Origin of the sequence: Curtobacterium sp. MCSS17_008 (assembly GCF_003234185.1) — a bacterium.
Classification (GTDB): domain Bacteria; phylum Actinomycetota; class Actinomycetes; order Actinomycetales; family Microbacteriaceae; genus Curtobacterium.
In genome coordinates this window covers 55,721-283,638 of sequence record NZ_QKSM01000003.1, presented here as the reverse complement: position 1 = coordinate 283,638, position 227,918 = coordinate 55,721, and the positions used below count along the sequence as shown (strand labels likewise).

At 72.4% G+C, this 227,918-nt stretch carries 204 protein-coding genes and 3 tRNA genes (1 of these 207 cut by a window edge); 110 read left to right on the top strand and 97 right to left on the bottom strand.

Annotation, left to right across the window (positions count from 1 at the left end):
- Positions 1-88 precede the first annotated feature (88 nt).
- Entirely contained in the window at positions 89-1,138 is a 1,050-nt protein-coding gene (locus DEJ23_RS05695; RefSeq protein ID WP_111239269.1) for a substrate-binding domain-containing protein, read from the bottom strand.
- 181 nt (positions 1,139-1,319) lie between these two features.
- On the opposite strand from DEJ23_RS05695, the gene chvE reads away from it, so the two are divergent.
- The 3 genes from chvE (at position 1,320) to mmsB (ending at position 5,319) form a co-directional block, all read left to right on the top strand.
- Positions 1,320-2,453 (top strand): multiple monosaccharide ABC transporter substrate-binding protein, encoded by a 1,134-nt coding sequence (gene chvE / locus DEJ23_RS05690; RefSeq protein ID WP_111239268.1) that lies wholly within the window; start codon positions 1,320-1,322, stop codon positions 2,451-2,453.
- 147 nt (positions 2,454-2,600) lie between these two features.
- The gene (gene mmsA, locus DEJ23_RS05685) at positions 2,601-4,151 is read left to right on the top strand and encodes a multiple monosaccharide ABC transporter ATP-binding protein (RefSeq protein ID WP_111239267.1); all 1,551 of its coding nucleotides are present in this window, start codon (positions 2,601-2,603) and stop codon (positions 4,149-4,151) included.
- A complete protein-coding gene (gene mmsB / locus DEJ23_RS05680) occupies positions 4,138-5,319 on the top strand; it encodes a multiple monosaccharide ABC transporter permease (protein WP_111239266.1) in 1,182 nt (393 codons plus the stop codon). Before mmsA ends, mmsB begins: the two co-directional genes overlap by 14 nt.
- 114 nt (positions 5,320-5,433) lie before the next feature.
- Here the strand turns inward: mmsB and DEJ23_RS05675 are convergent, their stop codons facing one another.
- On the bottom strand, positions 5,434-6,714 hold the full coding sequence (locus tag DEJ23_RS05675; protein WP_181429138.1) for an alpha-amylase family glycosyl hydrolase: 1,281 nt from the start codon (positions 6,712-6,714) through the stop codon (positions 5,434-5,436).
- A gap of 127 nt (positions 6,715-6,841) precedes the next feature.
- On the opposite strand from DEJ23_RS05675, the gene DEJ23_RS05670 reads away from it, so the two are divergent.
- A complete protein-coding gene (locus DEJ23_RS05670; protein ID WP_111239264.1) occupies positions 6,842-7,240 on the top strand; it encodes a DUF3253 domain-containing protein in 399 nt (132 codons plus the stop codon).
- A 36-nt stretch (positions 7,241-7,276) separates the two neighbouring features.
- Complete coding sequence (locus DEJ23_RS05665; RefSeq protein WP_111239263.1) at positions 7,277-8,419, top strand: SDR family oxidoreductase; 1,143 nt, start codon at positions 7,277-7,279, stop codon at positions 8,417-8,419.
- On the opposite strand, the gene DEJ23_RS05660 is transcribed toward DEJ23_RS05665, so the two are convergent.
- A complete protein-coding gene (locus DEJ23_RS05660) occupies positions 8,407-9,480 on the bottom strand; it encodes a spore photoproduct lyase family protein (RefSeq protein WP_111239324.1) in 1,074 nt (357 codons plus the stop codon). The two genes, DEJ23_RS05665 and DEJ23_RS05660, sit on opposite strands and share 13 nt — an antisense overlap.
- A 45-nt stretch (positions 9,481-9,525) precedes the next feature.
- Here DEJ23_RS05660 and DEJ23_RS05655 point away from each other — a divergent pair, with 45 nt between their 5' ends.
- Together DEJ23_RS05655 and DEJ23_RS05650 are read left to right on the top strand one after the other, a co-directional pair.
- Positions 9,526-9,834: a biopolymer transporter Tol gene (locus DEJ23_RS05655; RefSeq protein WP_111239262.1), complete on the top strand. Its 309-nt coding sequence runs from the start codon at positions 9,526-9,528 to the stop codon at positions 9,832-9,834.
- Positions 9,831-10,283 carry a hypothetical protein gene (locus DEJ23_RS05650; RefSeq protein ID WP_111239261.1) on the top strand — a complete coding sequence of 151 codons (453 nt, stop codon included), beginning with the start codon at positions 9,831-9,833 and terminating at the stop codon, positions 10,281-10,283. Before DEJ23_RS05655 ends, DEJ23_RS05650 begins: the two co-directional genes overlap by 4 nt.
- A gap of 145 nt (positions 10,284-10,428) precedes the next feature.
- Here DEJ23_RS05650 and DEJ23_RS05645 read toward each other — a convergent pair whose 3' ends face one another.
- The 4 genes from DEJ23_RS05645 to DEJ23_RS05630 form a co-directional block, all read right to left on the bottom strand.
- A complete protein-coding gene (locus DEJ23_RS05645; RefSeq protein ID WP_111239260.1) occupies positions 10,429-12,252 on the bottom strand; it encodes a beta-galactosidase family protein in 1,824 nt (607 codons plus the stop codon).
- 75 nt (positions 12,253-12,327) lie between these two features.
- Complete coding sequence (locus DEJ23_RS05640; protein WP_111239259.1) at positions 12,328-13,659, bottom strand: sugar ABC transporter substrate-binding protein; 1,332 nt, start codon at positions 13,657-13,659, stop codon at positions 12,328-12,330.
- Between the two features lie 104 nt (positions 13,660-13,763).
- Positions 13,764-14,753 (bottom strand): carbohydrate ABC transporter permease, encoded by a 990-nt coding sequence (locus DEJ23_RS05635; RefSeq protein WP_111239258.1) that lies wholly within the window; start codon positions 14,751-14,753, stop codon positions 13,764-13,766.
- Positions 14,750-15,685: a carbohydrate ABC transporter permease gene (locus DEJ23_RS05630; RefSeq protein WP_111239257.1), complete on the bottom strand. Its 936-nt coding sequence runs from the start codon at positions 15,683-15,685 to the stop codon at positions 14,750-14,752. The genes DEJ23_RS05635 and DEJ23_RS05630 overlap by 4 nt, the downstream gene beginning before the upstream one ends.
- 228 nt (positions 15,686-15,913) lie before the next feature.
- Between DEJ23_RS05630 and DEJ23_RS05625 the strand changes: the two genes are divergently transcribed.
- Complete coding sequence (locus DEJ23_RS05625; protein WP_111239256.1) at positions 15,914-16,900, top strand: LacI family DNA-binding transcriptional regulator; 987 nt, start codon at positions 15,914-15,916, stop codon at positions 16,898-16,900.
- A 46-nt stretch (positions 16,901-16,946) separates the two neighbouring features.
- On the opposite strand, the gene DEJ23_RS05620 is transcribed toward DEJ23_RS05625, so the two are convergent.
- On the bottom strand, positions 16,947-17,702 hold the full coding sequence (locus DEJ23_RS05620; RefSeq protein WP_111239255.1) for a GAF and ANTAR domain-containing protein: 756 nt from the start codon (positions 17,700-17,702) through the stop codon (positions 16,947-16,949).
- A 227-nt stretch (positions 17,703-17,929) separates the two neighbouring features.
- Here DEJ23_RS05620 and DEJ23_RS05615 point away from each other — a divergent pair, with 227 nt between their 5' ends.
- From DEJ23_RS05615 to DEJ23_RS05595, 5 genes are all read left to right on the top strand, one after another.
- Positions 17,930-18,145: a hypothetical protein gene (locus DEJ23_RS05615; protein WP_111239254.1), complete on the top strand. Its 216-nt coding sequence runs from the start codon at positions 17,930-17,932 to the stop codon at positions 18,143-18,145.
- A 124-nt stretch (positions 18,146-18,269) separates the two neighbouring features.
- On the top strand, positions 18,270-19,127 hold the full coding sequence (locus tag DEJ23_RS05610; RefSeq protein ID WP_111239253.1) for a 3-hydroxyacyl-CoA dehydrogenase: 858 nt from the start codon (positions 18,270-18,272) through the stop codon (positions 19,125-19,127).
- Positions 19,128-19,218: 91 nt separating this feature from the next.
- The gene (locus DEJ23_RS15885; RefSeq protein ID WP_258375271.1) at positions 19,219-20,301 is read left to right on the top strand and encodes a GNAT family N-acetyltransferase; all 1,083 of its coding nucleotides are present in this window, start codon (positions 19,219-19,221) and stop codon (positions 20,299-20,301) included.
- A 264-nt stretch (positions 20,302-20,565) separates the two neighbouring features.
- The gene (locus DEJ23_RS05600; protein ID WP_146240200.1) at positions 20,566-21,594 is read left to right on the top strand and encodes a helix-turn-helix domain-containing protein; all 1,029 of its coding nucleotides are present in this window, start codon (positions 20,566-20,568) and stop codon (positions 21,592-21,594) included.
- Positions 21,595-21,708: 114 nt separating this feature from the next.
- Positions 21,709-22,164, top strand: a complete 456-nt coding sequence (locus DEJ23_RS05595; protein WP_111239251.1) for a GNAT family N-acetyltransferase — start codon at positions 21,709-21,711, stop codon at positions 22,162-22,164.
- A 240-nt stretch (positions 22,165-22,404) separates the two neighbouring features.
- On the opposite strand, the gene DEJ23_RS05590 is transcribed toward DEJ23_RS05595, so the two are convergent.
- A complete protein-coding gene (locus DEJ23_RS05590; RefSeq protein WP_111239250.1) occupies positions 22,405-23,907 on the bottom strand; it encodes an alpha-N-arabinofuranosidase in 1,503 nt (500 codons plus the stop codon).
- A gap of 231 nt (positions 23,908-24,138) precedes the next feature.
- On the opposite strand from DEJ23_RS05590, the gene DEJ23_RS05585 reads away from it, so the two are divergent.
- The 3 genes from DEJ23_RS05585 to DEJ23_RS05575 are packed head-to-tail and all read left to right on the top strand — an operon-like array spanning position 24,139 to position 27,448.
- The gene (locus DEJ23_RS05585) at positions 24,139-25,509 is read left to right on the top strand and encodes an extracellular solute-binding protein (RefSeq protein ID WP_111239249.1); all 1,371 of its coding nucleotides are present in this window, start codon (positions 24,139-24,141) and stop codon (positions 25,507-25,509) included.
- Between the two features lie 54 nt (positions 25,510-25,563).
- Entirely contained in the window at positions 25,564-26,529 is a 966-nt protein-coding gene (locus DEJ23_RS05580; protein WP_111239248.1) for a carbohydrate ABC transporter permease, read from the top strand.
- 1 nt (position 26,530) lies between these two features.
- Complete coding sequence (locus DEJ23_RS05575; protein ID WP_111239247.1) at positions 26,531-27,448, top strand: carbohydrate ABC transporter permease; 918 nt, start codon at positions 26,531-26,533, stop codon at positions 27,446-27,448.
- Positions 27,449-27,686: 238 nt separating this feature from the next.
- On the opposite strand, the gene DEJ23_RS05570 is transcribed toward DEJ23_RS05575, so the two are convergent.
- Positions 27,687-28,064, bottom strand: a complete 378-nt coding sequence (locus DEJ23_RS05570) for a VOC family protein (protein WP_111239246.1) — start codon at positions 28,062-28,064, stop codon at positions 27,687-27,689.
- A gap of 23 nt (positions 28,065-28,087) precedes the next feature.
- A complete protein-coding gene (locus tag DEJ23_RS05565; RefSeq protein ID WP_111239245.1) occupies positions 28,088-28,927 on the bottom strand; it encodes a siderophore-interacting protein in 840 nt (279 codons plus the stop codon).
- Between the two features lie 29 nt (positions 28,928-28,956).
- On the opposite strand from DEJ23_RS05565, the gene DEJ23_RS05560 reads away from it, so the two are divergent.
- The 4 genes from DEJ23_RS05560 (at position 28,957) to DEJ23_RS05545 (ending at position 33,148) form a co-directional block, all read left to right on the top strand.
- Positions 28,957-30,036 (top strand): iron ABC transporter permease, encoded by a 1,080-nt coding sequence (locus tag DEJ23_RS05560; protein WP_258375270.1) that lies wholly within the window; start codon positions 28,957-28,959, stop codon positions 30,034-30,036.
- The gene (locus DEJ23_RS05555) at positions 30,033-31,175 is read left to right on the top strand and encodes an iron chelate uptake ABC transporter family permease subunit (protein ID WP_111239243.1); all 1,143 of its coding nucleotides are present in this window, start codon (positions 30,033-30,035) and stop codon (positions 31,173-31,175) included. Before DEJ23_RS05560 ends, DEJ23_RS05555 begins: the two co-directional genes overlap by 4 nt.
- The gene (locus DEJ23_RS05550) at positions 31,172-32,050 is read left to right on the top strand and encodes an ABC transporter ATP-binding protein (protein WP_258375269.1); all 879 of its coding nucleotides are present in this window, start codon (positions 31,172-31,174) and stop codon (positions 32,048-32,050) included. The genes DEJ23_RS05555 and DEJ23_RS05550 overlap by 4 nt, the downstream gene beginning before the upstream one ends.
- 72 nt (positions 32,051-32,122) lie before the next feature.
- The gene (locus DEJ23_RS05545; RefSeq protein WP_111239242.1) at positions 32,123-33,148 is read left to right on the top strand and encodes an ABC transporter substrate-binding protein; all 1,026 of its coding nucleotides are present in this window, start codon (positions 32,123-32,125) and stop codon (positions 33,146-33,148) included.
- A 136-nt stretch (positions 33,149-33,284) separates the two neighbouring features.
- Here the strand turns inward: DEJ23_RS05545 and DEJ23_RS05540 are convergent, their stop codons facing one another.
- Positions 33,285-35,345, bottom strand: a complete 2,061-nt coding sequence (locus DEJ23_RS05540; protein WP_111239241.1) for a transglycosylase domain-containing protein — start codon at positions 35,343-35,345, stop codon at positions 33,285-33,287.
- 220 nt (positions 35,346-35,565) lie between these two features.
- On the opposite strand from DEJ23_RS05540, the gene DEJ23_RS05535 reads away from it, so the two are divergent.
- Positions 35,566-36,558 carry an alpha/beta hydrolase gene (locus DEJ23_RS05535; RefSeq protein WP_181429131.1) on the top strand — a complete coding sequence of 331 codons (993 nt, stop codon included), beginning with the start codon at positions 35,566-35,568 and terminating at the stop codon, positions 36,556-36,558.
- A gap of 64 nt (positions 36,559-36,622) precedes the next feature.
- On the opposite strand, the gene bla is transcribed toward DEJ23_RS05535, so the two are convergent.
- Together bla and DEJ23_RS05525 are read right to left on the bottom strand one after the other, a co-directional pair.
- Entirely contained in the window at positions 36,623-37,573 is a 951-nt protein-coding gene (gene bla / locus DEJ23_RS05530; protein ID WP_258375268.1) for a class A beta-lactamase, read from the bottom strand.
- Positions 37,574-37,735: 162 nt separating this feature from the next.
- The gene (locus tag DEJ23_RS05525; RefSeq protein ID WP_111239239.1) at positions 37,736-39,217 is read right to left on the bottom strand and encodes a mannitol dehydrogenase family protein; all 1,482 of its coding nucleotides are present in this window, start codon (positions 39,215-39,217) and stop codon (positions 37,736-37,738) included.
- A 171-nt stretch (positions 39,218-39,388) separates the two neighbouring features.
- Here DEJ23_RS05525 and DEJ23_RS05520 point away from each other — a divergent pair, with 171 nt between their 5' ends.
- From DEJ23_RS05520 to DEJ23_RS05495, 6 genes are all read left to right on the top strand, one after another.
- Entirely contained in the window at positions 39,389-40,027 is a 639-nt protein-coding gene (locus DEJ23_RS05520) for a TetR/AcrR family transcriptional regulator (RefSeq protein WP_181429130.1), read from the top strand.
- Between the two features lie 72 nt (positions 40,028-40,099).
- Complete coding sequence (locus DEJ23_RS05515) at positions 40,100-42,784, top strand: MMPL family transporter (protein WP_111239237.1); 2,685 nt, start codon at positions 40,100-40,102, stop codon at positions 42,782-42,784.
- A gap of 318 nt (positions 42,785-43,102) precedes the next feature.
- Positions 43,103-43,549 (top strand): MarR family winged helix-turn-helix transcriptional regulator, encoded by a 447-nt coding sequence (locus tag DEJ23_RS05510; protein ID WP_111239236.1) that lies wholly within the window; start codon positions 43,103-43,105, stop codon positions 43,547-43,549.
- 49 nt (positions 43,550-43,598) lie between these two features.
- Positions 43,599-43,811 carry a hypothetical protein gene (locus tag DEJ23_RS05505; protein WP_181429129.1) on the top strand — a complete coding sequence of 71 codons (213 nt, stop codon included), beginning with the start codon at positions 43,599-43,601 and terminating at the stop codon, positions 43,809-43,811.
- Positions 43,812-43,864: 53 nt separating this feature from the next.
- Positions 43,865-44,959, top strand: coding sequence for an alkene reductase (locus DEJ23_RS05500; protein WP_111239320.1), 1,095 nt, complete (start codon positions 43,865-43,867; stop codon positions 44,957-44,959).
- Positions 44,960-45,063: 104 nt separating this feature from the next.
- On the top strand, positions 45,064-46,305 hold the full coding sequence (locus DEJ23_RS05495; RefSeq protein WP_111239234.1) for a mannosyltransferase family protein: 1,242 nt from the start codon (positions 45,064-45,066) through the stop codon (positions 46,303-46,305).
- Between the two features lie 4 nt (positions 46,306-46,309).
- On the opposite strand, the gene DEJ23_RS05490 is transcribed toward DEJ23_RS05495, so the two are convergent.
- Both DEJ23_RS05490 and pucL read right to left on the bottom strand, forming a co-directional pair.
- Positions 46,310-46,912 (bottom strand): NTP transferase domain-containing protein, encoded by a 603-nt coding sequence (locus DEJ23_RS05490; RefSeq protein ID WP_111239319.1) that lies wholly within the window; start codon positions 46,910-46,912, stop codon positions 46,310-46,312.
- 29 nt (positions 46,913-46,941) lie between these two features.
- Complete coding sequence (gene pucL / locus DEJ23_RS05485) at positions 46,942-47,886, bottom strand: factor-independent urate hydroxylase (RefSeq protein WP_111239233.1); 945 nt, start codon at positions 47,884-47,886, stop codon at positions 46,942-46,944.
- A 306-nt stretch (positions 47,887-48,192) separates the two neighbouring features.
- Here pucL and DEJ23_RS05480 point away from each other — a divergent pair, with 306 nt between their 5' ends.
- From DEJ23_RS05480 to DEJ23_RS05470, 3 genes are read left to right on the top strand one after another with little or no spacing between them, the layout of a single operon-like run.
- On the top strand, positions 48,193-49,017 hold the full coding sequence (locus DEJ23_RS05480) for a xanthine dehydrogenase family protein subunit M (protein WP_111239232.1): 825 nt from the start codon (positions 48,193-48,195) through the stop codon (positions 49,015-49,017).
- A complete protein-coding gene (locus DEJ23_RS05475) occupies positions 49,014-51,818 on the top strand; it encodes a molybdopterin cofactor-binding domain-containing protein (RefSeq protein WP_111239231.1) in 2,805 nt (934 codons plus the stop codon). Before DEJ23_RS05480 ends, DEJ23_RS05475 begins: the two co-directional genes overlap by 4 nt.
- A complete protein-coding gene (locus DEJ23_RS05470; protein WP_111239230.1) occupies positions 51,818-52,810 on the top strand; it encodes an XdhC family protein in 993 nt (330 codons plus the stop codon). The genes DEJ23_RS05475 and DEJ23_RS05470 overlap by 1 nt, the downstream gene beginning before the upstream one ends.
- Positions 52,811-52,971: 161 nt before the next feature.
- Here the strand turns inward: DEJ23_RS05470 and DEJ23_RS05465 are convergent, their stop codons facing one another.
- Positions 52,972-54,264, bottom strand: coding sequence for an amidohydrolase family protein (locus tag DEJ23_RS05465; RefSeq protein WP_111239229.1), 1,293 nt, complete (start codon positions 54,262-54,264; stop codon positions 52,972-52,974).
- 149 nt (positions 54,265-54,413) lie between these two features.
- Here DEJ23_RS05465 and DEJ23_RS15880 point away from each other — a divergent pair, with 149 nt between their 5' ends.
- The 3 genes from DEJ23_RS15880 to DEJ23_RS05455 all read left to right on the top strand — a co-directional run bounded on the left by DEJ23_RS15880 (position 54,414) and on the right by DEJ23_RS05455 (position 56,680).
- Positions 54,414-54,536 (top strand): hypothetical protein, encoded by a 123-nt coding sequence (locus DEJ23_RS15880; RefSeq protein ID WP_258375267.1) that lies wholly within the window; start codon positions 54,414-54,416, stop codon positions 54,534-54,536.
- A 127-nt stretch (positions 54,537-54,663) separates the two neighbouring features.
- Positions 54,664-55,116, top strand: coding sequence for a hypothetical protein (locus DEJ23_RS05460; protein WP_111239228.1), 453 nt, complete (start codon positions 54,664-54,666; stop codon positions 55,114-55,116).
- Between the two features lie 166 nt (positions 55,117-55,282).
- Complete coding sequence (locus DEJ23_RS05455; RefSeq protein ID WP_111239227.1) at positions 55,283-56,680, top strand: amidohydrolase family protein; 1,398 nt, start codon at positions 55,283-55,285, stop codon at positions 56,678-56,680.
- A gap of 90 nt (positions 56,681-56,770) precedes the next feature.
- Here the strand turns inward: DEJ23_RS05455 and DEJ23_RS05450 are convergent, their stop codons facing one another.
- Together DEJ23_RS05450 and DEJ23_RS05445 are read right to left on the bottom strand one after the other, a co-directional pair.
- Complete coding sequence (locus tag DEJ23_RS05450) at positions 56,771-57,724, bottom strand: PDR/VanB family oxidoreductase (protein WP_258375265.1); 954 nt, start codon at positions 57,722-57,724, stop codon at positions 56,771-56,773.
- A complete protein-coding gene (locus DEJ23_RS05445) occupies positions 57,721-58,338 on the bottom strand; it encodes a helix-turn-helix domain-containing protein (protein ID WP_181429128.1) in 618 nt (205 codons plus the stop codon). The genes DEJ23_RS05450 and DEJ23_RS05445 overlap by 4 nt, the downstream gene beginning before the upstream one ends.
- A 210-nt stretch (positions 58,339-58,548) precedes the next feature.
- Here DEJ23_RS05445 and DEJ23_RS05440 point away from each other — a divergent pair, with 210 nt between their 5' ends.
- The 7 genes from DEJ23_RS05440 to DEJ23_RS05410 all read left to right on the top strand — a co-directional run bounded on the left by DEJ23_RS05440 (position 58,549) and on the right by DEJ23_RS05410 (position 65,886).
- Complete coding sequence (locus tag DEJ23_RS05440) at positions 58,549-59,862, top strand: amidohydrolase family protein (protein WP_111239225.1); 1,314 nt, start codon at positions 58,549-58,551, stop codon at positions 59,860-59,862.
- A 34-nt stretch (positions 59,863-59,896) separates the two neighbouring features.
- Complete coding sequence (locus DEJ23_RS05435) at positions 59,897-60,664, top strand: ABC transporter ATP-binding protein (protein WP_258375263.1); 768 nt, start codon at positions 59,897-59,899, stop codon at positions 60,662-60,664.
- Positions 60,664-61,533: an ABC transporter permease gene (locus DEJ23_RS05430; protein WP_111239224.1), complete on the top strand. Its 870-nt coding sequence runs from the start codon at positions 60,664-60,666 to the stop codon at positions 61,531-61,533. The genes DEJ23_RS05435 and DEJ23_RS05430 overlap by 1 nt, the downstream gene beginning before the upstream one ends.
- 197 nt (positions 61,534-61,730) lie before the next feature.
- On the top strand, positions 61,731-62,930 hold the full coding sequence (locus tag DEJ23_RS05425; protein ID WP_111239223.1) for an ABC transporter substrate-binding protein: 1,200 nt from the start codon (positions 61,731-61,733) through the stop codon (positions 62,928-62,930).
- Positions 62,931-63,038: 108 nt separating this feature from the next.
- Positions 63,039-64,424: an FAD-binding oxidoreductase gene (locus DEJ23_RS05420; protein WP_111239222.1), complete on the top strand. Its 1,386-nt coding sequence runs from the start codon at positions 63,039-63,041 to the stop codon at positions 64,422-64,424.
- Entirely contained in the window at positions 64,421-65,269 is an 849-nt protein-coding gene (locus DEJ23_RS05415; RefSeq protein ID WP_220034190.1) for a creatininase family protein, read from the top strand. The genes DEJ23_RS05420 and DEJ23_RS05415 overlap by 4 nt, the downstream gene beginning before the upstream one ends.
- Positions 65,266-65,886: a pyridoxamine 5'-phosphate oxidase family protein gene (locus tag DEJ23_RS05410; protein ID WP_146240199.1), complete on the top strand. Its 621-nt coding sequence runs from the start codon at positions 65,266-65,268 to the stop codon at positions 65,884-65,886. Before DEJ23_RS05415 ends, DEJ23_RS05410 begins: the two co-directional genes overlap by 4 nt.
- 161 nt (positions 65,887-66,047) lie before the next feature.
- Here the strand turns inward: DEJ23_RS05410 and DEJ23_RS05405 are convergent.
- The 3 genes from DEJ23_RS05405 to DEJ23_RS05395 all read right to left on the bottom strand — a co-directional run bounded on the left by DEJ23_RS05405 (position 66,048) and on the right by DEJ23_RS05395 (position 68,738).
- Positions 66,048-66,120, bottom strand: a tRNA-Arg gene (locus DEJ23_RS05405).
- A 109-nt stretch (positions 66,121-66,229) separates the two neighbouring features.
- Positions 66,230-67,015 (bottom strand): dienelactone hydrolase family protein, encoded by a 786-nt coding sequence (locus tag DEJ23_RS05400; RefSeq protein WP_111239221.1) that lies wholly within the window; start codon positions 67,013-67,015, stop codon positions 66,230-66,232.
- A 301-nt stretch (positions 67,016-67,316) separates the two neighbouring features.
- Positions 67,317-68,738, bottom strand: a complete 1,422-nt coding sequence (locus tag DEJ23_RS05395) for a glucose-6-phosphate dehydrogenase (RefSeq protein ID WP_111239220.1) — start codon at positions 68,736-68,738, stop codon at positions 67,317-67,319.
- Positions 68,739-68,819: 81 nt separating this feature from the next.
- Between DEJ23_RS05395 and DEJ23_RS05390 the strand changes: the two genes are divergently transcribed.
- The 4 genes from DEJ23_RS05390 (at position 68,820) to DEJ23_RS05375 (ending at position 75,584) form a co-directional block, all read left to right on the top strand.
- Positions 68,820-69,974, top strand: a complete 1,155-nt coding sequence (locus DEJ23_RS05390) for a Gfo/Idh/MocA family protein (protein ID WP_181429127.1) — start codon at positions 68,820-68,822, stop codon at positions 69,972-69,974.
- Between the two features lie 158 nt (positions 69,975-70,132).
- Positions 70,133-71,947, top strand: coding sequence for a thiamine pyrophosphate-requiring protein (locus DEJ23_RS05385; protein WP_111239218.1), 1,815 nt, complete (start codon positions 70,133-70,135; stop codon positions 71,945-71,947).
- A 110-nt stretch (positions 71,948-72,057) separates the two neighbouring features.
- Positions 72,058-74,448, top strand: a complete 2,391-nt coding sequence (locus DEJ23_RS05380) for a bifunctional UDP-sugar hydrolase/5'-nucleotidase (protein ID WP_111239217.1) — start codon at positions 72,058-72,060, stop codon at positions 74,446-74,448.
- Between the two features lie 362 nt (positions 74,449-74,810).
- Positions 74,811-75,584, top strand: coding sequence for a trimeric intracellular cation channel family protein (locus DEJ23_RS05375; protein ID WP_111239216.1), 774 nt, complete (start codon positions 74,811-74,813; stop codon positions 75,582-75,584).
- Positions 75,585-75,936: 352 nt separating this feature from the next.
- Here the strand turns inward: DEJ23_RS05375 and DEJ23_RS15360 are convergent, their stop codons facing one another.
- The 5 genes from DEJ23_RS15360 to DEJ23_RS05350 form a co-directional block, all read right to left on the bottom strand.
- The gene (locus tag DEJ23_RS15360; protein WP_146240198.1) at positions 75,937-78,300 is read right to left on the bottom strand and encodes a DUF3488 and transglutaminase-like domain-containing protein; all 2,364 of its coding nucleotides are present in this window, start codon (positions 78,298-78,300) and stop codon (positions 75,937-75,939) included.
- Positions 78,297-79,628 carry a DUF58 domain-containing protein gene (locus tag DEJ23_RS05365; RefSeq protein WP_111239215.1) on the bottom strand — a complete coding sequence of 444 codons (1,332 nt, stop codon included), beginning with the start codon at positions 79,626-79,628 and terminating at the stop codon, positions 78,297-78,299. The genes DEJ23_RS15360 and DEJ23_RS05365 overlap by 4 nt, the downstream gene beginning before the upstream one ends.
- A complete protein-coding gene (locus tag DEJ23_RS05360; protein WP_111239214.1) occupies positions 79,628-80,620 on the bottom strand; it encodes a MoxR family ATPase in 993 nt (330 codons plus the stop codon). Before DEJ23_RS05360 ends, DEJ23_RS05365 begins: the two co-directional genes overlap by 1 nt.
- Before the next feature lie 189 nt (positions 80,621-80,809).
- Complete coding sequence (locus tag DEJ23_RS05355) at positions 80,810-81,802, bottom strand: glycosyl hydrolase family 18 protein (RefSeq protein WP_111239213.1); 993 nt, start codon at positions 81,800-81,802, stop codon at positions 80,810-80,812.
- A gap of 52 nt (positions 81,803-81,854) precedes the next feature.
- Positions 81,855-82,304, bottom strand: coding sequence for a MarR family winged helix-turn-helix transcriptional regulator (locus DEJ23_RS05350; RefSeq protein ID WP_111239314.1), 450 nt, complete (start codon positions 82,302-82,304; stop codon positions 81,855-81,857).
- A gap of 128 nt (positions 82,305-82,432) precedes the next feature.
- Here DEJ23_RS05350 and DEJ23_RS05345 point away from each other — a divergent pair, with 128 nt between their 5' ends.
- The gene (locus DEJ23_RS05345) at positions 82,433-83,653 is read left to right on the top strand and encodes an MFS transporter (RefSeq protein ID WP_111239212.1); all 1,221 of its coding nucleotides are present in this window, start codon (positions 82,433-82,435) and stop codon (positions 83,651-83,653) included.
- A gap of 108 nt (positions 83,654-83,761) precedes the next feature.
- Here DEJ23_RS05345 and DEJ23_RS05340 read toward each other — a convergent pair.
- The 3 genes from DEJ23_RS05340 to DEJ23_RS05330 all read right to left on the bottom strand — a co-directional run bounded on the left by DEJ23_RS05340 (position 83,762) and on the right by DEJ23_RS05330 (position 86,489).
- Positions 83,762-83,851, bottom strand: a tRNA-Ser gene (locus DEJ23_RS05340).
- Between the two features lie 365 nt (positions 83,852-84,216).
- On the bottom strand, positions 84,217-84,891 hold the full coding sequence (locus DEJ23_RS05335; RefSeq protein WP_111239211.1) for a GntR family transcriptional regulator: 675 nt from the start codon (positions 84,889-84,891) through the stop codon (positions 84,217-84,219).
- 149 nt (positions 84,892-85,040) lie between these two features.
- On the bottom strand, positions 85,041-86,489 hold the full coding sequence (locus tag DEJ23_RS05330) for an MFS transporter (protein WP_309147074.1): 1,449 nt from the start codon (positions 86,487-86,489) through the stop codon (positions 85,041-85,043).
- A 209-nt stretch (positions 86,490-86,698) separates the two neighbouring features.
- Between DEJ23_RS05330 and DEJ23_RS05325 the strand changes: the two genes are divergently transcribed.
- The 3 genes from DEJ23_RS05325 to DEJ23_RS05315 all read left to right on the top strand — a co-directional run bounded on the left by DEJ23_RS05325 (position 86,699) and on the right by DEJ23_RS05315 (position 91,473).
- Positions 86,699-87,898, top strand: a complete 1,200-nt coding sequence (locus DEJ23_RS05325) for a cobalamin-independent methionine synthase II family protein (protein ID WP_258375262.1) — start codon at positions 86,699-86,701, stop codon at positions 87,896-87,898.
- 175 nt (positions 87,899-88,073) lie between these two features.
- A complete protein-coding gene (locus DEJ23_RS05320; RefSeq protein ID WP_111239311.1) occupies positions 88,074-89,459 on the top strand; it encodes an AAA family ATPase in 1,386 nt (461 codons plus the stop codon).
- The gene (locus DEJ23_RS05315) at positions 89,452-91,473 is read left to right on the top strand and encodes a VWA domain-containing protein (protein WP_111239210.1); all 2,022 of its coding nucleotides are present in this window, start codon (positions 89,452-89,454) and stop codon (positions 91,471-91,473) included. The genes DEJ23_RS05320 and DEJ23_RS05315 overlap by 8 nt, the downstream gene beginning before the upstream one ends.
- A gap of 19 nt (positions 91,474-91,492) precedes the next feature.
- Here DEJ23_RS05315 and DEJ23_RS05310 read toward each other — a convergent pair whose 3' ends face one another.
- Genes DEJ23_RS05310 through DEJ23_RS05300 form a run of 3 tightly spaced genes read right to left on the bottom strand, consistent with a single transcriptional unit; the run spans position 91,493 to position 93,534 of the window.
- Positions 91,493-92,269: an SCO1664 family protein gene (locus DEJ23_RS05310; RefSeq protein ID WP_111239209.1), complete on the bottom strand. Its 777-nt coding sequence runs from the start codon at positions 92,267-92,269 to the stop codon at positions 91,493-91,495.
- Complete coding sequence (locus DEJ23_RS05305) at positions 92,266-92,793, bottom strand: DUF3090 domain-containing protein (RefSeq protein WP_111239208.1); 528 nt, start codon at positions 92,791-92,793, stop codon at positions 92,266-92,268. Before DEJ23_RS05305 ends, DEJ23_RS05310 begins: the two co-directional genes overlap by 4 nt.
- A 33-nt stretch (positions 92,794-92,826) precedes the next feature.
- Positions 92,827-93,534: an MSMEG_4193 family putative phosphomutase gene (locus DEJ23_RS05300; protein ID WP_111239207.1), complete on the bottom strand. Its 708-nt coding sequence runs from the start codon at positions 93,532-93,534 to the stop codon at positions 92,827-92,829.
- 73 nt (positions 93,535-93,607) lie between these two features.
- Here DEJ23_RS05300 and DEJ23_RS05295 point away from each other — a divergent pair, with 73 nt between their 5' ends.
- Positions 93,608-94,054, top strand: coding sequence for a BLUF domain-containing protein (locus DEJ23_RS05295; protein WP_181429126.1), 447 nt, complete (start codon positions 93,608-93,610; stop codon positions 94,052-94,054).
- Positions 94,055-94,065: 11 nt separating this feature from the next.
- Here DEJ23_RS05295 and DEJ23_RS15625 read toward each other — a convergent pair whose 3' ends face one another.
- Positions 94,066-94,677, bottom strand: coding sequence for a ScbR family autoregulator-binding transcription factor (locus DEJ23_RS15625; protein ID WP_181429125.1), 612 nt, complete (start codon positions 94,675-94,677; stop codon positions 94,066-94,068).
- Between the two features lie 77 nt (positions 94,678-94,754).
- Entirely contained in the window at positions 94,755-95,225 is a 471-nt protein-coding gene (locus DEJ23_RS05280) for a BLUF domain-containing protein (RefSeq protein WP_111239204.1), read from the bottom strand.
- Between the two features lie 186 nt (positions 95,226-95,411).
- Here DEJ23_RS05280 and DEJ23_RS05275 point away from each other — a divergent pair, with 186 nt between their 5' ends.
- Positions 95,412-96,806, top strand: coding sequence for a PepSY domain-containing protein (locus DEJ23_RS05275; RefSeq protein WP_111239203.1), 1,395 nt, complete (start codon positions 95,412-95,414; stop codon positions 96,804-96,806).
- 58 nt (positions 96,807-96,864) lie between these two features.
- On the opposite strand, the gene hxlA is transcribed toward DEJ23_RS05275, so the two are convergent.
- Both hxlA and hxlB read right to left on the bottom strand, forming a co-directional pair.
- A complete protein-coding gene (hxlA, locus tag DEJ23_RS05270) occupies positions 96,865-97,503 on the bottom strand; it encodes a 3-hexulose-6-phosphate synthase (RefSeq protein WP_111239310.1) in 639 nt (212 codons plus the stop codon).
- 56 nt (positions 97,504-97,559) lie between these two features.
- On the bottom strand, positions 97,560-98,132 hold the full coding sequence (gene hxlB, locus DEJ23_RS05265) for a 6-phospho-3-hexuloisomerase (RefSeq protein ID WP_111239202.1): 573 nt from the start codon (positions 98,130-98,132) through the stop codon (positions 97,560-97,562).
- A gap of 111 nt (positions 98,133-98,243) precedes the next feature.
- Between hxlB and DEJ23_RS05260 the strand changes: the two genes are divergently transcribed.
- Positions 98,244-99,071: a LuxR C-terminal-related transcriptional regulator gene (locus tag DEJ23_RS05260; protein WP_111239201.1), complete on the top strand. Its 828-nt coding sequence runs from the start codon at positions 98,244-98,246 to the stop codon at positions 99,069-99,071.
- Positions 99,072-99,077: 6 nt separating this feature from the next.
- On the opposite strand, the gene DEJ23_RS05255 is transcribed toward DEJ23_RS05260, so the two are convergent.
- The 5 genes from DEJ23_RS05255 to DEJ23_RS05235 all read right to left on the bottom strand — a co-directional run bounded on the left by DEJ23_RS05255 (position 99,078) and on the right by DEJ23_RS05235 (position 102,454).
- On the bottom strand, positions 99,078-99,608 hold the full coding sequence (locus DEJ23_RS05255; RefSeq protein ID WP_111239309.1) for a GNAT family N-acetyltransferase: 531 nt from the start codon (positions 99,606-99,608) through the stop codon (positions 99,078-99,080).
- Positions 99,609-99,612: 4 nt separating this feature from the next.
- Positions 99,613-99,697, bottom strand: a tRNA-Ser gene (locus tag DEJ23_RS05250).
- Positions 99,698-99,759: 62 nt separating this feature from the next.
- Positions 99,760-100,641, bottom strand: coding sequence for an HAD family hydrolase (locus tag DEJ23_RS05245; protein ID WP_111239200.1), 882 nt, complete (start codon positions 100,639-100,641; stop codon positions 99,760-99,762).
- Positions 100,638-101,906: a serine--tRNA ligase gene (gene serS, locus DEJ23_RS05240; protein ID WP_111239199.1), complete on the bottom strand. Its 1,269-nt coding sequence runs from the start codon at positions 101,904-101,906 to the stop codon at positions 100,638-100,640. The genes DEJ23_RS05245 and serS overlap by 4 nt, the downstream gene beginning before the upstream one ends.
- An 86-nt stretch (positions 101,907-101,992) precedes the next feature.
- Positions 101,993-102,454 carry a MarR family winged helix-turn-helix transcriptional regulator gene (locus DEJ23_RS05235; protein ID WP_111239198.1) on the bottom strand — a complete coding sequence of 154 codons (462 nt, stop codon included), beginning with the start codon at positions 102,452-102,454 and terminating at the stop codon, positions 101,993-101,995.
- A gap of 61 nt (positions 102,455-102,515) precedes the next feature.
- Here DEJ23_RS05235 and DEJ23_RS05230 point away from each other — a divergent pair, with 61 nt between their 5' ends.
- Together DEJ23_RS05230 and DEJ23_RS05225 are read left to right on the top strand one after the other, a co-directional pair.
- Positions 102,516-102,881 carry a VOC family protein gene (locus DEJ23_RS05230; protein ID WP_111239197.1) on the top strand — a complete coding sequence of 122 codons (366 nt, stop codon included), beginning with the start codon at positions 102,516-102,518 and terminating at the stop codon, positions 102,879-102,881.
- A 46-nt stretch (positions 102,882-102,927) separates the two neighbouring features.
- Positions 102,928-104,010, top strand: a complete 1,083-nt coding sequence (locus DEJ23_RS05225) for a diacylglycerol kinase family protein (protein WP_111239308.1) — start codon at positions 102,928-102,930, stop codon at positions 104,008-104,010.
- A gap of 45 nt (positions 104,011-104,055) precedes the next feature.
- Here DEJ23_RS05225 and pheA read toward each other — a convergent pair whose 3' ends face one another.
- Genes pheA through DEJ23_RS15875 form a run of 4 tightly spaced genes read right to left on the bottom strand, consistent with a single transcriptional unit; the run spans position 104,056 to position 108,044 of the window.
- The gene (pheA, locus tag DEJ23_RS05220; RefSeq protein ID WP_111239196.1) at positions 104,056-105,012 is read right to left on the bottom strand and encodes a prephenate dehydratase; all 957 of its coding nucleotides are present in this window, start codon (positions 105,010-105,012) and stop codon (positions 104,056-104,058) included.
- A 60-nt stretch (positions 105,013-105,072) separates the two neighbouring features.
- A complete protein-coding gene (locus DEJ23_RS15995; RefSeq protein WP_309147073.1) occupies positions 105,073-106,101 on the bottom strand; it encodes a bifunctional helix-turn-helix transcriptional regulator/GNAT family N-acetyltransferase in 1,029 nt (342 codons plus the stop codon).
- Positions 106,102-106,110: 9 nt separating this feature from the next.
- The gene (locus DEJ23_RS05205; RefSeq protein WP_258375261.1) at positions 106,111-106,566 is read right to left on the bottom strand and encodes a hypothetical protein; all 456 of its coding nucleotides are present in this window, start codon (positions 106,564-106,566) and stop codon (positions 106,111-106,113) included.
- Entirely contained in the window at positions 106,563-108,044 is a 1,482-nt protein-coding gene (locus tag DEJ23_RS15875; protein ID WP_111239195.1) for a molybdopterin-dependent oxidoreductase, read from the bottom strand. Before DEJ23_RS15875 ends, DEJ23_RS05205 begins: the two co-directional genes overlap by 4 nt.
- 54 nt (positions 108,045-108,098) lie before the next feature.
- Between DEJ23_RS15875 and DEJ23_RS05195 the strand changes: the two genes are divergently transcribed.
- The 3 genes from DEJ23_RS05195 to DEJ23_RS05185 are packed head-to-tail and all read left to right on the top strand — an operon-like array spanning position 108,099 to position 110,864.
- On the top strand, positions 108,099-109,532 hold the full coding sequence (locus DEJ23_RS05195) for a glycosyltransferase 87 family protein (protein WP_111239194.1): 1,434 nt from the start codon (positions 108,099-108,101) through the stop codon (positions 109,530-109,532).
- 10 nt (positions 109,533-109,542) lie between these two features.
- On the top strand, positions 109,543-110,622 hold the full coding sequence (moaA, locus tag DEJ23_RS05190) for a GTP 3',8-cyclase MoaA (RefSeq protein ID WP_375342262.1): 1,080 nt from the start codon (positions 109,543-109,545) through the stop codon (positions 110,620-110,622).
- 11 nt (positions 110,623-110,633) lie between these two features.
- On the top strand, positions 110,634-110,864 hold the full coding sequence (locus DEJ23_RS05185) for a MoaD/ThiS family protein (RefSeq protein WP_220034195.1): 231 nt from the start codon (positions 110,634-110,636) through the stop codon (positions 110,862-110,864).
- Between the two features lies 1 nt (position 110,865).
- On the opposite strand, the gene DEJ23_RS05180 is transcribed toward DEJ23_RS05185, so the two are convergent.
- From DEJ23_RS05180 to DEJ23_RS05160, 5 genes are read right to left on the bottom strand one after another with little or no spacing between them, the layout of a single operon-like run.
- On the bottom strand, positions 110,866-111,894 hold the full coding sequence (locus DEJ23_RS05180; protein ID WP_220034189.1) for an ABC transporter ATP-binding protein: 1,029 nt from the start codon (positions 111,892-111,894) through the stop codon (positions 110,866-110,868).
- On the bottom strand, positions 111,891-112,784 hold the full coding sequence (locus DEJ23_RS05175) for an ABC transporter permease (RefSeq protein ID WP_258375257.1): 894 nt from the start codon (positions 112,782-112,784) through the stop codon (positions 111,891-111,893). Before DEJ23_RS05175 ends, DEJ23_RS05180 begins: the two co-directional genes overlap by 4 nt.
- On the bottom strand, positions 112,784-113,602 hold the full coding sequence (modA, locus tag DEJ23_RS05170) for a molybdate ABC transporter substrate-binding protein (protein WP_258375256.1): 819 nt from the start codon (positions 113,600-113,602) through the stop codon (positions 112,784-112,786). Before modA ends, DEJ23_RS05175 begins: the two co-directional genes overlap by 1 nt.
- 25 nt (positions 113,603-113,627) lie before the next feature.
- A complete protein-coding gene (locus tag DEJ23_RS05165; protein ID WP_111239192.1) occupies positions 113,628-114,692 on the bottom strand; it encodes a HesA/MoeB/ThiF family protein in 1,065 nt (354 codons plus the stop codon).
- Entirely contained in the window at positions 114,689-115,102 is a 414-nt protein-coding gene (locus DEJ23_RS05160) for a molybdopterin-binding protein (RefSeq protein ID WP_111239191.1), read from the bottom strand. Before DEJ23_RS05160 ends, DEJ23_RS05165 begins: the two co-directional genes overlap by 4 nt.
- 91 nt (positions 115,103-115,193) lie before the next feature.
- Here DEJ23_RS05160 and DEJ23_RS05155 point away from each other — a divergent pair, with 91 nt between their 5' ends.
- Positions 115,194-116,849: a glycosyltransferase family 39 protein gene (locus tag DEJ23_RS05155; RefSeq protein WP_181429124.1), complete on the top strand. Its 1,656-nt coding sequence runs from the start codon at positions 115,194-115,196 to the stop codon at positions 116,847-116,849.
- Positions 116,850-116,951: 102 nt separating this feature from the next.
- On the opposite strand, the gene DEJ23_RS05150 is transcribed toward DEJ23_RS05155, so the two are convergent.
- The 5 genes from DEJ23_RS05150 to DEJ23_RS05130 all read right to left on the bottom strand — a co-directional run bounded on the left by DEJ23_RS05150 (position 116,952) and on the right by DEJ23_RS05130 (position 122,299).
- Entirely contained in the window at positions 116,952-117,884 is a 933-nt protein-coding gene (locus tag DEJ23_RS05150; RefSeq protein WP_111239189.1) for a 4-(cytidine 5'-diphospho)-2-C-methyl-D-erythritol kinase, read from the bottom strand.
- A gap of 34 nt (positions 117,885-117,918) precedes the next feature.
- Positions 117,919-119,229, bottom strand: a complete 1,311-nt coding sequence (locus tag DEJ23_RS05145; RefSeq protein WP_111239188.1) for an O-acetylhomoserine aminocarboxypropyltransferase/cysteine synthase family protein — start codon at positions 119,227-119,229, stop codon at positions 117,919-117,921.
- Positions 119,229-120,266 (bottom strand): LLM class flavin-dependent oxidoreductase, encoded by a 1,038-nt coding sequence (locus DEJ23_RS05140; protein WP_111239187.1) that lies wholly within the window; start codon positions 120,264-120,266, stop codon positions 119,229-119,231. The genes DEJ23_RS05145 and DEJ23_RS05140 overlap by 1 nt, the downstream gene beginning before the upstream one ends.
- Positions 120,267-120,350: 84 nt before the next feature.
- Positions 120,351-121,376, bottom strand: coding sequence for a RimK family alpha-L-glutamate ligase (locus tag DEJ23_RS05135; RefSeq protein ID WP_111239186.1), 1,026 nt, complete (start codon positions 121,374-121,376; stop codon positions 120,351-120,353).
- Positions 121,377-121,441: 65 nt separating this feature from the next.
- Entirely contained in the window at positions 121,442-122,299 is an 858-nt protein-coding gene (locus tag DEJ23_RS05130; protein WP_111239185.1) for a helix-turn-helix transcriptional regulator, read from the bottom strand.
- A 101-nt stretch (positions 122,300-122,400) separates the two neighbouring features.
- Here DEJ23_RS05130 and DEJ23_RS05125 point away from each other — a divergent pair, with 101 nt between their 5' ends.
- A complete protein-coding gene (locus DEJ23_RS05125; RefSeq protein ID WP_111239301.1) occupies positions 122,401-123,141 on the top strand; it encodes an SDR family oxidoreductase in 741 nt (246 codons plus the stop codon).
- Here DEJ23_RS05125 and DEJ23_RS05120 read toward each other — a convergent pair.
- The 6 genes from DEJ23_RS05120 to rsmI form a co-directional block, all read right to left on the bottom strand.
- Entirely contained in the window at positions 123,138-123,677 is a 540-nt protein-coding gene (locus DEJ23_RS05120) for a hypothetical protein (RefSeq protein ID WP_146240196.1), read from the bottom strand. The genes DEJ23_RS05125 and DEJ23_RS05120 overlap by 4 nt on opposite strands.
- Positions 123,678-123,746: 69 nt before the next feature.
- On the bottom strand, positions 123,747-124,163 hold the full coding sequence (locus tag DEJ23_RS05115) for a hypothetical protein (protein ID WP_111239183.1): 417 nt from the start codon (positions 124,161-124,163) through the stop codon (positions 123,747-123,749).
- Between the two features lie 316 nt (positions 124,164-124,479).
- Positions 124,480-125,334 (bottom strand): 16S rRNA (adenine(1518)-N(6)/adenine(1519)-N(6))-dimethyltransferase RsmA, encoded by an 855-nt coding sequence (gene rsmA, locus DEJ23_RS05110; protein ID WP_111239182.1) that lies wholly within the window; start codon positions 125,332-125,334, stop codon positions 124,480-124,482.
- A gap of 2 nt (positions 125,335-125,336) precedes the next feature.
- Positions 125,337-126,275 carry a TatD family hydrolase gene (locus DEJ23_RS05105; protein WP_181429123.1) on the bottom strand — a complete coding sequence of 313 codons (939 nt, stop codon included), beginning with the start codon at positions 126,273-126,275 and terminating at the stop codon, positions 125,337-125,339.
- Positions 126,272-127,852 (bottom strand): methionine--tRNA ligase, encoded by a 1,581-nt coding sequence (metG, locus tag DEJ23_RS05100; RefSeq protein WP_111239181.1) that lies wholly within the window; start codon positions 127,850-127,852, stop codon positions 126,272-126,274. Before metG ends, DEJ23_RS05105 begins: the two co-directional genes overlap by 4 nt.
- A gap of 119 nt (positions 127,853-127,971) precedes the next feature.
- Positions 127,972-128,793, bottom strand: a complete 822-nt coding sequence (gene rsmI, locus DEJ23_RS05095; RefSeq protein WP_111239299.1) for a 16S rRNA (cytidine(1402)-2'-O)-methyltransferase — start codon at positions 128,791-128,793, stop codon at positions 127,972-127,974.
- Positions 128,794-128,846: 53 nt separating this feature from the next.
- Between rsmI and DEJ23_RS05090 the strand changes: the two genes are divergently transcribed.
- Entirely contained in the window at positions 128,847-130,478 is a 1,632-nt protein-coding gene (locus tag DEJ23_RS05090; RefSeq protein ID WP_111239298.1) for a dolichyl-phosphate-mannose--protein mannosyltransferase, read from the top strand.
- 157 nt (positions 130,479-130,635) lie between these two features.
- Here the strand turns inward: DEJ23_RS05090 and DEJ23_RS05085 are convergent, their stop codons facing one another.
- Positions 130,636-131,295: a TetR/AcrR family transcriptional regulator gene (locus tag DEJ23_RS05085; protein WP_111239180.1), complete on the bottom strand. Its 660-nt coding sequence runs from the start codon at positions 131,293-131,295 to the stop codon at positions 130,636-130,638.
- A 161-nt stretch (positions 131,296-131,456) separates the two neighbouring features.
- Here DEJ23_RS05085 and DEJ23_RS05080 point away from each other — a divergent pair, with 161 nt between their 5' ends.
- The 7 genes from DEJ23_RS05080 to DEJ23_RS05050 all read left to right on the top strand — a co-directional run bounded on the left by DEJ23_RS05080 (position 131,457) and on the right by DEJ23_RS05050 (position 141,974).
- On the top strand, positions 131,457-133,022 hold the full coding sequence (locus DEJ23_RS05080; protein ID WP_111239179.1) for an MFS transporter: 1,566 nt from the start codon (positions 131,457-131,459) through the stop codon (positions 133,020-133,022).
- 219 nt (positions 133,023-133,241) lie between these two features.
- Positions 133,242-134,102: a sulfurtransferase gene (locus DEJ23_RS05075; RefSeq protein ID WP_181429122.1), complete on the top strand. Its 861-nt coding sequence runs from the start codon at positions 133,242-133,244 to the stop codon at positions 134,100-134,102.
- 46 nt (positions 134,103-134,148) lie between these two features.
- Complete coding sequence (locus DEJ23_RS05070) at positions 134,149-135,216, top strand: NAD(P)-dependent oxidoreductase (RefSeq protein ID WP_111239177.1); 1,068 nt, start codon at positions 134,149-134,151, stop codon at positions 135,214-135,216.
- A gap of 4 nt (positions 135,217-135,220) precedes the next feature.
- Positions 135,221-135,751 carry an ATPase gene (locus DEJ23_RS05065; RefSeq protein ID WP_111239176.1) on the top strand — a complete coding sequence of 177 codons (531 nt, stop codon included), beginning with the start codon at positions 135,221-135,223 and terminating at the stop codon, positions 135,749-135,751.
- A gap of 79 nt (positions 135,752-135,830) precedes the next feature.
- Positions 135,831-137,663 carry a thioredoxin domain-containing protein gene (locus DEJ23_RS05060; RefSeq protein WP_111239175.1) on the top strand — a complete coding sequence of 611 codons (1,833 nt, stop codon included), beginning with the start codon at positions 135,831-135,833 and terminating at the stop codon, positions 137,661-137,663.
- Positions 137,664-137,740: 77 nt separating this feature from the next.
- Complete coding sequence (gene hrpA, locus DEJ23_RS05055; RefSeq protein WP_111239297.1) at positions 137,741-141,586, top strand: ATP-dependent RNA helicase HrpA; 3,846 nt, start codon at positions 137,741-137,743, stop codon at positions 141,584-141,586.
- Positions 141,587-141,605: 19 nt separating this feature from the next.
- Positions 141,606-141,974, top strand: a complete 369-nt coding sequence (locus DEJ23_RS05050; RefSeq protein WP_181429121.1) for a VOC family protein — start codon at positions 141,606-141,608, stop codon at positions 141,972-141,974.
- 9 nt (positions 141,975-141,983) lie between these two features.
- Here the strand turns inward: DEJ23_RS05050 and DEJ23_RS05045 are convergent, their stop codons facing one another.
- On the bottom strand, positions 141,984-142,526 hold the full coding sequence (locus tag DEJ23_RS05045) for a YbaK/EbsC family protein (RefSeq protein WP_111239173.1): 543 nt from the start codon (positions 142,524-142,526) through the stop codon (positions 141,984-141,986).
- 95 nt (positions 142,527-142,621) lie between these two features.
- Between DEJ23_RS05045 and DEJ23_RS05040 the strand changes: the two genes are divergently transcribed.
- Positions 142,622-143,272: a CatA-like O-acetyltransferase gene (locus tag DEJ23_RS05040; RefSeq protein WP_111239172.1), complete on the top strand. Its 651-nt coding sequence runs from the start codon at positions 142,622-142,624 to the stop codon at positions 143,270-143,272.
- A gap of 77 nt (positions 143,273-143,349) precedes the next feature.
- Here DEJ23_RS05040 and DEJ23_RS05035 read toward each other — a convergent pair whose 3' ends face one another.
- From DEJ23_RS05035 to DEJ23_RS05025, 3 genes are all read right to left on the bottom strand, one after another.
- Positions 143,350-145,920 (bottom strand): LamG-like jellyroll fold domain-containing protein, encoded by a 2,571-nt coding sequence (locus tag DEJ23_RS05035; RefSeq protein WP_111239171.1) that lies wholly within the window; start codon positions 145,918-145,920, stop codon positions 143,350-143,352.
- A gap of 155 nt (positions 145,921-146,075) precedes the next feature.
- Positions 146,076-146,801 (bottom strand): response regulator, encoded by a 726-nt coding sequence (locus tag DEJ23_RS05030; protein WP_111239170.1) that lies wholly within the window; start codon positions 146,799-146,801, stop codon positions 146,076-146,078.
- Positions 146,798-148,075 (bottom strand): ATP-binding protein, encoded by a 1,278-nt coding sequence (locus DEJ23_RS05025; protein ID WP_111239169.1) that lies wholly within the window; start codon positions 148,073-148,075, stop codon positions 146,798-146,800. Before DEJ23_RS05025 ends, DEJ23_RS05030 begins: the two co-directional genes overlap by 4 nt.
- Before the next feature lie 133 nt (positions 148,076-148,208).
- Here DEJ23_RS05025 and DEJ23_RS05020 point away from each other — a divergent pair, with 133 nt between their 5' ends.
- From DEJ23_RS05020 to DEJ23_RS05000, 5 genes are read left to right on the top strand one after another with little or no spacing between them, the layout of a single operon-like run.
- A complete protein-coding gene (locus DEJ23_RS05020; RefSeq protein WP_111239168.1) occupies positions 148,209-149,228 on the top strand; it encodes a tripartite tricarboxylate transporter substrate binding protein in 1,020 nt (339 codons plus the stop codon).
- Positions 149,225-149,884, top strand: a complete 660-nt coding sequence (locus DEJ23_RS05015) for a tripartite tricarboxylate transporter TctB family protein (protein WP_111239167.1) — start codon at positions 149,225-149,227, stop codon at positions 149,882-149,884. The genes DEJ23_RS05020 and DEJ23_RS05015 overlap by 4 nt, the downstream gene beginning before the upstream one ends.
- 1 nt (position 149,885) lies before the next feature.
- The gene (locus tag DEJ23_RS05010; RefSeq protein ID WP_111239166.1) at positions 149,886-151,406 is read left to right on the top strand and encodes a tripartite tricarboxylate transporter permease; all 1,521 of its coding nucleotides are present in this window, start codon (positions 149,886-149,888) and stop codon (positions 151,404-151,406) included.
- A 37-nt stretch (positions 151,407-151,443) separates the two neighbouring features.
- Positions 151,444-152,451 (top strand): LacI family DNA-binding transcriptional regulator, encoded by a 1,008-nt coding sequence (locus tag DEJ23_RS05005; RefSeq protein ID WP_111239165.1) that lies wholly within the window; start codon positions 151,444-151,446, stop codon positions 152,449-152,451.
- Positions 152,452-152,473: 22 nt separating this feature from the next.
- The gene (locus DEJ23_RS05000; RefSeq protein WP_111239164.1) at positions 152,474-152,860 is read left to right on the top strand and encodes a VOC family protein; all 387 of its coding nucleotides are present in this window, start codon (positions 152,474-152,476) and stop codon (positions 152,858-152,860) included.
- A 30-nt stretch (positions 152,861-152,890) separates the two neighbouring features.
- Here the strand turns inward: DEJ23_RS05000 and DEJ23_RS04995 are convergent, their stop codons facing one another.
- Positions 152,891-153,619, bottom strand: coding sequence for a triacylglycerol lipase (locus DEJ23_RS04995; protein ID WP_258375254.1), 729 nt, complete (start codon positions 153,617-153,619; stop codon positions 152,891-152,893).
- On the bottom strand, positions 153,616-154,404 hold the full coding sequence (locus DEJ23_RS04990; RefSeq protein WP_146240195.1) for an alpha/beta fold hydrolase: 789 nt from the start codon (positions 154,402-154,404) through the stop codon (positions 153,616-153,618). The genes DEJ23_RS04995 and DEJ23_RS04990 overlap by 4 nt, the downstream gene beginning before the upstream one ends.
- Positions 154,405-154,500: 96 nt before the next feature.
- On the opposite strand from DEJ23_RS04990, the gene DEJ23_RS04985 reads away from it, so the two are divergent.
- The 4 genes from DEJ23_RS04985 to DEJ23_RS04970 all read left to right on the top strand — a co-directional run bounded on the left by DEJ23_RS04985 (position 154,501) and on the right by DEJ23_RS04970 (position 159,086).
- Positions 154,501-155,049, top strand: a complete 549-nt coding sequence (locus DEJ23_RS04985; protein WP_111239295.1) for a dihydrofolate reductase family protein — start codon at positions 154,501-154,503, stop codon at positions 155,047-155,049.
- 104 nt (positions 155,050-155,153) lie between these two features.
- Positions 155,154-156,485: an NAD(P)/FAD-dependent oxidoreductase gene (locus DEJ23_RS04980; protein WP_258375252.1), complete on the top strand. Its 1,332-nt coding sequence runs from the start codon at positions 155,154-155,156 to the stop codon at positions 156,483-156,485.
- 126 nt (positions 156,486-156,611) lie between these two features.
- A complete protein-coding gene (locus DEJ23_RS04975) occupies positions 156,612-157,820 on the top strand; it encodes an acyltransferase (protein ID WP_111239162.1) in 1,209 nt (402 codons plus the stop codon).
- Between the two features lie 93 nt (positions 157,821-157,913).
- The gene (locus tag DEJ23_RS04970) at positions 157,914-159,086 is read left to right on the top strand and encodes an NAD(P)/FAD-dependent oxidoreductase (RefSeq protein WP_111239161.1); all 1,173 of its coding nucleotides are present in this window, start codon (positions 157,914-157,916) and stop codon (positions 159,084-159,086) included.
- A gap of 46 nt (positions 159,087-159,132) precedes the next feature.
- Here the strand turns inward: DEJ23_RS04970 and DEJ23_RS04965 are convergent, their stop codons facing one another.
- Positions 159,133-160,008, bottom strand: coding sequence for a UbiA family prenyltransferase (locus DEJ23_RS04965; RefSeq protein ID WP_111239160.1), 876 nt, complete (start codon positions 160,006-160,008; stop codon positions 159,133-159,135).
- Positions 160,009-160,106: 98 nt separating this feature from the next.
- The gene (locus DEJ23_RS04960; protein ID WP_111239159.1) at positions 160,107-161,018 is read right to left on the bottom strand and encodes a DMT family transporter; all 912 of its coding nucleotides are present in this window, start codon (positions 161,016-161,018) and stop codon (positions 160,107-160,109) included.
- Positions 161,019-161,089: 71 nt separating this feature from the next.
- On the opposite strand from DEJ23_RS04960, the gene DEJ23_RS04955 reads away from it, so the two are divergent.
- The 4 genes from DEJ23_RS04955 to DEJ23_RS04940 all read left to right on the top strand — a co-directional run bounded on the left by DEJ23_RS04955 (position 161,090) and on the right by DEJ23_RS04940 (position 164,752).
- On the top strand, positions 161,090-161,938 hold the full coding sequence (locus DEJ23_RS04955) for a LysR family transcriptional regulator (RefSeq protein ID WP_111239158.1): 849 nt from the start codon (positions 161,090-161,092) through the stop codon (positions 161,936-161,938).
- 69 nt (positions 161,939-162,007) lie between these two features.
- Positions 162,008-163,210: a sensor histidine kinase gene (locus tag DEJ23_RS04950; protein ID WP_111239157.1), complete on the top strand. Its 1,203-nt coding sequence runs from the start codon at positions 162,008-162,010 to the stop codon at positions 163,208-163,210.
- Positions 163,198-163,905, top strand: coding sequence for a response regulator transcription factor (locus DEJ23_RS04945; RefSeq protein ID WP_111239156.1), 708 nt, complete (start codon positions 163,198-163,200; stop codon positions 163,903-163,905). The genes DEJ23_RS04950 and DEJ23_RS04945 overlap by 13 nt, the downstream gene beginning before the upstream one ends.
- A 34-nt stretch (positions 163,906-163,939) precedes the next feature.
- Positions 163,940-164,752: a fructosamine kinase family protein gene (locus tag DEJ23_RS04940; RefSeq protein WP_258375250.1), complete on the top strand. Its 813-nt coding sequence runs from the start codon at positions 163,940-163,942 to the stop codon at positions 164,750-164,752.
- A gap of 421 nt (positions 164,753-165,173) precedes the next feature.
- Here DEJ23_RS04940 and DEJ23_RS04935 read toward each other — a convergent pair whose 3' ends face one another.
- Complete coding sequence (locus tag DEJ23_RS04935) at positions 165,174-165,791, bottom strand: TetR/AcrR family transcriptional regulator (RefSeq protein ID WP_220034188.1); 618 nt, start codon at positions 165,789-165,791, stop codon at positions 165,174-165,176.
- 39 nt (positions 165,792-165,830) lie between these two features.
- Here DEJ23_RS04935 and DEJ23_RS04930 point away from each other — a divergent pair, with 39 nt between their 5' ends.
- Positions 165,831-166,868: an alpha/beta fold hydrolase gene (locus DEJ23_RS04930; RefSeq protein ID WP_220034187.1), complete on the top strand. Its 1,038-nt coding sequence runs from the start codon at positions 165,831-165,833 to the stop codon at positions 166,866-166,868.
- A 378-nt stretch (positions 166,869-167,246) separates the two neighbouring features.
- On the opposite strand, the gene DEJ23_RS04925 is transcribed toward DEJ23_RS04930, so the two are convergent.
- Together DEJ23_RS04925 and DEJ23_RS04915 are read right to left on the bottom strand one after the other, a co-directional pair.
- Positions 167,247-168,176 carry an NADP-dependent oxidoreductase gene (locus tag DEJ23_RS04925; RefSeq protein ID WP_111239152.1) on the bottom strand — a complete coding sequence of 310 codons (930 nt, stop codon included), beginning with the start codon at positions 168,174-168,176 and terminating at the stop codon, positions 167,247-167,249.
- 282 nt (positions 168,177-168,458) lie between these two features.
- Positions 168,459-169,199, bottom strand: coding sequence for an SDR family oxidoreductase (locus tag DEJ23_RS04915; RefSeq protein ID WP_111239151.1), 741 nt, complete (start codon positions 169,197-169,199; stop codon positions 168,459-168,461).
- A gap of 131 nt (positions 169,200-169,330) precedes the next feature.
- Here DEJ23_RS04915 and DEJ23_RS04910 point away from each other — a divergent pair, with 131 nt between their 5' ends.
- Together DEJ23_RS04910 and DEJ23_RS04905 are read left to right on the top strand one after the other, a co-directional pair.
- Positions 169,331-170,176, top strand: a complete 846-nt coding sequence (locus tag DEJ23_RS04910) for a helix-turn-helix domain-containing protein (protein ID WP_111239293.1) — start codon at positions 169,331-169,333, stop codon at positions 170,174-170,176.
- 241 nt (positions 170,177-170,417) lie between these two features.
- Positions 170,418-170,858, top strand: a complete 441-nt coding sequence (locus tag DEJ23_RS04905) for a cytidine deaminase (protein WP_111239150.1) — start codon at positions 170,418-170,420, stop codon at positions 170,856-170,858.
- Positions 170,859-170,877: 19 nt separating this feature from the next.
- Here the strand turns inward: DEJ23_RS04905 and DEJ23_RS04900 are convergent, their stop codons facing one another.
- A complete protein-coding gene (locus DEJ23_RS04900; RefSeq protein WP_258375249.1) occupies positions 170,878-172,254 on the bottom strand; it encodes a glycoside hydrolase family 26 protein in 1,377 nt (458 codons plus the stop codon).
- A gap of 442 nt (positions 172,255-172,696) precedes the next feature.
- Between DEJ23_RS04900 and DEJ23_RS04895 the strand changes: the two genes are divergently transcribed.
- The 4 genes from DEJ23_RS04895 to DEJ23_RS04880 all read left to right on the top strand — a co-directional run bounded on the left by DEJ23_RS04895 (position 172,697) and on the right by DEJ23_RS04880 (position 178,423).
- Positions 172,697-174,001 carry an ABC transporter substrate-binding protein gene (locus tag DEJ23_RS04895; RefSeq protein WP_111239292.1) on the top strand — a complete coding sequence of 435 codons (1,305 nt, stop codon included), beginning with the start codon at positions 172,697-172,699 and terminating at the stop codon, positions 173,999-174,001.
- 42 nt (positions 174,002-174,043) lie between these two features.
- Positions 174,044-175,000 (top strand): carbohydrate ABC transporter permease, encoded by a 957-nt coding sequence (locus DEJ23_RS04890; RefSeq protein ID WP_111239148.1) that lies wholly within the window; start codon positions 174,044-174,046, stop codon positions 174,998-175,000.
- Positions 174,997-175,893, top strand: a complete 897-nt coding sequence (locus DEJ23_RS04885) for a carbohydrate ABC transporter permease (RefSeq protein ID WP_111239147.1) — start codon at positions 174,997-174,999, stop codon at positions 175,891-175,893. The genes DEJ23_RS04890 and DEJ23_RS04885 overlap by 4 nt, the downstream gene beginning before the upstream one ends.
- 106 nt (positions 175,894-175,999) lie before the next feature.
- The gene (locus DEJ23_RS04880) at positions 176,000-178,423 is read left to right on the top strand and encodes a glycoside hydrolase family 31 protein (RefSeq protein ID WP_258375248.1); all 2,424 of its coding nucleotides are present in this window, start codon (positions 176,000-176,002) and stop codon (positions 178,421-178,423) included.
- A gap of 61 nt (positions 178,424-178,484) precedes the next feature.
- Here the strand turns inward: DEJ23_RS04880 and DEJ23_RS04875 are convergent, their stop codons facing one another.
- Entirely contained in the window at positions 178,485-179,510 is a 1,026-nt protein-coding gene (locus tag DEJ23_RS04875) for a LacI family DNA-binding transcriptional regulator (RefSeq protein ID WP_111239146.1), read from the bottom strand.
- A gap of 52 nt (positions 179,511-179,562) precedes the next feature.
- On the opposite strand from DEJ23_RS04875, the gene DEJ23_RS04870 reads away from it, so the two are divergent.
- The 4 genes from DEJ23_RS04870 (at position 179,563) to DEJ23_RS04855 (ending at position 189,329) form a co-directional block, all read left to right on the top strand.
- Positions 179,563-181,425, top strand: a complete 1,863-nt coding sequence (locus tag DEJ23_RS04870) for a glycoside hydrolase family 2 protein (protein WP_111239145.1) — start codon at positions 179,563-179,565, stop codon at positions 181,423-181,425.
- Between the two features lie 86 nt (positions 181,426-181,511).
- Positions 181,512-181,781 carry a hypothetical protein gene (locus DEJ23_RS04865; protein WP_111239144.1) on the top strand — a complete coding sequence of 90 codons (270 nt, stop codon included), beginning with the start codon at positions 181,512-181,514 and terminating at the stop codon, positions 181,779-181,781.
- A 205-nt stretch (positions 181,782-181,986) separates the two neighbouring features.
- Positions 181,987-187,545 carry a glutamate synthase-related protein gene (locus tag DEJ23_RS04860; RefSeq protein ID WP_111239143.1) on the top strand — a complete coding sequence of 1,853 codons (5,559 nt, stop codon included), beginning with the start codon at positions 181,987-181,989 and terminating at the stop codon, positions 187,543-187,545.
- Positions 187,542-189,329, top strand: a complete 1,788-nt coding sequence (locus tag DEJ23_RS04855; RefSeq protein ID WP_111239142.1) for a sulfite reductase subunit alpha — start codon at positions 187,542-187,544, stop codon at positions 189,327-189,329. Before DEJ23_RS04860 ends, DEJ23_RS04855 begins: the two co-directional genes overlap by 4 nt.
- Positions 189,330-189,556: 227 nt before the next feature.
- Here DEJ23_RS04855 and DEJ23_RS15615 read toward each other — a convergent pair whose 3' ends face one another.
- The 7 genes from DEJ23_RS15615 to mvk form a co-directional block, all read right to left on the bottom strand.
- Positions 189,557-189,724 (bottom strand): hypothetical protein, encoded by a 168-nt coding sequence (locus DEJ23_RS15615; protein WP_181429119.1) that lies wholly within the window; start codon positions 189,722-189,724, stop codon positions 189,557-189,559.
- A gap of 134 nt (positions 189,725-189,858) precedes the next feature.
- A complete protein-coding gene (locus DEJ23_RS04850) occupies positions 189,859-190,242 on the bottom strand; it encodes an ATP-dependent DNA ligase (RefSeq protein ID WP_111239141.1) in 384 nt (127 codons plus the stop codon).
- A gap of 113 nt (positions 190,243-190,355) precedes the next feature.
- A complete protein-coding gene (locus tag DEJ23_RS04845) occupies positions 190,356-191,561 on the bottom strand; it encodes a hydroxymethylglutaryl-CoA synthase (RefSeq protein WP_111239140.1) in 1,206 nt (401 codons plus the stop codon).
- Positions 191,558-192,622: a hydroxymethylglutaryl-CoA reductase gene (locus DEJ23_RS04840; RefSeq protein WP_111239139.1), complete on the bottom strand. Its 1,065-nt coding sequence runs from the start codon at positions 192,620-192,622 to the stop codon at positions 191,558-191,560. The genes DEJ23_RS04845 and DEJ23_RS04840 overlap by 4 nt, the downstream gene beginning before the upstream one ends.
- Complete coding sequence (locus DEJ23_RS04835) at positions 192,619-193,698, bottom strand: phosphomevalonate kinase (protein ID WP_111239138.1); 1,080 nt, start codon at positions 193,696-193,698, stop codon at positions 192,619-192,621. The genes DEJ23_RS04840 and DEJ23_RS04835 overlap by 4 nt, the downstream gene beginning before the upstream one ends.
- Positions 193,695-194,702 (bottom strand): diphosphomevalonate decarboxylase, encoded by a 1,008-nt coding sequence (gene mvaD, locus DEJ23_RS04830; RefSeq protein ID WP_111239137.1) that lies wholly within the window; start codon positions 194,700-194,702, stop codon positions 193,695-193,697. Before mvaD ends, DEJ23_RS04835 begins: the two co-directional genes overlap by 4 nt.
- Positions 194,702-195,691 carry a mevalonate kinase gene (mvk, locus tag DEJ23_RS04825; protein ID WP_111239136.1) on the bottom strand — a complete coding sequence of 330 codons (990 nt, stop codon included), beginning with the start codon at positions 195,689-195,691 and terminating at the stop codon, positions 194,702-194,704. Before mvk ends, mvaD begins: the two co-directional genes overlap by 1 nt.
- Before the next feature lie 119 nt (positions 195,692-195,810).
- Between mvk and DEJ23_RS04820 the strand changes: the two genes are divergently transcribed.
- From DEJ23_RS04820 to DEJ23_RS04805, 4 genes are read left to right on the top strand one after another with little or no spacing between them, the layout of a single operon-like run.
- On the top strand, positions 195,811-197,367 hold the full coding sequence (locus tag DEJ23_RS04820) for a Mur ligase family protein (RefSeq protein WP_111239135.1): 1,557 nt from the start codon (positions 195,811-195,813) through the stop codon (positions 197,365-197,367).
- Between the two features lie 36 nt (positions 197,368-197,403).
- Positions 197,404-197,877, top strand: a complete 474-nt coding sequence (locus tag DEJ23_RS04815) for a MarR family winged helix-turn-helix transcriptional regulator (RefSeq protein WP_181429117.1) — start codon at positions 197,404-197,406, stop codon at positions 197,875-197,877.
- A gap of 25 nt (positions 197,878-197,902) precedes the next feature.
- Positions 197,903-198,325 (top strand): organic hydroperoxide resistance protein, encoded by a 423-nt coding sequence (locus tag DEJ23_RS04810; protein WP_111239134.1) that lies wholly within the window; start codon positions 197,903-197,905, stop codon positions 198,323-198,325.
- A gap of 27 nt (positions 198,326-198,352) precedes the next feature.
- Positions 198,353-199,327, top strand: coding sequence for a zinc-binding dehydrogenase (locus DEJ23_RS04805; RefSeq protein WP_181429134.1), 975 nt, complete (start codon positions 198,353-198,355; stop codon positions 199,325-199,327).
- A 79-nt stretch (positions 199,328-199,406) separates the two neighbouring features.
- Here DEJ23_RS04805 and DEJ23_RS04800 read toward each other — a convergent pair whose 3' ends face one another.
- Together DEJ23_RS04800 and DEJ23_RS04795 are read right to left on the bottom strand one after the other, a co-directional pair.
- On the bottom strand, positions 199,407-200,864 hold the full coding sequence (locus DEJ23_RS04800; RefSeq protein ID WP_111239132.1) for a sugar porter family MFS transporter: 1,458 nt from the start codon (positions 200,862-200,864) through the stop codon (positions 199,407-199,409).
- A gap of 191 nt (positions 200,865-201,055) precedes the next feature.
- Complete coding sequence (locus tag DEJ23_RS04795) at positions 201,056-201,565, bottom strand: hypothetical protein (RefSeq protein WP_111239131.1); 510 nt, start codon at positions 201,563-201,565, stop codon at positions 201,056-201,058.
- Positions 201,566-201,674: 109 nt separating this feature from the next.
- On the opposite strand from DEJ23_RS04795, the gene DEJ23_RS04790 reads away from it, so the two are divergent.
- Positions 201,675-202,580: a LysM peptidoglycan-binding domain-containing protein gene (locus DEJ23_RS04790; RefSeq protein ID WP_111239130.1), complete on the top strand. Its 906-nt coding sequence runs from the start codon at positions 201,675-201,677 to the stop codon at positions 202,578-202,580.
- Positions 202,581-202,688: 108 nt separating this feature from the next.
- On the opposite strand, the gene pgi is transcribed toward DEJ23_RS04790, so the two are convergent.
- From pgi to DEJ23_RS04770, 4 genes are all read right to left on the bottom strand, one after another.
- Positions 202,689-204,398 carry a glucose-6-phosphate isomerase gene (gene pgi, locus DEJ23_RS04785; protein ID WP_111239129.1) on the bottom strand — a complete coding sequence of 570 codons (1,710 nt, stop codon included), beginning with the start codon at positions 204,396-204,398 and terminating at the stop codon, positions 202,689-202,691.
- 169 nt (positions 204,399-204,567) lie between these two features.
- A complete protein-coding gene (locus DEJ23_RS04780) occupies positions 204,568-206,823 on the bottom strand; it encodes a cation-translocating P-type ATPase (RefSeq protein ID WP_111239128.1) in 2,256 nt (751 codons plus the stop codon).
- Entirely contained in the window at positions 206,820-207,038 is a 219-nt protein-coding gene (locus DEJ23_RS04775; RefSeq protein ID WP_111239127.1) for a heavy-metal-associated domain-containing protein, read from the bottom strand. Before DEJ23_RS04775 ends, DEJ23_RS04780 begins: the two co-directional genes overlap by 4 nt.
- 31 nt (positions 207,039-207,069) lie before the next feature.
- Positions 207,070-207,366, bottom strand: coding sequence for a metal-sensitive transcriptional regulator (locus DEJ23_RS04770; RefSeq protein ID WP_111239126.1), 297 nt, complete (start codon positions 207,364-207,366; stop codon positions 207,070-207,072).
- 158 nt (positions 207,367-207,524) lie between these two features.
- Here DEJ23_RS04770 and DEJ23_RS04765 point away from each other — a divergent pair, with 158 nt between their 5' ends.
- The 6 genes from DEJ23_RS04765 to DEJ23_RS04740 all read left to right on the top strand — a co-directional run bounded on the left by DEJ23_RS04765 (position 207,525) and on the right by DEJ23_RS04740 (position 211,011).
- Positions 207,525-208,718 carry an AraC family transcriptional regulator gene (locus DEJ23_RS04765; RefSeq protein ID WP_111239125.1) on the top strand — a complete coding sequence of 398 codons (1,194 nt, stop codon included), beginning with the start codon at positions 207,525-207,527 and terminating at the stop codon, positions 208,716-208,718.
- Between the two features lie 164 nt (positions 208,719-208,882).
- Complete coding sequence (locus tag DEJ23_RS04760) at positions 208,883-209,338, top strand: Asp23/Gls24 family envelope stress response protein (protein WP_111239124.1); 456 nt, start codon at positions 208,883-208,885, stop codon at positions 209,336-209,338.
- Positions 209,331-209,522 carry a DUF2273 domain-containing protein gene (locus DEJ23_RS04755; protein ID WP_111239123.1) on the top strand — a complete coding sequence of 64 codons (192 nt, stop codon included), beginning with the start codon at positions 209,331-209,333 and terminating at the stop codon, positions 209,520-209,522. Before DEJ23_RS04760 ends, DEJ23_RS04755 begins: the two co-directional genes overlap by 8 nt.
- The gene (locus DEJ23_RS04750) at positions 209,519-209,851 is read left to right on the top strand and encodes a hypothetical protein (RefSeq protein ID WP_111239122.1); all 333 of its coding nucleotides are present in this window, start codon (positions 209,519-209,521) and stop codon (positions 209,849-209,851) included. Before DEJ23_RS04755 ends, DEJ23_RS04750 begins: the two co-directional genes overlap by 4 nt.
- Positions 209,852-209,860: 9 nt before the next feature.
- Complete coding sequence (locus DEJ23_RS04745; protein ID WP_111239121.1) at positions 209,861-210,451, top strand: DUF6286 domain-containing protein; 591 nt, start codon at positions 209,861-209,863, stop codon at positions 210,449-210,451.
- A complete protein-coding gene (locus tag DEJ23_RS04740; protein WP_111239120.1) occupies positions 210,448-211,011 on the top strand; it encodes a hypothetical protein in 564 nt (187 codons plus the stop codon). The genes DEJ23_RS04745 and DEJ23_RS04740 overlap by 4 nt, the downstream gene beginning before the upstream one ends.
- Before the next feature lie 21 nt (positions 211,012-211,032).
- Here the strand turns inward: DEJ23_RS04740 and DEJ23_RS04735 are convergent, their stop codons facing one another.
- The 4 genes from DEJ23_RS04735 to rimK form a co-directional block, all read right to left on the bottom strand.
- On the bottom strand, positions 211,033-212,007 hold the full coding sequence (locus DEJ23_RS04735) for an NAD(P)-dependent oxidoreductase (RefSeq protein WP_111239119.1): 975 nt from the start codon (positions 212,005-212,007) through the stop codon (positions 211,033-211,035).
- Positions 212,004-214,745, bottom strand: coding sequence for an alpha/beta fold hydrolase (locus DEJ23_RS04730; protein ID WP_111239118.1), 2,742 nt, complete (start codon positions 214,743-214,745; stop codon positions 212,004-212,006). The genes DEJ23_RS04735 and DEJ23_RS04730 overlap by 4 nt, the downstream gene beginning before the upstream one ends.
- Positions 214,742-215,815, bottom strand: coding sequence for a 3-oxoacyl-ACP synthase III (locus DEJ23_RS04725; RefSeq protein ID WP_111239289.1), 1,074 nt, complete (start codon positions 215,813-215,815; stop codon positions 214,742-214,744). Before DEJ23_RS04725 ends, DEJ23_RS04730 begins: the two co-directional genes overlap by 4 nt.
- Before the next feature lie 68 nt (positions 215,816-215,883).
- Positions 215,884-217,062: a 30S ribosomal protein S6--L-glutamate ligase gene (gene rimK / locus DEJ23_RS04720; RefSeq protein ID WP_111239117.1), complete on the bottom strand. Its 1,179-nt coding sequence runs from the start codon at positions 217,060-217,062 to the stop codon at positions 215,884-215,886.
- A gap of 68 nt (positions 217,063-217,130) precedes the next feature.
- Between rimK and DEJ23_RS04715 the strand changes: the two genes are divergently transcribed.
- Both DEJ23_RS04715 and DEJ23_RS04710 read left to right on the top strand, forming a co-directional pair.
- Positions 217,131-217,592, top strand: a complete 462-nt coding sequence (locus tag DEJ23_RS04715) for a RimK/LysX family protein (RefSeq protein ID WP_111239116.1) — start codon at positions 217,131-217,133, stop codon at positions 217,590-217,592.
- A 181-nt stretch (positions 217,593-217,773) separates the two neighbouring features.
- Positions 217,774-218,445, top strand: coding sequence for a peroxiredoxin-like family protein (locus DEJ23_RS04710; protein WP_111239115.1), 672 nt, complete (start codon positions 217,774-217,776; stop codon positions 218,443-218,445).
- Between the two features lie 107 nt (positions 218,446-218,552).
- Here the strand turns inward: DEJ23_RS04710 and DEJ23_RS04705 are convergent, their stop codons facing one another.
- Positions 218,553-219,107, bottom strand: a complete 555-nt coding sequence (locus tag DEJ23_RS04705) for a TetR/AcrR family transcriptional regulator (RefSeq protein WP_111239114.1) — start codon at positions 219,105-219,107, stop codon at positions 218,553-218,555.
- Between the two features lie 23 nt (positions 219,108-219,130).
- Here DEJ23_RS04705 and DEJ23_RS04700 point away from each other — a divergent pair, with 23 nt between their 5' ends.
- The 5 genes from DEJ23_RS04700 (at position 219,131) to DEJ23_RS04680 (ending at position 224,384) form a co-directional block, all read left to right on the top strand.
- A complete protein-coding gene (locus DEJ23_RS04700) occupies positions 219,131-220,288 on the top strand; it encodes an MFS transporter (protein ID WP_181429116.1) in 1,158 nt (385 codons plus the stop codon).
- A gap of 10 nt (positions 220,289-220,298) precedes the next feature.
- Positions 220,299-221,567: a sensor histidine kinase gene (locus DEJ23_RS04695; RefSeq protein WP_111239288.1), complete on the top strand. Its 1,269-nt coding sequence runs from the start codon at positions 220,299-220,301 to the stop codon at positions 221,565-221,567.
- The gene (locus tag DEJ23_RS04690) at positions 221,549-222,256 is read left to right on the top strand and encodes a response regulator transcription factor (RefSeq protein WP_111239112.1); all 708 of its coding nucleotides are present in this window, start codon (positions 221,549-221,551) and stop codon (positions 222,254-222,256) included. Before DEJ23_RS04695 ends, DEJ23_RS04690 begins: the two co-directional genes overlap by 19 nt.
- Positions 222,257-222,429: 173 nt before the next feature.
- Positions 222,430-223,311, top strand: coding sequence for an ABC transporter ATP-binding protein (locus DEJ23_RS04685; protein ID WP_111239111.1), 882 nt, complete (start codon positions 222,430-222,432; stop codon positions 223,309-223,311).
- Positions 223,308-224,384: an ABC transporter permease gene (locus tag DEJ23_RS04680; protein WP_111239110.1), complete on the top strand. Its 1,077-nt coding sequence runs from the start codon at positions 223,308-223,310 to the stop codon at positions 224,382-224,384. Before DEJ23_RS04685 ends, DEJ23_RS04680 begins: the two co-directional genes overlap by 4 nt.
- A 193-nt stretch (positions 224,385-224,577) precedes the next feature.
- Here the strand turns inward: DEJ23_RS04680 and DEJ23_RS04675 are convergent, their stop codons facing one another.
- A complete protein-coding gene (locus DEJ23_RS04675; protein ID WP_111239287.1) occupies positions 224,578-225,642 on the bottom strand; it encodes a YeiH family protein in 1,065 nt (354 codons plus the stop codon).
- A gap of 212 nt (positions 225,643-225,854) precedes the next feature.
- Between DEJ23_RS04675 and DEJ23_RS04670 the strand changes: the two genes are divergently transcribed.
- Positions 225,855-226,196 (top strand): hypothetical protein, encoded by a 342-nt coding sequence (locus DEJ23_RS04670; protein ID WP_111239109.1) that lies wholly within the window; start codon positions 225,855-225,857, stop codon positions 226,194-226,196.
- 99 nt (positions 226,197-226,295) lie between these two features.
- On the opposite strand, the gene DEJ23_RS04665 is transcribed toward DEJ23_RS04670, so the two are convergent.
- Positions 226,296-227,153, bottom strand: coding sequence for an ABC transporter permease subunit (locus DEJ23_RS04665; RefSeq protein WP_111239108.1), 858 nt, complete (start codon positions 227,151-227,153; stop codon positions 226,296-226,298).
- Positions 227,150-227,918, bottom strand: the 3' portion of a protein-coding gene (locus DEJ23_RS04660) for an ABC transporter ATP-binding protein (RefSeq protein WP_111239286.1). It continues 158 nt past the right edge of the window; the window shows 769 of its 927 coding nt (coding positions 159-927); its start codon lies off the right edge, out of view; its stop codon occupies positions 227,150-227,152. The genes DEJ23_RS04665 and DEJ23_RS04660 overlap by 4 nt, the downstream gene beginning before the upstream one ends.

Sequence of the window (227,918 nt, the reverse complement as noted above, 5' to 3'; positions counted from 1 at the left end):
GAACGACCCGTGCGCCCCGGCGGCCCGGGCGACCAGGGCGACCGGGCGGCCCGGCGACCAGAGCGGCCGGCACCACCCGCGCCCTGCCTCAGGCCGAGCGGCGCACCACGAGCTCGGGCAGCAGCAGCGTCTCGTCGCGCGGCTCCCCCTCGACCAGGGCGCGCACGGCCTCGAGCACCCGCTGCCCCATCGCCATGAAGTCCTGCCGCACGGTGGTGAGCGGCGGCGTGAAGTGCGCCGCCTCGGGGATGTCGTCGAACCCGACGACCGCGATGTCGTCCGGCACCCGCAACCCCTCCTCCGCGAAGGCGTGCAGCACCCCGAGCGCCATCTGGTCGTTCCCGGCGAAGACCGCGTCGACAGCGTGCACGTCGATCGACCGGGCCGCCGCGAACCCGCTCGCCGGGGTCCAGTCGCCGTCGAGCACCACGGGGTCGAGCCCAGCCTCGCGCATCGTCCGCGCGTACGTCTCGCGGCGGACCTCGGACTCCTGCGACACCGCCGGCCCCGCGATGTGCACGATCCGGCGGTGCCCGCGCGCGAACAGGTGGTCCATGACGAGCGTCGTGCCGGCTGCCTGGTCGATGGCGACGGCCGCGACGGTCCGAGCAGACGGCGTCCGAGCGGCGTCGCGCTGGACCGCGTTCGCGACGACGACCGGCACGGTGACCGGGATGGTCAGCGACGCCAGTGCGTCGAGCACCCGGTTGTCCGCGGCGACCAGGACGATGGCTGCGACGTCCTGCGCGAGCAGCGTCGTGAGCGCGCCGGACAGGTCGACCGGGCGCGGGTCGTCCGGCAGCGTCGAGAGCAGCACGTGGTACCCCGCGGAGCGCGCTGCCCGTTCGAACCCGACCGCGGTGCTCGACGGTCCGTAGAGCGCGTCGCCCGCGGTGATGATGCCGAGCGCGCGGCTGCGTCCTCCGGCGAGCGCCCGGGCGGCGGCACGGGGGCGGTACCCGAGCTCCGCCACGGCGTCGACGACCTGCGAGCGGTAGGCCTCGCGCACGGTCGGGTCGCCGTTGATCACGCGGGAGACGGTCTGGTGGGAGACCCCGGCGCGCTCGGCGACGTCGAAGATCGTCGGGGCCTTCCGGCGTCTGCCGCCGGTGTCTCCGAGCGCGGTCGTGGTCGTCACGTCGCCGAGCGTACCGTCCGGGCGGGTCGGCGAGGGAAGATCCCGAAACGGTCACGACGAGTTGACACCCCGGTACGGAACCCTCAGTATGTGAGCGCTCACACGAGCACATCCCACGGGGCACAGCAGCCCCAGCACCCGAGCGCGTCGAGGACGACGCGAGAGGAACAGAGGTACTTCGATGATGAAGCGCAGGATCATCGCGGGGGTCGCGGCCCTCGGCATCGCGTTCTCCCTGGCAGCGTGCTCGGCCGGTGGCCGTGCGTCCACCGAGGGCGGCGGCGACGGCGGCGACGCGAACAAGGGCGCCCTGGTCGGCGTGGCCATGCCGACCAAGGTCTCCGAGCGGTGGATCAAGGACGGCGACGCCGTCAAGAGCGACCTCGAGGAGGCCGGTTACAAGGTCGACCTCGAGTACGCGGACAACAAGATCCCGCAGCAGGTCCAGCAGGTCAGCAACATGATCACGAAGGGCGCGAAGGTCCTCATCGTCGCGTCGATCGACGGCGGCTCGCTCTCCGACCAGCTCGACGCCGCCGCCAAGGCCGGCATCAAGGTGATCTCGTACGACCGTCTGCTCACCGGGAACGAGAACGTCGACTACTACGTGTCGTTCGACAACGAGAAGGTCGGCGTCGACCAGGCGAACTCCCTGCTCACCGGGCTCGGCGTCCTCGACGAGAACGGCGAGGAGACCGACGAGAAGGGTCCGTTCAACATCGAGGTGTTCGCCGGCTCGCCCGACGACAACAACGCCACGTTCTTCTTCAACGGCGCGATGAAGACCCTCAAGCCGTACATCGAGGACGGCACGCTGACGATCGGCTCCGGCCAGGACGGCTTCACGCAGGCCGCCACGCAGCAGTGGGACCCGGCGACCGCCAAGGCCCGCATGCAGAACCTCGTCGCCAAGTCGTACTCCGGCGGCACGAAGCTCGACGGCGTGCTCTCGCCCTACGACGGCATGTCGATCGGCATCATCTCGGCTCTGCAGGGCGCGGGCTACGGCTCGTCCGACCGTCCGCTCCCGGTGATCACCGGGCAGGACGCCGAGGCCGCGTCGGTCAAGTCGATCGTGAACGACCAGCAGTACTCCACCATCTACAAGGACACGCGCCAGCTGGCCGAGAAGTCCGCGCAGATGGCTGAGGACCTGCTCGCGGGCAAGGAGCCCGAGGTCAACGACACGAAGACCTACGACAACAAGGTCAAGGTCGTCCCGACCTACCTGTTCCAGCCGACCGTCGTGACGAAGGACAACTACGAGAAGGTCCTCATCGACTCGGGCTACTACACCGAGGCCGACCTCAAGTAACGACCCCACCTGCGGCCGACGCACGTCGGCCGCAGGAGCGACTCGGTCGCAACCACCCACAGGACGGGAGGCGCGGTGCACCCCGCACCGCGCCTCCGGTCCGTCTGCACCCGCGCACACGCGCGGACGACGGAAAGGCGGTCCCAGATGGCGGACACCATCCTCGAGATGCGGGACATCACCAAGACCTTCCCCGGTGTGAAGGCCCTGCAGGGCGTCTCCATCGAGGTCGAGCGTGGGCAGGTCCACGCGATCTGCGGCGAGAACGGCGCGGGCAAGTCCACCCTGATGAAGGTGCTGTCGGGCGTGTACCCGCACGGCTCCTTCGACGGCGAGATCCTGCTCGACGGCAAGCCGGTGAAGTTCGACGACATCAACGACTCGGAAGCGGCGGGCGTGGTGATCATCCACCAGGAGCTCGCCCTCAGCCCGTTCCTGTCGATCGCCGAGAACATCTTCCTCGGCAACGAGCGTGCCACCGGTGGGCTCATCGACTGGAACAAGACGAACCTCGAGGCCGCGGCGCTGCTCAAGCGGGTTGGGCTCAAGGACAACCCGGTCACGAAGATCGTGGACATCGGCGTCGGCAAGCAGCAGCTGGTCGAGATCGCGAAGGCGCTCTCGAAGGAGGTCAAGCTCCTCATCCTCGACGAGCCGACCGCGGCACTGAACGACGACGACTCCGCGCACCTGCTCGAACTGATCCGGTCGCTGCAGGCCGAGGGCATGACGGCGATCATCATCAGCCACAAGCTCAACGAGATCAAGGCGATCGCGGACAAGGTCACGATCATCCGCGACGGCAAGACCATCGAGACGCTCGACATGCACGCTGACGACGTCTCCGAGGACCGCATCATCCGCGGCATGGTCGGTCGCGACCTGTCGAACCGCTACCCGGAGCACGAGCCGACGATCGGCGAGGAGCTCCTGCGCATCGAGGACTGGACCGTCCACCACCCGCTCGACGCCGGCCGCGAGATCATCCACCAGGCCAACCTGACCGTCCGCGCGGGCGAGATCGTCGGCATCGCGGGCCTCATGGGCGCCGGACGCACCGAGCTCGCGATGAGCGTCTTCGGACACTCCTACGGCATGGGCATCTCCGGCACCGTCTACAAGCGTGGCGTCCCGATCAGGACCAACACCGTCACCGCGGCGATCGACAACGGCATCGCGTACGCGACCGAGGACCGCAAGCGGTACGGCCTCAACCTCATCGACGACATCAAGCGGAACATCTCCGGGTCGGCGCTCGGGAAGCTCGCCAACTGGGGCTTCGTGAACGGCTCGCAGGAGACGACGATCGCCGGTCAGTTCCTCAAGAACATGAACATCAAGGCCCCGACGGTCAACGCCATCACGGGCAAGCTCTCCGGCGGCAACCAGCAGAAGGTCGTCCTGTCGAAGTGGATGTACGCCGACCCCGACGTGCTCATCCTCGACGAGCCCACCCGCGGCATCGACGTCGGCGCGAAGTACGAGATCTACACGATCATCAACAGCCTGGCGGACCAGGGCAAGGGGGTCATCGTGATCTCCTCCGAGCTGCCCGAGCTGCTCGGCATCTGCGACCGCATCTACACGCTCTCCGAGGGCACGATCACCGCCGACGTGCCCCGCTCCGAGGCCACGCCCGAGGTCCTCATGCAGTACATGACCCAGGAACGGGAGACCCCTGTCAATGAACGCGCTTAAGTCCGCCGCCAGCTACCTCACCGGGCAGCTCCGACAGATCGGCCTGTTCATCGCGCTGATCGTCATCGTCATCTTCTTCCAGGTGACGACGAGCGGCATCACGCTGGCCCCGATCAACGTCACCAACCTGATCGTCCAGAACAGCTACATCCTCATCCTCGCCATCGGCATGGTGATGGTCATCATCGCCGGTCACATCGACCTGTCGGTCGGTTCGGTCGTCGCCTTCACCGGCGCGATGGCGGGCGTCATGATCACGCAGTGGGGCCTCCCCTGGCCCGTCGCCGTCGTCCTGTGCCTGGTCATCGGCGCCCTGGTGGGTGCCTGGCAGGGCTTCTGGATCGCCTACTTCGGGATCCCGGCGTTCATCGTGACGCTGGCCGGCATGCTCGCCTTCCGCGGTGCCGCCCAGATCGCCCTGCAGAACCAGCAGATCTCGCCCTTCCCGGACGGCTTCCGCTCGCTCGGCTCCGGCTTCCTGCCCTCCTTCGGCACCTCGGGCTACGAGCCGCTCACGATGATCCTCGGCATCGCCGCGGCGGCGATCATGGTGGTCGTGGCCTTCCGCGGGCGTGCGACCCGGCGGAAGTACCAGCTCGAGAGCGAGCCGTTCGCCTGGTTCATCGTCAAGCTCGCCTTCGGCGTCGCGCTCGTCATCTACGTCGCGATGCTGCTCGCCAGCTACAACGGCACCCCGATCGTGCTCGTCATCCTCGGTCTGCTCGTCGTGGTGTACTCGGTGGTCATGCGGAGCGCGGTCTTCGGGCGGCACATCTACGCGATCGGCGGCAACGCCCTCGCCGCGCAGCTGTCCGGCGTGAAGACGAAGCGCGTGACGTTCCTGCTCTTCGTGAACATGGGCGTCATCTCGGCCCTGGCCGGCGTGGTGTTCACCGGTCAGCTCAACCTCGCCTCGCCGAGCGCCGGCAACGGCTTCGAGCTCGACGCGATCGCGGCCGTGTTCATCGGTGGCGCTGCGGTCACCGGCGGCATCGGCACCGTCCCGGGCGCCATCGTCGGTGGTCTCATCATCGGCATCCTGAACAACGGCATGTCGATCCTCGGTGTCGGCACCGAGTTCCAGTCCCTCATCAAGGGCCTGGTGCTGCTCGCCGCCGTCGCGTTCGACGTGTTCAACAAGCGCCGGGCGGCGTCCGCGCGCAAGTAGCGCTCGCCTCCCGGCCCCGAGACCCGGGCTGGACGACACATCTCGCGGTCCGCCGCGCGGGTGATGTCGCCCAGCCCGGGTCTCGTCGCGTGCGGGCCGGGTCCCGGGACCGGGTCAGGCCGACAGGACGGCCCATCCGGCGGCCGGGAGGCGCACGGTCCCGTCCCGCAGCTCGCCCCCGCCCGCTTCCACACGCGTCGCGTCGGCTGCGGGTACCTGCACCGGGTCGTCCGCCAGGTTCAGGGCGGTCACCACCGCCGCGTCCGCCGTCGCCGTCCGCAGCACGACCGCGGTGTTCGTCAGGTGCACGACATCGGTGTGGGCGCGGTGCAGCCAGGGGTTCCGACGACGCAGGGCGACGAGCGCCTCGACCGCGTGGGTCAGCTCCGTCGGTTCCGGGAGCGACGCGGGGAGCTCCGGGCGGACGGCGTCGTCGCCGCCCTCGCGCTCCTCCTTCACCCCGGTCCAGCCGTACTCGTCGCCGGCGTAGACCACGGGCGTCCCGGCCACGGTGAACAGCACGGCGGCCGCGTGTCCGGCGAACCGCTCCCCCACCGCGCTCGCGATCCGGGTGACGTCGTGGTTGCCGACGAACGTCGTCGGGACGAAGGTCTCCAGCAACACGTCGTGGCGCTCGACCGCGTGCGCCAGCTCGAAGCAGTTGCGGTCCGCGATGCCGTGCCAGACCGCCTGCCACAACTCGTACTGCGTCGTCGAGTCCATCGTCGACGACTCGATGATCGCGGCCGCGTCGCCGTGGATGACCTCGCCGCTGAACCAGGCGTCCGGGAAGCGCTCCCGCACCCGTGGCAGCACCCGCGCCCAGAACGCCGGCGGCACCGCGTAGGCCGCGTCGAGCCGCCACCCGTCCACACCACGCTCGAGCCAGTAGGTCATGACCTCGACCACCAGGTCCTCGGCGGCTCGGCCCCCGTGGTCGAGGGCGACGAGCATGTCGTGCCCCTCGAAGTTCCCGACCGGCACGGGGTCCCCCTGCTGCCAGCCCGACCGGTCGAGGGCGAACAGCTCGGCGGTCGGGGCGTCCGGGCCCTGTTCCTCGAGCAGGCGGAACGCCGGGTGTTCCCGCCCCACGTGGTTGAAGACGCCGTCGAGCACCACACGCACACCGCGTTCGTGCGCGGCCGCGACGAGCGCGTCGAGGTCGGACTCGTCGCCGAGGCGCGGATCGACGCGGAAGTGGTCGACGGTGTCGTAGCCGTGCGTCGAACTCGCGAAGACCGGACCGAGCAGCAGCCCGTTGAGCCCGAGGTCGACCACGTGGTCGAGCCAGGGCACGAGGCGTCCGAGCCGGTGCTCCACAGGGCGCTCGTCGACCGGCGCCGTCGGCCGGACGTCGGCACCGACCGCGCCGAGCGGGTAGACGTGCCACCACATCGCGTGCTCGACCCAGGCGGGCTCGGGCGGGCGGGTGGTGCTGTTCGGGTCGTGGTTCACCGGTCCGATGCTGCCAGCCGTGCCTGGGCTGTGCGCGGGAGCGGACAGCGGGACCAGGATGGAGGGCATGGGACGAGCGATCAGGACCGCAGCGGACGCCTCGGCGTCGGAGGCGGCACACGCCGATCGGACCTGCGCGTCGTGCGGCCGGCGCATGCGGTCATCGGCCTCCCCCGACGCGAAGTGGTGCTCGGCCGCATGCCGGAAGCACGGCGTCGACGACACCGACCGTGCGCTCGAACAGCGGATCGACGAGCTGCTCGCCGCGCGGGCGCGGACGTCGAGCATCTGTCCGTCGGAGGTCGCCAGGAGCCTCGAACCGGACGACTGGCGCCCGCTCATGGAACCGGCTCGGCGCGCTGCTCGTCGCATGGTCGCCCGCGGCGAGGTGGAGATCACCCAGGGCGGTTCCGTCGTCGACCCGTCGACCGCGAAGGGCCCGATCCGCATCCGGCGCCCTCGGTAGGGAACACCTGTCGTCGTGCCGCGTTGCACCCCGACGATGACGATCACCACCGACTCCACCCGTCCCCGTCCTGAGGCCCTCGTCGTGGGCGCCAGCGGCATCACGGGATCCGCGCTCGTCGACCACCTGCTCGACCTCGGTTGGGACGTCACCGCGCTGTCCCGCCGCCCGGTCGCCCGGGACGGCGTCCGCACCGTCGCCGCGGACCTCCGCGACCCGGACTCGCTCGCCGCGGCGCTTGCGGGCGAACGGCCCACGCACGTGTTCTTCACCGCCTGGCAGCGACAGGACACCGAGGCCGAGAACATCCGCGTGAACGGCGGGATGGTCCGCGACCTGCTCGCCGCCCTGACCCACGCGCCGCTCGCCCACGTCGCGCTCGTGACCGGGCTGAAGCACTACCTCGGCCCGTTCGAGGCGTACGCCGCGGGCGAGATGCCCGACACGCCCTTCCACGAGGAGGAGCCGCGCCTGGACACCCCGAACTTCTACTACGCGCAGGAGGACGAGCTCTTCGCCGCCGCCGAGCGCCAGGGCTTCACGTGGTCGGTGCACCGCTCGCACACGGTCATCGGGTACGCGGTCGGCAACGCGATGAACATGGGACTCACCATCGCCGTGCAGGCCACGCTCGCGAGGGAGCTCGGCCTGGACTTCGTCTTCCCGGGCAGCGAGGCGCAGTGGAACGGGCTGACGGACATGACCGACGCCGGCGTCCTCGCCGAGCACATGGTGTGGGCGGCCACCAGCCCCGCGGGCGCGGACGAAGCGTTCAACGTCGTGAACGGCGACGTGTTCCGGTGGCGGTGGATGTGGCCCCGGCTCGCCGCGCACCTCGGGGTCGACCCGTCGCGGGTCGTCGGGTACCGGGACCGCCCCCGGCCGCTCGAGGAGCAGATGGCTCCGCACGAGGCGTCGTGGGCCGGCATCGCGGAGCGGCACGGACTCGTCGAACCGGACATCGCTCGCCTGGCGTCGTGGTGGCACACCGACGCCGACCTCGGCCGGGCGATGGAGGTCGTCACCGACATGGGCAAGAGCCGCGAGGCGGGCTTCACCGCGTTCCGCCGCACCGAGCGGGCCTTCACGGACCTGTTCGACCGCTACCGCGCCGAGCGGCTCATCCCCTCGCTGGACTCCTGGGGGAAGGACCCGGGTACGGAGCGTCAGAACGCGTAGCGGATGCGGCAGGACGGCAGGTGCTCGGCCACCAGCTCGCGGAACCGCTCGACGAGCTGCCCCTTCATGCCCGACCGGTAGCGGACGTTGACCGCACCGTTCTGCGACACCTTCTGCTCCTGCAGCTCCGGGCGCCAGAGGAGGTCCTCGGCCTTCGGGTGCCAACCGAGGTTGACCTCGTGCAGGGGCTGGTTGTGCGTGAGGAAGATGACCTCGGCCGCGAGCTGGGCCTTCGCCGCCGGCGAGAGCACGTCGTCGACCTGGCGCAGCAGCTCGGCCCAGTCGGCCTCCCACGTCGGCGTGAGGATGACGGGCGAGAAGTTGAGGTGGACCTCGTACCCGGCGTCGACGAAGTCGTTGACCGCGGCGATGCGCTCCGCGACCGGGCTCGTGCGGATGTCGGTGACCTTCGCGGTCTCGTGCGGCATGAGCGAGAAGCGGATGCGTGTCCGCCCCATCGGGTCCCAGTCCAGCAGGTCGCGGTTGACGTACTTCGTCGCGAACGACGCCTTGGCGGTCGGCGTCATCCGGAAGAGGTCACAGAGGTCGCGCACGTTGTCGCTGATCATCGCGTCGACCGAGCAGTCGCTGTTCTCGCCGATGTCGTAGACCCACGCCTCCGGGTCGCACTGGTTCGGCTCGGTCTTCGGGCCCTGCTTCGCGATGTTGCGCGCGACGTGCTTCGTGATCTGCTCGATGTTCGCGAAGACCGTGACCGGGTTCGAGTACCCCTTGCGGCGCGGGACGTAGCAGTACGCGCACGCCATCGCGCACCCGTTCGCGGTCGACGGGGCGATGAAGTCGGCCGAGCGGCCGTTCGGCCGGGTGACGAGCGACTTCTTCACGCCGAGCACGAGCGCCTCGGTCTTGATCCGGACCCAGCGCTGCACGTTGCGCTCGTCGCCGTGCACCTCGGGGATGTTCCAGTGCGAGGCGACGGGGACGATCTCGGCGTCGGGCCAGCGCCCGACCACCTCCTGCCCACGCGGGAGCTCGAGGGCGGCGTCCTCGGCGTAGATCCGCCTGACGTCGAGCATGGGTCGCACGCGTGGTTCCGTCATCGTCACCTGTCTACCGCCGACCACCGACGGTGCAGACTCGGGAGCATGCCCGCCGAACCCGACGACCACTTCTTCGTCGTCGACGGCCGCCGGTGGCGCCGCACCGACCCCGCGCTGCCCGAGCACCTGGCCGCCGCGCTCCGGTCACACCTCGGCCGCGGGCGCAACGCCGTGCAGCGGGCGAAGCGTGCCGGTGACGAGGAGGCCCTCGCCGCCGCCCGACGCCGGAACGGCCTGGCGAAGCACGGGCTCGGCGAGCGCGGCCCCGAGTGGTGGACCCGCCCCGAGGCCGACCGGATCGCCGACGCCGAGCGTGCCCTGGTCGACCTCGACGCCCTCGACGGGGCGCAGTGACGCTCATCCGCGCGCCCCGGTGGGAGCGCATCCTCACCGTCGTCGTGCTCGGTCCACTGACGATCGCGACCGGCGCGGTCGTCGCCGCGGTGGCGTTCGACCCGGGGACCGCCGCGTCGGGCTTCGTGGTCGTCCTCGGATCGGCCCTCGTCGTCCCGGGGACGTGGATCACCGTCCGCGCGCGCCGTGTCGGCGTGTCCCTGTCCGACGAGACGTTCCGCTACCGCGGGTTCCTGCTGTCGTGGAGCGCGCCGCGGCGGCAGATCACGGCGGTGCTCGACGACGCCTTCGTCGAGTGGCGGGACGAACGGGGCGTCGAGCACCGTCGGCAGGTCTGGCTCCTGACCCAGGTGTGGGAGGACGACGGCACGAAGTTCGCCCCGCTCTGGCGCTGGCGACGCGAGGGGCTCCTGCTGATCCGCGCCTGGGCCGACGCCCGCGCCGTCTGATCCTTCCCAGGACATCTGCGATGGAAAGCGAGAACGGGCGTACCTGGTCGGAAGTCCCGACCAGGTACGCCCGTTCTCACCAGGTACGCCCGATCCCGCCAGGGACGCCCGGAAGCGCCAGGCACCCGCGAGGGGCAGGCGGGCGTCAGGCCTCGGTGTGGCCGAGTTCCGGCTCGAGGAGCATGCACACCGTGCGGGACGCCGAGGCGTGCAGCTCGAACACCACGACCTCGTTCCGACCGGAACGGAGCACCGGCCCCGGCACGGCCAGGGTCTGCTGCGGGCCCCGCGACCAGTACCGCCCGAGGCAGAACCCGTTCACCCACGCGACGCCCTTGCGGAAGCCGTCGAGCGACAGGTACCGGTCCTCGGTGGACGTCAGGTCGAACGACCCCGCGGCGACGACCGGCCCGGCGAGCACGTCGCCCTCGGTCGGCTCGAGCGCCGCGAGGACGTCCAGGACCGCGGGCGCGATCGGGTCGAGCGCGAGGGGCGATGCGGTCCACCGGGCGAGCGGCACGCCGTCGACGGCGACCGTGCCGATCAGGCCCTTCGGCTCGCCGATGCGTGGCCCGTAGTCGACGCGCCCCTGGTCCTCGACGAGGAGCTCCAGCGTGCCGGTGACCGGCGGGAGCGCGATCGCCCGGTCGTGGTGCTCACGCTCCAGGACCCCGACGACGACCCCGTCGACCGAGACGACGGCCCGGTCGCGGACCTCGGTGCCGATCGTGAGGACGCCGCCCGACGGCAGGTCGACCTCGGTCCGGTAGAGCACGAAGCCGCTGGCGGCGCCGAGCGCGTCGAGGGTCGGCGGCTCGTCGTGCGTCGACCAGTCGGTGAGCGCCGGCAGCAGTGCGCGCAGGGGTGCGACTCGGTCGAGGCGGACGTCGACGTCCGCGGCGGGCGTGGGACGAGCCTCCGGTCCGGCGCCGGACGCGACGGACAGCACGCCCGACCCACCGGGCTGCATCGACGCCGGCAGCGGCGGGACGGGCGCGTAGCGCTCGATGACCGACCGGAACGCGTGGAACTTCTCGGTGGGCCGACCGGCCTCGTCGAGTGGGGCGTCGTAGTCGTACGACGTCGCGATCGGCCGGTACACGCCCTTGTCGTTCGCGCCGTTCGTGAAGCCGAAGTTCGTGCCCCCGTGGAACATGTAGATGTTCACGGAGCCGCCGGCGGCGAGCAGGTCGTCGAGGTCCGACGCCGATTCCGAGGCCGGCGTGGTGTGGTGGTGCTCGCCCCAGCTGTCGAACCAGCCGTCCCAGAACTCCGAGCACATGAGCGGACCGGTCGGCTGCGCCTGGCGGAGCCGGGCCAGGCGCTCCGTGGACCGGGAGCCGAACGAGCCGGTCCTGTGCAGGGACGGCAGCGATCCGTCCTCGAGCATGGTGCCCATCGGCTGGTCCACGCTCGTGAAGGGCACGGTCAGCCCGATGTCCCGGTGCATCTCCTCGAGCGCGCGCAGGTACGACGCGTCCGACCCGTACGCGCCGTACTCGTTCTCGACCTGCACGAGCATGATCGGGCCGCCCTGGTCGATCTGCCGCGGCACGAGGACCGGCGCGAGCTGCTCGAGGTACTCCCGCACGGCCGCGAGGAAGCCCGGCTCGTTCCGCCGGACCCCGACGGTCCCGTCGGCGAAGAGCCAGTACGGCAGGCCGCCGTTGGTCCACTCGGCACAGATGTAGGGGCCGGGGCGGACGATGGCGTGCATGCCCTCCTCAGCGACGAGGTCGAGGAACCTGCCGAGGTCGAGGCCGCCGGTCAGGTCGAAGACGCCGGGCCGGGGCGCGTGCGCGTTCCACGCGACGTAGGTCTCGATGGTGTTGAGGCCCATCAGCCTGGCCTTGCGGATCCGGTCCTGCCAGAGGTCCGGGTGGACGCGGAAGTAGTGGATCGCGCCGGACAGGATCCGGTGCGGCTCGCCGTCGAGCAGGAAGTCGGTGTCGCCGATGGCGAAGCGCATGGTGTGTCTCTCTCGTACGACGGGGCCGTGCGGACGTCGCGTCCGCACGGCCCCGGGGTGTGGGGAACGCGGGTGTTACTTGCTCTCGACCGTGAAGCCCTGGTCCTTGCCGTACTTGACGAGGGCCTTCTGCCACGCTTCGAGACCGCTCTCGAGCGAGGTGCCGTTCTGGTAGGACTGCCCGACGGTGTCGGCGTAGACGCTGTTCGCGTACACCTGGTACGGCAGGTAGGTGAAGTCGTTGGCGGACGTCTTCGAGGCGTCGACGAGCACCTTGTTGATCTCCTGGCCGCCGAAGTAGTCCGGCTTCTCCTGCAGGAAGGCGCTGGACTCGAGGTCCGCGGTGGTCGACGGGAAGCCGCCGGACTCCATGAAGACCTTGGTCGACTCCTCCGACGAGTTGAGCCACTTGAGGAAGCCGGCGGCGAGGGCCGGGTTCTTCGTCTGCTGCATAACCGCCTCGGCGCTGCCGCCGTTGCTGGCGGTCTGTGCCTGACCGCCGTCGTAGGTCGGCATCGGAGCGACGCGCCAGTCACCCGCGGCGTCCGGCACGCTCGCCATCAGGTTGCCGGGCATCCAGGCACCCGTCACCATCGTGGCGATCTGACCGTTGCCGAGCTGCTTGTACCAGTCGTCGGTCCAGCCGGTGGTCTTCGCCAGCAGGCCCTGCTCGACGAGCTGGTCCCAGGTCTCGGTCCACTTCTTCGTGCCCTCGTCGGCGAGGTCGATCGTGACCTTGTCGCCGTCCGTCGTGAAGGGGGTGCCGCCGGCCTGAGCGATCATGCTCGTGGTGAAGCCGGCGTCGCCGGAGTCCGCGGCGATGTACTTCGACGGGTCGGCCTCGTGCAGCTTCTTCGCCGCGGCGACGTACTCGTCCCACGTCGCCGGCACCTCGATGCCGTACTCGTCGAAGACCTTCTTGTTGTAGAACAGCGCCATGGGGCCCGAGTCCTGCGGGAGCCCGTAGACCTTGCCGTCCATCGAGACGTTGCTCCAGGTGCCCGCCGAGAACTTGCTCTCGAGGTCGTCGAAGCCGTACGACGACAGGTCGACGAGCGAGTCCGACAGGGCGAACTGCGGGAGGGCGTAGTACTCGACCTGGGCGACGTCGGGTGCGCCCGAGCCGGCCTTGATCGTGTTCTGCAGCTTCGTGTACTGGTCGGCACCGGTGCCGGCGTTGACGAGCTTGACCCTGACCTTCGGGTACTGCTCCTCGAACGCGGCGACCTGGTCCTTCGCCGACGGGGTCCAGGACCAGTAGGTCAGCGTGCCGCCCTCCTCCAGGGCCTTCTCGATGTCGTCCGACGAGCCGCCGGCGGAGCTGCCGGAGGCGCAGGCCGTCATGGCGATGGCGGCGGTGACGCCGATGGCGAGGGCGCTCAGCCCGCGCCGGAGACGCTTGTTCATGGGGTTGCCTTCCACTTCTTCGTGATTCGGGACGTGCGGTGGTGCTGCTGCGTGTCGGTCGGGAGGCGCGTGGCGGACGGCCTGCGTGCCTCCCGTCCGTCGGTTCAGGCCTTGACGGAACCGGCCGCGAGGCCGGACTGCCAGAAGCGCTGGAGGAAGAGGAACGCGACCACGATCGGGATGATCGTGAGGAGCGATCCGGTGACGACGAGGTTGTAGATCGGCTGCGCGCCGGAGCCGGTGGCCTGCGCGTTCCACTGGTTGAGGCCGACCGTCAGGGGGTACCACTTCGGGTCGCTCAGCATGATGAGCGGCAGGAAGTAGTTGTTCCAGGTGGCGACGACCGCGAAGAGCAGGACCGTCACGACGCCGGGGGTGAGGAGCTTCAGCGCGATGGTGAAGAAGATCCGGAACTCGCCGGCGCCGTCCATGCGGGCGGCCTCGATGAGCTCGGTCGGGATCGCGTCGATCGCGTAGGTCCAGATGAGGTACATGCCGAAGGGGCTGATGAGCGACGGCAGGATGATCGCCCACGGGGTGTTCGTCAGGCCGACCTGCGAGAAGAGCAGGAACGTCGGGACGGCGAGGGCGGTGCCGGGGACCGCGATCGCGCCGAGGACGACGGCGAACACCGCGCGTCGGCCGGGGAACTGGAACTTCGCCATGCCGTAGCCCGCCACGGTGGCGAGCAGCGTCGCACCGCCGGCGCCGACGACCACGTACAGCAGCGTGTTGCCGAGCCACTGCACGAAGATGCCGTCGTTGTACGTGACGGTGTCGACGATGTTCTGCCAGAGGTTGAAGTCGCCGCCGAACCAGAGGCCGAACGTCGACAGGAGCGACGCCTGGGTCTTCGTGCTGTTCACCAGCAGGTAGAACAGCGGCGCGAACGAGTAGACGACGAAGACGACCATCACCGCGGTCAGCAGACCGGAGCGCTTGACCTTGCGTCCGTCGACGGGCCGGCGGTTGCGCGATCGGCCCAGCCGGGAGGCGCGTGTCGCCCCGTCGCGCGGGTCGCGCTGGGTCGTGGTCGCCTCGGTGACCGTGGCCGGGGTGGTCGCGCCGGCGGCGGGCTGCTGCAGGGTGCTCATCGGTTCTCCTGGCGGGTTCCGCGGACCTGGACGACGTAGGCGATCACGGCGGTGATGACACCCATGACGATGGCGACCGTGGCGGAGTAGTTGAACTGCTGGCCGCTGAAGGACAGCGAGTAGGCGTACATGTTCGGGGTGAAGGCGCTGCCGATGACGTTCGGGGCGAGGGTCTTCAGCAGGTTCGGCTCGTTGAAGAGCTGGAAGCTGCCGATGATCGAGAAGATCGTGGCGATCACCATCGGGCCGCGGAGGGCGGGCAGCTTGATCGAGAAGACGGTGCGCAGCGGGCCGGCGCCGTCGAGCTCGGCGGCCTCGTAGAGCTCGCCCGGCACGACGCGGAGGGCCGCGTAGAAGATCAGCATGTTGTAGCCGAGGAACTCCCACGTGACGACGTTGCCGATGGAGGTGAGCACCCAGGTCGGGCTGAACGGCTGGAGCAGGTCGATGCCGAGCGCGTCGTTCGCGGCTCCGGTCAGGCCGAACTGGTTGCCGTAGATGAAGCCCCAGATGAGCGCGGCGACCACGCCGGGGACCGCGTAGGGCAGGAACACCGCGATGCGGAAGAACCCGGTGCCCCAGAGTCGGGCGCTGTCGAGCGCGAGGGCGGCGACGAGGGCGAGGCCGAGCATGATCGGCACCTGCACCACGAGGAACAGCGCGACGCGGCCGAGGCCCTCCCAGAACGCGGCGTCCTGGAACAGCTGGACGTAGTTGGCGAACCAGACGAACTGGTTGCCACCGATGAGCTGGTCGCGGAACAGGCTGAGCCAGAGTGCGTAGCCGATCGGCACGATGAGCATCGCCACGAGGACGACGACGAAGGGACCGACGAACAGCCAGCCGGTGTACCGCCCCCGGGGCTTCGGACGGCGAGCGGTCGGCCGCGCCGGCGGTGCCGCCTCGGCCGGACGCGCTGCGAGCGTGCTCATGTGACTCCCTTGTCTGCTGCGTTCGTGTTCCGGACCCCGCACCCGCAGGTGCGTTCGGGACGAGCCCTGCCTGCGCTGGCACCGATCCGGAGGACGTTGATGTTGACGTCAACATCGAACGACGCCACCGTAGCATGGCAACGTCAACATGCACTAGCGTTCGGGGAAGTCGAACGGGAGGGAACCACGTTGTCGACCGATCTGACCGCCAGCCGCCGGGCGCCGTCGATGGCCGCCGTGGCCGAGGCCGCCGGCGTGTCGATGCAGACGGTCTCACGCGTCGCACGCGGGTTCGACAACGTCAGCCCGGAGACCCGCGACCGCGTGCAGCGGGCGATGGACGCACTCGGCTACCGACCGAACCGCGCCGCCCGCGCCCTGCGCTCCGGCCGGTTCCGCACGATCGGCGTGATCATGTTCACGCTCGCGTCGTTCGGCAACATGCGCACGCTCGAGGCGATCGCCGACGCCGCGGGCGCGGCCGACTTCACGATCACCCTCCTGCCGATGGCCTCACGCACCGAGGAAGGGGTCCGCTCGGCGTTCTCCCGCCTCCACGAGCAGGCCGTCGACGGCGTGGTGATCATCATCGAGTCGCACATCATCGACACGGCCGAGGTCGCCCTGCCCGACGGCGTCCCGATGGTCGTCGTGGACTCGACCGGCACCACCGAGCACCCGGCGATCGACACCGACCAGGCCGACGGCGCCCGCCGGGCCACACAGCACCTCCTCGACCTCGGCCACGAGACCGTGTGGCACGTCGCGGGGCCCGGGTCGTCGTACTCCGCGGCCCGACGACTCGCCGCGTGGCAGGACACCCTGGAGCGGGCCGGCCGGGTCGTCCCACCGGTGTTCCACGGCGGGTGGACGACGGAGCACGGCTACGCGGCCGGGCTCGAGATCGCCGCCCGTCCGGAGATCACGGCGGTGTTCGCCGCGAACGACCAGACGGCGCTCGGGGTCCTCCGGGCCGCGCACGAGTCGGGCAGGCCCGTGCCGTCGTCGCTCAGCGTGGTGGGGTTCGACGACTCCCCCGAGTCCGACTCGTTCTGGCCGCCGCTCACCACCGTGCACCAGTCCTTCGACGAGGTCGGCCGCCGCGCGGTGGCGAACCTGCTCGACCAGATCGAGGGCGCCCCGGTCCGCGCCACCACGGACCTCGTCCCGGTGCGCCTGGTCGAGCGCGCGAGCACCGCCCCGCCGTCGGCCTGAGGCCGTGTGCGCACCGGCCTCCTGCGGTCGGACGGCGCGAGCGGCGTCAGCGCGGCGTCCGCGGCGCCGACGGCAGGACCGAGTCGATCGGCGGGATGACGAAGCGACGCTCGGTCACCCCGCGGGCGGCATCCTGCAGCAGGACGTTGTGCGACCGGGCCCACCGCCGGAGCAGTGCGAACGCCTCGTCGGGGTCGACCCGGTGGGTGTTCGCCAGGAACCCCTTCGCCTGCTCGATCGCGACGCGGCTGTCCAGGGCCTGTTGCAGCTGTTCCTGCGCTCGTGCGGCCTGGTCGGCGCTCCGCTGCTGCAGGATGGTGATGGTGGCCACGTCGGTGAGCGCGCGGACCGCGGCGAGGTCGCGCTCGTCCAGGTCGCCCGGCGAGGACCGGAAGAGGTTCATCGACCCGAGGACCGTGTCCCGGGCCCGGAGCGGGATCGAGAGCACCGAGGCGAAGCCTGCAGCCTCCGCCGCTGCCGCGAAGCCGGGCCAGTTCCGGCGCATCTCCTCGAGGGACCCGGCCTTCCGGACCGAACCGGACGCGTACGCCTCGACGCAGGGGCCCTCCCCCGACTCCAGCTGCAGGAGCTCCAGCAGGGTCGTCTGGGTGCTCGTCGCAGCGACCACCTCGAGCTCCCGCTCCCGGTTGGCCAGCGTGATGCCCGCCGCGTCCAGTCCGAACGTCTCCACGACCTCGTCGACGAGGGTCTGGAGCATCTCCACGACGTCGTAGTCCCCGACGAGCGTCCGCGTCGCGACCAGGAACGCGTCGATGAGTCGACGCTCACGGTCCTGCACCATGTCGCGGTCCTTCCGGAGCTTGAGCCCGGTCGGGTACCGGTGCCGATGTCCAGACTACGCAGTTCCTGACCCCGTCCAGCCGCCGGAGGTGCGCAGACCGCACCGTCTGCGCGGACGGTCGAGTGTGCGGTTGATCCACACCTCGCGCTTGTCCTACCGTTGACGGGCAGCCCCAGACCCCGGCCGCGGATTCCGTTCGAGTCTCCGAGACAGTCAGGGGTGTCACGATGAGCAGCAGTTCCCGGTCCAGCGCGTCGACGGGTCGTCCCGTCGTCCGGACGACCTACGCGCCCCCGGTGGCGCCGGAGGACGTCCCCGTCTCCCGCTCGGCATGGCGCCGGGTGGCCGGACTCACCGACCCGAGTGTGCTCGCTGCACACGTCCGGCTCCGCACGGCCGGACTCGACGCCGACGCGATCTACGAGCAGTTCTTCCGACCGTGACGTCGGCGGGCCCCGATCGGAGCACCGTCCGCACCGCGGCCCTCAGCACGGACCGGGACCCGGCGCTCGTCGACGCCGGACGGTGCACGGCCGTCCCCGTGCACGACCGGAGCAGACTGGCCCCATGACCACCTTCAGCTCCGTGGCGGTGCTCGGCGCCGGCGTCCTCGGCACCCAGATCGCCCTCCAGACCGCGCGACACGGCATCCCCGTCGTCGTCCACGACATCAGCGACGACGCGATCGCCGCCGGCCGTGAGCGGCTCGCCGGGATCGTCGAGCAGTACCTCGGTGACGTCGGGCAGGACGCCCGGCAGGACGCCGAGGCCGCCGTCGCACGGATCACCTTCGACGCCGACCTCGCGCGGGCCGTCGCCGGTGCGGACCTCGTCATCGAGGCCGTCCCGGAACGACTCGAGCTGAAGCGCGAGGTGTACGCCCGCCTCGCCGGTGTGGCGCCGGCGGGCACCGTCTTCGCGACGAACTCCTCGACGCTGCTGCCGAGCGCGATCGCCGACGCGACCGGGCGCCCGGACCGCTTCCTCGCCCTGCACTTCGCGAACCACGTGTGGCGCCAGAACACCGCCGAGGTGATGGGCACCGAGCAGACGGACCCGGCCGTGTTCGACCGGGTCGCGTCGTTCGCCGAGGAGATCGGCATGGTGCCGATCCGCCTGCGCAAGGAGCAGCCGGGCTACGTGCTCAACTCGCTGCTCGTGCCGTTCCTCGACGCCGCCGCGGGCCTGGTGCTCCGCGGGGTCGCCGACCCGGAGACGGTCGACACCACGTGGCGCATCGGCACCGGCGCCCCGGTCGGCCCGTTCCAGATCTACGACGTCGTCGGGCTCCGCACGGCGCACGCGATCGCGAGTGCGTCCCCCGAGCCGGGTGCGCAGGCGTGGGCGGAGTACCTGCGCACCGAGTACCTCGACCAGGGCAAGTACGGCGTCGAGTCCGGCGAGGGCTTCTACCGCTACCGCTGACGCCGCACCCCAGCCCGGGGCACCGAGCTGGCCGGACGCCAGGCGCGTGGCGACCCCGCCACGCGCCTGGCGTCCGTCCTAGGCTCACCGGATGGAACTCGTCGCGCCCGCCCACCACTACTTCCCGTCGTTCGCGCGCGCCCTGCAGGAGTGGGACGGCACCCACCAGGACGGGGCGGGCGTCCGCGACGCCGCGGCGATCGCCGACCGGGTCGGCTTCGAGCGGTGGGTCGACCAGCTCCTCGCCGAGGAGACGGTCCCCGCCAGCCCCGACCACGTGACGTGCACCTACCGCTGGATCGTCGAGGGTGACGAGTACCTCGGGAGCATCGCGCTCCGGCACGAGCTCAACGACTTCCTCCGGTCGTACGGCGGCCACGTGGGGTACGGCGTCCGCCCGTCGGCGCGGGGCAGGGGCCTGGCGTCCGAGGCGCTCAGCAGGGTGGTCCACCTGGCCGGCCAGCGTGGGCTGCCCGAGGTCATGCTGACCTGCGACGCGACGAACCCCGCGTCCCGCCGCGTCATCGAGCACGTCGGCGGCCGGTACGAGCGCAGTGTGGTCGACCCGGACGGGCACACGCTGCTGCACCACTGGGTCCGCACGGGCGCACACGCGCTGCCCGACGTCACGGACGTGGACATCGTCGGTGGCCCCGAACCGCTCTCGGTGGGCCTGCACGAGTACGACCCCGCCTGGGCCGCGCGCTACGAGGAGCACCGCTCGCGCATCGCCGACGCCCTCGACGGGCAGCACGTCGGCATCGAGCACATCGGATCGACGTCGGTGCCGGGTCTGGCCGCGAAGCCGATCGTCGACGTCGCGGTCGCCGTGCCGGACGTCACCGACGAGGCCGCGTACCTCGGGCCCCTGCTCGCCGCCGGGTACGTGCTCCGCGTCCGCGAACCCGGGCACCGGCTCGTGCGGACGCCGGAGCGCGACGCGCACGTGCACGTCTACGAGCACGGCGCGCAGGCGCTCGACGACTACGTGCTCCTCCGCGACCGCCTGCACCGCGACGATGCCGACCGGCGACGCTACGAGGACACGAAGCGCGCGCTGATGGAGCGGTCCTGGGACGACTCGAACGCGTACGCCGACGCGAAGACCGCGGTGATCGAGGACATCAAGGCCCGGGCACGCGCGGCGTCCCGGCGGTCGGCGTCACCGTCCTGACACCCGAGCCGGACCGCCGCGCTCTCCGGATCGTCCACCGCTCGTGCTTCCCATGGCGACGCGGGTGTCCTACCGTTGAAGGAGTTGCCCCAGACCCCGGCCGTTCCCGACGTTTCGTCGAGCCGTTCAGGGGTGCAAGATGATCAGCAGTACTTCCGCGACGTCGCCCAGCGGGCCACGCGCGAGGACGACCTCCACCGCGCAGGCGCGTCTCCGGACCGCGAGCGTCTGCAGCAACGTGTCCTCCGACGCCTCCTCCCGCCCGTGAGCACCGCGACGATCGCCCGGCCCCGTGCGTCGCGGGCGGCGGAGGAGGTCGAGCGCCACGAGGCCGCCGCTCCGACCGCGACCCGGCACGCCGTCCGGCTCGAGGCCATCGGCACGAGCCCGGACGGCGTGGTCGAGGAGGTCGGTGGGCTCTACGACGGCCGCGGGTGGGCTGCGCACAGCACGGGACGGCCGTTCTCCTACCGGTACACGGCCGTCGGCGACGACGCGGTCACGCTCCGGCGGTCCAGGATCACCGGAGCCATCCGCGGGGCGATCCCCCACACCGACGACTACATCGTGCAGTGGCTCACCGAGGGGGTGGGCGTCCCCGACGTCCGGCACGACCGGGTACCGCTCACCACCGGCGTCCCGATGCTGTTCCCCACCGACCGCGAGTTCGTCTTCGAGTACCAGGACTACGACCAGCGCATCGTGCACCTGTCCCGGTCCCTCGTCCACGACGTCGCCGAGGAGCGGTACCGCACCGGCCCGGTGGACGACCTGGCACTCGACCACCTGCGGACGCTCGACCCGGCTGCCGTCGCTCGGTGGCGCGGCCAGGTGACCCTCCTCGCACGGGAACTGCGGAACGGTGTGGGGACCCTGCTGTGGCAGACGCTCACCCGGGACGCCGCGGCGGCCTTCCTCGCGCTCTACCCGCCGGCGCTCCCCGAGATCCCCGAGGTGGTGCTCCTGCCGCGGTTGTCCCGGCTCCGGGCGGCCGTCGAGTTCGTGCACGAGCACGTCCACGAGCCCCTCACTGTCGGGGACATCGCGCGCGCCGCTGACCTCAGTGTCCGCTCGGTGCAGGAGACGTTCCAACGCCACCTGGACTGCTCGCCGATGACGTACCTGCTCCGGGTGCGGCTCGCGCGTGTCCGCATCGAGCTGCTCCGCGCGGACCCCGGCACGACCACGGTGCAGGACGTGGCCCGCCGCTGGGGCTTCGCCCACCTCGGACGGTTCTCCGGGACCTACGCACAGGCCTACGGCGAGTACCCGCGGCAGACGCTGCGACGCTGACCCCGACGCGGGTCCGGCCGATCGGTTCCCCGGCAGCGGCGTCCCGCACACATCGGGACCCCGGTGACCGGGCGCTGCGCGGGGACGGGCCATCGTTCGTCGTAGGCTGCGGCCGTGACCGTCTCCGTCCGCCCCGTCTCCCCCGCCGACGCCGCCCAGTGGCAGCACCTGTACGCCGGGTACCGCGCCTTCTACCGGCTGCCGGACGACCCGGCGTCCGTCCGGACCACGTGGGGATGGGTGTCCGAGGGCGCGCACGGCCTCCTCGGCCTGGTCGCCGAGGACGCCGACGGCCGCCTCGTCGGGCTCGCGGACCTGCGCCGCTTCGCCCGCCCGTCGTCGGCGACGACCGGCCTGTACCTGGACGACCTCTTCACGGCACCGGACGCCAGGCACCGGGGTGTCGCCACGGCGCTCCTCCGGGAAGCAGCCGCGATCGCGGCGGCGGAGGGAGCCAGCGTCGTCCGGTGGATCACGGCAGCGGACAACGCGGGGGCTCGGGCGGTCTACGACCGCGTCGCCACTGCGACGCCCTGGGTCACGTACGACATGCGTCCTGCGGAGGCCTGACGCTCGAGCGACCACCCGTCGGACGGGAGGCACGGCTGGGGCCCGTCCCACGCCTCCCGTCCGTCCGCTGCCGACGTCCGATGCGACGCGGGGTCCCGATCACGATCGCCGGAACGCGGTGTGGCACGCAGAGCGGAGGGCGCCGACCCGCTTGCGCGGGCCGACGCCCTCCGTGCTCACTCGACGCTCACCGGAGCGCTCGCCGAGGCGTTCGTGCGCCGACCGGGATCGGCGGTCGGCTCAGCCGATCGACACCGCGGTCCAGGACACGGGCGGCAGCTCGATCGTGATCGTGTCGCCCTCGCGGCGGACGGTCTCGTTCGTGCGGAGGCCCACGCGCTCCCGGTTCCCGAGGTCGTTCACGGCGTGCACGTCGTCGTCCCACACGCCCTCGGCGTGCACGTCGCCGTCGACCGACAGACCGGCGAGGTCGATCGTCACGGTGGTGGACTCGGTCTGGTGGCGGTTCACGAGGAACACCGCCGCCGTGCCGTCCTCGACCGTGGCGGCCGAGTCGACCACGGGGACCTCGCCGTACTTGCCGCCGTCGACGGTGTCGCCCGAGGCCTTGACCTGGAGCGAGGTGCCGTTCGCCAGCCGCGACGTGACGGAGAACGGGAAGAACGTCGTCTGGCGCCAGGCCGGGCCGCCCGGCTCGGTCATGATCGGGCCGATGACGTTGACGAGCTGCGCGAGGCTCGCGGACGCCACGCGGTCGGCGTGCCGGAGCAGCGAGATGAGCAGCCCGCCGACGACGACCGCGTCGGCGACCGTGTAGACGTCCTCGAGCAGACGGGGCGCGACCGGCCACTCGTCGAGCGTGAAGGTCTTGGCCTGCGCCTCCCAGCGCTTGATCGACCAGACGTTCCACTCGTCGAACGAGATGTCGATGCGCTTGTCCGACTTCTTGTGCGCCTTGACGTGGTCGGCGGCGGTCGTGACGGTGTCGATGAAGTGGTCCATGTTGACGCCCGAGGCGAGGAAGGACGGCATGTCGTCGTCCTCCTCGTAGTACGCGTGCGCCGAGATGTAGTCGACGTCGTCGTAGGTGTGCTCGAGGACGGTGCGCTCCCACTCGCCGAACGTCGGCATCGAGGCGCCGGACGAACCGCAGGCGACGAGCTCGAGGTCGGGCTGGATCTGGCGCATGGCCTTCGCCGTCATCGCGGCGAGCTTGCCGTAGTCCTCGGCGTTCTTGTGGCCGAGCTGCCACGGGCCGTCCATCTCGTTGCCGAGGCACCACATCTTGATGGCGAAGGGCTCCTGGCGGCCGTTCGAGCGGCGGTACTCGCTCAGCGCGGTGCCGGCGTCGATGTTCGCGTACTCGAGGAGTTCGATCGCCTCCTGCGTGCCACGGGTACCGAGGTTGACGGCGAGCATGAGCTCGGAGCCGACCTGGTCGAGCCAGTGCTGGAACTCGTGCAGGCCGACCTCGTTGGTCTCGGTCGAGTGCCAGGCGAGGTCGAGGCGGCGGGGGCGCTGCTCGACGGGGCCGACGCCGTCCTCCCACTTGTACCCGGAGACGAAGTTGCCGCCCGGGTAGCGGATGGCCGACACGCCGAGCTCCTTGACGAGCTCGACGACGTCCTTCCGGAAGCCGTGCTCGTCGGCGGTCTCGTGCGCGGGCTCGTGGATGCCGTCGTAGACGTGGCGTCCGAGGTGTTCGACGAACCCGCCGAAGAGGCGACGGCGCACCGGCCCCACGGTGAACGCGGCGTCGAGGACGAGGTGTGTGCGAGGCATGGATCTCCTTCGATCTGCTGGGGGCTCGTGCGGCGACGTGATCGGCCCGGAACGAAAGTGAGCGCTCACGTCTTCGAGAACGCTAGCGGGTTTCGGCAGCATGGGGAAGCCGGTCCGCGTCCTCGTCGTGACGTTCACGAAAGGGGTGGCGGACCCCGGACCCTGCCGCTAATGTGAGCGCTCACGGAGCAACGACCGCTCCGCTCGGCCCCGTCCCGATGGAGTGATGCCATGCCGATCCGACCAGCCGTACCGACCCCGCAGTCCCGGGGTGGTGCGTTCACCCGGCGGAGCCTGCTCGCCGGAGCCGCCGCGGGTGCCGCGGTGCTCCCGCTCGCGGCCTGCTCGAGCCCCCTCGCTGCCGGCGTCGCCGGCGCCCCGCTCAACCCGGAGACGCTCGTCTTCTGGAACCTGTTCGGCGGCGGTGACGGCGTCCGCATGCAGACCATGGAGGACGGGTACGCGAAGCAGCACGGCGGTTCGTCCGCGCTGCAGGCGACGACGTTCGCCTGGGGCAACCCCTACTACTCGAAGGTCACACTGGCCACCGTCGGCAACAAGCCGCCGGACGTCGCCATCGCCCACCTCACCCGGGCGAAGCCGCTGTGGGACGGCGACCTGCTCGACCCGATCACCGAGGACGACCTGGCGAGCGTCGGCCTGAGCGCCAGCGACTTCAACCAGAAGGCGTGGACCGCGCAGAAGACCGACGGCAAGAACATCTGCATCCCGCTCGACACCCACCCCTTCGTGCTCTTCTACAACGTCGAGGTCTGCAGGAAGGCGGGACTCATCGGCCCGGACGGGAAGCTCAAGGACCTGGACGGCCTGGAGAACTTCGAGGCCGCACTCGCCGCGGTGTCGAAGGTCACCGGCGGGACCGCCCTCAACGTCGCGAACGTCGTCCCCGAGACCGCGACGCCGTGGCGCTTCTTCTGGACGATGTACAACCAGATCGACGGCGCGACGCCGTTCATCAGCGACGGCGGCGCGGAGCTCACCGTCAACGAGGACGCCTACAACACGGTCACCGAGACGACCCAGAAGTGGGTGCAGGAGGGCTGGCTGAACAAGGCCCTCGACTACGCGACCGCGCAGTCGCTCATGTTCGACGGCAAGGCCGGCTTCTTCATGCAGGGCGAGTGGGAGATCAGCACCGCCCAGTCGATCAAGGGCCTGGAGTTCGGCATGGTGCCGATCCCGCAGCTCTTCGACAAGCCGGCCACGCAGGCCGACTCCCACGTCTTCATCCTGCCGAAGAAGGACCGCACGCCCGAACAGCGCAAGGCCCACATGCTCTTCATCAAGCAGATGCTCGAGCAGAGCCTGACCTGGGCCGAGGGCGGGCACGTGCCGGCGTACATGCCCACGTTCGACAGCCAGCAGTACCGGGAGCTCACGCCGCAGTCGAACTACGCGTCGGCCGCCGAGTCCGCGGTCTTCGACGACCCCGCCTGGTACGGCGGGTCCGGCTCCACGTTCGAGGGCATCGTCGGCGCGCAGCTCGCGCTCGTCCAGCAGGGCAGCAGCTCCCCCGCGCAGGCGCTCTCGGCGATCAAGGGCCAGCTCGCGACCTACCTCAACACCCCGAGCCCGCTGTGACCGGGCACGTGATCCCCTCGTCCGAAGTGGACACCGCGCGAAAGGCACGATGACGTGACCGCTGCACCAGTTCTCACCCGCCCCACGGACGCCGCCACCGTCAGCCGGCGCGCGCGTCCCCGTGTCCACCCGACCAACCGGGGGCAGGGCCGCTCCGGCTGGCTCTTCCTCGCGCCGTTCGGCCTGTTCTACGTGGCCTTCCTGCTCGGGCCCACGGTGTGGATGCTCGTCACGAGCTTCTTCAACACCTCGACCGTCCGCACCGGGCTCGGCAGCTTCGCGGGCTTCGCGAACTACGCCGAGATGCTCGGACGGAGCGACTTCTGGTCGTCCCTGTGGCACACCCTGCAGTTCACGCTGTACACGACGCCGCCGCTCGTCGTCCTCGCCTTCGTGTTCGCCGTGCTCACGAACCGCATGAACCGCGGCCAGTGGTTCTTCCGCCTGGCGTTCTTCCTGCCGTTCATCCTGCCGTCGGCGACGATCTCGCTCATCTGGGTCTTCATCTTCACGCCGTCGACCGGTCTCTGGGCGAGCCTGCAGTCCGCGCTCGGCATGACGCCGGGTTCGGGCATGCTCTCGAGCCCGAACACCGCCATGATCGGCGTCGCGATCGCCACGGTCTGGTGGACGCTCGGCTTCAACTTCGTGCTCTACCTGGCCGGTCTGCAGGAGATCCCCCGCGAGCTGTACGAGGCCGCCGCCGTCGACGGCGCGTCGAACTGGCAGCAGATCAAGTCGATCACACTGCCGCTGCTCGGCCGCACCACGACCCTGGTGATCCTGCTGCAGATCATCGCGTCCCTGAAGATCTTCGACCAGGTCTACCTGATGACGAACGGCGGACCGGGCATCTCGACCCAGGTCTCGCTGCAGCTCATCACGGGCGTCGGCTTCACCGACAACCGCCTGGGCGCCGCGTCCGCCGCGTCGGTGCTCCTGTTCATCGTGATCGTCGCGATCGCGGTCATCCGGCAGCTCGTCGAGCGCGCTGCCGCCAAGCGAGAGATCGGGGCCTGACATGACCGCCACCGAGAGCATCACGACCTCCCGTCCCCGCAAGCTGCGCTCCGGCGTCTCGGCGGCGGCGCCCGCCAACGCCGCGAAGATCGGCGTCTCCGGCAGGGGCTTCAACATCGTCGCCGCGGTCGTCCTGACCGTGTTCGCGATCATCTGGCTCATCCCGAGCCTGTTCGCCCTGAAGACGTCGTTGTCCGACAACGGCGTCGCGGCGCTCGGCGCGAACGCGATCCTGTCGGACTGGAACCCGACGCTGCACTCCTACTCGACCCTGTTCCGGTCGGGCGACATCTGGAACTGGTACCTGGCCAGCGGCATCACCAGTGTCGTGACCGCCGTGCTGACGGTGCTGTTCGCGTCGATGGCGGCGTTCGCGCTGTCCCGGCTCGTGTTCCGCGGGCGGAACGTCGCGTTCCTGCTCATCATCCTCGGCATCATGATCCCGACGCAGGTCCTGATCATCCCGATCTTCCAGGAGCTCAACGCCGTCGGGCTGCTCAACACCTACTGGTCGGTGATCTTCCCGCAGGTGCCCGCCGTGATCGCGGTGTTCATCTTCAAGCAGTTCTTCGACGGGATCCCGAAGGAGCTCGAGGAGGCCGCGCGCATCGACGGCGCGGGCATGTGGAAGATCTACTGGTCGGTCATCCTGCCGCTGTCGCGTCCCGTGATCGCGGCGGTGACGATCCTGACCTTCGTCGGCGTCTGGAACAACCTGCTCCTGCCGCTGTTCGTGCTGTCGAACCCGGACCTCATGACGATCCCGGTCGGGCTCGCCACGGTGCAGGGCAGCTTCGGCCAGCGCTACGCCGACATCCAGGCCGGTGCGATCCTCGCGGCACTGCCGCTGATCATCCTGTACCTGGTCTTCCAGCGGCAGATCGTGGAGGGCGTGACGGGCTCGGGCCTCAAGGGCTGACGCGGCCACTCGACGGACGGGAGGCTCCCCACCAGCTGGTGGGGAGCCTCCCGTCCGTCTGCGGTCGCCTCGCGTCCCGCGCCTGTCCGCTCGCACCCGGTCGAAGCGGGGTACCGCATCGAAGCGGGCGTACCTCGTCGAACCGGGCGTACCTGATGAGCCCGAACGACGAGGTACGCCCGGAACCGCCAGGTATCGCGCCCGCAATGGGAAGGAACGGGCGACGCGAGGGCGCGCGTCAGAGCGGGTCGAGACGCGTCCGCAGCAGGCAGAACTCGTTGCCCTCGGGGTCCTGCAGGACGTGCCAGGACTCCTCGCCGGTCTGCCCGACGTCGGCGGGACGGGCGCCCAGGGCGAGCAGCCGCTCGAGCTCGGCCTCCTGGTCCTGGTCGACCGGCGACACGTCGACGTGCAGGCGGAGGGGCTGGCTCTGCGCGTGCTCGACGCGGTTGAGGATGATCGTCGGCGTCGCGCCGCCGAAGCCCGACGCCGGACCGATCTCGATGCCGTCGTCGTCCTTGCCGAGTTCGACGTAGTCCAGCACCGCGCACCAGAAGCGCGACAGCTCCTCGGGGTCGCGGCAGTTCAGGACGAGTTCGCTCAGTCGGACGCTCATGCCCGCACGCTACCCGGGACGGCTCAGGCGGGGACGGCCTGACGCACCTCGTGCTTCCAGAAGCCCGAGAACGTGATGCGCGACTTCGGGACACCCGCACGGTGCAGGTGGCGACGGCCTGCGGTGGCGAGCGTCGACTCCCCCACGACGAAGGCGTACACACGGTCGTCGCACGGCACGTGGCGTTCGAGCTCGGCGAGCGCCGCACGCCCGGGGACCTCGTGCGGGTCGAGGTGCTCGCGGACGATCCAGGTGACCTCGACCCCGACGGGGGCGTCGAGGACGCGGACGTCGGCGGCGGTGGGGACCTCCTGGATGATGCGGCCCACGGCGTCCCGCGGCAGCGACGCGGCGATGCCGACGACCGCGGGCAGGCCGGTCTCCTCGGCGGCCACGACCACCTCGCTGACGTCGTCCGGGCAGTCGAAGATCCGTCCCTGGTCGAGCACGGCCAACCGGTCGCCGGGCTGCGCGGCGCACGCCCAGATCGCCGCGCCGCCCTCGAGGACGCCGTCCGCGTCGGTGTGCACGACGAAGTCGACGTCCATCTCGGCCGAGCCGTCGGGCAGGTGCCGGTAGCCGGCGACCGTGTAGTTCGCCAGGTGCGGGCGCTCGTCCTGCGGGATGGCGAGGTACTGCGGGTACCAGCGGGTGCCGTCGATCTCCGGCAGGGTGAACGTCTCCTGGTGCGGCAGCTGCAGGAACAGGCGGAACCAGTGGTCGTACCCGGCGAAGGGGAACTCGTGCAGGTCGTCCCCGGTGATCGTGACCCGTTGCACCGACGGGGAGTACCGGACGGAGCGGAGCACCCGGGCACGGAAGAGCCGGGGTGCCTCGGGCATGAGCCGCGGGATCTTCGCCATGAAGGGAAGGCTACCCTAAGCTGGTCCCCGTGCCATCCCCCGAAACCGTCCTGACGCCCGCCCGGGCTGCCCGGACCGACGGCTCCCCGCGTGCCGGCAGCGTGCACCGCACGGCGGTCCGCCGACACCTGCTCGTGGTCGTCGCCCTGGTCGTCGTGCTGCTCGCGGCCGCGGTGGCCAGCATGCTCCTCGGGAGCAACCGGCTCGGCGTCGACCAGGTGCTCGCGGGGCTGACGCGGTCCGGGTCGAGCACCGCCGAGGCCGTCGTGTGGGGCTCGCGCATCCCGCGCACCCTCATCGGCGCCGCCGTCGGAGCGGCCCTCGGCATGGCCGGACTCCTCATGCAGGGGCACACCCGGAACCCGCTCGCCGACCCCGGGCTGTTCGGGGTCTCCTCCGGCGCGGGACTCGCCGTGGTGCTCGGGGTGTACGTCTTCGGCGTCACGAGCACCGGTGCCACGGTGTGGTTCGCCCTGGTCGGCGCGGTCGTGGCGAGCGTCGTCGTGTTCGCGGTGACCGTCGCCGGCAGCGGGACCGCGAGCCCCGTGCCCCTCGCACTCGCCGGTGCCGCCGTGTCGGCCCTGCTCGGCGCGATCACGTCCTTCATCGTGCTGACCGACCAGGACTCCCTCGACGCCTACCGGCTCTGGGTCGTCGGGTCGCTCGCCGCCCGGCAGCTCGACGTGCTCGCGGCCGCGGCACCGTTCCTGCTCGTCGGCGCCGTGCTCGCGGTGTGGAACACCCGCGCGCTCGACGCCCTCGGACTCGGCGCGGAGCTCGCGCGCGGCCTCGGCGAGAACGTGCTCGTCGCCCGGCTCGTCGGACTCGGCGGCATCACACTCCTGGCCGCCGGTGCGACCGCGGCAGCCGGGCCGATCGGCTTCGTCGGCCTGACCGTGCCCCACGTCGCACGTGCCCTGGTCGGCACCGGGCACCGCTGGACCCTGCCCGTCTCGGCGCTCGTCGGCGCCGCGCTCGTGCTCGTCGCCGACGTGGTCGGACGGCTCGTCGGCGGCTTCTCCGAGGTCGAGGTCGGCATCGTGCTCGCCGTGCTCGGCGGCCCGGTGTTCGTCGCCGTGGCCCGTCGTCGATCGCTGGTGTCCCTGTGAGCACCGCGACCGACACCCGGAACGGGACCGACCCGCAGGGCACGCACCGCCCCGACGCCGACCGGGCGCGGGCCGACCGCACGACCGTCGGCCGTCGCGGCGTCCGGTTCGGTCCGATCGGCTTGGCCTGGCGGCCCCGGGTCCTCGGGTACTCGGTGGCGGCGATCGTCGTCGCCCTCGCCCTCCTGGTCCTCGGCGTCGCCGTCGGCAGCACCTGGATCGCCCCGAGCACGGTCGTCCGCGCGCTCCTCGGGGCGGAGGACGGCCCGGAGGGCTTCATCGTCACGACCCTGCGGCTCCCGCGGATCGTCACCGGCGCCCTGGTCGGCCTGGTGCTCGGCGTCGCCGGCGCCCTGACCCAGACGGTCACGCGGAACCCCCTCGGCACGCCGGACATCATCGGTGTGACCTCCGGCGCGAGCGTCGGTGCGGTCGCGGCGATCGTGCTCGGCGGCGGCAGCTACTCCGTGTCGGCGGCCGTGCTGAGCGGCGGCATCCCGGTGGCCGCCACGATCGGGGCCCTCGTCGCCGCCGCCGCCGTGTACGGACTCGGCTGGCGGGGCGGCGTGCAGAGCTACCGGCTCGTCCTCGTCGGCATCGGGGTGAGCGCCACACTCGAGGCGGTGACCAGCTACCTGCTCGTCCGCGCGAAGATCACCGTCGCCACGGCAGCCTCGCAGTGGCTGGTCGGCAGCCTGTCGAGCACCTCGTGGTCCACCGTCTGGCCGCTGCTCGTCGTCGCCGCGGTCTGCGTGCCGATCGCCCTGGCGACGAGCGCCGCGCTCGGCATCGGCCAGCTCGGCGACGAGGTCGCGACCGGCGTCGGCCTCGGCATCCAGCGGCACCGACTCCTCGTGATCGCCCTGGCCGTCGTGCTCACCGCCGCCGCGGTCGCCGCCGCCGGCCCGATCGGGTTCGTCGCCTTCGTCGTGCCGCAGGTCGCCGTCCGCCTGGCCGGCACGAACCGACCACCGCTGCTGCTCGCGGGCGCGCTCGGCACCGTCCTCGTGCTCGGCGCCGACCTGCTCGCCCGCTCCGCCTTCCCGTGGCAGGTGCCCGTCGGCATCGTGACCACCGTGGTCGGCGCCCCGTACCTGATCTGGCTCCTCGTCCGCCACCGCAAGGAGATGTCCCGATGACCGCCACCACGACCGGCACCCGGACCGCGGGTGCGCCGGACGCGACCACCCACCGGAGCGCGGGTGGCGCGGGGACCGGCACCGTGCCTCCCGTCCTGCAGGCCCGCGCGCTCTCCGTCGGCTACGACCGCGAGCCGGTCCTCCGCGACCTGGACCTGCGCATCGAGCGCGGCACGGTGACGACGTTCCTCGGGGCGAACGGGTGCGGCAAGTCGACGCTCCTGAAGGCCTTCGGGCGCGTGCTGAAGCCGCAGGCCGGCGAGGTCCTGCTCGACGGTGCCCCGATCCGCAAGGAGCCGAACCGGGCCGTGGCGCGACGGCTCGCGATCCTGCCCCAGACCCCGGTCGCCCCGGCCGGCACGAGCGTCCTCGACCTGGTCATGCGCGGGCGGAACCCGCACCAGTCGTGGGCGAAGCCGTGGACCGCCGAGGACGCCGACGTCGCCGAGCAGGCCATCGCCGCGACCGGACTGACCGACGTCGCCCACCGCGACGTCGCGAGCCTGTCGGGCGGCCAGCGACAGCGCGCCTGGATCGCGCTCGTGGTGGCGCAGCAGGCGGAGACCCTGCTCCTCGACGAGCCGACGACGTACCTCGACCTCGCGCACCAGCTCGACGTGCTCCGGCTCGTGCGGCGGCTGAACCGCGAGCAGGGGTCGACCGTCGTGATGGTGCTGCACGACCTGTCGCTCGCCGCGCGGTACTCGGACCGCCTCGTCGTCCTGCACGACGGCGGTGTCGTCGCCGACGGGACGCCGCACGACGTCCTGACGCCCGCCGTGCTCGAGACCGCCTTCGGGCTGCACGCCCGGGTCGTGCCGGACCCCGTGACCGGCGCACCGATGATCGTGCCGGAAGCGGACGAGCACGCCTGACGGGCGGTTCCCGGCCGCGGGATCGCGTCACAGGCTGGCGGATCGCGCCGAGTTAGGTTAGCCTCTCCTAACGTGAAGATCCCCCGCCGCGGCTCCCTGCGTGCCGCCCTCGTGACCTCCGTGGCCGTGTCGGCCCTCCTCCTCACCGGCTGCTCCGGTGCGAACGGGTCCGCCGACCCCGACGACACCGCCGGCGCCGGCTCGGCCGCCTCCGGCCCCTGGTCGTACGAGGACGCCACCGGCAAGACCGTGAAGACCGACAGCACCCCGAAGCGCGTCGTGGTCCTCAACGACATCGCGATCTCGTTCATCGAGTACGGGCTCGAGCCGGTCGGCACCTTCGGTCAGCTGACCATGGCGAAGGACGCCCGGTTCGAGGGCCTCGACACCGACGGCATCACCCAACTCGGCACCGGCTACGGCGACATCGACCTCGAAGAGCTCGCCGCGCTCCAGCCCGACCTCGTCGTCACCTCGATCTACCCGACCGACGCGAAGGGCACCCTCGACACCACCCAGCCGTCCTACGGGTTCAAGGACAAGGAACAGCAGGAGCAGGTCGAGGCGATCGCCCCGGTCGCCACCGTCGAGTGGGGCGGGAAGGGCGAGGACGTCATCGAGACGATCGCCGACCTGGCCGAGTCCCTCGGAGCGCCCGAGGCGGAGATCGACGCCGCCGAGCAGCGCTTCGACGAGGCCGCGGACACCCTCGAGCAGGCTGCGGAGTCGAGCGGCCTCTCCGTCGTCTCGATGTACGCCGACGGCGACGGCGCGTACGTCACCCGCCCGAGCGACGAGCCGACCCTGCAGATGTACAGCTCGTTCGGCGTCGACTTCGTCGACCCGAAGCCGAAGGGCTTCTACTGGGGCGTCTACTCGTGGGAGAACGCGGGGCAGATCACCGGTGACGTGCTGCTGCTGTCGCAGCAGGGTTACCAGGTCGCCGACCTCGAGAAGCAGCCGACCTTCGCCGACAACGCCGCGCTCGAGGCGGGCCAGGTCCACAGCTGGACCTTCCCGGCGCTCGACTACGCGTCGCAGGCCGACTACATGACGAAGCTCGCGGGCTGGCTCGAGGACAGCAAGAAGGTCGCGTAGTCCCACCACACGACGGACTGGAGGCGCGGTGCCGGCTGGCACCTGGGCCCACGCCGGCCCGTTCCCGGCAGACGCGCCAGCGGCTGCCGGGCCGTGCCCGGTGGGGAGCCTCCGGTCCGTCGTCCGGGCGGACCGGTCAGCCCACCGGCAGTGCCGCGTTCACCGCGGTCTGCGCCTGGCGCCACACGTCCGCGCGCGAACCCGCGTAGGTGCCGCCCTGCCCGCCGCCGACGGTCCGCAGGTTCGTCGTCGCCCCGTCGGTGTTGCCCTGCCAGTACGCCGTCACCGCCCGTGAGGACCCGCCGACCAGCCAGATCTGGTCCGCCGCGTCCGTGGTGCCCGTCTTGCCGAACAACGTCGCGCCGTCGAGCGTCTGCCCGCCGGTCGCGGTGCCGCCACGGAACGCGCCCTGCATGACGTCGAAGGCCTGCGCCGCCACCGCCTCGGACACCGCACGGGTGCACGAACGCGGCTGCCCGCCGAGGTCGGTGCCGTCCGGCCCGGTCACCTGGTCGACGACGACCGGCGCGCAGTACACGCCGCCGTTCGCGACCCCGGCGTAGGCGGCCGCCATCGTCAGCGGCGCGATGCTCGTCGTGCCCAGGATCGCTGCCGGGTTGGCCGGCAGCTCGCCGCCGGTTGCCGGGTGCACGCCGAGCCGGGCGGCGGTGTCCCGGATGTCGCACAGGTCGAGCTGCGAGGCCATGTCCGCGTAGGCAGCGTTGACCGACTGCGCCGTCGCCGCGCGGACGGAGTACGGCCCGGTCTGACCAGGTGCGTCGTTCTTCGGGTCGTAGGGCACGTCGAGCGTGACCTGCTGCCCACACTGCGTCCACGTCGCACGCGCCTTCCGCGTGCCGTCCACCACGGTGTCGGGGCTCCGTCCGGACTCGAGCCACCGCAGCAGCGTGAACATCTTGTAGGTCGAACCGACCTGGAACCCCGTCGATCCACCGTTCGACTCATCGGTGGCGTAGTTGAGCGACGTCGCCGTCGCCGGGGCGTCCGACGACCGGTCGAAGTCCTTGTTCTGCGCCATCGTCAGCACGCGGCCGGTGCCCGCCTCGACGGTGTCGAGCGTCGCGCCGAGGGCGAGCCGGCTCTCGGTCGCGGGGTCGTGCAGGGCGAGCAGGTCCTTCTGCTGCGTGTTGAGGTCGAGGTCGAGCGTGGTCTGCACCCGGTACCCGCCCGTCCGCCACGCGGCAGCGCGGGCGTCGGCGTCGGCGCCGAGCTGCGGCAGGTCCTTCGCCACCCGCTCGGCGTACGCGCAGAAGAACTCCGCACCGCGGACGGCCGACTCGCAGCCCTGCTGCGGCGCGGTCAGCCGGACGTAGTCGGCCGGACGCGAGGCGAGCGCCGTCGCGAGGTCGGCGTCAGTGAGGTGCCCCTGCTCGTGCATCGAGCGCAGGATGACGTCCCGCCGCGCCTGGTTGTCGGCGTGGTGTGCCGGCGTCGACAGGTCGCGCCGCTCCGGCCACTGCACGATGGCGATGAGGGACGCCGACTCAGCCGGGGTCAGGTCGGTGGCGTCCTTGCCGTAGTACCGCTGCGACGCCGCCTGCACGCCGTAGGTCTGGTCGCCGAAGTAGGCGATGTTCAGGTAGGCCGCGAGGATCTCGTCCTTCGAGTACTCCTTGGCGAGCCCGATCGCGAGCTTCACCTCGGCGAGCTTGCGCTCCGGGCTCTTCCGCGTGGCCTCCCGGTACCCGGCCTCGCGCTCCTCGGCGGTCGGCAGCTCGCTCGCCTGCTGGATCTTGATGTTCCGGACCAGCTGCATCGTGATGGTGGAGCCGCCGGAACCGCCCTTGCCGCCCGAGGCGATCACGCTCGCGACCGATCGGACCAGGCTCGTCAGGTCGACGCCGCCGGTCTCGCGGAAGCGCTTGTCCTCGCCGTCGATCGCGGCGTGCTGGAGCGTGTCGCTGATCTGGTCGAGCGCGAGCTCCTGCCGGTTCTGGTCCCACACGTCCACCAGGTGCACCGGCTGCCCGCCCTGGTACGCCCAGATCTCGTTCCGTTCGGGCAGGTCCCCGATCTCGATGTACTCCGGCATCGAGTCGAACAGGTCGATCGCCGACGTCGTCCCCACCCCGGCCACGGCGAGCACCGGCGTCACCCCGACCCCGACCAGCAGCCCCGCCAACACGCTGCCGCCGACGAAGCCCAGCACGGCCCCGGTCACACGTCGCACCGTCATGTCTCCCCCTCGTGGTCCCGCCCTCGTGGTCCGACGGCGTCCGGGCGACCCTCCCAGCGCTCCTCGGACGTCCGCCCCGGGTTCCCGGGGCGGAACCGGGACGTGCACTGGGAAAGGACCGAGTCGGTACGGATCGTTACCGGAGGGGGCCTCGCCGTCACCGTCCCGTGACCGCAGCGTGACCGGGCCGTGACCCGGACGGCGCGGATACGCTCGGGTGATGGGCGCAGGACAGTGGCACGAGGACGTGCTCGGGGCTCCGTTCGAGCGCCTCGAGCTCCCGCTCGGCGAGGATCGCGAGGGTGCGGTGGTCGCGACGCTCGTCCGGCGGAAGCGATCGCCGAACGACCTGCTGCTGCACAGCCGCGGGCCGCTGCACGGCGTCGACGTGCTCTACGTGCACGGCTGGTCCGACTACTTCTTCCAGGTGGAGCTCGCCGAGCGGGTCGAACGTCTCGGAGCCCGTTTCCACGCCCTCGACCTGCGGAAGTACGGCCGCAGCCTCCGACCGCACCAGACGCCCGGGTTCGTCGACGACCTGACCGTCTACGACGAGGACATCGGCGCCGCGCTCGACGCGATCGCGGCCGAGCACCGCGGCGGACCCCGACGACGCCTCGTCCCCATGGGCCACTCGACGGGTGGGCTCACCCTGTCGCTCTGGGCCGCGCGGCACCCGGAACTCGTCGACGGCCTGGTGCTCAACAGTCCGTGGCTCGAGTTCCAGGCGAGCGCGATCGGTCGGGCGATCGTCGCCCCGGTGATCAAGCTCGGGGCGAAGCGGAACCCCCTCGCGCCGATGCCGGCGGTCGACCCGGGCTTCTACACCCGCACCGTCTCTGCTGCGGGCGAGGGCTCGTGGACGTACGACCAACGATGGCGACCGGACCGCGGCTTCCCGCTGCACCCCGGGTGGCTCGCGGCGGTGTTCGCCGGGCAGGAGCGGGTCGCGCAGGGCCTCGGCATCACGGTGCCGACGCTCGTGATGCTCAGCGACAAGAGCATGCTGCAGCCGCGGTGGGACGACGGGATGGCCCGGGCGGACGTGGCGCTCAACGTCGACGTCGTCGCGCACCGCGCGCTGTCGCTCGGCGCCGAGGTGACCGTCCGACGGCTCCACGGCGCGCTGCACGACGTCGTGCTCTCCGCCCCGGAGGTCCGCGGACAGGCCTACGACGCGCTCGGGCGCTGGGCCGCGACGCTCCTGCGCTGACCGAGGAACGCTGATCGCGGAGCACTGCGCTGAGGAACGCCGAACGCCGAGCGGGCGGTCGACCTCAGCCCATCGCCCGCAGCGCCACCCTGGTGGCCGCCGCCACGAGCGCGTCCGAGGGCTCGGCGTCCTCCCGGTCCTGCGCGGTGAACACGACGAGCACGACCGGGTCCCGCCCCGGCTGCCGGAGGACGGCGATGTCGTTGCGTACCCCGTACGAGGCCGTGCCGGTCTTGTCCGCGACCGACCAGCCACCGGGGACCCCGGCCCGGATCGTGCCGTCGCCGGTCGTCGTCCCCGTCATCGCGGACCGGAGCAGCGCGCGGTCGTCCGGGTCGAGTGCGTCGCCGAGGAGCACCGCGCGCAGGTCGGCCGACGACTGCGCCGGGGTCGTCGTGTCCCGCGGGTCCCCCGGCGTCGCCGTGTTGAGGTCGGGCTCGACGCGGTCCACCCGGGTCACGTCGTCCCCGATCCCCCGCAACCACCGCGTCACACCGTCCACCCCGCCGAGCCGCTCCACGAGCAGGTTCGCCGCGGTGTTGTCGCTCTCCCGCACCGCAGCGTCGACGAGCGCACGGAGCGTCATGCCCTCGTCGACGTGCCGGCGCGTCACGGGGGCGTACTCGAGCAGGTCGCCCCGGTCGTAGCGCACGACCTCGTCCAGGTCGTCGGCACTCGACGCGTCGAGGACCGCCGCGGCGATGAACGCCTTGTTCGTCGACGCGAAGGCGAACCGCTCCTCGGAGCGGTACCCGACGGCACGACCGTCAGCGGTGTCGATCGCGACGACGCCGACGCGGGCGTCGTACCGCTGCTCGAGGGCCGCGTACTCCCGCGCCGTGGCGGCGTCGGCCGACGGCATCGATCCCGGCGACGAGGTCGCGCTCGGGGTCGGTGCCGCGGTCCTGCTCGCCCGCGCCGTGACCTCCGCCGACGAGCCGGTGCCGCTGCACCCGGTGAGCGTCAGCGCGGCCACCGCCGCCATCGTGGCCAGGGCCGTCCTCGTCGTCCGCACGCCGACGAGCTTGCCGGATGCGCCCGCATCCCGCCTGCACGACCCGGCCGCCACCGGACGGGAGGCACGGCGCGACACCGCCACGCGCCTCCCGTCCGGTGGTGGCGGGGCCGGGTCACGCGGCGGGACGACACGTGCGCCTCCCGACCGGTGGTCGGTGCGTCAGGACCGCGACAGGCGCGTCACCGTCGCGTGCGCGCCCTCGTCGAGCAGTCCGTCGAGCGCGTCGCGGTACGCGGCGACGAACCGCTCGTCGTCGATCAGGTCACCGAAGACCTGCCGGTCCTGCAGGAAGGCGAGCCGGTCCTCGCGCTGCCGTCGCGCCGTCGCCGTCAGGCGGTCGGCGAGCCGGTCGACGACCTGGATCGGCTGCCCGTCCTCGTCGGCCCCCTCGGCGTAGCGCGCCCACGAGGCGACGATGCCCGCGGAGAGCGTCACCGGCCCGCCGGAGACGAGGTTCTCGCGCACGACCGGCAGGAGCCACTTCGGGATGCGGTCGCTCGACTCGGCGCAGAGCCGGGCGAGGGTGTCGCGCACCTCGGGGTTCCGGAACCGCTCGATGAGCGTCGCCTGGTAGTCATCGAGGTCGATGCCGGGCACGGGGTGCAGCGTGGGCGACGCCTCCTCGTCCATGTAGCGCCGCAGGAAGGTGGCGATCGCCTCGTCCTGCGTCGCCTCGTGGGCGTACCGGTAGCCGGACAGGTACCCGAAGTAGCAGAGCCCCTGGTGGCTCGCGTTGAGCAGCCGGAGCTTCATGAGCTCGTACGGCTCGACGTCGTCGACGAGCTGCACGTCGGCGTCCTCGTAGCGCGGACGTCCGGCGGGGTGGTCGTCCTCGAGCACCCACTGGAAGAACGGCTCGGCGACGACGGGCCAGGCGTCCTCGATGCCGAGCTCGTCCCGCACCCAGGCACGGTCCTCGTCGGCGGTCACGGGCGTGATGCGGTCGACCATGGAGTTCGGGAACGACACGTGCTCGTCCATCCAGTGGGCGAACGACGGGTCCTGCAGGCGCGCGTACGACGTGAACATCTGCCGAGCGACGTGCCCGTTGCCCTGGATGTTGTCGCACGACATCACCGTGAACGGGGCGAGTCCGCGGTCACGACGACGACGGAGCGCCTCGACCACGAGCCCGAAGACCGTCCTGGGCGGAGCGTCCCCGCGCAGGTCGGAGGCCACACCCGGCTCGTCCGCGACGAACTCCCCCGTGACGTGGTCGAAGTTGTAGCCGCCCTCGGTGATGGTCAGACTGACGATCCGGGTGTCCGGGTGCGCCATCTTCTCGACGACGGCGTCCGGGTCGTCCACCGCGAGCAGGTACTCGACGATGCTGCCGACGACCCGCGACTCTCGCGTGCCGTCCGGGTGCTTGAGCACGAGCGTGTAGAGCCCCCCTTGCTCGTCCATCGCGGCGGCCATCCGGCGGTCCTGCTCGAGCACGCCGACGCCGCAGATGCCGAAGTCGCGCGCCTCGCCCTGCTGCAGGAGCCGGTCCACCACCATCGCCTGGTGCGCGCGGTGGAAGCCGCCGACACCGAAGTGCACGATGCCCGTGGTGATCCCGTCGCGGTCGTAGGTCGGGACGGCGATGCCGGTGGCGGCGATCTCGTCGAGGTTCTCCGGGGTCAGTCGGACGGGCATCGGTACTCCTTCGTACGGCGGTCTCGAGCCCCCAGTCTCCCAGGAGGGACGATCGTGCGGGGCCAGTCTGCAGAACAGCCGCTCCCCGCTGCCCGGCCCTGCGGGGACGATCCTGGGCGATCGCCCAGAGATGGTGCACCGAGTGCATCGATGCACCTAGTGTTGTCAGACGTGACCACCACGACCGATCGCCGGGCCGCCCTCAAGGCGAGGCACCGTGCGGCGATCCTGCAGGCCGCGCGCGACCTGGTCGACGAGCGCGGTGGACGCGACTTCGGCGTCGACGACCTGGCGTCGCGAGCGGACGTCGCACGGCGGACCGTCTTCAACCACTTCGCCTCGCTCGACGAGGTCCTGCTCGCGGTCTGCGAGCAGGAGCTGTCGGTGATCATCGACCGGTTCCTGGCCGACATGGCCCGGACCCCGATCGGTGACGGCAGCCGAGCGTCGATGTTCGACGAGCTGGAGTCGGCAGCGCGCGGGGCGGACCTGGCACCGGCCATCTCGGGCATGTACCGGATCATCGGCGAGCCGGGCAAGGAGGACCCGAAGGCGGCGGTCCTCACCCAGACGGCGTTCTCGCGGGTCACCGAGCGACTGCGCGACGAGGTCGCCCGCCGCCACCCGGGCGCGGACCCGCTCGACACCGCCCTGCTCGTCGACTCGCTGATGAGCGGCATCGTCGTCATCGCCGACCACTGGCTCACCCACGACGGCCCCGAGCTCACCCCGGACGCCCTGGCAGCCTGGGACGCGCTGCTGAGCAGACTCGTGCACAGCGTCCGGTCCGGCTACATGCCGACCTCCTGACCACACCTCCCGGGGTCCACCGGCGCACCCCGCACCTCCACAGCACCTGACACGAAAGGACGGGGCAACCGCATGGCCGGTCTCCTCTACCGTCTCGGACGGTTCTCCGCACGACGCCACTGGCTGGTGATCATCGCCTGGGTCGTCATCATGGGCGTCGCGGGCCTCACCTACAGCCTGTTCGCCGGCACCATCTCGTCGTCGATCACGATCCCCGGCACCAAGACGAGCCAGGTGCAGGACGAGCTGGCGGACAAGTTCCCGTCGGCGAACGGCGGCAACGGCACCCTGGTGTTCGAGACGACCGACGGCACCGCGTTCACCACGGCGCAGAAGGACGACGTCAAGGACTTCCTCGACGGCCTCACCGACCTCGACGGGGTCAAGGAGGTCAACGACGGGTTCACCACGCAGGCCCAGCTCGACGAGCAGCGCCAGAAGATCGTCGACGGCCGGGAGCAGCTCGAGGACGGCCGGAAGCAGATCGAGGACGGCCAGGCGCAGATCGACCAGCAGAAGACGGAGCTCGAGTCCGGCAAGGAACAGATCGCCGACGCCCAGGCACAGCTCGACCAGCAGAAGGCCCAGGCCCAGGAGCAGGCCCAGGCCGCCGGGCCGGAGGCGGCCTCGAGCGCGCAGGCGCAGGCGGGCCAGCAGCAGCTCGAGCAGGCGCAGGCGCAGATCGACGCGCAGCGGCAGCAGATCGAGTCCGGCGAGCAGCAGCTCGAAGCCGCCCAGCAGGAGATCGACGACAACACGGCGAAGCTCGAGGACAACGAGCGGGAGCTCGAACAGGGTTCGGACCTGCTCGACCTGTCGGAGGGCATCCGCTTCGTGTCGTCGAACGACTCGGCGGCGATCGGCACCGTGCAGTTCACGGAGTCCACGTTCGAGGTGCCGCAGGAGACGAAGCAGGCGATCTCCGACCGAGCCGAGGACGCCGACATCGACGGTGTCGAGGTGTACGTGTCGAACGACATCGCCCAGGGCGTCCCGTCGATCCTCGGCCCCGGCGAGGTCGTCGGCGTCATCATCGCCGCCCTGGTGCTCCTCCTCATGCTCCGGACGGTCATCGGCGCCGCGATCCCGCTCGTCTCCGCCGTGCTCGGCGTCGGCGTCGCGTCCCTCGCAGCGCTGTCGTTCTCAAGCCTGGTCGAGTTCATCTCGGTCACGCCGGTGCTGGGGGTGATGCTCGGCCTGGCGGTCGGCATCGACTACTCGCTCTTCATCCTGAACCGGCACCGCACGCAGCTGAAGGCCGGCATGGGCGTGCACGAGTCGATCGGCCTCGCGAACGGCACGTCCGGCAACGCCGTGGTCTTCGCGGGCACGACGGTCATCGTCGCGCTGCTCGCACTGAACATCACCGGCATCCCCTTCCTCGGTCTGATGGGCACGGTCGGCGCCGTCGCCGTGCTGTTCGCGATCCTCATCGCGACGTCGTTCACGCCCGCACTGCTGTCGCTGCTCGGCATGCGGATCCTGCGGCGGAAGGAGCGCCAGCAGATCGGCCACACCGGTTCGGTGCGGGTGCCGGACAAGCCGATGTCGACCTGGCGCGCGGTGATCACGCTCGTCGCCGGCGTCGCCGTCCTCGGCACCATCGCCCTCCCCGCCACGCAGATGCGCCTCGGCCTGCCGACCGGCGCGTCCGAGGCCACCGAATCGTCGCAGTACAAGGCGTACAAGGCGCTCGAGGACGAGTTCGGTGCCGGCCAGAACGGCCCGCTGCTCGTCGTCGCCGACCTGCCGGAGGCGATCGCGGAGGACGACGTCACCGCGACCGAGGTCACCATCGGCCAGGCCCTGGCGAAGAACGACGACGTCGAGGCCGTGCTGCCGATCGGCGCGTCGGAGGACCGCGACATCATCGCGTTCCAGGTCAAGCCCGCCGGCGGCCCGGACAGCGTCTCGACCGAGACCCTCGTCAAGGACCTCCGCGAGCAGACCGTCAAGACCGACGACGGGACGGTCACGCTCGGCGTCGCGGGCAACGCGAGCGCGAACATCGACGTGTCCGAGAAGCTCGCGAACGTGCTGCCGCTCTACCTGGTGGTGGTCGTCGGCCTGTCGCTGATCATCCTCATCGTCGTGTTCCGGTCGTTCCTCGTCCCGATCACGGCCACGGCGGGCTTCATCCTGTCCGTGCTCGCGTCGTTCGGCGGTCTGACCGCGATCTACCAGTTCGGCTGGCTCGGCTCGGTCTTCGGTGTGCACGACCCGGCACCGATCCTGAGCTTCCTGCCCATCATCGAGATCGGCATCCTGTTCGGCCTGGCGATGGACTACCAGCTGTTCCTGGTGTCGGGCATGCGCGAGGCGTACGCCCACGGCGCCTCGGCGAAGGTGGCGGTCCAGCGTGGTCTGCACGCCGGTCGTGCGGTGGTCACGGCGGCCGCGATCATCATGATCTCGGTGTTCGCGGGCTTCATCTTCTCGGAGTCGTCGACCATCAAGCCGATCGGCTTCGGCCTGGCGTTCGGTGTCCTCGTCGACGCCTTCGTGGTCCGGATGCTGCTCATCCCGGCGGTCATGCACCTGCTCGGGAAGAGCGCGTGGTGGATCCCGAAGTGGCTCGACCGGATCCTGCCGGACGTCGACGTCGAGGGCGCCAAGCTCGAGCGGTCGCACCCGACGGACGGCGGCCACGGCGACGACCACGGCGCCGGTGCAGGCGCGCACCGCGGGTCGCACGCCGCGGACGTCGAGCCCGACGCGAACCCGCACGAGGGGCACACGCCGACGCACCGCGCGTAGGTCGCAGCTCCACAGCACCGCCTGGAGGCCCGGTGCCGGTCCACGAGACCGGCACCGGGCCTCCAGGCCGTTCCGGTGGGCAAAACCGGGCGTACCTGGTCGGAACGGGCGTACCTGGTCGGACCGGGCGTACCTGGTCGGAACGGGCGTACCTGGTCGGCCAGGAACACCGGGTACGCCCGTTCCTGGTCGGTACCGCAGTCGTCATGGGAAGGAACGGGCGACGCTGTGAGCACCGGCACGCACGCACACGCCCGTCCGCGTTCGGGGTGGACACCTGCGCTGGCGACCGTTCGTGCACGAAGGTATCGTGACCGCATGACCGCGACCGACGTCGACCCCCTGGCCCTCGACCGGCAGCTCTGCTTCGCCCTGGCCGCGACGAGCCGCAGCGTCATCGGGCTCTACCGGGACCTGCTCGACCCGATGGGACTGACCCACCCGCAGTACCTCGTCATGCTCGCGCTGTGGGAGCACGACCCGCGCTCGGTCCGCGAGATCGCGCGGGAGCTCCGGCTCGACTCCGCCACCCTGAGCCCGCTGCTCAAGCGCCTCGAGGCATCCGGCTACGTCCGCCGGCAGCGCAGCACCGCCGACGAGCGCCAGCTCGAGGTGTCCCTGACCACCGCCGGTCGGGCGCTGCGCGAGCAGGCACGCGCGGTCCCCCTCGCCGTGGCAGACCGGCTCGGCTGGCCGCTCGACCGCCTCGAGCGGCTCAAGGACGAGCTGACGGAACTGCTCGTCCGGGTCGACAACCTGGAGTGAACATGTCCTTCGTGGCACAATGATTCGTGGACGAACGAAAGGACGGGCCGTGGGTCGCTTCGGCAGCTGGTACGACCGCTGGAACCGCACGCTCATCGAGAAGATGGGCCCGTCACAGATCGGCGCCGGGCACGCCGAGGACGTCGACGACCGCACCATCGACCGCCCCTGCCCGATCTGCGGACGACCGCTCTCGCGGCACACCGTGATCCGCCCGGAGGGCCAGGTCCGGTCGAGCACCCTGGTGTGCCCCGCACGCTGAGCATCCGCTCCGAGGTCGGAATTGCCCCGGACAACACGTGGTTCACCCCGGGCGTGAAGCTCTTCGAACCCGCCGACCTCGGCGCACTCCACCTCCGCAACCGCATCGTCATGGCTCCGCTCACGCGGACGCGCGCCGGTGAACAGGGCATCCCGAACGACCTGCTCGTCGAGCACTACGCACAGCGCGCCGGCCTCGGCATGATCATCACCGAGGGCACCTGGCCCGTGCAGGAGGGCCGCTCGTACCCGGGGCAGCCCGGCATCGAGACCGACGAGCAGATCGCCGGCTGGCGTCGTGTGACGGACGCCGTGCACGAGCGCGGCGGCACCATCGTGATGCAGATCATGCACGGCGGTCGCGTCTCGCACACCGACATCTCGCAGACCCCGCGCATCGTCGCCCCGTCGGCGATCGCCGCACCGGGCCAGACGCACCTCGCCGACGGCAGCAAGGCGGACATGCCGGTACCGCACGAGCTCACCACGGACGAGGTCCGTCAGGCGGTGCAGGGCTTCGCGCAGGCCGCGCGCAACGCGATCGCCGCAGGCCTCGACGGCGTCGAGGTGCACGGCGCGAACGGGTACCTCGTGCACGAGTTCCTCTCCCCCGTGTCGAACACCCGCACCGACGCGTACGGCGGCTCCCCCGAGAACCGCGCCCGCTTCGCCGTCGAGGTCACCACCGCGGTCGCCGAGGCGATCGGCGCCGACCGCGTCGGCATCCGCCTGTCGCCGCAGCACGACATCCAGGGCGTGCTCGAGGAGGACGACGCCGACGTGCGTGCGACGTACACGGCCCTCGCCGCCGGGATCGCACCGCTCGGCATCGCCTTCGTCGACGTCCTCAACGCCGAACCCGCCAGCGAGCTCGTGCAGCACATCCGTCGCACCGCCGGTGCACCGTTCATCGCGAACTCGGGCTTCTCGTCGATGACCACCCGTGACGAGGCGATCACGCTCCTCGACGGCGGTCTCGCAGACGCCGTCGCCGTGGGTCGCGCCGCGATCGCGAACCCGGACCTCGCCGAGCGCTGGGAGCAGGACGCGGAGCTCAACGAGCCGCGGCCGGAGCTCTTCTACGGCGCGGGCGCCGAGGGCTACACCGACTACCCGACGCTGGACGAGGTCCGCCAGCGCGTCGCGTAGTCGACGCGACCACCGACGGACGGGAGGGGCGGTGCCGGCTGGCACCGCCCCTCCCGTCCGTCGTCGGTGCCGGTCCGGCGCCCCCGCGCACCTAGGATCTTCCGGTGAGCACCGCCACCGCACCGCCGTCGTCCCTCGACCGACGGGACGACCTCGACGAGGGGACGGCAGCCGACCGCGCGGCGGCGTCCGGCGAGCGCCGCCGGCGGGCGCTCCGCGGGACCCTCGTCGCCCTGGCGCTCTGGGCGGCGGCCCGGGTGCTGCTCGAGGGAGCCGCCCTCGTCGCCTGGCTGGTCGAGCGGCCCGGGCAACTCGGTCTGCGGACGCTGCCGACGGTCCTGAACCACTGGGACGCCGAGAACTACCTGCACGTGGCGCAGTACGGGTACCGCTCCTTCGGCGTCGTGCCGTTCGACGAGGCGTTCCTGCCCGGCTACCCGTTCCTCTCCCGCTTCGTGGCCGAGGGCGTCTTCTTCACCGTCGCCCCGAACCCCACGCAGATCGCCGCGGCGATGTGGCTCGTGACCGGCGTCTCCGCCGCCGTCGCCGCCGTGCTGCTCTGGAAGGTCGTCCGGGACCGCTTCGGCGCCCCCGTCGCGGCCGGTGCCGTGGTGATCCTGGTCGCCGGACCCTACGCGCACTTCATGGTCGTGCCGTACGCCGGCGCGCCCTACCTGGCCTTCGCGATCGGCGCGTGGCTGCTCGTCCAACGTGGCCGCTGGATCACGGGTGCGCTCCTCTGCATCCCCGCCGGCCTGATCCGCGTCGAGACGGTCTACCTGGTGTCGGCGCTCATCGTCGCCCAGCTGCTCGGCCCGCGGGTCCCGCCGTTCCGGTCGCGTCTGTGGCGAGCGGTCGTGTTCGGCGCGGTGTCGTCGCTCGGTCTGGGGTACTACCTGGCCTGGCTGTGGCACCAGACGGGCAACCCGACGCACTGGTTCCTCGTCCAGCGGCTCGGGTGGCACCGCGAGACACAGTGGCCGTGGGAGACCTTCCGCACCACGCTCCGGATCGCCACCGAGACGACCGGTTCGGGGCAGTTCCAGGAGTGGTCGGACATCGTGATGGTCGCGCTCTACCTGGTCGCGATCGGGTTCCTGATCGCGAAGCGCTGGTGGCCCGAACTGGTCTACACCGGCCTCATGGTGCTGTCGATGGGCACGAGCCACGCGTGGACCTCGATGGCCCGGGAGAGCTCGGTGCAGTTCCCGCTCATGGTGCTCGTGGCATCGACGCTCGCCGGGCGTCGGCGCTCACGCTGGGTGTTCTGGGTGGTGCTCGGCGTCGGGGTGGTCGACGCGACCTACCAGTCGTACCGGTTCGCGCTCGGCGACTGGGGCGACTGAGTCGTCACCCGCACGACGACGCGGCCGAGGCCCGGTCGCACCCTCCGACCGGCGGCCGGTCCCGGTCCTCGCCGTCCCACAGGTCACCGCAGGCGACCCACTCGGCACCGGCTCGGCGGAGCCACGCGCCCGCGCTCCGGTCCCCCGGGTCCGCCGTCACGGCCGCGAGGAGCGCGGTGCGGTGCGCCGGCCCGACGAGCACCGGGTGCCCGGGACGCCCGCCGAAGACGGCGCGGCGCAGGACGTCCGGGGACTCGGCTGCCCCGATGACGCGACGCACGGCCGCCGCGGGCATGGTCGGCAGGTCGACGAGGGTGACACAGGCGGCGACGCCGTCCGCGAGCGCCCGCACCCCGGCCGCGAGCGAAGCACCCGGGCCGCCGGCCCAACCCTCGGCGACGACGGTGCGCGCACCCGGCAGGTCCGGCACGAGCCGTCGGGCGTCCTCGGCCGCCGCGCCCAGGACCACGACGACCGACCCGCACCCGCCGTCGAGGAGCGCGGTCGTCGCGCGGTGCAGCCAGGGGGTCCCGTCCGCGGAACGCACGAGCGCCTTCGGGCGTCCCATCCGGGTGCCCGCACCGGCTGCGAGCAGGACACCGGTCACCGGGAGCGACGACACCGGGGGCGTCCCGGTCAGACGAACGCCGGCACCGCGGTCCACGCCGCCGGGGCCTCGGCGACGCCGTCGCGGACGACCGTGCCGGAGATCAGCCCGTAGGGACGATCGGCGGCGAAGAACACCTCGCCCGGGTTCTCGAGGCCGAACGGCGCCAGGTCGACCAGGAAGTGGTGCTTGTTCGGCATCGAGAAGCGGACCTCGGCGATCTCGGGGAACGCCTCGATCGCGGTACGACCCATCGCGAACAGGGTCTGCTGCAGCGCCAGCGAGTGCAGGTCGGCGAACGTCGCGAGCATCCGTTCGAGCACCCCGGCGTACACCGCGTCGTAGTCGATCCCGTCCGCGACCGCCTCGGGCGTGTAGCGCCACCGCGCCGTCACCGAGGTCGCGAGGATCCGGTCGTCGGTCTCGGCGAGCGTCGTGTACCCGTCGCGCGGGAACCCGTGGAACTCGCTCCCGGTGGACTTCAGCACGGTCAGGTCGGTCACGCCCGCGAGCACGTGCACGTCGTCGCCGTCGACCTGGACGACCGCCGTCCGCGTGCCGCGTCCGGCCCGGACGAACGAGTGGTCGTGCTCGCGCCCGTCGACGGTGATGCGCTCCCACGCGTGCTGCTCGGCCGACAGCGTCGACCCGTCGTACCAGTCGAACGCCGTGGCGAAGTGGCGGCCGAGCCGCAGCAGGAACTCCTCGGAGGTGCCGACGCCGTGCTCCTTCGCGAACGCGTAGACGGTGTTCTTCTGCGTGTCCGTCGCGACCACCTTGGCGTTGTCGCCCTCGGTGTAGGACTCGGCGAGCGCCGCGCCACGCAGCTGCGTCGTGATCGTCAGGTCCTCGACCTCGTGCCGGTCGGTGTCGCGGGTGACACGGACGAGCCGGACCTCGGCCTTGCCGTACTGGTTCGCTCCGAGGCGGACGGTCGTGGTGGTGGGGGTGGGCGTGGCCTCGGTGATCTCCATGGGCCGACGATGACAGCCGAGTGTTTCGGCGGTGGGTCGAACAGGTCACGAGCTGCGTCCGGAGCGCCGTCCTGGTCGTGACGCGGCCGTCGAACGCCCGTAACGACGCGGAAACACCCGTTCCCTAGCGTTGCGCCCACGGCGCTCCCGTCGCGCCGACCCACCGCACCGGCACGAAGGAGGTCCCCGTGGCGCACCCCACCGCACCCCACCGGGCCTCGGCGTGGAACCGCGGGATGATCGCGCACGGCCGACGGTCCGACGGCACCCCCGTCACCCGTCCCGCCACCCCGATCGGACCCCTGCATGGACCTCGTCACCGTCCGCACCGTGCGGACACCGTCGCACCGCGACGACCTCGCCCTCGCACCCGGTGAGCAGCCGCTCGCCGGCGGCACCTGGCTGTACTCCGAGGAGCAGCCCGGCCTCACCGGCCTCGTCGACCTGACGGCGCTCGGGTGGCCGGACACCGAACGGCTGCCGGGTGCGCTGCGCATCGCGGCGACGTGCACGATCGCCGCGCTGCTGGGCACCACGCCGGACCCCGGGTGGCGCGCCTGGCCACTCGTCGACCGGTGCGCGAACGCCCTGCTCGCGTCGTTCAAGGTGTGGAACGCGGCCACGGTCGGCGGCAACGTCGCGACCGCACTGCCGGCCGGTGCGATCACCGCGCTGCTCGTGACCCTCGACGCCTCGGCCCTCGTCTGGATGCCGGACGGCGGGGAGCGCCGGCTGCCGGTCGCGGACCTCGTCACCGGCCCCCGCGAGACGGCGCTCGCCCCGGGCGAGGTCATCCGGGCCTTCGACGTCGCGGAGTCCGCGCTCGCCGCCCCCACCGGGTACCGCCGTGTGTCGCTCAGCCCGCACGGCCGCACCGGCGCGCTCGTCACCGCGCGGTGGTCCGACACGGGGTCGGTGCTCGTCGTGACCGGGGCGACCCCGCGGCCGCTCGTCCTCCGGGTGCCGGCCGTCCCCGACCCGGCCGAGGTCGACGCCCGGCTGGCCGCCCACGACGACTGGTACGACGACCCGCACGGCTCGCCCGCCTGGCGCCGCGCGGTGAGCCGCCGGTTCGCGGCCGAACTGCTGGCCGAGCGGTCCGCCGCCCTGCGCGCAGGAGGTGCGGCATGAGGTTCGAGGTCGACGGCACGACGGTGGACGCCGACCCGCAGCCCGGACAGGTCCTCCGCACCCTGCTCCGCGAGCACGGCGTGACCAGCGTCAAGAAGGGCTGCGACGCCGGTGACTGCGGCGCGTGCTCGGTCCTGGTCGACGGCGTGCCCGTGCACTCGTGCATCACGCCGGCGCACCGCATGGACGGGCGGTCCGTGACCACCGCCGCCGGGCTCGGAACCCCCGAGGACCCGCACCCCGTCCAGCGCGCCTTCGCCGAGGCACCCGGGTTCCAGTGCGGCTTCTGCACGGCCGGGTACGTGGTCACGGCGTCCGCGCTCGACGACGACCAGCTCGCCGACCGGCACCGTGCGCTCAAGGGGAACCTCTGCCGCTGCACCGGGTACCGCGCGATCGAGGACGCGCTCGACGGCGTGCGCAACACCGCGTGCGCGAGCGCCGGCGCCGCCGTCGGGACGTCGGTCGCCGCCCCCGCCGCGATGCGGATCGTCACCGGCGGGGAGGAGTACACGCTCGACGTCCGGCCGACCGAGGCCCTGCTGCACGTCGCCGTCCTGGGCAGCCCGCACCCGCACGCCCGGATCACGACGATCGACGCGAGTGCTGCCGAGGCGCTCCCCGGCGTGCACGCGGTGCTCACCCACCACGACGACCCCGGCGTGCTCTTCTCCACGGGCCGGCACGAGTCCCGGCTCGACGACCCCGACGACACCCGGGTGTTCGACCGTGTGCTCCGGTTCCGCGGGCAGCGCGTCGCTGCGGTCGTCGCGGACAGTGTCCGGATCGCCCAGCAGGCGTGTGCGCTCCTGCGGGTCGACTACGAGGTCCTGCCGAGCGTGCACGACGTCGACGCGGCACGACGCCCCGGTGCCCCGCTGCTGCACGGTGACAAGACCACCGCGGAGCACCGCATCGCCGAGCCGGCCCGCAACGTCGTCGCGGCGCTGCACGGCGAGACCGGGGACGTCGAATCGGCGCTGGCAGCGGCCGCCGCGACCGTCGAGGGCACCTGGTCGACGGGCCGGGTCTCGCACGCCGCCCTCGAGACACACGCGACCCGCGGGTCGCTGGACCGGGACGGGAGGCTCGTGCTGCGGACCGCCACGCAGGTCCCGTTCCTGGTCCGCGACGAGATCGCCCACGTCTTCGGCCTCGACCCGTCACGCGTGCGCGTGGTGGCGAAGCGCGTGGGCGGCGGGTTCGGCGGCAAGCAGGAGCTGCTCACCGAGGACCTCGTCACCCTGGCCGTGCTCCGGACCGGCAGGACCGTCCAGTACGAGTACAGCCGCCGCGACGAGTTCACCATCGCCCCCACGCGGCACCCGATGCGCGTGCGGGTCCGGTTGGGCGCCGATGTCGAGGGACGCCTCACCGCGCTGCACGTCGACCAGACGATGGACACCGGTGCGTACGGCAACCACGGCGTCGGCGTCATGTTCCACTCGGTCAGCGAGTCCGTCGCGGTGTACCGCTGCCCGTCGAAGCGGGTCGACGCAGAGTCGGTCTACACGAACAACCTGCCCTCCGGGGCGTTCCGCGGGTACGGCCTCGGGCAGGTGGTGTTCGCGATCGAGTCGGCGATGGACGAGCTCGCCCGGCGGCTCGACATCGACCCGTTCGAGCTCCGGCGCCGGAACGTCGTCGTGCCCGGCGACCCGCTCGTCGTGACCGACCCCGACGAGCAGGACGACCTGCGGTGGGAGGGCAGCTACGGACTCGACCAGTGCCTCGACCTGGTGGAGGACGCCCTGCGCGCACCCCTGCCCGAGGTCCCGGCGATGGACGGCCCCGCCCTCGACGACCCGGCTCCGGACGGGACGGGCGACTGGGCCCACGGCACCGGGATCGCCCTGGCGGCCATCGCGACCATGCCCCCGCGCGGACACCACGCGCACGTGTCGGTCGAGGCGACCGCGCACGGCCGCTACCGCATCGGCGTCGGGACGGCCGAGTTCGGCAACGGGACGACCACCGTGCACACCCAGCTCGTCGCGACGGCGCTCGGCACCACCCCGGACCGCGTCGACGTGCACCAGTCGGACACGGACGCCGCCCGGCACGACACGGGCGCGTTCGGCTCGGCCGGCGTCGTGGTCGCGGGCAAGGCCCTGTACGCCGCGGCGCAGGACCTCCGCGAGCAGCTCACCGCGCGGGCGCTGACCCTCGTCGCGGCCCGGACACCGCGCACCGCGTCCGGGGTGCTCGGTCCCGCGGTCGAGGTCCTGCCGGACGGCGTGCGCATCGGGGACGAGGTCGTCGGGCACGCCGAGCTCCTGTCCGACGGACCGCTCGTCGCGCACGCGAGCCACGACGGCACCCCGCGCTCCCTCGCGTTCACGGTGCACGGTGCCCGCGTCGCCGTCCACCGCCCCACCGGGGAGGTCCGGGTGCTCCACAGCGTGCAGGCGGTCGACGCCGGGACGGTCCTGAACCCCGAGCAGCTGCGCGGCCAGGTCGAGGGCGGCGCCGCACAGGCGATGGGGTCGACGCTCTACGAGGAGGTCGTGCTCGACGACGCCGGCCGCGTGACGACCGACGCGTTCCGGTCGTACCGCGTGCCGAAGATCTCCGACGTGCCGCGCACCGAGGTCCGGTTCGCCGAGACCCACGACCCGCTCGGCCCCCTCGGCGCGAAGTCGATGAGCGAGGCCCCGTACAACCCGGTCGCGCCCGCCGTGGCGAACGCCGTCCGCGACGCGATCGGGGTCCGGCCCTACCGGCTGCCGATGACGCGCGACCGGGTGTGGGCGCTGCTGCAGGACGCGGCCGTTGACCCGACCGACGACGGGGGTGCGTGATGTTCGAACTGGCACCGCGCCTCCTGGCCGTGCTCGACCGCGGAGACCCCGTCGTCGTCGCGACGGCCGTGTCGATGACCGGGAGCGCACCGAGCGGCGTCGGGACGTCGATGGCGGTGCTCCCCGGCGGGCAGGTCGTCGGGACGATCTCGGGTGGTTGTGTCGAGGGCTCGTTGTTCGTGACGGCGGAGCAGGTGCTCGAGACCGGCGGAGCGGTCCTCGAGCGGTTCGGGTTCGACGAGGACCCGGACGACCCCGACGCCGTGTGGGCACCGGCGCTCCGGTGCGGCGGTCGGGTCGAGGTGCTGGTCCGGCGGATCGGTCCCGACGACACCCTGCTCGTCGGAGCCCTGCGCGACGCAGCGCGCGGCGTTCCGGCCTCGGTGACGCTCTCCCTCGAGGCGGCGACCCTCGGGGCGGTCGTGACCGCGCCGGACGGCTGCCGCGGCCGCGTGTTCGTCGAGCGGGCGGACCACCGGCCGCGCTGCATCGTCGTCGGTGCGGTGGAGACCGCGGTCGCCGTGACCAACGCCGCGGCGGTGCTCGGGTACGCGGTGACGGTGGTCGACCCGCGGCCGGTGTTCCTGACGGACGAGCGGTTCCCCGCGGCCCAGGAGCGGATCGTCGGGTGGCCGAACCGGGTGCTCCGGGAGCTGCCGATCGACGGAACGACCGTCGTGGTGGTGCTCTCCCACGACGACCGGTTCGACGCCGACGTCATCGACCTGGCACTGCGTCGCGGGGCCGGGTACGTCGGGGCGATGGGGTCGCGGGCGACGCACGAGCGGCGGTCGGAGACGTTGCGGGCGCTGGGCACGCCGGACCTCGACCGACTCCGCTCCCCCATCGGGCTCGACATCGGGGCGCGGACCCCCGCGGAGCTGGCCGTCGCGGTCATGGCCGAGGTCGTCGCCGTGCGGACGGGTACCGCAGGCGGTGCGTTGACCGGCGGGGCGGGCCCGATCCACCGGAGCACCGCGGCCGCGCGCTGACCCGGCTGACTGGTCGAGACGCCGGCGTCGCGCCGAGACGCCGCCAGGGCATCGAGACGCCTCCGTTCCCCGCGGCGTCTCGACCGCACCGCGGCGTCTCACCTGGACGCCGGTGTCTCACGCGGACACCGCGCGCCGTCCGCATCGCGCGCCGAACCCCGTCACACAGGGGTGCGTTCGAGACGCTCCGTCAGCCGGGCCGCGATCTCGCGCTCGTCGCCGGTGACGAGCCGGAAGTCCCGGACGACCACGCGTCCGCCGACGACCACGTGCCGGGGCCGTCGCCCGGGCGATGCCCAGAGCAGCCCCGCGACGGGGTCGGCCACGCCCGCATCGGCCACCCCGGACACGTCCCAGACGCACAGGTCACCGGCGGTGCCCTCGCCGAGGTGCCCGAGCTCCGGGCGACCGAGGCCTGCCGCCGATCCCTCCGTCATCGTGCCGAGCACCTGGCGCGCCGGGAGCTGCGGCCCGACGAGCGCCGACACCTGCATCGCCAGCCGTCCGTCCGCGAGCAGGTGCCCGGCGTCGTTGCTGCCCCCGCCACTCGTCCCGAGCCCGACCGGGATGCCCGCCGCCGTGAGCTCCGCGACCGGGGCGATCCCCCACCCCATCGGCACGTCGCAACCCGGAGCGTGGGTCGCGGTCACCCCGGCCGCCGCGAGCCGGGCGATCTCGTCGTCGGTGACGTCGCACAGGTGGGCGATCGTGACGTCCGGCGCGAGCCATCCCCACTCCTCCAGCAGGTCCAGCGGCCGACGCCCGTACCGTTCGAGCGCGATCGCGGTGTCCACCTGCTCGTTCGCCTGCGTCCGCCGTCGGAGCCCGTGCTGCGCCGCGACCTCGCCGAGCGCGCGGAAGGTCGCCTCGCCGTCGGAGTGGACACCCGCCGGCCCCACCGCCAGCTGGAGGCCGCCGTCCGGGTCCACCCCGCCGACCGCCCGCTCGTGCATCAGCCTGGTGGCGATCGCGTCCGCGGAGGCCGCGGCACGGTCCGGATCGTCCCGCGCCGACCCGCGGACGAAGACGAGCCGTCCACCGAGACCACGCACCGCGTCGACCGTCGCCGCGGCGAGCGCCACGGTGTCGTCCGTGCTCGCGTCGGACGGCCAGTTCAGGTGGTGGTCGGCGATCGTCGTGACGCCGGACAGGAGGCCCTCCGCGGCCCCGGCAGCCGCCGCGAGTCCGTAGAGCTCGGGATCGTGCCCCGCGCGGCCGTACGCCGACGCCATCGTCGGCAACCACGCAGCCATGGGCACGCCTCGCGTGCCCGGCAGGGTGCGGAACGCGGTCTGCAGCAGGTGGTGGTGCGCGTTCACGAGGCCAGGCGTGACGACGCAGCCCGACGCGTCGAGCGTGGTCGCGAGGTCGCTGCCGTCGTCGAGGACGACGTCGCCCTCCCGTTCGGTCCGGGGATCGACGAGGACGCGGCGGGCACCGGTGACGGTCAGCATGCGACGGTTCTAGCAGCCGACTGTTTCCGGGGCGTGACGGCGGAGCGCCCGGCCCGCTGCGCACCCTTCATCGGCTTCACGAGATGTCGATCCCTGGCACTCCGGTTCGGCTGTGCGTACTCTCTGCACGGGGAGCAGTCCGGGGGGACATGACCGACATCGAGTTCGACGACGGCGCCGCGGAACGGCTGATCGCTGCGGCGGACGCGGGCACGTCGACCGGCCAAGGCGACAAGGTGACCCGTCCGGTCGCTGGCGAGGAGGCCTGGTGACCAGAGCATGACACGATCCGAGACCAAGACCCGAGCCGGACGACGGGGCAGCATCCGTCTCCTGGGAGTGGCCGTCGCCCTCCTCGCCTCGACGTCCTTGCTCGCGGGATGTGCGAGAGAGGAACCGATGGAACCGCAGCAGACGTCACACCGCTCCGCGGCGCCGGATGCAGCACGGCATGCGATCGTCGACGTCGTCGACGAGACAACTTCCACCGTCGCGGGAGACCGGCAGGTCGTGAGCGGCCCGAGACTCGGTCTCTGTCCAGGTTCGGACGGTTCCGGAACCGCCGACGATCCGGGCGGGGTCACCTGGGTGTACGTGAAGGAGCACCAGACGACCGGTGACCCCCGAGACGACCTCAGGGCGGTCGAGCGCCTGTGGCAGGGACTCGGCATCTCCACCGAGCGGTTCCGCAGCGGAGGGGACGACCCCGACCTCGGACTCCGTGGCCGCGGTGGCCCCGTCACTTCGATCGTGTTCACTGCGTCGTCGCTGGGGGCGTACACCATCGACGGGCAGTCTCAGTGCGCGGACGGCGACTACGGCGACCTGGCCACGAGCACGCCGACGCCGTGACCCGACCCGCGCATCCGCACTGACCAAGGTGCGATGTCTGCGCGTCGGGCGACGGTGCCGCGACGACGAAGCGGCCACGAGCGCCTCCGTTCCGACCTGCGACCACCGACGCCGCAGGAAACTGCCCGGTCACACCGGCGAAACACGCGCACCCTAGGTTCGCCCCATGACGCAGACCCTGATCCGTGCCGGCTGGGTGCTCACCGCCGCGCCGGACCACGCCCCGACGCCCGCCGCGATCCGGGACGGCGCGGTCCTGCTCGACGGGGACCGGATCACCGCCGTCGGCACCTTCGCCGCGCTGTCCGCCGCGCACCCCGACGCCCCGGTCCGCGGGGGTGCGTACGACATCGTGACCCCGGGCTTCGTCAACACGCACGGGCACTTCAGCGAGGGGCTCATCACCGGCATCGGCTCGCAGTACACGTTGTGGGAGTGGCTCACGGCGCTGATCGGCCGGGTCAACCCGGTGATGACGCGCGAGAAAGCGTACGCCGGCACGGTGCTGCAGGGCATCCAGCTGCTGCGGAGCGGGGTCACGACCGCGAACGACATGTTCTGCGCCGACCCGATGCCCGACGAGCCGGCGACCCCCGGCGTGGTGCAGGCGCTCGAGGATCTCGGCCTGCGCGGCGTCGTGTCCTTCGGCTCGGGCGACGTCGACCGCGACTTCGGTGCGACCCCGATCCTCGAGGAGTTCGAGGCGCTGCGCGAGGCCGCCGACGCCAGCCGGTACAGCACGTTCCGCGTCGGCGTCTCGTCGATCGGGCGCTACACCGACGACACCTGGCAGGAGCACGTCGACTACGCGGTCGCGGGCGGCCACGGCGTGCACGTGCACTTCCACGAGGTGCGCGAGGAGGTGACGGCAGCCCGGCAGCGGACGGGCCGGACGGCGATCGGCCACGCGGAGGCGACGGGCATGTTCCAGGTCCCGGTGATCGCCGCGCACAGCGTCTGGGTCGACCGCGAGGACCGGGAGCGCTACGCCGCGAACGGCGTCGGCGTCGCCCACAACCCGGTCGCGAACGGCATCCTCGCCAGCGGCATCGCCCCGGTCGCGGAGCTCCGAGCCCTCGGCGTGCCGGTCGGCATCGGCGTCGACGGGCCGGCCTCGAACGACTCGCAGGACTTCCTGCAGGCGATGAAGACCGCGGCGCTGCTCGCCCGCGTCCGGGACCTGCAGGCCACGGCGATGAGCGCGCGTGAGGCCTTCGAGATGGGCACGATCGGCGGCGCCCGTGCCCTGCGGATGGAACAGGAGATCGGGTCGCTCGAGCCCGGCAAGCGCGCTGACCTGGTCGTGTTCGACGGCGACTCCCCCACGCTGGCGAACGTGCACGACCCGTACCAGGCGGTCGTGTTCGTGGCGGGCAGCCGCGAGGTCCGCGACGTCTGGGTGGACGGCGAGCTGAGCGTCGCGGACGGCGACGTCACGAGGGTCGACGTGCACGAGGCCGTGGCGCGGGCCCGGCCGCTCGCCCGGCAGCTGGTCGCCGAGGCTGGTCTGGAGCGCCTGTCGGCGCTGACCGGCGGGCTGCTCGACGACACCGAGCGTCCGTAGCGGAGCACACGGGACGGATCGGGGACGAGCCGGACGGGAGGCGGTGCGCACGTCGCGCGCACCGCCTCCCGTCCGGCGCAGCTCGGTCGGTCAGAGCTCGAGCACCAGTCGCGGGCAGCCGCGCCGGGCGCGCGAGACGCAGACCATCATCGTGCGGTCGTCGGCCTGCTCCTCGGGGCTGAGCACGGTGTCGCGGTGCTCCACAGCGCCCTCGAGGACCGGCGTCTCGCAGGTGCCGCACGTGCCCTCGCGGCACGAGGACAGCACGAAGGCGCCGGCCTCCTCGGCCACCTCGAGGAGCGTCCGGTCGGCGGGCACCGTGACGGTGACACCGGTGACCGCGAGCTCGACCTCGAACGGTTCCCCGGGGGCGTCGACGTCGGCGGCCGGTTCGAACCGCTCGACCCGCACGCTCCCGGCGGGCCAGTGCACCGCAGCCGCTTCGACCGCGTCCATCAGCCCGCGCGGTCCGCAGCAGTACACGACGGCGTCCCGCGGTCCGGCCAGCAGACCGACCACGTCCAACCGCGGGTGCTCGTCCGCCGCGGCGACGGCGACCCGCTCGGGGTGCGCCGCCACGAGGTCGTCGACGAAGGCCATCCGGCTGCGGCTGCGACCGGCGTAGTGGAGCTCCCATGGTGTGCCCGCGCGTTCCGCGGCTGCGATCATCGCCAGGAGGGGCGTGATCCCGATGCCGCCCGCGACGAACACCGCGGGCCTGCTGGGGTCGAAGCCGAAGTGGTTCCGCGGTCCGGCCACCACGACCTCGTCGCCCACGGTGAACCGGTCGTGCACGGCGAGCGATCCCCCGCGGCCGCCCGGCTCCCGGAGCACGGCGATGCGCCAGTGTCCCTCCGGCGTGGTCGTGACGAGCGAGTACTGCCGCTCAGAGCCCGGCGCGACCTCGAGGTCGACGTGCGCCCCGGGCTCCCACTCGGGCAGTGGTGCACCGTCGACCGGGGCGAGGTCGAGCGCGACGACGTCGGTGGCGACGACCCGGCGGGCGGCGACCCGCACGCGGCGACGCTCCGGCACGGCGGTCACGCGACCACTCCGACACGAGGGGTCTCCTTGACCACGATCATGTGGAAGCGGCTGCCGTCCGCGCTGCACCAGCGGTGTCCGGTCCCGCCTCGGTAGTACGCGGAGTCGCCCGGTCCCAGTCGCAGGGGCTCCTGGCCGCGCAGGTCGAGCAGGACGTCGCCGGCGAGCACGGTGAGGAACTCGTCCTCGCGGTGCTCGAAGTACTCGCCCAGGTCGGTGTTCTCACCCGTCCACTCGAGCGGCTCGAAGGCGTGCGGGCCGGCGTGGACGAGCAGTCGAGCCTCGCCGCTCGAGAACGGTCCGCGGGCACCCTCGCCCGCGCGGATGACCTCGGGTGACCGGTCGTCGTGGTCCGGTCGCTCCGGTGCCCCGGCAGCGAGCAGCTCGACCTGGGTCGTGCCGAGCGCGGCGGCGATCTTCTCGAGCGAGACCATGCTGGCGCGGGAGTGCCCGCGTTCGACCTGGCTGAGGAACGGGTGCGACAGCCCGGTCAGCTCGGCGACCTGCACCAGGGTGAGCCGCGCGGCGCGGCGTCTGGCGCGGATGTGCTCGCCGATCCGCTGGGTCTGGTCGTCGACGACGCGGTCGGTCGCGGTGGTGGTGCCGGTGCTCACGCGCACTCCTCTCGGCCTGGTGACGGCGCTCCGGTGCCGTGGAGGGCGGGTCGGACGCGGCCCGGCCGGAACCGTCGTTCCGGCGACCCGGTCGGACCGGGACGGGTGTCACACACGGCAACCGCCTCGAAACGAGAGGGAAACACTGCCGCCCTAGCATCGGAGATGTTGATGCGATCAACATTCTCACACACGATCGAGAGGCTCCGGATGGACTCGACACCGCCCCGCCCGATCGGGCTCCTGCGGTCCGCGCTGCTGCCGGACGGTCGCCTCGTCGACGTCGCGATCGACGGTGCGACCGTCACCGCGGTCGCACCCGCCGGCACGCTCACCGCGCAGGCCGACGCCGTGCTCGACCTCGGCGGGCGCCTGCTCCTCACCGCCCCGGCCGAGCCGCACGCCCACCTCGACAAGGCCCTGAGCGCCGACGCCATCCGACCGCCGCTCGGCGACCTCGGTGCCGCGATCGCGTCGTGGGCCGCGCACGCCACCACCATGACCGTCGAGGACATCGCCACACGTGCGCGGACCGCCGCGCTGGCGCTCCTCGCCGCCGGCACCACGTCGGTCCGCAGCCACGTCGACGTCCTGAGCGGTCGCCGCACCGTCGCCGACCCACCCGCCTCCGTCGAGTCGGCGACCCGGGGGGCACGTGCCCTCGTGCAGGTACGGGACGAGCTCGCCGGACTCATGGACATCGAGCTCGTCGCCCTCGCCGGACCGCTCGCGCCGGACCACCACGTCGAGGCCGTGCTCGACTGCGGCGTCGACCTGGTCGGCGGCGCCCCGCACCTCGCCGAGGACCCGCTGGCCGACGTCGACCGGTTGCTCGTCCTCGCCGAGCGGCACGGCGTCGGCGTCGACCTGCACACCGACGAGAGCCTCGACGGCCCCGTCACCCTCGACCACTACGCCCGTGCCGTCCGCCGCATGCCGCGCGGCGTCGAGTACTCCGCCGGGCACTGCGTCCGGCTCGGCACGCTCGGCCCCGAGCGTCTCGCCGAGGTCGTGGCGGACGTGGCGGCCGCGGACCTCGGGATCATCACGCTGCCGATCACGAACCTGTACCTGCAGGGCTGGCAGCACCCGGTCTCCACGCCCCGCGGGTTGACCGCGATCCGGGCCCTGACCGACGCCGGCGTGCGCGTCGCCGCAGGCGCGGACAACGTGCGCGACCCCTTCAACCCGGTCGGCCGGAGCGACGCCCTCGAGACGGCGTCCCTGCTCGTCGCGGCCGGCCACGTGACACCCGACCAGGCGTACGCGATGGTGAGCGACACCGCGCGGAGCGTGATGGGCCTCCCGGCAGCCGGTCCCGTCCCCGGACGGCGAGCGGACCTGCTCGCGATCGCCGCGTCGAGCGTCACCGACGCGGTGGCGAACGCCCCCGCCGACCGGATCGTCCTGTCCCGCGGGCGGCTCGTCGCCCGCACCGAGGTCCGCACGACCGTCGCCGCGCCCGCCGTCACCGCGCCCGCCGCGCCGTCCGCTGCCCGTGCGACCGCTCCCGTCCCCGCCTGACCCCCTCGCCCACCACCGAGAACCCGAGGTGATCGTGACCACCACCGCTCCGCCGCCCGTCACCACGACGGACACGCTGCTCGACTTCCGGAACGTCGAGATGACGTTCCCCAACGGCACCATCGCCCTGCAGGGCGTCGACCTCACCGTCGACCGCGGCCAGTTCGTCTCGGTCGTCGGCCCCTCCGGCTGCGGCAAGTCGACCCTGCTGCGCATCGCCTCCGGCCTCGAATCGGCGTCCGACGGATCGGCGGACGTCGCGGCCGACCGCATCGGGTACGTCTTCCAGGACGCCACGCTCCTGCCCTGGCGCACCGTGCAGGGCAACGTCGAGCTGCTCGCCGAGCTCGGTCACGTGTCGAAGGCCGACCGGGCTGCCAAGGCCGCGCACGCCATCGACCTGGTCGGGCTGAACGGCTTCGAGACGAACCTGCCGAAGCAGCTGTCGGGCGGCATGCGGATGCGCGTCTCGCTCGCCCGGTCGCTGACGCTCGACCCCGAGCTGTTCCTGTTCGACGAGCCGTTCGGCGCACTCGACGAGATCACCCGCGAGCGCCTCAACGACGAACTCCTGCGGCTCTTCGTCGAGCAGCGGTTCGCCGGCCTCTTCATCACACACTCGGTGTCCGAGGCCGTGTACCTGTCCACCGAGGTCGTCGTCATGTCGGGCCGCCCGGGCAGCATCGTCGGCCGGTTCGAGGTGCCGTTCCCGATGCCCCGCGACCCCGACATCCGCTTCACCCCCGAGTTCGCCGAGCTGGTCGGCGAGGTCTCGCACGCGCTCCGGGAAGGACACCGCTGATGGCCACCCTGCAGGAGGTCGCCGAGACCCGCGCGGTCCGGGCCGCCGCACGCCGTTCCGCCCCGCACCCCCGCCGATCGGTCGCGTGGTGGCAGCCCGTCGTCGTCCTCGCCGTGCTCGTCGGCGTCTGGTACGCCGCTGCCGCCTACTACGACCACGTCCGCGGGCTCGCGTTCCTCGTGCCGTACCCGCACCTCGTGGCGAAGGCGATCGTCGCGCCGACCATGCCGGACGGGTCGCCCTCGACCTTCGGCACCGACCTGTGGTCCGCGCTCGGGCGCACGACCGTGGTGTCCCTCGTCGGTCTCGGCTTCGCGATCGTCATCGGCGTGGTCTGGGCGATGGCCATGGCACAGGCGAAGTGGCTCGAGCGGTCGCTCTACCCGTACGCGGTGGTGCTGCAGTGCGTGCCGATCCTGGCGCTCGTGCCGCTCATCGGCGCACTGTTCGGCTACGAGTTCGCCAGCCGGGTGATCGTGACGGTGATGATCGCCCTGTTCCCGATGGTCTCCAACACCCTGTTCGGCCTGCAGTCCGCCGACCGGGGCCAGCGCGAGCTGTTCCGCCTGCAGCGGGCGAGCCGGTTCGCCCAGCTCGTCAAGCTGCAGTTCCCCGCCGCGCTCCCGTCGATCTTCGTCGGCCTGCGGACCTCGGCCGGCCTGAGCGTGATCGGCGCCATCGTCGGCGACCAGTTCTTCCAGCGCGGCAACCCCGGCCTCGGCGTCCTCATCCAGGTGACCGCCTCTCGCCTGATGGGGCCGGAGCTCTACGCGACGATCATCATCGCCTCGCTCTACGGCGTCGCCGTCTTCCTCGTGTTCGGACTGATCGGCCGCCTGGCCGTCGGTCGCTGGCACGACTTCAGCTGACCCGCGTCGCGGCGGCCTCCCCCCGGTGCGCCGCGGCGCGGGTCGCCCCTCCAGACCCCCGGAACCGTCGGCGGCGACCACAGCGCCACCGCGTCGTCGACGTGCCCGGACCCACCCACCCCTCCCCGAACCGACAGCACGACCCGACAGCACCATCCCGACAGCACCACGAGACCCGCACCACGAACGGAGCCTCCATGCGCACCACCCGAACCACCACGCGGATCGGCGTCGCGACCGCAGCCCTCGCCGCGACCGCGCTCGCCCTGACCGGATGCGCCGCCAGCTCGTCCGCCGGCACCGCAGCGTCGAGCGCCACCGCGAAGACCGCGTCCGGCCCCGCCGTCGACCTGTCGGGCGTCTGCCCGTCCACCGTCGTCGTCCAGACGGACTGGAACCCCGAGGGCGAGCACGGCCACCTGTACCAGATGCTCGGCCCGGACCCGTCGATCGACGCCTCGGGCAAGACCGTCACCGGCGACCTGTACGCCAACGGTGCGAGCACCGGCGTGAAGCTCGAGATCCGTGCCGGCGGCCCCGCGATCGGCTACACCAAGGTCGCCTCCCAGATGTACCAGGACAAGGACATCACGCTCGGCTACATGTCCACCGACGAGCAGGTCCAGTTCTCCGGCAACCTGCCCACCACGGCCGTCTTCGCCGAGAACGACCAGTCCCCCATGTCGATCATGTGGGACCCGGAGACCTACCCGGACGTCGAGTCCATCGAGGACCTCGGCAAGGAGCTCGAGGAGAACGGCGGCGTCGTCCGCTACTTCAACGGCGCCGCGTACATGACGTACCTCGAGCAGTCGGGCATCCTGCCGAAGAAGGTCCTCGACGGCAGCTACGACGGCACGCCGTCGAAGTTCGTCTCGGCCGGCGGGAAGGACGCCCAGCAGGGGTTCGCGACCGCCGAGCCGTACATCTACCAGAACCAGGTCGCCGCCTGGGGCAAGAAGGTCGCCTACAAGACCATCTCGAGCACCGGGTGGAACCCCTACCCCGAGGCGATGGCGGTCCGCACCGGCGACCTGTCGGAGCTGGGGTCGTGCCTCGAGGAGCTCGTGCCCGTCATGCAGCAGGCCGACGTCGACTACCTCACGGCCCCCGAGGCGACGAACGACCTCATCACCCAGCTCGTGCAGCAGTACAACAACGGCTGGACGTACGACTCGAAGGTCGGTGCGTTCGCCGCGGAGCAGATGGTCGACCTCGGTCTCGCGACCGACGGCGACAACGGCTACATCGGCGACATGGACGAGGAGCGCATGCAGGACTTCATCGAGAAGGCCACCCCCGTGTTCGCCGGGACCGGTGACGTGAAGAGCGGCCTGGAGCCCTCCGACCTGTTCACCAACGAGTTCCTCGACGAGTCCATCGGTCTGGGCAACTGACATCCGGTCGGCCGAGCCGACCATCCCCCCGGACGGGAGGCGCGGGGCACGCCCGCCCCGCACCTCCCCTCCGTCGTCTGCAGCACCACCCACCCCACAGGAGTGAGCATGACCACCGTCACCCCCGCCTCCCCCACCGTCTCTCCCGCCGCCCTCGCGGCGCTGCGCGCGGAACTCGTCGACCTCCTCGGCGAGCGCGGCGTGAGCGCCGACGAACGCACCCGTGCACGCGCCTCCGTCGACGAGGCGACCATGAGCCCCATCCTCAGCGAGCAGCTGCCGCTCGGACTCGCCGACCTCGTCGCATCCCCGTCGTCGGCTGAGGACATCGGAGCCACCCTGCAGGCCGCCGTCCGACACGGCGTCCCGGTGACCACCCGCGGCAAGGGCACGGGCAACTACGGGCAGGGCATCCCGCTGCACGGCGGACTCGTCCTCGACACCTCGCGGGCGCGTGCCGTCGTCGAGGTCGGCGACGGTTGGATCACCGCCGAGGCCGGCGCCTCGATGGTCGCCCTCGAGCAGGCCGCGGCCGCGGCCGGGCAGCAGTTGTGGATGTACCCGTCGACCGCGCAGTCCACGATCGGCGGGTTCCTGTCCGGTGGCTCCGGCGGTACGGGCTCGATCGCGCACGGCTCGAACTGGCAGGGGTTCGTCACCGCCCTCGACGTCGCACTGCCCGGCTCGGACGAGCTGCTGCACGTCGAGGGCGACGACGCCCAGCCGTTCGTGCACACCTACGGCACCGCGGGCGTCATCGCGCGCGCGACCGTCCGCCTCGAGCCGCTGCAGGAGTGGCGCGCCGTGTACGCGGCCTTCCCGACGTTCGAGGACGCCCTCGTCGCGGTGCGCACGCTCCGCGGGCTCGACCCGGTGCCGCGGCTCGTCAGCGCCGACCGGCCCGAGGTCGCCGCGACGCTGCCGTCGGACACGGCGATCCCGGACGACCGTGCCAGCCTCCGGGCGATCATCGACGATGCCGTGCTCGACGAGGCCCGCGCCCTGGTCGAACAGGCCGGCGGAACCGTGCAGGACGTCCGCGAGGGACTGCAGCAGACCACGAAGGTGTCCATGCTCTCCTACAACCACCCGATCTGGTGGCTGAAGCGGAACACCCCGGACACCGAGTACTTCCACGTCGAGGTCGGCGGGGAGGCCCTCATCGACCGGATCGCGGAGGTCGAGGCGGTCTACCCGGGCGGGATGCTGCACATCGAGGCGGCGCACGTCGGCCCGATCGGCATGCTCACGGCGCCATACACCGGGGCCGAGGCCGTCTACGCCGGGTACCCGCTGCTCCGGGACCTGGGTGTCCGGGTGCACAGCCCGCACCAGTACTACGTCGACCACGGCGTCGAGGAGCTCGTGGCGCTGAAGCAGCGCACCGACCCCGAGGGGCTGCTCAACCCCGGCCACGTCATCGACCCGACGCTCGTCGTCAGCGGTGGGTCGACCGCGTCGGCGCAGCCCGTCGTCCCGGGGTTCGGCAAGTGAGCGGCGCCGTGCGCTCGCGTCGGTTGGCGGAGCTGTCGGGGCCGGCGGTCGCCGCCGGCTTCGGGCCGGACACGATCGTCGTGCAGCCGACCGGTGCCGTCGAGCACCACGGCCCGCACCTGCCGCTGCTGACCGACTTCCTGCTCGCCGACCGCATCGGCGGAGCAGCCGTCGAACGTGCGGCCGCCGAGGGCCTGGACGTCTGGCAGCTCCCGACGCTCGCGTTCACGAAGTCCGACGAGCACAGCTGGGCACCGGGCACCGTGTGGCTCGACGAGTCGACGATGTTCGACACCGCGGTGCAGATCGGCCGTGCCGTCGCCCTGACCGGCGCCGGCACCCTGGTGTTCGCGAACGGCCACGGCGGGAACGTCGCGCTGCTGCAGGTCGCCCTGCGCGAGATCCGGAAGCGGTACGGGCTGAAGACGTTCCTCATGCCGACGCTCGCGCGGGCCCCTGGTCCGTCGGGTGAGGACGCCGACGAGCGCGGGCTCGGGATCCACGGCGGCGCGGCGGAGACGTCGATGATCCTGCACCTGCGGCCCGACCTGGTCGACATGTCGCGCGCCGAGCGGTGGGTGCCGGACCACCTGGCGGAGTTCTCGCGGATCAGGTTCAACGGGGGGCCGGTGTCGTTCGGGTGGTTGTCGAACGACTTCGGGACGCCGGGTGTCGTCGGGGACGCGAGCCGGGCGACCGCGGCGTACGGCCAGGCACTCTGGGACCTGTCGCTCGACGAGGCGGTGGCGTCCCTGCACGAGATCGCCCGGTTCGACCCGGCGGTCGCGAAGTCGGCCGCCGGGGCTGCGGCGCCCCTCGGGTCCGACGTGGTGGCGGTGTCGTGACCGTGCTGCCGGGGCAGGCGGCGGACGACCGTCCCGACGTCGCCGCCCCGGCTGACCCGCTCGTGCTCGCGGCGTCGTGGCTGCCGTCCGCCGAGGACGGACCCGGACCGACGATGACGCTCTCGACGGTCGGCCTCGACGGCTACCCGTCCGCCCGGACCGTGCTGCTCTCGCGCTTCGACGGGGAGCGCCTCCACTTCCACACCGACAGCCGCAGTCGCAAGGCCGCCGAGCTCGCCGCACTCCCCCGCGCGGCGGTCACCCTCGTCTGGCCCGAGGCCGCGCGGCAGCTCGTGGTCGTCGGGGACGTGGTACCCGTCACCGCTGCCGAAGCCCGCGCCGCGTACGCCGCCCGGACTCGGTACCTGCAGGTGCTCGCGTGGGTGAACGACCACGAGGCCGCCGCCGACACGGCCGCGCGACGGAGGGAGCTGTGGGCGGCGTTCGAGCAGGAACGTGTCGACACCGATCTCGAGCCCCCGTCGACGTGGGCCGGGTACGCGCTCACGCCCCGGCGGATGGTGTTCTGGCGCGGGGCGACCGACGCCGCGAGCAACCGGCTCGCGTACGAGCGCCGCCCGGACGGCGCCTGGTCGCAGGAGTCCTGGCCGGGCTGACCCGGCACGGCCGAGACACCGTGACCAGAGCGAGACGCCGCTCCCCGCGCGAGACGCCGCCGGTAGCAGCGGCGTCTCGGCACGGAAGCGGCGTCTCGCCACCGCAGCCCGCCCGGGAACGACGAAGGCCCCGCCGCAGTGCGACGGGGCCTTCTCGAATGTGCGCTCGAAGGGACTCGAACCCCCAACCTTCTGATCCGTAGTCAGATGCTCTATCCATTGAGCTACGAGCGCATCCGGTCTTCCGACCGAACCGGCCTTGCGGCCGTGGAAGACTCTACAACAGGTGCGGCGCGGAACGCCAATCGAGCCGCACCGTACCGAGCCTTCGGCGTGTCGCGGGTCAGACGACGGCCGGCTCCTCGTCGAACACCTCGGCGAGGAACACCTGCAGCGCCTGCCACGAGCGGCGGTCCGCACGCTCCTGGTACTGCGCCCCGTGGTCCGGCGCGTCCGTCCCCGGCACCGCGAACGCGTGCATCGCCCCGGCGTAGGTGACGACCTGCCAGTCGACCTCGGGCGCCGCGCGCATCTCGTCCTGCCACTCGGCGACCTTCGTGTCCGGCACCATCGGGTCCGCTCCCCCGGTGAGCACGAGGAGCTTCGCCCGGATCGCAGACGCGTCGGACGGCTCGTGCACGATCAGTCCGCCGTGGAACGAGACCGCGCCGGCGAGGTCGGCACCGGTCCGCGCGAGCTCGATCGCGCCGGACCCGCCGAAGCAGTAGCCCATCACGACGATGCGGGAGTGGTCGACATCGGGGTCCTCGCGCAGCTGGTCGAGCCCCGCGGTCAGTCGCGCGCGGAACAGCGGGAGGTCCTGGTAGAACGAGCCCGCGACCTCGCCGGCGGTGTCGTCGCCGGGACGGACGCCCTCGCCGTAGACGTCGGCGCCGAACGCGACGTACCCGAGCCGCGCGAGCATCGTGACGCGGGCCTCGACGTGCTCGTTGACGCCGTGCCAGTCGTGGACCACGAGGACGGCGGGGCGCGGGCCGGACACGGCGTGGTCCTTCGCGAGCACACCGAGGAGCGCAGTGCCCTCGTGGTCGTAACGGACAGCCTCGACCCGGACGTCGGAGCCGGCGGGTTCGGGGACGGTGGACAGGACGTCGTCGGTGGTCTTCACGTCACCGGACTCTACGCCGCCCGGCTCGCACCGTGCCGAGACGCCGCTCGCCCGCCGAGACACCGCCGACTCCTGGTCCCCGAGACGCCCCACGGACCTCGAGACACCGCACGCCGCGCGAGACGCCGCCGATTCCGGCGGCGTCTCGCGGAACCGGCGGCGTCTCGCGGGACCGGCGGCGGCTTTGGGACCGGCGGCGTCTCACCCACACCGGCGTCTCGCCCCGCTGTCGGGGACGCGACCACGTGACGGACGGGAGGCGCGTGGCGGGCCCGCCACGCGCCTCCCGTCCGACACGGCGTCAGCAGTCGATGTTGTCCCAGTGCTCGGGACCGGCCGAGCCCGCCGCGTACTCGTCGAGCGGGGCCTTCCCGTCGCGCCAGGCCTGCAGGAACGGCTCGACGACCCGCCAGCCCTGCACGGCGCTGTCGCCGCGCACCGAGAGCGTCGCGTCCCCCTCGAGGACGCCCGCCAGGACCTCGCCGTAGGCGCTGAGCCGCCCCGGGTTGAAGGTCGTCTCGAGCGAGGTGTGGTCGATCGTGTACGGGTCGCCCGGCCCGTTGACGTTGAGCTCGAGCTGCATCTCGTCGGGCGCGATCCAGATCCGCAACTTGTCCGGACGCTCGGCACCGGTCAGCCCGTTCGGCACGTGCGGCGAGTCCTTGAAGGTGATGACGATCTCGCGGCGCTGCTGCTCGAGCGCCTTGCCCGAGCGCAGCGTGAAGGGGACGCCCGCCCAGCGCCAGTTCGCGACCTCGAGGGTGAGCTGCGCGAGCGTCTCGGTGCCGAGCGACGGGTCGACGCCGTCCTCGTCGACGTAGGACGGCAGCTGTCGGTCCCCGACCTTCCCCGCCGTGTACCGCGCGCGCTTGCCGGCGGCCTCGACGTCGCCGCCCCACGGCCGCACCGCGCGGAGCACGAGCTCCTTCTGGGTCCGCAGGTCGTCGGCGTCGATCGACGCCGGGGCCTCCATCGCGACGACGGCCATCACCTGCAGCAGGTGGCTCTGGATCATGTCGACGAGCGCGCCGGCCCTGTCGTAGTAGCGCGCACGACCCTCGAGCCCGAGGGTCTCGTCGTACACGACGTCGACGCGAGCGACGTGCTGCGACGACAGCAGCGGCTCGATGATGCGGTTCGCGAACCGCAGGCCGAGCAGGTTGAGCACCGTCGAGCGGCCGAGGAAGTGGTCGACGCGGTGGATCCGCTCCTCGGGGACGAACGAGTGCAGCAGGTCGTTGAGCTCCGCGGCGCTCTCGGCGTCGGTGCCGAACGGCTTCTCGAGCGCCAGACGGGTGCCCTGCGGGAGGTCGAGGCCCTTGAGCACCGCGCAGCTCTGCTCGGTCACGGCCGGCGGGAGCGCGAAGTAGATGGCGGGGTCGTGCTCGCAGGCCCCGAGCAGGCCCCGCAGGTCGTCGGCGTCCGTGACGTCGGCCTTCCGGTAGGTCGAGGCGTCGATCACGGCCTGCAGCCGCTGGCTGAGCCGGCTCGTGCCCTCGGCGCCCTCGTCCTCCTCGTTCTTGGACGCCTGGGCGTTCTCGAAGGAGTCGCGGACCTGCGCCTTCCAGTCGTCGTCCGAGAGGTCCTCGACGCCGGCCCCGACGAGCTGGACGTCCCAGTCCTCCTTCACGTCGAGGAGGGTGGCGAGACCGGGCAGCAGCAGGCGCTTGGACAGGTCGCCGCTGGCACCGAGGATGAGCAGGCTGGTCTGGAGGCTCGACATGCCCCAGACCGTACTCATCCGTTCCGGCGCGCGGCCGGGTTGCGTCGGTACGGTGGGTCCAGTCCGGCGCGAGGGAGCACCATGAGCAGTGGGTACGGAGGGCGACGCATCCGCGTCGCCGTGGTCGGGACGGGCATGATCGCCGGCGTGCACGCGCGGGCGGCACGCGCGGCCGGCGCCGAGGTGGTCGGGGTGCTGGGCAGGACCCCCTCCCGGTCGGAGCAGGTCGCGGCGCAGCTCGACGTGCCTCGCGGGTACGCCTCGCTCGACGAGGTCATCGCGGACGCACCGGACGTGGTGCACGTCTGCACGCCGAACGACCAGCACCACCCCCAGGCCCTGGCGGTGATCCGCGCCGGGATCAACGTCGTGTGCGAGAAGCCGCTCGCGATCAGCGCCGCGCAGGCCGCCGAGCTCGTCGCCGCCGCGCGGGACGCCGGGGTCGTCGCGACGGTGCCCTTCGTCTACCGGTACCACCCGGTCGTGCGGGAGATCCGCGGCCGGATCGCCGCCGGGGAACTCGGACGGCTGCTCGCCGTGCACGGCCACTACCTGCAGGACTGGATGCTCGACGAGGACGCCTCGAGCTGGCGCGTCGACGCCGGCGCCGGCGGGGTCTCGCGGGCCTTCGCCGACATCGGCTCGCACTGGTGCGACCTGGTCGAGTTCGTCACCGGCGAGCCGTTCGCCTCGGTCTCCGCCGCCACCGACATCGTCTACCCGACCCGTCCGGCCGCGTCGGGCCCGTCCTTCTCCGGCTCGCCCGACCCCGACCCCGTCGCGGACGCCGGGCAGCGCGCTGCGGTGACCACCGAGGACACCGCGGTCGCGACCTTCCGGACCGCGGGCGGGCGGATCGGCAACGTCGTGATCTCGCAGGTCGCCGCCGGCCGGAAGAACCGGCTCTGGTTCGAGGTCGACGGCACGCTCGGGTCCGCGGCGTTCGACCAGGAGCAGCCCGAGTCGGCGTGGTTCGGCAACGAACGCGGGGCGCAGATCGTCGTCCGGAACCCGTCGCAGGGCGTCCCGGACCAGCGTCGGCTCGCCGTCGTGCCGTCGGGCCACCCGCAGGGGTACCTCGACGCGTTCGCGGCGTTCGTCGCCGACACGTACGCGGCGGTCCGGGGGGAGGCTCCCGAGGGGTTGCCGACGTTCGCCGACGGGGCACGTGCCGCGTCGATCATCGAGGCCGTCGTCGGCAGCGCGACCGACGGGGCGTGGCGCCCCATCCCCTGACTCCCGCTGACGCCCGCTGCTCCCAGTCCGGCGGGGCGGCTCCGCGGAACGCAACCCGGGCGACAGCTCGCAGCGTTGTACCGCTGCGAGGAACCGCCGACGTCGCGTCCCGCGGGTCGACCTGAGCGCGCACAGGAAGCGACGAGCACGGTGGGTGCATGAGCACGACCGTGAGCGACTTCGTCATCGACCGCATCAAGGCATGGGGCGTGTCCCGCGTGTTCGGGTACCCGGGAGACGGCATCGGCGCCTTCGACGGCGCCCTGGGCAAGGCCGACGGCAGCGAACGGCAGCTCGAGTACGTCCGACCGACGCACGAGGAGATCGCCGCGCTGATGGCGACGGCGCACGCGAAGTTCACCGGCGAGGTCGGCGTGTGCGTCGCCACGTCCAGCCCCGGCGCCTTCCACCTGCTCAACGGTCTGTACGACGCGCAGATGGACAACCAGCCGGTCGTCGCGATCGTCGGACAGCAGGGCCTCGCCGCGGTCGGCACGTTCACGCAGCAGGAGTCGAACCTCGAGCGGGTCTTCGCCGACGTCGCCTGCTACGTCGAGACCGTCGCCACGCCGGACGCCGTCGGCGTGGTCGTCGACACCGCCTTCCGCACGGCGATGCTCCGCAAGCAGCCCGCGGTCGTGGTGCTCCCCCACGACGTGCAGGCCATGCGGTACGAGGCCCCCGCCGCCGAGCACTGGGTGTCCCGGTCGAGCGACGTCGCACCCTCGACGCGGATCGTCCCGCCGCAGGACGAGATCGCCCGGTTCGCCGAGATCCTCAACGCCGGCGAGCGCGTCACGTTCCTCGTCGGCGCCGGTGCCCGCGGCGCGACCGACCTGGTGCTCGCGGCCGCCGAGAAGTCCGGCGCGGGCATCATCACCGCGCTCCGCGGCAAGGACGTCGTCCCCTCCGACGTGCCGTACCACACGCAGCAGGTCGGACTCCTCGGATCGCGCCCGAGCCTGACGCAGATCAAGGAGTGCGACACGATCGTGCTCCTCGGCTCGAACTACCCGTACGGCGAGTACCTCCCCGCCACCGGTCAGGCCCGTGGCGTGCAGGTCGACATCAAGCCCGAGCAGATGGGGCTGCGCTACCCGACCGAGCTCAACCTGTGGGGCGACGTCGGTGCGACGCTCGAGGCCGTCCTCCCGCTCCTGCGGGACAAGCAGGACACGGCGTGGCAGGACAAGCTCGCCGGCGAGATGCGCGAGTGGGAGGCCGAGATGGGCCGCCAGGCCGAGGTCGCCTACGACGACGGCGTGAACCCGCGCCGGGTGATCCGCGCGGTCAACGAGCGCCTGCCGGAGGGCGTGACGGTGACGTGCGACGCCGGGACGACCGCCGACTGGTACGGCCACCACATCCGGCTGCGCCGCGGCATGCACGGGGACATGTCCGGACGACTCGCGACGATGCTCGCGGCGATGCCCTACGCCGTGACCGCGAAGTTCGCGTTCCCGGACGCACCGGCGGTCTGCACGATCGGCGACGGAGCGTTCCAGATGCTCGGCATGAACGAGCTCATCACGGTGAAGAAGTACATGGCGGACTGGCCGAACCAGCAGCTCGTCATCGTCGTCATGCACAACGACGACCTCGGTCAGGTCTCGTGGGAGATGCGGACCGAGGACGGCAACCCGATGTGGTCCGGGTCGCAGGACGTCGAGTCGATGGACTACGCCGGGTACGCGCGGCTGCTCGGCTTCGAGGGGATCGCGGTCCGGAGCGACGACGAGGTCGAGGCCGCCGTGGAGCGCGCGTTCGCGAACCCGGGCGTCACGCTCATCGACGCGTACGTCAGCCGCAACGTCCCGCCGCTGCCGCCGCACATCACCGCCGAGTACGCGATCAACACCGCGAAGAGCCTGCTCAAGGGTGACCCTGCAGAGGTCGGCGTGATCAAGGACTCCGCGAAGGCGATGGCTGCCGAGGCCGTCGAGCGGGTGAAGGGTGCGCTCGGTCGGGACTGACCCCCACGCGGGGGTCCCGGGCGGTCACGTGCCGACCGTGTGAACAACACGTGACGTGTCGCGGCGGGCACTGGCGTGTCGGCTGTGGGACTTCGTAGGTTCTTGGCTCGATGAACGCTCACACCTCCCCGCGCCGCCGGCGCCTGGCCGGGGCCACCGCCCTGGTCGCTGCCGGCGTCCTCACCGCCCTCTCCGTCCCGTCCACCGCCCTCGCCGCCGAGGGTGACGCGACGATCGACCTGTACAACGTCAACGACTTCCACGGCCGCATCGCACAGTCCATCTCGAGCACGGCCGGGAAGCCGACCCCGCGCGACGGCGATGCCGCCGGTGCCGCCACGCTCGCCGGTGCGCTCGAGCAGCTCCGCGGCGCGGACACCTCGACGTCCGCCTTCGTCAGCTCCGGCGACAACATCGGCGGCTCGACGTTCGAGTCCTTCATCCAGGAGGACCAGCCCACCATCGACGTCCTCAACCAGATGGACCTGTCGGTCAGCGCGATCGGCAACCACGAGCTCGACAAGGGCCAGGCCGACCTGCGCGACCGCGTGATCGGGGCCGACGGCGCCCGCAACGCGCAGTGGGACTACGTCTCCGCCAACATCCTCGACAGCGCGACGGGCAAGCCGGCGTTCGACCCGTACGCCGTCCAGGAGATCAGCGGCAAGCGCGTCGGGTTCATCGGTGCGACGGTCGACCTGGTCGGGCAGGGGCTCGTCAGCCCGGACGGCATCGCCGGTCTGGAGATGGGCGACATCACCACCGAGGTGAACAAGGTCGCGGACCAGCTGACCGACGACGACGAGAGCAACGGCGAGGCGGACGTCCTCGTCCTGCTCGTGCACGACGGCGCGGAGAGCACCACCCCGGTCGCCCCCGGCGACCAGTCCGACTTCGCACGTGCCGTGTACGGGGTCAGCCCGAAGGTGTCGGCCATCCTGTCGGCGCACACGCACCAGACGTACTCGTACTCGGTCGTCCCGACCGGTGGCACCGTTCCCCGTCCGGTGATCCAGACCGGTTCGTACGGCTTCAACCTGGGCCACGTGCAGCTCGCCGTCGCGGCCGACGGGACCGTGACCGTGCCGGTCGCCGAGAACCTGCGTCTCGTGGACGGCACCTACGCCTCCGACGCCGCGGTGCAGGCCACCGTCGACGCCGCGGTCGCCGAGGCCGACCGCCTGGGCGCCGTCGAGCTCGGCACCGTCGACCGCGACCTCAAGCGCGCGGTGCAGTCGCCGAACGCAGAGGGTCTGCAGAGCGAGAACCGCGGCGGTGAGTCGACGCTCGGCAACTTCGTCGCCGAGGTCCAGCGCTCCCAGACCGAGCGCCAGGGCTCGCAGATCGCGTTCATGAACCCGGGCGGCCTCCGTGCCGACATCGCATCCGGTCCGGTCACCTACAAGGAGGCCGCGGTCGTCCAGCCGTTCGCCAACACGCTCGTCGTGCTCGACCTGACCGGCGACCAGATCCGCCAGGCACTCGAGCAGCAGTGGCAGCCCGCCACCGCGAGCCGGCCGTTCCTCAAGCTCGGGGCGTCCGAGGGCTTCGCGTACACCTACGACCTGCAGGCCGCGTCGGGCTCTCGCATCACGTCGATGACCCTGGACGGCGACCCGATCGACCCGACCACCACCTACAAGGTGACGGTCAACTCGTTCCTCGCGACCGGTGGCGACAACTTCGGTGCGTTCAAGCAGGCCGCGGCGAAGCAGGACAGCGGCATGGTCGACCTCGAGGCGCAGGTCCAGTACTTCAAGGCGGACCCGACCGTCGAGGTGCAGGAGGACCAGCGTGCCGTCGGCGTGCACGTCACGGAGACTCCCGAGGGCGGCTTCCAGCCGGGTGACGACGTCCGCATCGACCTGTCGTCGCTGACCTTCAGCAACGCGGCCGACCAGGGCGGCACCGTCTCCGTGAGCGCCGGCGAGCAGGAGCTCGCGACCGCCGACATCGACACGACCATCGTCGACACCACGGACGAGCAGGGCCGCGCGACCCTCGAGTTCGAGGTGCCCGGCGCACCGGCCGAGGACGCCGCCCCGGTCGACACGGCCGGCGACGCCCTCCGCGCCACCGCGCTGCGCGCGACCGCCGCGGCCGCGCCCACCGAGACGACCGACGAGCCCCTCGTCGTGACGCTGCCGGGCGGCCAGACGATCACGCTCGCGGTGACGGTGCCGATCGAGACCGCTGCCGAGCCGACCGACCCGACCGACCCGGCGGACCCGGGTGCCGGTGACCCGACCGACCCGGCCACCCCGGGGACGGGCCTTCCCGGCGGCGGCGACACGGACGGTGACGGCGTCCCGGACGGTCTCGACGGCACCGGTGCCTCCGACGAGCAGCCGACCACGGCCGGTGGGGACCTCGCCTACACCGGTGCGGACCTGGTGCTCCCGGGCATCGCCGCGGGCGTCCTGCTCCTCGCCGGCGCCCTGGCGCTCGTCCTCGCGCGCCGGAAGCGCGCGGCGCACGACGAGACGGTCCTGACGGACTGACGCCGCGCCTCCCGGCCGGACGACCGGAGACCACGGGCCGCCCCACGCGCAGTGGGGCGGCCCGTTCCGCTGTCCGACGGCAACAGCCCCTGCTGCGGGACAGCCCCGCGAGGTACGCTCCCCCTGTCGCATCGCGATGCGTCGCGCCGGGTCGCCCCCGTGGCCGGGCGGTGGTTCCGCCCGTCGGACCCCGCGGCGCGGGTGCCCTCCGTCTCCAGGGAAACGACGGAGGGCACCCCTCTCACCGGCGAGCGCGACGACAGCTCAGCGGATGTGCGACCCGCACCCGTCCGGGCCGTCGCGCGACCGACCCGAGCGTGCTGCGACCCGCCACCCCCGCCACGTGGGGTTTGATTGTCCTCATGAACCTGCTGACCCCCGAGGGCCTGGCGTCGGTCACGAACGTGCTCGACCTGGCCGGCGTGTTCGCCTCGGCGCTGCTCGGCGGTTCGCTCGCGCGCACGATGGACTTCGACCTGTTCGGGTTCCTGGTCGTCGGGTTCGTCTCCGGCCTCGGCGGCGGCATCCTCCGCGACACCCTGCTGCAGAACGGGCCGCCCGTCGCGCTCGTCGACCCGCTCTACCTGCCCGTCGCGATCGCCGGCGCACTCGTGGCGTTCTTCGTCTCCTTCTCCGAGCGCACCTGGGACCGGCTGTTCACCGTGCTCGACGCCGCCGTCATCGGGTTCTGGTCCGTGGTCGGGGTGCAGCGGACCTTCGACGCCGGGCTCGGGTGGCCGACCGCGATCATCATGGGCACGGTCACGGCGGTCGGCGGCGGGGCCATGCGGGACCTGCTGCTGCGTCGCGTGCCGGCGGTCTTCGGCGGCAACGCCCTCTACGCGACCGTCGCCGTCGCGGCGTCGGCGGTGATGGTCGTGGCCTCGTACCTCGGATCACCGACGATCGGCATCATCGCCGCCATCGTGCTGTCACTCGGGCTCCGGTACGGGGCCGTCAAGCGGGGCTGGGGTCTGCCCAACGGACGCGAGTGGCAGCCGAAGTCCACGCTCGGCGCCCTGTTGCAGCGTGGCCGACGGCTGCGCCCCGACGCGGTCCGACTGCTCCGCCGACCAGGACGCCGTACCGGTCGCGGCAGCGTCCACAGCGACCGGGACACGTCCGGCGAGGTCTGATCCGCCCGCCGGGCCGGACCGCTCGTCCGCGTCCTCCGGCTCGGCTGCCGTCACGGGACTGTGCAGCGTCACGGCCGAGCGGTACGATCGGCACCGCCGGGTACCGACCCGGCGAGCGCCGTCCACCGACGCACCGACACGACCCGAACGTGCCGGTCCACCGGGGCGGACGGAGCAGGGGGCTTCGCTGGTGCCGCGCGCGACCGCAGCGCGCGGCGCGGCAGGTCCCGACGGTCGGACGCACCGGGCGCCGCACCGCTCGCGCCGGCGACGTGCGGGGATGACAGTCGGGAGCACCACCGCACGGCCTCGGCCCCGTCGGCGCCGACGCACGCGACCCCGGACGCCGGGACTAGGCCGGTCGCCGCCGCTTCCGGCCCTCGTGCGACCAGGCGGACGACGGCAGCAGGCTCGGCGGGAACCACCGCGACCGCACCACGCGAGCACGGGGAACGGATGCGTCCAGGCCTGCCCGGGCCTCCAGGACGGACCGCCGCAGGGCCTCCGCGTCCGCCGCTGCCGTGCTGTCCGCGGCGAACCGCTCCACGTCGACCGCGTCGACCACTGCGGTCAGGTGCGGCAGCACCGGCGCCGGCACGGTCCCCGCGAGCCGACCGAGCACCGCCCGGGCGGTCCGTGCCACGGCGGCGGAGTCACCGGGCGGTGCCAGACCCGGGGCGTACCCGTGGTCCGCGACGTCGTCGAGCACCTCGCGCCAGGCGTGCAGGGCGGGCGACCGTCCGGCACGGATCGCGGTGAGACGTCGCCGTCGCCGCAGGGCTCGGACCACACCCGGCGCGACCAGCACCGCGAGCAGGAGCAGCAGTCCGACCACGAGCCCGGCGGCCCCGGGGCCCGACGCCGTGGTGGAGGCGGCGGCCCCCGGCTCGGTCGTCGCCGAGGACGTCGGGGTCGGGGTGGGAGTCGCCTCGTCGGGCGTGCTCTCGCCCGGCTCGGGCAGCGGTGTCCCGGACGGCGCCGGGGCCGGGGTCGCCGACGACTCGCCGGCCTGTGCCGCGGCGTCGGAGGTCGGCGTCGGCTCGAAGGAGACCCATCCCGCGCCCTTGATGTACAGCTCCGGCCACGAGTGCAGCTGCCGGTTCGACACCGTGTACTCGCCGTCCTCGGTCTGCTCGCTGCTCGCCCGGTAGCCGACGGCGACACGGGACGGGATCCCGAGGGTGCGGGCCATCACCGCCATCGACGACGCGAAGTGCACGCAGTACCCCTGGCGGACGCTCAGGAAGGTGTCGATGACGTCCATGCTGTCGCCGTCGTACCCCTGCTCGACGGGGGCCGTCTCGGAGTAGGTGAACAGGTCGCTCCGGAACCACTGCTCGACTGCCCGGGCCCTGGCGTAGTCGTTCGGCAGGCCGCCGGCGACCCGTTGCGCCGCCGCACGGATGTCGCGCGGCAGGTCCTCCGGCAGCGACAGGTCGGTGCGGAGCTGCGCGTCGCTCGGCGTCGAGAACCCCCGACCGTCGGTGCGTCCGAGGATGCCGCTCGCCGCGATGGCGTCGAGGTACTCCCCCGACGACGTCGACGCGCCGAAGGCCTGGTAGGTGGAGCCACGCTGCGTCGACGGACCGGTCGAGCGGACGGTGCTCGAGTCGCCCATCCAGCGCCACTGCGACAGGTCGAGGTTGGTCGACTGCGACTCGATCGACACCGCGCCCGCCGGCACCGGCAGGTAGTTGCTGGACAGGCCGGTGATCCGCACGGTCAGGTCGCCCCGGCTCGCCAGGCGCGGGTTCACGCCGACCGCCCACTGCTGCTGGTCCGCCGTGTCGGAGGTGCTCGCGTCGGTCACCGTCGGCACCCAGTCGCCGCTGCCGAACTCGTCGAGGTCGGCGAGCTTCAGGTACTCCGGCTGGCCGTCGGCCGTGCGGTACCGCAGCACCTCGAGCTCGTTGGGCTGCCGGAGGTCACGACCGAGTTCGAGCAGCGTGCCCGGCCTGCCGGGCTGGATCGGCGACTGCAACGCACCGGTGACACCCGACAACCAACTCGCGTTCAACGGGACGATCACCGGCAGGCCCACGGCGACGACGAGGCCGATCGCCCCGACCACCGCTGCCGGGAACGCGCGTTGGACCGGGCGCACCGACAGCCACAGCAACCCGAGGAAGGCGACGCCGACCAGGACGACGAGCACCGGGGACGCCGGCTCGCCGGTCACCACGCCGGGCACGATGAGCACCACGAGCGCCGGCACGGCGGCGAGCGCCACGGTCGGCGCGATCGCCGCCAGGAAGAGGGACACCCCGGCGACCCAGCCGATGGCGATGGTGATCACGAGCCGGATGGCGTCGGTCTGCGGCAGCGGGGCCGGGTTCAGCCGGATCGCCGCGAGGGCCTCGCCGAGCGCGCCCTCACGGTCGAGCCAGCCGAGCGGGTGCACGTCGTTCACGACCGCGGCCACGCAGGACCCGACCACGAGGGTGGTGACGAGCGCGATGAACCGCACGCCGGGTGCGCGGCGGCGGACGGCCAGGACGACGGCGACGAGGACGGCCGCGAAGGCGACGCCGGAGACCCACCACGCGGTGCCCTGCACGAGCGGCCGCATCGCCAGTGCGGCGACCAGGACGGGCAGCGGTGCGAGCGCGACGACCCACGGGCTCGGGGCGTCCGGCCGCTCGGCGGAGCGGGCCGCTCCCGGGGACGGGGTGTCGGTGCGACCGTGGGCGCGGGCGGTGGTCGAGGTGCCGCTCACCGGGCGCTCCCCTGGTTCTGCGCGCCGGGGACGGGCACCACGAGGGTCCGCCACCCAGCGCGGTCGAGGATCCCGCGCACGACCGGTTCGGGCGGCACGATGGTCGCCAGGATGCCCCGGCTCGACCCGCTCGTGGCGGCGACGAGCTCGGCGGCCTGCTCGGCGGTGCAGCGGCCGGTGACGACGGCGGTCATCCCGTGCACGTCGCGCCCGTGGACCTCGGGCAGCACCTCGGTCACGGGACGGGCGTCGGAGCGGACCCGGACGTCGGCGAGCCCCACGAGCACGTCGGTCAGGCTGCCGGCGTCACCGGTGTGGCGGGAGCCGGACGTGGCGACGTCGCTCACGAGCACGACGCGCGAGGTCCGCGCGCTGAGCGCCCGTGCGACGCTCGCGGCCACCACGACCGCGTGCTCGAACGCGGCGTCGCCGCCGAGGTCGCTCAGCTCGGCGAGGTCGTCGCGACCCAACGCCTGGTACGACTCGCGCCGGACGTCGAGCGCGATGACCGCCTCGGGCGGCTGGGCCTGCGTGGTCTGCCGGACGTGCAGCTCCCCGCGGCGGGCGCTCTGCGCCCAGTGCACGCGGCGGATCGGGTCGCCCTGCCGGTACGGGCGGAGTTCGCTGTCGTCGGCGGAACCGCCCTGTCCGACCCGACCCTCGTCGGCGGACACCGCGCCCGCCAGCGCCCCGGTGTCGATCGCCGCCAGGGTGGTCGACGCGGGGACGACCACGACCTCCTCCGCCGCGACGACCGGACGGTCGATGCGCAGCAGGCCGAACGGGTCCTCGACGCGGATCGTGACCGGTCCGACCAGCGTGCGGCCGCGGTGCATCGCGAGTGCCTCGACCTCGAGGACGGCCGGCGGTTCGTGGGGACCGACGAGCACGTAGGTCTCGGGGTCGGACAAGCTCGCGAAGGCGTCCTCGAGCTGTTCCCGCACGAGCAGCGTGGTCCGCGGTCCGATCGGCAACGAGGTGCCCCGCAGCGTGATCCGCTCGCGGTGCACCTCACCGACCTGGACCACCGCCCGCGACGTCGTGCGCGTGGCCCGGAGCGGCGCGGCGACGACGAGCGCCATCACCACGCCGAGCACGAGGAGGACGACGAGCAGCAGCCCGGCGGACACGGCGATGCTCGTCGTCGCGACGAGTCCGCCGCCGACGAGCGCGATCCCCGAGCCGAGCGCGGTCCAGCCGCGCGCGGTCGGCCGCGGGAACGGCGTCCGCCGCAGCAGACCCGCACCGCGCCGGCCGTAGCGGAGCGCCCAGGACCGCACAGCGCCGGCGCGCAGCGCGAGCGTCGAGGGCCCTCCGCCGTCGGACATCAGGACCGGACGGCTGCCGCCGCGAAGGGCACGGCGGTGTCGGACACGATCCGGACCACCACGTCGCGGGCGGTGTCCTCGGCAGCACCCCCGAGGCCGCGGGCCACCGGGACGAGTCGGTGGGCGAGGATGACCGGGGCGAGCTGCGCAACGTCGTCCGGCGTGACGAACGGGCGGCCGAGCAGCGCGGCGTGCGCGCGGGCGGCCTGCGCCAGGTGCAGGGTCGCGCGGGGGCTGGCGCCCAGGACGAGGTCCGGGTGCGAGCGTGTCGCCCGCACGATCGCGACGATGTACGCCTCGACGTCCGGCGCGACGTGCACCCCGCGGACCGCGTGCACGATGGCGCGCAGCGTGTGGACGTCGACGATGGGGCGGAGCGACGAGAGCGGGTCGTGGGTCCCCCGCGCCGCGAGCATCTGGCGTTCGGCGTCGGCACTCGGGTACCCCATCGCGATGCGCGCCATGAAGCGGTCGCGCTGGGCCTCGGGCAGCGGGTACGTCCCCTCCATGTCGATCGGGTTCTGCGTGGCGACGATCATGAAGGGCGACTCGAGCGGCCGCGTGACGCCGTCCACCGTGACCTGCGCCTCGGCCATCGCCTCGAGCAGGGCCGACTGGGTCTTCGGGCTGGTGCGGTTGATCTCGTCACCGATGACGACGTTCGCGAACACCGGTCCGGGCGAGAACCGGAAGGTGCCGGACGACTGGTCGTAGATGTTCACGCCGGTCACGTCGGAGGGCAGCATGTCCGAGGTGAACTGGATGCGGTTCACGGTGCCGCCGACCGAGGCGCCGAGCGCCTTGGCGAGGACGGTCTTGCCGACTCCGGGGACGTCCTCGACGAGCAGGTGCCCCTCGGCGAGCATCACGGTGAAGGCGGTGCGGATCGCGTCGACCTTGCCGTCCACCACGGTGGAGACGGCCGCCACGACGTCGTCGCCGACCGCTCGCACGTGTTCGATCGGGAAGGCTTGGTCGGTCGGCTCCGGCACGCAGGCCTCCTCGTCTCGGGACAGGTGTCGTGCATGCTACAACGGCGCGGTGACAGGCACCGGAGGATGCGGCACCGGTCATCCGGAAGGCACACGCCGGTCCCGGACGGACAGACGGACGGGAGGCGCGGTGCGGGCCCGCACCGCGCCTCCCGTCCGCGGGTCGTCGCGTCCCGGTCGCGCCGTCCGTCAGTCGGGCAGCGCCTGCGTCGTCAGCGACCAGAGCGCGACGCCGTGCAGGCCGAGGCGCTGCGCCAGGGCGACGCGCGCGCGGTAGGACCGGGCGTCGGACCAGTGCAGCTCCCGGCCGTCGGGGAGGGTCGCGCTCCACTCCCCCGTCCGCTCGGACCACCGGGCTGCGTGACCGGCGACCGCCCGAGCACGCGCCGGCGAGACCTGACCGGTGGTCCGTCCGCCCCAGACGTACCCGTAGCCGGCGATGCCGAGGTCGATGCGGTCTGCCGGGAGCCCCTCGCGCTCGGCCGCCGCGACCACCCGCTGCGCCCACGGCAGCGAACCCACCGACCCGGGCCTGCTCCACGGTCCGTGCTGGTCGTAGGTCATGAGCACGAACCGGTCGACGTGCTCGGCGAGCGCGCGGAGGTCGTACCCGGTCTCGCGGAAACCGGCCGCCGAGGTGGATGCCATGACCGCCATCGTCACGGGTGCCTCCGCGCCGAGCTCGTCGTGCACGGCCGACTCGAGGGCCGCCGCGAACGCGACGAGTCCGGCCCGGTCCCGCGCGCGGAGGGACTCGAGGTCGATCTGCACGCCGTCCAGGTGGTTCCGCGCGGCGAGTGCCGCGAGCTCGCGTGCGACGTGGCGACGGGTGGCGGCGTGGGCCAGGAGCGCCGTGCCGGTGTCGGGCGAGAAGTCCCCGAGGGACTCGGAGAAGTTGCTGACGAGCAGCTCCGCCCCGGCGCCGCCACGGTGTGCGGTGCGGGCGAGCGAGCGGACCTGGTCGGGCAGGGGCTCGAGGCCGGAGCCGTCCTCGGTCAGGGTGACGCCGTCGATCCCGATCGTGGCGGCGTGCTCGGTCGCGGCGCGGACCCGGGCGGCGGCGGTCCCGGGTTCGGCGTAGGCCTCGACCACCGGTCGGGACGCCCGGGGCGCGACGGCACACCCGCTGAGCGCGGTGCACGCGAGGACGACGGCGACGGCGAGTGCTGACCAGCGGATCACCCGCCAACGCTAGCCGAGGGGCGGAGGTGGTCCGCGCCTCCCGTCCGGATCGTCAGGCCTGGACGCGCTCGAGCCGCTCGACGGCCTCGGCGAGTTCCTCGAGCTCGGGGACGTCGCGTGCCTCGGCGAGCGCGGCCTCGAGCGCCGCCGCGTGGATCGGTGCGGCTTCGTCGAGCAGCGCCTGGCCGGCGTGCGTGAGCTCGGTGTACAGCCCCCGTCGGTCGTCCGCACAGAGGACCCGGGTGAGCAGGGCACGCTCCTCGAGCCGGTTCACGAGCCGGGTGGTGGCGCTCGGACTGAGGGCGGCTGCGCGAGCGAGCTGCTGCATGCGCATGTGGAAGCCGTCCTGTCGGCGCAGGGCGTCGAGCACGGTGAACTCGACGACCGACAGCTCGACGGCCCGGAGCGCGCGCTCGAGCCGGGTCTCGATCGCCGCGTGCAGGGCGGCGAGGGTACGCCAGCCGTGTGCGCGGACGGCGACGGACGTGTCGTCGACGGACATGAAGCCTCCCGGGGTCGGCGGACTGATCATTGCTTGCGCGGATACCCCGCGTGTGCAACGATCAATGTCCCGCGTGTGCAACTACCAGCGTACGCGGGCCCCCTCCCCCGCACAACGGAAGGATCCCCATGCCCGCCGGACTCATCGCCCTCGCCCTCGGGGGCTTCGGCATCGGCCTGACCGAGTTCGTCATCACCGGCCTCCTGCCCGAGGTCGCAGCCGACTTCGGGGTCACCGAGACCACCGCCGGCTGGTTGGTCACCGGCTACGCCCTGTCGGTAGTGGTCGGCGCGCTCGCCCTCACCGCAGCGACCACCCGGTTGCCGCGGAAGCCCGTGCTCGTCGGCCTGCTCGTGCTCTTCATCGTCGGGAACACGCTCTCCGCACTCGCCCCGAGCTACGGCGTGATGATGAGCGGCCGGGTCGTCGCGGCGCTCTGCCACGGGGCGTTCTTCGGTATCGGGTCCGTGGTCGCGGCGAACATGGTCGAGCGCGGCCGGCAGGCGTCCGCCGTCGCGCTCATGTTCACCGGCCTGACGGCGTCGAACGTGCTCGGGGTTCCGTTCGGCACCTTCCTCGGGCAGGCGTTCGGGTGGCGCAGCACGTTCTGGACCATCGCCGCGATCGGTGTCGTCGCCCTGGTCGGTGTGCTCCTGCTCGTCCCCGCGGTCCGCACCACCGAGACCCCCTCGCTCGTCCGGGAGGTCGGTGCGTTCCGGTCCGGCCAGGTCTGGCTGTCGCTCGGGGTCACCGTGCTCGGCTTCGGCGGGATGTTCGGGGCGTTCACGTACATCGCCTACACACTGACCTCGGTGTCCGGGTTCGCGGCGAGCACGGTGCCGTGGCTCCTCGTGGTGTTCGGCGTCGGGCTCTTCGTCGGCAACATCGTCGGGGGCAAGGCCGCGGCGCGCTCCATCGACGGCACGCTCCTCGTCGTGCTCGCGGTCCTCACGATCGTGCTCGTCGGGTTCGCCCTGGTGGCGAGCTCGGCCGTGCTCACGGTCGTCGCACTCGTGCTGATGGGAGCGTTCGGGTTCGCGACCGTCCCCGCCCTGCAGACACGGGTCATGCGGTACGCAGACCATGCCCCGACCCTGGCGAGCGGGGCGAACATCGCGGCGTTCAACCTCGGCAACGCGCTCGGCGCGTGGATCGGTGGGCTCACCATCGCCGCCGGGCTCGGGTACACGTCGCCGCTCTGGGCCGGTGCCGCGATCACCCTCGGCGCCGTGCTGCTGACGCTCGGGGCCGCCGGTGCCGCGCGACGGTCGGACCGGTCCGCCGGTGCGTCGACGACGGCCGCTGCGACCGAGGCCGGCGCGAGCACGGGCAGCACGGCCACCGTCTGACCCGCGGCGTGGGCGCCACCCGCGTGGCACGGCCCGCGTGGGCACGGGCCCCGTGGGCACCGCGCCGGAACGACGAAACCCCCGCTTCGGCGGGGGTTTCGTCCTGTGCGGAGACGGAGGGATTTGAACCCTCGGTCCCCTCAAAGGGGACTCCACCTTAGCAGGGTGGTGCACTCGGCCTGACTATGCGACGTCTCCGTGCGCTCTCGCGAACGCAGACCCCACCATACAGGAGGACGAGCGCCGTCTCGACCTCGGGGCCGACCGGACACGCTGTCGGCGCGCGTGCCCACGGGACGCGACATGCGGACCGTCAGGGCAGACGGTCCCCTGAAGTGGGGACGCCGAGGGGTTGTCGGCGCGTACCCCGACGCCTAGCATCATCGGGACGCGGCGATCACGTTCCGGAGTTCGTCCTCCGTAGTCGCGACACAGCACCAGACGTCGTCCCCCCTTCTGCAGAGCCCGCCGCCTCCGGTCGCGAGGAGCTCTGAGGGGGCCGACCAGGGGGCGCGGACCCAGTCCGCGCCCCCGCTCTGGGTGCCCCACCCGCGTGCACGCACTCACGCCGCGGAACGGAACCGGTCCGGCAGTGCGATCAGGTCCTCCGCGAGCCCGACGAGTTCGCTCGCGCACACGTCGAGCCGATCGAGCTCGGCTGCCGCCACCGCTCGCTCGACCTGCAGCACCCGAGCGCGCCTCCCCACGACGGCGTCGATGCCGTTCGCCGCCGCGACGTCGTCCGTGAAGAACGTGTCGAGCACCGGCCGCTGCGCCGCGAGCCAGTCCGCGCTCACGGTCGCCCCGCGCCGGCGGAGGTACCAGGCGCCGACGTCGACGAGTGCCCCGGCCTCGGTCAGGCAGGACCGGAGGACCTGGGCATCGAAGGCCTCACCCGTGCCCGGCCCGCCGGTGGCGGGGTCGGCGATCATGGCTCGGGCGACCCGCAGCCGCTCGACCATCTGACCGACCGACCACTGGGCCACGACGACCCCGACGTACCGCTGCACGCTCACGAGCCGCAGCGCTTCGAGCGGGACCAGGGCTTCCCGCACGGGCGTCCGGGAGACCTGCATGTCCTCCGCGATGTCGTCGAGCCGGAGCCGCTGCCCACGGCGGTAGACGCCGCGCAGCACGTTCTCGAGCAGCTTCAGGAAGACGGCGTCGCGCAGCAGGCCGCGCCGGATGCCGTTCGGGTCGGGGACCCGGTCGCTCCCCGAGGACGATGTCCGATCCATCCACCCAGGGTCACGCACGGTGACCGCCGGGGCTTCCGGGAACGGACGACCGGTGGACCGTTCCGGTCATGGTCGGGATGTGCAGGAGTGCCATGCCGAGACCCTCCCAGCGGGAGGGTCTCGGTACGAAACATTACGTATACGAAATCTTACTTCTTGGTGGCGTCGGTGAGGACGGACAGCGGTTGCGTGATGTCCTCGAGGCCCTTCCGTGCCGCGTCGACGCCGAACACCAGGGCGACGACGCCGCCGATGATCATCACCCCGGACCCGAGCAGGTAGCCCCAGAACAACGGATCGCGGGACGACCCGTCACCGATGAACGCCCCGTAGATCGTCGGGGCGATCGCACCGAAGATCTGCGCGAGGGCGAAGAAGTAGGAGATCGCCTGCGACCGGAGCTCGAGCGGGAAGATCTCGCTGACGGTCAGGTAGGCACTCGAGGCGCCGGCCGAGGCGAAGAAGAAGGACACGCACCAGAAGACGACCTGCACGGTCGCGCTGATCGCGTCCGCACGGAACAGGAACGCCGAGGTCGCGAGCACGAGCCCCGAGACCAGGTAGGTGAGGAAGATCATCTGCCGCCGGCCCCAGGTGTCGAAGAACCGGCCGAGCAGGATCGGCCCGAGCAGGTTGCCGATGGCGAACGGGAAGAAGTACACCGCCGTCTCCGACGTCTCCAGGCCGAAGAAGTTCGTGAGCACGAGGGCGTACGTGAAGAAGATGGCGTTGTAGAGGAAGGCCTGGGTGATCATCATCGTCGCCCCGACCAGGGTGCGCGAGGGGTACTGCTTGAGCAGGACCTTGGCGATCGTCAGGAAGCCGACCTTGTCGAGCGGCGTGACCGTCATCGCCTTCGAGTCGGGGACGTCCGGCAGGCGGTGCCCCGTCGACTTCTCGACCGACTCCTCGATCGCCGACACCGTCCGCTCGGCCTCCTCCTCGCGCCCGTGCGTCATGAGCCACCGCGGGCTCTCGGGGATGTGTCGCCGCAGGAAGATGATCACGATGCCGAGCACCGGGCCGAGGAAGAACCCGATGCGCCAGCCGATCTCCTCGGCGAAGATCGACGTGTCGAGCAGGTAGATGTTGGCGAAGGCGCCGAGGGCGGCACCACCCCAGTACGTGCCGTTGATCGCGATGTCGACGTGCCCGCGGTACTTCGACGGGATGAGCTCGTCGATGGCCGAGTTGATCGCCGCGTACTCACCGCCGATGCCCAGCCCGGCGACGAACCGGAAGGCCGCCAGGAACCAGAAGTCCTGCGCGAGACCGGCGATGCCCGAGCCGATCAGGTAGATCGCGAGCGTCAGGATGAACAGCTTGCGTCGGCCGAGCCGGTCGGACATGCGCCCGAAGACCAGGGCGCCGATCACCTGCCCGAAGAGGTAGATGGTGCCGAGGGTCGTCACCTGCTGCGTGGACAGGTCGAGGTCCGCCTGGAACCCGGCGTTCGAGACGATCTGGATCTCGAGCCCGTCGAGGATCCAGGACACCCCGAGGCCCACGACCACGCTCCAGTGGAACTTCGTCCACGGCAGTCTGTCCATCCTGGCGGGGACCAGGCTCTTGATCGCCCCGTTCGTCGTGCTGCTCACGAGTGCGGACCGTACTCCGGAGATTTCAGGCGGGTTCCCAGCCCCATTGCAGCTTTACATCCTCACAGATTCAGGCGCGTGTGGGATAGGAGACGGGAGGCGCGGTACCGGCCCGCCCCGTGCCTCCCGTCCGGCGTCCGCTCGCGATCCGCGTGACGCGGGATGACCTGTCTCCGCGCCGATGACGGTCGCGTCGGTACCGTGGCGGGGTGCCGCTGCAGAACTCGACCGACCGCATCCTCACCACGCACACGGGCTCCCTCCCCCGGACCCCCGAGCTGACCGCGCTGCTGGTCGCCCGCGACCAGGGGAAGCCGTACGACGAGCAGGCCCTCCGCGAGGAGACCGCCGCCGTGCTCGCCCGCACGGTCGACGCACAGCTCGACGCCGGGATCGACGTCGTCAACGACGGGGAGGTCCCCCGCGTCGGCTTCTCCACGTACATCCGCGAGCGCCTGTCGGGGTTCGGCGGGACGGGGCACCGCAAGCCCACGCTCGACAGCGTGAAGTTCCCGGGGTACGCGGCGTTCCAGGCCCGGCAGATCGACGAGGGCGCCGAGTTCGCCCGTGTCTGGGACACCCCGGTCGCCCAGGGCCTGCTCGAGTACGACCAGGAGCGCGCCGGCATCCGCGAGGACCTCGACGGCTTCGCGCGCGAACTCGCCCGCAACGCCGCCGCCGGGCGCACGCCGGCCGGGACCTTCCTCTCCGCGGCGACGCCGGGCATCGTCGCGACGACGCTGCTCCTCGACGAGGAGAACCCGCACTACCGCGACCACCGGGAGTACGTCTTCGCGCTGGCCGAACAGCTGCGGGTGGAGTACGAGGAGATCGTCGCGCGTGGGCACGTGCTCCAGCTCGACGCACCGGACCTCGCGATGGAGCGGGTGATCCACTTCGGCGATGCGCCGCTGGACGTGTTCCTCGACGCCGTGGACCTGCACGTCGACGCCCTCAACCACGCGCTGCGGAACATCCCGAAGGAGCAGACCCGGCTGCACGTCTGCTACGGCAACTGGCAGGGCCCGCACCAGGACGACGTCCCGGTCGACGTGCTCCTCCCCCACCTCTACCGCGCCGAGGTCGGCTCGTTCAGCATCCCGTTCGGCAACCCGCGGCACGCGCACGAGTTCCCGGCGTTCCGCGACCTGCCGCTGCCCGACGACGCGGTGCTCGTGCCGGGCGTCATCGACGTGACGACGAACTACCTGGAGCACCCGCAGCTCGTCGCGAACCGCATCGTCGAGGCGGCCGAGGCCGTGGGCGACCCAACCCGCATCGTCGCCGGCACGGACTGCGGGCTCGCGACCTTCGCGAGCTACGAGTTCGTCGCCTCGGACGTCGCGTGGGCCAAGCTCCGCGCGCTCGTCGAGGGCGCGGAGATCGCCTCGCGGCGCCTGTTCGGCTGACGCGTTCCCTCCCGCGGAACGCAACCGCAGCGGTTCCTCGCAGCGACATCCCGCTGCGCGGAACCGTCATCGTTGCGTCCCGCGGGACGCGCGCACGAGACAGACGGGAGGCGCGGGGCGGGCTGGTCCCGCGCCTCCCGTCCGCCTGTCGGTGCGCGGGCGTAGCGTGCGCACCGTGACCCGACCAGACATCCACACGGTCGGCGAGCTCCGCGCTGCTGGGCACGTCCAGAAGTCGGTCCGCGCCGAGATCCGCGACAACCTCCTCCAGGCCCTCCGCGAGGGCCGCGACCCGTGGCCCGGCCTGCACGGGTTCGAGACCACGGTCGTCCCCCAGCTCGAACGCGCCCTCATCGCCGGGCACGACGTCGTCCTGCTCGGCGAGCGCGGGCAGGGCAAGACCCGCCTGCTCCGCACGATGCAGGGCCTGCTCGACGAGTGGACCCCGGTCATCGCCGGCTCGGAGCTCGGCGAGCACCCGTACGAGCCGATCACCACGGCGAGCCAGCGACGTGCCGAGGACCTCGGGGACGCCCTGCCGATCGCGTGGCGGCACCGTGACGAGCGCTACGTCGAGAAGCTGGCCACCCCGGACACCAGCGTGGCCGACCTGATCGGCGACGTCGACCCGATGAAGGTGGCCGAGGGGCGGAGCCTCGGCGACCCCGAGACCATCCACTTCGGCCTCATCCCCCGCGGACACCGCGGCATCGTCGCCATCAACGAGCTGCCCGACCTGGCCGAGCGCATCCAGGTCGCGATGCTCAACGTGATGGAGGAGCGCGACGTCCAGATCCGCGGCTACGTGCTGCGCCTGCCCCTCGACGTGCTCGTCGTCGCGAGCGCGAACCCGGAGGACTACACGAACCGCGGTCGGATCATCACGCCGCTCAAGGACCGTTTCGGTGCCGAGATCCGCACGCACTACCCGATCGAACTCGCCGACGAGGTCGCCGTCATCCGACAGGAGGCGCAGCTCACCGCCGAGGTCCCCGACGCGCTCATCGAGATCCTCGCCCGGTTCACGCGGGCGCTCCGGCAGTCGAGCGCGGTCGACCAGCGCAGCGGCGTCAGCGCCCGCTTCGCGATCGCCGGTGCCGAGACGATCTCGGCCGCGGCCGTCCACCGTGCCGCGCGGCAGGGCGAGGAGCACCCGGTCGCCCGACCGATCGACCTCGAGACCGCCGTCGACGTCCTCGGCGGCAAGATCGAGTTCGAGAACGGAGAGGAGGACCGCGCCGACGAGGTCCTCGAGCACCTGCTCCGCACCGCAACGGCGGAGACCGTCCGCTCGCGCTTCCGCGGGATCGACTTCGGTGTGCTCGTCGAGGCGCTCGACGGCGGCACGATGGTGACCACCGGCGAGCAGGTCAGCGCGCGGACCTTCCTCGAGGGTCTGCCGTCGGTCGGCGAGTCCGACGTCTACGACCAGGTGTGCGAGCGCCTCGGCGCGACCGACGACGGCGAACGAGCCGGCGCGATCGAGCTCGCGCTCGAGGGGCTCTTCCTCGCCCGACGCATCAGCAAGGAGTCGGGGGGCGGCGAGGCCGTCTATGGCTAGTCGGCAGAACCGTCGCCTGACCCGCGACGCCCGCTACGGCAGGTACGAGGGCGGACCGGACCCGCTCGCCCCGCCGGTCGACCTGTCCGAGGCCCTCGACGCCATCGGCGAGGACGTCATGGGCGGCACCTCGCCCGAACGCGCCCTCCGCGAGTTCCTGCGGCGCGGCGGCCAGACCCAGCGTGGTCTCGACGACCTGATGCGTCGCGTCGCCGAACGCCGGCGTGAGCTCACCAGCCGGAACAACCTCGACGGCACCCTGCAGCAGGTCAAGGAGCTCCTGGACGAAGCCCTGCTCGCCGAACGTGGCGAACTCGCCCGGAACGTCGACCTCGACGACGGCGACCGTGCCCTGGCCGAGATGCAGCTCGACAGCCTGCCCCCGTCGCCCGCGAGTGCGGTGCAGGAACTGAACGGCTACGACTGGAAGAGTCCGACGGCGCGGCAGCAGTACGACGAGATCAAGGACCTGCTCGGGCGCGAGGTCCTCGACCAGCGCTTCGCCGGCATGAAGCAGGCGCTCGAGAACGCCACCGACGACGACCGCGCGGCCGTGTCCGAGATGATGCGGGACCTCAACCAGCTGCTCGAGGACCACCGCCGCGGCACCGACACGCCGGAGCAGTTCGACGCCTTCATGGCGCAGCACGGGCAGCACTTCCCGTCGCAGCCGCAGAACGTCGAGGAGCTGCTCGACGAGCTCGCCGCCCGGGCCGCCGCCGCGCAGCGGATGCGCAACTCGATGACCCAGGAGCAGCGGGACGAGCTCGACGCCCTGGCGCAGCAGGCCTTCGGTTCCCCGGACCTGATGGGGCAGCTCGGGCAGCTCGACGACAACCTCCGCGCGCTCCGTCCCGGCGAGGACTGGGGCGGCTCGGAGCGCATGGACGGTGAGCAGGGCCTCGGGCTCGGCGACGGCACCGGGGTGTTCCAGGACATCGCGGACCTCGACGCCCTCGCCGAGCAGCTGGCGCAGTCCGGCCCCGGTTCCGACCTCGCCGACCTCGACCTCGACGCCCTGCAGCGCCAGCTCGGCGACGAGGCCACCGTCGACGCCAGGACCCTGCAGCGGTTGGAGCAGGCCCTGCGGAACTCGGGTGCGGTGCAGCGCGGCACGGACGGGCAGCTCCGCCTGACCCCGAAGGCGATGCGCCAGCTCGGCAAGAGCCTGCTCAAGGACGTGGCGGAGCGGATGTCCGGCCGGCAGGGCGCTCGTGACCTCCGCCGCTCGGGCGCGTCCGGCGAACCCTCCGGTGCGACCCGTCCGTGGGCCTTCGGTGACACCGAACCGTGGGACCTGCCCCGCTCGATCACCAACGCGCTGGTCCGGACGGCCGCCGACGGGCGGACGGGCCCGGGGGTCCGCCTGGCGATCGACGACGTCGAGGTGCAGGAGACCGAGGCACGGACCCAGGCGTGCGTGGCGCTGCTCGTCGACACGTCGTTCTCGATGGCGATGGAGGACCGCTGGGTCCCGATGAAGCGCACCGCCCTCGCACTGCACACGCTCGTGAGCACGAGGTTCCGCGGTGACGACCTGCAGCTCATCGCGTTCGGGCGCGAGGCCGAGGTCATGGACGTCGAACAGCTCGTCGGCCTCGACGCGCAGTGGGACAAGGGCACGAACCTGCACCACGCACTGCTCCTGGCGAACCGGCACTTCCGGAAGCACCCGACGGCGCAGCCCGTGCTGCTCGTCGTGACCGACGGCGAACCGACGTCGCACCTCGAGCCGAACGGCCAGGTGTGGTTCGGGTACCCGCCGGACCCGGTGACGATCGCGCTGACGGTGCGGGAGCTCGAGAACGCCGGGCGGCTCGGCGCGCAGACGACGTTCTTCCGGCTCGGTGACGACCCGGGGCTCGCGCGGTTCGTCGACGCGATGGCCCGACGCGTGGACGGCTCGGTCGTCGCGCCCGAGAACGACGACCTGGGCGTCGCCGTCGTCGGGTCCTACCTCGGCTCACGCCGCGCCGGCGGCGGGTCGCTGTCCGGCGACGGCTGGGCGGGCTGAATCCGACCAGGCAGGACCGTCAGAAGAGGGGCCAGGGCACGGCGGGGCCGTGGCCGGGCGGGGGCGGGAACATCCCGACCGCCCGGAGCGCGGCGCAGCGCGCCCGGAGGTTGTCGATCTCGCCGACGGTGAGGTGCTCCGTGAGCGCCACCCCGAGGTCGCCCCGGAGCGCCTCGGACACCCGGTCGAGGCCCTCGAGCTCGTCGGGGTCGAGGGGCTCGCCGATCCAGCCCCACAGCACCGTGCGGAGCTTGTGCTCGACGTGGAACGTCAGGCCGTGGTCGACGCCGTACCGGTGCCCGTCCGGCATCGCGAGCACGTGCCCGCCCTTGCGGTCGGCGTTGTTCACGACGACGTCGAACACGGCCATCCGCCGGAGCGCCGCGGTGTCCTCGTGCACGAGCGTGACCGGCCGGTCGTGTTCGTCGATCGCCTCGAGCACGGGGAGCCAGGGCGTGCCCTCGGCCTCAGCCTTGTCGGTGGGCACCAGGTCGACGGCGTCCTGGCCGGGGTCGACGTCCTGCCAGCGCTGGACCATCCCGGGGCCGAACGGACCGTCGCCGAGCCACGTGGGCGGCACGATGCCCCACCCGAAGGCCTCGGAGACCAGGTGCGCGGCGACCTCGCGGCCGGCGAGCGTGCCGTCCGGGAAGTCCCAGAGCGGACGCTCCCCGTCGATCGGCTTGTAGACGACCGACGCTCCGTCGAGGTCGGCCAGGAAGGTGGCGTTCGAGGCCTCGCGGATGCGCGCCCGGATGGTCAGGGCGCCGTCGTGCTGCGGTGCGCCGTCGCTCATGCGTCGCCGGGGCGCCGCCCCGCGGCGACGACCTCGCGCGTGCGTTCGACGAAGGCCCGCGCGCTGCCGACCGGGATCTTCACCTGGAAGACCTCGGCGGGCTCGGGGATCTCGACCACCGCCTCGACCTCCTCACCGTCCTCACTCGTCTCGGTGACGATCTCGAGCTCGTCCTCGATCGGGTACGCCTCGATGACCACCTGCGCCGTCGCCGGGTCGAAGCCGAGGCTGAGCGCCCCGGCGCGGAACTCCGGTTCCACCGGCTGGTCGAGCGGGGCCGCGTCGCGGAGTTCCGACGGCACCGTCGGCGGGACGCTGAACCGGTTGTCGTCGACGGTCGCGACCTCGTCGAGGAGTTCGGCCACCTTGTCGGCCAGGACCGCGGACTGCTCCTTCTCGAGGGCGACGCTGGTCACCCGCTTGCCGTCGCGCGCCTGCAGGTAGAAGGCGCGCTCGCCCGGGCGGCCGACCGTCCCGACGACGAGACGTTCCGGCCAGTCGAAGCCGTGCACGATGGTGGGCATGCCCCGATTGTAGGAGCGGTCGGCTCCGTCCGTTCAGGGACGAGCAGTCCCCGGGTCGTGACCGGCTCCCCCGCCGACGGCTGCGTCGCCCGTGGGCGCGGGCGCGGCGGCCAACCAGGACAGGTCACCGGAGTCGGTGTTCGTCGCGACCACCTCGGGCCGGTGCTCGCCGTAGCGCACGACGGACACCGACGCCGGTCCGACGGCGATCCGCTGGAACAGGTCGAGGTGCATGCCGAGCGCGTCGGCGAGCACGGACTTGACGATGTCGCCGTGGCTCACCGCGACCCAGACGGCCGTCGGACCGTGCGCGGCCTCGACCTCGGCGTCGATGCGCCGGATCGCGGCGACGGCGCGGGACTGCATCGTCTGCATGGACTCACCGCCGGGGAAGACGACGGCGCTCGGGTTCGCCTGCACGGTGCGCCACAGGGGCTCCTTCGCCAGGTCCGCGAGCTTCCGGCCCTGCCAGTCGCCGTAGTCGGCCTCGGTGATCGCCCGCTCCACGCGGACCTCGGGCGAGCCCTGCTGCCGCGCGAGGAGGGCGCGTGCGGTCTGTCGGCACCGCTCGAGCGGACTCGTCACGAGTGCGGCGAGCGGGATCGGGGCGATCCGCTCCGCCGCTCGGTCCGCCTGCTGGCGGCCGACCCGGTCGAGGGCGACCCCGGCCGTGCGGCCAGCGAGGATCCCGGTCGCGTTCGCGGTGGTGCGCCCGTGCCGGACGAGGAGGACGGTCGCCATGCGCTCGATCCTAGGCACTGGGGTCCGGGGCGCGCGAAGCGGATGGTGGACAGCGGTCGGCGCGACTCCCGCCATGCACGAAGATGGAGCGGTGCTCGTCTCCATCGTCTACATGAGCCGGTCCACCGTCCCCTTCGACGACGCCGCGCTGGCCGAGCTCCTCCGCGAGGCACGTCTCCGCAACGAGGCGCTCGGTGTGTCCGGCCTGCTCGTGGCGAAGGGCGGCCGCTTCATGCAGCTGCTCGAGGGACCGGCGTGGAGCGTGGACGACCGGTTCGGAGCGATCGCCCGCGACCCCCGGCACAGTGAGGTCAAGTCGCTGGTCCGCGAGGACATCGAGCGCCGCCGGTTCGACGGCTGGTCGATGGCCTACCGGTCGCTCGACGACGCCGACGTCGCGACGGAGGAGGGCTTCAGCCCGTTCCTGTCGGGCACGATGGACTTCGCGCCGGAGTTCGACCGGACGAGCGCCGCGTGGCTGCTCAAGTGGTTCCGCGACCGGGAGCTCACCGACCGCTGACCTGGCCCCGCTCAGTCTGTCGTGCCGAAGGTGTCCGCGACCACCCCGAGCAGCTGGGCGCGGTGGGCCGGTGCCGCGGTCGCGTGCACGACCATCCGCCACATCACGGCGACCGCCGGGTCGAGGTCGGCTCGCCCGCTCCGGACCTCCGCGACGAGCTGGACACCCGTGAAGTACGGCACGACCGATCCGCCGAGCTCCTCGGCCGTCAGGTCCGTGCGGAGTTCGCCGCTGCCGAGGGCGAGCCGGAACACGTCCACGATCCCGCCGATCCACTGCTCGTAGAACGACGACGTCGCCCCCGAGAACTCGCCGCGCTCGAGCGACAGCCGGATGCCGGCGCGCACGATCGGGTCGGTGCGGAGCAGGTCCGCGATCTGCTTCGAGGCACGGATCAACGCGGCCGTCGGCGACGCAGCGTCGTGGCTCACCTCGGCGAACGTCCGCGCGTTCTGTTCGTCGATCACGCCGAGGGCGAGCGCCAGCTTCGTCGGGAAGTGGAAGTGCAGCGTCCCCTGCGCCACGTGGGCGCGCCGCGCAACGGCGGCGATCGACGTGGCGGCGAAACCCACCCGGTCGAACTCCTCCGCCGCGGCCACCAGGATCTGCTCACGTTTCCCCACGTGACCAGTGTCACGGACGGGAGGCACGGTGCGGACCTGCACCGTGCCTCCAGTCCGAGGGTGGTCCCGCCTCGTCGCTACGCGGCGTGACGGGCCAGGGTCATCCGCTCCTCGGGGACGTCCTGCAGGTCGCGTCCGCGGAACCAGCGGAGCAGCCAGTCGGCCGGCGACCCGGTGAGGCCGCTCGGCAGGCCGGAGCGCTCGGTGAGGAAGGTGCTGAAGCCGGGCTCCTCGCGGACCTCGTCGTCCGAGGGGTTGCCGAACGCCATCGACCAGCCGTCGAAGCGGCGTTCGCCGATGTCCTCGCGGGAGAGCGACTTCACGTCGCGGTGCCGCGGGTCGCGCTCGATGGCGGCGTAGCGGTCCTCGACGCTCCACGCCGGTCCTTCGAGCACCTGCATGAAGCGACCACCCTTGGCGAGCAGCAGACCCGAGACCCCGAGCGCGTCGTTGCGCAGGCGGGCCTCGCGGAGCATCGCGACCAGTTGGTCGTCGGTCATCTCGTCGACGGCGACGGACATGTACACGAGTGAGGTGAGTTGCGTCATCGTCGCCAGTCTCGGTCCTGCCCCCGAACGGGGTCAACGCGGTCGTCCGCACACCGCGAGGAAGTGCGGTCCGCGGACGGACACGCCGTTCAGGTCGGCGCGGACACCGCCCTCTACATCTTGTAGAGTCGGGGGTCGTGCGGCACGGTGTCGCGCCCGACCGTCGACGACAGGACCCGTGCCCCGATGCCCAGCACCGCCACGCCGCCGTCACGGGGCTGGTTCACCCAGCTCCTGCTCCGCCTGCACTTCACCGCCGGGCTGTTCGTCGGCCCGTTCATCCTGGTCGCCGCGCTCTCCGGTGCCCTGTACGCGCTCGCGCCGACGATCGAGCAGGGCCTGTACCGGCACGAGTTGACGGCGCCCTCGTCCGCAGCGGCACTCCCCCTCGCCGACCAGGTCGCAGCCGCCGAGCGCTACGTCGCCGAGCACCACCCGGACGACACCGTCGCCGAGGTCCGCCCGGCTCCTTCGCCCGGCACCACGACGCGCGTGATGTTCACCGAGGAGGGCCTCCTCGAGTCCCAGACCCGTGCGGTGTTCGTCGATCCCGGTGACGCCGCGGTGCGCGGCGACCTGCCGGTGTACGGCACGTCGGGCTCACTCCCCTTCCGCACCTGGATCAGCACCGTGCACCGCAGCCTGCTCCTCGGCGACGTCGGACGGCTCTACAGCGAGACGGCTGCCTCGTGGCTCGGCATCGTGTCGCTCGCCGGCATCGGGCTGTGGGCGTTCCGCCTCCGCCGGGCACGACGCGGGCGCGACCTCGTGCTGCCGGACAACCGCGTGACCGGGTACCGACGCACGTTCTCGTGGCACGCCGCGACCGGCGCGTGGGTACTGCTCGGCGCGCTGTTCCTGTCCGCGACCGGCATCACGTGGTCGCACTTCGCGGGCGACAACGTCACGGCGCTCCGGTCGGCGCTCAGCTGGCAGGCCCCGACGGTCGACACCGCGCTCGACGGCTCATCGTCGACGTCGAGCGGCGAGCACGCGGGGCACCACGGCGGCGGCTCGATGACGTCAGGCTCCGCGACGACGACGCCGGAGCAGTTCGACGAGGTCCTGGCCGTCGCGCGCGACTCCGATCTGCACGCGGCCGAGGTCCGGATCCGCCCACCGGCGACGGCCGACACGGCCTGGATCGTCGAGGAGATCAAGCTCAGCTGGCCGGTCGCGATGAACGCCGTCGCGGTCGATCCGAGCACGATGACCGCGGTGTCCGAGGTCACCTGGGCCGACTACCCGCTCATGGCGAAGGCCGCCAAGCTCGGCATCAACGCGCACATGGGGGCGCTGTTCGGGCTGGCGAACCAGGCCGTGCTGCTCCTGGCGGCGCTCGGGATCGCGGCGATGGTCGTGTTCGGGTACGTCATGTGGTGGCAGCGGCGGGCGCCCGGTGCGCGCGTCGGTCGCGCTCCGGCGTCCGGTGCGCTGGCGCGCGCACCCCGGTGGGGCACCGCTGCGGTGGTCGTCGTCGCCGTCGGCCTCGCGCTGCTGCTGCCCGTCGTCGGGGTCACCCTGCTCGGGTTCCTGCTCGTCGACGCACTGGTCACCACGTTCGGTCGCCGCACCCGGTGACGGCCGGGAGGCGCGGTGCCGGCTGGCACCGCGCCTCCCGGCCGTCGCGTGGTGCGGATCAGGCGGAGGCCGGCTCCGAGATCGCGTCGCGCAGTGCGGACGCAGCAGCGGCCACGTCGTCGGCGCTGTAGATCGCGCTGCCGGCGACCGCGATGCGGGCACCGGATGCCTGCACGGCCTCGATCGTGTCGGTGGTGATCCCGCCGGCGACCGAGAACGGCACGCCGGAGGCCTCGCCGTCGCGCAGGAGCGTCTCGAACGTGAAGCCCTCCTCGGCCTGCTCGTCGAGGCCGGCGTGCATCTCGACGAAGTCGGCGCCGAGCGCGACGACCTCCTTCGCGCGGGCGACCTTGTCCGGCACGCCGATCAGGTCGACGACGATGCCCTTGCCGTGGGCCTTCGCGGCCTTGACCGCACCGGCGATGGTGGAGTCACCGGCGACGCCGAGCACGGTCACCAGGTCGGCGCCGGCGGAGAACGCGATGTCGGCCTCGAGCTCGCCGGCGTCCATCGTCTTGAGGTCGGCGAAGACGACCTTGTCCGGGTGCGCCTCCTTGATCGCGGTGATCGCGGAGAGGCCCGCGCTCTTGATCAGCGGGGTGCCGAGCTCGATGACGTCGACGTACGGCGCGGCCTTGCCGGCGAGCTCGAGGGCGTCCTCGGTGGTCAGGGTGTCCATGGCGAACTGGAGCTGCATGGTGGTGTCCTTCCGGTGGTGGTTCGTGGGGGTCTCGATGGCCGTCTCGCTCGGCGTCACTCGAGGTTCGCGTGCCGCGGCCACAGGTCGTCGGCGGAGTGGCCGCTGCGCTGCCAGAGCGCGTGGAACAGGGCGTCCCCGAGCAGCGCGACGCCCTGCTCGAACAGGCTGCCGGCGTACTGTGCCGAGGCCGTGCCCGAGCGGTCCGTCTTGGTCGCAGCGGGGAGCACGAGGGTCGCGTCCGCGAGCTCGGACAGCGGGGAGTCGTCCGTCGTGCTCACGGCGAGCACCTGCGCGCCGACCTCGGACGCGGTCCGGGCAGCCTGCACGATGCCGCCCGTCGTGCCCGAGCCGCTCGCGACGAGCAGCAGGTCGCCCTGCCGGATCGCGGGGGTCGTGACCTCGCCGACGACGTGCACGTCGAGCCCGAGGTGCATGAGGCGCATCGCGGTCATCCGGAGCGCGAGACCCGATCGACCGGCACCGTGCACGAAGACGCGCTCGGCACCGGACATCAGGTCGAGGGCACGCTCGAACGGCGCCTGGTCGGCACCGCGGACGGTCGCGATCAGGTCCTGGAGCTCGTCGCCGATCAGCTCGAGGGTGTCAGCGGTCGTCGTGGTGGCCATGACGACGATGCTCCTCGTGCCTCGCCGCGCGCGCCGCTGCCCACCCAGGCGGTCTTCCCGCCCGATCGGGTGGGACCATCCGTCCGGGTGGGACGGGTAGGTTCGGTCACCGTGGGAACGGGAGCGGACGAACCAGCCAGCCGGATCGCTGCGTCGGAGCACGCCCGGACCGTCGCAGAGCAGGCGGACCGCCACGCCCTGACGCTCGAGTCGGTGCTCGCCGCGCTGCGGTCCACCCGCTTGTCGGACGCCGCCGCCCGCGCCGAGGCGGTGGAGATCGCCTCGGCAGCACTCGTCGAGCTCCGCACCGTGACCGACCGCCAGCGGGACACCCTGCTCGAGCCCGTCACGGGCGCGTTCTCACGGCTCCGCGCCGACCTCCGCCCGCTCGTCCGGTTCGGGGACCTCGACGTGCAGTTCGTCGAGCCGCCGGCGACCGGCAGGGCACTGCCCGGGGACGTCGCGCACAGCGCCCGGGCGATCGTCCGCACGGCCGTGCTCGCCCTGGTGGACGACGGCGCCGCCCGCCGGGTCCGGATCCAGTGGGACTGCGACGGGCGCAACCTGCTCATGCAGCTGCGGGACGACGGCGCCGGCACCCTCGACACCCACGACGACGCTGTCCGGCCGATCGCCGAACGTGTCGTCGCCCTCGACGGCACGATGCACGTCGACTCCACACCGGGGTGGGGATCGACGCTCGACATCTCGCTGCCCCTCGACCCCGCGCCCGGAGCGGTGGACCTGCCCGAGGACACCGGGCTGACCGAGCGGGAGCGCGACGTGCTGCGGCTCGTGGTGACCGGCGTCGGCAACCGGGAGATCGCCGAGGGTCTCGGCATCAGCCCGAACACGGTGAAGTACCACGTGGCGAACCTGCTCCGGAAGCACGGGGCCCGCACCCGCGCGGAGCTCGCCGCCCTCGGCGCCCGCCCCTGAACCCGTTCAGGCTTCGGGCGTGAGCACCTGGAACATGACGTGGTCGCGCCACTCGCCCGCGATGCGGATGTACCGCGGCGCGAAGCCGTAGCGCGCGAAGCCGTTGCGCTCGAGCGCTCGCTGTGACGCGGTGTTCTCGGGCAGGGTCTCCGCCTGCACCCGGTGCAGCCCGAGCTCCCGGAACGCGTGCTCCACCGCGAGCCCGACGGCCCTGGTGGCGTGCCCCTGGCGGGTGCGGTCGCCGCGCACCCAGTAGCCGAGCGCACAGGACTGCAACGCGCCGCGGGCCACCCCGCTCAGGGTGATCCGCCCGAGCATCTCGTCGTCGTCCCCCACGATGACGAAGGGCACCGACGCGCCGGTCGCCGCCGACGCCAACGCGGCACCGAGCGTGGCGCGCTGCCCCGCCTCGGTGAAGTACGCGGGCGGACGCGTCGGCTCCCACGGCCGCAGGTGGTCGGCGCTGGCGCTGACGACCGCGGCGAGCTCGGCGGCGTCCGCGAGGTCGACCAGGCGGATTCGGGTGCCGGCGCTCATGGTGCGGAGGGTGTGGGATTCGAACCCACGAGACATTGCTGCCCACCTGTTTTCAAGACAGGCTCCATCGGCCGCTCGGACAACCCTCCATGACGCGACCACGTGGCGAGACGTGACCGCGTCCCGGGAAGTCTACCGGGCCTCCCGGCCGTCAGCGCGGGAGCGTGCCGAGCGCGGCCGCCAGGCCGTCGTCGGTGACCCCGCCGGTCAGCTCGTTGCCGGCCTCGACGACGTCCTCCGGGGCCTGCCCCATGACGACGCCGCGGCCGGAGGTCGACGCCCACCGCAGCATGTCGATGTCGTTCCGGCCGTCGCCCGCGGCGAGCACCCGCGAGCGTGGGATGTCGAGCCACTCGCGCACGCGCTCCATTGCGGTGGCCTTCGTCACGCCCTCGGGAGCGATGTCGAGCCAGGACGTCCAGCCGACCGAGTACGACACCTTGTGCAGGCCCATGCGCTCGACGACCTGCAGGAAGTCCTCGGTGTCGTGGCCCGGCGAGATGACGACGACACGGGTGGCCTCGACGCCGAGCAGCCGCTCGAACGGCACGTGCTCGCCGGCGACGGTCATGGTGTCGTCGGGGAAGTTCCCGGACAGCAGGAAGTGGCCGGTCTCGTCCTCGACGCCGAACGCGGCGTTGGCGAGCGCGCCGTGGATGGTCTGCAGGACCTCGGTCGGGTCGAAGCGCTCGACGTGCACGCGCTCGTAGGACCCGTCCTCTCGGCGTGCGAGGGTGAGCGCACCGTTGGCGCAGACGAGGTACTTCGGCCGGATGCCCAGCGTCGCCAGCAGCGGGACGGTCATGCCCTCGCTGCGGCCGGTGGAGAGCATGACCTCGTGCCCGGCGGCCTCAGCGTCACGGACCGCCTCGACCACGGTCTCGGTGATGACCCCGTCCTCGCGCATCGTGGTGCCGTCGACGTCGAGCGCGACGAGCCACCGCTTCGTGCGTGCGGGCGCGCCAGTCGGACCGGTCGAGCCCGACCCGCCGCCCTGCGCCGATCCCTCGACGAACCGCTCGTGCGCGCTCATCGGGGCTCGATGACCTCGACGCCGCCCAGGTACGGCCGCAGGACCTCGGGCACGACCACCGACCCGTCGGCCTGCTGGTGCGTCTCGAGGATCGCGACGATCCAGCGCGTCGTGGCGAGCGTGCCGTTGAGGGTCGCCACCGGGGCGGTCTTGCCGCTCTCGGTGCGGTACCGGGTGTCCAGGCGACGGGCCTGGAACGTGGTGCAGTTCGAGGTCGACGTCAGCTCGCGGAAGGTGCCCTGCGTCGGGACCCAGGCCTCGATGTCGTACTTGCGTGCGGCGCTCGTGCCGAGGTCGCCGCCGGCGACGTCGATGACGCGGTAGTGCAGCCCGAGGTCCTGCATCATCGACTCCTGCATGGCGACGAGGCGCTGGTGCTCCGCCTCGGCCTGCTCGGGGAGCACGTACGAGAACATCTCGAGCTTGTTGAACTGGTGCACGCGGAGGATGCCGCGGTTGTCCTTGCCCGCCGATCCGGCCTCGCGTCGGTAGCAGGTCGACCAGCCGGCGTAGCGGATCGGGTCACCCGAGTCGTCGAAGGACAGGATCTCGGCGGCGTGGAACCCGGCGAGGGCGACCTCGCTCGTGCCGGTCAGGTACAGGTCGTCGGCCTCGAGCCGGTAGACCTCGGCAGCGTGCTCGCCGAGGAAGCCGGTGCCCGCCATCGTCTCCGGACGCACGAGCGTCGGGGTGATGAGCGGCTCGAACCCGTGCTCGACGGCGCGGTCGAGGCCGAGGTTCATGAGCGCGATCTCGAGCCGGGCACCCAGGCCACGGAGGAAGTAGAAGCGCGACCCGGAGACCTTGACACCCCGCGGGATGTCGATGATGCCGAGGTGCTCGCCGAGGTCGGCGTGGTCCTTCGGCTCGAAGTCGAACTCGGGCTTGGTGCCCACGGTGCGGAGCGTGACGAAGTCGTCCTCGCCGCCCTTCGGCACGTCGGGCAGCACGACGTTCGGGATCGCGCGGACGACGCGGTCGAAGGTCTCCTCGGCCGCGGTCACCTCGGCCTGGGCGTCCTTCACCTTCGCGGCGAGCGCCTGCGCCTGCTGCACGAGCGCGGGCTTCTCGTCCTTCGGGGCCTTCGCGACGGTCTTGCCGAAGGCGTTCTGCTCGGCACGGAGCGCCTCGAACGACGTGATCGCAGCGCGTCGGGCCGCGTCCGCGGCCACGGCGTCGTCGACGACGGAGACGGAGGCGCCGCGCGCCTCCTGCGAGGCCTTGATGACGTCAGGGTTGTCGCGCAGGAGCTGCAGATCGATCACCGGATCATCCTAGCCAGCGCCGGTTGCGGGGCCGCCGTCCGACGGACGGGAGGCGCGGTGCAGACCTGCCCCGCGCCTCCCGTCCGTCAGTCGGTCGCGTCCGCGGACGGCTCGTCACGCAGGGCGGCGACCATGCTGCGGAGCAGGCGGAAGGCCGCTGCGCGGCCCTCGTCGTCGAGGCCGCGGGTCATCCGCAGCTCGACCTCGCGCACAGCGGCGCTCGCCTGCTCGCGCTGACGCCGTCCCGCCGCCGTGAGCGTGGTGGGGAGCACCTTGCCCGTCGTCGGGGCGGACGGTCTGCTGACGATCCCGTCGCGTTCGAGCTGCTGCAGGAGCGTGTTCATCGACTGCCGGGTGACGAACGTGCCGCGGGCGAGCTCCGAGTTGGACAGCCCGGGGCGCTGCGCCAGGAGCTCGAGGCACGAGTAGTGCGTGACGGTCATCCCGAACGGGCGGAGCGCGTCCTCCATGGCGGCGCGCAGGGCACTCGCTGCCTCCTTGAGGACGTACCCGACGGAGCTGTCGAGGTCGATGCGGTCTTGACGCATGTCAGAAGTCTGACATAGGTTGCTCCGTGTCAGGAGCCTGACACACAGACAGGAGCACGCCATGTCCGCCACCGGGATCGACTTCACCTCGCTGCAGGTCAGCGACCTCACCGCCTCGCAGGCGTTCTACGAGCGGTACCTCGGACTCGTCCGCTCGCCCGCCGGACCGCCGCACGCCGTGGTCTTCCAGACCGAGCCGATCGCGTTCGCCCTGCGCGACCTCGTGCCCGGCACCGACCTCGCCGCCGGTCAGCCGGCCCTGGGCGTCGCGCTCTGGTTCCACGCCACCGACGTCCAGGAGGTGCACGACGCACTCGTCACCGATGGGCACACGATCGTCACGGCGCCGTTCGACGGTCCCTTCGGACGCACGTTCACGTTCGCCGACCCGGACGGGTACCACGTGACGCTGCACGACCGACGCTGACGTGATGCCCGTCCGCTCGCAGGCTCCGGTCGGTAACGTCAGGACCATGTCGACACCATCGGAGACCGCGCCCGCGGACCAGGACGCCCTCCCGACCGAGCAGAGGACGGCCGCGGTCGTCTACAACCCGGTCAAGGTGCACCTGGAGACCCTCAAGAGCACCGTCGCGAAGCACCAGCAGGAGGCCGGCTGGGCCGAGACCCTGTGGTTCGAGACCACGGAGGAGGACCCGGGCGGCGGCATGGCGAAGGCCGCGCTCGAGGCGGGAGCCGACGTCGTGGCTGCGGCCGGCGGCGACGGCACCGTCCGCGCGGTGGCCGAGGTCGTGCACGGGTCCGACGCCGCGCTGGCCCTGCTGCCGAGCGGTACGGGCAACCTGCTCGCCCGGAACATCCCCGCCCCGATCGACGACCTCGGTGCCAGCGCCCACACGATCTTCCACGGGGAGGACCGGGCCATCGACTTCGGCGAGCTCGAGGTCGAACGCCCGGGCGGTGAGCGCGAGCAGTTCGGCTTCGTCGTCATGGCCGGCCTCGGGCTCGACGCGCGGATGCTCGTGAACACGAACGACGACCTGAAGAAGAAGGTCGGTTGGTTGGCCTACGTCGACTCGCTCTTCCGCTCGGTGCGCGACGCCGACGCGTTCGAGTTCCGGTACCGACTCGACGGTGACAGCAACCACTCCGCCCGCGCGCACTCGTTGATCGTCGGGAACTGCGGCATGCTGCAGGCCGGCGCGACCCTGCTGCCCGATGCCGAGATCGACGACGGTGTCTTCGACATCGTCGTCATGCGACCGCACGGCTTCTTCGGGTGGGTCCGGATCGGTGCACGGGTGTTCTGGGAGAACGCGATCCTGCGCTCGTTCCGCCGGTCCAGGGCCGGACAGACCGAGGTCGGGAAGCGCATCGCGACGAAGGCCCGCGAAGAACGCCCGCTGCGGTACATCCGCGGTCAGGAGTTCGTGGCGCGACTCGAGCGTCCGGACGAGTTCGAGATCGACGGCGACCCGGTCGGCGAGGTCGTGGCGTTCAAGGCCAGGATCGACGCCGGCGGCCTGCGCGTGCGCGTCGCCGGCCCGCAGGACCAGACCCGCAACACGCGCAGGGTCGAGAACGCGCACAGCTGACGGGAGGGCGCTCCCCGGCAGCAGGACGCGGGGAAGCGCCCTCGCTCAGTCCGCGTCGGGCTCGCCGGACACGATCGCGCGGAGCCAGTCCCGCGCCTCGACGAACGCCTCGTCGGAGTACCGCGCGGAGACCTCGGGGCGGAAGCCGTCCGCCCGCGGGTACGACCCGAGGAAGGTCACGCGCGGGCTGAACCGCCGCAGGCCGAGCAGGGCGTCGGCCACGCGCTCGTCGTGGACGTGCCCGTCGAGGTCGATGACGAACCGGTACCGACCGAGCTCGTCGCCGATCGGCCGCGAGGACAGCAGCCCCATGTTGATGCCCCGCGTCGCGAACTGCTCGAGCATGTCGACCAGGGCGCCGGGGTGGTCGGCGGGCAGTTCCACGATGACGCTCGTCTTGTCCGCGCCGGTGCGCTCCGGGATCGCGAGCGTGCGGGAGACGAGCACGAACCGGGTGACCGCCGACGCGTTGTCGCCGATCGACGACGCCAGCACCACCAGGTCGTGGTGGTCGGTGATGCCGGGCGGGGCCACCGCGGCGTCGGCGACCGGGTGCTCGTCGAGCAGGGCGGTCGCGGCCGCGACGTTCGACGGGGCCGGGATGTGCCCGTGCCCGCGCAGGTTCGTCTCGAGCCACCGGTGCGTCTGTGCGTACGCGACCGGGTGGGCGTTGACGGTCCGGACGTCCGCCAGCATCGTGCCGTGCCGGGCGACGAGCACGAAGTCGACGGGGACCAGGTACTCCCCCACGATCCGGACGCCGGGGATCCGCGCGAGGGCGTCCTGCGTGGCACTGACCCCGCCGTCGACGCTGTTCTCGATCGCGATGACGGCCCCCACCGAGCGCCCGCTCACGACGTCGTCGAGCGCTTCGCCCACGTTGTTGACGCTCCGCCAGGGCTTGCCCGCGGCGGCCTCGACGAGCTTGAGCGCCGCCTCGGTGAAGGTGCCGGCGGGTCCGAGGTAGGAGTAGGTGTCGGACGGCGTGGCACGGTCGGTCATGCGCCGAGCCTACTGGTGTACCAGTGCCTCCCGGTGTGCCGGTGCCACCGGTCCGGGAGCTCAGAACCGGACGAGCATCGTGTCCGAGTCGCCGTTCCGGCCGACCGTCCGGAAGCCGACCCGCTCGTACAGGATCCGCGCCCCGGTGTTGCCGTCCTCGACGCTGAGGCTCACGCCGCCCCACCCGGCCGTGCGACCGGCGTCGAGCAGCCGCGTCAGCAGCGCCGTACCGATCCCCCGTCCCCGACCCCGGGACTCGACGGCCAGCGTCAGCTCGGGGACGTCCTCGGCCACGAACCCGTACCCCGGGTCGTCGGCCGGCAGGAACCGCACCCAGGCGACGCCCACCGGCCCCTCGCCGTCGACCGCGACGACGCCGTGGTCGCGCGCCGGGTCGAACCCCGCGAAGTAGTGCGCGAACTCGGGGCGGTCGAGGTCGGCGTCGGTGAAGCCCTCGGCGTGCCAGTTCATCGCGGCGAGCGTCGCGTGCCGGAGCAGCACGGTGTCGTCCACGGTGGCGGCACGGAACAGCACCCCCACGGGACCGGGGTCGGCAGACCCGGTCAGGCGTTCCTCGCACAGCACCTGGTCGTCCTCGTCGCGCGGGTACGTGAGCGCGGCGAACCGTCCCTCGGGATCGAGCCGTCCCAGCAGCGCGCGGGTGATGCCGTCGAGCTGCCCGACCTGCTCGTCGGTCAGGGCGTCGATGACGAACCGGCGGGCGGTGCGCACGTGGTCGGGTGCTGCGGCGACGATCGCGGCGTACCCGTCGTCGGTGAGCCGGACGTCGGTGGCCCGGCGGTCGTCGACGGAGGGGCACCGCGTCACGAGACCGCGCTTCTCGAGCCGCGACACCACGTGCGACAGCCGTGGCAGCGACGCGTTGGTGGCCGAGGCGAGCGCCGACATCCGGAGCGTCCGTGACTCGGTCTCGGACAGCATCGCGATCACCATGTAGTCGAAGTGCGTGAGGTCGGCGTCGCGCTGCAGCTGCTGGTCGAGCGCTGCGGGCAGGAGCTCCATGACGGCGACGAGCTTCATCCAGGCCCGCAGCTGGTCGCGTGTGAGCCAGGGCGTCTCGTCCGTCATGCCCTCATGCTAGCCATTGGTTGTCGATGCAACCAGTGGCCTCCGGGCTCGACGAGCGCGGACCACGCCGACGACGAGCGTGACCACGACGACGGCGACCAGCACCCCCTCGACCACGACCAGCCGTGTGGTGTAGTCGAACGGCAGCACGGTCGGGTTCTGTCGCCCGTGGTCCTTCGCGGCGATCTCCGGCAGCACGACGAGCGCGAGCACGGTCCCGAGCACGACCGCGGTCTGCACGACGACGAGCACCCCGGTGCCGAGCCTCCGCCCGGTCCGGCGGAGCAGGAGCCCCGCGCCCACGACGAACGGCGAGAGCACCGCGTCGTGCAGCACGACCGCGGCGAGCAGCCACGTCGCGAGCCCCCAGATCCGGTTCGGCCGGACGGTCGTGACGAGCACGTACGCCCCGAAGGCCATGACGAGCACACCCAGCACGACGAGCACGATCCTCACGGCCCTCATCGGATCACCTCGATCTTCCCGATCCACTTCGTCTGCAGCACGCCCGGTCGTCCGGGCGCGATGACCCGGGCCGGGAACCCGTGGTCGAGGTCGAGCGTCTGTCCGTTGACCTCGAGCGCCACGAGCGTCGTCGGATCGGCCGCGTACTCCGGCCCCATCTCGGTGACCCGGTAGCTGCCACTCTTCTCGAGGCTCGTGATCCGCAACGGCGACGCCGGATCGGCCTGCACCGACGCGAGCAGGTCCCGCATCCGCACCCCCCGCCACGTCGCCGTCTGGCTCCATCCCTCGACGCACGAGATCGGCAGGTCGGCGGTGGCCGAACCGAGCGCGACGAGCTCGGCCCGCGAGAACGTCCGCGTGACGTCCGGACCGACGACGGTGAGGGTCCAGTCGGCGGCGGTCGCGGTCGCGAGGACCTGCGCGGCCCGCGCCGTGCGGTTCACGGGCAGGTCCTGCGGCCCGACGTGCCGCTGCCGGGCACCGAAGACGTTGAGCGGTTCGAGCAGTCGGTTCGACTGCCCGGCGGTGAGCGCCACCACGCCGACCGTCGCAGCGGTCACGCCAGCGACGAACCCGCGCCGAGCGATCCGCTGGCGCGGTCCCGAGTCGGGGGCCGCCGGACGGGAGGCGCGCCCCGCCTCCGCCCCGACGGCTCCGTCCCCGAGCTCCGCGTCCCGCGACCCGTCGCGCGCCGCGGACCCCGGGTCCGGTCGCTCAGCCCGAGACCCGGGAGCGCCCGCCGGCGCAGCCGGCGCAGCCGGCGCAGCCGGCGCAGCCGGCGCAGCCGGCGCAGCCGGCGCAGCCGGCGCAGCCGGCGCAGCCGGGCCGTCGACCCACCGCAGCAGGCGGCCGGTCAGGCCGCCGGGGTACGAGCCGGGCGTCTCCTCGGCCGCAGCGCGGGTGCCCACCGCGGGGCGGGCCTCCCCACCGTCCGGCAGCAGCTCGCTGCCCGACGACGGGTCGGCGACGAACCGGCCCTCCGCGTCGTAGGCGTCCCGCGCCCGCCAGTACCGCGTGATCACCGGCAGCTTCGCCCCGACGTGCACGACGAGCGACCCGATGATCACGTACGCCATCGCGTTGTGCACCTGGCGGAACGGGAAGGGCCACGGGTACCACTGGTACGTGTTGAGCAGACCGGTGCCGACCTGCACGATCGACGCCGACACGAGCACGGCGATCGACAGCCGCTCGAGCAGGTGCAGGAACCCGCGCACCGGCGGCACCTGGGCCAAGGCGGGCATGACGACGTTCAGCTTGGCGAGCAGCAACGGGATGATCGCGATGCCCGCGGTGACGTGCAGGCCCTGGGTGAACTGGTAGAGCTGCGTCGGCCGGGTCGGGAACCGCATCCACGGCAGCGGTTCCTGCAGCAGGTGGCTGTACACGCCCGTGCCGAAGCAGACGACGAACGCGACGCCGAGCAGCCGACCCCACACGACCGCCGAGCGGGCGTTCCGGTTGGACGACGCCATCGCGGCCCGGGCGTCCAGCAGCAGACGCCGCGCGATCGGTAGCCTCGGGTCACCATGAGCAGTCGACCGCGCGCCGCCACCGTCCCGACGTCCGCGATCGTGTCGACCGTCCTGTCCGTCGTCGGCGTGCTGGCGCTGTCGGGCGTCATCGCCTTCGGCATCACGCATCTGGGGTTCCTCCGTGCCGGTCATCGTGCACCATTCGTTGCGTGGACGCTCATCGCTTGGGCGGTCTTCGCCGGAGCCGTCCTCGCGCTGCGCTTCGTGCCCCGCGAGTGGATGACCCGGATCGTCCTCGGCGGTGCGGTCGTGGTCGGGGTCGCGGCGCTCGCCGGTCCGCCGAACACCAGCACCGACTCTGCCCGGTACGCCTGGGACGGCATCGTGCAGCACGCCGGCATCTCGCCGTACGCGCACACGCCGCAGTCCGGGGCACTGTCCGGTCTGCGCCCCGACTGGCTGTTCCCGGACAAGATCGACGGCACGTGCGAGCCCCTCGAACCGCGGATGCGGGGGTTGGGTGACGGGGCGGACGGGCACTGCGTCGCGATCAACCGGCCGGACGTCACCACGATCTACCCGCCGATGGCGCAACTGTGGTTCGCCGGGGTCCGCGCCTTCGTCCCCGCCACGGCCCAGTACATGCCGTTCCAGGTGGCGGGGCTCCTCGTGTCGCTCGGTGTCACGGTCGGCCTGGTGCTGGTGCTCCGCCGGATCGGGCGCCCGACCTGGTGGGCGGCGCTGTGGGCGTGGTCCCCGCTCGTCGCGTCCGAGGCGGTCACGAACTCGCACGTCGACGTCGTCGGTGCCGCGCTCGCCACCGCGGGGGTCGTGCTCGTCGCCTTCGGCCGGCCGGTCTGGGGCGGCATCGCCCTCGGCGCGGCGACGGCCACGAAGCTCATCCCCGCGATCGTGTACCCACCGCTGTTCGGGCGCTGGCGGTACTGGTGGGCGATCCCGGTCGGCGTCGCCGTGTTCGCGCTGCTCTACGTGCCGTACGTCATCACGACGGGCGTGAAGGTGCTCGGCTACCTGCCCGGCTACCTGTCCGAGGAGGGCTACGAGGACGGGTCCCGCTTCGCCCTCGTCTCCCTGGTGTTCCCCGGCGACGCCGCGACGGTCGTGGTCGGGCTCGTCGTGCTCCTCGCCGCCGTGGTCGCCTGGCGCCTGGCCGACCCGGCACGGCCGTGGTCTGCCGAGGTGCTGATGATCGGCGTGACCTTCCTCGCCGTGACCCCGCGGTACCCGTGGTACGCGCTGCTCCTCATCCCGTTCGTCGTGCTCTCCGGCCGGTGGGAGTGGATGGCGTTGAACCTCGCGATCGCCCTGCGCGGCGTCTGGCCGTCGGCCCCGGCGTACCGGTGGTGGTTGCTCGCCGCGGTGGCCGTCATCCTGGTCGTCACGCTCGTCCGCACCCGCCGCGAGGACTGGCTGCGCTGGGGACGACGGCTCGATCCCCGCAGACCACGGACCGTCGACGCGAGGTAGCATCGGCCGGGTGACGGCGCGGATCCTGCCCTCGACCGGCCTGCTGCGCCGGGTGCGCAGCGAGTCGCCGGCGCTGCCGCCGCGGCCGGGTGACGACCCCGGCCTGGTCGACCGCTTCGCCCGACGCGCCGTCGACCTGCGCGTCTCGCTCACCGAGCGCTGCAACCTCCGCTGCACCTACTGCATGCCGGCCGAGGGCCTGCCGGTGATCCCGTCGGACGCCCTCATGACGGCGGAGGAGATCGACCGGCTGGTCGGGCTCGCCGCCGGCACGCTCGGCGTCCGCAAGGTCCGCTTCACCGGGGGCGAACCGCTCCTGCGCGCCGACCTCGTCGACATCGTCCGCCGCTGCTCGGCGCATGACGTCGAGCTCTCGATCACCACGAACGCGATCGGACTGGCGAACCGGGCACAGGCCCTTGCGGACGCGGGCCTGCGTCGCGTCAACGTCTCCCTCGACACCGTCGATCCCGACGTCTTCGCCGAGGTGACCCGTCGCCCCTTCCTCGACCGCGTGCTCGAGGGCATCGCGGCCGCCGCCGATGCCGGGCTCGGTGTGAAGGTGAACGCCGTGCTGCTGCGCGGCGTGAACGACCACCTGGCGGTCGACCTGCTCGCCTGGTGCCTCGAGCGCGGCCACGAGCTCCGGTTCATCGAGCAGATGCCGCTCGACCCGGGCCACGCCTGGGACGGCGCGACGATGGTCACCGCCGAGGAGACCCGCGCGCTGCTCGGTGAGCACTACCTGCTCGAGCCGGACGCGGCCCCGCGTGACGGCGCCCCGGCAGAGCGGTACCGGGTGCGGTCGTTCGACGGCGGGCCGCTCGGCACGGTCGGGGTGATCGCGAGCATCACCGAGTCGTTCTGCGCCGACTGCACCCGGACGCGCCTGACCGCCGAGGGACACGTCCGGTCCTGCCTGTTCTCGGACGACGAGGTCGACCTGCTCGGGCCCCTGCGCGCCGGCGCTCCGGACGACGTCCTGCTCGACACGTGGCGCCGCGCCATGTGGGCGAAGCCGCGCGACCACGGCGACGACGCGGACGGGATCGTCCACCCGGCCCGCGGCATGAGCGCGATCGGAGGATGACCGTGACGACGATGCGGTTCTTCGCGGCGGCCCGGGCGGCCGTCGGACAGGACGAGACCGCGGTGGAGGCGACGACGCTCGACGAGGCCCTGCGGAGCGTCCCGGCGGCCGACCCGGACCGCTGGACGGCGCTGCAGGAGCGGTGCTCCTACCTGGTCGACGGCGTGACGACCCGCGACCGGTCGACGACGCTCGACGGTGTCCACACGGTCGACGTCATGCCGCCCTTCGCGGGCGGCTAGGTCAGGTGCCCGCGGGTTCGTAGACGCTGACCTCGTCCGGGCCGACGACGACCCGGACGGTCGCGCCCGGCTCCAGCCCGAGTCCCGCGGCCGTCGCCACGGTGACGTCGGCCACCAGGTCACCAGCACGCACGCGGACCAGCCCGTCACGCGGCTCGACCGAGGTGACCCTGCGCACGAGTCCGGTGCCGTCCCGCCGGAGGCGCACGGCCGTCGGGTGCAGCGCCGCCACGGCTGACAGGCCGGGAGGCACGGAGTGCGCTCGGGATGCCAGCTCGCCACCGCCGTCGGGAGCGATCCCGGTCGCGGTGGCGGTCCCCGGGACGAGCACGAGTCCCGAGAACGACGCCGAGAACGGCGTGCGCGGGCGTCGGAGCACGACGTCGGTCGTTCCCTCCTCGACCACCCGCCCGTCCTGCAGCACGACCACCCGGTCCGCCAGGGCGACGGCCTCGAGCGGGTCGTGCGTGACGAGGAGCGTCGGCCGGCCGGCCCGGGCCGTCCGCAGTGCATCGCGGACCTCGGCGCGCGCGTCGACGTCGAGGGCCGAGGTCGGCTCGTCGAGGAGCAGCAGCGCCGGGTCGGTGGCGAGCGCGCGGGCGGTCGCCACCCGTTGCGCCTGCCCGCCCGACAGCGTGCTCGGCGACCGGCCGGCCAGGGCAGACGCGCCGACCGCGGCGAGGGCCGCGGCGGAGCGCTGCCGTGCCTCCCGTCCGCTCGCACCCGTGGCCCGCGGACCGAAGGCGACGTTGCCGGCGACCGTCCGGTGCGCGAACAGGTCGGGGCGCTGCGCGACCAGGCCGACCCTGCGTCGGTGGGTCGGCACTGCCGTGAGGTCCCGGCCGGCGAGCTGAACGCTGCCGCCGCGGGTGCGGAGGAGACCGGCGAGGGCCTCGACCACGGTGGACTTGCCGGCACCGTTCGGGCCGACGAGGGCGACGCACTCGTCCGCGCCGATCTCCAGACGGACGTCGACGCCGCGCTCGGGCACGACGAGGTGGGCCCGGAGCCCCCGGTCCGCCGCACTCACGCGACCACCGAACGCGTCCGCAGGGTCGTCGTGCCGATGACGACCAGGGCGACCACGACGAGGACCAGCGCCAGGGCGACGGCCGTGTCCGGATCGACCTCGCGCTGCAGGTACACCTCGAGCGGGAGCGTCCGCGTGACGCCCTGCAGGCTGCCGGCGAAGGTCAGCGTCGCGCCGAACTCACCGAGCGCCCGCGCTCCGCACAGCACGAGTCCGGCCGTGATCCCCGGGAGCACGCGCGGTGTCGTCACCGTGAGGAGGGTGCGGGTCGGCCCGGCCCCCAGCGTCGCGGCGATGCGTTCGGCGCGGTCACCTCCGCTGCGGAGCGATCCCTCGATCGACGACACGAGGAACGGCATCGACACGAAGACCTGCGCCATGACCACCGCCGTCGTGGTGAACGCGATGCGGAGGCCGTGCTCGTCGAGGAACGCCCCGAGCACACCGAGTCGGCCGTACGCCGCCAGCAGTGCGAGGCCACCGACGACCGGCGGCAGGACGAGCGGCAGCAGGACGAGCGCGCGGAGCACCCCCACCCAGCGCGAGGTCGAGCGGGCGAAGAGCACGGCGAGCGGGTAGCCGAGGGCGAAGGAGAGCCCGGTCGCAGCGGCCGCGGTCCCGAGGCTCAGTCCCAGGGCGGTCGTCGAGGCCGGCGAGGTGACGAGAGCGACGAACGACGACCAGTCGACCCGGCCGGTCATCGCGAGCACGGGCACGACGACGAACAGGCCGCCGACCACCGCCGGCACGGGCAGCCACCACGGCACCGGGGTACGCCGGTGCGCCGCGGAGGGCCGGCGTGCGGACCGCTGCCCGGTCGGCGCGGTCTGTCCGGTCGGCGCGGTCTGCCCGGTCGGCGCGATCTGCCCGGTCGACTCGGTCTGCATCATCAGGGCGCACCGAACCCGGCGTCGGTGAGCACCTGCCGACCGGCGTCGGAGCGGACGTACGCGGCGAACGACGCCGCGAGCCCCGGGTTCGTCGACCCCTGCAGGACACCGATCGGGTACGTGTTGACGGCCTCCGTGGACTCCTCGAAGCGGACGCCGTCGACCCTCCCGCCGGAACCGGCGACGTCGGTGACGTAGACCAGGCCGGCGTCCGCCTGGCCCGACGCCACCTTGCCGAGGACGTCGGCGACGGACTGCTCCTCGCTGACGGGACGCAGGGTCACCCCGGCGGCACGCTCGACCGCATCGGCGGCGGCGCCGCACGGCACGGGGGACGCGCACGTGACGAGCTGCACGTCGGACGACGCCAGGTCGCGCAGGTCCTCGATGCCCTCCGGGTTCCCCGGCGCGACCGCGATCTCGAGCGTGTTCGTGGCGAAGTCCCTCGGCCACCCGGTCGCGAGGTCGGCGCCCGTGAGCTCCGCCATGGTCGCCTCGTCCGCCGACGCGAACACGTCGGCCGGGGCCCCGTTGCGGATCTGCGAGACGAGGTCGCTCGAACCTGCGAACGAGAAGGTGATCGTCGTGCCCGGGTGCTCCTGCTCGTACCGCTCGCCCAGCTCCGTGAAGGTGCGCTGGAGCGAGGCGGCGGCGAACACGGTGATCGAGCCGGTCGGGGCGGAGGAGCCGGTGGCGCTGCCCGTGCTGCTGCCTCTCCCCGCGCCTGCGCCCGCGCCCGGCGATGACGAGCAGGCGGACGTCGCCAGTGCGGCGATGACGACCGCGGTGACGGCAGCGGAGCGCAGGAGCGTCTTCACGCTGCGATCCTAGCCGCAGGTGCGGTCAGGCGGTGGTCGAGAGGCCTTCCCGACGCCACGCGGTGATCCCGCCGTCCAGCACGCTCACCGGCGGCGCGTCGTCCGGACGCTCCGCCATCACGCGCCGCGCCCACGCCGTGGCCCGCCCGCCGGAGGCACAGACGACGACGAGCTCGGCGTCGTCGGTCTCCTGCCCGGGCACCCGGGAACCCGGGATGACGCCGGTCGCCAGTTCCTCCTCCGTGCGGACGTCGACCATGACGACCGGGCGACGGTCGTCGCCGAGCCACCGCGCCAGCTCGGCAGGGGCGACCCGGGGCGGTCCGGCCGCCGGTGCCGCGGGACGGATCGAACCCGAGCCACGGCGGAGCGGACTCTCGGTCCACCGCCACCGCCGCGCGTCGACCGTGAGCACCCGACCGGTCAGGGGTTCGCCGAGCCCGGCCACGAGGGCGGTGACCTGCGCCGCCATCACCGCGCCGACCGCCCCGCAGAGCGCCGGCAGGACCCCGTCGGCGGCGCAGGAGCCCTCGTCCGGCAGCGGCTCCGGGTGCAGGTCGTGGAAGTCGACGGGCTCCGGCGCGGCGTCGTGGAACACCGAGACCTGGCCGTCGTAGCCGAGGGCGGTCCCCCACACGAACGGCACACCCTCCTCGGCGCAGGCGTCCGAGACGGCGCGGGTCACCTCGACGCTGTCCGCGGCGTCGACCACCACGTCGTGCCCGGCCACGTGCTCGGGGCGGAACCGCTCGACGAGGGCGACGACCTCGACGACCGGGTCGACGGCGCGGACGCGCGCCGCGGCGCACTCGGCCTTCGGTCGGCCGACGTCCGCCGCGGCGAAGAGGGTCTGGCGGGCGAGGTTGGACGTGTCGACGACGTCGTGGTCGACGATCGTGATCCGTCCGAGGCCGGACCCGGCCAGGTAGGTCAGCACGGGCGCGCCGAGGCCGCCGGCGCCGACGACGAGCACCCGGGCCGTGGCCAGGGCGTCGAGGGCGGGCTGTCCGGCACCGTCCAGCGCGGCGGTGCGCGAGGTGGTGCGACGCCGGGTCTCCAGCGCCGACGGGTCCTGACCGCCGCTGGTCACCGTGCACGCTCCGGCTGCTCGGGGACCTCCACGGTGACCATCGTGGCCTTCACGGACGCGACCGCCACGGACCCGACCTCGAGCCCGAGGTCGCGGACCGCCTCGGCCGTCATGAGCGACACCACGCGGTTCGGTCCGGCCTGCAGCTCGACCTGCGCGACGACACCCTCGACGACGAGCTCGGTGACGATCCCCACGAACCGGTTCCGTGCGGAGCTCCTGACCCCCGACGGGTCCTCGAGCCCGGCGTCCCGACCGCGGACGTACGCCGCCAGGTCGCGGCCCTCGACCACGGTGCGCCCGGCGGCGTCCTCGGACCGGGGAAGGGTGCCGGCATCCACCAGGCGCCGGACGGTGTCGTCGCTGACGCCCAGGTAGCGCGCGGCGTCGCGGATGCGGAGTGTCGTCATGGTGTCCGTGACCCTACGGCATGGCGAACTCTCACGGACGCTGGGGCGTGCGCCGGGTACCCGTCCAGCCGGGCCCGCTAGCGTCACCAGGGTGACTGCACCACAGACCGGTACCATCCGCGTCCCCGCCTCCACGCGGGTCGCGCCGGTCCGGAGCCGTCTGCGGTCTGCCTCCACGGCTGTGCGGCTCGCCGCGGTCCGCACCCCGGAACTCACCGTCGGCGCGTTCGGCGTCGTCACCGGAGCGCTCTTCGCCTGGGTGCCGTCGATCTGGTACGACGAAGCCGCGACCGTCACGAGCGCCCAGCGGAGCTGGCCACAGCTGTGGGCCGAGCTGCAGAACGTCGACGCCGTGCACGGCCTGTACTACGCACTGATGCACGCGTGGTTCTGGCTCGTGGGCTACACGCCGTTCACCCTGCGCTTCCCGAGCGCGCTCGCCATCGGCGTCGCCGCCGGTCTGGTCGTCGCACTCGGCCGCCGCGTGGGCGGCCGTCGACTGGGGGTCACCGCGGGCCTGGTCTTCCTCGCCCTGCCCCGTGTCCAGTGGGCGGGGTCCGAGGGCCGCCCCTACGCGACCATCACCGCACTGGCCGTCGCCCTGACGCTCGTCGGCATGACCGCCGTCCGACGGACCCGATCCGGCCCGAGCCTGCGGTGGTGGGTGGCCTACGGCGCACTGGCGCTGGTCGCGGTCAGCCTGAACGTCTACCTGTCGCTGGCCGTCGTCGCCCACGCGGTGACCCTGGCATGGACGCTCCTCGCCCAGCGGCGGGCCGGGCGCTCGGCACCGTCCGACCGAGGCCCCGTCGACCGTGCCCCGCTCGTCACGCGAGCCGTCCTCGTCCGCTGGGCCGTCGCCGCCGGAGCCGCCGCCGTCGTCGTCTCGCCGCTCGTGCTCGAGGTGATGGCGCAGTCGAAGCAGGTCGCGTGGATCTCCGGCATCGGCGACCGCACGTTCGCACAGGTCTTCTCCACCGCCTGGTTCGGTGGTGTCGACGCGTACGCCGCGGTCGCGTGGACGCTCATCGTCGCCGGCGTCGCCACAGCCCTGGTCGCCGCACACCGACGCTCCCCCACCGTGCGCTCGCTCCTCCGCGCACAGGCCGTCCGCGTCGCCCTGCCGCTGGCGGTGCTGCCCACCGGCGTGCTCCTCACGGTCACCGCACTCGGCAAGCACCTGTACTCGCCGAAGTACGCGTCGCTGAGCCTGCCGTTCGTCGCGCTCCTCATCGCCCTCGCGATCACCCTGGTCCGACCGCGCGCCGTCATCGCCGCCGTCCTCGCGCTCTTCCTCGTGATGAGCGTGCCGAGCGCGATCGACGTCAAGACCCCGAGGTCGAAGCAGGAGTCGACCTGGGCGAACGCCGCGTCGATCATCGCCGCGGAGCGCGGACAGCACTCCGGCGCGAACGAGGGCGTGGTGTTCGGCAGCGTCTACGGCCACCCCGGAGCGACCGCGGAGATCATCCGTGTGTCCTACCCCTGGGCTTTCACCGGCCTGACCGACCTGGGCATGCGGAAGAACGCCGCCGAGTCGGGCGTGCTCTGGAACCAGAACGGCGACCTGTCGAGCACGATCCCTGCCCGCCTCGGTGACATCGACACGGTCTGGTTCGTCGGGGGGACGCCGAAGGCACGGAACATCCAGCCGGAGACGGCGTCGGTCCTGGCCGAGCGGGGCTTCCACGTCGAACAGCGGTGGAAGACCGGACGGGTCGTCATCACCGAGTTCGTCCGCGACTGACGCCCGGCGTCCGCTCTCCTGCAGGAGGAGGAAGCCCTCCGGCTCGGTGCCGACAGCCCGGTGCCGGACAGCCCGGTGCCGGACAGCCCGGTGCCGGACAGCTCAGTGCACCAGGCGTGCCCCGTGCACCGGCCCGGTCGCGCGGAGCGCCACGAGCCCGGCGGCGCTGAGCTCGACCTGGACCTCGAGCGCGGCGTCACGGTCCGCGACCAGGAACGCCACGGTCGGACCGCTGCCGGACACGATGCCCGCGAGCGCACCGGCCTTCTCCCCGACCTCGAGCGTCGTCGCGAGCGCCGGCTGCAGGTGCATCGCCGGGGCCTGCAGGTCGTTGTGCAGGCAGTCGGCGAGCAGGTCAGGGTCTCCGGCACGCAACGCCTGGAGCACGTTCGTCTCGACCACCGGGGTCGTCGGCGCGGGGCGGATGTCCGCACGGTACCGCTCCCGGTGCTCGTCGAGCGCACGGTAGACCGCCGGCGTCGACAGACCCGAGTCGCTCAGGGCGAGGACCCAGTGGAACTCCCCCTTGGCCAACGCCGGGCTGAGCTCGTCGCCCCGCCCGGTGCCGACGGCGGTGCCACCCGCGAACGCGAACGGCACGTCCGCGCCGAGACGGGCTGCCAGGCGCAGGAGCTCGTCACGTCCCAGGCCCGTGCCCCACAGCGTGTCGCACGCCAGCAGGGTGGCCGCGGCATCCGCGGAACCGCCGCCCATCCCGCCGGCCACGGGGACCTGCTTCTCGATGGTGAGCCGCACGCCACCCCGGTGTCCGGCCGCGTCGGCGACCAGTCGGGCCGCCCGGACCGCCAGGTTCGACTCGTCGGTCGGCACCGCGCTCGTGTCGATCGGCCCGGTGAACCGGACCGAGAAGTCGTCCGCGGCCTCGGCCGTGACGTCCTCGTACAGCGACACCGCCTGGTAGGCGGTCGCGACGTCGTGGTAGCCGTCGTCCTGCAGTGCCCCGACGGACAGGAACACGTTGATCTTGCCGGGAGCGCGCACCCGCACGCGGGTCGGTGCGGCCAGCGAGGTCATGCGTCCAACCTATCCCCCGGTGTGCGACACCGGACTACGCGGCTGACCCCGCTGCTGCGCTGAACCCGCGCGCCAGGTCGGCGAGGATGTCGTCCACGTGTTCCAGGCCGATGGACAGCCGGATGAGTCCGTCCCCGACGCCCGCCGCTGCCCGTTCCCCGGACGTCATCTGCACGTGCGTCGTCGACGCCGGGTGGACGACGAGGGACCGCACGTCCCCGATGTTCGAGACGTGGTCGAAGAGCTCCAGTGCCGCGACGAACCGACGCCCGGCCTCGACACCGCCCGCCAGGTCGAACGCGAGCACCGCCGAGGGTCCCTTCGGGACGTAGCGCTGCTGCAGGTGGTGCCACGGCGACGACGGCAGCCCGGCGTAGTGCACGCGGGTGACCTGGTCGTGTGCGTCGAGCCACGCCGCGACGGCCGCGGCGTTCGCCACGTGCCGGTCCATGCGCAGCGACAGGGTCTGGATGCCCTGCAGCACCAGGAACGCGTTGAACGGCGCGACCGCCGGGCCGAGGTCGGCGCACAGCTTCGACCGGGTGCGCTGGATGAAGGCCCGTCGACCGAACTTCGCCGCGAAGTCCGTGCCGGCGAAGCCCGAGTGCGCGACGCTCGTCAGCTGCGGGTACTTCTCCGGGTACGCGGCCCAGTCGAAGTTCCCGCTGTCGACGATGAGTCCGGCGATCGTGCTGCCGTGCCCGGCGAGGTACTTCGTCGCCGAGTGCACGACGATGTCGGCACCGTGCTCGATCGGACGGACGAGGTACGGCGTCGCGATCGTGTTGTCGACGATGAGCGGCACGCCGGCCTCGTGTGCGACGCCGGCCACCCCTGCGAAGTCGAGCACGTCGCCGCGGGGGTTCGGGATCGACTCCCCGAAGAACGCCCGCGTCTCCGGCCGGACCGCCGCGGCCCACTCGCCCAGGTCCGTCGGGTCCTGCACGAACGTGAACGTGATGCCGAGGTCGCTGAGCGTCGAGGCGAAGAGCGTGTACGTCGCGCCGTACAGCGAGGCCGACGAGACGACGTGGTCGCCCGCACGCGCGACGCCGAGCACGGCCAACGAGGTCGCGGCCTGCCCGGATGCGAGTGCGAGCGCGCCGACTCCGCCCTCGAGGTCCGCGATCCGACGCTCCAGCGCGGCGGCCGACGGATTGTTCACCCGCGAGTACGTGTGTCCGGGTGCGTCGAGCATGAAGCGCGCCGCGGCGTCCTCACCCGACGGGTACACGAAGGCCGCGGTCTGCGCGATCGGCGGGACGTTCCCGCCGAACCCCGGGTCCGCCTTGTAGCCCGCCCGGATCTGTCGCGTCTCGAACGCCCAGTCGTCCTCGGCGGCCATCAGGCGGTCACGCCCGACGGGCGCACCAGCGGGATGACCTGCTCGCCGAAGCGCTCCATCTCCTCGGCCTGCGGCGAGAACTGCAGCAGGAGCGTGTCGACCCCGGCGTCCTCGAACTCCCGGATGCGGTCTGCGACCTGCTGGGGCGTGCCCACGAACCCGGGGCGCAGGCCGCGGTTCGAGACCGAGTAGTCCTCGAGCGAGGGCACGTGCTCGAGCTGCGACTTCGAGATGAAGTCCTGGTACGACTCGTACGCCTTCCCGTGGCGGACATCGGTGATGCGGGCGAGCTCGGCCTGCGCCTCCTCCTCGGTCTCGCGGACGATGGCGTAGGCGGCCATGCCGAACGCCTCGAACGGCGCGAGCCCGGCGTCCTCGCGGCGGCGCTGCATCTCGTCGATCTTCGTGCGGAGCTCGTCCACCGTGCCGCCGTGCGTCAGGTACGCGTCGGCGAACCGCGTGATCGAGCTCTTGCCCGCCTCGCTCTCCCCACCGGCGTAGATCCGCGGCGTGACCCGCGGCTTCGGCTCGAGGTGCGTGTTCTGCACGTCGTAGTACTCCCCCGTGAACGAGAACGGCGTCTCGGACCACAGGCCCTTGAGGATCGCGACGAACTCCTCGGTGCGTGCGTACCGGTCGTCGTGCTCGGAGAAGATGCCGCCGTACTGCCGCGCCTCCTCGGCCCACCAGGCGCTCACGACGTTGAACGTGAACCGGCCGCAGGAGATCTCGTCGATGGTCGCCGCCTGCTTCGCGGTCACCGCCGGCAGGTGGTAGCCGGGGCGCATCGCCGCCATGATCTCGAGGCGCTCGGTCGTCGCCGCCAGCGCGGCCGCGAGCGCCCACGCCTCGAGACTCGGTGCCGCTGTCCCCTTGATGTCGTTGAGGTTCAGCTCGGGCACGAGCGTCAGGTCGAAGCCGATGCGCTCGGCTCGCTGCGCGAGCCGCTTCACGTAGTCGAACGTGACGGGCATGTCCTCGTCCTCGACGTTGCGCAGCCAGCCGCCGAAGAGCGGGGTCCAGTATCCGAATCGCACGTGTGGTTCCTCAGGTGGGTCGTGACGGCCGGGAGGCACGGGGCGGGCCCGCACCGTGCCTCCCGGCCGGTGGGTGGTGTCGTCTCAGGCCGTGGTCGCCACGCCGGCAGCAGCCGTTGCGTAGCGCTGCTCCAGGAGCGCGCCCGTCAGGCGCGCGATCGCGCGCGGCCCGGAGACCGGGGCGACCGCCTCGACGGCGGGGTTGTAGTTCGTGTTCGTGTTGACGTCGTAGACGACGGTGCGGCCGTCCGTGGTCTCCATGAACTCCACGCCCGCGATCTGGATGCCCTGGTCGGCCAGGAAGGTCCGCAGCTGCTGCACGAGCGGGTGCTCGGCCGTGACCTCGTCGCGGACGCTGAAGGCCGCCGGAGCGCCGGGCGCCTCGGTTCCGGGGACGTCGCAGACCGCACCGGCGATGACCTGGGGCACCTCGCACGCGTCCGCGGGGCAGAGCTCGAAGCTGCCGGCGCTCGTGTCGACGCGGACCGCGTAGACGAACTCACCGCCGACGAACTCGGCGCGGGTGATGAACGGCTCGCGAGCCGTCAGGAGCTCCTGGAGCAGCGTGATGCCGTCGACGGGTTCCTCGAACTCGGGGCTGTCGACGTAGGCGTCGAACTCGGCGAGGGTGTCGAACCGGCGGACCCCGAGGCCCTTGCCGCCCTGGTTGTGCTTGGTGATGAAGGGGAAGTCCTCGCCGCCCGTGAAGGTCCGGGCCGCGTCGCGGAGCGAGGCCGTGCCGAACACCGCGGTCGTGCGGGGCACGTCGAACCCGGCGTCGCGGAGCAGGCCGTGCTGGGCGACCTTGGAGACCTCGAGTTCGAGGACGTGGCTGCCGTTCACGACCGTCGCACCGGCGCGCTCGAGCCAGCCGAGCAGCGCGCGGGCGTACTCCTTGCTGTGCTCGTTGCCGCGCGTGTGCGAGCTGGCCGACATGCGCGACCAGTAGACGCCGGGAGCCGGCTCGGCCGACAGGTCGATGCTGCCGACGGCACCGCCGTCGGTGAGCAGGAGTTCCTCGACCGGCACGCCCTCCGCCTCGAAGGCAGCGGCGAACGGCGGGAACCACTCGGGGTTCTCGTGGATGACGTACACGCGCGGAGTTGTCACCGGGCCACCCTAGGCACGCCGACCCTGAGGGTGCCAGGTGTGTGACGCGCCGTTGCGGCCGAGCCTCAGCGCGGGGTCGGCTCGGCGTCGAACTGCTGGGTGCCGAGGACGCCGAGCAGTTCCAGCTTCTGCGCGTCCTCGCTGCCCGGGGGCGCCGTGAACAGCAGGAGCGCCTGCGCCTGGTCGTCGGTGTGCAGCACCTGGCAGTCGACGGTGATCCGGCCGAGCTCGGGCTGCACGATCGTCTTGTTGTCCGACCACCTCGTCGCGACCTCGTGCCGCTCCCAGAGCTCTCGGAACGCCGGGCTGCGGCCCTGCAGCGCAGCGACGAGCTCTGTCGCCCGGCGATCGTTCGGCCCCGCGAGCCCGACGGCCGCACGGAGCGATGCGACCACCACTCGACCGAGCCGCTCGTGCTGCTCGGGCGCGTACTTCGCCTGCTCCGTCCCCGAGACGAACCACCGCCACGCCTGGTAGCGCTCGTTCCCCGGCAGGTCGACCGAACCCCCGAGCAGCGCCCGGGCGAGCCGGTTCTCGACGAGCGTCTCACCGAGGTGGCTCACCACGATCGCCGGGGTGTCCTCCAGCCGGTCGAGCACGCGCAGGATCGCCGGGTCGACGTGGTCGGCGCGGTGCATCCGGACCGGGGCGGTGTGACCGGCGAGGTGGAACAGGTGGTCGCGCTCGTCGAGGCTGCACCGGAGCGCCCGGGCGATCGCCGCGATCATCTGCTCCGACGGCTGCGGTCCGCGCTGCTGCTCGAGCCTCGTGTAGTAGTCGACGCTCATGCCGGCGAGCGCCGCGACCTCCTCGCGACGGAGCCCGGGCGTCCGTCGGCGAGCACCGCTGCCCAGCCCGACGTCCTCGGGGCGCAGCAACTCGCGGCGGCGGCGCAGGAAGTCGGCGAGCGCGGGTCGGTCCATGGGTCCATGCTGCCGTCTCCGTCACGGCCGAGCCAGGGATCGACGGTCCCCCGATGACCGCGGCCTGGAGCCGCCCCGACCCCAGGAGCATCGTGGTCGGCATGGACACCACGAACAGCACCGTCTTCATCTCCGGCGCGACCTCGGGCCTCGGCCTCGCGCTCGCCCAGCGGCTGCGCGCCGCCGGCAGCACCGTCGTCATCGGGGGCCGGCGGCAGGACCGCCTCGACGCCCTCGCCGCAGAGCACGGATTCGGCACCGCCACGATCGACGTCGCCGACGCGCAGTCGATCGCCACGGCGGCCGCGGACGTCACCGCCCGCTACCCGGAACTCGACACCGTGGTCACCATGTCCGGCATCATGCGGAACGAGGACCTCCGCGACCCCGGGCACATCGACGACGCGCTCGAGACCGTCCGGACCAACCTGGTCGGGACGATCCGCCTCATCGACGCGTTCCTCCCGCACCTGCTCTCCCGCCCCGCCGCAACGCTGATCACGGTGTCGTCCGGGCTCGCGTTCGTGCCGCTCACCGCGACGCCGACCTACAACGCGACCAAGGCGGCCGTGCACTCGTACACGCAGGCGCTCCGGCAGCAGCTCACCGGCAGCTCCGTCTCCGTGCTGGAGCTCGTGCCACCGGCGGTGCAGACGGACCTGATGGGCGGCGCGGACTTCGGCGGGATGCCCCTCGATGCCTTCACCGAGGAGGTCATGGGTCTGCTCGAGTCGGGTGCGGCGCCGGAGATCCTCGTGCAGAACGTGGAGCCGCTGCGCTGGGCCGAGCGTGACGGGACGCACCAGCAGATCCTCGAGGCGATGGCCGGCCGCGGGCACTAGAACCGGGCGAGGAGCTCCTGCAGGCTCGTCTTCGCCTCGGGCATGCGGTCCGGACCGGTCAGGCGTTCTCGCTGGGCCGCGATCCGGACCGTTCCGGGACGGGGGCCGTCCTCGGTGTTCACGAGGACGGACTCACCGTCAGGGAAGGTCCACCGCGCGGAGGGGCGCTTGCCACCGCGACGTTTCGACGTGGGCGCGAAGCCGAACACCTCCACGCACAGCGGCACGATCCGGTCGAGGACGGTCTCACGCTCGCCCGGCACCTGCCGCGACGCGGACACGGCGAAGGTGCCGTCGGACCGCTGCCCGGGGATCCGGAGTCCCCGCGACTGCTCGTAGCCGATGGTCACGCCCTGCGCCCACCACGGGTCCACGCCGAGCGTGACGAGGTGCGCTGCGATGGCGGTGTGCCCGATCGAGCGACCGTCCGCCGCATCGAGCAGGGCGTACCAGTCATCCGGCGACCTGCCGGTCGCCGCGGTCACGCGATCGGCTGCCATGCCCTGCGTGTGGGTCCGTACCGGGCCGCTCGTCATGGCGACAGCGTACGGCGGTGGAGCGCCAGAGCGGAGGGCCGGGGCGGGCAGGGAACGCAGTCGGTGTCGTCAGTCGACCTCGCTGGCGGCACGCCGACGCCGGATCCGTGCATCGAGACCCCGGTTCAGCGCCCAGAGTCCCAGCACGATGGCGGTGACGAGGAGCGACTCGGCCACGGTCCGGTCCAACGGGCCACGGACCGTCCAGTAGGCGCCCCCGGCCAGGACAGCGACCATCGCGACGGTCCCGACGCGGTTCCGTGCGGCCTGCGGCTCGGCTCCGGCGGGCGTGTGCTCCTCGTCGGTGAGCTGGTGGAACCACAACCCCCAGGCAGCCACGCCCGCCCCGAGCAGGACGGCCGCCCACGCGGCGTCGTCGCGGCCATCTCGGACGAGGACCACGACCGCGAGGACGACGACGAGCGCGCCACCGGCGAGGAACAGGAGCGTGATGATCAGGGCGAGACGGGAGGCAGGAGCGCGCACCCGCAAAGCCTACGGTTCCCCCGATCCGGGCTGTCGCCGATGCAGCACACAACGGCTGTCGACGCCTTGGGGCGCGAGCACCGACCGTTCATCTCACCATCGGCATCTGTCAGGCGGTCTCGGGGACGACCACCGTGGACGACACTGATCGTTCTCCTGACGGATCCAACGCTTCGTCCAAGCGAGCCAGCCGTTCCTGCAGTGTGCCGATGGACGGCGTGCGCCGGAGGACGAGCGGCTCTCCTGGGGCTCGTCGGCGTGCGGTCACGGGGAAGGGCGGTAGGTCCGCCAGGTCCACGGATGCTCGCGTCCCTGCTCAGTCCTCCCCGGCGGCGAGGACCGTCCGTCCGAGCTGCACGAAGTCGTCCGGCGACAGTGCCTCACCCCGAGCGGTCGGGTCGAGGCCGGCGGCGGTCAGCAGCTCCGAGGCGCGGGCGCTGGAGCCGAGCACGCCGGACAGGCTCTGACGGAGCATCTTCCGGCGCTGCTGGAACGCTCCGTCGACGAGCGCGAAGACCTGCGCCCGCAGCGCGTCGTCCCCCGGGTGCTCCCGCCGGTCGAACCCGACGAGCACGCTGTCGACGTTCGGGACCGGCCAGAACACCTGGCGGCTGATCTGGCCCGCGATCGACCAGGCCCCGTACCAGGCCGCCTTGACGCTCGGGGCGCCGTAGACCTTGCTGCCGGGGCCCGCGGCGATCCGGTAGCCGACCTCCGCCTGCACCATGACGAGCACGCGCTCGATGGTCGGGAAGGTCGCGAGCAGGTGCAGGAGCACGGGCACCGACACGTTGTACGGCAGGTTCGCCACCACGTGCGTGGGCGCTTCGGGCAACTCGTCCGCCGTGACGGCGAGCGCGTCCTGGTGGACGACCCGCAGCCGGGCGTCGGGCTGCATGAGCGACACGGTCGTCGGCAGCTGCGCCGCGAGCCGTCCGTCGATCTCCACCGCCGTCACCGACGCCCCGGTCTCCGTCAGTCCGAGCGTCAGCGACCCGAGCCCCGGACCGATCTCGAGCACGCGGGAGTCGGCCGTCACCCGACCGGCGGTGACGATCCGCCGCACGGTGTTCGCGTCGTGCACGAAGTTCTGGCCGAGCTTCTTCGTCGGGGTGACGTCGAGCTTCGCCGCGAGGTCCCGGATCTCCGCCGGGCCGAGCAGGGCCCCCACGCCTACTCGTCCACCGTGACGGGTTCGGCGTCCCACGCGCCGTAGACCAGCTCGGTGGTCGAGGCGATCTGCGCCGCGAGCATCGACGCGTCGGTGCCGAGGGTCTCGGCCATCGACCGCAGCGTGAGCGGGATGAGGTACGGCGCGTTCGGCCGCCCGCGGTACGGGGTCGGCGTGAGGAACGGCGCGTCGGTCTCGATCATGACGAGGTGACGGGGTGCGACCTGCAGCGCATCGCGGAGCGGCTGCGCGTTCTTGAACGTCACCGTGCCGGCGAACGACATGTACCACCCGCGCTCGGCGCAGAGCCGTGCGAGGTCGGGGCCGCCGGAGAAGCAGTGGAACACGGTCTTCTCGGGAGCGCCGACGCGGTCGAGCACCTCGACCACGGCGTCGTGCGCGTCACGGTCGTGGATCGTCAGGGCGAGGTCGTGCTCCTTGGCGATGCGGATGTGCTCCTCGAACGAGCGGATCTGCGCGGCGCGGCCGTCCTCGCCGGTCCGGAAGAAGTCGAGGCCGGTCTCGCCGATCGCGCGGACACGGGGCAACGCCGCGAGACGCTCGATGCCGGCGAGGTGCTCGTCGAGGAGCCCCTGCTCGTCGAGGACGGGGGCCTCGTTCGGGTGCAACGCGACGGCGGCCAGCACGCGGGGCTCGCGCGCGGCGATCTGCGCGGACCACTCGGAGGTCGCGAGGTCGGTGCCGACCTGCACGACGCCGCGGACGCCGACGCTCGACGCCCGGTCGAGGTGCTCGCGGTAGTCGAGCGGGCCGTCGCCGCCCTCGCCGACGCCGTCGGCGATCTCCATGTGGGTGTGGTTGTCGTACACGGGCACGACGAGCGCCTGCGGCAGCGGCGGGTAGCTCAGGTCGCGCTTCGAGCCACCCGTCGGTCCCTCGCCCCGAGCCCGGACGTGCGAGGCGTCGGCCGCGTCGGTCACGCTGCGCCCTGCTCGGGCTGCTGCTCGATGCGCGGGAACAGCCCCGAGCCGAGCGGCACGACGGTCTCCGCGCCCTGCCACTCCCAAGCACGGTCGATGCGCTGCTCGGCGACGGAGCCGCCGGCACCGATCGAGGACCAGAGCTTCTCGGTCGCCTTCGGCATGACCGGGGAGATCAGGACGTTGACCGTGCCTAGCCCGCGCAACGCGGTGGCGAGGACGGTACCCAGCCGCTCGCGCTTCGCCTCGTCCTTCGCCAGGGCCCACGGCTCCTGCTCGGTGATGTACCCGTTCAGGGCGTCGACGAGCTCCCACACGGCGGCGATCGCGTCGTGCGGCGCGAACGCCTGGATCGCTGCGTCGGCACGCTCGGTGACGGACACCGCGAGGGCGTCGACCGCCCGGTCGGAGTCGGTCGGTTCGCCGCGCTCGGGGACCGCGCCGTCGAAGTACTTCTGCAGCATCGCGACGAGGCGCGACGCCAGGTTGCCGAACCCGTTGGCGAGGTCCGCCGAGTAGCGCGCCGAGATGTCCTCCCAGCTGAAGTTGCCGTCCTGCCCGAACGTGATCGCGCGCAGGAAGTAGTAGCGGAAGGCGTCGGACCCGAACGTGTCCGTGATCTCCGACGGCGCGATGCCGGTGAGCTTCGACTTGGACATCTTCTCGCCGCCGACGAGCAGCCATCCGTGACCGAACACGCGCTCGGGCACGGGGAGCCCGGCAGCCATGAGCATGGCCGGCCAGATGACCGCGTGGAAGCGGGCGATGTCCTTCCCGACGATGTGCACGCTCGGCCAGAGGCGCCGGAACGCCTCGTCGTCGTCGGAGCCGTAGCCGAGGGCCGTCACGTAGTTGAGGAGCGCGTCGAACCACACGTAGAGCACGTGGTCGTGGTCCCACGGGATCTGGATGCCCCAGTCGAAGCTGGACCGCGAGATCGACAGGTCGCGCAGGCCCTGCTTGACGAACGAGACGATCTCGTTGCGCACGCTCTCGGGCTGGATGAACTGCGGGTTCGACTCGTACAGGTCGAGCAGCCGCTGCTCGAAGTCGGACATGCGGAAGAAGTAGTTGCGCTCCGACAGCACCTCGACCGGGATCGAGTGGATCGCGCAGACCTGCTGGCCCTCGTACGGCCCGGTGCCGGGAACGAGGTCGCTCGGCTGCTTGTACTCCTCGCACCCGACGCAGTAGAAGCCCTCGAACTCACCGGCGTAGATGAAGCCGTCGTCGTACAGCTTCTGCAGGAACGCCGTCACGCCGCGCTCGTGGCGCTCGTCGGTGGTGCGGATGAAGTCGTCGTTCGCGACGTCGACCGTGTCGAGCAGCGGCTTCCACGCGTCGGTGACCAGACGGTCCGCCCACTCCTGCGGGGAGACGTCGTTCGCCGAGGCGGTGCGCAGGATCTTCTGCCCGTGCTCGTCGGTGCCGGTCAGCAGCCAGGTGTCGTCGCCGCGCTGCCGGTGCCAGCGAGCGAGGACGTCCGCGGCGACCTCGGTGTAGGCGTGCCCGATGTGGGGCACGTCGTTCACGTAGAAGATCGGCGTGGTGATGCTGAACGAGGACCCGTCGGACATGCGGACCATCCTACGGGCGGCCGGGAACCGCATGACGCGCCCCGCCCCACCTGTGGAGAAGCCGGACGGGAGGCGCGCGCCGGGCCCGACCCGTTCCTCCCGGCCGACGGCTCGTGGCGTCAGCGCGCCGCCAGCGCGCCCTCGTACAGGTCGCGCTTCGACAGGCCGGTCGCGTCCGCGACGGCCGCCGCGGCCTCCTTCATGCGCGATCCGGCGGCGACCCGCTCGAGCACCAGCCGCACACCGTCCTCGATGCTCGTGACGTCGAGCGCGCCGCTCGAGCCCTCGACGACGATGCAGATCTCCCCCCGCACGCCCTCGGCCGCCCATGCGGCGAGCGCGGCGAGGGAGTCGCGCCGGACCTCCTCGTGGAGCTTCGTCAGCTCGCGGCAGACCACCCCGCGCCGGTCGTCGCCGAAGCCGGCGGCCATGTCGGCGAGCGTGTCGGCGAGCCGGTGCGGCGACTCGAAGAACACCATCGTCCGCTGCTCCCCGGCGAGCGACGCGAACAGACGTCGGCGCTCCCCCGCCTTGCGGGTGGGGAAGCCCTCGAAGCTGAACCGGTCGGTCGGCAGGCCGGACACGGCGAGCGCCATGAGCACCGCGGACGGACCGGGAAGGGCGGTGACGGTCACCCCGGCGGCGGCAGCGGCCTCCACCAGGGGGAACCCCGGGTCGCTGATCGCCGGCATGCCCGCGTCGGTGAGGACCACCACGTCCTCCTCGCGGGCGAGCTCGACCACCTCGGAGGCCTTCGCCCGCTCGTTGTGCTCGTGGAGCGCGATGAGCCGCGGCCGGTTCTCGATGCCGAGCGCCCGCATGAGGTGGATGGCCGTGCGGGTGTCCTCCGCGGCCACGACGCTCGCGTTCGACAGGGTCTCGACGAGCCGGCGCGACGCGTCGCCGAGGTTGCCGATGGGCGTTGCTGCGAGGACGATCACCACCCCATTGTGGTCGCAGTCCGGTCATGGCGGCGATCCGTAGGATGCTGCCGATGACCACCGAGCTGACCGACGACCGCGCCGCCCTCGTCGACGAACCGGTCGGCTCCCGTCTCGACGACTGGTGGGGGCGCGTGCTCTCGACCTCCCGCCGTGTCGCCGTCTGGCGCTGGACCGGGCCGCTCGCCGTCACGCTGCTCGCCGCGGTGCTGCGGTTGGTCAGCCTCGGGCACCCGCACTCGCTCGTGTTCGACGAGACCTACTACGTCAAGGACGGCTGGTCGATCGTGCACCTCGGGTACGAGGGCACCTGGCCGGCGAACTCCTCGGACGACGGTGCGCCGACGACCGATCAGCGCTTCGCGGACGGGGAGACGGACCTGTACTCGCGGGCGGCCGAGTTCATCGCGCACCCACCGCTCGGCAAGTACCTCATCGGCCTCGGGATGCTGCTCTTCGGTGCGGACAGCTCGTTCGGCTGGCGGTTCACGGTCGCCGTGCTCGGCACCGCCACGGTGTTCCTGACGGCCGTCATCGCACGGTCGCTGTTCCGGTCGACGGCGATCGGGACGCTCGCCGGGTTCCTGCTCGCGATCGACGGGCAGGCGATCGTGCTGTCGCGGGTGACGTTGCTCGACGGCATCCTGACGTTCTTCGTCGTGCTCGGTGCCGGTGCGCTGCTGCTCGACCGGAGGTGGACCCAGCGCCGGCTGGACGCCTGGGTGGTGCGGCGCGCGGACGCGGGGCGCGACACGCTGTGGGGCCCCGTGCTCCTGTGGCGACCGTGGCTGGTCGCGATGGGTGTCGCGCTCGGGCTGGCGTCCGCGACGAAGTGGTCGGGCCTGTACTTCCTGGCGTTCTTCGCGCTGTACTCCGTGTTGAGCGACATGATGATGCGGCGTCGAGCGGGCGTGACGTTCTGGTCGTCGAGTGCGTTCCTGCAGCAGGCGCCGGTGTCGTTCCTGCTCACCGTGCCGATCGCCGCCGCGACCTACCTGGCGTCGTGGACGGGGTGGTTCCGCACCGAGGGCGGCTGGGACCGCGACTGGATCGCCTCCGGCGGGGAGCGCTGGACGGGCGTGCTGGCGTGGGTGCCGGACGCGTTCCAGAACTGGTGGCACTACCAGTCGGAGATCTACGGCTTCAACATCGGGTTGCACACGCCGCACTCGTACCAGGCGAACCCGCTGCTCTGGCTCGTGATGCAGCGGCCGACGTCCATGTACTACGAGGGGACGGACGCGGGACAGGACGGCTGCTGGGCGGACCGGTGCGGCGAGGCCATCACCGGCATCGCGAACCCCTTCGTCTGGTACGCCTCGGTCGTCGCGACGATCGCCCTGCTCGTGCTCTTCGTGCTGCGTCGCCGCTGGGAGTACGGCTTCGTGCTGATCGGGGTCGCGGGTGGGTACCTGCCGTGGCTCATGTACACGGGCCGGACCGTGTTCCAGTTCTACACGGTGGCCTTCGAGCCGTTCCTCGTGATGGCACTGGCGGCGGTGATCGGGCTCGTCGCCGGGTCGCGGCGCGATCCTCGGCACCGACGCACGCGGGCGCTGGTCTGGGTCGGCGTGTACCTCGGCGTGGTCGTGCTCGCGTCCGCCTACTGGTACCCGATGTGGACCGGGCTGCAGATGCCGTGGGACTTCATCCGGTCGCACTACTGGCTGCCGAGCTGGCTGTAGCCCCGAGCGACGGACGGGAGGCACGTGGCCGTGTCCGCCACCCGCCTCCCGTGCCGTCCGGTGTCGCGCTCGGCGCGTCCCGTCGCCGGCCGTCCCGACCGGTCGCGTCCGCCGGTCGCATCCGGCGGCCGCCGGCGCCGCCCGCGCCGGTCGCCCGTCAGGGCTGGCCGTGGAGGGCGCGCTCGATGGCAGCGCGGTCGAGCGGGGCACCGACCATGGGCTCGGTGGTGCCGCCGGGCAGCACGCCCTCGAGCACGACCTCGGCGTAGCGGCGCCAGGCGTCCGGGTCGTGGGCACGGGTGGTGTCCGCGACGGCTCCCACCATCGTGGTGAGCATCGGCAGGTCGGCGTAGCCGAACCCCGCGCGCACGACCCCCGCGGCCGACGCACGCTCGATGATCGTCGCGACCTGGCGCTCGAGCCGGTCCCGCTCGTGCACGATCGACGGCCGCGCGCGTCCAGCGCGCACGATGGCGTCGGCCAGGGCGCGGTCGCGCGCGCGGAACTCGAACACGCCCATCAGGTAGACGCGCAGGGCCTCACGCGGGTCGGACTCCTGCGCGGCGCGGGCGGCGGCGTCGTTCATCGCCTCGAACTTGGTCGCGAGCAGCGCCTCGATCAGGGCGTCCTTGTCCGCGAACCGCCGGTAGACCGTCCCGACACCGACGCCGGCCTCGTGCGCGATGTCGTTGAGCGTGACCGAGAGACCGCGCTCCGCGAAGCACCTGCGTGCCGTCTGCAGGATCAGCTCGCGGTTGCGCGCGGCATCGGCGCGCAGGGGGCGCTCGAGGTCGGGCGCGGAGTCGGTGGTGCTCACGGGTCGACCGTAGTTGAAGATTCTGGGAACAAACGGATGCGGTGGCTCCGTTTCGGTCTACACTGATCACAAGCGGATGCGATGCATCCGGATCCACCTCCTCGCGAAGCGCTCGACGGCGCGTGCTCCGCCACCTCCACCCTTCCCAGAAGGAGGCTGCCGTGACGGCAGAACAGACCGTGCCGACCCCGACCGGGGCGGCACCCACGACGACCGGGCCCAGCGCCGGCTCCGGCTCCGGCTCCGGCTCCGGCAAGGCCGAGCACCGCTGGATCGCGCTGGCGGTCATCGCGCTCGCGCAACTGATGGTCGTGCTCGACGCGACGATCGTGAACATCGCGCTCCCGTCGGCGCAGGCAGACCTCGACTTCGGCACCGACCAGCGGCAGTGGATCGTCACCGCGTACTCGCTGGCGTTCGGCTCGCTGCTCCTGCTCGGCGGACGCCTCGGGGACCTCTTCGGCCGCAAGAACACGTTCATCATCGGGCTGGTGGGCTTCGCCCTGGCCTCGGTCCTCGGCGGCCTGGCGGACTCCTTCGGCCTGCTCGTCGCCGCACGGGCGCTGCAGGGCGTCTTCGGCGCCCTGCTCGCTCCGTCTGCCCTCGGCATGCTGACCACGACGTTCCGTGACCCGAAGGAACGCGGCCGCGCGTTCGGCATCTTCGGGTCCATCGCCGGCTCCGGCGCGGCGATCGGCCTGCTCCTCGGCGGCGTGCTGACCGAGTACGCCTCGTGGCGCTGGTGCCTCTACGTGAACGTGGTGTTCGCCGTCCTCGGCGTCATCGGCGCGCTCGTGTTCATGGCGACGCCGCCGAAGGTGGAGCGGCCGCGCATCGACGTCGCCGGTGTCCTCACGATCACCTCCGGCCTGGTGGGCATCGTCTACGGCTTCTCGAACGCCGAGTCGAACGGCTGGGACGCACCGCTCACGATCGTCATGCTCGCCGCAGGTGTCCTGCTCGTCGCCGCCTTCGTGTTCATCGAGACGCGCGTCGCCCACCCGCTGCTGCCGCTGCGCGTCGTGCTCGACCGTGACCGCGGCGGGGCGTTCATCGCGATCGGTCTGGTGGCGATCGGCATGTTCGGGATCTTCTTGTTCCTGACCTACTACCTCGAGCAGACGCTCGGCTTCAGCTCCCTGCAGACCGGTCTGGCGTTCCTGCCGATGCCGCTGTCGATCATGATCTCGGCGACGCAGATCGGCGGTCGTCTCCTCCCCCGCGTCGGTCCGAAGGTGCTCATCTTCGCCGGCGGCCTGGTCGCGGCGACAGGGCTCCTGCTCCTGCTCCGCACGGACGTCGACAGTTCGTACGCGGGCACGGTCCTGCCGGCGCTCGTGGTGATCGGCCTCGGCATGGGCACGATCTTCTCGTCCGCGATGAACACCGCGACGACCGGTGTGGCCCGGGCGGACGCCGGCGTGGCCTCGGCGACGGTGAACACCATGCAGCAGATCGGTGGCTCGATCGGCACGGCCTTGCTGTCGACAATCTTCGCCGACGTCGTCGAGGACAGCCTGTCCGGGCTCTCGTCCGCGCCGACGAAGCTGCAGCAGGCGCAGGCCGTCATCGACGGCTACCACGTCGCGTTCGGCATCTCGGCGGGCGTGCTCGTGCTCGTCGCCCTCGCCGGCGGCCTGCTCATCAACCGGCAGTCGGTGCGGCTCGCGAAGCTCGAGCACGCGTCGGCCGCCACCACGGGCAGCATCCCGACCGCAGCGCACTAGTCGGCCCCGGAGACCTCGGTACCGGCGGTCCTCCTGCGACATCCCTCGCGTGCACCGACGCGAGGGATGTCGCCTCGGTGCTGCAGGCATCGAACGAGTGCCGGACGAAACCGGTTCTCGTCGCAGCGGATTCGGCGATCCTCGTGGTCCGGACAGCGGCATTGCGCACTGTGTCGGACTCCCCGGACCCCGTCGGAGGACCCGGTTATGGTGAGCCCCATGGCCCCCGTCCTGACCTCGCCGCTCGTGTCGACGCAGTGGCTCGCCGACCACATCGGAGCCGACGAACTCGTCGTCCTCGATGCCTCGGTGATGACCGACGGGGTCGGCACGGCGATGCAGTGGCAAGGCGCCCGTGACGCGTACGAGCAGCACGGACACGTCCCCGGCGCGCGCTACGCCGATCTCGTCGACGACTTCTCGGCGCCGGACACCGCACTCCCGTTCACCCGGCCGAGCGCCGAGCGGTTCGAGTCCGCAGCACGGGCCGTCGGCGTCACGAACACCTCCACCGTCGTGGTCTACGACGACAGCGTCGGCGAGTGGGCCGCACGCCTGTGGTGGATCTTCCGCGCGTTCGGCTTCGACCACGTCGCGGTGCTCGACGGCGGGTTCTCGAAGTGGCGGGACGAGGGACGCCCGGTCCGTGTCGGGCCGCTCCGCCACGGTGGCACAGCACCCTCCGCCGAGCCCTTCCTGGCTGGTGAGGAACGCCCGTTCTGGGCTGACCACGACCGCGTCCTGCGCGCCGTCCGCGGCGAGGAGCCTGCCGCCGTCGTGCTGGCAGCGCCCCCGTCGGTGCTCGGCAGGGACCACCCGGGCGTCGTGCCGGGCAGCACCCCGATCACCACCGACGACGTGATCGACCCCGAGACGAACACGCTCCGCCGCCGCGCCGCCCTGGCCGAGGTGTTCGCCCCCGTCCTCGACGCCGACGAGATCGTCACCTACTGCGGTGTCGGCAGCGCAGCGTGCGTCGACGCCCTGGCCCTGACCGTGCTCGGCCACGACCGGGTCAAGGTGTACGACGGCTCCCTCGCCGAGTGGTGGCGCCTCGAACCGGATATGGTCGCGTCCTGACGGGGCACCGTCGCCCGTGCTGCCCCGGCGGCACTAGCGTTGCCGCATGAGCACCAGACGCGCGGTCGTCCTCGGCGGTACCGGCGGCATCGGTTCGGCCGTGGTCCGCGACCTGCTCGACGTGTCGGGCCGTGGCGGTGACGACTGGCAGGTCGAGTTCGTGGCCCGGCGCGGGGGCACGACCGCCGACGCCCTGACCGCCGCCGGCGCCACGTTCGTCCCCGGCGACCGTCGCGACACGAGCGTGCTCCGCGAGCTCCTGCGCCCCGGCGCCGACCTGCTCGTGGACACCGTCGGGCTCACCCGCGACGACGCGCTGCAGCTCCGCCCGTTCCTCGACGACGTCGGCTCGACCGTGTTCGTGTCGTCGAAGGCCGTGTACGTCGACGACCAGGGTCGCCACGCGAACGCGTTCGACAAGCCCGTGTTCGGCGGACCCGTCACGGAACTGCAGCCGACCGTCGTCGCCGGCGACGGCGACCCGACCTCGCGCGACGGCTACGGCGCCGCGAAGGTCGCCGCCGAGCAGGTCCTGCTCGACCACGGCGCACCGGTCACGGTGCTGCGCCCCTCGAAGGTGTACGGCGCCGCCATCGGTCGTCCCCGGGAGTGGTTCGTGGTGCGCCGGGCGCTCGACGGGCGGGAGCGCATCCTGCTCGCCGACCACGGGCGCGGTGTCGACCACACCACGGCCGCGAGCGGGATCGCGTCGCTCGTGCGGCTCGTCGCCGACGCTCCCGACCGCCGCATCCTCAACGTGGCGGACGAGACCGCTCCGGACGTGCTCGAGATCGTCCGGGCACTGGCGGCGCTCGTCGACCACCGGTTCGACGAGGTCCTGCTCGACCAGGACGCCCCGGCGTTCGTCGGCACGACGCCGTGGAGCTCGCCCTCGCCGTTCGTCCTCGACACCTCGGCGGCGCGGGCGCTCGGCTGGCGACCGCCCCGGTACGCCGATGCGGTGCGCCCCGAGGTCGACTGGCTGCTCGAGACGGCGCACGCCGTGCCCGCCGACGGGGACGTCCCGTGGGCGGCCGACCCGTTCTGGGACCGCATGTTCGACTACGGGCCCGAGGACGCCGCCCTGGCGCTGCTCTCCCTCGGCCGGAGCTGACACGGTGCCCCGGTCGGAGGTCCTGTTCGTCGGCGGCCGGTCGGGCGTCGGCAAGACCACCGCTGCCGAGGCGCTCCACGACCTGCTGCGCGCGGCGGACGTCCCGCACGCCGTCATCGACGGCGACCTCCTCGACCTCGCGTACCCGGCACCCCACCTCGCCCACCCCGACGCCCGACTGGCGGAGCGCAACCTCAGGTCCATGTGGGCGGCGTACCGCGAGCTCGGGTACCACCGGCTCGTCTTCACGAACACCGTCTCCGTGCTCGAGCACGAGCGTCTGTCCGCCGCGATGGGCGACGACCCGGTCGTCCGTGCGGTGCTGCTGCGCGCCTCCGATGCCACGACCGCAGCCCGCCTCGCGCGTCGCGCCGGCGGTCCGGTCCCCGGGGCGCAGCTCGCGCACAGCACGGAGACGGCCAGGAGGCTCGACACGGCCGCCGCCGGCACGGTCACCCGGGTGGACACGGACGGCCTGACGCCGTCCGCGGTCGCGACGGCGCTCGCATCCGTCACGGGTTGGTTGCCGGCCTGACCCCTGTGGACGGTGCGCGCCTGTCCACCGATCGCCGCGACGGGCAGACCGTCCAGCGCCGCCGGGGCACGCTGGGACCATGAACGACAACCGGCTCGAGACCGCGGTCAGCCCGTACCTCCGACTCCACGCCGACAACCCCGTCGACTGGCGTGAGTGGGGACCGGAGGCCTTCGCCGAGGCACGGGAGCGTGACGTGCCGGTGCTCGTCTCGGTGGGGTACGCCACGTGCCACTGGTGCCACGTCATGGCGCGCGAGAGCTTCTCGGACCCCGCGATCGGCGAGCTGCTCCGACGGGACTTCGTCGCTGTGAAGGTCGACCGCGAGGAACGTCCCGACGTGGACGCCAGCCTGATGGCGTCGGCGAGCGCGTTCACGCAGCAGCTGGGGTGGCCGTTGACGGCCTTCACGACGCCCGAGGGCCGGGTGTTCTTCGCCGGCACGTACTACCCGCCGTCCCCGGTCGGGCAGGTCGGCTCGTTCCGCCAGGTCCTCGCCGCGGTGCTCGACGCCTGGGAGGAACGGCGGCACGAGGTCGACGCCAACGCGGGTGCGATCGCGACGGCGATCCGGCAGGGTGCCGAGGCGGACGCGGCCGCCCGTGGCGGTGGGACGGGCGACGGGGTCGACCCGCGCCTCCCGTCCGTCGACGCGATCCGGGCGGTGACCGCGCAGCTCGTCTCCGCCGAGGACACCACGTACGGCGGGTTCGGTGGCGCTCCGAAGTTCCCGAGCGCGCCCCTGCTCGAGTTCCTCGCCGACGTCGGAGCCGACGGCGACGAGGTCGCGCGCGCGCTGCTCGACCGGAGCCTGCAGGCCATCCGGTCGACCGAGTTGACGGATGCCGACGGCGGGGTGTTCCGGTACGCGACGAAGCGCGACTGGAGCGTGCCGCACTACGAGCGGATGCTCTACGACAACGCCGGGCTGCTCGCGGTCGCCGGCGCCGAGCAGGCACGCGGCATCGCGGACTTCCTCCGTGACACGCTGCGGCGCCCGGACGGTGCGTTCGTCGCGGCGCAGGACAGCGAGTCGACCATCGACGGCCGTCGTGTGGAGGGCGAGTGGTACCGGTTGCCCCTCGCCGAACGGGGACGGTTCGATCCGCCGCCCCTCGACGACCAGGTGCTGACGGGGTGGAACGGGCTGGCGGTGCGCGGGCTCGCGGTGGCAGGAGCCCGCCACGGCGATCCCGAGATGGTCGCGCTCGCCCGCGACGCGGCGGACGCGGTGCTCGCCGCGCACGTGCGGGACGGGCACGTCGTCGTGCGGTCGAGCACCTCCCACGGCACGTCGTCCGCGCCGCCCACCGTCGAGGACGTCGGTCTGCTGGCCGAGGGGCTGCTCGAGCTCGCGCTCGTCACGGGCGAGGTCGGCTACGCGGAGACCGCCAGGTCCCTGGTCGACGACGGGCTCGCCGGGAGCTTCGGCGTCGACCCGGTGCTGCAGGCCGCGGGGACCGCGACGGGCGAGCAGCCGCAGACGGCGCTGCGGTCCGGGACCGTCGCGCTGGCGTCGGCGGCTGCGACGCTGGCGGCCCTGACCGGCGACGACGCGTTGCGGACCGCGGCGGCGTCCCTGGTCGCCGACCGCGCCCGCACGGGTACCGATCGGCTGCTGGGGCACGCGGACGCGCTCGGGGTCGCGCTGTCGGTGCAGCGACCCTCGCGCGAGGTCGTCGTGGTGTCGGCCGACGCGGACGACCCCATGCGTGCCGCCGCTCGCGACGCCCGTCGTCCCGGGACGGTGATCGCGACCGTGACACCGGAGCAGGCGCGTGCGTGGGCCGGTGCCGGGTTCTCCCTGTTCGACGGTCGGGACGGCTCCGCTCCGGCCGCCTACGTCTGCCACGACCACGTGTGCGCACTGCCGGCGCGCTCCGACGAGGAACTCGTCGACCAGCTGCGCTGAGCTCGGCGGGCGGACGCCGCCGATCGACATCGCCGAGGGCCCACCACCGTCCGCCGGACCGCTATCCTGGAATGCTCATGTCTGCCACGCCCGTCATCACCTTCCCGCCCGAACTGCCGGTGTCGCAGCGGCGGGACGACATCGCCGCCGCGATCCGCGACCACCAGGTCGTGATCGTCGCCGGTGCCACGGGCTCGGGCAAGACGACGCAGCTGCCGAAGATCTGCCTGGAGCTCGGCCGCCAGTCGATCGGGCACACCCAGCCCCGGCGGATCGCCGCGCGGACCATCGCGGAGCGCGTGTCCGAGGAACTCGGCAGCGAGCTGGGCGACCTCGTGGGCTACCAGGTGCGGTTCACCGACAAGGTGTCCGGCAACACCCGCATCAAGCTGATGACCGACGGGATCCTGCTCAACGAGATCCACTTCGACCGCGACCTGGAGCGCTACGACACGATCATCATCGACGAGGCCCACGAGCGGTCCCTGACGATCGACTTCCTGCTCGGCTACCTCAAGCGGCTGCTGCCCCGGCGTCCGGACCTCAAGGTCGTCATCACGAGTGCCACCATCGACCCGGAGTCGTTCTCACGGCACTTCGGCGACGCCCCGATCATCGAGGTGTCGGGGCGCACCTACCCGGTCGAGGTCCGGTACCGCCCACTCGTCGCCGACGACGCCGACGACGACCAGGACGACGAGTCCGACTCGCGCACCGGTGACAGCGGCAACACGGCCGACGACCGCGACGTGCTGCAGGGCATCACCGACGCCCTCGACGAACTCTCGCGCGAGGACCCGGGCGACGTGCTCGTGTTCCTGTCCGGCGAGAACGAGATCCGCGATGCCCAGGACGCCATCGAGGGCAAGCGCTACCCGGGCACCGAGGTCCTGCCCCTCTACGGGCGTCTGTCCCCGGCCGACCAGCACCGGGTGTTCGAACGTCGGAGCACCCCGGGGATCCGGCGCCGCGTCGTCCTCGCGACCAACGTGGCGGAGACCAGCCTGACGGTGCCGGGCATCAAGTACGTGATCGACACGGGTACCGCCCGCATCTCGCGGTACTCGCCGCGGGCCAAGGTGCAGCGCCTGCCCATCGAGGCGATCAGCCAGGCGAGCGCGAACCAGCGCTCCGGACGTGCCGGCCGCACGAGCGCGGGCATCGCGATCCGGCTCTACTCCGAGGACGACTTCGCCCGCCGTCCGGAGTTCACCGACCCGGAGATCCTCCGCACGAACCTGGCCGCGGTGATCCTGCAGATGATCTCGCTCGGTTTCGGCGACATCGAGCGCTTCCCGTTCCTGCAGCCGCCGGACTCCCGGGGCGTCAAGGACGGTCTCGACCTGCTGCGCGAACTCCGCGCGGTCGACAGCGACGGTCGGATCACGAAGACCGGTCGCCAGCTCACCCGGTTGCCGATCGACCCGCGGCTCGGGCGGATGGTGCTCGAGGCCGGACGACAGGGCGTGGGCCGCGAGGTCGTCGCGATCGTCAGCGCCCTGAGCATCCAGGACCCCCGCGAACGCCCGCTGGAGAAGCGCGCGCACGCCGACCAGCTGCACGCCCGCTTCGCCGATCCGACGAGCGACTTCCTCACCCTGCTCAACCTCTGGAACCACATCGAGGACAAGCAGGACGAGCTGTCCTCGAGCGCCTTCCGCCGCTTGTGCAAGGCCGAGTTCCTGAACTACCTGCGCATCCGCGAGTGGCAGGACCTGTACCGCCAGCTCACGCGCGCCGCCAAGCAGGTCGACGTCCGCGTCGGGCAGTCCCGCTCCGAGGACGGCGACGCCGTGCACCGGTCCCTGCTCGCCGGACTCCTCAGCCAGATCGGTCTGCGGGACAAGGAGAAGCGCGACTACCTCGGCGCGCGCAACGTCCGCTTCGTGGTGTTCCCCGGCAGCGTGCTGGCGAAGAAGCAGCCCGACGCGGTGATGGCCGCCGAGCTCGTCGAGACGAGCCGTCTGTTCGCCCGCACCGTCGGCCGGATCGACCCCGCGTGGGTCGAGCCGCTCGCGGGCGACCTGCTGAAGCGCACGTACGGCGAACCCCACTGGGAGAAGAAGCAGGGCGCCGTCGTGGCGTACGAGCGGGTCACGCTGTTCGGCGTCCCGATCGTGCAGCGCCGTCGCGTGCAGTACAAGCGCGTCGACCCCGAGCACTCGCGCGAGCTGTTCATCCGGCATGCCCTCGTGGAGGGCGAGTGGGACTCCCAGCAGACGTTCGACCGTGCCAACCGGAAGCTCCGGCGGGAACTCGAACAGCTCGAGGAGCGCACCCGCCGCCGCGACATCCTGTTCGACGACGAGCGCGTGTACGAGTTCTACGACGCCCGGGTCCCCGCCGACGTCGCGACCACCCGCGACTTCGAGGGGTGGTGGCGGAAGGCCCGCCGCGACGAGCCGGAGTTGCTCACCATGCGCCGCGAGGACCTGCTCGACGAGGACGCCGCCGAGGCCGCCCAGGACGAGCAGGAGTACCCGACGCAGTGGCGCTCGGGCGACCAGCGGCTCGCCATCCGGTACCGGTTCGAGCCGGGTGCCCAGGACGACGGCGTCAGCGTGCAGGTGCCGCTCGCGCTCCTCCCCCGCATGCGCGAGGAGGGGTTCGACTGGCAGGTCCGGGGCCTCCGCAGGGAACTCGTCACCGCCCTCATCAAGTCGCTGCCGAAGCAGATCCGCAAGAACGTCGTGCCTGCCACCGACTGGGCCGAGAAGATCGTCGCCGAGCTGCCGGACGACGCCCCCACCGAGCCCACCGAGTCGTTCCGGGCCACCCTCGCCAAGGCCATCCAACGGATGACCTACGTGCCCGTGACCGAGGCCGACTTCGACCTGTCCCGCGTTCCCGCGCACCTGCTGCCGACCTGGGCGGTCGTCGACGAACGCGGTCGCCGCGTCGAGTCCGGCAAGGACCTGTCCGCCCTGCAGACCAAGCTCAAGGACCGCACACAGCAGAGCGTCGCCGCCGCCACGACGAAGGCAGCGGCACGGCCTGGAGGCGCGGCGCGCGTCGCCGGGGCGTCCTCCGGCGCGCAGGTGGAACGGTCCGGTCTCACCACCTGGCCGTCCGACGACCTGCCGCAGGTCCTCGACACGAAGCAGGCCGGTGGCATCATCCGTGCCTACCCGTCCTTGGTCGAGGAGGGCGACGGCCCGAAGGCGACCGTCGGCGTCCGGCTGCTGGCCACCCCGGGTGACCGTGCGGTCAGCATGCCCGCCGGGGTCCGTCGACTCGTCATGCACGCGGTGCCCTCCCCCGTGTCGTACGTGCAGGCGCACCTCACGGCGCAGGAGAAGCTCGCACTGGCTGCGAGCCCCTACCCGTCGACGGCGGCGCTGTTCGACGACGTGCTGGCCGCCGTCGTCGACGCCGGCATCCGACGCGCGCACCCCGACGGCCTGGTGTTCACGAAGGTCGAGTTCGAGGCGGTGCGCGACGCGGTGTCCGCCACCGTCGTCGACACGATGTTCACCGCCGTGTCGGAGGTCGCCGCGGTGCTGACGGCGCAGCGTGGGGCCGAGAAGTCGATGAAGCAGGCGAACTCGATGGCCCTGCTCCCAGCGCTGACCGACATGCGGCAGCAGATGGAGCGGCTCGTGTTCCCCGGCTTCGTGGCGGTCGCCGGGCTGGACCGGCTCCGGCGCATCCGCGTGTACCTGCAGGGCATCGACGCGCGGGTGCAGAAACTCCTGCAGAACCCCGGTCGCGACGCCAGCTGGATGCGCGAGGTCACCGTCGCAACCGACCGCTACACCGACGCGGGGGGCACCTTCCCGCCGGCAGCGGGTGCGCACCCCGAGCTGGTGCACGCCCGCTGGATGCTCGAGGAGTTCCGCTTGAGCCTGTTCGCGCAGGAGCTCGGGACCGCCGAGACGGTCTCGCTCCAGCGGATCACCAAGGCCCTGGCCGCCGCGCGCTGATCGGTCTAGCGTGTCGGCCATGATCGGCACCCTCGACGTCATCGTCCTCGACTGTCCGGACACCCGGCAACTCGCCCGTTTCTACGCCGAGCTGCTCGGCGGGGAGGTCGTCGGTGACGACGAGGACTGGGCCGAGGTGGCCCTGCCGTTCTCGGACGGCCGACCGCTCATCGCGTTCCAGCAGGTGGCGGAGTACCGCGCACCGGAGTGGCCCGGCCAGGACGTCCCGCAGCAGATCCACCTCGACGTCAAGGTCGACGACCTCGACGCGGGCGAGGCGGCGGTGCTGGCGATCGGTGCGACGGCGACCGGTTCGGGCACGTCCACGTTCCGCGTGTACCTCGACCCCGCCGGGCACCCGTTCTGCCTGATCCGGCCGTCCGACTGACCGCCCGCCTCAGTCGGCGTCGGTGGCGAGCCCCTCGACCACGGTGACGTTCGGCAGCGCGGCCAGGGTCCGACCGGGCAGGAACACCTTCGCCCCGCGCAGACCGGCGCCGACCACGACCTCGGGGGCGTCGAGGACACGTGCGTCGACGTAGACGGGCCAGTCGGCGGGCAGCCCGATCGGCGTGATGCCGCCGTACTCCATGCCGGTCAGCTCCACCGCCTGCTCCATGGGCGCGAAGCTGGCCTTGCGGACGTCGAGGAGCTTCTTCACGACGCGGTTGACGTCGAGCTTCGTGGACGCGAGCACCACGCACGTGGCGTACCGGGCCTCGTCGCCGCGCTTGCCCGCGACGACGATGCAGTTCGCGCCGCCCTCGAGCGGGTAGCCGTAGCCTTCCGAGAACGCGGCGGTGTCGGCGAGGTCGGGGTCGATCGGCGCCGCCTGGATCGTCGACAGCACGTCACTCGGCAGCGCGACGAGCGCCTGGGCGACGGGGATCGCTAGGAACCCGGTGGCGACGAGGGCAGGGGAACGGTCGAGCGTCGGCATGGGTCGAGCCTAGGGAGGGCCGGGCGGACGGGCGGTCAGGCGCGCTCGTCGCTGGGTCGGTGCCCACCTGTCCGTGGAGGCACGAGACTGTCTCCGTGAACCGTCTCCACCCGATCGACCTCGAGCACTGGCCGCGTGCCGAGCACTTCGCGCACTACCGACGGCACCCCTGCGCGTGGGAGATGACGGTGGACGTGGACGTCACCGCCTTCATCGACGCGGTGCGCGTCGCCGGCGTGAAGACCTACCCGTCGCAGATCTGGGTGCTCGCCACCGTGGTGAACCGCCACGACGAGTTCCGGATGCAGCTCATCGAGGACGGCCGACCGGCGGTCTGGGACGTCGTGCACCCGACCTTCACGGTGTTCCACCCGGACACGGAGACGTTCTCGGCGCTGGTCGTCGAGTACGACAACGACGCACGTGCGTTCCACGACGCCGTGGTCCGGACGACGGAGACGTACCGCGACGACCACCGGATGTTCCCGCAGGGCGACGAACGCCGGGACACCTTCGACGTCTCGACGCTGCCGCGGACGTCCTTCACGGGCTTCGCGCTGCACCTGACCGGCAGCGAGGACCATCTGCTCCCGATCGTCACCCTCGGCCGCTACCGGCAGGTGGACGGTCGAACGCTCATGCCGATGGCCGTGAGGATCAACCATGCTGCGGTGGACGGCTTCCACGCCTCGCGCTTCGTCGCCGAGGTCGAGGAGCTGTTCGCGGTCCCGTCCTGGATCCGTTGACCCCGACCGGACGCGACCGCGCCACGGACGGGAGGCACGATGCCGGACCGGCACCGTGCCTCCCGTCCGACCGTCCCCTACTCGGAGGCGCGGTCCGTCCGCAGGACGGCCGCACGGCGGCGACGGACGAGCAGCACCACACCCGCGGCGAGCAGGAGCAACGCCGCCGCGCCGGCGATGCCGAGTCCGGCGGAGCCGGTGAAGGCGAGCTCGCCGCCCGCACCGCGCCCGGCCTCGACGTCGCCGACCGGCGTCACCGGGTCGACGCCTGGTGCACCCGCGCCCGGGTCGGCCGCACCGGGCGCTGACGGGTCACCCGCACCCGGCGTCCCGGGGTCGCCCGGGGTCGGGGCGGGCGTCTCTGGAGCAGCGGGCAGGGCGACCGCGAAGGCCACCGCCGACCCGCTCCGGGTCCCGATCGACTGCACGGCCTGCGCGGCGCCGGCCTCGACGGCGCGAGCGACCCGGGCGGCACCATCGGCCGCCGTGCGGATGTTCCAACGGCCGTCCGCGTCGACCTCGGTGGTCCCGGTGACCGCGCCGGAGAGTGTCACCGTCGCCCCCGGGTGCCCGGTGCCGGACACCGCGGTGGTGACGACCTCGGGGTCGACCGGGTCGACGGCCAACGCGTCGAGGTCAGCACGGGCGGTCAGCCAGGAGTCCGCTCCGATCGGGTGGTCGATAACGCGGGTCTCGCCGATGCAGCCGTTCCAGCCGTTCGTCGCGGCGTCGTCGACCCAGTCGCTGCCGAACAGCCACGGCATGCCGTCCTGCACGGTCTGCCCACCGGTGTCGGTCGCGTTGCGGAGCACCGGGGCGCCGTCGACGTACATCGTGGTGCTGCGGGCGTCTACGTCGTTCACGAGCGCGACGTGCAGCCACCGGCCGGGGATGATCTCACCGGACCAGGCGGTGCGGTCACCCTTGGTCGGGTCCGCCGTCACCTCGGTCCACTGGAACTCCTTGAGGTTCGAGATGCCGAGCGCCGCGGGCGACGCGGTCCAGTCCCACCGGGTCTGCGGGACGCCGATCTGCGAGCGGTTGCCGCTCCGGACGATCGCCTTCGACCAGGAGTTCGCGCCGTCGGTCCACGACGGGTCGACCTCGAGGAAGGTCTCGATCGTGTAGCCCTCCGGGAAGGTCGCGCGGTCGACGGCGGTGTCACCGGGCGAGGTCAGCGCGCTGAACCGCTTCGCGGCCTTGTCGGCGTTCGCGAAGCACAGTCCCGCGCCGTCGGCGGACAGCGGGTGCGCCCCCTCGACGATCGTGACGTCGCCGTCCTGGGCGCTCGGGGAACCGGACTCGGCGTGCGTCATGCGCGTCAGGTCGGCGTCGCCCACCACGTCGTCGACCGTCCCGCCGGGTGCGAGCACGCCGGTCTCCTGCTCGCCCGGGCGCCACCACGCCAGCGTGCCGTCGACGCGCGCGGTGTCCGCGCGGCCGCCGGGCAGGGCGGTCGTGACGGGCGGTGCACCGGTGAAGCCGTCGAGGAGCATCGCACGGGCACGCTCGATGAGCGGCGGCTCGTCGGCCGTCCCGGCGCGGAAGTCCGGGGCGAAGCCGGCGAAGCGTGTCGCGAAGTCGACCGGCACCGTGTAGCGCTGGTTGGCGGCGTCGAGCAGCGGCTGGTCGTACGCCGTCAGGGTCTCGGCAGGCTTCCAGGGCACCCACGGCGACGCGGTCTGCATCTCCATCGTGCCGTTCGTCAGGTCGAACTCGAGCAGTCCGAGGTAGCCGTTGCCGCCCTCGTAGTCCATCTGGTGGTCGATGAGCACCTGGGTCACCGCGTGGCCGGCGTCGTTCGTGCGGCTCTTCCACGTCGAGCCGTGGAAGTGCCCGTTGAGCGTGAGGAACACCTGGTCGTTCGGGGCGATGACCGTGTCCCAGAGGCGCTCGCCGTAAGCCGTGTCGACCGCGGTGAGGCCGTCGGTCGCGATGTTGATCACCTCGTGCGAGGTGAGCACCGTCGGCAGTGTCGGGTGGTCCGCGATCACCTGGTTCGCCCACGCGAGCGTCTCGTCCGAGGCGCGCCACGGGAGCGCGAGCGACAGGAAGCGCTGTCCCTCGGCCTCGAACACGTGGAACTGGCTGAGGCCGGTGCGGTCGGTCCCCGACTCGACGGTCGGCTGCCCGGTGGCGCGAGTCGCCGGGAAGGTCTGGAGGTACGGTTCCGCGGCGAGGTCGTACGACGTGTCGAAGACCGTGTCGGACGAGTTCCGCACGTCGTGGTTCCCGGTCGTGACGCTGTACGGCAGCGCCGCGTCGTCCAGCACCGACATCGCCCGGTCCGCCGCCTGCCACTCGCCGGCCTGGCCGACCTGGTCGACGACGTCGCCGACGTGGGTGACGAACGGGATGTGCAGCGCGTCGGCGTTCTCGGCGAGCCACTCGGTCTGCACGTGGAACGGGTCGTCCCCGTACCGCGGCAGGAACTGGGAGGCCGAGTAGCGGGAGTAGAACTGCGTGTCCGGCAGCACGGCGAGCGTGAAGCGGGACGCGAGGTCGGCGGCCGGTGCGGCGGCCGCGGACTGCGGTGGGACGGCGGGGAGGGCGGTCAGGCCGACGGCGGCGACCGCGGCGAGCGCGGCAGCCCCGAGGAGGGAGGGCCTGCTCCGGGACGGACGGGGGACGACTCGGGGTTCGGTCACGCTGGGATGCTGGCCGAGCAGGTTGGCCGCTCCGTGTCCTGTACGTGAACACAGCACGAGCGGGTGACCCGCCCGCGCTCGTGGGGCCGGAACGGACGGGAGGCCCGTGGCGACGCCGCCACGGGCCTCCCGTCCGTCGTCCGCCGCGACCGCGCTCAGGGGGCGGGCGTCAGGCGGTAGAGCACCTGCGGACGACCGCGGCGACCGTACCGGTGCGCGAGGTCGATGGTGCCGGTCGCGACGAGGTGGTCGAGGTAGCGCCGAGCGGTCGCACGCGAGGTCCCCGTGGCGACGGCGACCTCGTCGACCGAGTGGGCGACCACGGGGTCGAGCGCGGCCACGACCCGTTCGAGCGTCGTGGCGCTCACGCCCTTCGGCAGGCCGTGCTCGGGCGTCGTCGTCGCGGTTCGCGTAGGGCCCACGACCCGTACCGAGCCCGTCGCGAGCAGCCGGTCCACGTCGCCCTGCCCCATGGGCACGTCACGCTGGGACGCATCACGGGTCCGACGCTCGGCGGCGTACGCGCGCAGCCGGTCCTGCAGCGCCTCGCGGTCGAACGGCTTCAACAGGTAGCCGACCGGGTGCGCCGCGAGCGCCTGCCGGACGGTGACCTGGTCACGGGACGAACTGACGACGAGGACGTCCGTACCGTCGACGCCCGCGACGTGCATGCGGTGCAGCACCTCGATGCCGCTGATGTCGGGCAGACGCATGTCGAGCAGCACGAGGTCGACGCCGTGCTCGACGTGGGCGAGCGCGGTGCCCCCGGACGCCACGGCCCCCACGACCACGAACCCGTCGGTCGCGGCGACCCAGCGTGTGTGCAGCGCACGCGCTCCGGCGTCGTCGTCGACGACGAGCACGCGGACGGGCGCGGTCACGGGTCCACCGTCATCTCGACGTCGAGCCGGGCGCCGCCGAGCGCCGCCGAGCGCCCGACCACCACCGAGCCCCCTCGGTCGGTGGCCGTGCGCCGCACGACCGCGAGGCCGACACCGCGACCGAGGCCCGTGTCGTCCGGCTTCGACGACCACCCGCGCGCCAGCACACGGTGCACGTCCGCCGGATCGATGCCGTGTCCGTCGTCCTCGACCGCGATCGCCACCGTCCGCCCGCGGCTCTCGACCGTGCAGCGCACCAGCCCCGCGCCGGCCTCGGCGGCGTTCCGGCACAGGTTGGCGACCACCAGCAGCACGTCGTCGTCGAGCACGACGTCGTCGGCGACCCGCAGGTCGAGCGCTGCGCCGCGGGCGTCGAGCTCGGAGCGCACGGCCTCGATCGTCGCCGTCGCGACCGCGCCCCGCCGCGGTGACCCGGCGCCCCCGCCGCTCGTCAGCCCCGGCGCCACGGCGTCGATGTAGGCCATCGCGTCCTCGGCGTCGCCCTGCGCGACGAGCCCCCGCACGACGTGCAGACGTGTCCCGAACTCGTGCGCCTGCTCGCGCAGCGCATCCGTCGTCCGGCGCACCTGTCGGCTCTCCGCGTCGATCGCGTCCGCTCGTCGCAGTCGGCGCGCGATGGTGAGCGACAGCAGCACGCTCGCCAGCGTCGCCGCCACGAGGGCACCCGTGCTCCACGGCAGCAAGGTGCCGAGCGCGCGCTCGCGGTCAGCCGCGATCGTCGACTCGAGCACGCCCACGGCGACCACGCCGACGACGTCGCCGCCGGCATCGACGATCGGCACCTTCGCCCGCAGTGTCGTCCCCGACGGGCCGGTCTCGGTGCCGACGAACCGCTCGCCGGCGAGTACGGGCGCGATCGTCGTCTCCACGAGTTCGCCGCGCTCTGCCGGGTCGGGATGCGTGATCCGCACCCCCTCGTCGTCGGTGACGACGACGTACGAGACGCCCGACGCGTGCTCGACGAGGGATGCGATCGGCTGGAGCGCCGCGGTGGCCGGGGCGAGACCGTCCTCGTCGGCGAGGGCGCCCGGGGCTCCTGTGTCGACGACCGACGCGACGGCGTCCCGCACCTCGGGCAGGTCGGCGAGGCTCGACGCGACGCCGGACACCTGCTCCACGACGGACGTGCGGATGCTCTGCTCCTGCACCGCGGCGGCGCCCACGGTCGTGAGGGCGGTCGCGCCGAGCACGATGACGCTCGGCAGCGCGAGCACGGTGGTGCGCCCCAGCCGGGTGAGTCGCGGCCTCGTCACCGTGGGCCCCCTCCGGTCGCGACGTCGTGAGCGTCAATGAGCACATCTCCGCCGCCGGCTGCTCCTCCGGTCGGCGGCTGCCATCGTACTTGTCGACCTGCGTCACGACGACGTGCGCAGGAGGGAGCCATCCATGCCAGACCAATCAGCGACGGAGACACCCGCACAGCCGCGGGCCCGTCACACGATCGCCCGCGGAGTCGGTGCAGCCGTCGCCGCCGTGTCCATCGGCATCGCCGCCTTCGGGTCGGTGACGTCGGCCGCGGCCGGCGGCGACCCCACCACGTCCGTCACGCTCGTCGCACCCGCCGCGGCGGGTGGTGGCTGGGACGGCGTCGCACGCTCGATGCAGCAGGCACAGCGTGCGAACGGCATCGTGAACTCCGTGCAGGTCGTGAACATGCCCGGTGCGGGCGGCACGATCGCGCTCGGCAACGTCGCACGGCTCGAGGGTCAGACGGACACGCTGCTCATCGGCGGAACGGGCCTCCTCGCGGCCGAGATCCAGTTCGGCTCCGCCGTGACCCACGACGACATCACGCCGCTCGCGGTCACGGTCGAGGAGTACGACGTCATCGTCGTGCCCGCCGACTCGCCCTACGAGACGCTCGACGACCTCGTCGCCGCCTGGCGCGAACGTCCCGGTTCCGTGCCGTGGACGGGCGGCGGGTCGTTCGACCAGCTCGTCGTCACCGACCTCGCGGTCTCGGCCGGCCTCGACCCGACCGACACGAACTACATCCCCTCCGACGGCGGCGGCGAGGCCATCCAGGCGCTGCTCAACGGCACGGCGGCGGCTGCCTCGGGCGGCTACCCGGACAACATCGACCAGATCGAGTCGGGACGCCTGCGTGCACTCGCGCTCGTCGCGGCGGAACCGGTCGAGGGCATCGACATCCCCACGGCCGTCGACCAGGGCTTCGACGTGACGCTGACGAACTGGCGCCTGGTCGCCGCGCCCGGCGGGCTCGACGACGAGCAGCGGACGCAGCTCACCGACATCGTGCTCGAGACCCTCGAGACGCCCGAGTGGGCCGATGCGATGGACCGGTACCACTGGACCGAGCGCATCATCACGGGCGACGATCTCGACGCCTTCATCGACGACGAACGCGAGCGCATCACCGGGCTGTACGAGGAGCTGGGCCGATGACGCACCCGAGCAACCCCACGTCGTCGTCCGCGGTGGTCGGCCAGCGGCTCACACTGCGCGCCGACCCCGGTCGCATCGCCGAGGTGGCGAAGGAGCTGACCACCCCGGCACTCTTCACGGCCTTCGCTGTCTACCTCGTCGTCGGGATCGTGACGATGGAGGTGCCCGAGGGGACGGCGTTCCCCGGGCCGGCGGTCTTCCCCGGGCTCGTCGCCGCGGCGCTCCTGCTGCTCGCCGGCCTGCTCGTCGTGCGGTCCGTCCGCCAGTGGCGTGCCGGTGCGCACCCGGAACTGCCGGAGGAGGCGCCGACCGGCACCCCCGCCACGGCGTCCGGCCGGAGCGACGTCGAGGCGGACGGACACGTCGCCGGGGCCGGTCCGGTCGAGCGGGCGGTGTCGCAACGGGCGGTGCGCGTCGACTGGCGCTCGCTGGCGTGGGTCGTCGTGTCGTTCGCGGCCTTCGCGCTGCTGCTGGACGTGCTCGGTTGGATCGTCGGCGCGGGCCTGCTGTTCCTCGGCGTCGCGAAGGGGCTCGGTGCCGCGGGGTGGCTGCGCCCGCTCGTCGTCGGTCTCACGGTGAGCGCGATCAGCTACATCGCGTTCGACATGCTGCTCGACCTGTCGCTGCCCTCGGGCATCGTCGGATGGGGGTTCTGACGTGGACGTGCTCGGTCTCCTCGGCGAGGGCTTCGCCGGTGCCCTGACCCCCGCCAACCTGCTCTGGGTCGTCGTCGGGTGCCTGCTCGGCACCGCCGTCGGCGTCCTCCCCGGCCTCGGCTCGTCGATGGCGGTCGCGCTGCTGCTGCCCGTGACCTTCTCGCTCGACCCGACGGCGGCGTTCATCATGTTCGCCGGTGTCTACTTCGGCGGCCTCTTCGGCGACTCCACCATGGGCATCCTCATGAACACGCCGGGCCAGGCCTCGGCGATCGCGTCCACGTTCGAGGGCCACAGGATGGCGCTGAACGGGCGCGCGGCCCAGGCACTCGCGGCCGCCGCGATCGGCGCGTTCGTCGGCGGCATGGTCGCGTCGCTCCTGGTCGTGTTCCTCGCTCCGGCGCTCGCCACGTTCTCGGCGAGCTTCGGGCCCGCCGAGTTCTTCGCCCTCGCACTGTTCGCCTTCGTCACGACGTCGTCGGTCGTCACCGACGACGCGCTGAAGGGGCTCGGGTCGCTGTGCCTCGGGCTCGGCATCGCGGTGATCGGCGTCGACGGCATCTCCGGGGCACCGCGCTTCACGATGGGCGTGCCCGAGCTGTTCGACGGCATCTCGCTCGTCACGGTGACGGTCGCGGTCCTCGCGCTCGGCGAGGTCATCTACGTCGCCTGCCTGGCGCGCCACCTGCAGGACGGCCAGATGGTGCGGGCCACCGGACGCCCCTGGCTGTCCCGGAAGGAGCTCCGCGAGGCGGCGCCCGCCTGGCTGCGCGGCACCGCGATCGGGCTGCCGTTCGGCGTCGTGCCCGCCGGCGGTGCCGAGATCCCGACCTTCCTGGCGTTCGGGCTCGAGAAGCGACTGGACGCCCGGCGGAAGGACCCGCAGTTCGGCCGCGGCGCGATCCGCGGCCTGGCGGCCCCCGAGGCCGCCGGCAACTCGACGACCGGCATGGCGATGGGTGCGCTGCTGTCGCTCGGTCTGCCGGTGTCGGCGACCGCCGCGATCATGCTCGCCGCGTTCCGGCAGTACGGCCTGCAGCCGGGTCCGCTGCTGTTCGACCGCTCGCCGGACCTCGTCTGGGCGTTGCTCGCGTCGTTCTTCATCGCGATGGTGGTGCTGCTGGTCATCAACCTGCCGTTCGCGATGCTCTGGGCGAAGCTCCTGCGGATCCCGCGCGCGTACCTCTACGCCGGCATCGCGGTCTTCTGCGGGCTCGGCATCTACGCGACGAGCGGTTCGGTGTTCGACCTGCTCATGCTGCTCGGCATCGGCATCGTCGGCTTCCTCATGCGGGCGCTCGACGTGCCGCTCGCGCCGCTCATCATCGGCATGGTGCTCGGTCCGCTCGCCGAGACGAGCCTGCGCGACGCGGCGTTGAGCGCCGACGGGGACTTCTCCGTGCTCGTGGCGGGACCGATCCCGATCGTGCTCTACGCCGTGCTGGCCGTCGTGGTCGCGATCACCGTGCACGGCCGCATCCGGGCGCGGCGGGCGGCACGGCGCGAGTCGGTCGACGTGTAGCCGCGCTGCGACGCCGGCGACCGCTACGCTCGACCCGATGCGCGCCACCGTGCGGGACGTCGCGGCCCGCGCCGGGGTCTCCCCGAAGACCGTCTCCAACGTGATCAACGGCGGCGTCGTCGTGCGCCCGTCGACCCGGGAACGGGTCGAGCGGGCGCTCGCGGAGCTCGACTACGTCCCCAACCTCTCCGCCCGCGGCCTGCGGAACGGCCGCTCCGGGGTGATCGCGCTGACCCTGCCGGAGCTCGGCAGCGCCCACTCCGCGGAGCTCGCGCAGTGGTTCGTGGAGCTCGCCCGCCAGCGTGGCTGGACCGTGCAGCTCGAGCAGACCGGCAACGACCCACAGCGCGAACGCGACCTGGTGTCACGGGCCCGGGCGCACCTGGTCGACGGGCTCGTGCTCAACCCGGTGTCGCTCAGCGCGAGCGTGCTCGCCACCACCGAGGGCCTGCCGCCGACGGTGGTCATCGGCGAGGTCGAGCCGGAGCACGTGGACCAGGTGCACGTGGACAGCAGGGCCGCCGCCGAGGAGGTCACGACGTGGCTCCTCGACCGTGGGCACCGGCGGATCGCCATCGTCGGGGCTGCGTCTGCCGGCGCCGCCACGGCGACCAGCGAGCTGCGGGAACGGGGCCACACCGCAGGGCTCGCAGCGGTCGGCCTCGAGGTCGATCCGGCGCTCCGCGTCCCGCTGGCGTCCTGGACGACGCGGTCCGCTGCGACGGCCTTCGCGGCGTGGCTCGACCGGAACGAGCTCCCGGACGCGGTGTTCGCCTTCACGGACTCGATCGCCTTCGGCGTGCTGCACGTCCTCGCGGCCCGAGGTGTCCGCGTACCGGAACAGGTGAGCGTCGTCGGCTTCGACGACGTCGAGGCGGCGGCGTTCGCGATCCCGGCGCTGACGACGGTGGCGTTCGACCGACGGGCCTTCGCGACGGCGGCGCTCGACCTGCTCACCCGTCGGATCGCCGAGCGGGACGCTCCCCCGTCGACGGTCGTCGTGCCGCACCGCATCGTCGAACGCGCGAGCACCGCCCCGCGCTGATCCGAGGGGTACGCTCCGCCGCATGACCGCCTCCGACCCGTCGATGCCGACGCTCGCCGCGACCGTGCTCCAGTCCCCCGACGCCATCCCGCTCGCGCGCTTCTACGGTGCGCTGACCGGCTGGACCGTGCACGAGGACGGCCCGACCTGGGCGCGGGTCCGTCCCGAGCACGGCCCGGGGCTGTCGGTGCAGTACGACGACGCGTACGTCCCGCCGACCTGGCCGGGCACGCCGGACGCGCAGGGGATGCAGTCACACCTCGACTTCCAGGTGGAGGACCTGCCCGCAGCGGTGTCCCGGGCGCTCGAACTCGGGGCGACCGAGGCTGCGTTCCAGCCGCAGGACGACGTCCGCGTCATGCTCGACCCGGACGGGCACCCGTTCTGCCTGTTCCTCCCGGGGGCCTGACGCGGTCACCTCGGCAGGGGCGCCGTGTCGTCAGTCCGCCGCGGCGGCGAGCACCGCGTCCCGGGTCTGCCGTGCGCCGAGGATCCGGAAGTGCCCGCCGACGGGCACCCGCACGTTCGCAGCCCCGTCGAGCTCGCTGCCCCCGGGGATGAGGGTGTCGAAGACGCCGTACACGGACGTGATCCGCGCGTTCACCGCCAGGTCGCGCCCGAGCGCCGCGAGCACGGGGTCCGCCGCCCGGAAGGCCCGCAGGTGCGGCACCGGTGCCAGCCGCGCGTAGACGGACCCGGCGAACGGCGTCGACACCGCCACCATCCGGTCGATGCGCTCCCCCTCGGGCAGCGTCATCGCGTACTTCCCGATCAGCCCGCCCTTGCTGTGCGCCACCACGAGGACGCCGCGCAGGTCGTGCTCGTCGAGGTAGGCGAGGACCTCACGCGCCGACTCCGGCACGGGTCGCAGGTTGTGCCGCAGCACCGGCAGGACGTGGACGGGGTGACCGGCGTCGTGCAACGCGTCCATCAGGGGACGCATGAAGTGCCAGGTCTCGTAGACGCCCGGCACGACGACGACGGGCTGGCCGTCGCCGGTCCGGTAGTCCTCGGCGGTCGTCGGGCCGGCGCTCCGCAGCTGCCACCTGGCCGCGTACCACCAGTCGAGTGCCGCCCACCACGCGCGACGCAGCAGTGGCACCCGGTCGGGAGGCCCCTCCCCCGCCGCCGGGACCGCGCCCGTCCCCGGGGTGGTCCCCCCGGTCACGACGCGTCCTCCGTCATCGCGTCCTCCACGGCCTGCACGCGTCGGAACTCGTCGACCAGCCGCGCGAACGCGGCCGGCTGCCGGTCCTGCACGTGGTGCCCGCCCGGCAGTTCGACGAAGGCGCCCCGCCGGGCCACCGCTGCGAGCGAGACGGCCCAGTCCCGCCGGCCGATCGGGTCGCGGTCGCCACGCACGACGAGCACCGGCTGCTCGAGGGTCGGCACGACCTCCTCGAGCCGGTGGCGCAGCATCGGGCGCAGCTGTCGCGCGTACTGCCGGACGCTCCGCAGGTAGTCGGTGAGGACGACGCCGTTCGTGCGCGCGTCCTCGACGAACGTGTCGCGGCCGAGGTCGAGGGCCTGCTGCACGAGGGAGCGACGTGCGGGGTCCACGACGGGACCGACCAGGACGAGGGCGGTGACGTCGTCCGGGTGCCGACGACCGGCCTCGACGACGACCTGGGCCCCCATCGACTGGCCGACGAGCACCAGGTCCCCGACACCCCGCGAGCGGACCGCCTCGACGACGAGGTCGCCGAGTTCCTCGATGTCGAGCGACCGGCCGGCAGCCGGCAGCCCGCCGAACCCCGGCAGGTCGACGGCGACCGTGCGGTGGGTGCGGGCGAGGTGGCGCTGTGACCGGGTGAACGAGCGGTGCGACATCCCGATGCCGTGCACCAGCACGACCGTCGGTGCGAGGGCGTCCCGCACCCGACCGGCCGGAGCCAGTGTCCGGAGCCGCACGGGCAGCCCACCGACCTCGAACGACTCCACACGTGCGCGCACGATGTGAACGTACCCGGCCGTCCGCAGGGCGAGGTCAGCCTCGGCAACGAGGACAGACCCTCGACGCCGGGCCGTCGTCGCCCTATGCTCCGCAGCATGCGCAAGGTGACCTCGGGCCTCTTCGCGTCGGTCGACGGCGTGGTGCAGGACCCGTACGAGTACCAGTACGACTCCTTCGACGCCGAACTCGGTGCGGCGATGACGGCGTGGATGGACCGGAACGAGACCGTGCTGCTCGGGAAGCAGAGCTACCTGGAGTGGTCCGAGTGGTGGCCCGCGCACGCGGACGACCCCTTCGGCCAGTGGATCAACCCGATCGAGAAGCACGTCGCCTCGACCACCCTGGGCGACGACCTGACGTGGCAGAACGCCCACCGCATCCAGGGCGACGTCGACGACTTCGTGCGGGAGCTCAAGGGCGGCGACGGCGGCGACATCGCGGTCACGGGCAGCGTCACCCTGGTGCGCCACCTGCTCTTCGCCGGTCTCCTCGACGAACTGCAGCTCATGGTGCACCCGGCGATCGCCGGGGCCGGCCGGAAGCTCTTCGAGCCGACCGACCCGCCCACGCGCCTGCGCCTGGTGCAGAGCGTCGTGACCAGCAGGGGCAACGTCCTGAGCACCTACGCGCCGTTCGCCGGCTGACGGGGGCGGGGAGGGCTTGGCGGTCCGCGTCGGACGGGAACGCTCCATCGGCAGCGCGACGGGCAGGTGGACGGACCAGGGTCCGGACCGGCGTACCCTTCTGGGTGGCCGTCGACCGCACCACCCTGGAGAACACCATGTCCGAGGACACCCGCCCGCACGTCGTCATCGTCGGGGGTGGCTTCGCGGGGATCGCGGCCATGCGCGAGCTCGCCGACGCCGACGTCCGGGTGACGCTCGTCGACCGGCACGTCTACAACATGTTCCAGCCGCTCATGTACCAGGTCGCCACCGGCGGCCTCAACGCGGGCGACGTCACGTACTTCCTGCGCAGCCTGCGGGCGAAGCAGGCCAACGCCGACTTCCGGCAGGGACTGCTCACGGGCATCCGCCCCGAGGAGCGCATCGCCGAGATGTCCGACGGCGAGCACCTGCACTACGACTGGCTGATCCTGGCGAACGGCGTCAACACGAGCTACTTCGGCACGCCCGGCGCCTACGAGTACGCGTACTCGATGTACTCGCGGTCGCAGGCGCTCCGGATCCGCGACGAGCTGTTCACCCGCCTCGAGCAGGCCGCTGCCCAACAGGGTCCCGACGAGATCCGGATCGTGATCGTCGGCGGCGGCGCGACGGGCGTCGAGATGGCCGGTGCCCTGGCCGAGCTCCGCGACCAGGCGCTCGTCGGCGCCTACCCGGAGATCGAGCGCGGCAACATCTCGATCACCCTCGTGCACCGCAGCGGCGAGCTGCTCAAGCCGTTCGCGCCGCGGCTCCGCCGGTACGCGGCGAAGATCCTGCGGAAGCGCGGCGTCGAGCTCCGGCTGAACACCGGCGTCGCCGAGGTCAAGCCCGACGGCGTCGTCACCGCGTCCGGCGAGTTCATCCCCGCGTCGCAGGTCATCTGGGCCACGGGTGTCGCCGCGCACAAGGAGGTCTCCGGCTGGGGCATGCCGCAGACCCACGGCGGACGCATCCAGGTGAACGACGACCTGAGCGTCAAGGGCGTCGAGCGGATCTTCTCGGCGGGTGACATCGCCGCCCAGGACGACGCGCTCGCCCAGCTCGCCCAGCCCGCGCTGCAGGGTGGCAAGCACGTCGCGCGGCAGGTCAAGCGGCTGCTCGACGGCAAGCCCACCGAGCACTTCAAGTACTTCGACAAGGGCACGATGGCGACGATCGGCACGAACGCCGCGGTCGCACAGCTGCGCGGCGGCATCACGATGGTCGGACCGGTGGCCTGGCTCGCGTGGGTCGGCGTGCACATCGCGTCGCTGCTCGGCAACGGCAACCGACTCTCGACCCTGTCGCACTTCTTCGTCCGCTACCTGTGGTTCATGCGGAAGCGCTCCATCCCGATCGTCGGTGACGTCCGCCCCGTGCGCCCGAACGGCGACCGCGAGCCGGAGCCGTGGCAGATGCAGAAGGCCGAGTAGCCGGCAGCGGGCCGCGGGCCGCAGCACTGGGCACCCGGGCACCCGGGCGCTGCTCCTTGAGCGTCCTCTTACCCTTGAGGAGCACGCTGGTCGTCATCCGTCAGATCGATCCGTGCAGGAGGAAGCGTGGCGACGAACGCGATCGCTGTCGAGCAGACCCGCACGATCGACCGCAGTGCACCGGCCGGTCAGGCACCGGGTGCCACTCGGACGGTGCCGCCGCCGCTCACCCGGCGCGCTCCGGCGCTCGACGGACTGCGCACGATCGCCATCCTCATGGTGATCCTGTACCACCTGCACGTCCCGCAGTTCGAGGGCGGCTTCATCGGGGTCACCGTGTTCTTCGCCCTGTCGGGCTTCCTCATCACGACGCTCCTCCTCGGCGAGCACCGGAGGACCGGCCGGATCCGGCTCGGGAACTTCTGGCTGAAGCGGCTGCTCCGCCTGTACCCGGCTCTGGTGGCCCTCGTCGTGGTCGGCCTGCTGCTGTGGAACTGGGTCGGCGACTACAAGGGCGCGTCGTTCGGGCCCGGTGAGGCAGCGTTCATCGCGCTGACCTACACGGGCAACCTGTTCCGGTCGTTCTGGGACACCACGCAGGGCGTGTTCGCGCACACGTGGTCGCTCTCGATGGAGGAGCAGTTCTACCTGGTCTGGCCGCCGGTCCTCGTCCTCCTGTTCCTGCTCCGCGCACGCCGCCGCTGGCTCGTCGCCGGGCTCGCCACCGTGATCGTCGCCTGCTCGGTGGTCGCCGGACTCGTCTACCGGACGCCGAACAGCGGTGCGACGCCCGACGTGTACTTCTCCCCCGTGCTCGGCGTCGTCCCGCTGGCGACGGGGTGCCTGCTCGCCCTGCTCCTCGACGACGAACGCGTGCGCAGCTGGGCCGCCGGCCTCGCCGGACACGTCGCGACCTGGGCCGGCATCGTGCTGCTCGCCGGGGTGATGCTCTGGATCGGCGACGACTGGGCGCAGCACGCCTGGACCTTCAGCGTCGTCCTGCCCCTGACCGGCGTCGTCTCCGCGGTCCTCATCGGCGGGCTCGTCTCGGTGCGCTCTCCGCTGTCGGTCGCGCTCGCCTGGTCACCGACCTCGTGGTTCGGCCGACGTGTGTCGTACGCCGCGTACCTCTGGCACCCGCTCGTCATCGCGCTCCTCGACCCGTTCGCCGACGGCCCGTGGGGCAAGGTCTGGTTGCTCGGGGTCGCGGTCGTGGTCGCCGTCGGCGCTGCCCACGCCGTGGAGGTACCGGTCGAGAAGGCGCAGAAACGGTTCCGCGAGGCGCGCCGCCTGGTCGCGGCGGACCGCGCCGCGCGCGACCACGTCACCACCTGACGGACGGGAGGCACGGTGCGGCCCCGCACCGCGCCTCCCGTCCGACGTCGTCTCCTGGGGGGTGCGGGCGGGCGGTTCCGTAGGCTCGCCTGCGTGACCACGGAGCGCGTCGACGTCCTCGTCGTCGGCGGTGGACCCGTCGGCCTGTTCGTCGCAGCGCTGCTCGCCGCGCGGGGGGTCGACGTCGCCGTGTGGGAGCGACGTGATGCGCCACCGACCGGCTCCCGTGCGATCGGCATCCACCCGCCGTCGCTCGACGCGTTCGCCGCGATCGGTCTCGACACGTCGGTGCTGGCCGAAGCGGTCCTCGTCCGCACGGGCGTGGCCCGGAGTCGTGGGCGGGTGCTCGGGACGCTGTCCTTCGACCGTGCCTCGCCCACGCACCCCTACGTCGCCACGCTCGACCAACACCGCACCGAGACGCTCCTGCGCGACCGGCTCGCCTGCGGCGTCCTGCGCACCGGCACGACCCTGACCGGGCTCGTCCGACACCGGACGCACGTCCACGCACACGGTACGGGGCCCGACGGCGGACCGGTCAGCGTCGAGGCGGCGTTCGTCGTCGGGGCGGACGGAGCGAAGAGCGCCGTGCGCGGTCTGCTCGGCGTCGGCACGACCGGACGGGACTACGGCGACCGCTACGTGATGGGCGACTTCGCGGACCCCGAGCCGCCGGACGCCCGGTCGGCGGCGCTCGTCGACGTCGGCCCGCTCGGCGTCGTCGAGTCGTTCCCGCTCCCCCAGGGCCGCCGGCGGTACGTCGCCCTCGTGCCGGACGACGTCGCCTCCGCGGCTGCCGGCGGTGCTCCCGACGCCGCAGAGGCGGCACGGCTCGCCGCGATCGTCGCCGAGCGCACCGGTGCACGCCCGGATCCGGCCACCTGCACGATGACGAGCGGCTTCCGGGTGCGGCGGCGCGAGGCCTCCCGCGTCGGTGTGGGTCGGGTCGTGCTCGTCGGGGACGCCGCGCACGAGATCAGCCCGATCGGCGGTCAGGGCATGAACCTCGGGTGGCTCGATGCCGCCGCGCTGGTGCCGGTCCTGGCCGACGCGGTCGCGTCGGGTGCACCGGGGCCCTGGCCGCGGTACGCCGCACGGCGGCTGGCCGCAGCGCGACGGGCCGCCCGGCAGGCGGAGCTGAACATGGCGCTCGGACGACCGACCGGGACGCTCGGGTCGGCCGGACGGGAAGCGTTGCTCCGGACCCTCCTGGCGCTGCCGACGGCGGACGGTCTGGCCCGGGTGTACGCGATGCGGTGGGCCTGAGCGGCGTGGGGGTCGATGCGCCGCGCGCAGCGCCTGCGCTCCGCGCTCAGGCGACGAGCCGTGCGCCGGCCACGCCGAGCTCCACGACGAGCACGAGCGACGACGCGATCACGAGCCGGAACAGGGCCCGGGTCGGACGACCGGCGAAGACCAGTCGGATGCCGACCGCGGCGAGCACGACCACCACCAGGGCACCGACGACCGCCAGCACCACGGCACCGCCCCGCGCGGGGTCGTCGCCGCCCAGCTGACCGCCGAGCACGAGCGCCGCGGCCACGACGAGCGCCCCGAACGCGAGCGTGCCGGCACCGCGGAGCCCCAGTCGGTGCGGGAACCCCCGGACACCGGTGGCCTCGTCGTCGAGCAGGTCGGGCAGAACGTTCGTGCAGTGGATCGCGATGCCGAACACGGCACCGGTCGCGATCGCCCACCACGCCGGCCACGCTGCGTCCTGACTGCCGCCGGCCGCGACCGCGACGACCGGCAGCAGGCCGAAGGCCACCACGAACGGCACGACGGACCAGACCGTGCGCTTCAGCCCGGCGTCGTACGCCCACCCCGCCGCCACGAGGACGACGTGCGCGACCGCGGCGACCGGGCCGAGGGCGATCGACAGGAGCACTGCGGCCCCGGCGGTCGCGAAGGCCGCGGCCCGGACGGCCCGGACGCTGATGAGCCCGCGTGCGACGGGTTTGTCGCTCCGCCCGACGGCACGGTCGCGGTCGGCGTCGATCCAGTCGTTCGCCAGACCGATCGACAACTGCCCCGCGACCACGGCGAGCGCCACGAGCGCGACGAGCCACACGGGGTGACCGACCGCGACGGCGATCACCGCGGCGAGCACGGTGACGGTGACGGTCGGTCCGGGGTGCGAGGACGCGAACAGCAGGCGGACGGTCGATGGCCTGCGGGTGTCGCTCACTCCCGCGAGCGTACGGACCGGTGGCTGCACGGGCGCGACGGGCAGGGGACGCGCCCCGTCGGCGTCGACGCGGCTGGGCCTCGGTGGTCCTCCCGACGTCACCCGGCAGCGACCTGCCGCGCCACCGCCCGCCGGCCCCGGAGCACCCCGGACGCCAACGCGATGCCGAGCAACACCACGAGCCCGCCCACGGGCTCGTTCCACCGCAGCGGCTCCCCGAGCACGAGGACGCCGAGCGCCACCCCGACGACGGGCGTCAGGTACGTGACCGTGGATGCGCGACCGGCACCCCACGCACCGACCAACCGCGTGTTCCAGGCGTAGGCCAAGCCCGTGCCCACCGCACCGAGCGCGACCGTCGCTGCCACGATCCTCCAGTCCAGCTGCACCGGACCGGTCGCGACGACGGGCGCGACCAGCAGCATGAGCAGCGCCGCCAGGGACAGCTGCACGGTCGCGACGGTCGTCGGGTCCTGCCCGCTGCCGACGCCGAAGCGGCGCAGCCACGCGAGGCCGATGCCGTACGACGCGGTCATGCCGAGCAGCGCGAGCTGCCCGGGCACCGTGGCGAGGACCGCTGGGTCGCCGACCAGGTCCCACGGTCCGACGAGCACCAGGACGCCCACCACGCCGAGCACGATGCCGCCGAGTTGCCGACGGCTGAGCCGCTCGGACGGCACGAGGACCGCGAGCGCCAGCAGCGTCATGATCGGCGTGGTCGCGTTGTAGATGCTCGCCAGGCCGGACGGCACGGTCTGCTCGGCCCACGCCATGAGCGAGGAGGGGACGGCGTTGAGGAACACCGCGACGACGAGCAGGTGCCCCCACACCCGCGGCTTGCGCGGCCAGCGCCGACGGGTGACGAGCAGCACGACGACGAGCGTCACGGCGCCGAGCACGGTACGGACCGTGGCGACCTGCTGCGGGGCGAGGCCCTCGAGGCCGATCTTCGCGAAGAAGAAGCTCGAGCCCCAGGTGAGGGCGACCAGGACGTAGAGGAGGGCGTTCACGAGCGCTAGCATCGAGCACGCTCGAGCCATGCGGCAAACGACTGGTCCGCATGGAACCATGAAGGACACGCATGACCCTCTCCATCCCACAGCTCCGCGCCTTCATCGCGACCGTCGACGCCGGGTCGTTCACCGGTGCAGCGACCGTCCTCGGTGTCGGCCAGTCCGCCGTCTCCCACGCCGTCGCCGGGCTCGAGCGCGAGGTCGGCGGCCCCGTCGTGCGACGAGGCGGCGCGACCGTACCCACCCCGCTCGGCGACCGCATGCTGGCCCACGCCCGGAGCGTGCTCGCCTCCGTCGACGCCCTGGAGGCCGTGGTGCGGCCCGCCACGGCCCGCGGCACCGTCCGCCTCGCCGCCGTCCCGACGGTCTGCCAGGGCCTGCTGCCGCGGCTCCGCGAACTGTGGGCGGTGACGCTCCCCGACGTCGACGTGCAGGTCTACGAGGGCGACGACGACGAGATGCCCGAGTGGCTCGAGGGCGGCACGGTCGACGCCGCCGTGCTCGTCGACCCGTCCCCGGTGCCCGACGGGGGCGTGGTCGTCGCCCGGGACGAGATGGGCGCGGTCGTCCGACGGGACCACCCGCTCGCGTCGACCGCCGCCCTCACGCTCGACGACCTGCACGAGGACGGCCTGGTCGCCGGCGGCGGCGGGTGCGAGCACCAGATCCAACGCATGCACGAGCTCGCCGGGCAGCCGTTCCGGTGGGCGCACCGCGTGCGGGAGATGAGCACGATGTTCGGCATGATCCAGCGCGGCGAGGGGGTGTCGATCGTCCCGACGCTCGGACGGGTGATGCTGCCGGACGACCTGGTGATGCTGCCGGTGGAGCCGCGGTACGTGCGGACGCTGGTGCTGACCGGGCCGTCCTCGCGGCCGTGGCACCCGCTCACGCAGGCACTCGTCGACGCGGTGTGAGGTCGCGCACCGACGTCTCCGACCTTCGGCCGATCCACGCCGGGCCGTCGTGTTCCTAGGCTCGGTGGCATGACCGCGACCGCGCTCCGACCTCCCGTTCCCATCGGACGACGGGTGTGGTCGGAGACGTGGCGGCTCGCCCTGGCCGCACTGATCGGGCTGGTCGGGCTGGTCGCGGTCTGGTCGACGCTCGACGCCGGGGCGTGGAGCGAGGCCCGGCTCGGTACGGCGCTGCTCGTCGACCTCGTCGTCGGGGTCGCCGCCATGGTGCTCGTCCCCTTCCGCCATCGCGTACCGCTGTTCACCGCGGTGCTCGTGATCGCCGCCAGCACCGTCTCCACCTCGGCCGTCGGCGCGGCCGTCCTCGCGCTCGTGTCCCTCGTCGCCCGACGTCGGGCGGTGGAGATCGCCGTCGGGAGCGCCGCGTTCATCGCGTCCTCGATGTTCGGTGAGGGGCTCTACCCGGTCGAGGACACCACCCCGCTCTGGCAGGTCGCGATCGCAGCGGTGGTGTGCACCGCCCTGCTGGTCGCCATAGGCGTCGCGATCGGGCAGCGCCACGCGCTCGTGCAGTCGTTGCGCGAACGGGCCGCCCTGCTCGAGCGCGACCAGCAGCTCCGCGAGGACCGGGCCCGCGAGCAGGAACGGGCGCACCTGGCCCGTGAGATGCACGACGTCCTCGGGCACCGGCTCTCGCTCGTCGCCCTGCACGCCGGGGCGCTCGAGTACCGCGGGCGTTCCCTCTCCCCCGACGAGACGGTCGAGGCCGCCGGGGTGGTCCGTGCCGAGGCGCACTCGGCGCTCACCGAGCTCCGCGACGTGCTCGGGGTGCTCCGCGAACCGGGCGACGCCGCGTCCGTCGGCGGGACCGCTCCCCCGCAACCGACCCTGCGGGACCTGCCCACCCTGTTGGACGAGGCGCGGCGGGGCGGTGCCACGGTGACGGCGACGGTGGACGACGCGAGCGCCACCGCACCCGACGCAGTGGGCCGGCATGCCTACCGGGTGGTGCAGGAAGCCCTCACGAACGCCCGCCGGCACGCGCCGGGACAGCCGGTGACCGTCGTGGTGGACGTCCTCGACGCCCCCGCGCTCCGGGTGCGGGTCAGCAACCCGACGGCCGGAGCGCCAGGGTCGGACGCCCGTCCGCCGGGCGGGCACGGGCTGCGCGGCCTCGCCGAACGCGCGCGACTGGTCGGTGGGACCTTCTCGGCCGGGCGCGACGCCGACGGCACCCACGTGGTCGAGGCGGTGCTCCCGTGGACGGCGTGACCGCACCGATCCGTGTCGTCCTGGTCGACGACGACCACCTCGTCCGCGCCGGGCTCAGGCTGCTCCTGAGTGGTGACGACGGCATCGAGGTCGTCGGCGAGGCGGGGGACGGGCTCGCGGCCGAGGGCGTCATCGCCTCGACCGCACCGGACGTCGTGCTCATGGACATCCGCATGCCGCGCTGCGACGGCCTGGTGGCCACCGAACGGGAACTCCGCAAGCAACCGGAACTCGCCGTGCTCGTGCTGACGACGTTCCAGGACGACGACCTGGTGCTCGGTGCCCTGCAGCGCGGCGCCCGGGGGTTCCTGCTCAAGGACACGCCGCCGCACGAGCTCGTCGAGGCGATCCGCACCGTGGCCGCCGGACGGTCGATCCTGTCGCCCTCCGTGCTCGACCGCGTCATCGCCTTCGCGGCGAGCGCGACGCCCGGGTCGGACCACGGGACCACCGCGATCGCCGCCGCCGCGGCCGACGGGGGCGCCGAGCGCGCGCTCCTGGCCACCCTGACCGAGCGGGAGACCGAGGTCGCGCTCGCGGTCGCGGCGGGAGCGTCGAACGCCCAGATCGCCAGCGACCTGTTCGTGAGCCTCGCCACCGTGAAGACGCACGTCGGCCACGTGTACGAGAAGTTCGGCGTCGACAACCGCGTGCAGCTCGCCCTGGTCGTGCACGCCGCCCGCCGCGGAGCCTGAACGCGCGACGGGCGCCGTCGGCAGGATGGAAGACGTGTCCGCCACCCACGTGAAGACCTTCCGCGACCCCGACGAGGCCACCGCCGAGGCAGCCGGCCTCGCCTGGCTCGCCGAGGCCGAGGACACCGGCGGCACCCGGATCGCCCGCGTCCTCGACCACCCGCAGCCGAACGTGCTCCACCTCGAGCGGATCACCGACGGCAGCCCCTCCCGGGCGCAGGCCGAGCGCTTCGGCCGCTCGTTGGCGCGCACGCACGCGGCCGGTGCGCCGCACTGGGGCGCCCCGTCGCCGGGCTTCCCGTCGAGCGGGGCGCTGCGGATGGGCCGCTCGCGGACACCCTTCACCGCTGCTGCAGACGCTCCCGCGACCTGGGGTGCGTTCTTCGCCGAGTACCGGATCCGCGACTTCGTCCGTCGCATCGTCGACGCCGGCGGGTTCGACGCGGCCGAGGCCGCCGTGTTCGACCGCGTGGCGGACCGTCTCGAGGACGGCACGCTCGGCTCGCCGCAACCGCGGCTCGTCGGGGACGGTCCCGCCCGCATCCACGGTGACCTGTGGGCCGGGAACGTGCTCTGGCCGACCGACGCGTCGGAGCCGACCGGCGCCGTCCTCATCGACGCCACCCCGCACGGTGGACACGCGGAGACGGACCTCGCGCTGCTGGCACTGTTCGGGCTCCCGCGACTCGAGACCGTCCTCGACGCGTACGACGCCGAGTCCCGGCTGGCCGACGGCTGGCAGGAGCGCGTCGAGCTCCACCAGCTCGCGCCGCTGCTGCTGCACGTGTTCCTGTTCGGCGGGTCCTACACCGACCATGCGCTGCGGACGGCCCGCCGGTACGCCTGATCGCGGCCCGCTCCGATGAGGAGGTCGAGGTCAGCGTCTCCCCGTCGCGCTGGCCGCTCGGTACTGACTGCACGCACTCCGGCCCCGTGGACGACCCGTGACGATCCCCGGGAGCGACTGCGCACTGACAGCCGTCACGCTGTCGACCGTAACGCTGACAGGCGCCGCACTCGGTATCGACCCCGTCCTCCTCTTGCCCACCACAACGCGTTGCAAAAACCGGTCCAAGTGTCCGCTGACCGATCGGCCATCGAGACGGCTGTATCCGCGTACCCTCCTGCGATGCACGGGCACGCACAACGCCTGCGTCACTCTCGTCGTGAAGGTGGCCCGCTCATCGCGGGGCGGCAGTGGTGCCTGGCCACCCGAGCCGTCCTGGCAGCCCGCACGAAGGACACCATCCGTCTCGACAGCCGAGCGGCTACCCCGGGCTTCCAAGCAGGGGGCGGTCAGTGGTGAGCGCGCCGGACACGAGGGCCTGCACGAGTCGATCAACGTCGTACTGTGGATCGGTCGCGGCGCCGACGCACAGGTTCCCGACGCCCTTCAGAAGGCTGTACCCGCTGAGAGCTGCTTCTTGTCCGGGAGCATCCGGCCGAGCGCGAGCGGCCTCCAAGAGCGAGGTGCAGACCGGTACGAGGCGGTCCACGAAGTATGCGTGCAGGGCGTCTGCTCCGGCATCGTCGCCGTGAAGGGCGCTGGCGAGGCCGTGCTTCGTCACAAGAAAGTCCACGAACAGCGCCACCCACTCTCGCAGTGCTTCTTCCGGGGTCGCGCTCTCGGCAAGGAGCCGCGGCCCGGCTTCGGCGCAGGCTTCGACCTGGTGTCGGTAGACGGCGACGACCAGGGTTGGCCGCGTCGGGAAGTGCCGGTAGATGGTCCCTACCCCCACTCCGGCCTTCGCCGCGATCTCGCGCACCGGAGCGTTCACTCCGGACTCGAGGAACACCGCGGCGGCCGAATCAAGGAGAGCTTGCTGGCTCCGGCGGGGCCGGCCGACCGGTCTCGACGCCACGACCGCCTCGTTGTCGTCTTGCATTGTGGCCATGAGGCCCTCCTCGCCAGGTCGCGCTCCCGCTTGCTCAGCGGAACCGTGTTCCGTAATCTTGCGGAACAACGCTCCGATAACCAGTATCGCAGAGCGCGAATCCTCCTCGGGAAGGCAATTTCCATGTCGTCATCACTCATCACCGCACTGGACGAGATCACCGGCGCCGGACGCCCGGTCGTCTCCGTCGCTCCCGTGTCCCTGTCAGCGCCGGACCGGCCCGTTCCACTCGAGGTCCGCGTGTCGGCACCCGCCACGGGAAGAGGCCTGCCGGTCATCGTGTTCTCGCACGGGAACGGTTGGAACCTCGACGGATACGCGCCCCTGACTGCGTTCTGGGCGTCCCGCGGCTTTGTCGTCATCCAGCCCACGCACCTGGACTCAAGGAGGAACGGGTTCGGGTTCGATCATCCGGTCTTTCCCTCGATCTGGACCGAGCGCATCAGGGACCTGACTCGCATCATCGAGCAGCTCGAGGCCATCGAAACTGCCGTCCCCGGTCTTGCCGGCCGTGTCGACCGCGAGCGGATCGCCGTGACGGGTCACTCCTGGGGCGGCCAGACGGCGCAAGCACTCCTCGGCGCACGCATCGTCGATGAGGAAGGTCAGGTGGGAGGCGACATGTCTGACAGTCGTGTCGCCGCGGGCATCCTCTTCGCCGCCACCGGCCTCGGTGGCGACGACCTGCACCCGTTCGCGCAGGCAAACTTCCCCTTCATGCGTCCCTCGTTCCACGAGCTCACCACCCCGACGCTCGTCGTCGCCGGCGACCACGACCAGTCGAAGATGTCGAGCCGCGGACCAGACTGGTTCACCGACGCCTACACGCACAGCCCCGGCGCCACCGATCTCCTGACCTTCTACGGTGCCGAGCACGGCTTGGGTGGGATCGTCGGCTATGAAGTTGCCGAGACCACCGACGAGAACCCCGAGCGGGTCGCCGTCATCCAGCGGATGAGCACCGCTTACCTCCGGAGCGCCCTGCACCTCGACGAGAACACATGGTCCGCTGCCCGCGAGGTGTTCGGCAACAGCGGAGACCTGATCGGACGCGCCGACAGCAAGTGACCGCACGGCCACGCACGATCACAACCGCTACCACCGACTCGTTGTTCGAGGCGGAGTCGCTGACGGTTCAGCCGAGCCAATCCGGGAAATCCCGTCAGCATGCGCCAGGACTGGCGGTGGTCGTCGATGATTGCGCGCACCTCGTCCAGGCAACGCTCGAAGGCGGCGGTAGCGGTGCTGCGAGGCATGTGATCCTCCTCTCACTTGTCGAGCTCGTTCCTCGTCGGTCCAACGACAGATCGTGCCCGGCTCCTGCACCTCGACCACAAGGTTGAGGTCGACGATCCGTTCACGCTGCGCCGTCGGTCGCCGGTGGTCCGGCGCGTCGTGCGCCGCAGTGGGCCACCGGCGTAGCGAGTTCGGGTCCGCGAGCGGGGATCAGGGAAGGACGATGACCTTGCCGGCGACGCGGCCCTCGGCGGCCTCGGCGTGTAATGCGGGGAGCTCCTCCAGGGGGATACGCCGGGTCACCTCCACCGTGAGAGCTCCGGTCTCCACGAGTGAGACGAGTTCGGTGAGTCGGTCCCGGTGGGGGAGGACGAACACCGTCGCTGCCCGGACGCCGCGTGCGGCGTCACTCGGGGTGGCCATGAACGCCGTGGTGCTGACGACGATGCCGCCGTCGCGGACGGTCTGCACGTAAGCCCCGAACAGGTCCGGTTCGATCGGCGCGAGGTTGAGCAGCACGTCCACCTGCCTGTCGACCGCGCCGAGCAGGTCGGTCGTCGTGTGATCGATGATCTGGTCTGCTCCGGCAGCACGGACGGCCTCGATGCTGCGCGGGCTCGCCGTGGCGACGACCTCGATGCCCGCCCGCTTGGCGAGCTGGATGGCGTACTTGCCGACGACACCACCGGCGCCGACGATGAGGACCCGCTCGCCCTGTTGGAGCTCGCCGTCATCGAAGAGGGCCTGCCATGCGGTCAGGGCGACGGACGGGAGTCCCGCCGCGTCCGCGAGCGGGATGCTCGCCGGTGCCGCAACCACGGCCTCGGCGGGAGCGAGGACGAACTCCGCGGCACCTCCGTCGCGTTCCATGGGGAGGAACGCGATCACCTCGTCACCCACCATGGCTGCCGTCACGTCGTCGCCGATGGCGTCGATGGTGCCCGACACGTCGTATCCGGGCACGTGGGGCAGCTCGATGGGGATCGGCAGGAAACCTGCCCGCATCCCGGCGTCCGCTGCATTGAACGCCGATGCGGCCACGCGGATCCGCACCTGTCCCGCGCCCGGCTCGGGCCGATCGAGGTCCACGACCTCGAGGACCTCGGGCCCGCCGACCTCGGAGAACTGCACTGCCTTCATGATCTCGTTCCTCTCTAAGTGATTCGAGTTCGACGCCGAACATCTCGCGCGCATCCTCGGGAAGGTGACCACGCACCTCCGCGCTGCACCACCCCGGTCGGCCTCTCGCCGTCGAAAGGCTCGAGCTCGGGTCCCAGGTGGGGCATCGGTCACCGGCCCTGGATGCGGTCCGTGCGGTCGGGGCCGGCCCCTGCACGGGCCGCCAGCCGAGCGGCGCCGTCGACGCTCAAGGCGGACCGGAGCAAAGCCGGACCTGGTCCGGTGCACGTCGAGGCCATCGGGTCAACGGCCCGGGAGCGTGTCGAGCGCCAACGAACGGGCTGCGAGGAGCTCGGCGTAGGTGCCGTCCCGCTCGGCCCAGCGCAGTCGCTGCGCGGCCTGCACGACGACCTCGCCGGGGGCCGGCTCCTGGGTCAACAGGGCGACGACCTCGTCGAGGTACGTCTCGAGGGGCAGGGCTGCCGGGTTGATCTTCTCCTGGCCAGCCGTCGCGACGGCCGGCGGGACGAGCTCGGTCACGTGGACGCCTGTGCCGGCGAGCTGAGCCCGCAGAGCCTCGGTGTAGGCGTGGACGCCCGCCTTCGACGCTCCGTAGGAGGGCATCAGTGGGAACGGGACGAACGCGATGCCCGACGACACCGTGACGACGTCCCCGCCTCCGCGACGGACCAGATGAGGCGTGAAGGCGTCCACGGCACGGATCGTGCCGAGCAGGTTCACGGCTATGGTCGTCTCTGCGGCGGCGAAGTGGGAAGGGTCGCGCAGGTCTTCCATGAGCATGACCCCCGACATCGTGACCACCATGTCGAGGTCGGGATGCGCCTCCAGGACCTCGTCCCTGGCGCGGGTCACGGAGTCGGCATCGGTGACGTCGATGCGAACGGTCTCGAGGTCGTCGACCTTGCTGGTGTCGCGTCCGGCGACGACGACGGTGCTGCCGGAAGCGGCGAAGCGGCGTGCGAGGCCAAGGCCGATGCCGGAGGTGCCGCCGATGACGAGGACGGCGCGGTCGATGATGTCCATGGTGTCTCTTCCTGATGGGAACGGGTGCAGGGCGATGCTCGCCCCGCGCGCCGCGGGCAGCGAGGCCCCGGGTGATCCAGGGAGTGACAGGACCCCTGCTCCGGCACCGCCTGATGGGTATCGTCACGACCATGGACGCTGCCGCACGGACGAACGCGCTCGGTGAGTACCTGCAGGCCCGGCGCGGCCTGGTCTCTCCCGAGCACGTGGGCCTGCCCGCAGGGACACGTCGACGGGTGCCGGGCCTGCGCCGCGAGGAGGTCGCCCTCCTCGCGGGCATCAGTGCCGACTACTACCTGAGGCTCGAACGCGGCCGCGACAGCAACCCCTCCCTGCAAGTGCTCGAGGCGCTCGCCCGTGTGCTGCAGTTGGACGACGTCGAGACGGCCTGGCTCTGGGACCTCGCGACGCCACGGCCGCGCGTGAGACGCGCTCGGCCCGTGGAGCGGGTCCCGGCACGACTGCAGCACCTGCTCGCCGCCCTCGACGTGCCCGCGTTCGTCGAGGGACGCTACTTCGACGTCCTCGCCTCGAACAAGGCGGCGGTGTCATTGTCTCCGCGGCTCGTCCCCGGGGAGAACCGCTTGCGGTCCCTGCTGCTCGACCCAGCGGAGCGTGGGTTCCACCGTGACTGGGAGGGCGCGGTGGCGTCGTTCGTCGGCGCCGCCCGGAAGACCCTGGGCCACGACGAGAGCGATCCCCGCGCGGTCGAACTGGTCGGGGAGCTCTCCCTGGCCAGCGCCCGCTTCCGCACCCTCTGGGCCCGGCATGATGTCCGGGCACTGGACGGCGGCAGCGTGACGGTCGATCATCCCAGGGTCGGCCCGCTCGACCTGCATCGCGAGAAGCTGCCCGTGGGCGAGGTCATCCTTGTGATCTACTACCCTGACGAGCACAGCGACAGCGCCGACAAGCTCCATCTGCTCTCGACATGGGATGCCAGCGCACCAAACCTTGCACTCGGCCCGCGCACGTGATCGTCCAACGGGATGCCTGGTGTGACCAGCGCGTCCAGCGTCCGGTTCGCCACCACGGTGACGGTGGCCATGCCTGTACCGTCTCGGGTCGCTTGCACCACGGCTTCCTTGATCTCGCCTGGGGATGAGCTCGAGATGGCGCGGGCGTCTCTGACGTCGGCGCCCGCTGGCATGCACTTTTCGGGCCGCGCCCGGTAGCCGATCCCCTTCCAGAACGCTCTGCGCGCCCTAGTGTCGGAGCATGTTCGGTGCCCTTCCGCCCTCCGCCGCCGTCCTCACAGAAGAGGACCATGCCCTTGTCGAGGCGGCTCGTTCGACCATCGATGCCGTCACTGATGCCGGCCCAGATGAGGACGGTGTGCACACCATGGGTGCAGCAGTTCGCGCCGCAGACGGCCAGATCTTCACCGGCGTGAACGTCTACCACTTCACGGGCGGACCCTGTGCCGAACTCGTGGCGCTCGGAGCAGCCCGCGCCGGCGGCGCCACTGAACTGACTCACGTGGTCGCCGTGGGCAACCACGGCCGGGGTGTCAAGAGCCCGTGTGGCCGCGACCGCCAAGTCCTCGCGGACTACCACCCGCATGTCCGCGTCATTCTGCCCGGACCTGACTGCCTCGTGAGTGTGACAGCAAGCGACCTGCTGCCACTTGCCTTCGATCACAGCGCCGAACAGGTCTGATGAATCGTCCGTAGGGCGATCAGCTGTCGAGACGCTCGGTCCCTTCGGGTCGAGCGCCCGATTCGGCCGTTCGGCAGTGCTCGGGGGCTGCCGCGAAGTGCAGCCATCCGGGCAGTGCTTCGACGAACGCGTCACGTGTGGTCGGGTCGTTCGTCACGGTCCAGTCGACCTGCTCGTGGACCTCGGTTTCGTACTTGTCCCACTCGAACCAGTTGATCATCCGTACGTTCGGGAAGGCAGCAGCGGTCTCAGCGGAGAAGACCTGCGACCACCATGCCTTCTTGATCGCGAGTTCACCGTCGGCGTCGCCGCGCGGAACGACGAGCGCAGCGGTTTCGGGGATGGCGACCGGCTTGTTGCGTCGCACGCCGAACAGGTCGTAGAAGTCCGGTACGGCGGTCTCGTCGCCGCCAGCGCCGTTGTAGGTACCGGTGAGCTTCGCTGCGAACTTGCCTTCCTCCGGTAGGACGTTCGCTCCCCAGGGTGCCGCGGCTCCCCAGAGGTAGATGGACAGGCCGACCCAGTCGACGACGTCATCGCCGGGGTAGTACGGCGTGTACGGGTCATCGCGTGCCGTGAGGACTCCGTCGCCGTCCGTGTCCAGCACGTCGAAGGCAGGCGTCCCAGCGACCGCCGCCGACGGGCCGCCCGCGAAGGGGTAGCCGCCGCCCTCGTTCGGTGCCCACATCGTCGCGCTACCGGGCGCTCCACTCCGCAGCGCGCCGGCGACCCGTCGGAACGCGGCGACGTACGCGTTGGGCTGCTGCCCCCAGGGGTACCAGGACCCGTTCATCTCGTGTGCGAATCGCACGATGACCGGGACACCGTTCTGCTGGATCCCGTTCACCAGTGCGGCGATGTCGTCCGCAACCCGGTCAGTGACGGGTTCCAGGCCCTTCTGCGGCTCGAGGGTGAGGAGCAGCGTGCCACCCTCACCGCGCACCTGCTCGGCGGCTGCGTTCACGTCCTCGCGGTCGTGCGTGTTGAGCGGGATGTCGGCGAACACCACCGCGACAGCGGGCTTCCGGCCCAGCAGAGACGCGTAGTCCTGAAGTGTCTGGTGACCCCAGTCGAGGTTCACGCCGAACAGCGCTCCGGCGTCAGGGACGACCTCGGCTGCCGTTCGGGGATCGCACCGGGTTCCCGAGCTCCTGAACGCCCGCGGGAACGTCGTGCAGCCGGTGACTGCGACCGAGCTGACCAGCGTCAAGCCCGCAACCGCTGTCATCGACAAGAACGATCGGCGAGGAACGGAGCGGGCCACACCCACATCATCCCAGCAGCCAGCAGCCAGGAGCCAGCAGCCAGCAGCAGTGTCCGATAGCCGGTCGTTCACCGCTTCACGCTCGAACGTGACAACCACGACAACTTCTCTCGGGCCGCCTGGCCTGGGCATTCTCGTATGACTGTCCCGCGAAACTACCCGGTGATGGGGCGCTGAACGCTACACAACTGGCGACGTCACCTGCGGCCGAGCACGTCGTCGAGGTGCCCTGGGTGGACCTGCACGACGTCGAGCCGGACGATCGACGGCTGTGGACTGGTCGGTCGGCCTGGGCACTCGCGATCCTGACCGCTTCCGGCTGGCTCGGCCTGCTTGCACGGCCCGCACTGGGCTCACCGCTGGGCGCGAGCGCCTCCGAGCGCCTCCGAGTCGGACGTGCTCGTGCGCAGGACGCGCGCTGCGCTACGCGGCGGAGGCAGGACAGCGGCCCCGCGGCTGATCCGTCACGACGCCCTCGGGTCTCGAGGCGTGGTCACGATGCCGTTGACATTGCTTTTACAGCGCTGTAAAACTGGGCTGGCGCGACGGAGCGCGAGAAGGAGTGACCATGGTCATGAGCAGCACATCGGCACGGTCGGCGCTCAGTCGGCGCGGGTTCCTCGCGAGCGCCATCGGCGGAACCGCCCTCGGGACGCTGGCGCTCGCCGGGTGCTCGACCCCGTCCCCGGGCGGTGCCGCCGCGGGTGGCACGACGCTGCGCTTCTACGAGCAGAAGCAGGAGGTCATCGCCTACTTCGACGACCTGCTGCGCAGGTTCGAGCGTGAGCACCGCGGGCTGCGTGTCGTCCACGACAGCACCGGCGCCATCGCCCCGCAGTTCGTCCGCGGTGAACCGGCCGACGTCGGTTGCTTCAACGACAACCTCGAGCTCGCCCGGTACATCGAACGCGGCGTGCTCCGCGACCTGAGCCACCTGCCGTCGGCCGCACGGGTACGGAAGGACATCGACGGGCTGACCACCCAGTACGCGAAGTTCGAGGACCGCACGAGCGTGCTGCCCTTCTCGCTCGCCGCCGCCGGCGTCATCTACAACAAGCGCATCTTCGCCGAGCAGGACCTGCCCGTGCCGACGACGTGGGACGAGTTCGTCGACGTGTGCACGGCGCTGCAGCAGACCGACGTCATCCCGATCTACGCCACCGACCGCGACACGTGGACACTGTGGCAGGGGCTCTTCGACTACTCGGTGGGCAGCCTCGTCGACACGGGGTCCTTCTTCCGGAAGATGAAGGAGCTCGGCACGGACGTCGGACCCGACTCCGAGGTGTCCTTCGAGCAGGACTTCGCGGTGCCGATGGAGCGCGCGAAGAAGATCTCGTCCTTCTTCAACCCCGACCACGCCACCCGCTCCTACGCCGACGGCAACCTGGCGTTCGGGCAGGGCAAGGTCGCGATGTACCTGCAGGGACCGTGGGCGCTCAGCCAGATCGCACTGGTCGACGAGGACCTCCCGGTGGGGACGTTCCCCCTGCCGGTGTCGAACGACCCCGGTGACCGGCAGGTCCGCGTCAACATCGACCTCGGGCTCTGGATCCCGACCACCACCCCGCACCTCGACGAGGCGCAGGAACTCGTCGAGTTCCTCATGCGGCCGGAGGTGATCGACACCTACAACATCGACAACCTCGCGTTCTCGACCACCGAGGACGCGGCGCCGCAGACGGACGAGCGGATCGTCGGCCTGCAGTCGTTCGTCGACGACGGCGCGTTCTACCAGGGCGCCGGCACCTTCATCCCCACCTCCATCCCGCTCGGCAACTACCTGCAGACCGCGATCCGGAGCGGCGACTTCGAGTCGATGCTGCGCCGGCTCGACACCGACTGGCGACGCCTCGCCGGCCGCTCGGCGACGGTCTGACCGACGCACCAGGCACCGCCGACCAGGACCCCAGGAGCCACCATGACCATGCAAGCCCCCCTGACCCCCGAGACCGACGACGCACGCCCCGGTCCTGCCACAGCCGCCACCCGCGTGTACCGACGCGTCGGCTCGCTGCGCCGCACCGAGGGCATGTACTACCTGTTCCTCGTGCCGGCCCTCGTGCTCTTCACGGCGTTCGTCGTCGTGCCGGCGTGCGTCGGTGTGTTCTACAGCTTCACCGACTACCTCGGCTTCGGGCAGTGGCACTTCCTGGGCATCGAGAACTACCGCGCGCTCGTCTCCGACCCCGCGATCCTCGGGTCGTACGGCTTCACGCTCGGTTTCGCGGTCGTGACCGTGATCGTCACGCAGGTGCTCGCCCTGGCACTGGCCATCGCCCTGACGAAGCGGGTCCGCTTCGCCAGCGGACTCCGTGCGGTGTTCGTCATCCCGATGGTCGTGTCGGGCATCATCGTCGCCTACGTGTTCAACTACCTGTTCTCGAACACGCTGCCGGCACTGGCGACCTCGGTCGGGTTCGGTCCGCTCGAGCAGAGCATCCTCGGCGACCCGGGCCTCGCCTGGCTCGCCATCGTCATCGTGTCCGCGTGGCAGACGATCCCCGGTGCGTTGCTCGTGTACACGGCCGGGCTCACGTCGATCCCGACGGACGTCTACGAGGCGAGTTCGCTCGACGGGGCCGGGGCCTGGAAGCAACTCCGGTCGATCACGCTCCCGCTCATCGGCGGCTTCATCCTCATCAACACGGTGCTCGGCGTGAAGGGCTACCTCGGCGCCTACGACGTCATCGTCGGTCTCACCAACGGCGGACCCGGATCGGCGACGAGCAGCGTCGCGATGACGATCTTCACCGGCTTCACCAGCGGTGACTACGCCTACCAGATGGCCAACGCGACCGTCTTCTTCATCATCACCGTCCTCATCTCGGTCCTGCAGCTCGCAGTGACGCGCGGAAGGAACCTCCGACTCGCATGAGCGCCATCGACACCCGGTCCCCGGCGACCGCCGCCGCCCGCACCACGTCCGACCGTCCGCGTCGCCACCGGCTCGGTCGCGTCGACTGGCCCCTGACGATCGTCCTGGCGATCGCCTCCCTCACCGTCCTCGTCCCGCTGTACGTGACCGTCGCGATGGCGTTCAAGACCAGCGCACAGGCGGTCGACGGCAACGCCCTGTCCCTGCCGCTGCCGTTCAACCCCGCGAGCTTCGCCGAGGCATGGTCCCTCACCCGGTTCCCGGTGTCGTTCTCGGTCTCGCTCGGGGTGGCCGCCCTGACCGTCGTCGTGACGCTGCTGCTCAGCTCGCTCGCCTCGTACGCGATCGTGCGGAACTGGCACCGCCGCTTCTTCCGCTGGTCGTTCGTGTACCTGCTGGCCGCGATGTTCCTGCCGTTCCCCGTCGTCGCGCTGCCGCAGATCAAGTTCACCGCGATGATCTCGCTCGACAACCCGGTCGGCGTCGCGATCCTGCACGCCATGTTCCAACTGTCGTTCAGCGTGCTGCTCTACTCGGCGTTCCTCCGCTCCATCCCCGTCGAGCTCGAGGAGAGCGCACGCATCGACGGCGCCTCGACGTGGCAGATCTTCTGGCGGGTCATCCTGCCGCTGCTCGGACCGATGAACGCCACCGTCGGCATCTTCGCCTTCCTGGCGTCCTGGAACGACTTCATGCTGCCGTCGCTCGTCACCGCCGACCCCGGCCTGCAGACGCTGCCCGTCGTGCAGAACATCTTCCAGAGCCAGTTCGGCACGAACTACAACGTCGCGTTCGCCTCGTACCTCATGGCCATGGCGCCGACGATCGTGGTCTACCTGTTCGCACAGCGCTGGGTGATCAGCGGTGTGACGCAGGGTGCCGTGAAGAGCTGACCCGAGCGGCGCGGCCGACCCGGGCAGCCGACGCGAGCCGCGTGGCGGGCGCACCCCGAGCCTCCAGACCGACGACGGCCGCACCGGCCGAGACAGGACCACCACCGTGACCACGCCGACCACCGGCCCCCTGCCCACGATCCGCCCCTTCCCGGGGTCCGACCCAGCCGCCTCGCCCGACGCCGTCGTGCAGGGCGACCACTGGCGCGTCACCGTGCTGCAGGACGGCCTGTTCCGGGTCGAGTGGAGCGACGACGGCGGCTTCGAGGACCGCGCCTCGACCTTCGCGGTCCGACGCCGGCTCGCGGTGCCCGAGTACACCGTGACGCGCCGCGGCGACGGCGTCGAGGTGACGACCGACCGCGCCACCCTGCGCTACGACGGCCGGCCGTTCTCGGCGACCGGGTTCGTCGTCGAGACGTCCGGTCCGGACGCGAACCGCTGGCGCTACGGGCAGGAGCCCCGCGACCTCGGCGGCACCGGCCGGACGCTCGACGACGTCGACGGCCGGATGCCGCTCGAGTCCGGCGTCCTGGCGCGGGACGGCATCGTCATGCTCGACGACAGCGAGTCGTTCCTGTTCGAGGACGACGGCTGGGTCGGCAGCCGCGTACCCGGACGACGCGACGTCAGCGTCTTCGCGTACGGGCGGGACTACGCCGCTGCGCTCCGTGCGTTCCACGCGGTGTCCGGGCCGCCGACGCTGATGCCGCGGTGGGCGCTCGGCAACTGGTGGAGCCGGTACCACCCGTACTCCGACGAGTCCTACCTGGCGCTGCTCGACCGGTTCGACGAGGAACGCCTGCCCTTCTCGGTCGCCGTGATCGACATGGACTGGCACCGTGTCGACTCGGTGCCGCCACGGTTCGGCAACGGGTGGACCGGGTACTCGTGGGAGCCGTCGCTGTTCCCCGACCCGCCCGCGTTCCTCGCCGAGCTGCACCGCCGCGGCATGCGCACGACGCTCAACCTGCACCCGGCCGACGGGGTCCGGGCGTTCGAGGACGCCTACCCGGCGATGGCCGCCGCGACGGGCATCGACCCGGACACCGAGCAGACCGTCGGGTTCGACCCCACCGACCCGGACTTCCTGCGCGCGTACTTCGAGGTCCTGCACCGCCCGCTCGAGGAGCAGGGCGTCGACTTCTGGTGGATCGACTGGCAGCAGGGCCGCACGACGAGCATCCCGGGCGTCGACCCCCTCTGGGTGCTCAACCACTTCCACCTGCTCGACTCGGCGCGGGACGGCGGCGCCGGCATGACCTTCTCGCGCTACGCCGGCCCCGGGAGCCACCGCTACGCCGTCGGCTTCTCCGGCGACGCGGTGGTCTCGTGGGCGTCGCTGGCGTTCCAGCCGGAGTTCACCGCGACCGCCGCCAACATCGGGTACCCCTGGTGGAGCCACGACATCGGCGGCCACACCCGCGGTGTCCGCGACGACGAGCTCGCGACGCGGTGGGTGCAGTTCGGGGTGTTCTCGCCGATCATGCGCCTGCACTCGGCGAACAACCCCTTCATCCGGAAGGAGCCGTGGGTGTTCCCCGCCGAGCCGCGTGCGGCGATGGGCGAGGCCCTGCGCCTCCGCCACCGGCTCGTGCCCTACCTGCACAGCATGAACCACCTGGCGGCCGCGGGCACGGCGCTGGTCCGGCCGATGTACCACCTGGAGCCGCACCGCGACGAGGCGTACCGCGTGCCGAACGAGTACGCCTTCGGGACCGAGCTGCTCGTCGCGCCGATCGTCGAGCCGCGCGACCCGGTGACCCTGCGCGGCCGTGCCCGCGCGTGGCTGCCGTCCGGCACGTGGACCGACGTCTTCACCGGCACCACCTACGCCGGGGACCGGTTCGTCGACCTCCACCGCACGATCGACACGATCCCGGTGCTGCTCCGCGCCGGCGGGATCCTGCCGCTCGCCGCTCCGGAGGAGGTCGACGCGACGGTGAACCCGACCGCGCTCGAGGTGCTCGTCGCACCGGGCGCGTCGGGGTCGTTCACGCTCGTCGAGGACCGCGAGGGAGCGGCCGACGCCGGCGACGCCGGCGGTGCCGGCGGTGCCGGTGATGCCGGCGGTGTCGGCGACCCGGCCGGCAGCGTCTGCCGGACGGTGCTCGCATGGGACCGTGACACCGCCACCTTCCGGGTCGACCCGGCATCGGGCGACCTCGATGCCGTCCCGGCGCGGCGACGGTGGCGGATCACCTTCCTCGGGTCCCCTGCCGACGGGCAGGACGTGGCCGTGGTCGCGCCCGGCCGTTTCTCGGTCGACGTCGAGGTCACGAGCGACGAGGGCGCCGTCATCACCCTGGCCGGTCTCCCGACGGTCGGGATCGACGCCCGCGACGCGGCACGCGAGCTGCTCGAGCACGCCCAGGCCGGCAACCCGGAGAAGCTCGCCGCGTGGGAGGTCGTGGACCGCGACGAGCCACGCGCCGACCGCATCGCCGAGCTCGAGGCCATCGGGCTGCCGGGGTCACTGCGGCGCGCCCTGGTCGAGCTGCTGGGGAGCGTGCAGCCGGGCCTGTCCTGACGGCTCCGCGCGTGCTCCCGACGGGTCGGCGGGCGGATGCCCGTTCGGGTCACCGGACGCGTCAGTCCACCGACCCGTCCGGGTAGGGCGCGCTCTCCCCCACGAGCAGTCGGTGCCCCACCGTGACGGACCGCCCGTCCCCGGGGCGGCCCTCGATGCGCTCGCGCAGACGCCCGAGCGCGGCCTCGGCGAGCGCGACGGTGTCCGGTGCGACCGACGTCAGGCTCGGCACCAGGCTCGCGGCCAGACCGATGGCGTCCCACCCGACCACCGCGACGTCCCGGGGCGCCTCGAGGCCGCGCAGACGCATCGCCCGGAGCGCGCCGACGGCTGCGAGGTCGTCGCGGCAGAGCAGCGCGTCGATCGACAGGCCCGCGTCGAGGGCCCGACCGAACGCGTCCTCCGCGCCACGGGCGTCGCCGACGGCACGCGGGACGCAGAGCGACGGGTCGAACGACAAGCCTGCGGCGGCCAGACCGTCGCGGTACCCCTCGAGACGGAACGTCGACGTGCGGGACTGCTCGCCGACCTCGTGTCCGAGGAACCCGATGCGTCGGCGGCCGAGTGCGGCGAGGTGCGCGACGGCCTCGGCTGCGGCACGCACGTTGTCGATCGCGACGAGGTCCGCGCCCTCGGGCCGCACGTCCTCACCGAGGAACACCACGGCGGTGTCGCCGCGGGCGCGGTCGATCTCGGCCGGCGTGAGCACCTGGGGGTGGATGACGACGCCGTCGACCACGCCCGCCTCGCGCCCGCGGACGGCGGACAGCTCCCCGCCCGGGGACCCGGCGGTCTCCTCGAGCAGGAGTTGGTACCCGTGCGCGGCGCACACCTGCGAGAACACGTGTGCCAGCTCGGCGAAGTACGGGCGACGGAGGTCGGGGAAGGCGAACGCGAGCATGTTCGTGCGGCCGGTCGCGAGGCTGCGGCCGGACACGTTCGGCCGGTAGCCGAGCGCGTCGACGGACTCCTGCACCCGCGTCCGCATGGCGTCGCTGACGTGCTGGTAGCCACGGACGACGTTCGAGACCGTCTTCATCGAGACGCCGGCGTGCTCCGCGACGTCCTGCAACGTGACCCGGCCCACCCGCTCACCGTACCGTTGACGCCCGCTTTACAGCGCTGTAAATTGCAGGATCATGAGCACCGTCGCTTCCTCTGCCCCGGCCGACGTCGGCACCGTCCCCCTCGCGAGTCGCCAGGACGGCAGGTACCCGCGACCCCAGGCGGTGCGGCGCGACTGGGTGGACCTCGGCGGCCCGTGGTCCTTCCGTCACGACGACGAGGACACCGGCACGGACTCCGGTTGGGCCGCGGGCCTGCCGTCCCCGCGCACGATCACGGTGCCGTTCCCGCCGGAGTCGGAGGCGTCCGGCATCGCCGAACCCGGGTTCCACCCCGTGGTCTGGTACGCCCGGGCCATCGGCCGCGACGAGCTCGCCGCCGCCGGCCGCGGAGCCGAGCGACCCCGCCTGCTGCTGCACTTCGGCGCCGTCGACCACCGCGCGCAGGTCTGGATCGACGGCCGCTTCGTCGGCGAGCACGAGGGCGGGCACACCCCGTTCACGTTCGACGTCACGACCCTGCTCACGGGCGGCTCCGACACCGACGAGCACCTGCTCGTGGTCCGCGCCGAGGACGACCCCCACGACGCCACGCTGCCGCGCGGCAAGCAGGACTGGCACGAGGAAGCACACGCCATCTGGTACCGCCGCACGACCGGCATCTGGCAGACGGTCTGGTTGGAGGCTGTGCCCACCACCGCGGTCGACTCGCTCCGGTGGACCCCCGCCGGACCGGCCGCCACCGCGCTGACCGTGCGCTTCCGCGGACGCGTCCCGGCCGGCGCACGGCTCCGCGTGGCGCTCCGCTTCGACGAGCGCGACGAGGACCTCGGGACCACCGACTGGGACGCGACCGCCTGCCACCCGACGCTCGACGTGACGGTGCCGATCGCGCGGCAGCGCAACGGGCAGGCCGAGGACGAGCTGACCTGGTCGCCGGAGACCCCGAGACTCGTCGACGCCGTGCTCACCCTGGTCGACGCCGACGGCCGGGTCCTCGACGTGGTCGCGAGCTACCTGGGCGTGCGGAGCGTCGGCGTGGGCGGCGGTCGGTTCCTGCTCAACCGGCAGCCGTACCCGGTGCGGAGCGTCCTCGACCAGGCGTTCTGGCCGGAGTCGCACCTCGCCGCACCCCACCCGCTCGCCCACCGGCAGGAGGTCGAGCTCATCAAGGCGCTCGGCTTCAACGCCGCCCGGATGCACCAGAAGATCGAGGACCCGCGGTTCCTGTACTGGGCCGACCGCCTCGGCCTGCTGGTCTGGGGCGAGGCACCGGCAGCGTACGAGTTCTCCCCCACCGCCGTGCAGCGGCTCACCACCGAGTGGATCGCCGCCGTCGAGCGCGACGCATCGCACCCGTCGATCGTCACCTGGGTGCCCTTCAACGAGTCGTGGGGCATCCAGCACGTGGTCTCCGACCCGGCGCAGCAGGCGTACGCCCGGGCGCTCGTCGACCTGACGCGCGCCCTGGACCCGTCGCGTCCGGTGATCAGCAACGACGGCTGGGAGCAACAGGACACGGACATCGTCACGATCCACGACTACGAGGGGGACGGGGCGGTGCTCGCGCGCACCTACGCGGACGACGCCGCGCGCACCCGTGCCCTCGAGGGCCTGGCACCGTCGGGGCACCCGCAGTTCGTCGGTGGCGCCGTCGACCACGGACAGCCGGTGATGCTCACCGAGTTCGGCGGCGTGCGGTACCAGGCCGCCGGACGACGACAGGAGGGCTGGGGCTACACGGCCGCCACGGACGACGAGGACTGGGTCGTCCGCATCGCCGCGCTGCACGACGCCGTCCGCACGAGCACGTTCCTCGCGGGCTCCTGCTGGACGCAGCTCACCGACACGATGCAGGAGACCAACGGGCTGCTCAACGCCGACCGGTCGCCGAAGGTGCCGATCGAGCAGATCCGCCGCGCGGTGACCGGGAGCTGACGAGGACGGGGGTCGTCCTCGGGCGGGCGGGTTCGGGGCCGGGTACGCTGCGGTCACCAGCGGACGGGCGTCGGAAGGGGCACGCGATGGACCAGCGGTACGGACACCTGCCGGAGCGTCCCCGCGCGGAAGACCTCGTCGTCGAGGTCCCCGCGTTCGAGGACGACCGTCCGCAGCCCGAGCCCGAACCACCCGCCGGCGCGCCCGAACTCGTCGCGGCGACGCGGTTCGCGCAGACCTCGCACGAGGCGCCCACGATCCGCCGGACGCAGTTGCGCACGGGAGCGTGGATCGCCGGGATCCCCATCGCCGCCCTGGCCCTCGTCGCGATCGTCCAGGTCCTGTTCGCCGACTGAGCGCAGCCGCGAGCCGCACGACCGGACCGCGCCGCGCCTCCCGTCCGGCCGGTCTGTTGCACCGGCGGTATACCAAGCCGTAGCATCAGCTCACCGCACAACCCCCACAGGGCCACGACTGCCACCACCGGTCCGCCCGCGGCGAGCGCTCCACCGATGCAGCCCTGGCCGTCCGCTGCCGGCACACGCCCCACTGGACCCGCACGTGAACACCTCTCCCTTCGGTCTGTACGACCCTGCCCGCGAGTCGAGCGACTGCGGCGTCGGCTTCATCACCCGACTCGACGGCACCCCGAGCCACGACGTCATCGTCCGCGGCGACGAGGCGCTGTGCGCCATCCCCCACCGGGGCGGCAAGTCCGCCGAGGGCGTCGGTGACGGCGCGGGCGTGAGCATCGACCTGTCGGTGGAGTTCTTCAGCGCGATCACCGGCGAGGCCCTGCTCGCCGGCCACTTCGGCGTGGCCAACTGCTTCGTGCCGGCCGACGCCGACGGACGCGCCGCGGCCGAGCGGTCGGTGACCACCGCGATCGAGCACGAGGGCTTCGAGCTCCTGCTCGTCCGCGACGTCCCGGTGGACCACACCGTCGCCCGGCCCGAGGCCGAGCAGTACCAGCTGCCGATCGTGCAGTGGGTGTTCCGGGCGCCGGAGCAGTGGACCCGCACCGAGGTGGACGCCGCCGCGAACCGAGCACTGCTCGCCGTCGAGGCCGTCTCGTACACGCAGGCCGCCGCACAGCACGCCGAGCACGCCGCCCTGTACCCGCTGTCGCTCAGCGCGCGGACGCAGATCCTCAAGGGACGCCTGAACTCCGGCGAGGTCATCGGCTACTTCAGGGACCTGCGGGACCCACGGCACTCCGTCCGCACGCTCTACTTCCACACCCGCTTCTCGACGAACACCGAGCCGCACCCGACGATGGCGCAGCCGTTCCGGTTGATGGCGCACAACGGCGAGCTCAACACCGACCGGAAGAACCGGCTGTCGGACGAGGCGCTCGCCGCCGCTCGGACCCGCAGCATCGTGCGGCCCCCGGGGCAGTCCGACTCGAGCCGTCTCGACCAGACGCTGCAGAGCCGCGTGTTCGACGACGGGCTCGAGATCGTCGAGGCCGTCGTCTCGCTCATGCCGCCGGCGTGGGAGAACGACCGCACGCTCACCCCGGACGTCCGCGACATGCTCGAGTACTTCTCGCTGTACGAGGAGAAGAACGACGGACCCGCCGCGGTGATCTTCAGCGACGGCGACGTCGTGGGCGCCCGGCTCGACCGCCTGGGGCTCCGACCGCTGCGCACCGTGCAGACCGCCGAGTACCTGATGGTGGCGTCCGAGGCCGGTCAGGTCACGTTCCCCGCGGACGAGGTCGTGCACCGCGGCCGGATCGAGGCCGGCGGCATGCTCGTCGTCGACCACCGCACCGGAACGGTGATGCGCACCGACGACGTCCTCCGGATGCTCGCCGCACGTCGCGACTACGCGACGCTGCTCGACGCCGCCCGCGTGCACCTCGACGACCTGCCTGCGCCCGACTACGACCGCGGGACGAGCACGCTCGGCTACGACGGCGACCTGTCGCTCGCGGGCCGCTACGTCGCGTACTCCCTGAACCAGGAGAGCTTCCGGTTCATGCTCGACCCGATGCTCGCCAACGGGTCGGAGCGGATCTCGGCGATGGGCTACGGCAACGCCATCAACGCGCTGAGCGACACCGAGGGCGGCATGGCGAAGTACTTCTCGCAGCGCTTCGCCCAGGTGACGAACCCGCCGCTCGACTCGATCCGCGAGGCCGACGGCATGTCGATGCGCGTCGCCCTCGGGGCCAAGCCCGACGGCACCGGCAGCACGAGCCGCCAGATCGTCGTGGACTCCCCTGTCCTCGGGCACCTCGACATGGTCCGCCTGCGCGACCAGACGATCGTGCCGCTCGAGCGCTTCGACATGCTCTACGTGCCGGTCGTCGGCGACGAGCAGGCGAACGCCGACGCGGTGCGCACCGCGACCGAGCAGCTCGCCGAGGCCGTCGTGGCCTTCGCCGAGCGCCAGGGCGGCATCGCGGTCCTGACCGACCGCTCGGTGTCGTCGACGCACGCGCCCCTCCCCGTGATCCTCGCCGTGGCCGCCGTGAACCAGCGACTCATCGAGACCGGGCTGCGCCTGCGGGTCTCCGTGGTCGCCGAGTCCGGACAGCTGCCATCGTCACACCACGTGGCCACCGCCCTGGGCTTCGGGGCCTCGGCTGTGTACAGCTTGTCCGCCCGGCTTCGTGCGGAGGAGAAGTACCCCGCCGCCCCCGCGCCCGCCGGTCAGCTGACGGAGACCGACGCCGCCCTCAAGCGCTTCCGCAAGGCAGCCGAGAAGGCCCTGGCGAAGACGATGGGCCGCGTCGGCCTGTGCACCGCGGAGAGCTACATCGGCGGCGAGTTCTTCGAGCCGAACTACCTCGACACCGGCGACGACCTGTTCGCCCGGGTCTTCCCGCACATGGACGCCCCGGTCGGCGGCGTCGGCTTCGCCCGCATCGCCCAGGCCGCGACGGAGTGGCACGAGCGCGCCCGGTCGGTGGCCACCGAGGGACAGATCCCTCTGCTCGGCCTGTTCAAGGAACGGTCCGACGGCGCGGGGCACTCGTTCGGCGTCGCCAGCGTCCGTGGCTTCGGCGGCATGACCGAGGAGCGCCCGGCCTTCGAGCGCTCCGGCGACTCCGACGCCCTGCGCCTGCTGACGCTCGGCCAGCTCGACGACGCGTTCGGCATCTCCGACACCGCGTACCGGAACACCGGGTACGACCGGCTCAGCGACGCCGAGGTCGACGCGCACCGGATCACCCCGGGCTACGTCACGTTCCTGCAGACCACGCACGACGAGCGCTCGCGCCGTCCCGCCGCGCTCCGCGACGTGCTCGCCCTGCCCGCCGACGTCACCGGCATCGACGAAGCCTCGGACTTCGCTCGCGAGCTCGGGCGCTTCTCGACCACCGGCAACGCCAGCATCACGGTGCGTGGGCTGTCCGGCTCACGTCCGGCGGCGGGCGACGACGAGCGGCCGGGAGGCCCGGTCCGGTTCGACCTGCAGCTCACCTCGACGGGGTCCACGGGTGCACTGCGCCACCGCGCCCTCGCGGACGGCGTCGCGCTCCTGCACCCCGGCCAGGTCGACGTCGATGCCGTCGCCGACGACCGGGTGACGCTCCGCGCCACCGGTCGCGCCGCGGACCTGCTCGCACTGCTCGTGAGCGCTCCGGACAGCGTCGACCTCGCGACCGTCCAGCCCGCGCACGAGATCACACGCACGCTGGCGTCCGGCGCGATGAGCCACGGCGCCCTCGTCGCCACCGCGCACGAGGCCGTGGCGCACGGCACGAACATGGTCGGCGGCATGTCCAACTCGGGTGAGGGCGGCGAGCACCACTCCCGGTACGGCACGATCCGCGGTTCCCGCATCAAGCAGTTCGCCTCGGGCCGGTTCGGCATCTGGGCGGGCTACCTCGCCGACCCGATGCTCGAGGAGCTCGAGATCAAGATCGGCCAGGGCGCCAAGCCCGGCGAGGGCGGGCAGCTCCCCGCGCCGAAGGTCACGGTCGACATCGCAGCGGCCCGTGGTGGCACACCCGGCGTCGAGCTCATCTCGCCGCCGCCGCACCACGACACGTACTCGATCGAGGACCTCGCGCAGCTCATCCACGACTGCAAGGCCGCCCGGGTGCGGGTGGTCGTGAAGCTGGTGTCCTCCGAGGGCATCGGCACCATCGCGGTCGGCGTCGCGAAGGCCGGCGCGGACGTCATCAACGTCGCCGGCAACACCGGTGGGACCGGTGCCGCGGCGGTCACGAGCCTGAAGTACGCCGGCCGGTCCGCGGAGATCGGGGTCGCCGAGGTGCACCAGGCCCTCGTCGCGAACGGCCTGCGCCAGAAGGTCACCCTCCGCTGCTCCGGCGCCCACCAGACCGGCTCGGACGTCGTCACGAGCGCGCTGCTCGGCGGGGACTCGTTCGAGTTCGGCACGACGGCGCTCATGATGCTCGGCTGCGTCATGGCGAAGAACTGCAACGTGAAGTGCCCGGCGGGCCTCACCACGAACGCCGAGGCGTTCGAGGGCGACCCCCGTGCGCTCGCGCAGTACCTGCTCAACATCGCGCACGACGTCCGGCAGATCCTCGCGCGCCTCGGCCTCCACTCGCTGCGCGAGGCCCGCGGGCGCACCGACCTGCTCCAGCTCCTCGACCACCCGGCGTCCGTCGGTCGGCTCGACGTGCGGAACCTGCTCGCGCAGGTGCCGGAGAAGGTCGTCACCGACCCCGAGTACCTGGAGAAGGACTACCGGACCGACGACAGCCTGATCGAGCTCGTGCGCGCGGCCCTGGTCGACGGGCACGACCACACGTTCCACGTCGACGGCCTGCTGCTCGGCAACGCGGACAAGTCCGTCGGCGGGCAGCTCGGCATCGACGTCGAGCGGCTGCTCAACCACGAGCTGCGGGACGTCGACCTGTCGTCGCACCCGGCGATCGCCACCGACGACCGTGGTCGGCGCCGGCTCGTCGACGGCGCGGTCACGGTCCGCACGCACGGGTCGGCCGGGCAGTCCTACGGCGTCTTCACGAACGACGGCATCACGCTCGAGCACACCGGGACCGCGAACGACGGTGTCGGCAAGAGCCAGAGCGGCGGACGGATCGTCGTGCGCGCACCCGGTGGCGGCAGCGGCGAGCGGGGCGGCAACGTCCTGGTCGGCAACTTCGCGCTGTTCGGCGCCACCGGTGGCCGCACGTTCGTCCAGGGCGAGGCCGGCGACCGGTTCGCCGTCCGCAACTCCGGCGCCACCGCGGTCGTCGAGGGCCTCGGCGACTTCGGCTGCGAGTACATGACCGGCGGCACCGTGCTCAACCTCGGCGCCTTCGGCAAGGGGCTCGGCAACGGCATGTCCGGCGGCTTCCTGTACCAGTACGACCCCTCGGGCCGGGTCACGGAGCGCGCGAGCACCGACTCACTGCTCGTCTTCCCCGTGACCGACACCGACCGCGGCGCCTTCCACGAGGCGTCCGCCCGGCTGCTGCTCGAGTGGCACCTCGAGGCCACCGGGTCCGCCCTGGCCGAGCGCCTGCTCGCCGAGTGGGAGACCACCCGCGAACACGTGTACGTCGGGATGCCGCGTGCGCTCCTGCTCGCCCAGGACGCCGACGAGATCCTCGCCGCGGCGACCAGGAACGAGCTGCTCGACGAGCTCGCGACCTCGACCGCGACGGACCGCATCCGGTCGTTCAAGGTGGCCTACCGCGACCAGCGGACCGTGCTCGACGGCCGTCCCCCCGCGCTCGGCGACCAGGGCGGGGACATGTTCTCGCTGCTGTCGTCGTACACGGTGCTCGGCGTCGCGCAGGACGTCGCGCTCGAGCGGGTCCCCGGCGCCCTCGGCCCGCAGGACCCCCGGGTCACCGAGGCCGTGCGGAACCTCGTGCTCACCGAGGACTTCGCGGTGCAGCAGCGCGTCGTGAAGTACCTGCGGGGCACACTCGACCGGTTCGCCGACGACGAGCTCGCGACCCTCGTCGCCGTGAAGCGCCTCGACGACCACAAGCGCGCGCTCACGCAGCGGAACAACCGCAGCATGGACGCGCCGAGCACCACCGGGTGGATCATGCACCAGAACGCCAAGAACGACGGCCGGGTCCGACGCGCCCGCTTCGACGAGCTGCTCGCGACCGCGGCGCTCGAGGACATCGCCCGCCGTGCGCCGCAGGCCCCGACCGAGGCGGTGACCGCGTGAGCACCCTGCCCCCGACGGGCTCGCTGATCCCGGTCGACGCCCCGTTCTCCGCCGCACAGGAGTCGTGGCTCGCCGGGTTCATCGCGGGCATCGCCGCCGCCGGCAAGCGCTCGGCGGCACCCGCGCCGACGACGACGATCGACGTGCTGTTCGGCACGCAGACGGGCAACGCCGAGTTCCTCGCCGACGAGCTCGTCGCCGGCGCGGTGGCCCGCGGGCTCGGCGGTCGTGCCACCCCGCTCGACGCCGTCACGCCGGAGCAGCTGGCCGCGATGTCGCACGTGCTCGTGGTCACCTCGACGTACGGCGAGGGCGAGATGCCCGACAACGCGGGTCTCTTCTGGGACGCGGTCCAGGCCACCACGGTGCCCCGGCTCGAGGGGCTGCAGTACGCCGTGCTCGGGCTCGGGGACACGAGCTACGACGAGTTCTGCCAGGCCGGCAAGCTGCTCGACACCCGCTTCGAGCAGCTCGGCGCGACCCGGATCCACGACCGGGTGGACTGCGACGTCGACTTCGAGGACCCGGCCGCCCTCTGGACCGCCGCCGTCCTGGACCGTCTGGCGGCCGAGGCCGGCGCGCAGCCGGGTGCGGCCGGCCCCGCCGTCGGAGCGACCACCTCGTCCACGGCGACCGGCGGGGCGGGGGCGAGCCGTGCCTCCCGGCCGGGGTCGCAGTGGAACAAGCGCAACCCGTACCGGGCGCCGCTCGTCGTGAACCGGCTGCTCTCCTCGCCGCGCAGCGCGAAGGAGATCCGGCACGTCGAGTTCGACCTCGGCGACTCCGGCATCGAGTACGCCGCCGGTGACGCCCTGGCCGTCGTGCCGCTGAACGACGAGGTCTTCGTCAGCGAGCTGCTCGAGCAGGTGGGCGCGGACGGTTCCGAGGAGTTCGACGGACGACCGGTGGCCGAGGTGCTCCGTGTCGACCGCGAGGTCCGGACCCCGTCCAAGGACCTCATCGCCGACCTCGTGCAGCGTGCCCCGTCGAGCGAGCTCGCGGCGGTCGTCGCGCACGGCGACAAGCACGAGCTCGACCGCTGGCTGTGGGGCCGCGACGTGCTCGACCTGCTCCGCGACGCCGGGCCCGCGGCACCGGGACTCGACGAGCTGCTGCCGAACCTGCGACCGCTGCAGGCCCGGCAGTACTCGATCTCGTCCAGCCCGCTCGCGCACCCGGACCGCATCCACCTGACCGTCGCGTCCGTCCGGTACGGCGACGCGCACCGGATGCACGCCGGCGTCGCGTCGACGTTCCTCGCGGACCGGGTCGCGCTCGGCGACACCGTCGACGTGTACCTCCAACCGAACACCGCGTTCGGGGTGCCGTCGGACCAGGACGCCCCGATGGTGATGATCGGGCCGGGCACGGGCATCGCGCCGTTCCGCGGGTTCCTGCACGAGCGCGCGGCCTCGGGGGCGACGGGCCGGAACTGGCTGTTCTTCGGCGACCAGCACCGCGACACCGACTTCGTCTACGAGGACGAGCTGACCGCGATGCAGGCCGACGGCGTGCTCGACCGCCTCGACCTGGCGTTCTCGCGCGACCAGGCCGAGAAGGTCTACGTGCAGACCCGGATGCTCGAGCGGTCGGCGGAGCTGTACGCCTGGCTCGAGGAGGGTGCGCACGTGTACGTGTGCGGCGACGCCTCGCGCATGGCGAAGGACGTCGAGGCGGCGCTGCTGCAGGTCATCCGGACCGGGCGGGGTCGCGACGAGGACGACGCGCAGGCGTACCTGGCGGACCTCCGCCGCGCGAAGCGCTACGTGCGCGACGTGTACTGAGGCGCGGCGTCGCGGGGTCGGGAACGCCCGACGGAACCGGGCGTACCTGACGAGAACGGGCGTACCTGGTCGACCCGATCCACCAGGTACGCCCGTTCCTGTTCCCCATCGCACCGTGATGGGAAGGAGCGGGCGTGCGGACGCACCCCGACCGCGAGACGCACCGACACCGTGGCGCGCCCCGGTCGCCGAGGGGGGACGACGACCGGGGCGCCGGAGGTGCACCGTCACCCGGTGACGGCCGGCGCGTCCGCGTGTCCGTCGACGAAGAAGTCCGAGTACAGCGTGCACCCGTCCGGCTCGACGAGGAGGCCCCTGATCCAGACCTCGTGTCGACGCTCCGCCTCGACGACCGTCCCGACGCGGTCGTCGTGCGTGCTCTCCGTCGCGGACATGCGTTCCCTCCGTCCGCGGTCGTGCCTCGCCGGCGCCCTGTCGCCGGCTCGGGGGATGCACGGATCCGCGGTACCAGCACGGTACGGAGACGACCGGGACCGCCGGTACCCGTTGACCCGCCTCCGGCGCTGTGCTAGTTCGTGCCGCCCTCCGGTGACGGCTCCGCGCTGCCCGGCGCCACCGCCTCCGACCATGCCGAATCGGCGGCGGTGCTCGTGTCCGGCGGCTCCGGCACGAGCACGAGTCCCGAGCCCGAGGTCGCCGCCGCGTACAGCTCCTCGAGCCAGCTGCGGTTGATCGAGGGCACACGGCTGCCCGAGAAGGAGAACCGGAGGGCGACGTTCGGGTGCAACCAGATCGAGCTCCGCCCGTCGCCGTGCAGGACGTCGTCCTTCCACGAGAAGACGAACTTGTGGTCGCGTCGCAACAGGTTGACGATGACGATCTGCAGGTGCGTCAGCGCGCGGTCGTCGACACGGAGGTCGAGCACCTCGCCGTCGTAGATGAGCTGGCCCATGGGTCCTTGTACGCCCGACCACCTGAGCGCGCGCGGCGGAGGGACGGGAGGCGCGGCGCCGGACCGGCACCGCGCCTCCCGTCCGTCGTGTGGGCGCGTCGGGCGCGGACCGCTCAGTCCTGCCCGGTCGCCTCGTAGTGCCGGGCACCCCCGCGCACGCCGACGAACCGGTAGGGCGCGGTGGTCACCCGCGGACGTTCGACGTCCACGCTCGTCGCCGCGCCCGCGGCGTGGAGCTCCCGGTACGCGTCGACCGTGAGCGGCACGCGCGACCCGAGCAGCGCGCGGACGCGACCCTGCCGACGGTGCTCCCGGTAGTCGGGCCGGACGATGCCGGTCATCAGCTCTCCGACGCTGCCCGAGCCGTAGCTGAACATCGCGATCCGCTCGCCGCCCAGGTGGTCGTCGAGGTCGAGCAGCGCCGCGAGTCCGATCCAGAGCGACGCCGTGTAGGTGTTGCCCGTCTGCCGGTTGTACGTGAACCCGATCGCGAGCTCGGACTCGTCGAACGGTGCCCCGACGTGCTGCGTGAGCTTCCGGTGCGCCTTGAGCGCCATCTTCGTGAAGGGCTGGTGGTGCACGAAGCGGACGATGTCCTCGTACGCCGGACCGCCCTGCGAGGCCAGGTCGTCCCACGCGCCCACGAACGCGTCGACGTACGCGCTGACCGACAGGCGACCGTCGACGAGCGCGGTCGACCGGTCGTTCGGCCGCCAGAAGTCGTCGACGTCCGCGGTGAAGACGCCCGCGGCCGGCTCGATCTCGATGAGGTCCGGGTCCGCGGACACCAGGATGGCGGCGGCGCCGGCACCCTGCGTGGGCTCGGCGGCCGAGTCGACGTCGTAGCGGGCGACGTCCGCGGCGATGACGAGCACGCGCTCCTGCGGGGCACGGGCGATGATGCCGAGGGCGAGCTGCACGGCGGCGGTCCCGCCGTAGCACGCCTGCTTCAGCTCGACGACGCGGACGTTCTTCGGCAGGCCGAGCAGGCCGTGCACGTACACGCCGGCGGCCTTCGACTGGTCGACGCCCGACTCGGTCGCGAAGAGCACGGTGCGGATGCCCTCGACACCGTGGCGGTCGATGACCTCCTTCGCGGCGGCGGCGCCCATGGTGACGATGTCCTCGTCGGGCGCGGGCACGCTGAAGGCGTCCTGCCCGATGCCGACGTGGTACTTCGCCGGGTCGACGCCGAGGCGCTCGGCCAGGTCGTCGAGCTCGAGGACGTGGTGACCGGTCGCGATGGCGATGTCGTGGATGCCGACGGACAGCGGCTGCCGGGGCGTCAGCTGCTGGACGGTCTGCTGCTGGGCGGTCATGCTGCACCTCCTGCGGGCTTCGACCCGCGGCGTTCCATGGCGACGTGCGCCGCCATGAGCTCACCGGGGTTGGTCTGGGCGGCGAGCAGCGAGAGCTCGCCGCAGAGCACCGTCGCGGCGCACAGGGCGGCCAGGCGGCGGGCGTTCGCACCGGGCTCGCGGTCCTCACGGCAGCCGAGGCGGACGAGTGCGTCCTCGACGACGGGCAGGTCGCCGCCCTTGCCGTTGCCGACCGTGCCGACGATCAGGTGCGGGAGCGCGGTGGAGAAGTACAGGTCGTCACCGCGGGCCTCGGCGTACGTGATGCCCTGGGAGCCCTCGACGATGTTCGCGGCGTCCTGCCCGGTGGCCAGGTAGAAGCCGAGGAGCATGTTCGCGTAGTGGGCGTTCGCGGAGCGCAGGGCGCCGGCGATGGTCGAGCCGACCAGGTTCTTCGCGACGTTCAGTTCCGCGATGCGGGACGCCGACGACCGCAGGCGCTTCTCGACGACCTCGCCGGGGATGACGATCTCGGCGATCGTGTTCCGACCGCGGCCGCGGATGCCGTTGACCGCCGTCGCCTTCTTGTCGGTGCAGAAGTTGCCCGAGACGCTGACGTACCGCAGGCCCGGCTCCCACGCGAGGATCGCGGGCAGCAGCTTGTCCGCCGCCTGCGTCACCATGTTGTGGCCGGAGGCGTCGCCCGTGGTGAACGCGAAGCGCAGGAACAGCAGGTCCCCGACGATCTCCGGGTGCACCTCGATGAGCTTCGCGAACCGGCTCTGCCCGGCGACGATCTGCTCGAGCTCGTCCTGCCGCGCGAGGATCCGTCCGGCCGCGATGTGCGCGGCGGCGGCGCTGTCCGCCTTCACGACGACCGAGCGGGTCATCCGCTCGTCGACGACGGTCGCGACGATCCCGCCCTCGACCATGCGCGAGATGCGCGCACCACGGCCGACGGAGGGCCACAGCGGCGACTCGTACGTGGCGAGGGGCACCTCGTGCTCGCCCTCGACGGCGTTGCCGCTCACACGGATCGGCCCCACCCACTTCGTGGGGATGGGTGTCAGCAGGTCGGTCATTCGACGCTCCCTTCGGGCGCTTGCACCGCGACGCTGAGGTGTCTGATGTCGTGCGCCTCCCAGGCGCGGTGGATGCCGGCGAGGTCGGTCTCCGCCGGGACGAGCGCGATGCCGCAGTCGCCGCCACCGGCACCGGACGGCTTCGCCGCCCCGCCGGCCGCCTCGACCACGTCGCACAGGGTCGCGAGCCGCTCGGTCTCGATCTGCGACCCGACCGACTCCCCCAGCCGCTGCATGAGCGTCCGCGCCCTCCGCAGGGCGTCGAGGGTGATCGTGGCGTCACCGGTCTGGAGGCCCGTGGTCAGGTCGTCGACACAGGCGCGGCTGTCGTCGAGGAACGTCTGGTACCCGCCGTTGCGGTGGCGGCGGACCACGCCGACGAGCTTGGTCGTCGATGCCGGGGAACCGGTCCACCCGACGAGCAGCTCGAGGTCCTTCGGGGCCGGCAGGCGCTGCACGTCGAAGCCGGTCCAGGCGTCGGCGTCGTCGAGGACGTCGGACACCGGTCGGTCGTCGAGCATGCCGGCCAGGCGCTCCCGGTCCGGGGCGCTGTAGCGGAGCCAGCCCCCGAACGTGCTCGCGGCGAGGTCGCCGCCGGACGCCCGGGGGTTCACGCGGATGGTGGCGAGCAGGGCGACACGGAAGCGGTCGCGCTGCGACAGCCCGATGCCGTAGAAGCGGTCGAGCGCGCCGACGGTGGCGACCGTCACCGCGGCCGACGAACCGAGCCCAAACTTCCGGCCGCTGGCGTCGTCGAGCTGGCTCTCGATGCGCAGGTCGTGGAAGCGCGGGGCGATGCCGCGCTCGGCACGGAGCTTCTCGACCAGGTCGATGGTCGCCATCACGTAGTCGTACGGGTGGTGCTCGCGGTCGAGGGCCAGGCCGTCCTCGTCGCGGGTCCAGGTGAGGGGCAGGTGGCCGTACTCCTCGGAGTGCACGCTGCCGGAACCGTGGCCCTCGGTGACCCGGGCGGTGATGGCCCGGTCGAGGGCGATGAGCACGGACGGCTGCCCGGGCTCGACGACGGCGTACTCGCCCGCGACGAACAGCTTGCCGTGGGCGCGGAACTCGATCACTCGGCGGTCTCCTCCGGTCGGCCGACACCCGGTGCGGGTGCCTCCGATCCTTCGGAGCGGACGACGCGTGCGCCTGGTCCGGTGCCGGACTCGATGACGTCGCCCAGCCCGGTCAGGGCCGACGCGACGGCGCTGCGGTCCTCGGGCTTGGTGAGCACGACGACGTTCGGGCCGGCGTCGGCGGTGGCGTACGCCTCGGTGCCGGCGGCGCGGAGCTCCGCGACCGCGTCGAAGACGGCGACGCTGCGGGCGTTGAGGTACCGGATGGGTGGGAACGCACCCTCGATCGTGGCGTGCATGCGGAGCGCGTTGCTCTCGGTGAGCTCGCCGACACGCGTGAAGTCGCCCGCGGCGCAGGCGTCGAGCACCTCGCCGACGGTCTCGGTCGTCGAGGTGACCCACGCCGGGTAGAACGGCGAGGTCGCGATCGTGCGGCGCATGGCCTCACGGGACCCGATCGCCTTCTCACCGGCGGAGATCGTCACCACGACCATGGCCATCGGCGGGGCGGGGATGCGCTCGGCGTAGGAGCCCTGGTCGTCCCCCGCGTGCCAGACCGAGACACCACCGGGGATCGACCGCGTCGCGGAACCGGAACCGCGGCGGGCGAGCCGGGACAGGTCGCGTTCGGACAGGTCGAGGCCGTACGCGGACGCTGCCGCGGTGGCGAGCGCCGCGAAACCCGACGCGCTCGATGCCAGTCCGGCGCCGGTCGGCACGGTGTTCTCCGAGACGACCGCGGCGTGGGCGTCGGATCCGGCGAGGTCCCGCACGAGGTCGAGGAACTGCTGCACGCGGCCCAGGGCCCCGTCGGGGGCGGCACCGCCGTTGAGCACGAGCGAGTCCGCGTCCGCCGCGGGGTCGAGCGTCACGGTGGTCGTCGTCGGGAAGACGTCGAGGCCCATCGACACGCTGCCGGTCGCGGGCAGGGCGAGCTGCGCGTCCGCCTTGCCCCAGTACTTCACGAGCGCGATGTTGGGGTGCGCGACAGCGGTGGCGGTCATCAAGCGCGGGCTCCGATCGTGGTGGTCCAGGTCTCCGTCGCACCGGCGGCGCGGAGTGCGGCGGCCACGCGGTCGGCGTGCTCCCCGTCCGCGACGAGCGCGAGGACGCATCCGCCGCGCCCACCACCGGTGAGCTTCGCGCCGAGGGCGTCCGCACGGCGTGCGGCGTCGACGAGCCGGTCGAGGTCCGCGCTCGACACGTCGAGGGCGGTGAGCAGTTCGTGCGCGGCGTCCATGGTGACACCCAGGGCCTGGGCATCGCCATCCTCGAGTGTCCCCCGTGCGCGTCGCGCCAGGTCACCGATCGCCGCGACGACACCGTCGACCGCGGCCGGGTCGGCGTCGTGTCGTGCACGCACGGCGGCGACGGCCTCGCGCGTGTGTCCGGGGACGCCGGTGTCGGCGACGACGAAGGTGAAGGTCGCGCCGAGGGGGACGGGCTCGACCACGCCCTGCTCGAACCACACCGGGACGTCGGCGACGACGCCGCGGGCGTCGAGGCCGGACGGTCGCCCGTGGGCGACGCGCTCGCACTCCTGCACGAGTTCGTGGTGCTCGTCGGGCGCGAGGGTGCGGCCGAAGACGTCGGCGACCGCGGCGGTCACGGCGGCAGCCACCGCGGCGCTCGACCCCATGCCGCGTGCGGTCGGCACGGCGCTGTCGACGTGCACGTGCAGGTGCTGCTCCGGGGCGCCGAGGTGGCGGAGCGTGGCGGTGACCGCGGTCACGGTGGGCAGCACGGCGGCGGGCGCGGTGTCGAGCGGGCCGGTGTGCACGACCGACTCGAGGGCACTGCCCCGCTCGGCGTCGACGGGGGTGGCCGTCGCGGTGACCCGGACGTCGAGCACGGGGAGCACGAGCGCGGGGACGCCGTAGACGACGGCGTGCTCGCCGATCAGGATCGTCTTGCCGTGGGACGACGCGGTCCCGGTGCGGAGGCTGGTTCCTGCGCTCGGGGTCGCGGTGCTGTCGGTGTCGTTGCTGGTCATCGTGGCTCAGGTCAGCCTAACCGGAGCGCGGTCCCCGCGTCGCGCCGGGCGTCCAGGCTGGGTGCGGTCCCGGCCGTCCGGGCGGATCGTCGAGGGCATCACGACGACGGAAGGCTCCGATGACGCACGCGTTCGACCCCTCGCACCCGGCGCCCGTCCCGCTCGGGGTCGTCGCGTCGGCCGCGGGGACCGAGCACCACGGGGACACGCCTGTGACGGGGGTCGCGGTGTCCGCCGGCGACGTCCGGCCCGGCGCGCTCTTCGCGGCGCTGCCGGGCCGCCGGACGCACGGCGCCGAGCACACGGCCGCTGCCGCCGCTGCCGGCGCGGCGGCGGTGCTGACCGACCAGGCTGGCGCGGATCGTGCTCGCGCGACCGGGCTGCCCGTCCTCGTCGTCGACGACCCCCGTGCGGCCCTGGGTGCGGTCGCCGTCGCGGTGTACGGCACGGACCGGTTGCCGTTCCCCGTGTTCGGCGTGACCGGCACGAACGGCAAGACGACGACCGTGCACGTGCTCGACGCGCTGATGCGCCGGCTCGACCGTCGCACCGCGCACAGCTCGACGGTCGACCGACGGATCGGGGACACCGCGGCGGCGAGCGCCCTCACCACGCCGGAGGCCCCGGAGCTGCACGCGTTCCTGGCGACCGCGGCGGAGTCGGGCGTCGAGGGCGTCGCGCTCGAGATCAGCGCGCAGGCACTGACGCGGCACCGGACCGACGGCGTCGTGGTCGACGTCGCGGGGTTCACGAACCTGTCCCACGACCACCTCGACGACTACGCCGACATGGACGACTACCTGGCGGCGAAGGCGGTGCTCTTCACGCCCGAGCGGTCGCGCGCCGGGGTGGTCTCGCTCGACTCCCCCGCCGGCCGTCGGATCGTCGCGGGGGCCTCTGTCCCGGTCACGACCGTCACGACCCGCACCGACGTGTCCGCGGACTGGGTGGTGCGGATCACCGAGCAGCGCCACGACGGGACGAGCGGGACCGTCGTCGCGCCGGACGGGAGCGTCCTGCCCTTCGCGGTGCCGCTGCTCGGCGTGCACGCCGCCGCCGACACGGGGCTCGCGCTCGCGATGCTGGCCGTGTCCGGTGTCCCGCTCGACGCCCTGCGCACCGCGACCTCCGCCCCGCTCGACGTCGCGGTGCCCGGGCGCATGGCGGACGCGTCGGCATCGACCGGCCCGCGCGTCTGGGTCGACTTCGCGCACACCCCGGACGCCTTCGCGAAGAGCCTCGACGCGGTGCGCGCCGTCGTGTCGGGAGCCGTGGCGATCGTCGTCGGCGCCGACGGGGACCGTGACCCGAGCAAGCGACACGCGATGGGGGTCGTCGCGGCTTCCGGGGCCGACGTGGTCGTCGTGACGGACCACCACCCCCGCACCGAGGCCCCCGGACCGATCCGCGCGACCATCCTCGCCGGTGCCCGGTCCGTGAGCGGTGCGGTCGGCTCCGTCGTGGTCGAGGAACCGGACCCGGCGCGTGCGATCCGACGGGCGATCGCCATGGTCGGGGGCGACGGCGCCGTGTACTGGGCCGGGCCGGGCCTGACCGACTACCGCGACGTCGCCGGTGCGCACGTGCCGTACTCGTCGTTCCGCGACGCGCAGCGCGCCCTGGCCGAGGCAGGGCACCCGCAGGAGGCCCGGGAGCTCGCCGACACCTGCAGGTAGGTTGTGCACAACCCGGTTGCGTGCAACACTCTGAGCATGCCGGTGACCGACGAGATGGTGTGCTTCTCGCTGTACGCGGCGTCCCGGGCAACGACCCAGGCGTACCGCGCGCTGCTCGAGCCCTGGGGCATCACGTACCCGCAGTACCTCGTCCTCGTGACCCTGTGGATCGAGGGCGACCAGACCGTGTCGAGCCTCGGCGAGCACCTGCAGCTCGACTCGGGCACGCTCTCACCCCTGCTCCGCCGCATGGAGCAGGGCGACCTGGTGCGCCGATCCCGCCGCAGCACCGACGAGCGCGTCGTCACCGTGACGCTCGGCGAGCGCGGCCGCTCCGTCCGGTCCGAGCTCGCCCACGTCCCCGCGCGGATCGCGGCAGGCATGGGACTGCCCGACGAGCAGTCGGCACTGGAGCTCATCGCGACCCTGCAACGACTGACCGCGACGATGCACGCCGCGGCCGACGGCACCGGCGCGGCGGTCGACGCCCCCACGGCACCGACCCACTGACCCCACGAAGGAAGGAAGGACCCACATGGACGTCCTCTACACCGCCGAGGCCCTCGCCACCGGCGAAGGCCGCAACGGCCACGTCACCACGAGCGACGGCACGGTCGACTTCGACCTCGCCATCCCGAAGGAGATGGGCGGTTCCGGCAACGGCGCGAACCCCGAGCAGCTCTTCGCCGCCGGGTACGCCGCGTGCTTCCACTCCGCCCTGCAGGGCGTCGCCCGCGCGCAGAAGGTGCAGATCACCGACTCGTCCGTCGGCGGCCGCGTGCAGATCGGCCCGGACGGCCAGGGTGGCTACCAGCTCGCCGTCATGCTCGAGGTCGTCATCCCCGGCATGGAGCACGACCAGGCCCAGGCCCTCGCGGACGCCGCGCACCAGGTCTGCCCGTACTCGAACGCCACCCGCGGCAACATCGACGTCACCATCGTCGTCTCGGAGGACTGACCCATGACCGACACCACCCCCACCACCATGCGCGCCGTCGTGCACGAGACCTTCGGCGAGCCAGCCGACGTCCTGACCGTCGCCGAGCGTCCGGTCCCGCAGCCCGGTCCCGGCCAGGTGCTCGTCCGCACGGTGCTCTCCCCGATCCACAACCACGACCTGTGGACCATCCGCGGCACCTACGGCTTCAAGCCCGAGCTGCCCGCCGCCAGCGGCACCGAGGCGCTGGGCGTCGTCGAGGCCCTCGGCGAGGGCGTCGACCGCCTGCAGGTCGGCCAGCGTGTCGCCGGTGGCACGTTCGGCGTCTGGGCCGAGTACTACGTGACCGATGCCGCCGGGCTCGTCCCCGTGCCGGACGCGATGCCCGACGAGGCCGCCGCGCAGCTCGTCTCGATGCCGTTCAGCGCGATCAGCCTGCTGCACTCGCTCGACCTGCACGAGGGTGACTGGATCATCCAGAACGCCGCGAACGGCGCCGTCGGTCGCATGGTCGCGCAGCTCGGCAAGGCCCGCGGCATCAACGTGATCGGCCTGGTCCGTCGCGCCGAGGGCGTCGACGAGCTCCGCGAGCAGGGCATCGACCGCATCGTCGCCACCGACGCCGAGGGCTGGCAGGACCAGGTCCGCGAGCTCACGGGCGGCGCCCCGATCGTCGCCGGCGTCGAGTCCGTCGGTGGCAAGGCCGCGGGCGACATCGCCTCGGTCCTGGGCGAGGACGCGACGCTGGTCGTCTTCGGTGCGATGGCCTCGCCGACGCTCGAGATCCCGTCGGGCAAGGTCATCTTCGGCCAGATCACGGTCAAGGGCTTCTGGGGCGCGGTCGTCAGCAAGACCATGCCCGCCGAGCTCAAGGGCCAGCTCTTCGGTGAGCTCATCACCCGCGTGCTCGACGGCTCGCTGACGCTCCCCGTCTCGGAGACCTTCGTGTTCGAGGACGCCCGGGACGCGGCACGCGCCAGCGACACCGCCGGCCGCGTCGGCAAGGTGCTCCTGCGCCCGTAGCGGGTCGCGACCGCACGACGGACGGGAGGCACGGTGCCAGCCGACACCGTGCCTCCCGTCCGTTCCGGTGTGCGCCGCGTCAGCGGCGCGGCGCCTTCTGCAGCACCGTGAAGATGTTGCCGGTGGTGACCCCTTCCTCGACCTCCTCGAGGGTGCGACCACGGCTCTCCGGGACGAACTTCCAGATGAAGAGCAGGGCCAGGACGCCGACGGCGGCGAAGCCGAAGAAGGTGCCGGTGATGCCCGTGGCGGCGACGATGGTCGGGAAGTACAGCCCGAGGAACGCGTTCGCGGTCCAGAGGCAGAACACCGCGATGCCCATGCCGAGCGCACGGATCTGCGTCGGGAAGATCTCCGACAGGATCACCCACGTGGCGATGTTGAGGAACGTCTGCATCGACCCGACGAAGGCGACGACGAGGAACAGGATCACCCACGGGCGGGCGGGGTTGCCCTCGACGAGCGTCATCGACGCGATGCCAATGAGGAAGTGGCACACCGTGGTGAGCGAGTACCCGAGGATCAGGGTCGTCCGGCGGTTGATCTTCTCCATGTTGTAGATCGCGATGAAGCCACCGACGACGGCGATGACGCCGGGCGCGATGTTCGCGATGAGGGCCGCGGACGACTCGAAGCCCGACTCGATGAGCACGGTCTGGCCGTAGTACATGATCGAGTTGATGCCGGTCAGCTGCTGCGCGATGCCGATACCCGCGCCGATGAGCACGATCCGGATCAACCACTTGTTGCCGAGCAGCGTGCGCCACCCGCTGACCTGCTGGACCTTCGCCTCGGCCTCGTTCGTGCGCTTGATGTCGTCGAGCTCGGCCTTCGCGCGCTCCTCCGACCGGATCTGCCCCAGCACCGACAGGGCCTCGCCGTACCGGCCCTTCGACGCGAGCCAGCGCGGGGACTCGGGCACCCGGAGCATGCCGACGAAGAGTGCGATCGCGGGCAGGGCGCAGACGGCGAGCATGACGCGCCAGACGCCGTCGCCCTCACCCCAGAGGTTGCCGATGATCGCGTTGACCACGAAGGCGGCGAGCTGACCGATCACGATCATGAGCTCGTTGCGCCCCGAGAGCGATCCGCGGATCTCGTAGGGCGCGAGCTCGGCGAGGAAGACGGGCACCACCGTCGATGCGCCGCCGACCGCCAGGCCGAGCAGCACACGACCGACCACCATCACCCCGAAGGCGGGGGCGAAGACGCAGGTGAGCGTGCCGACGAAGAACGTGACCGCGAGCAGGATGATCGTGTTGCGCCGGCCCCAGCCGTCCGCGATCCGACCGCCGAGCACGGCCCCGACCGCGGCACCGAAGAGGAGCGAGCTCGTGACGACACCCTCGGTCAGGTTGGTCAGGCCGAGCTCCTCCTTCATCGGGAGCAGCGCGCCGTTGATCACGCCGGTGTCGTAGCCGAAGAGCAGGCCGCCGAAGGTCGCGACCAGGGCCAGGACGCCCAGACGGCGACGGTGGGGGCCCTCCCCCACCGGTGGAAGTGCGACGTTCGGTGCTGTCGGCTTGATGTCGACCATTCGATGACTCCTTCGTCGGGTGACTGCGCGGCGTTGCGTGCAGCGAGGGTGTCCCGATTCCATGTCCTGTCAATTGGACATTCTGTCGACCTGACGTTGGACCGATCCGGGAAACGCCTCAGGAGCGAGGGAGCGGTCCGATGTGTCACGGCCCGGAACCACCCTGGCCGACGGCGGGTGGCCGGGGAGGCTCAGTCGGACGAGGAGGGACCGCCGTCGAGGACGTCTCCGAGCGATGCCATGCCCGCTCCGTGGTCGGTGTACCGGCGGACCGTCCGGCGCGCGGCAGCGCTGGCGGCACCGCCGAGTGCCGGGTTCCGCCGTGCGGCATCCGCCACCCGGCCCGCGTGGCCCGCGGTCGACAGCAGGACGTTCGCCAGCGCGCGTGCAGCGCCTGGCTCCGGCACCCCGGTGACCGTCCAGGCGCTCCGGAGCTGCTCGTCCGGAGTGACCCCGCGACGGGTGCCCATCCGGTGCCAGTCGGACAGTGCACCCTCGGTGCGCTCGGCAGCCCGTTCCACCTCTCCCGCGCGCCGGCGCTCGACCGCTCGGACGGCGTCGGCCGAGGCGTCGTCCGTGCCGTGCTCGCGACCCCCGACCGCGGCGGCGCGCTGCCGGGCGACGGTGTCGTCACCGCCGGCCTCGGCGATGCGTGCGGCGTGGGCGGCGGCTGCTGCGGCGAGGATGTCGTGGCGGTCCATGCCTCGACGGTAGCCGCTCGCACCGACAGCTACACCCTCGGACACATCGCCGCACCGCGGTCCCTCCCGCGCCGGACCCGGCGGTAGCATCGGGAACCGAGGGGGAATCATGAACCGAACCGTCGCGACCGGCGGCACCGCTCTGGTCGTCGCCGTCGCGCTGTCCGGGTGCTCGCTGCTCGGCGGGTCCGACGGAGCGCTCCGCGCGCCCTCGGACCCGCCGACGGCGAGCCGGACCCCCGCATCGACGGCGACGCCGACCCAGGACCCGGACGCGGCCCTGCTCGAGGCATCGGCCACACCCCGTGCACCGACACCGGTCGCGACCGAGGCCGCCGTGCCCGATCCGGCGCTCACGCCCATCCCCGCCGGGACGGTCCTGACGGAGGGCGACGTCGCTTCCCCCAAGGGCAGCATCCACTTCCACTACCGGGTCGTCGCCGACGGGGACGACACCTTCACGGCGCAGTACACCGGCGTGACGTCGTCGCTCCCCGTACCGGTCGGCGTGGGGTTCTTCGAACGTGAACGACAGGTGGGCGACGGGCTGACCTACCCCGGCGTGGGGGACACCGTGCTCGGCGGTCCGACGCCGACGCCGGTCGCGAAGGAGGTCCCGCTGGACGGCTCCGGCGTCGACCCGTCCGGGCTCGTCACGCTCGTGGTGGCCTCCGCGGCCGACGCGGGGCGGACGGACCTGCCGATCGAGATCGCGGCCGGCAAGGTGCTCGCGGTCGCGCCGGTCCGCTGGTCGGTGCCGGAGCGGCAGACGAACGTGCACCCGGTCGACGGCGGCTCGCGGGCGAACGCCGCCGGGCCGGTCACGGCGTCGACGGCGTCCGGGGCACCGCGCTCGTACACGGTCGCGCGCGACGACCTCATCGGGGACGTGGCCGCTCGATTCGGCATCAGCGTGAAGGCACTCGTCTGGCTGAACGCCGACGTGCAGGTCTTCGGCGACGACCAGTACCTCTACGCGGGCACCACGCTCAACCTCGATCCGCTCGCGCGCTGACGCGCACGCCGCGCCCCGGCCGGGTCGCCGCCGGCGGACATCGCCAGGAGACGGACGGGAGGCCCGTGGCGGATCCGCCACGGGCCTCCCGTCCGTCAGGTGCGTGCGCTACTCGCCGCGCAGCTCCAGGTACTTCGCGATGAGCGCCTTGGTCGACGAGTCCTGCGACGCGAGCGCGTCCTGGTCGCCGTCGACCGCCGGGGCGATCTGCAGTGCGAGCTGCTTGCCGAGCTCCACGCCCCACTGGTCGAACGAGTCGATGCCCCAGATGGTGCCCTCGGTGAAGACGATGTGCTCGTACAGCGCGATGAGCTGGCCGAGCACGCACGGGGTGAGCTCCGGCGCGAGGATCGACGTCGACGGCTTGTTGCCCGTGAAGGTGCGGGCCGCGACGATCCCCTCGTCGGTGGTGCCCTCGGCGCGGACCTCGTCGGCGGTCTTGCCGAACGCGAGCGCCTTCGTCTGCGCGAAGAAGTTCGCGAGGAACAGCGCGTGGACGTCCTGGCCCGGCTGCACGGCCTTCCCGTCGCCGGACTCGTCCTTGAGCGGACGCGCCGGCTTCGCGACGGTGATGAAGTCCGCCGGGATCAGGCGCGTGCCCTGGTGGATGAGCTGGTAGAACGCGTGCTGGCCGTTGGTGCCCGGCTCGCCCCAGAAGACCTCGCCGGTGTCCGTCGTGACGGGCGAGCCGTCCCAGCGGACGCGCTTGCCGTTCGACTCCATCGTGAGCTGCTGCAGGTACGCGGCGAAGCGGTGCAGGTACTGCGTGTACGGCAGGACCGCGTGGCTCTGCGCGCCGAGGAAGTTCGTGTACCAGACGTTGAGCAGGCCCATCAGGACGGGGACGTTCTGCTCGAGCGGGGTGGTGCGGACGTGCTCGTCGACCGCGTGGAACCCGGCGAGGAACTGCTCCCAGTTCTCCTTGCCGATGGCGATGACGACGCTCGTGCCGATCGCGGAGTCGACCGAGTAGCGGCCACCCACCCAGTCCCAGAACCCGAAGGCGTTCTCGGGGTCGATGCCGAACGCGGCGACCTTGTCGAGCGCGGTCGAGACGGCGACGAAGTGCTTCGCGACGGCGTCCGACTTCTCGTCGTCGCTCGCGTCGGTGAGCCCCAGCCGCTCCCAGAGCCACTGGCGCGCGAGGCGGGCGTTCGTCAGGGTCTCGAGGGTGCCGAAGGTCTTCGACGCGACGATGAAGAGCGTGGTCTCGGGGTCGAGGTCCGCGGTCTTCTCGTAGATGTCGGCGGGGTCGATGTTCGAGACGAAGCGCGCCTCGAGACCGGCCTGCACGTACGGCTTGAGGGCCTCGTAGACCATGACCGGGCCGAGGTCCGAGCCACCGATGCCGATGTTCACGACGGTCTCGATGCGCTTGCCCGAGACGCCGGTCCACTCGCCCGAGCGCACCTTGTCGGCGAAGGCGTAGACCTTGTCGAGCGTCGCGTGCACGTCGGCGTCGACGTCCTGACCGTCGACGACGAGCGCCGGCTCGATGCCCTTCGGTCGACGGAGCGCGGTGTGCAGGACGGCGCGGTCCTCGGTCACGTTGATGTGCTCGCCGGCGAGCATCGCCTGGAAGCGCTCGGCGACGTGCGTGTCCTTCGCGACCTGGAGCAGGGCGCCGAGGATCTCGTCGTCGACGAGGCCCTTCGACAGGTCGACGGTCAGGTCCGCGGCCTGGAAGGTGTAGCGCTCGGCACGACCGGGGTCGCTGTCGAACCACCCTCGCAGGTCCGGGGTGAAGCCGTCGGCGATGCCGGCCAGCTTCTTCCAGCCTTCGGTCGATGTGGGGTCGACGGGAGCGGATTCGGTCACTTCGGTCCTCCTGGGTACCTTCAAGACGTACTGGACCGCGGGTCACCGCAGCGCTGCGTCGCGGACCACGTCCGAGCGTAGTGCCGTCGCGGTCCGCCCGCGCACAGTCGGCGGACCGTGCGGCGTCCCGGCCCGGGCGTCGCCCGCCCGGTGGGCCGGACGCCCGACCTCAGTCGGACGGGGCGAAGCGGCGGAGGCGGAGGCTGTTGGTGACGACGAACACGGACGAGAAGGCCATCGCAGCACCCGCCAGCACGGGGTTGAGCAGCCCCGCCATCGCGAGCGGGATCGCCGCGACGTTGTAGGCGAACGCCCAGAACAGGTTGCCCCGGATCGTCCGCAGCGTTGCCCGCGACAACCGGACGGCGTCGGCCACGACGGTCAGCCGACCGCTCACGACCGTGATGTCGCTCGCCGCGATCGCCGCGTCCGTCCCGGCCCCCATGGCGATGCCGAGGTCCGCCGCCGCCAGCGCTGCCGCGTCGTTGACCCCGTCACCGACCATCGCGACGCTCCGCCCGACGGCCTGCAGTCCGCGGACCGTGTCGAGCTTCGAGGCGGGGGTCGCCCGGGCGTGCACCTCGTCGATGCCGACCTTCGCGGCGACCGCCCGTGCAGCACCCTCGTTGTCACCGGTCAGCAGCACCGGTCGCAGGCCGAGCGCGACGAGACGGCGCACGGCCTCGGCGGCCTCGGGCTTCACGGTGTCGCCGACGACGACCGCGCCGAGCACGGCACCGCCCCGAGCGACCAGCACCGCGGTCCCACCGTCGGACTCGGCCGCGGCCACCCGGTCGGACAGCTCGTCGGGCACGTGGAGGGCCCACGCCTCAGCCGACCACCGGGCGGTCCCGACGACGACGACCTCGCCGTCGACGACCGCCTGCACGCCGGCACCCGGCGTCGCGGTGAACTGCTCCGCGACCGGCACGTCGAGGCCCTGCTCGCGGGCGGCCCGGACGACCGCGCGGGCCACCGGGTGCTCCGAGCCGTCCTCCGCCGACGCCGCCACGGCGAGCAGCGCCGCAGCGGTGACGTCGTCGCCCGCCGTCACCACCGCGGTCAGTCGCATCTCGCCCGTGGTCACGGTGCCGGTCTTGTCGAGCACGATCGTGTCGACGCCACGGGTGCGCTCGAGCGCCTGCGGCCCGCCGATGAGGATGCCGAGCTGCGAGCCCCGCCCGGTGCCGACGAGCAGCGCGGTCGGCGTCGCGAGTCCGAGTGCACACGGGCACGCGATGATCAGTGTCGCCACCGCGGCCGTGAACGCGGCGGTCAGGGAGCCGCCGGCCACCAGCCACCCGACGAACGCGAGCACGGCGAGCCCGATGACGACCGGCACGAAGACGGCGGAGACCCGGTCGGCGAGTCGCTGCACCTCGGCCTTGCCCGTCTGCGCGTCCTCGACCAACCTGCCCATCCGGGCGAGCTCGGTGTCGGCGCCGACCGCCGTGACCTCGACCACGAGCCGACCCCCGACGTCGATGGTCGCCCCGGTCACCCGGTCGCCCGGCCGGACCTCGACCGGGACCGACTCGCCGGTGAGCATGCTGAGGTCGACGGCCGACGACCCCTCGCGGACGACACCGTCGCTCGGGATCCGCTCCCCCGGCCGCACCACGACGACGTCTCCGACGACGAGCGACGCGGCGGGCACGCGGGTCTCGACCGGACCGGACGGGCCGTCGCGCAGGACCGAGGCGTCCTTCGCCCCGAGCTCGAGCAGCGCGCGCAGTGCCGCTCCGGAGCGCTGCTTCGCCCGGGCCTCCATGTACCGACCGGCCAGGATGAAGACCGTCACGGCGGCGGCGACCTCGAGGTAGAGGTCACTCGCCTCGGGGTCGGTCGCGAACCACGAGAAGGCCATGTGCATCCCGGAGCGCCCGGCGTCGCCGAGGAAGAGCGCGTACAGCGACCAGCCGAACGCGGCGAGGACCCCGACGCTCACCAGGGTGTCCATCGTCGCGGCGCCGTGCCGCGCGTTCACCCACGCGGCGCGGTGGAACGGCAGGGCGCCCCAGACCGCGACGGGTGCGGCCAGGGCCAGGGCCGCCCACTGCCAGTCCGGGAACTGCAGCGGTGGCACCATCGACAGCAGGACGACGGGCACCGCGAGCACCGCGGACACGACGAGCCGCTGGCGGAGCGGGGCGGTCGGGTCGTCCGGCAAGGACCCGTCGTCGTCGGTTCCTGCGGGCGGCTGCTGGACGTGCACGGTCGCCCCGTACCCGGCTGCCTCGACCGCGGCGACGAGCGCCGTGGTGTCGACCGCCTCCGGCCCGGTGACCTCGACCTGCGCCTGCTCGGTCGCGTAGTTGACCGTCGCGGTGACGCCGGGCAGCTTGCCGAGCTTGCGCTCGATGCGGTTCGCGCACGACGCGCAGGTCATGCCCGTGATGTCGAGCTCGACGGTGCTGCCGCTCACCGGGCCACGACCTCGTAGCCCGCCTCCGCGATCGCTCCGCGCAGGGCCTCGTCGTCCAGTGGTGCGTCCGACGTGACCGTGACGGTCGACGAGCCGCCCGGCACGAGGTCGACGGCGACACCGGTGACACCGGCGAGCTCGGAGACCTCCTCCGTCACGCTCGCCACGCAGTGCTCGCAGGTCATCCCGGTCACGGCGACGGTCTCGGTGGTCATGAGTGCTCCTCTGGTGGTGGTGGCGTGGGGGTCAGGAACGGACGAGCCGGGCGATCGCGTCGCTCGCCTCGCGCACCTTCGCGTCGGCGGCGTCGCCGCCCTCCGCGACGGCCTCGGCGACGCAGTGACGCAGGTGGTCCTCGAGCAGCGACAGCGCCACACGTTCGAGCGCCCGGTTCGCCGCGGAGATCTGCGTGAGGACGTCGATGCAGTACGTCTCGTCCTCGACCATGCGCGCGATGCCGCGCACCTGCCCCTCGGCGCGGCGCAGCCGCTTGAGCAGGTCCTCCTTGTCGTCGATGTACCCGACGTGTGCGTGCTCCTGCATCCCGACCTCCGTCCTCCGCAACAGGGTACCCCCCAGGGGTATTCCCCCGCCGGTGTCGGACGGGAGGCGCGGCAAGGGTCCGCCACGCGCCTCCCGTCCGTCGTCCGGATCGGGTACACGACCACGCGCTCCGCGGACAGCCCTGGCATGATGCGCGGGTGAGCACCTCGTCGACGAACGGTTTCCGCCGACTGCGGTTCACCGAGCGTGACGGCACCGACTACGCGCGCATCTTCTCCGCCGAGGTCAACGGCCGCGACCTCGGTACCGAGACCTTCGTCACCGACGGCACGCACTACGAGTACACGATCGTCGGGGACGACGACGTGACACTCCGCACCATGCGGTCCGAGGGCGGTCGGCGCGGCGGCGTGATCGGGCCACGCAACGACCACGTGGTGTTCTGGCTCACCAGGGGCCGGTTGGAGATGCACTTCGCCGACCGCACGCGGGTGCTCGAGCCGGGGAGCCCCTACATCGCCTCGGCGTCCGAGGCCTACCGGTTCGCGTCCGCCGACACCGTCTACAACGGCCTGCACCTCGCCGACGCCTTCCTGCGGTCGGTGGGCGAGGAGCTCGGGTACCGACTGCCGAGCGGCCCGCTGCTGTTCGACCAGCAGGACGAGACGGTGGCGCGTCGCGAACCGCTCCGTCGGCTCGTGCAGGACCTCGCACCCGCGCTGCTCGACGACCGTGTGGTCGGGCGGATGCGCACCGCGCTCAACCGACGGCTGGCCGTCGTCGTCCTCGACACCTTCCCGATCCGGAACCGCGGCGAGGACGTCCCGGTCGCGAACCGGCTCCGGGACGCGATCCGGTACATCGAGGCGCACGCGCAGGACCGCCCCTCGGTACCGGACGTCGCCGGCGCGTGCGGACTCAGCCAGCGCGGCCTGCAGGACGTGTTCGCCCGGACCCTCGGCACGACCCCGAACCGCTTCCTGCGCGACCACCGACTGGACTGCGTGCGCCGAGAGCTGCTGCGGACGCCCGGCGACGACGGGGTCACCCCGATCGCCCGACGCTGGGGGTTCACGAACCCGGGCCGGTTCGCCACCGCGTACCGGGAGCGCTTCGGCGAGGACCCGGCGGCGACCCTGCGCACCTCACGCGCCGCCCACCCCGAGTCCGGCCGGACCTCGTGGCGGGTCCGTCGGGCCGTCGCCCACATCGTCGCGAACGCGGAGAGCGCGCTGACCGTCGACGAGATCGCCGAGGCCGCCGGCGTCCGACCGCGCCGCCTGCAGCAGCTCTTCCGGGAGGAGTGCGGTCGGTCGCCGATGGCGTACGTCCGCGCCGTCCGGGCAGCCGGGTCACGCAGCACCGGGGCCGGTTCCGGCGGCCACGACTGACCCGTCCCTGACCGGGGTACACGGAGAACGCCGTTCTGGCGCTCTTCCTGACAGTGCGCTGGATCCGGTGACACCGGCGTGACGAACCTCGGGGCCAGCCCGTCCCATCCGTGAACAGCAACCGCTGGGAACGAGTCCCGGCGGGTCCTCGAAGGGAGCACACCATGGCTGACACCAGCATCACCACCACCACCGCGAGCACTCCCGCGGCTCCTGCGCGAGCCAACGCGTCGGGCACCGCGGGCCGGACGACCATCGACGACACGGTCGTGTCGAAGGTCGCCGGGATCGCCGCCCGCGAGGTCGACGGCGTGCACTCGCTGGGCGGGGGCGCCGCTCGTGCGATCGGCGCGCTCCGCGACGCGATCGGCCAGCGCGACCACGGTCAGGGCGTCAAGGTGGAGGTCGGTGAGAAGCAGGTCGCCGCGGACGTCGTGATCGTCGCCGAGTACCCGGTGTCGCTGCAGCAGGTCGCCGACGGTGTGCGGTCCTCCGTGGCCCGCGCGCTGGAGCAGATCGTGGGCATGGAGGTCGCCGAGGTCAACGTGACCGTGCAGGACGTCTTCATCCCGGGCGACGACGACGAGGACGACGACAAGAAGGAGTCCCGCGTTGCGTGACACGCTCGTCGGTGCCCTGATCGGCGCGATCCTCGCCGTCGTGGCACTGCAGTTCGGGTTCTGGGGCTTCCTCCTGGTGGTCGTGTTCGGTCTGGTCGGTGCGCTCGTCGCGGCGATCGCGTCCGGCAGGATCGACCGGGCCGCGCTGACGGACGTGCTGACCGGACGCCGGAGCTCGCGGTGAACGCCGGCCCGGGGAGCCTCCCGGCGAGCGCGGTCCCGGGCCGGGTCGAGATCACCGTCAAGGCCCTGGCCGCCCTCGCCCGGGCCGTCGCGGCCGAACGACTCGGCGTCCCCGCGAAGCGACTCCGGGTCGGACTCGACGACCACGAGGGCTCCCTCGCACTGGAGGTCACGGGACCCATCCGGGAACAGACCGACGTCGTCCAGGCGGCGAGTTCCGCCGCCGAGAGCATCAAGCACCGCGTGGGTGACCTGGCAGGACGCCACGTGGGCAGCGCCCACATCGAACTGACCGGCATCGTGCGCCGGCACGAGGGAAGGGTCCGGTAGGAGGACGCCATGAGCACACCGTCGTCGAAGACCACGGCGCTGGAGCGACGGCTGCGTCGTCGGAGCATCCACCGGTCCCGGTCCACAGCCATCGCACTGACGCTGGTCGTCGTCGCCCTGGCCGCGGCGTGGATCGGCACCGAAGCGGTCCTCGAGGCCGTCGGGCAGGGCCCGCTGCTGGCGGACCCGCAGATGGTCGTCGATGCCGCGCTCCGGCCTGACGGGGCTTCCACCGCCGTCGCCGCGACCACGGCCGCGGCCCTGGTCGTCCTGGGGATCGTCCTGATCGTGCTGGCCTGCACACCCGGCCGACGGCACCGCTCCGCGGTGGACCACGACCGCGGAGCGGTGGTCGTCGACACCCGGATCCTCGCGTCGACGGCAGCGCACGCAGCCGCCCGCGCCGCCGGCGTCCCCGAGACCAACACCAGCGCCTCCGCACGAGGGCACCGAACCGACGTGCGCGTGGCGCCGTTGTCCGGCGTCCCCGTCGACCAGGCAGCCGTCGAGCGGGCTGTCCGGGAACGCCTCGGTCGGCTCGGCGGCAAGCACGGCACCCGGGTGACGGTGCACGTGGAGCAGAAGGGAACCCTCGCATGACCAGCACGAACCGCACCCTGAACCGGATCCTCCTGCTGGCCCTCGGCCTGGTCGCGATCACCGTCGGTGTCGTCATCGGCGCCGGCGTCCTGACCCCCGTCCGCGATGCCGTGCAGCAGTACGTCACCCTGCCCGGACGGGTCACCGTGCCGGACACCGCGATGTGGGTCATCGCCACGGTGTGCGCGGTGGTGGTCGTCCTCGCCCTGGTGGTGGTCTGCACCCGCGGCGGCGGCGGAACGTCCGTCGCCGTCCGCGAACGCACCGGCACCGACCAGGTCACCGTGAACGTCGCGCTCGTCCGTGACGTCATCGAGCACGAACTGCGCGGTGTCCGCGACGTCGTCAGCACGAAGGTCGACACGTACCTGGTCAAGAAGGACCGCGCCGCCCGCATCAGGGTCCACGTCCGCCGCGGCGGAGACGCCGTCACCGTCCTCGACGCCGTCGACCACGCCGTCACCACCCTCGACCGGACCCTCGGCCGGCCCGTCCCGGTCCTGGTCCACCTCGCCGGTGGTACCCGGAACGCACCGGCACGCACCACCCGCGTCCAGTGACCCGCGGGGCGCGGAGGCGGGTCAGCTGCGGGATGCGGACCGCAGCTGGTCCAACCCCTCGTCGACGGTGACGGTCGGCGACCACCCGAGGTCCTGCCGCGTCCGCCGCTGGTCGAACCAGTGCGCCGTCGAGAGCTGCTCCGCGAGAAAGCGGGTCATCGGCGGCTCGTCGGCGCCGGGACGCACCCGCCACACGGCCTCGACGACGGAACCGGCCACCCGGGCGATCCCGGCGGGCACGTGCACCCGCGGAACCGGCACCCCGGACGCGCGGCAGATCCCCGTGAGGAGCTCCCCGACCGGCCGCGGCTCACCGTTCGTCACGACGTAGGCGTTGCCGTGGACCGCGTCGTCTGCCGCACGCTCGAGTGCGGCGACCATCGCCGAGGCGGCGTTGTCGACGTGGAGCGTGTCGATGAGTGCCGCGCCCGAGTCGAGCAGCGGCAGCCGACCGCGGCGGGCCCGTTCGACGATGCGCCCGACCAGTTGCGTGTCCCCGGGTCCCCACACCAGGTGCGGACGGACCGCGACGACCGCGAAGCCCGGCTCGTCAGCGGCCAGCGCCAGGAGTTCGGCGGCCGCCTTCGTGCGGGCGTAGTGCCCGCGCGCGGCGGCCGGCTCCGCGGGGTCGGCACCGGTGCCGGCGAGCGATGAACCGGTGTGCGCCACGGACGGCGACGAGACGAAGACGAAGCGTTCCGCACCGGCGGAGCGGGCAGCACCGAGCAGGGCCCGCGTGCCGCCGACGTTCACCCGGGCGAAGTCCGCGGGGTCGCCGGCGAGCGAGACCTTCGCGGCGAGGTGCACGACGGCGTCGGTCCCCTCCACCGCACGTGCCACGGCGGCGTCGTCCGTCATCGACCCCAGGACGTCCGACACCCCGTCGACGCGCGACGGCCGGCGCTGGAACGTCCTGACCTCGTGCCCCGCGTCGCGGACGGCCGCCGCCGTCGCCCGCCCCAGGAACCCACTGGCGCCGGTGACCAGGACCCTCACGGGCGGACCATCCGGCCACCGCCGAGGACCGCCGACGCCCAACGCGCCAGCCGCGCGCGATCGACCTTGGAGTTGTGCCGGATGTCGGTCGGCAGCACCGGGACGACCAGCACGGCAGCGAGCCGCACTCCGGCGGCTGCACGGACGGCCGCCGCGAGGTCCGCCGGCGCGAGGCCCGGCCGACGCACGGCGGGGACCGTCTCGACGACGGCGACGACCTGCTGCGTCCCGACGGGGCCGGTGCCGGCGATGCCCGCTCGACCGACGCCCTCGACGCGCTCGATCCGCTGCTCGGGGCCGACCGGTGTGACGACTCCGTCGGGGGTGGTCACGACGTGCTGCAGCCGACCCTCGATCCAGAGGCGCCCCTCGGCGTCGAGGTGTCCGACGTCGCCGGTGCGGTGCCCGCGCGGGTCGGCGACCCCGAGCCGCGAGACCCGGTCCGTGCGCCACAGCCGGTCGTAGCGGTCACGGACGTGCGGGGCCGCGACGACGACCTCGCCGGTGACGCCCGGGTCGTCGGTCGGTGCACCGCTCGGCACTCCTGTCCCGTCGAGCGGGGCGATCCGGACGCGCACCCCCGACGCGGGGACACCGACGCAGATCCCCCGCTCGTCCGCGCCGCCCGCGGCACCCCGCACGCCGTCGAGGTCGATGTCCGTCATGAGCAGCCCCTCGGTCATGCCGTAGGGGGTGTGCGCCGCCGCGTTCGGCATGAGCTCCGTCGCGGCGGCCAGGAGCGTCGCCGACACCGGTGCCCCCGCCGACAGGAACAGCCGGACCCGTCCGAGGGTGCCGCGGTCGTCCTCGGTCAGCTCGGAGGCGGTCGCCACGACGTTCGCGAGGGCCGCTGGCGACAGGAACACGACCGTCGCGTCCGCCGCCGCGACCGCGTCGGCGACCGCGCGCGCCGTCAGGCTCCGGGGTGCGGTGACGTCCATGTCGGGCGCGACGGAACGAGCACCGAGGGCCGGACCGAGCAGGGCGAACGGGGCGAACCCGGCGACGAGGCCCGTGCCGACGCCGACGTCGTACTGTGCCGCGAGGACGTCCCGCACGGCGGCGAGCTGCCCGTGCGTGTAGACGACACCCTTCGCCGGACCGGTCGAGCCCGAGGTGAACAGGACCGCAGCGGGGGCGTCCGGAGCCGGAGCCACGGGCAACGCCGCGCCCGCCCCGAGTCGTCGGGCACCGCGACGGGCGACCTCGACGAGGGTGTGCTCGACGCCGAGGGCCTTCCGGGCCGGTGCGGGCAGCGTGACCGTGGCGATGCGACGGCCCGGCCATCCGAGCGCCCGCGCAGCACCGAGCCCGGGCAGCGCCCCGACGACCCAGTCCGGTCGAGCACCGCGGACCGCGCGTGTGAGACCGCGGAGACCGAGCCCGGCGTCAGCGACCACCACGACGGCACCGATGCGGACGCAGGCGTACAGCACGGCGGTCAGGTCGGCCCCGGGCGTGACGAGCAACGAGACGCGGTCGCCGCGGCGCACGCCGAGGTCGGCGAGACCCGCGGCGACCTCGCGGACGCGCCGCGCGAGCAGCCGCCACGTGACGGTGCGCGGGCCGCCTGCTGCGGCCATCTCGACCAGGGCGGGTCCGTCGTCGTCGGCGAGGTCGTCGAGCGCCGCCCAGATCGGCCGGTGCGCAACGGTGTGCGCATCCGGGTCCGGGTCGGCGCCCGTGTCCGTGTCCGTGTCGGTCCGGAGGCGCGGCTCGCCCCCGTCGACCGGACGGCCGTCCGCCAGGCGGTCGCCGAGCCAGTCCAGCACCGTCCCGGCGACGTCGGCGTCGTCCGGCAGCAGGTGCCCGGCGCCCTCGAAGCGGTGCACGTCGGCGTGCGGCAGCCGGTCGACCAGGTCGTCGAGGTACCGCTCCAGGAACACCGGGTCGCGCGGGCCCCACATCACGAGCGCGGGGACGTCGAGCGCCGCGACACCGGCGGCGATGCGGTCGAGCTCGGCGGCGCTCGGGTGCGTCGCGTCGACGGGGATGTCCGCGACGAATCCGCCGATGCCGCCACGACGGGCAGCCCCGCGGTACGGCGCGCGGTAGGCGTCCGCCGTTGCGCGGTCGAGTCTCGGGTGCGCGATGGCGAGCGTCGTCTCGAGGAACGCCGGCGTCAGGACGGTGCCACGACCGAGCACACCCGGGCGCAGCGCGAGCCGCAGCGGAGCGGGGATCGGGGCGTCGTCGGGCTGGTGCACCGCGGTGTTGCACGTCGCCACGCCCACCACGAGGTCGGGGTGGTCGACCGCCCAGCCGAGTGACACGACCCCGCCCCAGTCGTGCCCGAGCGTGACGACGGGTCCGGTGAGCCCGAGTTCGTCGGTCAGGGCGCCGAGGTCGCGGACGCGGTCGGCCAGGCGGTGCTGGTCGACGGTGCGCTCCGAGAAGCCCATGTCGAGCTGGTCGACCGCGACGACGCGCCAGGCCGGACCGCCGGCCCGTGCGGCGTCGAGGGTGCTGGCCGCGACGGACCGCCAGAGGTACGACCACGTCGGGTTGCCGTGCACGCAGAGGATCGTGCCGACCGGGGTCACGCCGAGTGCGTCCAGCGAGCCTGCCGTGTCGAGGAGGTGCCAGGTGCGGTCGGGGCGAGCCGCGCCTCCCGACCGTCCTGCCGTGTCACCACCCACGGTGACCAGTCGGGACCACGCCGGGTCGAGTCCGGGCAGGGGCGGCGGGAGCGTCGCCGGAGCCGTGCTGGCGGCGACGCGCGGGAGGCCGGACCTCACCAGCGCAGTTCCATCATCGCCGTGTTGATGCCGGAGCCGACGCCGCCGAGGAACACGCGGTCGCCGCGGGTGATGCCACCGCGCGCGACCTCGTCGGCCAGGGTGATCGGGATCGACGCCGGTCCGACGTTGCCGAAGCGCTGGTACGTCGTCGGCACCTTGGCACGCGGGATCCCGATCGCCTCGACGAAGGCGTTCGTGTGCACGTCCGACACCTGGTGCAGCACGTAGCGGTCCATGTCCGCCCAGTCGAAGTGCGCGCGCGCCTCGTTCCACGCGGCGACGACGAGCTCCATGCCGCCCTTGAGCAGCATCTTCGCGTCGGTGAACATGCCGTCGACGCTGCCGACGCACAGGTCGTACCACTGCGTGGCCGCACGGGTCACGCCGCCGATGATGCGGTGTCCCTCCGGGTGGACGTCGGACGGGCCGAGCACGGCGGCCGCGGCGCCGGACCCGAGGGTCAGGCTCGCGAACTCGCTCATGAAGTCCTTGCGGTTCCGGCCGCCCTGGTTCAGCCGGTCGATGGTGTTGAGCTGCACCTGGTCGGCGTCCTCGCCGTCGACCACGAGCGCGTACTTGATCTGCCCGGAGTCGATCATGCCCGCGGCGACGCTCATCGCGTTGACGAACCCGAGGCACGCGTTCGCGATGTCGAAGTTGATCGCGGACGACGGCAGGCCCAGGCCGTGGTGCAGCCGGACGGCGACGCTCGGCTCGAGGTGCGGACGGGTCACGGAGGTGTTGATGAGCAGGCCGACGTCCTCGGGCCGGATGCCCGCCTCGGCCATCGCGCGACGGCCGGCGTCGATCGCGGCCTCGTGGAAGGTCTGGTCCTCGCCCCAGTTGCGGCGCTCGGTGACACCGGCGACGCGCTCGAGCAGCCCCATCGGGAGACGGAGTCGGCGGAGGGCCCCGCGGAGCTTGGCCTCGATGTCGGCCGAGGTCGTCACGCGGTCGGCGGTGGTCGTCGCCACCGACAGCAGCGACACGTTCTGGTGCTTCGCCGTGGCGTTGCCGGGGCGCTCCGGTTCGCTGCTCGTCGACTGGTCGACCGGCCGTTCCGTCATGATCGTCACCGACACATACTTCCGCATCCGACCTGGGTACGCGATCCGGGTGCGCTGAACGGAGCCGGTCAGGCGTCCTTCGGCAGCTTGCGGACCTTCGATCGACGTCGACGACGGTCCGGGATCATCGAGCGCATCTCCTCGAGCTTGCCGAAGCAGAGCAGCCGGTCGCTCGCCTGCAGTTCGACGCCGCTGCGGGGGTTCGGGATCACCGACGCGCCGCGGTGCAGGGTCAGGACGGTGATGTCCCGGTCCCACAGCCCGGACTCCTTGATGGTCTTGCCCACCAGGTCCGCGTTCGTGTGCACGAGGAGCTCGGCGACGCCGTACCCCGTCGAGACGCTGAGGCGCTGGCGGACGTCGATCTCCGGGAACGCCACCTGGTTGCCGATGAAGTCGATGATCGCACCCGCGACGTCGAGGCCCGTCGCACGCTCGATGCCCTCGAGCCCCGGTGACGAGTTGACCTCCATGACGAGGGGACCGTCGTTGCCCTCGAGCATGTCGACGCCCGCGACGCGGAGGCCCATGATCTGCGCCGAGCGCACCGCCGCCTCCTCGTACTCCGGGGTCAGCGTGACCTTCTCGACGGTGCCGCCCCGGTGCACGTTCGACCGGAACTCGTCGCCGCTCGCACTCCGGCGCATCGCGGCCACGACGCGGTCGCCGACGACGAGCGCGCGGATGTCCCGGCCCCGGCTCTCCGAGACGAACGCCTGGATGAGGACGTTCTGCTTCGTCGAGTGCAACGTCTCGACGATCGACTCGGCGACCTTCGCCTCCGGCGCGAGGATCACGCCGATGCCCTGCGTGCCCTCGAGCAGCTTGATGACGACCGGAGCCCCACCGACGCTGTCGATCGCCCCGCGGACGTCGGCGCGGCTGTTCACGAAGGTCGTCGCCGGCATGCCGATGTGGTGCCGGGAGAGGATCTGGTTGGCGCGGAGCTTGTCGCGCGAGTTCGTGATGCCCGTCGCGGTGTTCGGCGTGTAGACGTCCATCTGCTCGAACTGCCGCACCACCGCGGTGCCGTAGTAGGTGATCGAGTTGCCGATGCGCGGGAGCACGGCGTCGTAGTCGCTGAGCAGCCGACCGCGGTAGAGCAGGTCGGGTTCCTCGCCGGACAGGTCGATCGCGAACCGCAGCGTGTTGAGCACCTTGACCTCGTGCCCGCGGTCGACCGCCGCGGCGCGCAGACGCTGCGTCGAGTACGCGTGCGGGGCGCGCGACAGGATGGCGAGTTTCATCGGGGGTGCTCCACAGGGTCGGTGCATCGACGGCGACGCTCAATCAAAGCATGCGACAGGATGGGCACATGGCCCGGAACCCGACGATCGCAGGATGGCGCGAATGGGCTGCCCTGCCCGGGCTCGAGCTGCCCTGGATCAAGGTGAAGCTCGACACCGGTGCCCGCAGCTCGGCGCTCCACGCGTTCGACCTCGAGGAGCTCCCCGGCGACCGTGTGCGCTTCTCGGTGCACCCGTGGCAGGACACCGACGCCGACGCCGTCACCCACGAGTGCGACGTGCACGACCGCCGCATCGTCCGGAGCTCGACCGGGCACACGCAGGAGCGCATCGTCGTGCTGACGCCGATCACGCTCGCGGGCCGCACGATCGATGCCGAGGTCACGCTGAGCAACCGCGACCAGATGGGCTTCCGGATGCTCGTCGGCCGCGAGGCGCTGCGGCAGGGCTTCCTGGTCGACCCCGCTCGGTCGTTCATGGCGGGACGGGCGCCGAAGGAGATCCGGCGGCGGAACCGCGGGCGCGCCTGAGGCGCAGCGCGGGCTGCGGCGCCGGCCGCGGCGCGACGGTTCCCACCGTGCGCACGACTCGCGCTCCGTCGGCATCGTCCGGATGACGCTCCGTGACGACGGCCGTTCCCCCGCCGAGGAGACGTGCCTACGCTCCACGCACCGGCCCAGTCGCCGGCGTCCCGGACCCGAGGAGACCGACGTGACCGACCAGACCATCGCCCGCCAGGTGGACGACTTCAACCAGGGCTTCACCGCCCAGATCGGCCCGGAGTTGTCCGCGGTCTTCGACGGCGAGCAGGCCGACCTGCGCGCCTCCGGTGTGCCCGACGGGGTCGTCGGCGCGGGCACGGCCGCTCCGGACGCCCGGCTCGTCACCCCGACCGGCGAGGAGACGTCGTTCGCGGCCGTCCGCGGCTCCACCCCGACCGTCGTCGTCTTCTACCGCGGCGCCTGGTGCCCCTACTGCAACATCACGCTGCGGACCTACCAGCAGGAGCTCCTGCCGACGCTGCAGGAGCGTGGCGTCCAGCTCGTCGCCGTGTCACCGCAGACGCCGGAGGCCGCCGAGCAGTCGATCGCGAACGGCGAGCTCGCCTTCCCGGTGCTGACCGACCCCGAGAACGCCCTCGCCGGCCGGTTCGGCATCGTCACGGAGCCGAGCGCCGCGGCACGGGCGGCGCACACGGAGCTCGGCTTCGACGTCGCCGACAGCAACGCCGACGACACCGCTGCGATCCCGTTCCCGTCGGTCTTCGTGATCGACGCGGACGGCGTCGTCCGCTTCGCCGACGTGCACGTCGACTACACGACGCGCACCGAGGTCGCCGACGTCCTCACCGCGGTCGACGACCTGGTGGTCTCCGCGCGCTGACCGAGCCGGCCGGCACGGGGCCGACGGGGGGCGAACAGGAGGCGCGGCGAGGGTGACCGACGTCCGTCGCCCGGGCCGCGCCTCCCGTCAGCGTCGAGGCTGTCCCGTCAGGGCAGGAGCGCGGACGCGACCGCGCGGGCGGTCGCGGAGTCGCTGCCGGGGTCGCGCAGACGCATCGCCAGCGAACCGGAGACGACGAGCAGCAGCTGTTCGGCGAGCGCCGGGGCACGGTCGCCCACGAGCGGGCGGGCCGTCTCGGTCAGCCGCCGTCGCAGTGTGGCGGTCTCGCGGTCGAGCACGGCGCGCAGGTCCTCGGGTGCGTCGACGTACTCGGCAGCGGTACCGAGGAACGCGCACCAGCGCGAACCCGTGGGCGTGGACCGGTAGTCGTCGAGGGCGTCGAACACCGCGAGCAACCGGCCGCGGTCGTCGGTCGCCCGCTCGACGGCCCGGTCCCAGGTCGCCACCCAGTCGTCGTGGCGGCGGTCGAGGGCCGCGGCGACGAGGGCCTCCTTGCTCGCGTACCCGCGGTAGAGCGTCGCCGACGACACCCCGGCCCGTTCGAGCACGGCGTCGATCGGCGTGGCCGCGATGCCCCGGGTGAAGAAGAGCTCCTCGGCGGCGTCGAGCACCCGCTGCTCGGTCCCTGGACGCATCGCCATGCGGCCAGCCTAGAGTCGCAGAAGTGAAACGATCGTTTTCGTTATCGACCCCGGTGCTGCTCACGAGCGGACTCGGTCTCGTCGCGGCGACCTACGGACTCGTGCGGCTCGCCTTCGGCCTGTTCCTGCCCGACGTGCAGCGCGACCTCGGCTTCGGGTCGGACGTCGCCGGAGCGGTGGCGTCGGGCGCGTCCGTCCTGTACTGCACCGGCGCCGTCACGGGGTTCCTGCTCGCCGCCCGCGCCGCGCGGTGGCTCGTCGCCGCCGCGGCCGTCACCGCCGGGGTCGGCGCGCTCGTCATGGCCGCGAGTCCGACGACCACGGTGTTCGCGGCGGCCGCCGTCGTGGCGTCCACCGGGGCGGGCCTGGCGTCACCGGCGATGGTGCAGCTCGTGGCCGGTCGGGTCGACGGCGGTTCCCGTGACCGGGCGCAGGCGGTGGTGAACTCCGGCACCGGCCCCGGGCTCGTCGCGGCCGGCGTCCTGGCACTCCTGTTGCTCCCGGACTGGCGGACGGCCTGGGCCGTCGCGGGCGTGGTCACCCTGATGGCCGGCGCGGCCGTGTTCCTCGCCGCCGGTCGCCCGGTCCGCTCTCCACGCGCGGCGCTGCCAGGGCGGTCGTGGTTCGGCGCGCAGGCCGTGCCGATCGTCGTGGCACTGCTCTTCGGCGCGGGGTCGGCGGTCGTCTGGACCTACGGGCGCTCCACACTCGTCCAGGCCGGTGTCCCGACCGCGTCGACCGTCGTGGCGTGGATCGCGCTCGGCCTCGGTGGGGCGGCGGTCGCGGTGACGGCACGGTGGACGAGTGCGCTGCCGGCCGCACGCCAGTGGCAGCTGACGACCGCCGTCGCCGCCGCTTCGGTGCTCGGGCTCGGGCTGCTGCCCCAGGTGGTCGGAGTGGCACTCGTCGCGTGCGCCACGTTCGGCTGGGGCTACACCGCCGCGACGGGCGCGCTCATCGCGTGGACCAGCGAGATCGACCGGGAGCACGCTGCCGCCGGCACCTCGGTGCTCTTCGTCGTCCTCGTCGCGGGGCAGGCGCTCGGAGCAGCGGCGGCGGGCGTGCTCTCCGGTGCAGCGGGGTCGGTGGCGACGTTCCTCGCCGCGACCGTGGTCGTCGCGGTGGCCTGCGGCCTCACGCTCCGCACGCGGGGTCTGCGGCGGGCGGTGCCCACCCGGTAGCGTGGACCGCATGGGGCGGACGACGGAGGACTGGTCGAGGTTGCCCGTCGGGCCACGGGAGCACCGGCAGGACGCCCTGCTCGCGCTGGTGCTCGGCGCCGGACTCGCCGTGACCACCACCCTCTACGGCGCAGCCGGGATCTACGGCGACGAGCAGGCCGAGTGGTGGGTCTCGGCGCTCATGGTCGTCGCGAACGCGGCGCCGCTCGCGTTCCGTCGGCGCTGGCCGATGACCGTCGCGGTGGTGTCGGCACTCGCCTTCGCCGCGACGCAGCTGCTCCACGTGCCCGAGATCATCCTCGTCAACTTCACGCTCTTCATCGCGCTCTACACGGTCGGCGCGTGGTGCTCGGACCGGGTTCGCGCCGAGGTCGTGCGGTGGGTCGTCATCGGGGGGATGTTCGCCTGGCTGTTCCTCGCGATCTCGTTCGGGTGGTCGATGCCGAGCGCGCTGCCGAACGACGACGACGCGATGATCCCCCCGTACGTCGCGTACTCGCTCGTCAACATCCTCATCAACGTGCTCTACTTCGGCGGGGCCTGGTACGCCGGCAACCGGGCGTGGGCCGCGGCCGTCGCGAAGCACGACCTGGCCGAGCGCACCGCGGAGCTCGCCGCCGAACGCGAACGGACCGCGGCCCAGGCCGTCACGCTCGAGCGCGTCCGGATCGCCCGCGAGCTGCACGACGTCGTCGCGCACCACGTCTCGCTGATGGGCGTGCAGGCCGGGGCCGCCCGGCGCGTGGTCGACCGCGACCCGGCCCAGGCGACCGCGTCGCTCGGCGTGGTGGAGGACAGCGCCCGGACGGCGGTCGAGGAACTCCGGCGGATGCTCGGGACCCTGCGTGAGGACGATGACGGCGCGAGCGCGATGGACACGGCACCGAGCACGGCCGGGCTCGGGAGGATGCCGGAGCTGGTCGAGGCCGTCCGTTCCGCGGGGCACGACGCCGGGTACGTCGTGGTCGGTGACGAGCGTGCGGTCCCACCGACCGTGGGTGCGGTCGCGTTCCGGATCGCACAGGAGGCCGTCACGAACGTCGTGAAGCACGCCGGCCCCACGGCCAGGGCCGACCTGCGGCTGCGGTACCTGGACGACGGCATCGAGGTCGAGGTCGCCGACGACGGGCACGGCGCCGGAGCCGCCCGCGACACGAGCGGCAGCGGCCTCGGCCACGTCGGCATGCGGGAGCGCGTGGCCGCGGTGGGTGGGCGCATCGAGATCGGGCCGCGTGCCCGGGGAGGGTACCTGGTGCGGGCATGGCTGCCGACGACCTGACGATCGTGCTCGCGGACGACCAGGACCTGGTGCGTGCGGGCTTCCGCGTCATCCTCGAGTCCGAGCCCGGCTTTCGGGTCGTCGGCGAGGCCCCCGACGGTGCCGCCGCGGTCGAGGCCGTCGTCGCCCTCCGACCGGACGTCGTCTGCCTGGACGTGCAGATGCCCGGTGTCGACGGGCTCGAGGCCGCACGGCGGATCGGCGCGCTGCCGGACCCGCCGGCGGTCCTGGTGCTCACCACGTTCGACGACGACGACGCCCTGTTCCAGGCGCTCGAGGCGGGCGCGAGCGGCTTCCTGCTGAAGAACGCCTCCCCCGAACGGCTGATCGACGCCGTCCGCACGGTCGCCGCCGGGGACGCCCTGCTCGCCCCCGACGTCACGCGCCGGGTGATCAGCCGCGCGACCGCCGGCCACGGTCCCACCTGCCCGGGGTACGACGACCGGGCCGACGCCCCGACCGAGGACGGCTCCGCGGCGATCGCCGCCGCGGGTCTGACCGAGCGCGAGGCCGAGGTCCTCCGCCTGCTCGCCAGGGGCTGCAGCAACGCCGAGATCGCCCGCGAGCTCTTCGTCGGTGAGGCGACCGTGAAGACCCACGTGTCGAACGTCCTGCAGAAGACGGGCGTGCGCGACCGGATCCAGGCGGTCGTCTGGGCGTACGAGCACGGGGTCGCGACCGCCGGCTGACCAGCATGCTCCCCCGCGTGGTGGGCGACCCACGGTGGCCGTGCGGCCGACGCTCCCCCTCGGGACGGAGCCGGGGTGTGCGCAAGTCCCGCCTCCAGCCGGAGGTGAGCCGTGCCTCCCGGCCAGTAGCGTCGAGACGTCGGCGAGGACCGCCGGCGGAAGGGGAACGGGCGATGCTCACCATCGAAGGCGTCAGCAAGCACTTCGGCGACCGCCGTGTGCTCGACGACGTGGGGTTCTCGGTCGGCAGCGGCCGACTGACCGGGTTCGTCGGCGGCAACGGCGCCGGCAAGACCACCACCATGCGGATCCTGCTCGGCGTGCTCCAGGCGGACGCCGGGCGGGTGTCGATCGACGGGGCCGAGGTCGGCCCGTCCGACCGTCGCCGGTTCGGCTACATGCCCGAGGAGCGCGGGCTCTACCCGAAGATGCCGGTCGCCGAGCAGATCACCTACCTGGCGCGACTGCACGGCGTCGACAAGCGGACCGCGGTCCAGCGCACCGCCGCGCTGCTCGAGCGGCTGGACCTGGCGCCGCACGCCGGCGACGCGGTCGAGAAGCTCTCCCTCGGCAACCAGCAGCGCGTGCAGGTCGCCGCGGCACTCGTCCACGACCCGGAGGTCCTCGTGCTCGACGAACCGTTCTCGGGCCTCGACCCGATGGCCGTCGACACCGTGCTCGGTGTGCTCCGCGAGCAGGCGGCGAAGGGCGTCCCGGTGCTGTTCTCGAGCCACCAGCTCGACGTCGTCGAGCGACTGTGCGACGACGTCGTCGTGATCGCCGGTGGCACCATCCGCGCCTCCGGAGCGCAGGAGGACCTGCGTCGTGCAGCCGGGCCGGCCGCGTGGGAGCTGCTCGTCGACGGCGACGTCGCCTGGCTCCGCGACGAGCCCGGTGTCACGGTCCGCGAGTTCGACGGCGGCTACGCCGTGTTCGAGGCCGACGAGGCCACCGCGCAGCACGTCCTGCAGCGCGCGGTCCAGCACGGCACGGTCGGGTCGTTCGCACCCCGTGTGCCCCGACTCAGCGAGGTCTTCCGGGAGGTCGTCCGGTGAACAGCACGTTCGTGAACGCGGTGCGGCTCGTCACCGTCCGCGAGATCCAGGCCCGGGTGCGCAGCAAGGCCTTCGTGGTGTCGGCCGCGATCCTGCTCGTCGCGGTGGTCGCCTCGATCGTCATCGGCGGCATCGTCGGCAAGGCCACCGCGGACGACACCACCCCGGTCGCCGTCGTCGACGGCGTCTCCCTCGAGTCGGCCGACGGCCTCGACGTCACGCCGACCCAGACCGTCGCGCAGGCGGAGCGCCTGGTGCGCGACGGCGAGGTCGACGCCGCGATCGTGCCCTCGGACGACACCCTGGGGTACTCGGTCGTCGGGCTGGACGACGCGCCGACCGATGTCATCAGCGCGCTCAGCGTCACCCCGGAGGTCGAGCTGCTCGACCCGGGTGCCCTGCCCGCGGGGCTCGTCTCGCTCATCGGCATCATGTTCGGCGTGGTGTTCTTCGCCTCGGCCGTGACGTTCGGGTCCTCGATCGCGCAGAGCGTCGTCGAGGAGAAGTCCACCCGGGTGGTCGAGATCCTGATGGCCGCGATCCCGGCACGGGCACTGCTGGCCGGCAAGGTGCTCGGCAACAGCGCGATGGCGTTCGCGCAGATCGTGGCCGTCGCGGTCGCCGCCGTGATCGCGCTCGCGGTGACCGGGCAGGACAACCTGTTCTCGATGCTCGGTCCGAGCGTGCTCTGGTTCGTCGGGTTCTTCGCGGTCGGCTTCGTGCTCATCGCCGCGATGTTCGCCGCGTCCGCCGTGCTGGTCTCCCGCCAGGAGGACGTCGGCAGTGTGACGATGCCGGTGATGATGCTCGTGATGATCCCGTACATCCTCATCGTGGTCGCTGCGGACGACCCCACGATCGTCGGCATCATGTCGTACGTGCCGTTCAGCGCACCGATCGGGATGCCGATGCGCATCTTCCTCGGGACCGCCGAGTGGTGGGAGCCGATCCTGTCGCTGCTGATCGTCGCGGCCTCGGTCGTCGTCGTGGTCACCGTGGGAGCGCGGATCTACGAGAACGCCCTGCTGCGCACGGGTGGTCGCGTGAAGCTCTCGGAGGCGCTGCGCGGCTGACGCCGCGGTGCGGTCCGCTCTGACGGACGGGAGGCCCGGTGCCGGCTGGCACCGGGCCTCCCGTCCGTCACGTGGTCACGGCACCCGCGTCGATGGAGCAGACGACGTCGGGTCGCCTCGCGCCACTCGACGCCTTCTGCTCCACAGCGTGGAGGCGAGCGGCCGACGACCGGGGGCCGCCGAGCGTCTGGTGTCAGAGCTGGCCGAAGGCCGCCTGGACGCCCAGGCTCGTCACCGCGACGAGCACCCACAGCGCGATGCCGAGCAGCATCGGGCGGAAGCCCGCACGGCGCAGCGCGGCGAAGTCGGTCGACACGCCCACTGCGGCGAGCGCCACCGTGATGAGGAACGTCGCCACCGTCGAGAAGCCCGGTGCGGCCTCCGCGGGCAGGACCCCGGTGGTGCGGAGCAGCACCACGACGAGGAACCCGACCAGGAACCACGGGACCAGCCGCAGGACGCGGACGCCCCTGGCGCGACCCGTGCCGTCGTCGACGGTGGGCTGCTCGCGGGAGGCGCGGCGGGCCTCCATGCCGGCCAGCCCGACCACGATCGGGATGATCATGAGCGTCCGGACCAGCTTCACGACGACGGCGGTGTCGGTCGCCTGGCGGCCGTAGACGGTCGCCGTGGCCACCACCGACGACGTGTCGTTCACCGCGGTGCCGGCGAAGACGCCGAACGCGTGCTGCGACAGGCCGAGCGCGTGCCCGACGAGGGGGAAGACGAAGACGGCCGCGATGTTGCAGAGGAAGATCGTCGACAGGGCGTAGGCCACCTCGGCGCTGGCGGCACCCACCACGGGGGTGACGGCCGCGATCGCCGAGGCGCCGCAGATGCCCGTCCCGACGCCGATCAACGTGCGCAGCGTGCGCGACACCCGGAGCAGGCGGCCGATCCCCCACGCGGCGACGAGGCACACCACGAGCGTGGTGAGCATCACGGGGAGGGTCTCGCCGCCGATGCGCAGGACCTCGCCGATCGAGAGCTGCGCGCCGAGGAGCACGACGGCCGCCTGCAGGACGCGGCTCGACGCGAACTTCACGCCGGGCTGGAGCCCGCCGAGGTCCGCGACACCGCCGTCCTGGTGCCGACGGCGGCGCACGAGCCACCCCACCAGGGCTCCGAGCACCACGGCCGGCACCGGACCACCGACGACCGGGACCGCACGGCCGACAAGGGTCGCGGCGATGCCGATCACGACGGCGAGAGCGACTCCGGGCAGGGCGGCGGCGACCACCGGGCGGGACAGGGGCATGCGGACCAGCATCCCACCGCCGGGTCACAGCCCGCGCGGACGGTTCCGATCGGGCTCCTGCGCTCTCCGGATGCCCGTCCCCCCCGTCCCGGCCCCCCGCCTGGATCGACATCGATGTCGAGGCGTACCATCGCTCCCGGGAGCAACGGCGGTTCCACTCATTCCCCGGTGCCACCCACGGGCCGGGTCGAGCAGACAGATCAGAGCACGCCGTGACCGAACACCTCATCGAGTACGTCGCCCGCGACCGAACGGGCATCACCGCCGTCGTCACCACGACCGGTGTCCTCGACGTCGACACCGTCATCGACCACATCCGCGCCGGGCACACCGGGTACTACGTCGCCGCCGACTCCTGGAAGCGCACCCCGGTCCGGAGCATGTCGTTCATCGGTGGCTCGTACCTCTTCGCGAACTGGGACGGCACGAAGCGCAACATGCTGCACGACCTCGCATTCCGCATGCCCACGCGCGCCGTCGAGGTCGTCCCGCAGCCACGCCGCTCGTGGCGGCTGGCGCGCGCCCTGCGCGAGCTGTTCTCACGGGCGGCCTGACCCGCCGGTACCCGGCTGCAGACGGACGGGAGGCCCGGTGCCAGCTGGCACCGAGCCTCCCGTCCGTCACGACCGCGTCACGAGCCGCGCCGCTCGTCGTCAGACGTCGCGCTTCTTGACCGCGGCCATCGCGATCACGCCGACCGCGACGACCCAGGCCGCCAGGACGCCGGCACCGGCCCAGCCGTTCAGGTCGACGCCCTCGGCGGGCGGCTGGTCCCCGGACGACTCGTAGGTGAACAGCTCGGCACCGGCCTGGTCGGGCAGGAAGCGGGACACGTCGAGCAGCCACTGCTGGTCCACCAGGCTCGCGACGAGCTGGAGCACGATCGGCAGCACGAGCAGCACGCCGAGTGCGATCGCGATGCCGCCGGCACTGGACCGGACCAGCAGCCCGATGCCGAAGGCGAGCAGGGCGATCAGGGTGACGTAGACCGAGGACCCGAGGATCGGCATGAAGACCGACGGGTCGGCGAGATCAGCGTGCACGCCCTTGTCGGCCTGGAACAGCGACACCAGCACGACACCGATCCAGGTCGCGACGGCGCTCACCACGAAGGTCGCGACGGCGAGGACGACGGCCTTGGCGAGGACCGCGCCGGAACGGCGAGGGTCGGCCGTGAACGTGGACCGGATCTGACCGGTGCCGTACTCGCCGGTGATGATGAGCACGCCGAGCACGGCGGCGACCAGCACGGTGAAGCCCACGGAGGACGTGCTGAGCAGGACGATCTGCCGGTTCGCGACCTCCTGCGTCACCTCGGTGCCCTCGGGGAGCCCCATCACCGGGGCCGCAGCACCGATCATCGCTCCGAGGCCGATCGTCAGCGCCACGATGATCGCGTAGCACCACCACGTCGACCGGATGCTGCGGAACTTGATCCACTCGCTGCGGACGAGTCGGCCGAACCCGAGTCCGACGCGTCCGGGCATCGCGGTGGCCGTCGCGGCGCTCATCGTGCGACCTCCGCCTGGTACTCGACCTCGTCCTTGGTGAGGGCCATGTACGCCTCCTCGAGGCTCGCACCCATGGGGGTGAGTTCGTGCAGCACCGCGCCGGTCTGGGCGGCGATGGTGCCGATCTGCTGGGCGTCGGGGCCGACGACCACGAAGGCGCCGTCCTCGCGCGGGGTGATCGACGACGCGGCGGACCCGACGGCGCCGAAGAGCTGGTCGGGGTGCGGGGTCCGGACGAGGGTCCGTGCGCCGCCGCCCTGTCCGCTGCCACTGCCCGCGACGAACTCGGCGATCGGGGCGTCGGCGAGCACCTTGCCGCGGCCGAGCACGACCACGCGGTCGGCGGTCTGGGCCATCTCGCTCATGAGGTGGCTGGAGAGGAAGACCGTGCGCCCCTCGGACGCCAGGTGCCGGGCCAGCTGACGGACCCACACGACGCCGTCCGGGTCGAGGCCGTTGACCGGTTCGTCGAGGATCAGGGTCTTCGGGTCACCGAGCAGCGCTGCGGCGATGCCGAGCCGCTGTCCCATGCCGAGGGAGAACCCGCCGACGCGCTTCTTCGCGACCGACTCGAGGCCGGTGAGCTCGATGACGGTGTGCACCCGCGACTTCGGGATGCCGTGCGTCGCGGCGAGCGACAGCAGGTGGTTGTACGCACTGCGCCCGGAGTGGACGGCCTTCGCCTCGAGCAGCGCGCCGACCTGCCGGAGCGGGTCGCGGAACGAGCGGTACTCCTGCCCGTTCACCCGCACCCGTCCGGACGTG

What these genes read in the sequence shown, in the direction of transcription:
- chvE (WP_111239268.1), top strand. Translation starts at nt 1,320, where the DNA reads ATGATGAAGCGCAGGATCATCGCGGGGGTCGCGGCCCTCGGCATCGCG.
- mmsA (WP_111239267.1), top strand. Translation starts at nt 2,601, where the DNA reads ATGGCGGACACCATCCTCGAGATGCGGGACATCACCAAGACCTTCCCC.
- mmsB (WP_111239266.1), top strand. Translation starts at nt 4,138, where the DNA reads ATGAACGCGCTTAAGTCCGCCGCCAGCTACCTCACCGGGCAGCTCCGA.
- DEJ23_RS05675 (WP_181429138.1), bottom strand. Translation starts at nt 6,714, where the DNA reads ATGTGGTGGCACGTCTACCCGCTCGGCGCGGTCGGTGCCGACGTCCGG.
- DEJ23_RS05670 (WP_111239264.1), top strand. Translation starts at nt 6,842, where the DNA reads ATGGGACGAGCGATCAGGACCGCAGCGGACGCCTCGGCGTCGGAGGCG.
- DEJ23_RS05665 (WP_111239263.1), top strand. Translation starts at nt 7,277, where the DNA reads ATGACGATCACCACCGACTCCACCCGTCCCCGTCCTGAGGCCCTCGTC.
- DEJ23_RS05660 (WP_111239324.1), bottom strand. Translation starts at nt 9,480, where the DNA reads ATGACGGAACCACGCGTGCGACCCATGCTCGACGTCAGGCGGATCTAC.
- DEJ23_RS05655 (WP_111239262.1), top strand. Translation starts at nt 9,526, where the DNA reads ATGCCCGCCGAACCCGACGACCACTTCTTCGTCGTCGACGGCCGCCGG.
- DEJ23_RS05645 (WP_111239260.1), bottom strand. Translation starts at nt 12,252, where the DNA reads ATGCGCTTCGCCATCGGCGACACCGACTTCCTGCTCGACGGCGAGCCG.
- DEJ23_RS05640 (WP_111239259.1), bottom strand. Translation starts at nt 13,659, where the DNA reads ATGAACAAGCGTCTCCGGCGCGGGCTGAGCGCCCTCGCCATCGGCGTC.
- DEJ23_RS05635 (WP_111239258.1), bottom strand. Translation starts at nt 14,753, where the DNA reads ATGAGCACCCTGCAGCAGCCCGCCGCCGGCGCGACCACCCCGGCCACG.
- DEJ23_RS05630 (WP_111239257.1), bottom strand. Translation starts at nt 15,685, where the DNA reads ATGAGCACGCTCGCAGCGCGTCCGGCCGAGGCGGCACCGCCGGCGCGG.
- DEJ23_RS05625 (WP_111239256.1), top strand. Translation starts at nt 15,914, where the DNA reads ATGGCCGCCGTGGCCGAGGCCGCCGGCGTGTCGATGCAGACGGTCTCA.
- DEJ23_RS05620 (WP_111239255.1), bottom strand. Translation starts at nt 17,702, where the DNA reads ATGGTGCAGGACCGTGAGCGTCGACTCATCGACGCGTTCCTGGTCGCG.
- DEJ23_RS05615 (WP_111239254.1), top strand. Translation starts at nt 17,930, where the DNA reads ATGAGCAGCAGTTCCCGGTCCAGCGCGTCGACGGGTCGTCCCGTCGTC.
- DEJ23_RS05610 (WP_111239253.1), top strand. Translation starts at nt 18,270, where the DNA reads ATGACCACCTTCAGCTCCGTGGCGGTGCTCGGCGCCGGCGTCCTCGGC.
- DEJ23_RS15885 (WP_258375271.1), top strand. Translation starts at nt 19,219, where the DNA reads ATGGAACTCGTCGCGCCCGCCCACCACTACTTCCCGTCGTTCGCGCGC.
- DEJ23_RS05590 (WP_111239250.1), bottom strand. Translation starts at nt 23,907, where the DNA reads ATGCCTCGCACACACCTCGTCCTCGACGCCGCGTTCACCGTGGGGCCG.
- DEJ23_RS05585 (WP_111239249.1), top strand. Translation starts at nt 24,139, where the DNA reads ATGCCGATCCGACCAGCCGTACCGACCCCGCAGTCCCGGGGTGGTGCG.
- DEJ23_RS05575 (WP_111239247.1), top strand. Translation starts at nt 26,531, where the DNA reads ATGACCGCCACCGAGAGCATCACGACCTCCCGTCCCCGCAAGCTGCGC.
- DEJ23_RS05570 (WP_111239246.1), bottom strand. Translation starts at nt 28,064, where the DNA reads ATGAGCGTCCGACTGAGCGAACTCGTCCTGAACTGCCGCGACCCCGAG.
- DEJ23_RS05565 (WP_111239245.1), bottom strand. Translation starts at nt 28,927, where the DNA reads ATGGCGAAGATCCCGCGGCTCATGCCCGAGGCACCCCGGCTCTTCCGT.
- DEJ23_RS05550 (WP_258375269.1), top strand. Translation starts at nt 31,172, where the DNA reads ATGACCGCCACCACGACCGGCACCCGGACCGCGGGTGCGCCGGACGCG.
- DEJ23_RS05540 (WP_111239241.1), bottom strand. Translation starts at nt 35,345, where the DNA reads ATGACGGTGCGACGTGTGACCGGGGCCGTGCTGGGCTTCGTCGGCGGC.
- DEJ23_RS05535 (WP_181429131.1), top strand. Translation starts at nt 35,566, where the DNA reads ATGGGCGCAGGACAGTGGCACGAGGACGTGCTCGGGGCTCCGTTCGAG.
- DEJ23_RS05525 (WP_111239239.1), bottom strand. Translation starts at nt 39,217, where the DNA reads ATGCCCGTCCGACTGACCCCGGAGAACCTCGACGAGATCGCCGCCACC.
- DEJ23_RS05515 (WP_111239237.1), top strand. Translation starts at nt 40,100, where the DNA reads ATGGCCGGTCTCCTCTACCGTCTCGGACGGTTCTCCGCACGACGCCAC.
- DEJ23_RS05510 (WP_111239236.1), top strand. Translation starts at nt 43,103, where the DNA reads ATGACCGCGACCGACGTCGACCCCCTGGCCCTCGACCGGCAGCTCTGC.
- pucL (WP_111239233.1), bottom strand. Translation starts at nt 47,886, where the DNA reads ATGGAGATCACCGAGGCCACGCCCACCCCCACCACCACGACCGTCCGC.
- DEJ23_RS05480 (WP_111239232.1), top strand. Translation starts at nt 48,193, where the DNA reads ATGGACCTCGTCACCGTCCGCACCGTGCGGACACCGTCGCACCGCGAC.
- DEJ23_RS05475 (WP_111239231.1), top strand. Translation starts at nt 49,014, where the DNA reads ATGAGGTTCGAGGTCGACGGCACGACGGTGGACGCCGACCCGCAGCCC.
- DEJ23_RS05470 (WP_111239230.1), top strand. Translation starts at nt 51,818, where the DNA reads ATGTTCGAACTGGCACCGCGCCTCCTGGCCGTGCTCGACCGCGGAGAC.
- DEJ23_RS05465 (WP_111239229.1), bottom strand. Translation starts at nt 54,264, where the DNA reads ATGCTGACCGTCACCGGTGCCCGCCGCGTCCTCGTCGATCCCCGGACC.
- DEJ23_RS15880 (WP_258375267.1), top strand. Translation starts at nt 54,414, where the DNA reads ATGACCGACATCGAGTTCGACGACGGCGCCGCGGAACGGCTGATCGCT.
- DEJ23_RS05460 (WP_111239228.1), top strand. Translation starts at nt 54,664, where the DNA reads ATGGAACCGCAGCAGACGTCACACCGCTCCGCGGCGCCGGATGCAGCA.
- DEJ23_RS05455 (WP_111239227.1), top strand. Translation starts at nt 55,283, where the DNA reads ATGACGCAGACCCTGATCCGTGCCGGCTGGGTGCTCACCGCCGCGCCG.
- DEJ23_RS05440 (WP_111239225.1), top strand. Translation starts at nt 58,549, where the DNA reads ATGGACTCGACACCGCCCCGCCCGATCGGGCTCCTGCGGTCCGCGCTG.
- DEJ23_RS05430 (WP_111239224.1), top strand. Translation starts at nt 60,664, where the DNA reads ATGGCCACCCTGCAGGAGGTCGCCGAGACCCGCGCGGTCCGGGCCGCC.
- DEJ23_RS05425 (WP_111239223.1), top strand. Translation starts at nt 61,731, where the DNA reads ATGCGCACCACCCGAACCACCACGCGGATCGGCGTCGCGACCGCAGCC.
- DEJ23_RS05420 (WP_111239222.1), top strand. Translation starts at nt 63,039, where the DNA reads ATGACCACCGTCACCCCCGCCTCCCCCACCGTCTCTCCCGCCGCCCTC.
- DEJ23_RS05395 (WP_111239220.1), bottom strand. Translation starts at nt 68,738, where the DNA reads ATGTCGAGCCTCCAGACCAGCCTGCTCATCCTCGGTGCCAGCGGCGAC.
- DEJ23_RS05390 (WP_181429127.1), top strand. Translation starts at nt 68,820, where the DNA reads ATGAGCAGTGGGTACGGAGGGCGACGCATCCGCGTCGCCGTGGTCGGG.
- DEJ23_RS05385 (WP_111239218.1), top strand. Translation starts at nt 70,133, where the DNA reads ATGAGCACGACCGTGAGCGACTTCGTCATCGACCGCATCAAGGCATGG.
- DEJ23_RS05380 (WP_111239217.1), top strand. Translation starts at nt 72,058, where the DNA reads ATGAACGCTCACACCTCCCCGCGCCGCCGGCGCCTGGCCGGGGCCACC.
- DEJ23_RS05375 (WP_111239216.1), top strand. Translation starts at nt 74,811, where the DNA reads ATGAACCTGCTGACCCCCGAGGGCCTGGCGTCGGTCACGAACGTGCTC.
- DEJ23_RS05365 (WP_111239215.1), bottom strand. Translation starts at nt 79,628, where the DNA reads ATGTCCGACGGCGGAGGGCCCTCGACGCTCGCGCTGCGCGCCGGCGCT.
- DEJ23_RS05350 (WP_111239314.1), bottom strand. Translation starts at nt 82,304, where the DNA reads ATGTCCGTCGACGACACGTCCGTCGCCGTCCGCGCACACGGCTGGCGT.
- DEJ23_RS05345 (WP_111239212.1), top strand. Translation starts at nt 82,433, where the DNA reads ATGCCCGCCGGACTCATCGCCCTCGCCCTCGGGGGCTTCGGCATCGGC.
- DEJ23_RS05335 (WP_111239211.1), bottom strand. Translation starts at nt 84,891, where the DNA reads ATGGATCGGACATCGTCCTCGGGGAGCGACCGGGTCCCCGACCCGAAC.
- DEJ23_RS05315 (WP_111239210.1), top strand. Translation starts at nt 89,452, where the DNA reads ATGGCTAGTCGGCAGAACCGTCGCCTGACCCGCGACGCCCGCTACGGC.
- DEJ23_RS05310 (WP_111239209.1), bottom strand. Translation starts at nt 92,269, where the DNA reads ATGAGCGACGGCGCACCGCAGCACGACGGCGCCCTGACCATCCGGGCG.
- DEJ23_RS05305 (WP_111239208.1), bottom strand. Translation starts at nt 92,793, where the DNA reads ATGCCCACCATCGTGCACGGCTTCGACTGGCCGGAACGTCTCGTCGTC.
- DEJ23_RS05300 (WP_111239207.1), bottom strand. Translation starts at nt 93,534, where the DNA reads ATGGCGACCGTCCTCCTCGTCCGGCACGGGCGCACCACCGCGAACGCG.
- DEJ23_RS05295 (WP_181429126.1), top strand. Translation starts at nt 93,608, where the DNA reads ATGCACGAAGATGGAGCGGTGCTCGTCTCCATCGTCTACATGAGCCGG.
- DEJ23_RS05280 (WP_111239204.1), bottom strand. Translation starts at nt 95,225, where the DNA reads ATGACGCAACTCACCTCACTCGTGTACATGTCCGTCGCCGTCGACGAG.
- DEJ23_RS05275 (WP_111239203.1), top strand. Translation starts at nt 95,412, where the DNA reads ATGCCCAGCACCGCCACGCCGCCGTCACGGGGCTGGTTCACCCAGCTC.
- hxlA (WP_111239310.1), bottom strand. Translation starts at nt 97,503, where the DNA reads ATGCAGCTCCAGTTCGCCATGGACACCCTGACCACCGAGGACGCCCTC.
- hxlB (WP_111239202.1), bottom strand. Translation starts at nt 98,132, where the DNA reads ATGGCCACCACGACGACCGCTGACACCCTCGAGCTGATCGGCGACGAG.
- DEJ23_RS05255 (WP_111239309.1), bottom strand. Translation starts at nt 99,608, where the DNA reads ATGAGCGCCGGCACCCGAATCCGCCTGGTCGACCTCGCGGACGCCGCC.
- DEJ23_RS05245 (WP_111239200.1), bottom strand. Translation starts at nt 100,641, where the DNA reads ATGAGCGCGCACGAGCGGTTCGTCGAGGGATCGGCGCAGGGCGGCGGG.
- DEJ23_RS05235 (WP_111239198.1), bottom strand. Translation starts at nt 102,454, where the DNA reads ATGCGTCAAGACCGCATCGACCTCGACAGCTCCGTCGGGTACGTCCTC.
- DEJ23_RS05230 (WP_111239197.1), top strand. Translation starts at nt 102,516, where the DNA reads ATGTCCGCCACCGGGATCGACTTCACCTCGCTGCAGGTCAGCGACCTC.
- DEJ23_RS05225 (WP_111239308.1), top strand. Translation starts at nt 102,928, where the DNA reads ATGTCGACACCATCGGAGACCGCGCCCGCGGACCAGGACGCCCTCCCG.
- pheA (WP_111239196.1), bottom strand. Translation starts at nt 105,012, where the DNA reads ATGACCGACCGTGCCACGCCGTCCGACACCTACTCCTACCTCGGACCC.
- DEJ23_RS15995 (WP_309147073.1), bottom strand. Translation starts at nt 106,101, where the DNA reads ATGACGGACGAGACGCCCTGGCTCACACGCGACCAGCTGCGGGCCTGG.
- DEJ23_RS05205 (WP_258375261.1), bottom strand. Translation starts at nt 106,566, where the DNA reads ATGAGGGCCGTGAGGATCGTGCTCGTCGTGCTGGGTGTGCTCGTCATG.
- DEJ23_RS15875 (WP_111239195.1), bottom strand. Translation starts at nt 108,044, where the DNA reads ATGGCGTCGTCCAACCGGAACGCCCGCTCGGCGGTCGTGTGGGGTCGG.
- DEJ23_RS05195 (WP_111239194.1), top strand. Translation starts at nt 108,099, where the DNA reads ATGAGCAGTCGACCGCGCGCCGCCACCGTCCCGACGTCCGCGATCGTG.
- DEJ23_RS05185 (WP_220034195.1), top strand. Translation starts at nt 110,634, where the DNA reads ATGCGGTTCTTCGCGGCGGCCCGGGCGGCCGTCGGACAGGACGAGACC.
- DEJ23_RS05175 (WP_258375257.1), bottom strand. Translation starts at nt 112,784, where the DNA reads ATGATGCAGACCGAGTCGACCGGGCAGATCGCGCCGACCGGGCAGACC.
- DEJ23_RS05160 (WP_111239191.1), bottom strand. Translation starts at nt 115,102, where the DNA reads ATGACGACACTCCGCATCCGCGACGCCGCGCGCTACCTGGGCGTCAGC.
- DEJ23_RS05150 (WP_111239189.1), bottom strand. Translation starts at nt 117,884, where the DNA reads ATGACCTCGCTGGCCGCACCGACCCGCGTGCGGGTGCGCGCTCCCGGC.
- DEJ23_RS05145 (WP_111239188.1), bottom strand. Translation starts at nt 119,229, where the DNA reads ATGGCCGCCGAGGACGACTGGGCGTTCGAGACGCGACAGATCCGGGCG.
- DEJ23_RS05130 (WP_111239185.1), bottom strand. Translation starts at nt 122,299, where the DNA reads ATGGACCGACCCGCGCTCGCCGACTTCCTGCGCCGCCGCCGCGAGTTG.
- DEJ23_RS05125 (WP_111239301.1), top strand. Translation starts at nt 122,401, where the DNA reads ATGGACACCACGAACAGCACCGTCTTCATCTCCGGCGCGACCTCGGGC.
- DEJ23_RS05120 (WP_146240196.1), bottom strand. Translation starts at nt 123,677, where the DNA reads ATGACGAGCGGCCCGGTACGGACCCACACGCAGGGCATGGCAGCCGAT.
- metG (WP_111239181.1), bottom strand. Translation starts at nt 127,852, where the DNA reads ATGTCCGACGGGTCCTCGTTCAGCATCACCACGCCGATCTTCTACGTG.
- DEJ23_RS05090 (WP_111239298.1), top strand. Translation starts at nt 128,847, where the DNA reads ATGACCACCGAGCTGACCGACGACCGCGCCGCCCTCGTCGACGAACCG.
- DEJ23_RS05075 (WP_181429122.1), top strand. Translation starts at nt 133,242, where the DNA reads ATGGCCCCCGTCCTGACCTCGCCGCTCGTGTCGACGCAGTGGCTCGCC.
- DEJ23_RS05070 (WP_111239177.1), top strand. Translation starts at nt 134,149, where the DNA reads ATGAGCACCAGACGCGCGGTCGTCCTCGGCGGTACCGGCGGCATCGGT.
- DEJ23_RS05060 (WP_111239175.1), top strand. Translation starts at nt 135,831, where the DNA reads ATGAACGACAACCGGCTCGAGACCGCGGTCAGCCCGTACCTCCGACTC.
- hrpA (WP_111239297.1), top strand. Translation starts at nt 137,741, where the DNA reads ATGTCTGCCACGCCCGTCATCACCTTCCCGCCCGAACTGCCGGTGTCG.
- DEJ23_RS05050 (WP_181429121.1), top strand. Translation starts at nt 141,606, where the DNA reads ATGATCGGCACCCTCGACGTCATCGTCCTCGACTGTCCGGACACCCGG.
- DEJ23_RS05045 (WP_111239173.1), bottom strand. Translation starts at nt 142,526, where the DNA reads ATGCCGACGCTCGACCGTTCCCCTGCCCTCGTCGCCACCGGGTTCCTA.
- DEJ23_RS05020 (WP_111239168.1), top strand. Translation starts at nt 148,209, where the DNA reads ATGCCAGACCAATCAGCGACGGAGACACCCGCACAGCCGCGGGCCCGT.
- DEJ23_RS05015 (WP_111239167.1), top strand. Translation starts at nt 149,225, where the DNA reads ATGACGCACCCGAGCAACCCCACGTCGTCGTCCGCGGTGGTCGGCCAG.
- DEJ23_RS05005 (WP_111239165.1), top strand. Translation starts at nt 151,444, where the DNA reads ATGCGCGCCACCGTGCGGGACGTCGCGGCCCGCGCCGGGGTCTCCCCG.
- DEJ23_RS05000 (WP_111239164.1), top strand. Translation starts at nt 152,474, where the DNA reads ATGACCGCCTCCGACCCGTCGATGCCGACGCTCGCCGCGACCGTGCTC.
- DEJ23_RS04985 (WP_111239295.1), top strand. Translation starts at nt 154,501, where the DNA reads ATGCGCAAGGTGACCTCGGGCCTCTTCGCGTCGGTCGACGGCGTGGTG.
- DEJ23_RS04955 (WP_111239158.1), top strand. Translation starts at nt 161,090, where the DNA reads ATGACCCTCTCCATCCCACAGCTCCGCGCCTTCATCGCGACCGTCGAC.
- DEJ23_RS04950 (WP_111239157.1), top strand. Translation starts at nt 162,008, where the DNA reads ATGACCGCGACCGCGCTCCGACCTCCCGTTCCCATCGGACGACGGGTG.
- DEJ23_RS04935 (WP_220034188.1), bottom strand. Translation starts at nt 165,791, where the DNA reads ATGCAAGACGACAACGAGGCGGTCGTGGCGTCGAGACCGGTCGGCCGG.
- DEJ23_RS04925 (WP_111239152.1), bottom strand. Translation starts at nt 168,176, where the DNA reads ATGAAGGCAGTGCAGTTCTCCGAGGTCGGCGGGCCCGAGGTCCTCGAG.
- DEJ23_RS04915 (WP_111239151.1), bottom strand. Translation starts at nt 169,199, where the DNA reads ATGGACATCATCGACCGCGCCGTCCTCGTCATCGGCGGCACCTCCGGC.
- DEJ23_RS04910 (WP_111239293.1), top strand. Translation starts at nt 169,331, where the DNA reads ATGGACGCTGCCGCACGGACGAACGCGCTCGGTGAGTACCTGCAGGCC.
- DEJ23_RS04905 (WP_111239150.1), top strand. Translation starts at nt 170,418, where the DNA reads ATGTTCGGTGCCCTTCCGCCCTCCGCCGCCGTCCTCACAGAAGAGGAC.
- DEJ23_RS04900 (WP_258375249.1), bottom strand. Translation starts at nt 172,254, where the DNA reads ATGCCCAGGCCAGGCGGCCCGAGAGAAGTTGTCGTGGTTGTCACGTTC.
- DEJ23_RS04895 (WP_111239292.1), top strand. Translation starts at nt 172,697, where the DNA reads ATGAGCAGCACATCGGCACGGTCGGCGCTCAGTCGGCGCGGGTTCCTC.
- DEJ23_RS04890 (WP_111239148.1), top strand. Translation starts at nt 174,044, where the DNA reads ATGACCATGCAAGCCCCCCTGACCCCCGAGACCGACGACGCACGCCCC.
- DEJ23_RS04885 (WP_111239147.1), top strand. Translation starts at nt 174,997, where the DNA reads ATGAGCGCCATCGACACCCGGTCCCCGGCGACCGCCGCCGCCCGCACC.
- DEJ23_RS04870 (WP_111239145.1), top strand. Translation starts at nt 179,563, where the DNA reads ATGAGCACCGTCGCTTCCTCTGCCCCGGCCGACGTCGGCACCGTCCCC.
- DEJ23_RS04865 (WP_111239144.1), top strand. Translation starts at nt 181,512, where the DNA reads ATGGACCAGCGGTACGGACACCTGCCGGAGCGTCCCCGCGCGGAAGAC.
- DEJ23_RS15615 (WP_181429119.1), bottom strand. Translation starts at nt 189,724, where the DNA reads ATGTCCGCGACGGAGAGCACGCACGACGACCGCGTCGGGACGGTCGTC.
- DEJ23_RS04850 (WP_111239141.1), bottom strand. Translation starts at nt 190,242, where the DNA reads ATGGGCCAGCTCATCTACGACGGCGAGGTGCTCGACCTCCGTGTCGAC.
- DEJ23_RS04845 (WP_111239140.1), bottom strand. Translation starts at nt 191,561, where the DNA reads ATGACCGCCCAGCAGCAGACCGTCCAGCAGCTGACGCCCCGGCAGCCG.
- DEJ23_RS04840 (WP_111239139.1), bottom strand. Translation starts at nt 192,622, where the DNA reads ATGACCGACCTGCTGACACCCATCCCCACGAAGTGGGTGGGGCCGATC.
- mvaD (WP_111239137.1), bottom strand. Translation starts at nt 194,702, where the DNA reads ATGACCGCCACCGCTGTCGCGCACCCCAACATCGCGCTCGTGAAGTAC.
- mvk (WP_111239136.1), bottom strand. Translation starts at nt 195,691, where the DNA reads ATGACCAGCAACGACACCGACAGCACCGCGACCCCGAGCGCAGGAACC.
- DEJ23_RS04820 (WP_111239135.1), top strand. Translation starts at nt 195,811, where the DNA reads ATGACGCACGCGTTCGACCCCTCGCACCCGGCGCCCGTCCCGCTCGGG.
- DEJ23_RS04815 (WP_181429117.1), top strand. Translation starts at nt 197,404, where the DNA reads ATGCCGGTGACCGACGAGATGGTGTGCTTCTCGCTGTACGCGGCGTCC.
- DEJ23_RS04810 (WP_111239134.1), top strand. Translation starts at nt 197,903, where the DNA reads ATGGACGTCCTCTACACCGCCGAGGCCCTCGCCACCGGCGAAGGCCGC.
- DEJ23_RS04805 (WP_181429134.1), top strand. Translation starts at nt 198,353, where the DNA reads ATGCGCGCCGTCGTGCACGAGACCTTCGGCGAGCCAGCCGACGTCCTG.
- DEJ23_RS04800 (WP_111239132.1), bottom strand. Translation starts at nt 200,864, where the DNA reads ATGGTCGACATCAAGCCGACAGCACCGAACGTCGCACTTCCACCGGTG.
- DEJ23_RS04795 (WP_111239131.1), bottom strand. Translation starts at nt 201,565, where the DNA reads ATGGACCGCCACGACATCCTCGCCGCAGCAGCCGCCGCCCACGCCGCA.
- DEJ23_RS04790 (WP_111239130.1), top strand. Translation starts at nt 201,675, where the DNA reads ATGAACCGAACCGTCGCGACCGGCGGCACCGCTCTGGTCGTCGCCGTC.
- DEJ23_RS04775 (WP_111239127.1), bottom strand. Translation starts at nt 207,038, where the DNA reads ATGACCACCGAGACCGTCGCCGTGACCGGGATGACCTGCGAGCACTGC.
- DEJ23_RS04770 (WP_111239126.1), bottom strand. Translation starts at nt 207,366, where the DNA reads ATGCAGGAGCACGCACACGTCGGGTACATCGACGACAAGGAGGACCTG.
- DEJ23_RS04760 (WP_111239124.1), top strand. Translation starts at nt 208,883, where the DNA reads ATGGCTGACACCAGCATCACCACCACCACCGCGAGCACTCCCGCGGCT.
- DEJ23_RS04745 (WP_111239121.1), top strand. Translation starts at nt 209,861, where the DNA reads ATGAGCACACCGTCGTCGAAGACCACGGCGCTGGAGCGACGGCTGCGT.
- DEJ23_RS04740 (WP_111239120.1), top strand. Translation starts at nt 210,448, where the DNA reads ATGACCAGCACGAACCGCACCCTGAACCGGATCCTCCTGCTGGCCCTC.
- DEJ23_RS04725 (WP_111239289.1), bottom strand. Translation starts at nt 215,815, where the DNA reads ATGACGGAACGGCCGGTCGACCAGTCGACGAGCAGCGAACCGGAGCGC.
- rimK (WP_111239117.1), bottom strand. Translation starts at nt 217,062, where the DNA reads ATGAAACTCGCCATCCTGTCGCGCGCCCCGCACGCGTACTCGACGCAG.
- DEJ23_RS04715 (WP_111239116.1), top strand. Translation starts at nt 217,131, where the DNA reads ATGGCCCGGAACCCGACGATCGCAGGATGGCGCGAATGGGCTGCCCTG.
- DEJ23_RS04705 (WP_111239114.1), bottom strand. Translation starts at nt 219,107, where the DNA reads ATGGCGATGCGTCCAGGGACCGAGCAGCGGGTGCTCGACGCCGCCGAG.
- DEJ23_RS04695 (WP_111239288.1), top strand. Translation starts at nt 220,299, where the DNA reads ATGGGGCGGACGACGGAGGACTGGTCGAGGTTGCCCGTCGGGCCACGG.
- DEJ23_RS04690 (WP_111239112.1), top strand. Translation starts at nt 221,549, where the DNA reads ATGGCTGCCGACGACCTGACGATCGTGCTCGCGGACGACCAGGACCTG.
- DEJ23_RS04685 (WP_111239111.1), top strand. Translation starts at nt 222,430, where the DNA reads ATGCTCACCATCGAAGGCGTCAGCAAGCACTTCGGCGACCGCCGTGTG.
- DEJ23_RS04675 (WP_111239287.1), bottom strand. Translation starts at nt 225,642, where the DNA reads ATGCCCCTGTCCCGCCCGGTGGTCGCCGCCGCCCTGCCCGGAGTCGCT.
- DEJ23_RS04665 (WP_111239108.1), bottom strand. Translation starts at nt 227,153, where the DNA reads ATGAGCGCCGCGACGGCCACCGCGATGCCCGGACGCGTCGGACTCGGG.